This is a genomic window from Actinotalea subterranea (assembly GCF_008364845.1).
Lineage (GTDB): Bacteria > Actinomycetota > Actinomycetes > Actinomycetales > Cellulomonadaceae > Actinotalea > Actinotalea subterranea.
Genome location: NZ_VTTP01000005.1, coordinates 57,672 through 256,481, shown reverse-complemented (window position 1 = coordinate 256,481; position 198,810 = coordinate 57,672). Strand labels below are relative to the sequence as shown.

Below are 198,810 nucleotides of genomic sequence, written 5' to 3'. Positions count from 1 at the left end.
GGCAGCATGGCTCCACGAGTACAACCACCACCGACCCCACACCGCCTGCGAGAACAAGCCACCAGTCACCCGATTGACCAACCTGCCGGGTCAGTACAGCTAGACCCGTGGCCGTGAACCAGCCTGGTGGCGAGTCCGTCCTCGTCGACTTCTTCTACGCCCAGCCCGTCGGTCACGCGATCGAGGCGCTGCACCACGCGCTCGCGGTCAAGGCCGCCGATCCCTCGCGCGAGGTGTCCGTCCTGCTCAACTCGGCCACGCCGACCGAGCTGGCCGGGTGCTGCCCGTTCCTGACGGCCTCCTACGCGATCGACGCGCCCTTCCTGGAGCCCGCGCCCGACGCGGACGCGTCGATCGCGCACGTCCCCGCGGAGTGGGACTGGGTCCTCGACGACCCGCGGCGCCACCAGCCGTTCCAGCTCGAGACGTTCGCCGGGATGCGTGACCACTACGCGGCGTCGGACCGTCGGTTCCGGGCACGGCTCGGTCACCGCCCGCTCGGCTACCCGCCGCCGAGCCGGGCCCGCCACCAGCGGCTGACGCTGGAGCTCCCCGGTGACGCGCACACCGCGGCCGAGCGCCGGCTCACCGGGCACCCCGGCCCGCTGATCGCCCTCATGCCGGCAGGGTCGAGCGCGCCGTCGCACTACCCGTCGGTGACGTCGTGGGAGGCGGTCCTCGGGGCGCTCCAGGAAGCACTGCCGGACGCGCGGGTGGTCCTGGTGGGCAGGTCGGTGCGCGACGCGCGGACGTCCACGGCGATCGACGCCGCGGACCTGAGTCGGCTGCGCGGCCACGCGATGGTCGTCGCGGACGTGTTCGACGCGCCGCTCCTCGAGCAGCTCGCGGTCGTCGAGCGGTGCGGCCTGTTCCTCTCCCCGCACACGGGGTTCGGCATGGCGGCGCTCGCCGTCGGGACGCCCTGGCTGACGCTCTCCGGAGGGCGCTGGTTCGAGTGGTACTTCAACCAGGTGCCGTTCCGCAGCATCATCCCGGACACGTCCGCCTACCCGACCTTCAGCCAGTTCGGCGCGGAGACCGTGGCGCCCGACGGCGACGACGGCGACCGCATCCCGAGCATGACGCGGGCCCGGGTCGCGGCGGACCTGCCGAGGGTCGTCCACGCGGCCCGCGAGCTGCTCGACGGTGCGGTGACGTACGTGCAGTGCCTCTCGGAGTACGTCGCGGACCTCGTCGAGGCGCACGGCGGGGACGCCTCGGGACTGTGGTCCTTCGACAGCGTCCACCTCGACCACCTGGGCTGAGGCGGGCGGCGCCCGTGTGCGCCGTTCAGGGGACAGATCGGGCAAATCCGGGACGGAGCGACGTCCGCTCTGCCACGCTTCCCTGACGCGACGACGCAAGGGGGCAGGGCGATGATTCTGATCTGGGGCTGGCGGGCACTGCGGTACGTGCTCGGCACGGGCGAGTTCTTCTGCCCGCAGTGCGGCACGGACAGTCCGTACCAGCACCTGCGCCAGCGGCGCTGGTTCACTCTGTTCTTCATCCCCGTCATCCCGCTCGAGCACCTCGGCTCGTTCGTGGAGTGCCAGCGCTGCCGGTCGGCGTTCACCGAGGCAGTCCTGGGTGCACCGACCCTCGGGCTGCTCGAGTACCACCAGGGCCTGGCCAACCGGGCGGCCGTCGCGCACCTCGCGTCGCTCGCGCGGCCCATGGGCCCGGCCGTCGAGGACGTCGCGGCGAGCGCGCTCGCGTCCGCGCCGGGCGTGCGGCCCGACTATGACCGCAACGCGCTGCACGCGGACATCCGGGTGTTCACCGGGACCGACGCGTCGGCCGCGTACCTGCGCCCGCTCGCCGGTGCGATGACCGTCGAGGGCCGGGAGGCCTTCCTGCGTCGGGCCGCGCACGTCGCGGCGACGCTGCCGGGCAAGGGCCCGGACATGGACCGCGCGCTCGAGAGCTACGCCCTCGCCCTGGACATCTCCCAGGCGCACCTCCTGGGCATCCGGCAGAGCGTCCTCGAGTCGACGCCCGCGCCCGGGAACGACCTGTGAGCGGGGCACCGGCACCGGCACCGGCCCCGGCGGGCGCGCGGTTCAACCCGCCGCCGTCGTGGCCCGTGCCCACGGGCTTCGACCCGCGCCGGGGCCACCTCGCCGACCCGACGTGGCCCGCGCCCCCGGAGGGCTGGAACTTCTGGGTCGCGGACCCGACCGTCGGCCGCGAGGGGGCGACGCTGCCGTCGACGCGTCTGCCCCGAGGCAAGCTCGAGGCCGGCGAACGCCGCCGGCTCGCCCTCGTCCTCGCGGGCCTCCTCGTCGTCGGCGTACCGCTGGTCTGGTGGGCGGTGACGTCGGAGGAGCCCGTGGCCGAGGGCGTCGGGTCCTGCTGGACGGGTGACGAGTGGGCCGAGCCCGTCTCGTGCGACTCGTCCGAGGCCGTCTACACGGTCGAGGAGGAGGTCACCTCACCCGAGCAGTGCTCGCAGTCCTCGCCCGGATACTTCGAGGAGGGCGGCACGGTCCTGTGCCTGCGGAAGATCGGCTGATCACCCGCGGCTGCCGCGCCCCGGGGCCCGCGGAGGATCGGCTGGGCGCTCAGTCGCCCGTGGTGAGGCGCAGCGTCTCGAGCCGTCGCACCGCGAGGACCACGGAGGCGACGGTCGTCGCGGCGAGCAGCCCGAGGGCGGCCGTGAGGCCGACGGCGGACAGGACGCTCCAGACGTACGCCCGGTCGCCGAGGATCGCCTCGGCGGCGGCGAGCGCCCACTGCCGCACGCTCACGTTGCTGATGCCCGGGACGTACCCGCCGAGCACGGTCTCCCACAGCAGGGCGTACAGGAGGCCGATGATCACCGCGTTGCGTGTCACGACCGACAGGGCCACGAAGATCGACGTGTAGGCGACGGCCGCGAGGGTCGCGGCGACGCCGTACGCGAGGCCGAGCCGGCCGCCGTCGTCCCCGGCGATCTCGATCGCGGCGACGAGGGGCAGCACCGCGAAGACGAACGCGGCACCCCACGCGACGACGAGCTTCGAGAGCAGGATGGTGCGGCGGGGCAGCGGCTTGGCGAGCAGGTAGACGATCGACCCGTCGTCGATCTCGGAGCCGATCACGCCCGTGCCGATGAGCAGGCACATGAGCGGCAGCAGGGTCCCGAGGGCGAAGTCGTCGGTGAGCGCGACGGTCGCGAACACGTCGGCCTCGGACGCCCACCGGATCAGGCCTGCGAGCAGGAGCAGCAGCACGGGCAGCAGGAGCATGAGCAGGGCTCGGCGTCGGCCGAGCAGTCCGCGCAGCGTGAGCTGCATGACGACGGGGTTCATCGGGCCACCAGGTAGGCGAAGACGCTCTCGAGGGACTCGTCGGCCGGGGAGACCTCGAGCAGCCGCACACCGCTGTCCCGGGCGAGGCGGGGCAGGGCGTGGACGAAGCGTCCGACGTCGGGCGCCTGGACGGCGAGCGTCCCGGCGGTCAGGTCCACGGTGTCGGCGGCGCCCTCGGCGATGATCGCGGCAGCCAGGCGCCGGTCGTCGCTCGAGCTGATCGTGTACTGGTGGGGCCGCTCGGTCATGAGCCGGCGGATCCGGCGGAAGTCGCCCGACGCCGCGTGCCGCCCCGCCACGAGCACCTCGATGGTCCCCGCGATCTCCTCGACCTCCTCGAGGATGTGGCTGCTGAACAGGACCGTGCGGCCCTCCTGCCCGAGCCTGCGCAGCAGGTCCATCAGGTGCAGGCGCTGGCGGGGGTCCATGCCGTTGAAGGGCTCGTCGAGGAGCAGGACGGCGGGGTCGTGGACCAGGGCGGTCGCCATCTTGACGCGCTGCTTCATGCCCTTGGAGTAGGTGCCGATGTCGCGGTCCTTGGCGTCCATCATCTCGACGGTCTCGAGCGCGCGGCGGGCCGCTGCGCCGGGGTCGTCCAGCCCGTGCAGGCGCGCGTTGGCGACGACGAACTGCCACCCCGTGACCATGTCGTACATCGCCTCGGCCTCGGGGACCAGGCCGATCGAACGGTAGATGTCCGGGTGGCGCCACACGACCGCGCCGTCGAGGGTGACCGTGCCGGCCGAGGGCGCGAGGAACCCGCCCATCATCGCGATGAGCGTCGACTTCCCGGCGCCGTTGGGGCCGAGGAGCCCGGTGATGCCCGGGCCGACGGTCATGGTCACGTCGTTCGCGGCGACGACGTTGCCGTACCAGCGCGAGACGCCGTCGAGGACGAGGGTGCTCACACCACACCCACCTTCCGGTAGCGACGGATCAGGAGGCCGAGGCACCCGGCGACGACCGCGGCGGTGACGAGCACGAAGGTCAGGCCTCCGAGGATGCCGGGCGGGACGTCGTGGGCACGGGCGGAGTCGGCGCCGAGCAGGCGGACCGCGATCCCGTCGACCAGGTTGAACGGGTCCAGGGCGGGCAGGTACTGCGCGGCCGTGGTGAGCCCCCGGTCGCGGGCGACCGCCGTGAGCATCTCGGCGACGCCGCTGAGGACCACGAGGATCGTGATGATCGCGGCGACGCCGAGCCCGCGCCGGGGCGTGAACGCTGCGACGACGAGCGTGAGTGCGCTGAGCAGCACGGCGAGGACGGCCGAGACGAGCAGCCCACCGAGCCAGCCGACGACCTGCGGGCCGACGGAGAGCTTGGCGAGCAGGGCGCCGACCAGCAGCAGCGTCTGGGCGAGCGCCAGGACGCCGAACACGGACAGCGCCAGGCCGGCGAACTTCGCGAGCACGTAGTCGGTGCGCATCATCGGCCGGGACAGGTACAGCGGCATGACGCCGTGACGCAGGTCCCGGGACACGCAGTACGGCGCGGCCCCGGCGACGAAGAGCGACACCACGATGGACAGGGCGTTGGGGTACTGGGTGTACGAGGTGGGCAGCTCCTCCGCCCCGGTGAGCAGGATCGACAGCGCCATGATCAGCGGCGGGACGAGCAGGATGCCGATGAGCGACCACGGCATGGCCTTCGACCTGGCGGGCCGGCCGAGGCCGAAGATGCCGCGCACCGTCTCGACGAGCAACGACCGCGCAACCCAGCCGCGGCCGAGCCGCTCGCCGTCGTAGTGGCGGAAGCCGATGTCGTGGATGACGTCGTCGCCCGGCGTCGGGCCCGGGGACGGCACCGGGGCGCCGGGTCCGGGTCCCCGGGCGGGGACGGGGTCAGTGGCGGGCACGGTCGCCCTCCGTCCGGTCGCTGAAGATCTCGGTCAGGTGGTGGCGTCGGTGCTGCATGCGCACGAGCCCGACGCCGAGGTCTGCGGCGCCGCCCTGGACCGCGTCGAGCACGCGCTCGTCGGTGAGGTCGACCGTGAAGGAGTCCGCCGAGCCCGCTGTGGCGACCTGCGACCCGGCGGCGCGCAGACGTGCGACGAGCTCGGGCCCGCGGTCGGTGACCTCGACGAGCAGCACCCCGCTGAGGCCTGTCGCCTCGGCCGTGGACGTCGAACGCTGGAGGACGCCGCTCTCGATGACGACGACGTGGTCCGCGATGCGCTCGAGCTCGCCGAGCAGGTGCGAGGTGACGACGACGGCGATGGAGAAGTCGGAGCTGATGCGCTGGATCAGCGCCAGCATCTCGTCGCGGCCCGCGGGGTCGAGGCCGTTGGTCGGCTCGTCGAGGAGCACGAGCTGCGGGTCGTGCACGAGCGCTTGGGCGAGCTTGACCCTCTGCTTCATGCCGGTCGAGTACCCGCCGATGGGTCGGTACCGCTCCTCGTAGAGGCCGACGTGCCGCAGGGTGTCGGCCGTGCGCTCGCGGGCGACGGCGGTGGGCAGACCTGACATGCGGGCCAGGTGCACGACGAGCTCGGTGGCGGACACGTCGGGCGGGAGGCAGTCGCTCTCGGGCATGTAGCCGACGCGGCGGCGGATCGCCAGGCCGTCGGTCGCGCAGTCGAGGCCGAGGACCTGGGCGCGGCCCGACGTGGCGGGCAGCAGGCCCAGGAGGATCTTGATGAGCGTGGACTTCCCGGCGCCGTTGGCCCCGACCAGCCCGACGACGCCCTGGGGCATCGCGACGGTGAGGTCGGAGAGCGCGGTGACGGCGCCGAACGTGCGGGTGAGCCCCTCGACGGCGACGGACGGCACCGCTGCGGGGTCCGGCACTCGGGTCATGTCGTCGATCCTGGTGCGTCGGGCGTGCGGAGCGCCATGGGTTACCACCCTGAGATCACCCTGAGGACGCGGGTGGCCGGGTCCTCCCTTCGGAGGTCGCGGCGTCGGCGCAGCGCGCGTCGGAGCCCTCGGGCGGGGTGGGGGCTCGCCCTACGCTGGCGGTATGAGAGCCGCGGTGCGACACAGGTACGGGGCGCCTGAGGTCGTGGCAGTCGAGGAGGTGCCGGCACCGCGGCCAGGCGAGCACGAGGTGCTGGTGCGTGTCCTCGTGTCGACCGTCAACCGGACGGACTGCGCGTACCTCGCCGGCACGCCGTGGTTCCTCAGGCTCGTCTCCGGCTTCCGGCCGCGCGCCCGTGTGCTGGGGACGGAGCTCGCGGGACTCGTGGAGGCGGTCGGCGCGGACGTGACCGGGTACGCCCCGGGCGACCGCGTGTTCGCGTACGTCGAAGGGACGTTCGGCGCACATGCGGAGCTCGCCGTCGTGCCGACCGGTGGGATGCTCGCGACGGTCCCGGAGGGCATCGACCTCGAGCACGCGGCCGCGGCGACCGAGGGTTCGCACTACGCGCTGTCGATGATCCGGCGGGCCGGGGTCCGCCCAGGCCAGGACGTGCTGGTCCATGGCGCAACCGGCGCGATCGGGTCCGCGGCGGTCCAGCTCCTCGTCGCGATGGGCGTGCGGGTGACCGCGGTGTGCCCGGCGGAGCACGTCGACCTCGTCCGGTCGTTGGGTGCGGCCGAGGTGCTGCCGCTCGGTGACCGGTCGGCGGGGGCGGTTCCCGGGCGCGGCTTCGCCGCGGTGCTCGACGCCGTGGGCAGGAGCACGTTCTGGCACTACCGCCGGTCGATCGCCCCGCGTGGGGTCTACACGTCGAGCGAGCTCGGGCCGCTCGGCCAGAACGTCCTCCTCGCGGCCTTCGGGCCCCTCGCCCGCCGCACCGGCATGCGGCGGGTCGTCTTCCCGTTCCCGATGGAGAGCGCCGAGGTCATGCAGCACCTGCGGGACCAGCTCGCGAGTGGTGCGCTCGTGCCGGTGCTCGACAGGTCCTACCCGCTGGACGAGGTGGTCGACGCCTACCGCTACGCCGGCAGCGGCCGCAAGGTCGGCAGCGTGCTCCTGAAGGTCGCGCAGGGCTGATGGGCGCAACGGGCGTCGTCGACGAGAGGCCTGACCAGGGTCGCGTGCAGACTGCCGTCGTCGTCGGGGGTGGCCCCGCGGGGCTCGTCGCCGCCGAGCGGCTGGCCGGCGCGGGGGTCGCCGTCACGGTGTACGACCGGATGCCGTCGGTCGCCCGCAAACTGCTGCTGGCCGGGCACGGCGGGCTCAACATCACGCACTCGGAGGGGATGGACCGCTTCCTGCCCCGCTACGGCGCCTCGGCCCAGCGGCTCGCGCCGATGCTCGCCGCGTTCGGGCCCGACGACCTGCGGGCGTGGTGCGCGGGCCTCGGGGAGGAGACCTTCGTCGGGTCGAGCGGTCGGGTGTTCCCCCGGTCGTTCCGCGCGACGCCCCTGGTCCGTGCGTGGCTCGCCCGGCTCGGTGACCTCGGGGTGCGGATCGAGAAGCGGCAGCGCTGGACCGGCTGGGCCGACGCAGATGCCGATTCCGACGACGGGGCTGGGGTCGGGGCGCGGGTCGAGGGTCCCAGTCGCGCGTTGCGGTTCGCGGACGCCGACGGTCACGTCCGGGAGGTCTCGGCGGACGTCGTCGTGCTCGCCCTCGGCGGTGCGTCGTGGCCGCGGCTCGGCTCGGACGGCGGGTGGGTCGAGCTGCTCGCCGAGCGGGGCGTGGCGGTCGCGCCGCTGCGGGCCGCGAACGTCGGGGTCTGCGTCGACTGGTCCGCCGCGTTCGCGGACCGGTTCCAGGGGACCCCGCTCAAGCACGTCCAGCTCACGGTCCGCGGACGGGCAGGGGCGGCCGCGAGCGTGCGTGGCGACGCGATGGTGACGCGGAGCGGGCTCGAGGGTGGGCCCGTGTACGCCGTCGGCGCGGCGATCCGCGCGGCGCTCGACGACGGGACCTGCGTGCTCGAGGTCGACCTTCGGCCCGACCAGGACGTCGACCAGCTGGCCGCTCGCCTCGGGCGGCGTCGTCCCAAGGACTCCGCCTCCACCTGGCTGCGCCGCGCGCTCGGCCTCGACCCGGTGGCGACCGCGCTCCTGCGGGAGGCGGGCGGCGGCGCGCTGCCGGGCGAGGCACGCGAGGTCGCCGCCCTGGTCAAGGCCGTACCGGTCACCGTGACGGCGACGATGCCGATCGACCGCGCCATCTCCACGGCGGGCGGCATCGTGTGGTCGGAGGTCGACGAGCGGCTCATGCTGCGCCGGCTGCCCGGCACGTTCGTCGCGGGCGAGATGCTCGACTGGGAGGCGCCGACCGGCGGCTACCTGCTCCAGGCCTCGTTCGCCACGGGCGTGGCCGCCGCGCGCGGTGCGCTGGAGTGGCTCGACCGGGAGGCCATGGGCTGACGGGCGCGCGGACGCTGCCGCTCTGCGCCGCCCTACGCTCCCGTTTTGCGCCGTCAAACGCTACCGTTCTGCGCCGGCTCAGCCGAGGTGCACGAGGAGTTCTGCCTCCTCGTGCGGCGTGAGGCCTGAGCGGCGCGTGCGCCGGACGCCCTGGGCCACCTCGTACGCGAGCACGCGGGCCAGGGTCTCGGGCAGTGGCCGAACGGCGCCGCCCGCTGCGAGGTAGGCGGCGTTGCTGCGCCGGGCGAAGCCCGCGTCGTCGGAAGGCAGCCACAGGGGGAGCGATCGCGGCCCGGCCCAGTACCGGACGCCGTGGTCGAGGAGCCATGCGTCGTCCGCCGTCACGAGCTGCCCGGTGAAACCGATGAGGGCGCTGGTCTGGTCCAGGAAGTCCCCGAGCGCGTGACTCTCGCCGACGGCGTTGACGACCCCGGTCCGCCCGGCCTCGCCGGCGTCCACGACCCACGCGGCGAGGTCGGCGACGTCGATGACCTGCACGTGCCGACCGGCGGTTGTCGGGGTGAGCACGCGCCCGCCTCGGTGCAGGCGGGCCAGCCAGTACCCGAACCGGTCGGTCGGGTCGCCGGGCCCGACGATCAGCCCGGGCCGGACGACGAGGGCCCGCTCGCCGAGGCGTGCAGTCGTCGCGCGCTCCGCGGCCACCTTGGCCTGCGCGTACTCGGTGAGGTCCGTCGGTTCGACGACGTCCGCCGCCTCATCCGCGCCGGGCTCGTCGTTGCGCCGGTACACGGACACCGACGAGATCAGGGTCCAGTGGCGCGCCCGGTCCGCGAGGGCGTCGAGCGCCGACGCGACGAGAACCGGGTCGTAGGAGAGCTCGACGACCTCGTCCCAGTCGCCCTCGAGCGCGTCGTAGGCGCCGGGGTCCGCGCGGTCGGCCTTGACGAGGCGCGCACCAGCCGGAGCGGGTCCGGACTCCCCGCGCGCGAGGCACACGACGTCCGCGCCTCGCGCGACCGCGGTCCTCGCGATCTCCCGGCCGAGCCACGCCGTTCCTCCGAGCACCAGCACACGTCTCATGCCGCACAGTCAACACGTCAGCCGGGGTTCGAGGGCCCGCGCCGCGCGAGCGCGGTGGCTGCCGTGGCTACCGGCCCGCCGTCTCGGGGCCCTCGAGGGTCAGCCACTCCTCGTCGACGACGAACCCCAGTGCGCGGTTCGCGGCGAGGATGGCCGGGTTGTCCGCAGAGCCGCCCGTGCGGACCACGGCCACGCCGTCGTCGACGAGCGCCAGCACGGAGGCCGCCTTGACGGCGGTCGCGAGGCCCAGTCCGCGCCGGTCCTGCGCGACCACGGTGAAGTCCACCTCCGCGCGCGGCGGCTCCACGTCGACGAACGTCATCGCGACGAGCCGGCCGTCGGCCTCGACGACGCCGTGGGCACGCCGCGACGGACCGACCGCTGCCCGGTCGGCTGTGAGCGGTGCGTGCGCCGTCGCCTCCCGCCCCGGGTAGTCCGCCGCTGTGTCGGCATCGAGCGCCAGGACCGCCCCGACGTCGTGCGTGGTCAGGGCCCGGACGGTCCCGGTCGCGTTCGCGCGGCCCGCGAGCGCTTCCAGGTGCTGCCGGTCGCAGGTCGCGGTGTCGCGCCGTGCGCCCCACGAGCGGGCGACGACGACCCAGCCTTCGCGCTCCAGGGCCTGGAGACCAGGGTCGTCGGACCTGAGGACCCGCGTCTGGCTCGTCACGCACGCATGCTCCCACCCGTGCGGTGCGTCTCACGCGGAACCGTGCGTCGGCGAGGATCGTGCGCATGGAGCTCGCAGAGGTCGTCCGGCGGCGACGCATGGTCCGGCGCTACACGCCCGAGCCGATGGACCCCGCAGCCGTCGAGCGACTGCTCGCCGCGGCGCAGCGTGCCCCGAGCGCGGGCTTCAGCCAGGGCTGGGGCTTCCTCGTGCTGGACACGCCCCGCGACGTCGACCGGTTCTGGGAGGTGACGACGCCGCCCGCGCGTGCCGCCTCGCCCGACGCCTGGCTGCGGGGGATGCGGACGGCGCCGGTCGTGATCGTCCCGTTCTCCTCCCAGCAGGCGTACCTCGACAGGTACGCGGAGCCGGACAAGGGCTGGACGGACCGGGACGTCGACCGTTGGCCGGTCCCGTACTGGCACGTCGACGCGGGCATGGCCGCGCTGCTCGTCCTGCTCACGGCCGTCGACGAGGGTCTGGGCGCGTGCTTCTTCGGCGTTCCGGGCCCGTCCGTCGCGGCCCTGCGTCGGGAGTTCGGTGTGCCGGACGCCTTCGCTCCGGTGGGTGCGCTCACGGTCGGTCACCCGGCGCAGGGGGAGCGGGCCGGGGGCTCAGCCGGGCGGCGTCGCCGGCGGCCGCAGGACGAGGTGGTGCACCGGGGTCACTGGTCCGCCTGAGCCGCCTGAGCCGCCTGCGCCCCGGGCGCGATGCGCTCGCGGACCGGTGCGGGCAGCGCCAGCCAGTCGTCGGGGGTGTCGAGGTCCGTCCAGGTCCCGGGCCTGCGGACGACGGCCGCCTCGAGCCCTAGGGCCGCCGCCTGGTCGAGGTGCGCCCGTGCGCTCGCGGTGCCGAACCGGAAGTCGAAGCCGCGGACGGAGGAGTCCAGCACGAGCGCGTTCGTGCCCGTCCCCGCCTCGTCTGGGGCCAGGACGAGCGGAGCGTCGGGCGCGAGGAGGGCCACGACGTCGTCGGGCGTCAGGAGCGGCAGGTCGGCGTGCATGACGAGGACCCGTGCGGCGCCGTCCGCGATCGCGCGTGCCCGGCCGAGGGTGACGGCGGCGTTGAGCCCGTGGTGGTCCGCGGGCTGCGGGACGACGTCGAGCCTCAGGTCCGGCGCCAGGATGCGGTGGGCGAAGGCTGGGTCGCCGGTGACGACGAGCACGCGCGTGACGCCGGGCGCCGCGAGCAGCGTGCCGACGACGTGCCTGGCGAGGGCCCCGACGATGTGCGTCCGCTCGTCGGCGGTGAAGGGGCCGGCGAGCCGCGACTTGCCCGTCTGCCCGTCCCGCAGTGGTACGACGACGGTTGCCGGCCGCCCGGCGTCGGGCCGTGCGGATCCCGCGACGCCCGGGTCCACCGGGCCAGGGCGAGTCGTCACCGGCCGGGCGCAGCGGCGACGGCGATCAGGTCCCGCGCGAACCGCGCACGGTCGGCGACGTCGGCCCCCATCACGGTGCGTACCGCGTGCACGTCCATGCCGAGGTCGCGGATCTCGGGGACCAGGTGCGCGTCCTGCTCGTCGACGACGAACGTGTCCACGAGCCCGGCGTACAGGCGCGCGACGCCGAGGGCCGACACGTCGTGGCCCAGGGACGCGAGCATGTGCGCCGCAGGCCCCTTCAGCACCCGGCCGCCGACGACGGGGCTCACGGCCACCCGGCGCGCGGGGGAGCCTGCGAGCGCCTCGTGAACCCCCGGGACGGCGAGGATGGGACCGATGCTCACGAAGGGGTTCGAGGGCCCGAGCACGACGACGTCCGCCGAGGTCAGGGCCTCGAGGACACCCGGCGCGGGCCGTGCGACGTCGATGCCGTCGAGGTCGATGCCGAGCACCTCGTCGCGGTGCTGCCGCCCGACGAAGTACTCCTGGAACCCGAGCGTCCCCTCGGCCGTGCGGAGCAGGGTGGCGACGCGGTCGTCGGACATCGGCAGCACTCGGGCGCCGACGCCGAGGGCGGCGCAGAGCTGCGCGGTCACCTCGGAGAGCGTGGCGCCGGCCCGCAGGCGCGCGGTCCGCACCACGTGCGTCGCGAGGTCCTTGTCGCCGAGGTGGAACCACGTGTCCTCGCCGAGCTCGCGCATCGCGCCCAGGACGGCCGCGGTGTCGTCCGCGAGACCCCAGCCCTTCGCCGGGTCGATGCGGCCCGCGAGCGTGTACATGACCGTGTCGACGTCGGGGCTGATCGACAGCCCGTGCAGCACGGCGTCGTCGGCGGTGTTCACGACGACCGTGAGGTCGGACGTCACCTGCGCGAACCCGTGGGCGAGCTTGGCGCCGCCCCCGCCGCCGGAGAGCACGGTCACGCGAAGGGGGGCGTCGGGCACGTGCACACGATAGGTGACGGACGGGGTCAGGCCGGCCGGCTGAGGCGGTCCAGGAACGCCAGCAGGAGGGCCTCGCGCACGGCCGGCGGTGCGACGTCGAGCAGGGCGTTGACCGGGGCCATCCGCTCGGGCAGGGCGAGCCGCCCGTCCGCGCCCGCGAGCCCGGCGACCTGGAGCAGGGTGTCGAACGCGGTGTCGTCGAGCGTCGTCGGGTCGAGCGCGGCCGTCATCGCGGCGAGCTCCGGGGCCACAGCCACGGGCCCGGCCTGCTGGGCGGCTGCGACGGCGTCGTGCAGCGCGACCAGGAAGTCCGGGACGCTCGGGGCGGTCGCCGCGCTCAGGGTCACGTGCAGGGTGGGCGGCATCGAGCGGTATGTCATCTGCGGCTGGACGAACCAGCCGCGCGCGAGCATCTCGTCGGCGAGCGTGAACACGTCGCAGGTGCCGTCCGTCGCGACGGTGAGGAGCGTCGTGTCCGGGCGGGCGACGACGGACAGCGCGGGCATCGCGTCGATGGCGTCGGCGAGCGCGAGCGTCGCGTCGCGGGCCTCGCGCACCAGCCGGCGGTAGCCGTCGTCACCGATGTGGTGGACGACGGCCCACGCGGCGGCGAGCGGCCCGCCCGACTTGGTCGACTGCACCGTGGAGTTCAGCATCGTGTAGCCGGGCCAGTCGGCGGAGGCGAAGTACTGCGCGCGCCGCAGGCCGGGCTCGCGGTGCAGCAGGAGCGAGGCGCCCTTGGGGGTGTAGGCGTACTTGTGCAGGTCGACGCTGATGCTCGTCACGCCGTCGACGGCGAAGGACCACGGCGGCGCGTCGTCGAGGAACGGCAGCACCCACCCGCCGATGCAGGCGTCGACGTGGCAACGCACACCGCGGGCCGCGGCCGCCGCGGCGATCTGCGGCACCGGGTCCACGACGCCGTGCGCGTACGACGGCGCCGACGCGACGAGGAGGACAGTGGTCTCGTCGATCGCGTGGGCCATCGCATCGGGGTCGGCGCGGTACGTCACCGGGTCCACGTCCACGAGCACCCGACGCACGCCGAAGTAGTGGGCGGCCTTGTGGAAGGCGGCGTGCGCCGTCGTCGGCAGCACCATGCTGGGCGCGGTCACCTCGGGGCGGGAGCCACGGGCCGCGAGGATGGCGAGGAGCACCGACTCGGTGCCGCCCGAGGTGACGGTGCCGACGAACCCGTCGGGCGCGTCGAGCAGCCGCCCCGCACGCCCCACGAGGTCGTTCTCCATGGTGAGCAGCGACGGGAACGCCGTCGGGTCGAGGCCGTTGGACGCCGCGAACATCGCGAGCGCCTCGAGCCCGACGGCGTCGGCCTCCGCGAGCCCGGAGTCGTAGACGTACGCGAGGGTGCGGCCACCGTGGGCGGGTAGGTCGTGCGCCTGCAGGGCTGCGAGCTGCGCGAGGATGCGCTCCCGCGGCCAGCCCTCACCGGTCGTCGGTTCGTTCACTGCGCCACCTCTCGGGCTCGTCGGACCTCTGCCTCGTCGAGGCCGTACCGCGTGACGAACAGCAGCGACACGGCTACCAGCACCGCGGGGACCACGGTGAAGCCCCAGGCGATCGCGGTGCGCGCCGAGTCGGGCTGCGTGGCCGCGCCCGTCGTCGACGACACGTACCCGCCCAGCGCCAGGACGCCGGCGAACATGAACGGGCCGAGCGCGAGCCCGAGCGTCTCCCCGGCGGTCCAGACCCCGGTGTAGACGCCCACCCGGTTGGTCCCGCTGCGCAGGGCGTCGACGGCTGCGGCGTCGGCCAGCATGGACAGCGGGAACATCTGGCACCCGGCGTAGCCGATCCCGACGACGGCGACCGTCACCGGCACCAGGGCCGTCGCGACGCTGAGGGTCAGCAGCGTGGCCAGTGCACCGCCGCCGAGCAGCAGCGACGCCGCCAGGAAGCCGACGCGCTTGTCACGGGTCTGCGCGTACCGCTGCCACAGCGGCGTCACGAGCAGCGCCGGCCCCACGAAGCACACGAACAGGACGGTCGACATCCCGGAGCTGCCCAGCAGCTCACGCGCGACGTAGTCGACGCCCGCGAGCATCGCGCCCGTCGCGAGCGCCTGAACGACGAACGCGATCAGCAGCGTCCGGAAGTCGCGTGCGCGGGCCACGATGCGGAGCTGCTCACGCAGGCTCGCGCCGGCCGTGCCGTAGGTGCGCATCGGCGTGCTGCGCGTGCCCCACCAGGCACCCACGGTGCCGACGACGATGAGCAGCCCGACGAACAGCCCCACGCCCCGGTACCCCCACTCGGGGCCGAGCTGGTTGCGGATCATCGGGGACAGGCCGCCACTGACCAGGATGGCCAGCGCGAGAATCGTGATGCGCCACGTCATCAGGCGCGTGCGCTCGGCGTAGTCGTCGGTCATCTCCGCGGGCATCGCGACGTACGGCACCTGGAAGAACGCGTACGCCGACGCGCACACCAGGAACAGCACCACGACCCACCCGGCGGCCAGACCCTGCGGCGCCACGGGCCCCGCGAACAGCAGGACGAAGGCCACCGCCAGCGTGAGCCCGGCCCGCAGGAGGAACGGCCGACGCCGGCCCGCAGGGTTCGTGGACCGGTCGCTGATCTGCCCCGCGACCGGGTTGAGCAGCACGTCCCAGGCCTTGGGCAGGAACACGATCAGCCCCGCGACCCCCGCCGCGACCCCGAGCCGGTCCGTCAGGTACGGGAGCAGCAGCAGTCCCGGCACAGTGCCGAACGACCCGGTCGCGACCGACCCGAGCCCGTAACCCCGCCGCGCTGCGGGGGTGAGCGTCACCGCCATGCGGCCTGAGAGTAGCGGGCGCGGCTGCGGGGCTGCTGGGCTAGGGCGTGCTCAGACCTGATGGGCGATTCCCAGGGCCTGCGTGACGGTGTCGATCGTGAACTGCTTGCTCAGCTTGCAGGCGGAGTTCTGGTTCGCGAACAGGCCTCGGCGCCAGATCGCCTGCGCGACCGGGACCGTGGCCTCCCACTCGACGGGCACGATGTACTCGGCGGCCTCGTCGGTGTCGCCGCCCTCGTGGTGCTGGTAGGTGCCAGCCAGCGGAAGGTCGACGAGCCGCGCTGGTTGTCCCTGCACAGGGACGACGGCGTCCGAGAACCGCACCACGGGTCCGGTGACCGTGCCGACGCCTACGTAGCCACGCTTCGGGATGCACGCGAAGATCCGCGCGCCAGGGGGCAGGTTGCGCAATGACTTCGAGTACCACTCGCCGCCACCCGCGGAGACGAATCCGTAGGTCCGGGCGTCCTCCCACTCGCGTCGTCCCGGCTCCGCGCCGAACGAGACGTACCAGTCACGCCCGTTCCAGGGTTCGCGTGTTCGAGACTTCGCCGCGGCTCCGGGTACTGCTTCGGCCTTCTCGCTCACCAGCCAGGTACGTGCGAGGTACGAGGCGCCGTTGTCATGGAAGTGGCGGAAGAACACCACGTTGAGTGGCACGTCGAACGTCTCGTTGAGGAACCGGACAATCCGCTCCGTGGCAGCGTCGACGGATGCTGCGACGATCGTGAAGACCTGGGTCGAGTTCAGTTCCTCGGGTGTCGAGTCCACACCGAAGTACTCGGTGAAGGCCTCATCGAACGCCACTCCGGGGCGGTGCCGCTCGAACACCTCGACGATGTTCGTGCGGTCGAGCCCGGCAACCCAGGACCCGTAGTCGAGCGTCTGCGCCACGACGTCGCGAGGCGTCTTGTCGCGCTTGAGCTCCAGTACGTGGACCACGCCGTCGCTGTCGACGGCCAGGAGGTCGATGAAACCGCCGTGGATCGTCGGAACCTGCCGACCGATGATCAGGAGGCGCTCGCCGAGCAGCAGGGGATCGGCCTCGATGTAGTCCTCGAGCTGCTTCTCCAGCCCGATCGCGGTCGGGGACAACCGGGTCAGCTGCGACCCGTCGGCGCGCCACAAGCCCATTTCCAACGTCATGCCCCAGTGTCGCGCCATCTCGGCCTGTCGGCTCCTGACTGCTCCGTCACTGGCTCTTCGGAGACGACGCCCGGATCGCCGTGCGAAGCTGGCGGACATGGACGAGGCCGTTCCGCAGCGAGCGTGGCTACTCATGGCTGCCGGGGACAACCGCGGACACGGGGGCAACGCCGGCTATGACGACTTGGTCGACGCGTACTACTCGTGGGACAGCAATGTGCCGAACCACAAGAAGCTCGGGGTCGGTGATCCGATCGCCTTGTGGGACAAAGTTCGCCTGCTCGGGGTGTCGGTGATCGAGGAGATCGAGACCTCGGCTGGTCTGAAGGCGCTCAACCGCTGCCCGGAGTGCGGCACGACGCGCATCAGCAACCGTCGAAGGGCGGAACCGCGGTACCGGTGCATGAAGTGCACGTACGAGTTCGCGACTCCACGCGTCGAGGTCGTGGACGTGATCGAGTACAGAGCCAGGTATGACGCAGCCTGGACCTCACTGGACGGAGTCCTCGACGGGGCAGAGGTCCGGAGCCTCGCTGTGAACGTCGGTGACATCAACGCGATGCGCCCACTGGACTGGTCGGCGTTCCGACAAGCGCTGATCACCAAGGATGCCGGCCGGGCCGTCGACCGCGTGACCGCGCGCGTCGACCTCAGCTGGCGGCCTCGGTCCGGCGGGCCCATCGAGGTGCCTCACGGCTTCAGTCACGCACTTGTCCGGGTCCGACGCGGGCAGCAGCAGTTTCGCGAGCAGCTCCTCGCGGCTCAGGGCAGTGTGTGCGCCTTCACCGGGGGCGCTCCTGCGCGCGTGCTCGAGGCCGGGCACCTTTACAGCTATGCCCAGCTGGGCACGCACTTCAAGCACGGCGGCCTCATGCTCCGGCGGGACATTCACCGCCTGTTCGACGACGGCTTGCTGGCGGTGCAGCCGCTGAGGCTTCGGGTCGACGTCGCGCCCGTGCTGGCCGCGTACCCCCAGTACGCACGACTCCACGACGAACCTCTGACGCTGCGGCTCAAGGACGAGCAGGTGGAGTGGTTGGGAAAGCACTGGAACGAGCACCGGGAGCCGTTGAGCGGCGTGTCGTGAGGACACCGGTCGAGCCCCGCCCCGAGCCCGGGACGGGGGCCCGACGGCTCAGACCGGGGTCGGGGTGAGCGGGCGCGGGGCGGGCGAAGCCTGGTCCGCCAGCGCCTCGCCCTCGATGTCGATGCGCGGCAGGATCCGGTCGAGCCACCGCGGCAGCCACCATGCGTGGCGTCCGAGCAGCGCCATCACCGCGGGCACGAGCGTCATCCGCACCACGAACGCGTCGAACACGATGGCCACGGTGAACGCGAACCCCAGCGTCACGAGCAGCAGCTGGTGGGCGAGCATCGACGACGCGAAGACGCTGATCATGATGGTGGCGGCCGCAGTGACGACGCGGGCACCGTGGGTGAATCCCTTCACCACGGCCTCGCGCGGAGCCGCTCCGTGGACGTGCTCCTCGCGCATCCGGGTCACGAGGAACAGCTCGTAGTCCATCGCCAGCCCGAAGATCACGCCGATGACGAGGATCGGGACGAGGCTGAAGATCGGGGCGGTCGAGACCCCGAGCAGGTCGGTCCCCCAGCCCCACTGGAACACCGCGACGACGGCGCCGAACGTCGCCGCGATGGAGAGCAGGAACCCCGCGACCGCCTTGAGGGGGACGAGCACGGACCTGAACACCAGGGTGAGCAGCACGAGGGCGAGGAGTGCGACGACGGCGAGGTAGGGCGCGAGGGCCTGGGTCATGCGTTCCGAGATGTCGAGGTTCATCGCAGTCTCGCCCGTCACCCCGAGCGTCGCGCCGGTGCGCGCGAGCAGACCTTCGGCGCCGTCCCGGATGGCGTCGACGAGCTCCTGCGTCTCCTGCGTGCTCGGCCCGGTCGCGGGGATGACGCTCAGCACGGCCGTGTCGCCCCTCGAGTTGAGGACGGGGGGCGCGACCGCGACAACGCCCTCCAGTCGGGCGATGGCATCCGCTGCCTGCGAGGCTGCGTCGGCCACGTCGTCGGGCGCATCGACGACCACGGTGAGCGGGCCGTTGAAGCCGGGGCCGAACGCGTCGTCGACGAGCTGGTAGGACGCACGCTGCGTGCTGCCCTCGGGGGCCGCCGCGACCTCCGACAGCCCCAGACGCAGATCGAGGGCGGGCAGTGCGGCGGCGAGCAGAACCGCGACGCCGGCCACGAGCACGGGGACCGGCCGCCGGGTCACGAACCGGACCCACCGGGTGCCGATGGTCGTGCGTGGGACACCGTCGGCGTCGGGGCTGCTGCTCGCACGTCCGCGGATGCGCTTGCGGGCCGCCCCCAGCAGGGCCGGCAGCAGGGTGAGTGCGACGAGCACCGCGACGGCCACCGTGCCGGCGGCGGCGACGCCCATCTCGGTGATGACCGGGATGCGGACGACGGCGAGTGCGGCCAGGGCGATCACCACGGTGAGCCCGGCGAAGACGACGGCCGAGCCTGCCGTGCCGACGGCGCGTCCGGCGGCGTCCTCGCCTGAGCGGCCCGCCGCGAGCTCGCCGCGGTAGCGGGAGACGATGAACAACGCGTAGTCGATCCCGACGGCAAGACCGAGCATCAGGGCGAACGACCCCGTGGACGAGCCGCCGCTGAGATCGACGAGGCCGGAGACGATCGTGACGCCCATCAGTCCGAGCAGCACCCCGAGCGCGGCGGTGAGGAGCGGCAGCCCGGCGGCGACGAACGATCCGAAGGTCACGACGAGAACGAGCGCAGCGACAGCGAGCCCGACGACGACGCTCGCGGCTTCCACAGGCTCGGCCTGGACGGCGCTGCCCGCCAACTCGACGACAAGTCCCGCCTGGCGGCCGGCGTCGGCGGCCTCGGTGAGCGCCTCGCGTGCCTCGTCCGTGACACCGGTGGGGCCGACGTCGTAGGTGACCTGGGCCAGCGCGACGGTGCCGTCCTCGCTCACCGGTCCGACGGTGAACGGATCGGTGACGGAGAGCACCTGGGGGCCGGCCGCCATCTCGGCCAGCACCTCCTGCACAGCCGTCGCGGTCGCGGGGTCGTCGAGGCGAGCGCCCTCCCCTGCGGCGAGGACGACACGGGCCTCGGCGCTACCGGCCGCCATCTCGGGGAAGCGCTCCTCGAGCAGGTCGACGGTCTCTTGGGCCTCGGTGCCCGGGATGGAGAACGAGCTGACGGTCGGCTCGGGCGCGCTGGAGGAGGCCCAGCCGACGAGCACCAGGACGCCGAGCCAGAGGGTGATCACCGTGCGCCGCCGTCGGTAGGAGAACCGGCCGAGCCGGTCGAGGGTCGAGGCCATGAAGAGCTCCCAGGGTGGTGCGGACGCCGCGTCGGACGGCGCAGCGAGCTCGACGCTATACGAAACGCACGCGTTCTGGAACTAGATGGTTCCGGAACTAGGAAGTTTCGGAACGACGACGTACCCTGGAGACCTCAGCGGTGCCGACGACGGGATGGCGACATGAACTTCAAGCGGGCGCTCACGGACCTGCAGCGATCGGTCGACGCGCAGGTCGCCGACGCGCTCGCCGACCCGCTGCTCGGGGTGCCGGGGCTCTCCGCCCCGACGCTCGGCCGTCCCCGGGACCGGACCCGGGACCCTGTGATCCTCGAGGCGGCCCTCGACGTGCTCGCCGAGACGGGGTACGAGGCGATGACGATCGAGATGGTGGCGACGCGCGCGAGAGCCGGCAAGGCGACTCTGTACCGGCGGTGGGCGTCCAAGGCGCACCTCGTGGTGGACGCGGTCGCGAGCATCCCGACCTTCGACGCCGCCTCCACGCAGCTGCCCGACACGGGATCGCTGCGCGGCGACCTCCTCGCACTGCTCGAGGGCTCCGGCGTCCAGGGCGAGGGGCGTGACAGCCGGATCGTCGCCGGCCTGTGCGCCGTCTTCCCTCAGGAGCCCGGGCTGGCCGCCGTCGTGCGTGAGCGCCTCCTGGCTCCACGCGTGACGCTCGTGCGGTCCGTGCTCGAGCGTGCCCGGGACAGAGGTGAGGTGCCCGCGGGCCGTGACCTCGACGTCCTGGCCCTCGCGGTCCCGGCGGTGGTGGTCTACCGGATGGTCTTCCTGAACGAGCCCGTCACGCGCGACGACGTGGTCGCCCTCATCGACGGCCTCGTCCTGCCTGCCGCCGGCGTCGAGGGCACCGCCTGAGGCTTGCGCCGCCGGCGCCGCCACGCACGACGAAGGGCGCGCTCCCGCCTGGCACCCAACAAGCCTCCTCAGTGGCCTGGAGGTCGGTCCGGGGAGGCTCGCGGTCTAGGAGATCTTCTCGAAGACCATGGTTGCCTGGATCCGGTCACCGCCGCCGATGCCCTTGCTGCCTGACGACGCCGTCGTGATCGTGTGGAGCCGGTACCCCAGCGCTGCCTGAGCGTTGAGCGCCTTCTCGAGCTCGGTGAGGTTGCCGGAGCCCGTGCCCCAGAGCTTCTCCTTGAGGATGACCTGGAGGACCACGTAGTTGGCGCCGCGGGAAGCGGGTCGCGGCTGAGCACCGGACACCGCGTCGGCCTCGATCCTGGCGATCGCCCCGCTCAGCCCGCTAAGAGCCGCGGTCGGCGGTTGGACGGCGTCAGTCCAGGTCTGACCGTCGAACCACCGCACGGTGCCGGACCCGTCGTCGTACCAACCGGGCTTTGTCTCGGCCATGTGGACCGTCCCTTCATCGCGACCAGGTGTCACGTGGAGCGTGGCACGGAGGCTCCAGGCCGTCGCGAGACCGACCGGGTGAAGATGCCGTAGGAGGCCAGAGCGCAGCGTCCAGCGGCCGAGGAAGTGCTGGCTCTTCTCGCATCTCTGGGACCGTGGACCGGTCCCGGAGGACTTCCGGGCGGGCGGCGCCCGACATTGCCGTGCCGGGGCGCTTCACTGCTACCGCCGCTCGTCGTCGCCAGAAGCGGGAGATTTCGCGCGCCGTGCGTACCGGCCCGCGAGGTACTCGTCGACCCAGGCGCGGCTGCTGCGCCACTGGCCGTCATCGCCTCGCTGGGCGCGTAGGCGGCCGCGCTGTGCGGCGTTTCGCAGGGCGATCCGGCTGGCGTGTGGCGTCTCCAACGCGGCCAGGGGCACGAGGCGCGCGGGGCCGGCCAGCGCGGGGACGACGAAGCGGTAGAGGTTGTCCAGGACGGCGCGCGCGATGAGCTCGGCCAGCGGACCGTCGTTGCCCTCGTCCGCTTTCCGCAGCGCCTGGAGATAGCGCGGCCGTTCGCGCTTCTGGATGATCGCCGGGGCGTACCCGAGCCGGGCAAGGACGAGGTTCAGCAAGAGCCGTCCTGTCCGGCCGTTCCCGTCGAGGAACGGATGTACCTGCTCGAAGCCCACGTGAGCGCGCGCCAGGCTCTCCATCAGGTGCCCTTCGGTCGACGGGATGGCGTTCACCTGGTCGAGCCAGTCGCGGAGCTTGGGCTCCACCAAGGCGAAGGACGGAGGGCGCATTCCTCCGGGGAACGGCTGGATGTCGTGGCGGCGGAAGCTGCCGGGGGACTCCTCCAGCATGGCGTCGGGGTGCGGGCTCACGCTCCAGACCGGCTCCATCGCCATCCGGTGGACGTGACGGATCTCCGTGAGAGTCAGCAGCTCCTCGGGCTGGTACAGCGTCGGCTCGAGCGCCTGGCCGTAGACCCACCGGGCGGCGTCGGCGTAGCCCTTGACCTCCATGTACTCAGCAAGCCGGCGATCGCCGACCGCGCGGCCCTCCATGAGCAGTTGCTCGACCTCGCGTAGGACGAGCGTGTTGCCCTCGATGGCAGTCGAGTTGTGGGCTTCGTGGACCCAGAGCTCGTCCCAGATCGCGCGGGCCTCGACTGGCGAGGGCAGTCCGCCGAGACGGTCGCGGACCTCGACGATGGCGGCGTCCAGTCGCTCATAGATCTCGGAGCGGGAGGGCCTGCCCGGACCGCGTGAGCCGAATTTGCTGCGCTCTGCCACGTCTAATTGAAGCACAGCAACTTGCCAGATGGACGCAGACTGGGCGAGGAGTTGCTGCGCTGGGGCGATCAGAATCGGAGCAAAGCAACTTCGTTGTGTGGCTCCGCGAGGTCCCGCGCCCTCGGCTCTGGTTCAGTCGACTGCTTCCTCGACGTCGGGCTCCGGGGGCCCGGCGTCGGCGTCTACCGGGCGAGACGCTATCGAAACTGCTACCGCTAGTGCGGGGCGCGTCCACGCGCGGCTCGAGTTTGGTCGACGTCGGGCACGACGAAGGGCCCGCCACCCACGTCACCGCAGGTCACGGGCCCTTCGCTGTGCTTCCGAGAGCGGAGGATGGGGGATTCGAACCCCCGAGGGTGTTACCCCAACACGCTTTCCAAGCGTGCGCCATAGGCCACTAGGCGAATCCTCCTCGACGCACGAGGATACCGGACGGTCTCACCGGGACCGAACAGGCCCGGAGGTGGCCGGCGCCCTGCCGCCGGCCCCTGGCGGAGACGCCGCGCGGTGCAACCGGCCGCCGCCGCTGCGCGTCCGTCACTGCCCGTCCGTCACTGCCCGTCCGTCACTCCACGTCCGTGCCCGGCGCGTAACCCTGCCATCGTCACGGACGAGCGCCGGCGGGGGCCACCACGACCAGCCGGCGAGCGGAGCAGGAGGCCCTGGCGCGGTCGGTAGCCTCCCAGGTGTGACGACGATCCTGCCCTTCGAGGGCCGCACGCCCGAGGTCGAACCGACTGCTTGGCTCGCCCCGACGGCCGCGCTCATCGGCAAGGTCCGCGTCGATGCGGGCGCGAGCGTCTGGTTCGGGGCCGTCCTGCGCGGGGACATCGACGAGATCGTGCTCGGTCCGGGGGCGAACCTTCAGGACAACGTCGTGGTTCACACGGAGACCGGTTCACCGGCCGTCGTCGGCGCGGGCGTGAGCGTGGGCCATGGCGCCGTCGTGCACGGCTGCACCATCGAGGATGGCTGCCTCATCGGGATGAACGCGACGGTCCTCACGGGGGCGGTCGTCGGGCGTGACTCGCTCGTCGCGGCCGGAGCGGTCGTGCTCGAGGGCACAGTGATCCCGCCGCGGTCGCTCGTCGCGGGTGTCCCGGGCAAGGTGCGCCGTGAGCTCACCGACGACGAGGTCGCCGCGTTGCACGAGAACGCCGCGCACTACGTGGTGCGCGCCCGGGCCTACGCCGCGCTGGAAGGCGAGACCGCGTGACCGCCGCGTCGGCCACGACCGGGCCCGCTGCTTGATCACCGCGTCACCCGAAAAGTGCCGTGCGGCCGTAGCGCCGGCCCCCGGCCCGCAGATCTCCCGACGCCGCGCCGTGTGCGCTCGCTCACACCCCACACGGCGGCCTCACCCGCTCCGTCTCGCCATCTGAGACGCGCGCTCCCCGTGGTTTGGGTGACCCGTCCCCAGCGGGGACCATGGTTCCCATGACCCGCCACAGCATCGCCATGCACAGCATCGACGCGGCCTCCGCCCGCGCCATGATGTGCTGCCGAATGCTGCAGCGGGACGCCGCGATCGCCTGACCACCTGACGGACGCCCGCCCTGCGGGCCTGCTCCAGTCGATCGGTCCGACCGACGGCCCCCGGCACCTCAGCTGCTGCCGGAAACCCCGCCTCTCCCCGCACGCGTGAAGCCCCGGCTCCCGCGGCCCCCAGCCCTGCGCCTGCCCCACGGCGCGCCCAGGCACGGGAGCCCACCCCCGGCCGGCCAGCGCGAGACCCCGCGCCCCGCTGAGCGCGCCCACCGACCGACACACCCGGCCGCCCGGCCACTGCACCGAAGGAACTGACATGACCCGCACCACGCGCTCCATCCGCACCACGCGCCCCCGCACGGCCGCCGCGTTCATCGCCGCGACAGCCCTCGTCGGCGGCCTCGCCGCATGCTCCTCAGGCGACGACGAGGCCGAGCCCGGCGCGACCGGCGAGGAGAGCGCCGCGTCCGAGACGGTCACGATCGGCGTCGTCGGCTCCTCCGACGAGAACTGGCGGATCTTCGAGGAGAAGGCCGCGCAGGCCGGCCTCGACGTCGAGATCGTCGACTTCACCGAGTACTCGCTGCCCAACCCGGCGCTGAGCCAGGGCGAGCTGGACCTCAACCAGTTCCAGCACATCCTGTACCTGGCCCAGTACAACGTCGAGGCCGGCGACGACCTCGTGCCCGTCGGCGCCACCGCCGTCTACCCGCTGGGTCTGTACTCCAAGCAGTACACGTCGGTCGACGACATCCCCGCGGGCTCCGAGGTCGCCATCCCCAACGACCCGACGAACCTGGCCCGCGCGCTCCTGGTGCTCCAGGACGCCGGGCTCATCGAGCTCAAGGACGGCGGCTCGGCGTTCTCCACCGAGGCCGACGTGATCGCCGAGAGCTCGCGCGTCACCGTGACCCCCGTCGACGCGCAGCAGACGGCCCTCGCGCTCGACTCGGTCGCCGCGTCCATCATCAACAACGACTTCCTCGCGGACGCGGGCATCGACCCGGAGAGCGCGCTCTACCAGGACGACGCCGAGTCCGAGGCCGCCCGCCCCTACATCAACATCTGGGCGGCGCGCGCCGAGGACAAGGACGACCCGACGCTCCTCGAGGTCGTCGAGCTCTACGAGGACCCCGAGGTCCAGGACGCGCTCCTCCAGGCGTCGGGCGGCACGGGCGTGCTCGCGGACTTCTCCGCCGAGCAGCTCCAGGGCTTCCTCGACGAGGTCGTCGCCGACGCCGAGGGCTGAGGCCGCTCACCGGGGGTCGTCACCAGCGGTGACGGCCCCCGGACACGGGTGGCGCGCGACACCGACGTCGCGCGACGCTGGCACCGGGCGACCGACGCCGACCACCCGACCCGGCGGCCGCTGACCCCGGACACCCCGAGGCCCGACGCCGCCACACCGGTACGTCCCACACCGCACCGCCGAGACGAGGACGCCATGACCACGGCCGCACCCCCGATCGTCAGCTTCCGCGACACCGTCAAGACCTTCCCGGCCACCGCCGGCCTCGTGCGCGCCGTCGACGGCGTCACGCTCGACATCCACGCCGGCGAGATCTTCGGCGTCATCGGCTACTCGGGTGCGGGCAAGTCGACCCTCGTGCGGCTCATCAACGCGCTCGAGCCCGTCACGTCGGGTGCGGTGCTCATCGACGGCAAGGACATCACGGGCCTGCCCGAGTCCGAGCTTCGGCGCGTCCGCGCGGGCATCGGCATGATCTTCCAGCAGTTCAACCTGCTGGCCTCGCGCACCGTCGCCGGCAACGTCGCCTACCCGCTCGCCGTCGCCGGGTGGCCGCGCGACCGGCGCAGGGCGCGCGTCGCCGAGCTCCTCGACTTCGTGGGCCTCGCGGACAAGGCACGCCAGTTCCCCTCGCAGCTCTCGGGCGGCCAGAAGCAGCGCGTCGGCATCGCCCGCGCCCTCGCGACCAACCCGCGCATCCTGCTCGCCGACGAGGCGACGTCTGCCCTCGACCCCGAGACCACGCAGGACGTGCTCGACCTGCTGCGCCGCGTCAACGCCGAGCTCGGCATCACCGTCGTCGTCATCACCCACGAGATGGACGTCGTGAAGTACACGTGCGACCGCGTCGCCGTCATGGAGGACGGCAAGGTCGTCGAGCACGGCGACGTGTACTCGGTCTTCGCGCGGCCGCAGCACCCCGCGACGCGACGATTCGTCGGGACCGCCCTGCGCGACCGACCCAGCCCCGCCGCCCTCGAACGCCTGCGCCACCGCCACCCCGGCCGCATCGTGACCGTCGCGATCCGCGAGGACGGCGCCGCGACCGTCGACCTCACGCGCGCCCTGCGGGAGCACCCCATCGACGGGACCGTCGTCTACGGCGGCATCACCGAGATCGCCGAACGCCCCTACGGCTCCCTCACGCTCGAGCTCGCCGGCGACGACGCCGCGATCACCGCGTTCATCGAGGACCTGTCTCGCAGCACCACGGTGCTCGACCTCGGCACGGCCGCGGCGCCGCTCGCCGACCCCGACGCCGTCGGGCCCCGCGCGTCGGCCTTCTCGTCCGGCGACCAGGGTGGGGATGCGCGATGAACCGCGACACGGACTGGGGCTACCTCGCCCCGCTGCTCGGCAAGGCGTTCGGCGAGACGCTGCAGATGGTGTCCGTCGCGCTGCTGTTCGCCGGAGTGTTCGGCCTCGCGCTCGGCATCGCCCTGTACGTGACGCGGCGCGGCAACTTCTTCGCCAACCGGGCCGTGTTCACGGTGCTCAACGTGCTCGTGAACTTCGTGCGGCCCATCCCGTTCGTCATCTTCATCTTCGCGGTGGGCCCGGCGACGATGGCCGTCGTCGGCAAGACGATCGGCACCGAGGCCGCGATCTTCCCGATGGCGATCATGGCGTCGTTCGCGTTCTCGCGCCTCGTCGAGCAGAACCTCGTGGGGCTGGACCCGGGCGTCGTCGAGGCCGCACGCGCGATGGGCGCCTCGCGGTGGCGCATCATCTGGTCCGTGCTCATCCCCGAGGCGCTCGGGCCGCTCATCCTCGCGTTCACGTTCCTCGTGATCGGCGTCATCGACATGTCCGCGATGGCGGGCATCGTCGGCGGCGGCGGGCTCGGCGACTTCGCGATCCGGCACGGCTACCAGCGCTTCAACTGGGAGGTCACCGCGGTCGCCGTCGTCGTCATCGTGATCATGGTCCAGGCCGTGCAGGTCCTCGGGAACGTCCTCTCACGCCGCGTGCTGCGCCGCTGAGCGGGCCGCCGCGCCGCTGAGCGGTCCGCCGCACCTTGAGCGGTCCGGCCCGCCGTACCCCGGGCCCTACGGCTCGTTCGCCCACCGGTGCACGGCGCCGTCGGCGAGCACGAGCAGCCCGCTCGTCCCGGGCAGCGTCTGGACCCACTCGCGGGCCCGGCGACCCTGCGCGACCGCGGCCGTCGCGAACACGTCGGCCCACAGGAGCGAGGGCCCGACGACGGTCGCCGACAGCACCGCGCTCGTGCCGCGGCCGGTCCGCGGGTCGAGGATGTGGGTGCCACGCGCCGCGATGCCCGACGTCGCCACACCGCCGTCGGCCACCGGCACCGAGCCCAGCACGCGGGAGCGGTCCCGGGGGTCCTCGACGCCGATGCGCCACGCCGCCCGGCCCGCACCCGCCCGGACCAGCACGTCGCCGCCCGCACCCACTGCGAAGCCGATCTCGGCCGGCAGCTCGCGCAGGTGCCGGGCGGCGCGCGTGACCGCCCAGGTCTTGACCAGGCCCGTCGGGTCGAAGACCCCTGGCCGCCCGGGCACCGCGTGCCACGCGTCGAACCAGCCGTCGGTGCGGATGCGCGCGATGCCGCACAGCAGGTGCACCTCGCGGACCAGCGGGTCGGCGTCCGCGAGCGTGAGGTCCCCCCGCTGGAGGCGGCTGATCTCCGACTCCGCGCGGTAGGTGCTGAACATCGCGTCAGCCGCGCGCAGGTCCTCCATGAGCGCGCCAACAGCGGCGGCAGCCTCGGGGCCCCGGGCGCCCGCACCGCGCACGTGCACGCTGATCGGCATCCCCATGACCTGCTGGACCCACGCGCGCCGCTCGTCGGTCGGCGGGGCGTCCAGCACCGCCGCCACGGCGTTCACAGCCCCGCCTGGTCGAGCGCGTCCTGCAGGGACTGGACGTACGCGCCGCTCGTGACGGTGGCGCCGCTGACCATGTCGATGTCCGCGCTCTGCGCCTCGACGGCCGCCGCGTTGAGCACAGGGATCGCGTACGCGTTGATCTGCTGGTCGTGCCGGTCGCGGTTCGGGTAGCTGATGGCCTCGGCCGACGTGACCTCGCCGTCGACCACCGTGACCCGCACCTGCACGTCGCCGTACCTGGTCGAGACGGCGGTGCCGTCGTACGTGCCGGAGGCCGACGTCGAGCCCGGGTCCGCGGTCGACGAGTCGGTGGTGCCCGAGTCCGTGGTGCCCGACGCCGAGGCGCCGGAGTCGTCGGTGGTGCCTCCGGCGTCGGACGACGACGTGGAGTCGTCCGTGGTCGTCCCGCCCGACGTCCCGGTCGCGGCGACCGAGCGGTTGAGGCTCGTGGGCCAGGAGAACAGCAGGACGAGGCCCGTCAGGGTCGTCCCGAGGGCGATGAGTATGCGGCGCATGGGTTCCTCCGGATCAGCTGAAGCGTTCGACGTGCAGGGCGTCACGGGGCACGCCCGCGTGGCGGAGGTCGGCGGCGAGAGCGTCCGCCCAGGTGGCCGACCCGCAGACGTAGACGTCGCAGCCCGCGGCGTCGGGGACGAGCAGGCGCGCGGCCTCGGGGCCGGTGACGTGGCCGAGGTGCGCGGGCAGCCACGCGGTCCCGGTCGTGCTCCGGGGGCCCACGAGGTCGACGACCTCGACCAGGCCGGCGCGCGTCAGGGCGTCGAGCTCCGCCGCGAAGGGCTGCGGACCGAGGTCGCGCACCCGCCGGACGAGCGTCGCCGGCCGGCCGCCGCGCCGCGGGTCGAGCACACCGGTGCGGGCGGCGTCGTCGAGCAGCGACATGAGCGGTGCCACACCCAGCCCGTTGCCGAGGAGCACCAGGCCGCGGCGTCGTCGGACCTCGGGCGTCAGACGGCCGTACGGGCCCTCGAGGAGCACGGGGGTCCCGGGCGCGACCCGTCGTAGGCGGTCGCCGTCGTCGCCGCGCGTGCCGAGCGTGATGCGCAGGCCCTCGGTCGTGGGCGCCGCGGACAGCGAGTACGGGTGCCCACGGGTCCACCCCGGCCCCGTGCGGAAGCGCCACACGAAGAACTGCCCCGGGAGCACGGCGAGCTCGTCGAGCCGCCGACCGGTCAGGTGCATGGTCACGATGCCGGGCGCCTCCTCGCGCACGTGGCTGACGGTCAGGCGGTGCCGCAGCGAGAGCCGCAGGGGCGCCGCGACCCGGTGCACCAGCACAGCGCCGAGCGCTGCCGCGTACAGCGACCACCAGTAGACGGTCGCGGCCGTCGAGGCGAGGAAGTCCTCGCCGGTCCACAGCTGGTGGGGGAGCGCGAGGCCCACCCCGAGGTACGCGTACAGGTGCAGCAGGTGCCACGACTCGTACCGGAGCCGACGGCGGGCGAACCGCGCCGAGGTCACCCCGACGAGCACCAGGAGTGCCGTGCCGGCCGCCGCCAGGAGCATCCCGGGCGCCGTCGTGACCAACGACCACAGCTCGGACCAGAGCGCGACGCCGTCGAGCAGCGACCAGCCGAGCGTCGTGAGCACCAGGTGCGCGAGCAGCAGGGTGATCGACGTGAATCCGAGCACGCGGTGCCACCGTGCGAGCCGGTCCTGGCCCAGGCTGCGCTCGACCACGGGGATCCGCGCCATCGCGAGCACCTGGAGCAGCAGCAGGTTCGAGCTGACCAACGCCGTGAGGCGGCCGAGGGAGGTGATCGCCTCGGCCGGGCTCGCGACGAGGTCCTGCACGCCGCCGTGGTGCTCCCACAGGGCGACGACGACGAGCGTGGTGGCCCACACGAACGCGCCGACCGCCTCGGGCCCCCACCGCCGGGGTGCAGGCGTGGGCAGCGGCCGGACGGGTGCCGGGGCAGGTGGGGCGGGCCTGGTCGTCGTGCTCATGACGTGGACGGTCCTCGCCCACCCTGGGAGATCCCTGGACGTGGGCTGTGGTGCCGCTGCGGATCGGTCCGGCACGCCGTCGACGCGAGCGCCCGGGCGCCCTCGCGGGTGGCTCGGGCGTTCCCGGCCGCCCCGGCGGCTGCGTTAGGCTGGCCCCAGACCCCTCGTGCGGCGTCATCTCGCTGAACTCCCCCAGGGCCGGAAGGCAGCAAGGGCAGGTGAGCTCTGACGGGTGTGCGGGGGGTCCTTGCATGCCCGGACTGCAACCCAGGTCGTACCCGCGGCGCGTCCCTGGTCGCACACGGCACCGTGGCGAACCGGCCCAGCGTCCGACGCGGCACCGCGCGTCCCCGGGCCAGCCTGGTGGCATGAGCACACCGTCCGTCAGCCCTGTCCCACCGCCCGCCACGACGCCGCGCCTCTCGGCCCGGGGCCTGGTCAAGACCTTCGGCTCCACGACGGCGCTCGCGGGCGTCGACGTGGACCTCGCCGACGGGGAGTCCCTAGCGATCATGGGGCCGTCCGGCTCCGGCAAGTCCACCCTGCTGCACTGCCTCGCGGGCATCCTGCGCCCCGACAGCGGGACGGTTTCCCTGCGCGGCCGCGACGTGGCGGGCCTCAACGAGCGCGAGCGCTCCCTGCTGCGGCGCCGCCACTACGGCTTCGTGTTCCAGTTCGGCCAGCTGCTCTCCGAGCTCCCCGCGCAGGAGAACGTGGCCCTGCCGCCCATGCTGCTCGGGACCCCGCGCGCCCAGGCGATCGCGCTCGCCCGCCAGTGGCTCACGGCCCTGGGCCTCGCGGGCATGGAGGAGCGGCGCCCCGGTGAGATGTCCGGCGGCCAGGCGCAGCGCGTCGCCGTCGCCCGCGCCCTGATCACCGGCCCGGACATCGTCTTCGCGGACGAGCCGACCGGCGCCCTCGACCAGGCCACCGGGGCCGAGGTCATGCGCATCCTGACCGAGACCACGCGCGCCGCCGGTGCCTCCCTCGTCGTCGTCACGCACGAGGAGTCGGTGGCCGACTGGTGCACGCGGCGCATCGAGATGCGCGACGGCCTCGTGCGCAGCGGCGCCCTCGCCCGGACGTCGGGCACGACGGCGGTCGCCCCGCCGACGACGCTCGCCGAGCCCGGCGCGTACGGCTCGCGGTGGGGCGTGGCCCCCGGTGCCGCGCCCAGCGGCGTCGTGCCCGGTGCCGTCGGTGGCATGGGTGGTCACCGGTGAACGCCGTCCTGACCCTCTCGACGGGACCCATGCGCGCCGGGCAGTCCGCCGGCACGGGTGCCCGACGGTTCATGACGCCGACGGCGCTCGCCGTCCTCGCCTTCGCGGTGATGACGGCGTTCGCGCTCAGCGTCGTCGGCGGCCTGCTCGGCTTCATGGGCCGCGCCGAGAACCCGACCTCGCTCGTCATGAAGTCGCTCGCCCCGAACTACGTGCTCCTCGCCTGGGTCGCCGTGGTGCTGCTCCTCGTGCCCCTGCTCGCGCTCGGCGGGGCCGCCGCCCGGCTCGGTGTGGCACGGCGCGACGCGCGGCTGTCGACGCTGCGCCTGCTCGGCGTCACACCGCGCGAGGTCGTCGGCATCACCGTCATCGAGACGGCCCGTCAGGGGCTCGTCGGTGCGGCGCTCGGCTTCCTCGGCTACCTGCTGCTCCTGCCCGTGTGGACGCGCATCCCGTTCATGGACGAGCCGTTCAGCGCGGGCGAGCTGTGGGTGGGGCCGCTGCCCGTGCTCGTCGCGCTCGTCGCGGTGCCCCTGCTCGCCGCGGTGAGCGGCACCATCTCGCTGCGGCGCGTCGTGATCTCCCCGCTCGGGGTGGCCCGGCGCGAGACCCCGCCCGGGATGAAGTGGGTGCGGGCGCTCGCCGTCGTCGTCGCCCTCGGCGTGTTCCTGGTGTTCACGCAGGTCAACATGGGTCTCGACGGCGCAGTGGTGATCGCGGTGATGCTCGGCATGATCGCCGCGGTGTTCGGCACCATCAACCTGCTGGGTCCGTGGACCATCAGCGTGCTCGCCAGGGTCATGGTGCGGCGCGCCTCGACGCCGGCGAAGCTCCTCGCGGCCCGGCGGCTGCTCGGCGACCCGAAGGGAGCCTGGCGCGTCGTCGGCGGCCTGGGCCTCGCGAGCTTCGTCGCAGGCGTCCTGTCCGTGCTCCCGGCGCTCTCCGCCGCGAGCGGCGACATGAACAGCAACGAGGACAAGCTCCTCATGACCGACCTCGTGACGGGTGGTCTGCTGACCCTGGGCATCGCGTTCACGGTCGCGGCGTGCTCCGCGGGCATCATGCAGGCCGCCAGCGTGCTGGACCGCCGGCGCGAGTACGCGCTCCAGCAGCTCGCGGGCGTGCCGGTCGAGCTGTTCGACCAGGTCCGTCGGCGTGAGGTCGCGGCGCCGCTGGTCTTCGTCGCGGGGACGTCCGCGCTGGTCGCGCTCGTGGTGCTGCTGCCCCTGTTCGGCATGGCGCTCGTCACGGCGCCGCAGGGGCTGATCGCGCTCGCGGTGTGCCTGACGGTCGGGTGCCTGCTCGTCCTGGCGGCGTCGGAGACGAGCCGGCCGCTCCTGCGGTCCGTGCTGGGCGAGACGGTCGTGCGCGCGGACTGAGCTCCCTCGTCCGCCACCGCGGCCCGGCCCTCGGAGGGGAGGGACGGGCCGCGGTGGCGGGGGTGGGCCGCGGGTCGCGGCCAGGGACCGACGGGCGTGCGGGACGTGCACGGCCCGTCGTCGGGGTGTCGGCCACGCCGTCTACCCTCATGTCGTGACCACAGCCCTGTACCGCCGCTACCGGCCCGAGTCGTTCGCCGAGGTCATCGGCCAGGAGCACGTCACCGAGCCGCTCATGCAGGCGCTGCGGGCGGACCGCGTCACCCACGCGTACCTCTTCTCGGGCCCGCGCGGCTGCGGCAAGACGACGTCGGCCCGCATCCTCGCCCGGTGCCTCAACTGCGCGCAGGGGCCGACGCCGGAGCCCTGCGGCACGTGCGAGTCGTGCGTGGAGCTGGGCCGCGGCGGGCCGGGGAGCCTCGACGTCGTCGAGATCGACGCCGCGAGCCACGGCGGCGTCGACGACGCGCGTGACCTGCGCGAGCGCGCGACGTTCGCCCCGGCGCGTGACCGGTACAAGATCTTCATCCTCGACGAGGCCCACATGGTCACGTCGCAGGGCTTCAACGCGCTGCTCAAGATCGTCGAGGAGCCGCCGCCCCACATCAAGTTCATCTTCGCGACGACGGAGCCGGACAAGGTCATCGGGACCATCCGCTCCCGCACCCACCACTACCCGTTCCGCCTCGTGGGCCCGGCGACGCTGCAGCCCTACCTCGAGCAGCTCTGCACGGCCGAGGGCGTCGCGGTCGGCGCGGGGGTGCTGCCTCTGGTCGTGCGTGCCGGGGGCGGCTCGGTGCGTGACTCGCTCTCCGTGCTCGACCAGCTCGTGGCCGGCGCCGACGCGTCGGGCATCGACTACGAGCGCGCCGTCGCCCTCCTCGGCTACACGCACGCCACGCTTCTCGACGACGTCGTGGACGCCATCGCCGCGCGCGACGGCGCGAGCGCGTTCCGCGTGGTCGACCGGGTCGTGTCCTCCGGTCACGAGCCCCGCAGGTTCGTCGAGGACGTCCTCGAGCGGCTGCGGGACCTCATCGTCATCGCGGCGTCGGGCGACGCCGCCCAGGCCGTGCTGCGCGACCTGCCCGCGGACCAGCTCGAGCGCATGCGCGGCCAGGCGGCCGTCCTCGGCGCCTCGGAGCTGTCGCGCTCCGCGGACCTCGTCAACGCCGCGCTCAGCGAGATGACCGGCGCGACGTCGCCCCGCCTGCACCTCGAGCTCCTCGTCGCGCGCCTGCTGCTGCCCGCGGCGGACGACACCGTCAACGGCCTCGGCGCACGCCTGGACCGCGTCGAGCGTGAGCTGGGCGGGAGCGGAGTCGCACGCGTCGCCGCGGCGCCCGCGCTCGCCGCGGCGGCCCCGGCCGTGGCGCCCGCTGTCGAGGTGACGCCCGCCACGGCCCGCGCAGCGGTGGAGGCGCCGGCACGGGCCGCGACACCCGCCCCGGCCCGTGCCGCGGCGGATGCCTCCGAGCCGGTCCGCGCGTCAGCACAGACCGCGCCCGTGCCGGACCTGCCCGAGCCGGCCCTGCCCGAACCGGCTCTGGCCGAGGCGACCGCGCCCTCAGCGACCGAACCCTCCGACGTCGAGGCGGCCGTCGAGCCCGCCGAGGCCGCACCTGCCGTGCACGCACCCGCGGCGGTCGAGCCCAGCACGCAGGCCCAGGCGGGTGGGCCCGACGCCGAGACCGTCCGCAGGCGCTGGCCCGAGGTGCTCCAGACGCTGCGCGGCCTGCGCATGGCCACGTGGGTGCTCGTCAGCCAGAACGCCCAGGTCGCCCAGGTCGCCGCGGGCAAGGTCACGCTCGCGTTCACGACCCCCCAGCTCGCGACGACGTTCCGCACCGGCCCGCACCCGGAGAACGTCCAGCGCGCGCTCCACGAGACCCTCGGCCTCGACGTGCGCATCGAGACGGCGCTCGCGGAGTCCGCGAGCCAGGCTCGCCCCACGGGCATGCCGGAGCCCGAGGTCGGGTCCGGTGCGCAGGACCGGCCCACCCCGCTGGGCGGCATCTCGACGTCCCAGGCCGAGGCGTCGTGGGGCGCGCCGGCCGCCGCTCCCCGCACCACGCAGGCCGGAGGATCACCAGCCGCCGGTCAGAACGGACCGGGCTCAGGCCCGGGCGCCGCACCCGCAGGGGGCGCCGCCGCCGGCGGGCAGGGCCCGTCTGCGGCCGCGCTGTCGAGCCCCCCGAGGGCCGACGCCGCACGGGACCCCAGCGCCTCGCGCACCGCAGGCGGTCGCGACGCGTCGAGCGCGGCGTCCGACGGCGTCCCCGACGGACCCGAGCCGGAGCCGGAGCCGGACGCCCACGAAGCGCCGACGGCAGGCTCCCGCCCGGGCGGCGCGCCCCGCGGTGCACGACCGTGGGAGACCGCCAGACCGGTCGCAGCGCCCTCGCCGCAGGACAGGCGAGCCGTCGAGGAGGGCGAGGACGCGAGCCCCGACGACCCCGACCTCGCCGGCTCGGGCCTCGTCGGGGCCCCGCTCGTGGCCCAGATGCTCGGCGGCACCGTCATCGACGAGATCCCCGACGAGATCGGCTGAGCCGCGCGCACCCGGCGTCGGGCTCACCGTGGCCACCTCGCCGGTCCGGCCACGGCCGGGCCCGGTGCTCACGTCACGGGTCCGCCCGCCGCCCGCCTGGCCCGGCCTGGCCCGGCGCCCACGGGTCGGTGGTACGCCGTAGGCTGGCCGGGTGTACGAAGGTGTGGTCCAGGACCTGATCGACGAGCTCGGGCGGTTGCCCGGCGTCGGTCCCAAGAGCGCGCAGCGGATCGCCTTCCACCTGCTCGCCGCGGACCCGACGGACGTGCGTCGCCTCGTCGACGCGCTGACCGAGGTCAAGGCGCGGGTCCAGTTCTGCACGGTCTGCGGCAACGTCTCCCAGGAGGAGCTGTGCCGCGTGTGCCGGGACCCCCGCCGGTCGCTCGCCGTCATCTGCGTCGTCGAGGAGCCCAAGGACGTCGTCGCGATCGAACGCACGCGGGAGTTCCGTGGGCGGTACCACGTGCTCGGCGGGGCCATCAACCCGATCGACAACGTGGGGCCCGACGACCTGCGGATCAAGGAGCTCATGACCCGGCTCGCCGACGGCACCGTGACCGAGGTCATCCTCGCGACCGACCCCAACGTCGAGGGCGAGGCGACGTCCACGTACCTCGCCCGCCTGCTCATCCCGATGGGTCTTAAGGTGACGCGCCTCGCGTCCGGCCTTCCCGTCGGCGGGGACCTGGAGTACGCCGATGAGGTCACGCTCGGGCGGGCCTTCGAGGGAAGGAGGCAGATCAGTGCCTGACACACCCAAGGTCCCGACGCCGGCCACGGGGGAGCCCGCGGTCCTGGTGGACACGCCCGCCGACCTGCGCGACGTCGCCGACTCCGTCGCCGACGAGGCCCGCGCGTTCCTGACCACCGTGACGGAGGTCGCCGCCGGCTCGAACCCGGAGGTCGCGATCCCGCTGCTCCTCCTCGCCATCTCGGACGTCGTGGGCGTCGGCGCACGCCTCGGTGCGATCGTCGACGTCGTCCCCGTCGAGCGCTTCGAGCCCGACGTCGGCCCCGACGTCGACCTCGACCCGCTGCGCGCGGCCCTCGAGAACGTCCTCGACGGCATCGACGACTACGCCGAGGTCGACGACCCGGTGCTCGGCCAGGACGTCGTCACGTCGTCGCTCTCGGGCGACATCGTCCTCGTCGCGGGCGCGCTGACCCAGGGGTTGCGCCACTACGAGACGGGCCGCGTCATCGAGGCCCTGTGGTGGTGGCAGTACTCGTACCTGTCCAACTGGGGCGAGCGCGCGGCCGCCGTGCTGCGTGTGCTGCACGCGATCCTCGCGCACCTGCGCCTCGACGTGGACGACGAGGTCGCGGCCGAGGCGGAGTTCCAGGCGCTGCACCCCTGACCCGGCCGCTCCCGGAGCGCCACCCTGGGAGCCCGGAGCGTGCCGGCCGTGCCGGCCCTGGCAGCCCGGACCGTGCCGGCCGTGAGGCGTCGGCAGACCGCGCCGGGACCCCGCGGCGGCGCCCCGGAGGTCTCAGAGGCCGCCGCCCGGAGAGCCCAGCAGGGGGGCGAGCGCGTCCCATCGGGAGATCTCGCAGCCGTTGGTGCGGCTGAAGCGCGCGGTCACCCGCTCGCCTGCCACGGTGCCCTCGACCGTCGCGACCTGCGGACCGCCGTACTGCTCGGTGCACATGTCGTCCTGCGGGGGCGCGAACGCGGCCACCCCGCCGGCGGCGGCCAGCGCGTCGCACGCGGCCTCGGGGTCCGCGTGGTCGCCACCCGGCGGGTCGCAGGTGAGGGTCGAGGTGGTGGGCGCGCCGTCGCCCTGCTCGTCGAGGGCGATCGTCAGCGACGTGCCGGTCAGGTCGGCGCCCGCGGAGGGCGCGGACGAGGTGGTGGTGGGCGACGGCGTGCCGGTGGGTTCCGCGCCGGGCTCGGTCGTGACGGTGCCGTCCGAGGTGGGTGCCTCGTCGCCCGCGCCCGTCGCGCACGCCCCGGCGGACGCCAGGACCAGGAGGAGGAGTCCCGCCAGACGTGCGGTCCCCGCCCGCCCCCGTGCTGCTCGCGCCCTCATCGCGTCCCCCGGTGCGTCGTGTGGTGCTGCCATCGTCGCACCATGACCTGGTGGCCTCACGCGGCCGGGCCCGAGCTCGTCTCGCGCGCGCGGCGCACGCATGAGGCGAGCGGCGCTTCCGGATCCCGGACACCCCGGTGTCCGAGGGGTGGGCGGGATTATGCTCGGCCATCAGCACCGGGACCCGGAATGCTGGCTCCGACACCCGCCCGACCCACCCCGACACCCGGAGAGCTCGCCGTGGCCCTGATCGTGCAGAAGTACGGGGGGTCGTCCGTCTCGGACGCCACTGCCATCAAGCGCGTCGCGAAGCGGATCGCCGAGGCGAAGCGCGCGGGGGACGACGTCGTCGTGGTCGTGTCCGCGATGGGTGACACGACCGACGAGCTCATCGACCTCGCCAACCAGGTCTCGCCGCTGCCGCCGTCGCGCGAGATGGACATCCTGCTCACCGCGGGCGAGCGCATCTCGATGTCCCTCCTCGCGATGGCCATCGCGAACCTGGGCGTCGAGGCGCAGTCCTTCACGGGGCAGCAGGCCGGCGTGATCACGGACGAGGTGCACGGCCGCGCGCGGATCATCGACGTCAAGGCGAGCCGCATCGACCAGGCGCTCGCGCAGGGTGCGGTCGCGATCGTCGCGGGCTTCCAGGGCGTCACGGAGCACACCAACGACGTGACGACGCTCGGCCGGGGCGGCTCCGACACGACGGCTGTCGCGATCGCCGCCGCCGTCGGCGCCGACGTCTGCGAGATCTACACGGACGTCGACGGCGTGTTCACGGCCGACCCGCGCATCGTCCCGTCGGCCCGCAAGATCGACCGCATCACGTACGAGGAGATGCTCGACATGGCGGCGAGCGGCGCCAAGGTGCTCATGCTGCGCTGCGTCGAGTACGCCCGCCGGAACAACGTGCCGATCCACGTGCGTTCCTCCTTCTCCGGCAGGGAGGGCACGCTGGTGACCGACCAGCCCGACGACGAGGGAGCAGGACCGATGGAGCAGCCGATCATCTCGGGCGTCGCGCACGACCGCAGCGAGGCCAAGGTCACCGTCGTGGGGGTGCCGGACGTGCCGGGTACCGCGGCCCAGATCTTCGAGGTCGTCGCGGGGGCGGACGTCAACATCGACATGATCGTCCAGAACGTCTCGGCCGCGCAGACGGGCCTGACGGACATCTCCTTCACGCTGCCGGCGGCCGACGGCCAGAAGGCGATCACGGCGCTCAAGGCGGTGCAGGGTGCCATCGGCTTCGCGTCGCTCCAGTACGACGACGCGATCGGCAAGCTCTCGCTGATCGGCGCGGGCATGAAGTCGCACCCCGGCGTCTCCGCGCGGCTCTTCGGCGCCCTGCGCGACGCCGGCATCAACATCGAGATGATCTCGACCTCGGAGATCCGGGTGTCGGTCGTGACCCGTGCGGACCAGCTCGACGACGCGGTCCGCGCGGTGCACACGGCCTTCGGCCTGGACTCGGCCGAGGGTGAGGCCGTGGTCTACGGCGGGACGGGGCGTTAGTCATGGGTGTCCAGGACGCACAGCAGGGTCTGCGGGTCGCGATCGTCGGTGCGACGGGCCAGGTCGGCGCCGTGATGCGCCGCCTCCTCGAGGAGCGGGACTTCCCGGTGGCCTCGATCCGCTTCTTCGCCTCGGCGCGCTCGGCGGGCTCGACGCTGCCGTGGCGCGGTACGGAGGTCGTGGTCGAGGACACGGCGACGGCCGACCTGAGCGGGATCGACGTCGCGCTCTTCTCGGCCGGTGGCGCGACGTCGCGCGAGCACGCTCCCCGGTTCGCCGCTGCGGGCGCGCTCGTCATCGACAACTCGTCGGCGTGGCGGCGTGACCCGGAGGTCCCGCTCGTCGTGAGCGAGGTCAACCCGCAGGCCGTGGACCAGGCCGTCAAGGGCATCATCGCGAACCCGAACTGCACGACGATGGCCGCGATGCCGGTCCTCAAGCCGCTGCACGACGAGGCTGGCCTGGTCCGTCTCGTCGTCTCGACCTACCAGGCCGTCTCGGGCGGTGGCCTCAAGGGCGTCGCCGAGCTCGAGACCCAGGTCCGGGCCCTGGAGGGTGCGGACGTCGCCGCGCTCACGCACGACGGCGCGGCCGTCGAGCTGCCGGAGCCCGTGATCTACCGCCGACCCATCGCGTTCAACGTGCTGCCGATGGCGGGGTCGATCGTCGACGACGGCTCGTTCGAGACGGACGAGGAGCAGAAGCTGCGGCACGAGAGCCGCAAGATCCTCGACATCCCGGAGCTGCTCGTCTCGGGCACGTGCGTGCGCGTCCCCGTGTTCACGGGCCACTCGCTCTCGATCAACGCCGAGTTCGAGCGGCCGCTGTCCGTCGAGCGCGCGACCGAGCTCCTCGCGGCCGCGCCCGGCGTCGAGCTGACGGACATCCCGACACCGCTCCAGGCCGCGGGTGCGGACCCGAGCTTCGTCGGTCGCCTCCGGCTCGACCCCGGTGCCCCCGGCGGGCGCGGCCTCGCGCTCTTCGTCAGCAGCGACAACCTGCGCAAGGGCGCGGCGCTCAACGCCGTGCAGATCGCCGAGCTCGTCGCAGCGAAGAGGCTCGCGAGCGCCTGACCGCACGACCGCACCTCCGCACGACCACGCGAGGGCCCCGACCGCAGCAGCGGCCGGGGCCTTCGTGCCCCCCTTGCGTCCTGCCCGTGTTCTGTGGTTCATTAGTCGAGTAATGAACCAACGGACCAGCGTGGGCGGGAGGATGAGGACCATGTTCGACGGACGTGACCCCATCTACCTGCAGATCGCCGACCAGATCCGTGACGAGATCCTCAACGGCAGCCTCCGGGAGGAGGAGCAGATCATGTCCACCACCCAGTACGCGACGACGTACCGGATCAACCCGGCGACGGCCGCCAAGGCCTTCGCGGAGCTCGTCGACGAGGGCGTGGTCTACAAGCGGCGCGGCGTCGGCATGTTCGTCGCCGACGGCGCGCGCGACCGCCTCGTCGCCGGCCGCAGGGACCGCTTCCTCACCGACTCGGTCAAGCCGCTCGCAGACGAGGCGCGCCTCCTCGGCATCCCGATCGAGGACGTCGTGCGCCGGCTCCGCGAGATCGACGCCGCGGGGCGCACCGGCACCACCTCGGCACAGGACCGCGCCCGGGACGCCGGACCCACCGACCAGGCCGGCCCGACCGGCGACACCGCGGGCGCCACCCGCACCGAGCGGGGCTCCGCGGCGTCGCCGGCGCGCCCCACGGACACCGGGGAGCAGTCATGAGCTTCGCAGTGCAGGTCCGCGACGTGACCGTCCGCTACGGCAGGACCGTCGCGCTCGACCACGCGACCGTCGACCTCGCGGCAGGGGCGATCCACGGCCTCCTCGGCCGCAACGGCTCCGGCAAGACGACCCTCCTGTCGGTCCTCGCGTCGTTTCGTCGCCCGACGTCGGGCAGCGTGCTCGTCGACGGCGAGGACCCGTGGGAGAACGACCGCGTCATGGCCGGCGTGTGCCTGGTCCGCGAGAGCGGCGACGTCTACGTGGACGTGTCGATGAAGGACAACCTGCGGTTCGTCGCCGACGCGCGCCCGAACTTCGACCCTGAGCTCGCCGGGCGCCTCATGGACACGTTCGAGCTCGAGGCGCGCCGCACGCCGAGCTCGCTCTCCCGGGGCAAGAAGTCGGCGTTCGGGGCGATCGTCGGCCTCGCGTCGCGTGCCGAGCTGACGATCTTCGACGAGGTGTACCTCGGCATGGACGCCCCGTCCCGCTACGCGTTCTACGACGCCCTCATGGCCGACTACGTGGAGCACCCGCGCACCATCGTGCTGTCGAGCCACCTGATCGACGAGATCCAGCGGCTGCTCGAGGGCGTCGTGATCCTCGACCACGGCCGCGTGCTGCTCGCCGAGGAGGCGGACGAGCTCCGCGCCCGCGGCGTCAGCGTCACGGGCCCCGCGGACGTCGTCGAGCAGTTCACCGCCGGTCGCGTCGTCCTCGGCCGTCAGCAGCTGGGCCGGACCGTCGAGATCACCATCGACGGCCGCCTCACGGCCGCGGACCGGTCGGCGGCCGGCGACCTCGGGCTCGAGCTGGGACCCGTGGACCTGCAGAGCCTCTTCGTCCACCTCACCGAGAAGGGGGCCGTGCGATGACCACCCCGACCCTGGCCGCCGCAGGCCGCGTCCGCCGTCGCTCCTCGACGCGCGTCGCCACCCGGTGGCTGCTCTCGCGCAACTTCGTCATGGCGGCCTGGGCGGCCGGCATCCTCGTGCTCGCGGTCGTCGTCGGACCCGTCCTCGTGGACCGGTTCACGACCGTCGAGATCTCGGTCGCGCAGTTCGGTCGCCAGGGGTTCACGTGGTTCCCGTTCTCGATCGCGATCATCACCTCGTCCGTCTACATCAACGTCCACGTCGCCGCCGGGATGACCCGGAGGTCGCTCGGCCGGGCGTCCCTGGTGCAGGCCGTCACGATGGCCGCCACCTACACGGTGATCATGACCGTCGTCCTCCAGCTCGAGGCGCTGGCCTTCGACGCCGTGGGCTGGGGGCACAAGATCGTCGACGAGAACGCGCTCTTCCAGGACTCGAGCCAGGTCGGCTGGATCCTGGCCGACCTCGGCCTCGTCTTCCTCACGGCCCAGGTCTCGGGCCTGCTCGTCGGGATCGTCTACTACCGCCTCGGCGGCTGGTGGGGCACCCTCGCGCTCCCGTTCACCGTCGGCCCGCTCATCCTCGTGAGCCCGCTGCTCACCTCCACGCTGCTCGACCCGATCGCCCCGCTGGCCCGCGTCCCGCTCGTGGGCCTCGTCCCGGTCGTGCTCGCCGCGCTGTACCTCGCCGTGCTGCGCAACGCGCCGCTCCGCAAGGTCGCTACCTGATCCCTCACCGGGACCGGTCGACCACCGCACCACGTCAGGGAGGCGCTCAGGCGCCGTCCCGTACCGCACCACCACCTCAGGGAGGCGCCCGAGCGCCGTCCCGTACCGCACCACCACCTCAGGGAGGCGCTCAGGCGCCGTCCCGCACCCGACCACACCCTCAGGAGGTCCGCCATGCCCGAGACCCGCCGACCCGAGCCGACCCGTCCCCACTTACCCTCCTCGCGCCCGACGCCCGAGGCGCCCGACGCCCCCGTCATCTCCGTCCGCCACGTCGCCAAGGCGTACGGCGCCAAGCAGGCCGTCCGGGACGTCAGCTTCGAGGTCCGCCGCGGCGAGATCTTCGGGGTCCTCGGCCCCAACGGAGCCGGGAAGACCACGACCGTCGAGATGATCAGCGGCCTGCGCACCCCGGACACGGGGACCGTCCAGGTCCTCGGCCTCGACCCGCAGCGCGACGCCGTCGAGCTGCACCGGCGCGTCGGGAGCCAGCTCCAGGAGAGCGAGCTGCCGCCGCGCATCAAGGTCGGCGAGGCGCTCGCGCTCTACGCGTCCTTCTACGACCGGCCCGCCGACGGCCGGGCCCTCGCGGAGCAGCTCGGCCTGACCGCGTCCTGGGACACCCAGTTCCGTGCCCTGTCCGGTGGCCAGAAGCAGCGGCTGTCGATCGCGCTCGCCCTCGTCGGCAACCCCGAGATCGCGGTCCTCGACGAGCTGACCACGGGCCTCGACCCCCAGGCGCGCCGCGACACGTGGCAGCTCATCGAGGCGGTGCGCGACTCCGGCGTGACGATCGTGCTCGTCACGCACTTCATGGACGAGGCCGAGCGGCTGTGCGACCGCATCGCCCTGATCGACGACGGCGTGGTGGTCGCCACCGACACACCCGCCGGGCTCGCCGAGCGCGTCGCGGGCGGGCCGGCGCTGCGCTTGCGGACGTCGGACGACGTCGACGACGCCCAGGTCGCTCGCCTGCTGCGCGCCCTCGACACGGTGCGCTCGGTGGCGATCGAGAACGGGGAGCTCGTCATCGACGGCAGGCGCGACGTGGTCGTCGAGGTCGTCCTCGCCCTCGCCGCACAGGGCATCACGCCGTACGACGTGGAGGTCGGACGGCCGAGCCTCGAGGACGCCTTCGTGGCCCTCACCCGTACTCCCACCGGCGCCCAGACCCCGGCCGCCGGTGCCCTCTTCGCAGACGTGGAGGCCTGACCATGCGTGCTCTGACGACCCTGACCGTGACCGAGGCCCGGATGTACCTGCGGGACCCGAGCAACGTGTTCTTCGCGCTCGCGTTCCCCACGGTCCTCCTGCTCCTGCTGGGCCGCGTGATCCCGGGCATGCTCGAGCCGATCACCGACCAGGGGCCCGCGTTCGCGGGCCTGAGGGCGATCGACCTCTTCGCCCCCATCGTGCTGGCCCTCGCCATGGGCACCGTCTCCCTGACGACGTTCCCGGCCGTGTTCGGCAGCTACCGCGAGAAGGGGGTGCTGCGGCGGCTGTCGACCACACCGGTGCCCGCGTCGCGGGTGCTCGTCGCGCAGGTCGCGATCAACGTCGCGGCGCTCGTCGTCGCGGTCGTGCTGGCGCTCGTCGCCGGGGGCCTGATGCTGAGCCTCGCCGCACCCGAGCAGCCGCTGGTCGTCGCAGGCTCGTTCCTGCTCGGCGCCGTCCAGATGATCGCATTGGGCTGCCTGATCGCCGCGCTCGTGCCGAACACGGCCGTCGCGAACGGCGTCGGGATGCTCCTGTACTTCCCGATGCTGTTCTTCGCGGGTGTCTGGATGCCGGGCCCGATGATGCCCGAGACGCTCGCGCGGATCAGCGGGTTCACGCCGCTGGGCGCTGCCTCCCAGGCGATGACCGAGGGCTGGTTCGGTACCGGGCTGCCGGCGCAGCAGCTCCTCGTCATGGGGGCCTGGACCGTGCTGCTCATCCCGCTCGCCGCCAAGCTGTTCCGCTGGCGCTGAGCGCTGAGCGCGAGGCCGTCAGGGCCGGACCGGGATCGAGCGCAGGCCGCTCAGGGCCGGACGAACCAGGGCTGGACGCCGCGGTGGGACGTGGCGTCCAGCCCGCGCGCGCCGTCGCCGGACACCTCGCGGATGTAGCGCATGGTGCGCTCGATGCGGCCGATCGAACTCGACGTGAGGTCCGCCGGCAGCGCGTCCGGTGCGAACCAGCCCACCTCGAGGGACTCGTCGTCGGCCACGTACGCCTGCGCGGAGCCCGCGGCGGGACGAGCCCAGAAGCACACGTCGAGGTACTGGGCGAGGTCCCCGTTCGGGTAGCGCACCAGGTCACCGCTCTCGACGGCGGTCAGCGCGACGACCTCGACGCTCACGCCCGTCTCCTCGAGCACCTCCCGCGCGGCCGCGACGGCGGGCTGCTCACCCGGATCCAGGATCCCGCTGACGACGGCCCAGCGGCCCGTGTCGGAGCGGCGGCCGAGGAGCAGGCGGCCGTCGTCAGCCACCACCACGGCGGACACGCCCGCCAGCCAGAGGAGCTCGTGCCCGACGCCGGCGCGCAGGCGGGTGACGAAGTCAGGGAGGGGCACCCGGCGACTCTAGCGATCGGCCCCCTTGCGTCTCACACGGTGTCAGAGTGTGCAGTGTGGACATGCCTTCCTCTGGCGTACGACTGCTGACGATCGGCGAGTTCTCGCGGCTCTCCCGGATCTCCGTCCGGATGCTGCGGCACTACGACGAGCACGGGGTCCTGCACCCGACCCGGACGGACCCGTTCTCCGGGTACAGGTACTACTCCGCGGAGCTCCTGCGGACCGCCTCGCGCGTGTGCGAGCTGCGGGACGTCGGGCTCCGGGTCGCGGAGATCGCGGCCTGCACGGCCTTGCTCGACGACCCTGCCGGCCTCCGGGCCGTGCTCGCCGAGCAGCGTGACCGCCTGAACGTCGATGCAGACGCCGTCGCCGCCCGGCTCCGGAAGGTCGACCACCTCATCACCCGACTGGAGGCACCCACCGTGTCCATCGCCATCACCCAGCGCCACGTCCCCGAGCACCTCGTCGCCTCGGTGCGCGGCACCATCCCCACCTACGCCGACGAGGGCCGCCTGTGGGAGCGCCTCATGGGCGGCCTGCCCGCATCGGGCGCCGCCGTCGCCGCGGACGCCAAGGCAGTCGCCGTGTTCCACGACGACGACGCCGTCGAGGCCGACGCCGACGTGGAGGTGCAGCTCGACGTGGCCGCGCCCTTCACCGACGCGGGCGACGTCCGCTGCGTGCGCGTCCCCGAGCAGGAGGTCGTGCTCGGCGTCCTGCGCGGCTCCTACGAGGGCATCACCGACGTGACCGAGGCGCTCGGCGCCTGGATCGCCGAGCACGGCTACCGGTTCGCGGGGCCGATGTTCAACGTCTACCTCGTCAGCCCGAGCGAGAACCCGGACCCGAGCCAGTGGGTCACCGAGGTCTGCATCCCGGTCGAGGCCGCCTGACCCGACCGACGGTGCGCCCCGGACGTGCTCCTCGCACGCCTCCGGGGTGCACCGCCGTCGTCCGGCGCGGGCCCGTGGCTCCGGGGCGCGGCCGTGCCTCCGTGGCGCACAGGGACCTCCGTGGCGCACCGGCACCTCCGGGCGCACAGTCGTCGTCGGTGCGCGACGATCGTGACGACGCACTGACGGCACCATCGACGCACTGACGGCACCACCGGCGCCCACCCGTCGGCGCGCGCGGGACGATGTCGGGCACGGAACCGGACGGACCACGGGAGGCGTGATGACGGGCCTGCTCGGGATCGCGCTCGACCTCTACGGCCTGACGCCCGACCAGTTCACGAGTGCCCGGAAGGACCAGGCCAAGGCGGCCCGAGAGGGCGGGGACCGCGTGCTCGCGACGGCCGTCGGCGCGCTCCGCCGACCGTCGACCGCGGCGTGGGTCGTGAACACCCTCCTGCGTGAGCGGCCCGGCGACGTGGGCCGGCTCCTCGAGCTGGGCAGCCACCTCCTCGCCGCCCAGGCGAGCGTCTCGCGCGACGAGCTCCGCAGCCTGAACCGCCGGCAGCACGAGGAGATGCGCCAGGTTGTGGGCGCGGCTGGCGCGCTCGCGGCTGAGCGGGGCGTGCGGTTCACCCGGCGGGTCGCGGAGCAGGTCGAGGGGACGCTGCGTGCCGCGATGAGCGACCCCGACGCCGCCGCGGCCGTCCTCACGGGTCTGCTCGTGCGCGACCTGCGCAGCACCGGCCTCGAGCCGGTCGACGTGGCGGGCGCGTGCGCTCTCGACGACGCGCCCCCGCTGCCCGGGGCGCCCGCGAGGCCGACCCCGATGCGGGTCGTCCCCGACCCACCCGAGGAGTCCGCGCCGGCGACTGCGCCGGGACCGGCTGCGCGGGGCCGTGGACGCACGGGGCGAGAGCCGAGCAGCCGCAACCGTGTCGTCGTGACGCCCGGGCCCGCCCGGGCGAAGGCGGCGGCTCGACGGGACGAGGACGCGGCGCGGACGGCGGGGGCCCAGCAGGGGCACGCGGCGCGGACGCCGGGGCCCCGGCAGGAGGTCGCCGCGAAGGAGGCGGCGGCGCGGCGGCACGCGACTGCGGCGCAGGAGGCGACGGCACGGCGTGCGGCCGACGAGCGGGAGGAGGCGGCGCGGCGTCGGTCGGCCGCCGCTCGCGAGGACCTCGAGGTCGCCCAGGAGCAGGAGGCACGGGCCGTCGCCGGGGAGGCCGACGCCGACGGGCGTCTGGCGGAGGCGGCCGCGCGCGCCGACTCGCTCGCGTCGCGCGTGGACGAGACGACGGCGGAGGTCGAGCGCCTGACGGAGCTGCTCCGCACGCTCAAGCAGGAGGCCCGGACGGCCGCCGTCGAGCTGCGTCACGCGCGGGCGGCCCAGGCGCGTGCTGCGGATGTCGCAGCCGGCGCCCGTCGGCGAACCCGGGCGGCCCGCACCGCTGCGGAGCGTCTCGACACCTGACGCGTGCCCTCCGGGCGGCGCCCACGGCCTGCCGAGGGCGTCGGGGGCCGGCACGACAAAGGCCCCCGACCTGCGTCTCCGCTGGTCAGGGGCCCTTCTCTACCGGTCGGGGTGACAGGATTTGAACCTGCGCCCTCTTCGTCCCGAACGAAGCGCGCTACCAAGCTGCGCCACACCCCGGTGGAGCCTGACAAGGATAGCCCAGCCGCAGGGCCCCGGAGAAACTCAGCGACCCACGAGGGTCAGCAGCGTCGCCTCGGGCCGGCACGCGAAGCGCACCGGCGTGTAGGGGGAGGTGCCCAGCCCGGCGGACACGTGGAGCCAGGTCGAGTCCTCGCCACCCTCGGCGTCGGGACGTGGGCCGGGCCAGCCGTGCAGGCCCTTCGCCCGCCGGGTGTCCAGGTCGCAGTTGGTGACGAGCGCCCCCCAGCCGGGCACGCAGAGCTGACCACCGTGGGTGTGGCCGGCGAGCACCAGGCCCGCGCCATCGGCGTGCATCGCGTCGAGCACTCGCCGGTAGGGGGCGTGCGCGACCCCCAGGTGCAGGTCAGCGGGCGACCGGTGGCCGCGGGTCACGGGGAACCGGTCGAGGTCGAGGTGCGGGTCGTCGACGCCCACGAGGGACACGCGGCGGCCGTCGACCTCGACGGCGTCACGGCGGTTCGTCAGGTCCTTCCACCCGGCGCCGCGCAGGGCGTCCGCGAGCTCGTCGGCGGGCAGGCGCGGGTGGTCCTGGATGCCGTGGTGGCGCGCGTCGGGGGTGAGGTAGCGCGCGGGGTTCTTCGCGATGGGCGCGTAGTAGTCGTTGGAGCCCATGACGAAGGCACCGGGCCGGCTCAGGAGCGGCTCGAGCGCGTGCAGCAGCGAGGGCAGGGCGGCCAGGTGCGCCATGTTGTCCCCGGTGTCGACCACGAGGTGCGGCTCGAGGGCGGCGAGGGACCGCACCCAGGCGATCTTTCGGTGCTGGTACGGCGTGAGGTGCAGATCGGACAGGTGCAGCACCCGCAGCTCCGGTGCGCCGGGCTCGAGGACGGGCACGGTGTGCCGACGCAGCGTGTACCACTGGGCCTCGACCACGGCCCAGGCCAGGCCGGCGGCCGCCGTCGCGGCGAGGCCCCCGACCACGCGGCCCGTCGTCAGAGCGCTGCCCATCCGGTCAGTCGTCCCGTCCTCGGCCGTCGCCGTTGCCGGGGTTGCCGTCGTTGCCGCCCCCGGTCGGTGGCGCGGCGGGGTCGCGACCCTGGGACATCCGGATGGTGATGAGCGTGCCGCGCGTGACGCTGCTGCCGCTGCCGGGGTCGGTGCCCGCGACGGTCCCGGCCGGAGCGTCCGAGTACACGGCCGTGGGGTCGGTCCGCACGTTGAAGCCGGCGTTGCGCAGCGTCGTGCGCGCGGCGTCCTCGGACTTGCCGGCGACGTTGGGGACCGAGACGCGGACGCCCTCGATCTGCGTGGAGGCGGCCGCGGCGAAGTCGACAGACGGCATCCCCGCGCTCGCCTGGTTCATGAACCGGGACCAGGTGGGGGCCGCGAACGTCGCGCCGTAGGTGTAGCGGACCCTCTGGCCGTTGATCGTCATGTTCTGGACGGGGCGCATCCCGTCGGGGAAGCCGACCCACACGGCCGCGGCCATCTGCGCGGTGTAGCCGACGAACCAGGTGTGCTCGTTGCGGGACGTGGTGCCCGTCTTGCCGGCCGACGGGTGGTTGGCGACGTCCGGGACACCCTTGGCGGTACCGCTCCACACCCGGCTGAGCGCGTGGTTCATGGCTGCGGCGATCTCGGGCGTGATGGCCTGGCGGCAGTTGGCCGCGGGGACGGGCAGGGGGTTGCCGTCGCGGTCGAGGATGCTCGTGATCGCGATCGGCTCGCAGAAGGTGCCGCCCGACGCGAACGCGGCGAACGCGGCGGCCATGGTGAGCGGGGCCACCGAGTTGGAGCCGATGACGTTGGCCGGGATGGCGTCGAAGTTGCCCTCGCCGGCGAGACCGCCTGCCTTGTGGATGCCGAGCTCCGCGGCCCCGTTCATGATGTTGCACAGGTCGAGCTGCGTCGCCATGGACAGGTAGCCGTGGTTGACGGAGTTGCGGGTCGCGTCCTGCACCGTCATGTAGCCGGCGCCGCCCTCGGCGTTCCCGGGCTCCCAGGGCCGGCTGGGGAACTTGCTGCCGCAGGCCGTGAACATGTTCTCGTTGAGCTTGCGCTCGCTGCCGTTGACCGTCTCCGAGAGGCTGTGCCCCTGCTTGAACCACTCGAGGAGCGTGAACGGCTTGAAGGTCGAGCCGGGCGGGAACCCGGAGGCGCTGCCGTACTTGTTGTCGGTGTTGTAGTTGACGGCGGTCTCGCCGGGGGCGAGCCCGTCCTGGTTGGTGTTGTAGACCCGGTTCTGCGCCATCGCGAGCACCTTGCCGGTGCCGGGCTCGACCACGGACATCGCGGTCGCGACGCCCGACGGGTCCAGCACCGGGATGCTGTTCTTGACCTCGGTGTCGGCGATCTGCTGCTTCGCGACGTCCAGCGTCGTGGTCACGGTCAGGCCGCCGCGGTACAGCAGGCTGCCGCCGAGCTCCGGGTCCTGGGCGATGATCTTGGTGACGTAGTCGCAGAAGTACCCGGCGTTCGCGACGGCGTTGGCCTCCATGCAGCCGAGGCGGACCTGGCCGATCGCGAGGGTCGACTCGATCGGGGCTGCGATCCCGGCGTCGTACTCCTCCTGGGTGATGTACTTCTCGCGCAGCATGTCGGAGAGCACCTCGTTGCGGCGCGTCTGGGACGCCGCGGGGTCACGCTCGGGGTCCCACTTCGACGGGGCCTGGGTCACGCCCGCGATCGTCGCCGCCTGCAGGTAGTTGAGCTCCGACGCCGGGATGGAGAAGAAGTACTGCGAGGCGGCCTCGACGCCGTAGACCGACAGGCCGAACTGCGCGATGTTGAGGTAGGCGACGAGGATCTCGTCCTTGGTCATCCGCTCCTCGAGCGTGATGGCCGTCTTGGCCTCGCGCAGCTTGCGCGCGATGCCCTCGATGCCGTCGGCCTCCCGGGCCGCCTCGATCGCCGCGGCGCGCTCCTCCTCGGTCTCCGCCGTGAGCGCGGCCTGGATGAGCGCGTTCTTGACGTACTGCTGCGTGAGCGTGGACGCACCCTCGGTCTGGCCCTGCGTCAGGTTGCGCATGAGAGCGCGGCCCATGCCGGGCAGGTCGACGCCGCTGTGCTCGTAGAACCGGCGGTCCTCGGTCGCGATGACCGCGTTCTTCATGTTCTGGGAGATCTGGTCGGATCCCACGACGATGCGGTTCTGCTGGAAGAAGGTGGCGAGCAGCGTGCCGTCCGCGGCGAGGATCTGGGACTTCTCCGGCAGCACGACCTCCTCGAGCTCGGACGGGAGCTCGTCGAAGAGGCGGACCGACGTGTCCGTCACCGTGCCGGTGGCCGCCACGACCGGCATCACGAGGCCGGCGGAGAGGACTCCGCCCAGACCTGCGACGAGCAGGAAGGCGACCAGCAGGGACAGGGCCTGGATCGCATTGACCTGGCGGCCTTGACGGGAGCGTGCGGGCACGGACGACACCATGCTCCTCAGAGTACGGGAGGGTTCCCACGCGACAGGGCGAACGCTGTGGAGCGCTTGTGCAGACCTGCCGGGCTCGCCATACCCGAACGGCCTATCTGAGAGGTGGTCGTGGGGTCCTACGGTGGTGGGAGGCAGACGAGGGAGGGCCGGTGAAGGACGACCAGCACTGGACCGCGCACGGGGCCTGCACGAACGCCTCGCCCGACGACCTCTTCGTGGAGGGCGCAGCCCAGCGCGTGGCCCGTGGCGTGTGCAGCCGCTGCACGGTCCGGATGGAGTGCCTCATCGATGCGCTCGACAACCACGTCGGCTTCGGCGTGTGGGGCGGGATGACGGAGCGCGAGCGTCGTGCGCTGCTGCGCCGCTTCCCGGACGTCGTGTCGTGGCGCGAGGTCCTCGAGGCGCAGCCCGAGCTGGTGCCCTGGGCCGGCACCTACGGTCCCTACGCGCCGGCCCGCGGGGCGGTCGCCGCGGACGAGGCCGCCGCGGGTGAGCGGGAGCACGCGCACGGCCGGTAGCGTTCGGCCATGGCCACCACGTGGGAGTACGCAACCATTCCGCTCATCGTCCATGCCACCAAGGCGATCCTCGACCAGTGGGGCGCCGACGGCTGGGAGCTCGTGCAGGTCGTCCCCGGTCCGGACGGCACGGGCCTCGTGGCGTACCTGAAGCGTCCTCGCGAGGGGGCCGGCGCATGAGCGAGCCCGGGACCGTCGCGCACCGCCTCGCCGAGCTCGGCATCACGCTGCCGAGGGTCGCCGCACCCGTCGCGGCCTACGTGCCTGCGGTGCGCAGTGGAAACCACGTGTGGACCGCGGGCCAGCTCCCGTTCGTCGACGGCGTGCTGCCGGTCACGGGCAAGGTCGGCACGGCCGACGGGCTCGTGACGCCCGAGCAGGCGCGCGAGATGGCCCGCATCGCCGCGCTCAACGCCCTGGCGGCAGTGGGCGAGCTCGCCGGGAGCCTCGACCGCATCCGTCGGGTGGTCAAGGTCGTGGGCTTCGTCGCGAGCGACCCGTCCTTCACGGGCCAGCCGCAGGTCGTCAACGGTGCCAGCGAGCTGCTCGGCCAGGTGTTCGGCGAGGCCGGGGTCCACGCGCGCAGCGCCGTCGGGGTCACGGTCCTGCCGCTCGACGCACCGGTCGAGGTCGAGCTCGTCGTCGAGCTCCGCTGACGCCGTCGCAACGCTGACGCCGGTCGGCGCGTCGCGTTCCCGCGGCGCGCCGGCCTGAGCAGGGCGGCCTGAGCGCGCCGGTGTCAGCAGGCGGCTGTCAGCGGGCCCGGCGCTCCAGCCGGTCCATGTCGAGCAGCACGATCGCGCGCCCCTCGCGCCGCACCCAGCCGCGCGCCGCGAAGTCGGCGAGCGCCTTGTTGACCGTCTCGCGCGACGCGCCGACAAGCTGCGCGAGCTCCTCCTGCGTCAGGTCGTGCGCGACGCGCAGGCCGTCCTCGACGGGCTCGCCGAACCGGGTCGACAGGTCGAGCAGCGCCTTGGCGACACGGCCCGGGACGTCGGAGAACACGAGGTCGGCGAGCGCCTCGTTGGTGCGGCGCAGGCGGCGAGCGAGCGCCTCGAGGAGGTGCTTCGCTACCGCGGGGTACTCCTCGAGCCACTGGATCAGCTCGGCGTGGCTGAGCTCGTAGAGGGTCGCGTCGGCGACGGCCGTGGCGGTCGCGGTGCGGGGGCCCGGGTCGAAGAGCGAGAGCTCCCCGAACATCTCGGCCGGGCCGAGGATCGACAGCAGGTTCTCGCGCCCGTCGTTCGAGCGGCGGCCGAGCTTCACCTTGCCGGAGCCGATGACGTAGAGCCGGTCGCCCGGCTCGCCCTCGTGGAACACCGCGTGGCCGCGGGGGAGGGTGACCGGCTTCATCGAGGCGTAGAGGGCGCGTGCGGCCTCCGCGTCGATCGCCGCGAAGAGGGGCGCCGAGAGCACCACGTCGTCGTCCACGCCGTCCGTCCTCCGTGTGTCAGGTACCGCCGTGCCTCAGGTACCGCCGTGTGTCAGGCACCGTGCGTGCCCTGGGGGTGGGCGCACCCCATCATCCTGCCGCATGCAGGGTCGGTCAGCGACCGTCCGCGCGGTCGTCGCGCGGCGCGCGACCGGCGCCCGCGAGGTCGTCGACGAGGTCGTGGGTCGAGGCCTCGATCGCGGCGTCGAGCTCGGCGCCGTACGCGGCGAGCCGGCGGTCGAGCGCGCGCAGCCGCTCCATGAGCTCGACCTCGCCGGCCGTCGGTGGCAGGCACACGGCCTCGTTGAGCTCCTGGGGCGTCGGCAGGGCGAGCTGCGCCTCGGGGAGGAGCTCCCAGTGCATGGCGCCGAGGTCCTCCGGGGGCGCGAAGCCCGCGACCGCGAGGTCCAGGCGGGCCCGCAGCAGACGGCGCCAGTGCTGGAGCTGCGCGCGCTCGGCACGCAGCATGCGGTGCTCGCTGTGGCGGCGGCCCTCCGAGCCGCCCCAGAGGTCGGTCCCGTGCAGCACAGCCATGGCACCCACCTCTCAGTCCTCCACGTGTCCGGCGCTCCCTGGTACTTCCCGAAGATCGTCCCCGGCGGGACGGAACTTGAGCCTGGAACTGGCAGTTCACCCCATTGGGTGCCAGGCGTGGGACCGCTCCCGCGGCCGCGTGCGGCGACCCGCCGTCGTGTCAGGGCCCGTGCGTAGGCTGGGACCATGCCAGCGGAGACGCCCCTCGGTCGGACCCGCCGCGCGCGGCGCATCGACCGCCTGCTGGCCCAGCGGTACCCGGACGCGCGGTGCGAGCTCGACTTCCGCGCACCGCTCGAGCTGCTCGTCGCGACCATCCTGTCCGCGCAGACCACCGACGTGCGGGTCAACCTCGTCACGCCCGTGCTGTTCGCGCGCTACCCCGACGCGGAGGCGTACGCCGCGGCGGACAGGGCCGAGCTCGAGGAGCTCATCCGCTCGACGGGCTTCTTCCGGGCCAAGGCGACCTCGCTCATCGGGTTGGGCCGCGCGCTCGTCGAGCGGTTCGACGGCCAGGTGCCCCCGCGCCTGAGCGACCTGGTGACGCTGCCCGGCGTCGGGCGCAAGACGGCCAACGTGGTGCTGGGCAACGCGTTCGGGGTCCCCGGCCTGCCGGTCGACACCCACGTGGGCCGCGTCGCGCGGCGCCTGGGCCTCACCGAGCTCGAGGACCCCGTCAAGGTCGAGGCCGAGCTGTGCCTGCTGATCGAGAAGCGCGAGTGGACCATGTTCTCGCACCGCCTGATCTTCCACGGGCGGCGCACGTGCCACGCCAGGCGCCCGGCGTGCGGGGCGTGCCCCGTCGCGCGACTGTGCCCGTCGTACGGCATCGGGGAGACGGAGCCGACGGCAGCGGCCGCCCTGGTCAAGGCAGGGCCGGCCACCTCAGCGGACTGAGTCGAGCCACTCCAGCAGCAGCGCCGTCGTGCGCTCGGGCGCCTCCTCGGGAAGGAAGTGCCCGGCCCCCGGCACGAGCTCGAACCGGTAGGGCGCGCCCGTGCCGCCCCGCGCCACCGAAGCGGGGACGCACCTGTCGGCCGTGCCGTGCAGCTGGAGCACGGGGACCGTGATCGGCTCGCGCACCGCGGCGAGGTAGCGCTGGCCGTCGATGCGCGGGGTCGAGCGGACCATCCACCGCAGCGTCTCCATCGCGCTGTGCGCCGCGAAGGGGATGCGCGCGGCCATGCGGTACGTGGCGGCGACGTCGGCGGGCAACCACCCGGGCGCACCCCAGTCGTGCAGGACGCGCGTGGCCAGGTCGCCCCGGGTCATGCGGTGCTCGGGGAAGAACGGGAGCTGGAAGAAGGCGAGCCGGCGCGTCGCGCTGCGGCCGAGGACCCTGCTGAGCACGGCGCCGTTGCGCATCCGCACCGGGTGGGGCGCGGACAGCGCGGCGACGCCGCGGGCGACGCCCGGCTGGAGGCCGGGCATGGACCACGCGACCGCACCCCCGGTCCCGTGACCGACGACGAAGGCCTCCTGGGCGCCGAGCGACCGGATGACCCCGGCGACGTCGCGGGCGAGCGTCGGCACGTCGTACCCGTGCGGCGGCTTGTCTGAGGCGCCCGTCCCGCGCAGGTCCATGGCCGCGACCCGGTAGCCGGCCGCCGCGAGCGCGGGGATCTGGTGGCGCCAGGCCCACCACATCTCGGGGAAGCCGTGCAGGAGGACGACGAGCGGCGCGGTGCCACCGTCGTCACCGTCCGGGCCGGCCTCGGCGACGTGGAAACGGGCGGCGTTCGCCGCGACGAACAGATGACGCCACGGCCCGTCGAGCAGCACGGCGGACGAGTCGGTCACCGGTCGAACCTACCGTCCGTCAGCCGGCGAGTGAACGTCCCGGCGCCTCCGTGGTGGGCGGTGCCTCCTCGGCTGCGCCGACCTCGGCGTCGTCGGCGGCCGGCCGGCCGCGGTCCCCGCTCGCCTCGGCGACCTCGGCGGCACGGCGGTCGCGCGGCGGGTCGAACCGGTAGCCGACGTTGCGGACGGTCCCGATGAGCTGCTCGTGCTCGGGCCCGAGCTTCGCGCGCAGGCGCCGGACGTGCACGTCGACGGTGCGGGTGCCACCGAAGTAGTCGTAGCCCCACACCTCCTGGAGGAGCTGGGCACGGGTGAACACCCGGCCCGGGTGCTGCGCGAGGTACTTGAGGAGCTCGAACTCCTTGTAGGTCAGGTCGAGCGGACGGCCCCGCACGCGTGCCGTGTAGCCGCCCGCGTCGATGGTCAGGTCCCCAGAGGAGATCTCCTCGAGGTCGTCGTCCGGGTTGTCCGCGGCGAAGCGTTCGATGACGAGCCGCAGCCGGGCCTCGACCTCGGCGGGCGAGGCGTCCTCGAGCAGGATGTCGGACGCGCCCCACTCGCCGGTGACGACCGTGAGGCCGCCCTCGGTGAGGATGAGCACGAGCGGCACGGTGAGCCCCGTGGCGCGCAGGAGCCGGCACGTCGAACGGGCCGTCGCGAGGTCCCGACGCGCGTCGAGCAGGAGGACGTCCGAGTCGGGCGCGTCCAGCAGCGCCGAGGGCTCGACGGGCAGGACCCGGACCCGGTGCGCGAGCAGACCGAGTGCCGGCAGCACCTGGGCCGAACCGCCGGCCGAGGGTGTCAGCAGCAAGAGGTCTGCCATCGGTCGTGCCTCCTGGGTGACGAGGTGGCATCACCGTACCGCCGGGCCCGTGGGCACGGTGCCACGCATCGATCTGCGAGACTCTGGGGCGTGCTCGCCCACCTCCATGTCCTGGCCGCCGTCGTCGGCACCCGGGTGCGCTGATGGACGTCTCGACCCGCGCGGTGCTCACCGCGGTGCTCGCCGCGCTCGTCGCGGGCGCCGGCGTCATGGGCGAGGTCCCGCTCGTGATCGTGGCCGGGCTCCTCGCGGTGCTGCTGGCCGCAGGCTGGCCGGGCCTCCTCGACCTGCCCGCGCGCCTCGGCACGAGCGTCGTCGTCGCGCTGGGCGGCGCCGGCGCCGTGATCGCGGTGACCGCGACCCGGGGGACGCCGTTCCTGCGGGAGCTGCCCGTCGTCGTCGCCCTCGCGATCCTGCTGGCGTTCGTCAACGAGCTCGCGCGGCAGGACGGCCGGTTGCGCCTCGTGGAGTCGGTGACGGGCACGGTCACCGGTGTCCTCGTCGCGACCGCTGCGGCGGGCTGGGTCGCGGCCGTGCGCGCCCCGGGCGGCACCTCGCTCGTGGTCAGCGGCGCATTCGCGCTCGCCGTCGCGGCGGCGGTCTCGGCCGTGCCCCTCGGCGGCTGGACGGGCGCGACGGTCACGACTGTCGCCGCGGTCATCGCGGGAGGCGGTGCCAGTGCCGTCATGCCGCAGACGGAGGCGATCGCGGGCGCGTTCCTGGGGCTCGCGACGGGCATCCTCATCGCCGCGCTGCACGTGCTCTTCGACCGGCTGCCGACCCTGCGTCGCCGGTGGGCCGCGGGTGCGGCCATCGTGCTGCCCGTGTCCGTGAGCGGCATCCTCGTCTACGTCGTGGGCCGCGTCCTCATCGGCTGATCGGCTGGTCGGCTGGTCGGCTGGGCACGGCGGGGTCGGCGCCGCGCCGGTGCCGGTGGGCGGGATCAGTACACGAGGGCCTGCGCGCCGGGCGCCAGGACCTCCTCGGTGAACGCGGCGGCGCCCGCGACCCGGACCCCGTCGAGCAGGTCGTCCTGGGTGAGCCCCCGCCGCACCGCGCACTGCGTGCACAGCGTCACGCTGCCTTCGGCGAGGACGACGTCGAGCAGGTCCGCGAGCGGTGCGCCGTGCTCGACGAGCACCTCGGCGGCCCGGCCGGGCACGGCGAGCCAGGAGCCCTCACCGGCGAGCCACAGGGAGACGTGGGCACCGGCGGCGACAGCCGACGCCGCGACGTTGAGGGCCTGGTGGCAGGCCTCGGGCCGGTCGGCGCCCCACGTGCACTTGACGACGAGGGAGCGGGTGGGCGGCGGGGTCGTGGCCATGACGGGAGCCTAGGCGGGCCGCGCCGTAGGATCGCCTCATGGTCGCCCTGGAGATGTTCTTCATCGGACTGCTGGTAGCAGCGTCGCTCAGCATCGGCTGGTTCGCCTTCTACGTGGTCTACAAGCTCTACAAGGGTCAGCGCTGACCGTGGCGTTCACGCTGCCCGAGGGCCTGGCCCCGGAGGTCTACCCGCTCGCCTGGCTCGTGGGCCGCTGGCGCGGCGAGGGAGTCGTCGTCTACCCGAACGTGCCCGAGACGGCAGTGGTCCAGGAGGTCGTCGTCGACCACGACGGCGGCCCCTACCTCACGTGGACGAGCACGATGTGGCTCGCCCCGTCCGCCGGCACGCACGAGGAGGAGCCGCGCGTCTGGGCGCGGGAGTCCGGCTACTGGCGTGTCCCGGCCGACCGCCCCGAGGGGCTCCCGGCGGACCGGCACCCGGTCGACCTGCTCCTCGTGGACCCGGCCGGCCACCTGTCGCTGTACGCGGGCGCCGTGGGCAACGGCCGGATCGACCTCGTGAGCGACCTCGTCGCACGCACGCCCGACGCCGCCGAGGTGACGGCGGGCAAGCGCCTGTACGGCCTCGTGCAGGGTGAGCTGATGTGGACCTGGGACCTCGCGGCGTTCGGTGAGCCGCTGCAGTCCTACGCGTCGGCGCGCCTGAGCCGGGTCGACGCGTGAGGAGCCCGCTGCTGGGGCGTCACGGCGCCGTCGAGGGCACGGGGCCCGACGCCGGTGTCGCGTGGCACTACGGGGACCCGACGGCCGAGCAGCGCGCGCTCGCGGCGGGCGGCGCCGTCGTGGACCTGTCGGCCACGGGCGTCGTGACGGTCACGGGCCCGGACCGGCTCACCTGGCTGCACTCGATCACCTCGCAGGAGCTGTCCACGCTGGCCCCCCGCACGTCCACGGAGACGCTCGTGCTGAGCCCGCACGGGCACGTCGAGCACGCCGCGGGTGTGGTCGACGACGGCACGACGACGTGGCTGCTCACCGAGACGGCTCCGGCACTCGCGGCGTGGCTCGACTCGATGCGCTTCATGCTCCGGGTCGAGGTCGCCGACGTCACCGCCGACTGGGCGGTGATCGGCGAGCCCGTCGACGCCGAGGGCCGCGAGGGCGAGCCCGTGACGTGGCGGGACCCGTGGCCCCGCACGCTCGAGGGCGGCACGCGCTACGGGCCGGCCGACGAGGAGCACCCAGGGCTCGAGCGCCCGTGGCGCCTGGTGGTCGTGCCCCGCGCGGGCCTGGCCGACGCCGTCGCCGAACGTGAGCAGGCGGGCTGGCGGCTCGCTGGGACGTGGGCGAGCGAGGCGGCCCGCGTCGCGGCGTGGCGGCCGAGGGCGGCGAGGGACGTCGACCACCGCACCATCCCGCACGAGCTCGACTGGCTGCGCACCGCCGTGCACCTGAACAAGGGCTGCTACCGCGGCCAGGAGACGATCGCCCGGGTGCACAACCTCGGCCGTCCGCCGCGCCGGGTCGTCATGCTCCACCTGGACGGCTCGGGCCACCTCCTGCCCGAGCCGGGCGCCGAGGTGAGCCTCGCCGGGCGCGCCGTCGGGGCCGTGACGAGCGTCGCGCGGCACCACGAGCTCGGCCCCGTCGCGCTCGCGCTCGTCAAGCGCAACCTGGACACGTCCGCGGAGCTGCTCGTGGCCTGCGACGGGGGTGACGTGGCGGCGTCGCAGGAGGTCGTCGTCCCGGGCGAAGGCGTCTCGGTCGACCGCCCGGCACCGCGCCCGCCCGTCGCCCGAGGCCTGGGGCCGCGGATCGTGCCGTGAGGTCGGCCCGCGTCGTCGCGCGCTCCCGCCTGCGTCAGGGCTGGGCGCGCGTGCGTCGCGCACTGGTGCCGGTGCTCCTCGCGAGCCTCGCCGCCGGGATCGCCTGGGCGATCGCGCACAACGGCCTCGGCCACGCGAACCCGTTCTTCGCCCCCGTCTCCGCGTGGGTCGCGCTCGGCTTCAGCGCGGACCGGCAGCCGCGGCGCGTCGCCGAGCTCGCGATCGGGGTCGCGCTGGGCGTGCTCCTGGGGGACCTCCTGGTCCACGTGATCGGCACGGGTGCGCTCCAGATCGCCGTGGTGCTGGTCGTGGCCGCGCTCGTCGCGCGCTTCCTCGACCGGGGGACGCTGCTGACGACGCAGGCGGGCGTGCAGGCGATCGTCATCGTCGCGCTGCCCGCGGCCCAGGCGGGATCGCCGCTCGGGCGCTGGACGGACGCCGCCGTCGGCGGTGGCGTGGCGCTGCTCGTCGCGGCGCTCTCGCCGCAGGACCCGCGGCGTCGGATCCGGTCGCTCGCCGAGGAGGGGCTCACGGAGGTCGCCGACGTGCTGCGGTTCCTCTCCCGGGGCCTCGTGGGCTCGTCGGAGGAGGACGTCGACGAGGCGCTCGTGCGGGGCCGTGCCTCGCAGCCCGTGCTCGACCAGTGGCGCTCGACCGCGGCGAGCGCCCGCGAGGCCGCGCGGGTGTCCCCGCAGTTCAGGCGTCACCGGGGCGAGCTCCAGGGGCTCGAGTCGGCCGCGGTGCACGTGGACCGCGCGATGCGCAACGCGCGCGTCCTCGTGCGACGCTCCCGGGTCGTCGTGCGCGAGGGGCACGACGTCGAGGCGCTCGCGGGCCTGCTCGACGAGCTCGTCGTGGCCGCCGAGGAGCTCGGCGTGGCGTTCGCCGCGGGTACTGAGCCGGTGCGTGCGCGCGAGCGGCTCATGGCGGCCGCCGCGGGCGCGGACCCGTGGCGCGTCGCACCGTCGGACTGGCACGTCCAGGGTCTCGTGCTCATGCTGCGGTCGCTCGTCGTGGACCTCCTCGAGGCCTCGGGCGTGGACCCGGCGCAGGCGCGGTCGGGGCTCCCCGAGATGTGACGTGGCGGGCCCGCACCGGGCCTGCGCGCGCGGCACGCTCTAGGCTCGCTCCGTGTTCCTCATGACCGCCCAGGCCCTCGTGTTCTTCGCGCTGTACCTCCTCGTGCTGGTGTTCTCCGTCGTCGCGCTCGTGGACGCGGCCCGGCGGCCCGCGCAGGCCTTCCCGGCCGCGGGCAAGCGGACCAAGAACTTCTGGCTCGCGGTGCTCGGGGTCGCGACGGCCGTCGCGTTCGTCGCGGTGCCGTGGCCGGTGGGCATCGGCGAGCTGCAGTTCCTCGCGCTGGGCAGCGCGGTCGCCGCGATCGTGTACCTCGTCGACGTGAAGCCTGCCGTGACCCCCTACTCCGGCGGGCGTGGCGGGCGTCCGGGCAGGGGCGGTCCGCCGCGGGGCGGCTGGTGACCGCCGGGGCCGGCGTCGTGAGCCTCCCGAGCCCTGCGGCCCTGCTCGCCCAGGTGGTGCGCGGGGACCTCGTCGAGTCCGAGCACCTGGGGCACCTCGTGGTGCTCGGTCCGGACGGTGAGCTGCGCCTCGCCGTGGGTGACCCGGACGCGACGATCTGGCCACGGTCCTCGCTCAAGCCCGTGCAGGCGGTCGCGATGCTCCGCGCCGGTCTGTCGCTGGACGACGCCGGTCTGTCGCTCGCGTGCGCGAGCCACTCCGGGACACCGGCGCACCTCGACGTCGTACGCCGCGTCCTGGCGGCGGCGGGGCTGACGGAGCGGGACCTGCAGAACACGCCGGACCTGCCGCTCGACGCCGGTGCGGCCCACGCGTGGCGCGTCGCGGGCCGCGGCCCCGAGCCCGTCACGCAGAACTGCTCGGGCAAGCACGCGGCGATGCTCGCCACCTGCGTGGCGGCCGGGTGGGACCCGACGACGTACCGCGACCCGGACCACCCCCTCCAGCGGCTCGTCCGGCAGACCGTCGCCGACCTCACGGGTGAGCCCGTCCACCACGTGACCGTCGACGGCTGCGGCGCGCCGCTCCTGTCGACCACGGTGCGCGGCCTCGCCCGCGCCTTCGGCCGCGTCGCCCGGACCGACGGTGCCGCAGCGGGCCCGGACGCCGGGCACCTGCGTGCCGTCGCCCGAGCCATGAGCGCGCACCCGGAGCTCGTCGGCGGGCCGGAGCGGGACGTCACACGCTTCATGCAGGCCGCGCCCGGCCTGGTCGCGAAGGACGGGGCCGAGGGCGTGTACGCGGCGGGCCTGCCCGACGGGACGGCTCTCGCGTTCAAGGTGGCCGACGGCGGCGCGCGTCCCCGCCCGGCCGTCATGGCGGCGGCCCTCGGGGTCGCCCTCGACGTCAGCGCCCGTGCGTCGGGCCGCGTCGCCGACCGCGACGTGCTCGCGGCGGTGCGCGAGGTCGGCCGCACGCCCGTGCTCGGCCACGGCGAGCCCGTCGGCGAGGTCCGCGCGGTGCTCGCGACGGCGGAGCCGTGAGGGCCGTCGTCCAGCGCGTGACGCGCGCGTCGGTCACCGTCGCCGGCGAGGTCATCGGCCGCATCGACGAGCCGGGGCTGGTGGCTCTCGTGGGCGTCACGCACGACGACGGGCCCGCGCAGGCGGAGCTGATCGCACGCAAGATCTCGGAGCTGCGCATCCTGCGCGACGAGCAGTCGGCGCTCGACGCCGGGGCCCCGGTCCTCGTCGTCAGCCAGTTCACGCTCTACGCCGACACCCGCAAGGGCCGGCGGCCCACGTGGAACGCCGCAGCTCCGCGCCCGGTCGCCGAGCCCCGGGTCGAGGCCGTCGTCGCGGCGCTGCGCGAGCGGGGCCACCGGGTCGAGACGGGGGTGTTCGGCGCGGACATGGCGGTCGAGCTCGTCAACGACGGCCCGGTGACGATCCTGCTCGAGGCCTGACCGCGCGTCGCCGGCCGTGCCCGTGCGGGGCCGACGTGCGGACGCTGCGGCGGGTCGACGCCGGTAGGACGCCTGAGGCGCGCGGCCGCCCGGACCCCGAGCGCGCGCCGCCCGCGAGGCGCGTCGCCCTACGATCCTCGGCGTCTCCCGCGCCATGGTCTTGACACTATGAGATGTAGTAGATGTACTACATCTTGTCGACGCGGCCAACGGGAGGACCCATGGGCGACGCAGTCATCACGGTGCGCGACCTGCGCATGCGGTACGGCACGAACGACGTCCTCGACGGCGTGGACTTCGAGGTGCTGCGCGGCGAGGTCGTCACGCTCCTCGGGCCCAACGGCGCGGGCAAGACGACCACGATCGAGATCCTCGAGGGGTTCCGCGACCGGTCCGGCGGCGAGGTGCAGGTGCTCGGCGTGGACCCGGTCAGCGCGCCCGAGCAGTGGCGGGCCGGCGTCGGCATCGTCCTGCAGAGCTGGCGCGACCACGGCAAGTGGCGGGTGCGGGACCTGCTCGCGCACCTCGGCGCCTACTACGAGCCCTACGGCACCCCGAGCCGCCCGCGCCCACGCCAGGTCGACGAGCTGCTCGCGACCGTCGGGCTCGCCGAGGCGGCCGACCAGCGCGTCTCCCGGCTCTCCGGCGGCCAGCGGCGCAGGCTCGACGTCGCCATCGGCATCGTCGGGCGGCCCGAGGTCCTGTTCCTCGACGAGCCGACCGCGGGCTTCGACCCCGAGGCGCGCCGCGAGTTCCACGACATCGTCCACGCGCTCGTCGACCTCGAGGACACGACGATCGTGCTCACCACGCACGACCTGGACGAGGCCGAGAAGCTCGCCGACCGCATCCTGATCCTGGCGGACGGGCGCATCGTGGCCGACGGCAGCGCGGCAGCCCTCGCCCGTGCGGCGTCGGGCAAGGCGCAGGTCACGTGGAGCGTCGGCGGCCAGCAGTACGTGCACGCGGCCGACGACGCCACCGCGTACGTCCGCAGCCTGTTCGCCCAGTACGGCGACGAGCTCACCGACCTCGAGGTCCGCCGCACCACGCTCGAGGACACCTACATGGCGCTGGTCCACCGCACCGAGCACGGTGCCGCGCGGACCCGCAGCGCGGCCGAGACGGAGGGAGTGCGATGAACGCGCGCAGCCACGCGATCCGGGTGGGCCTGCGCCGGGGCTGGACGGAGTTCCTGATCAGCCTGCGCAACCCCGAGGACCTCGCCTTCTACCTGATGTGGGGCGGCGGCACCGTGGCCTACCTGCTCCTGAACCGCAACGTCGTCGTCGAGGGCACCGGGCTGGCCTTCCCGACCGTGGCGCTCCCCGGGCTCATCGCCGCGATGACGGTGTTCGGGGCCACCGTGGGCCCGGCCTTCTCCCTCGTCATCGAGCGTGAGGACGGGACGCTCCTGCGCGCCAAGGCCGCACCCCACGGGATGAGCGGCTACGTCGCCGGTCAGGTGGTGCTCCAGGTCCTCGGCGTGGTGCCCATGCTCGCGGTGCTCCTGCTGCCGTGCGCGCTCGTGCTCGACGGCGTCATGTACCAGGGCGCCTTCGGGTGGTTCATGCTCGTCGTCCTCATCCTGCTGGGCTTCACCGCGAGCATGCCGATCGGCCTGATCATCGGGTCGCTCGCCCGCAAGCCCTCGCACGTCTCGACGTGGGGCATGTTCCCCGTCATCGGGCTGACGCTCTTCTCCGGGATCTTCGGACCCGTGACGAACCACCCCGGCTGGGTCCAGGGCGTCGTGCAGGTGTTCCCGACGTACTGGCTCGGCACGGCCATGCGGTGGGCGTTCCTGCCCGACGGCGCCAAGGCGATCGAGCTCGGCGGGACGTGGCACACGCCCATGGCCGTCGTGGTGCTCCTCGCGTGGAGCGTGGTCGGCCTGCTCCTCGCGCCCCGCGTGCTCCGTAGGATGGCCCGCCGGGAGTCGGGCTCGGCGGTCGAGGCCCGCCGGCAGGAACGGATGCAGCGGCTTGGCTGAGCGGAGCGGGACCCCGGCGGAGCCGGTCCACAACAGGATCGCCGTGCTGCGCACCGAGCGGGGCATCTCCCGCCGGCAGCTCGCGGACGCACTCGAGGTGCACTACCAGACCATCGGGTACCTCGAACGGGGCGAGTACAGCCCGAGCCTCTACCTCGCGCTGCGGATCGCCGAGTACTTCGAGGTGCCGCTCGAGGTCGTGTTCTCGCTGCGGCCCTTCCCCCGCATCGGGAGCTGACGCCCGCGCGGCACGGTGTACCGAGCGGGTGACGTGCCGAGCGGGGAGGAGGCGCCGAGCGGGGCCCGGCGCCTCCTCGCGCCCTCACGCCTCGAGGCGGGCGATCTCCTCGGGGGTCAGGTCGAGCTCGGCGGCGAGCGCGGAGTCGCGGATGCTCTCGGGCCGGCTCGAGCCCGGGATCGGGACGACGACGGGCGCCTTGGCGAGCTCCCAGGCGAGGCACACCTGCTGCGGGCTCACGCCGCGCTCCCGCGCGATCTCGGCGAACGCCGTGTGGCTCGAGCCCAGGTCGCCGGCCCTGCTGATGCCGCCGAGCGGGCTCCACGGCAGGAACGCGATGCCGAGCTCCGCGCACACCTCGAGCTCGGGCTCGCTGCTGCGGAACGACGGCGAGAACTGGTTCTGCACCGACACGAGGCGGCCGCCGAGGATCTCCTGGGCGAGGCGGATCTGCTCGGGGTCGGCGTTCGAGATTCCGGCCATGAGGATCTTGCCCTCGTCGAGGAGGTCCCGGACGGCGCCCAAGGACTCCTCGTACGGGATCGCCGGGTCGGGCCGGTGGAACTGGTAGAGCCCGATGGCCTCGACGTCGAGCCGCTGGAGCGACGCCTCGCACGCCTTCTTCAGGTAGGCGGCGTCACCCTGCACGTACCAGCTGCCGTCGCCGGGCCTGCGGTGCCCGCCCTTGGTCGCCACGAGGACGTCGTCCGGCCCGGCGCCGGCGAGGCGCAGCGCCTTGGCGATGAGCAGCTCGTTGTGCCCGACGTCGGTCGGGTCCAGGTGGTAGGAGTCGGCGGTGTCGATGAGGGTCACACCCGCGTCGAGCGCGGCGTGGATGGTCGCGATCGACCGTGCCTGGTCGGGACGGCCCTCGATGGACATCGGCATGCCGCCGAGCCCGATCGCGCTGACGGTGCGGTCGCCGATCTGACGTTGACGCATGGTGAACTCCTTCGGTCGGAACGTTCCGATCCCAGCCTAGGACCGCACGCCTCGCGGCGCTGGCCGACCCCGGGGCAGGATGGCGAGGCGGCCCGCCGTGCGGCGTGCGCGGGCGCGCAGCGGACCGGGCGCAGGGCGGGTCGGACGGGAGCGGACGGATGCGGGAGGGCGGGGCGATGAGGCTCGAGGCGGTTCCGGGTGACCTCACGCAGCAGCGCGTGGACGCGATCGTCAACGCGGCGAACTCGTCGCTGCTCGGCGGCGGTGGGGTGGACGGCGCGATCCACGCGGCCGCGGGCCCCGAGCTGCTGCGCGAGTGCAGCGAGCTGCGGCGCACCCGGCTGCCCGACGGCCTGCCGGTGGGCCAGGCCGTCGCGACGTCGGCCGGGCGTCTGCCCTGCCGGTGGGTGGTCCACACGGTGGGTCCCAACCGGCACGCGGGCGAGACGGACCCCGCGCTCCTGGCGTCATGCTTCACCCGCTCGCTGGACGTCGCGCAGGAGCTCGGAGCCGGCAGCGTCGCGTTCCCCGCCGTGAGCGCGGGCGTCTACGGGTGGGACGTGGACGTCGTCGCGCAGGTCGCGGTCGACGCCGTGCGGCGATGGGCGGCCGACCACCCGGACGCGGGCGTCGGCGTCGTGCGCTTGGTGCTCTTCGGCGACACGGCGCTGCGCGCTTTCCAGGCGGCGCTCGACGCGAGAGGCTCGGCCCATGGACGAGCCGACGATGCGTGACCTGCCCGACGTCGCCGCGATGGTCGCGGTGCAGGAGGAGTCGACCGTGTCACGCACGGTCCTCAAGGCGGAGGGCGTGCGCGTGGTCGTCTTCGCCTTCGACCAGGGGCAGGTGCTGACGGAGCACACGGCGGCGATGCCGGTGCTGCTCCAGGTCCTGGCCGGTCACCTGCGGATCACGGCCGACGGCCGGACCGTCGACCTGGTGCCCGGCGGCCTCGTGCACCTGCCCACGCGCATGGCGCACGCCGTGGACGCGGTCGAGGCGTCGACCCTCATGCTGACGATGCTCGACAACCGCTGACCGGCAGGCTCAGGGGAGCAGGTCGAGGAGCGCAGCGAGCGTGCGGGTAACGCCGCGCTCGCGGTTCGAGGGCGCGAGGTAGCGGGCCCTCGCGCGGACGTCGGGGTGGGCGTTGGCCATCGCGAACGAGAGGCCGGCGGCGTCGAGCATCTCGAGGTCGTTGAGGTGGTCGCCGAACGCGGCGGTGCGCTCGCGCGTGATGCCGAGCGCCTCCTGCACGCGGGTCAGCGCGACGCCCTTGTCCGTGCCGCTCGCCATGACGTCGACCCAGTGCTCGCCCGAGAGCACGACGGTGTGCGTCGCGGACAGCGGCGCCAGCTCCGGGTAGACGCTCTCGGCGACGGGCCCGACGTCGTGCACCGCGACCTTGAGCACGTCGTCGTCGACGGCGAGCAGGTCCGCGACCCGCTCGAGCCGGGCGTAGTAGCGCGCGACGCCGGTGAGGAACGCGTCGTCCTCCCGCTCGACGTAGGCGGAGCGTGTTCCTGACACGACGGCTCCGACGCGCTCGCCACCTGCGGCGAGCCGACGCACGGTCCGGACCGCGGCGTCGACCGCGGCGGGGGCGACGACGCTCGTGCTGACCGGCCGGCCGTGGTGCACCACGTGCGCGCCGTTCTCCGCGATGAGGACCATGCGCTGCGCGCGGTCGCCGAACATCGACTCGAGCGTGGCGAGCTGGCGGCCGCTCGCCGCGCAGAGGACCACGCCGCGGGCCTCGAGGGCGTCGGCGACGGCCCAGAAGCCCGGGTCCATGCGGTGGTCCTGGTCCAGGAGCGTGCCGTCCATGTCGAGCGCGACGAGCTGGAGCCCGGCGGCGAGGTCCTCAGCGCGCAGGTCGGCGACGGGGGCGTCCGGCCCGGCGGCATCCGGCCCGGCGGCATCCGGTCCGGCGGGCGGGTCCGCAGGTGCGGGCAGACCTGCGGCGGGGAGCGGGCCGGGCGCGGGCGTGGTGGGGCGGTCGGTTCTGCTCTGGGGCACGTGCCCAGTCTCCCGTGCCCGACGGTGCGCTCGGGCACGGGAGACCGTGCCCGTCCCCGGCGCCGCGCACGGTTCGGCGCGGCGCTGGGGACGCCGGTCAGCCGTCCATCGAGGCGATCTGGATGAGGTTGCCGCACGTGTCGTCGAGCACGGCCGTGGTGACAGGGCCCATCGTGGCGGGCTCCTGGGTGAAGCGGACCCCTGCGGCGGACAGGCGCTCGTACTCGGCGCGCGCGTCGTCCACCGCGAAGGATGTGAAGGGGATGCCGTCCTCCACGAGAGCCGCCTTGTAGGTGGTCGCGGCGGGGTGCCCCTCGGGCTCGAGCAGGAGCTGGATGCCGTCGGGGTCGGCGGCGGAGACCACCGTCAGCCAGCGGTGCTCGCCCATGGGGACGTCCTCCTTGGGGAGGAAGCCCAGGACCCCGGTGTAGAAGTCGAATGCCCTCTGCTGGTCGTCGACGACGACGCTGGTCAGGTTGATGCGCAGCACGGGTGCTCCTCGGGTTCGCGGTTCGTGGGTCGTTCTTCGTGGGTCGTGCAGGCGGTCGGGAGGTTCGGCCGGCCGGCGGACGGTCCGTCAGGGGCGTCCGGGGCCGGGCGGTGGCCACCGCTCGGCGATGGCGCCGAGCGGTGCGGTGTCGACGTGGTGGAGCTTGTAGCGCCCCTCGCGGCGCACGGTCACGAGGCCCGCGGCCTCGAGCACGTCGAGGTGCTGGGACACGGCCTGCCGCGACGAGCTCAGGCCGTGCTTCATGGCGAGGCGGGTGCAGATCTCGAAGAGGGACTGCCCGTCGCGGTCGACGAGCTCGTCGAGGATCGCCCTCCGGGTCGGGTCGGCGATCGCCTTGAACACGTCGTCCGCCACGTCGCGAGCATAGGCAAGTACGCGCTTGCCTATCAAGCCCTGGACGGGAACCCGCAGAACAGAACGATCGTGCTATTTTTCGTCGGTGACGGCCGAGACCCTGGAGACCAAGGGGCGCCGCACGCGGGAGGCGATCCTGGCGCGCGGCGTCGACCTCGCCTGCCGGGTCGGGCTCGGCGGGCTCACCATCGGGACGCTCGCGGCCGACGTCGGGATGTCGAAGAGCGGCATGTACGCGCACTTCGGGTCCAAGGAGGCGCTCCAGCTCGCCGTCCTCGACGCGGCCGCCCAGGACTTCACGGCCGCCGTCGTCGCCCCCGCGCTCGCCCAGCCGCGCGGCGAGGCCCGCATCCGTGCGCTCGTCGACCGGTGGCTCGCGTGCGGCATCGCCCGGCAGCCCGGCGGCTGCCTCTTCGTCAAGGCCAGCACCGAGGTCGACGAGCAGGAGGGGCCCGTGCGCGACGCCCTCCGCGCGCACCACGCCGGGCTGTACCGCACGCTCGCGCGCATCGTCACGGACGGCGTCGCCGAGGGCCGGCTGCGGTCGGACGCGGACCCCGACCAGTTCGCCTCCGACGTCTACGGCGTGATGCTCGCCTTCTACCACGCGCACCGCCTGCTCGGTGATCCCGCCGCCGAGGCGCGCGCCCGCGCCGCCGTCGAGGCGCTCATCGACGCGGCGCGCGTCCCGGTCGCCCCGCCTGCGACGGCCCCGCCTGCCACCACCGCGCCTGCCGCCACCCCGGCTGCCGCCATCCTGACCGGCCGCTCGGACCGGCCCACGCACGAGCACCCCGCCCCGCGCAGCGTCGCGCGACCCACCGCACCGACGCACGAGACGCAGGAGACGCCATGACCACCACCCACCCCGCCGGACGCCGCTGGTCCGCCGGCCACCTCGTCGGGGCGACGCGCCTCGGCGCCCTGCGCACGACCTTCCGGGTGCTCGACGCCGTCGCACCCCGGGCCGCCGCCGCACGCGCGATGGACCTGTGGTGCACGCTCCCGGGCAACCCCGGTCGCCGCAAGGACTTCCGGCCCGGGCCCGGCGAGATCCGACGCCTGGCCGTCCCGCGGGGCGGCGAGATCGTCGCCGAGTCCTGGGGTGAGGGGCCCGTCGTGTACCTCGTGCACGGGTGGGGCGGCTGGCGCGGGCAGCTCGGCGCGTTCGTCGCGCCGCTCGTCGAGGCCGGTCACCGCGTGGTCGCCTTCGACGTCGCGGGCCACGGCGACTCCGACCCGGCCGTGATGGGGCCCGGCAAGGGCACGCTGCCCGAGTTCATGGAGGCGTTCGAGGTGGTGCTCGGCGCCTACGGCGAGGCGTCCGGTGTCGTCGCGCACTCGATGGGCTGCACCTCCGCGGCCCTCGTCGTGCGCGAGAGCGTCCCCACCGAGCGCCTCGTCCTCATCGCGCCCAACCACGAGTTCGCGACGATGACGCACGACTTCGCGCGGCTCCTCGGCTTCACCGAGCGCACCCGCACGCGCATGGTCGACGGGATCGAGGCCTTCACCGGGCGCCCGACGTCGGACTTCGACCTCGTGCCGCTCGGCGCCTCCGGCGGGATGCCGCCGACCCTGGTGGTGCACGACCGGCTCGACAAGGAGACGCCCTACGCCGTCGGCGAGGCCGTCGCCCGCGAGTGGCCCGACGCCGTCCTGCTGACCACCGAGGGCCTCGGGCACCAGCGGATCCTGGCCGACCAGGCGACCATCGCGGCCGTCGTCGAGCACATCAGCGACCGGGTGCCCGCGCGGGGCTGAGCGCCCGCCGAGCACGGGCTGAGCACGGCTTGAGCACGGGCCGGGCACGGGCGTCACGCCTGCGGCGAACACGGGCAGCCTGGGCGGGGGCCCGCGGTTAGCCTTGCAGGACGACGTCCAGACCCTGTGGAAGTTCCGCAGGGAGCACGCCGCCCGCAAGGAGCGCAGATGTTCGAGAGATTCACCGACCGAGCCCGTCGCGTGGTCGTCCTCGCCCAGGAAGAGGCGCGGATGCTCAACCACAACTACATCGGGACCGAGCACATCCTGCTCGGCCTCATCCACGAGGGCGAGGGCGTCGCCGCCAAGGCGCTGGAGTCGCTCGGGATCTCCCTGGACGCCGTGCGTCAGCAGGTCCAGGAGATCATCGGCGAGGGTCAGCAGGCGCCGTCCGGCCACATCCCGTTCACGCCCCGTGCGAAGAAGGTCCTCGAGCTGTCGCTCCGCGAGGCGCTCCAGCTCGGCCACAACTACATCGGGACCGAGCACATCCTGCTCGGTCTCATCCGTGAGGGCGAGGGCGTCGCCGCCCAGGTCCTGAACAAGCTGGGCGCGGACCTCAACCGGGTCCGTCAGCAGGTCATCCAGCTGCTGTCCGGCTACCAGGGCAAGGAGCCCGTCGCCGCCGGCGGCCCCGCCGAGGGTCAGCCCTCCGGCTCGGCCGTGCTCGACCAGTTCGGCCGCAACCTCACGCAGGCCGCCCGCGAGGGCAAGCTCGACCCGGTCATCGGTCGCCTCAAGGAGATCGAGCGGGTCATGCAGGTGCTGTCCCGCCGCACCAAGAACAACCCGGTGCTGATCGGGGAGCCCGGCGTCGGCAAGACCGCCGTCGTCGAGGGCCTCGCGCAGGACATCGTGCGCGGCGACGTCCCCGAGACGCTCAAGGACAAGCAGCTGTACACGCTCGACCTCGGGTCGCTCGTGGCCGGCTCGCGGTACCGCGGCGACTTCGAGGAGCGCCTGAAGAAGGTCCTCAAGGAGATCCGCACGCGCGGCGACATCATCCTGTTCATCGACGAGATCCACACGCTCGTCGGGGCGGGCGCCGCCGAGGGCGCGATCGACGCGGCGAGCATCCTCAAGCCGATGCTCGCGCGCGGCGAGCTCCAGACGATCGGCGCGACGACGCTCGAGGAGTACCGCAAGTACGTCGAGAAGGACGCGGCCCTCGAGCGCCGGTTCCAGCCGATCCAGGTCGCGGAGCCCAACCTCACGCACGCCATCGAGATCCTCAAGGGCCTGCGGGACCGCTACGAGGCGCACCACCGCGTGTCGATCACGGACGGCGCGCTCGTGGCCGCCGCGACGCTCGCGGACCGGTACGTCAACGACCGGTTCCTCCCGGACAAGGCGATCGACCTGATCGATGAGGCCGGCGCGCGCCTGCGGATCCGTCGCATGACGGCCCCGCCGGAGCTGCGTGACCTCGACGAGAAGATCGCCGAGGCACGTCGCGACAAGGAGTCGGCGATCGACGAGCAGGACTTCGAGAAGGCCGCGCGGCTGCGCGACGTCGAGAAGCAGCTCGGCCTCCAGCGCGCGGAGAAGGAGAAGGCCTGGAAGTCGGGCGACCTGGACACGGTCGCCGAGGTCGACGAGGAGCTCATCGCCGAGGTGCTGGCCATGTCCACCGGCATCCCGGTGTTCAAGCTCACCGAGGAGGAGTCCAGCCGCCTGCTGCACATGGAGGGCGAGCTGCACAAGCGCGTCGTCGGGCAGGAAGCGGCGATCAAGGCCCTCTCGCAGGCGATCCGCCGCACGCGTGCCGGGCTCAAGGACCCGAAGCGCCCCGGTGGCTCGTTCATCTTCGCCGGCCCCACGGGCGTCGGGAAGACCGAGCTCGCCAAGGCGCTCGCGGAGTTCCTGTTCGGTGACGAGGACGCGCTCATCCAGCTCGACATGAGCGAGTTCTCCGAGAAGCACACGGTCTCGCGGCTGTTCGGCTCGCCTCCCGGCTACGTCGGGTACGACGAGGGTGGCCAGCTCACCGAGAAGGTGCGGCGCCGGCCGTTCTCCGTGGTCCTCTTCGACGAGGTCGAGAAGGCGCACGCGGACATCTTCAACTCGCTGCTGCAGATCCTCGAGGACGGTCGTCTGACCGACTCGCAGGGCCGGGTGGTCGACTTCAAGAACACCGTGATCATCATGACCACGAACCTCGGCACGCGGGACATCGCCAAGGGCCTGCAGACCGGCTTCCAGGCCGGCGGCGACCTGTCGACGTCCTACGAGCGGATGAAGGCGAAGGTCGGGGACGAGCTCAAGCAGCACTTCCGGCCCGAGTTCCTCAACCGCGTCGACGACGTGGTCGTGTTCCCGCAGCTGTCGCAGGACGAGATCATCAAGATCGTCGACCTGATGATCGCCAAGCTCGCGGCACGCCTCAAGGACAAGGACATGGGGATCGACCTCACGCCCGCGGCCAAGGCGCTGCTCGCCGAGAAGGGCTACGACCCCGTCCTCGGGGCCCGGCCGCTGCGCCGTGCGATCCAGCGCGAGATCGAGGACCAGCTCTCGGAGAAGATCCTCTTCGGCGAGCTGCGGCCCGGTCAGACGGTGGTCGTCGACGCCGAGGGCGAGGGCCTCCTCGGGGAGTTCGTCTTCAGCGGGATCGGCAAGGACGCGCCGGCCGACGGCGAGCCCGAGCCGGTCGGGGTCGCGGTCTCCGCGATGCCGCCGCTCACCACGACGGACGAGGGCCACTCGGAGGGCTGACCTCCCGCTCGTCAGGTTCCACCGCCCGGGGCGGGGACGGAGAGATCCGTCCCCGCCCCGGGCGTCTGTGCGCCCGGAGCCGTGAGGCCCGGTCTGCCTGCCAGGTCCGCGTGCCGGGTGTCGGTGCGGGGTGCCAGAGTGGGTGCATGCCAGGTCGCCGACGACTTCCCCGCGCCCTCCCGCACGAGCGCGACGTGCCCGCCCCCGCGCTGCAGGGCCTCCTCGACGGGCTCGACGCGTCAGGCCTCGAGGTGCACAGCCTCATGGTCGTGGTGCGAGGTGCCGTGGTCGCCGAGGGGTGGTGGGCGCCCTACGCGCCGCAGATCCCGCACGCGCTGTTCTCCCTGAGCAAGAGCTTCACGTCCGCGGCCGTCGGGTTCGCCGAGGCGGCGGGGCTCCTCTCGGTGGACGACCTCGTGCTGACGCACCTGCCTGACGACGCCCCGCCCGGCGCGTCCGCGGCGGACGGGCCCCTGTCCCACCTGCGGCTGCGACACCTCCTGACGATGACCACGGGTCATCACGACGACCCGTCCGACGCCGTGTTCGCGACCGACCACTGGGCGCGCGCCTTCCTCGCGACGCCCGTCGAACACGAGCCCGGGACGCACTTCGTCTACAACACGGCCGCGACCTACCTGCTCTCCGTGATCGTGCAGAAGGTCACCGGCCAGCGCGTCCTGGACTACCTGACGCCGCGGCTGCTCGAGCCTCTTGGCATCGAGGGCGCGACGTGGGAGCAGTCGCCCCAGGGCGTCGACACGGGAGGGTTCGGGATGTCGCTGACGACCGAGGACATCGCCTGCTTCGGTGCGCTCCTGCTCGCCGACGGCGTGTGGGACGGCCGGCAGGTGCTGCCCGTCGGCTGGGTCGCGGAGGCGACGCGGGCGCACGGTCCCTCGGTGAACGACAACCCCGACTGGCAGCAGGGGTACGGCTACCAGTTCTGGCGCGGACGCCACGGCAGCTTCCGCGGCGACGGGGCCTTCGGGCAGTTCTGCGTCGTGCTGCCCGAGGAGGAGACGGTCGTCGCGATCACCGCGGGGACCATGGACATGCAGGGCGTGCTCGACCAGGTGTGGGAGCACCTGCTGCCTGCGGTGCGGGGCGGCGTGCCGGCGGCCGGTGGCGAGGAGGCCGAGGCTGCGCTTCGGCTGCGGCTCGACGCGCTGGCGATCGCGCCGCCCGCAGGGGAGGCCGATGGAGCGGTCGGCGAAGCGTGGGCCGGGCGCCAGATCGCGCTCGAGCCCAACCGGCACGGCATCGAGTGGGTCAGGTTCATGCCGGCGGAGGGTCGGACACTCGTCGAGGTGCACGGGCCCGACGGCACGACGACCGTCGAGGCCGGTCGTGGCGCCTGGCTCGAGGGGCACGTGCCGCTCCCCGCCGGCCGTGCCCACGCCGGTGAGCCCGGGCGGGTGGAGCCCGTCGTCGCGGCGCTCGCATGGCCCGAGCCGACGACGGCGGTCCTCACCGTGCGGCTCGTGCAGACGCCCTTCGCGCTCACCGCCCGCGCCGCCTTCGGTGAGGCGGGCGTCACGGTCGAGGTCGACGTCAACGCGGCGTTCGGCCCGACGCACGTGGACACGCTCCGGGGTCGCGCGACCGACTGACAGGGCGCGAGTCCGCTCGGAGCGCGGGCGCGAGCACGAGGACGAGCACGAGCACCGGCGCGGGCGAGGTCAGCCCGTCGGCTCCGCGTCGGCCCGGTCCGCGGGGTGCTGCAGCGCGTGCGCGAGGCGCTGGAGGGGTCCGCCGGCGGCGAGCAGCACCGCCTGGTCCGCCGGCGGCAGACGATCGAGGGCGGCGACGAGGTCGTCGGCCCACGCGGCCTCGATCTGGCCCCGGTGCGTGATCGCGAGCGACGTGGCGTGCAGGCGCACGACCCGTCCGTCCGTGGCGTCCGGCCTTCGGGCGATCAGGCCCCGCGCCACGAGGGATCGCACCGCGGCGCTCGCGTTGTTGGTGCGCAGGCCCAGGGCGTCGGCCACCTCGCCGACGCTGAGACCCGGCCGGGCGGCGACCACACGGACGACGTCGAGCTCGGTCGGGGGCAGCGGTTCGAGGCCCGCGGCGGTGTGCGAGCTTCGGATGGCGCGTCCGACGGCCCGCAGGGCGAGCGCGAGGCGTTCCGGTGCGACGTCGTCGGGCATGTCGCCAGTCTACAGATAGATATGAGAGCATATATAAATCCCGACGACGACCTGGAGCCCTGCCATGCCTGCGCCCGCCACCACCCACGCCCCGCCACGCACGACCGGTCAGCCGGCCGCGGCTGGGCTCGACGCGCAGGCCGCACCCGGTCCGACGGGGCACCGTTCCGCGGCGACGCTCGCGGGCGGGTCGCTGCCCGCGCTCACGGTCGGCGTGCTCGCGCTCCTCACCGCGGTGGCGCCGCTCGCCATGGACATCTACCTGCCGGTGCTTCCGGCGCTCGCGAGCGAGCTCGGGGCCAGTGCGTCCCAGGCTCAGCTCACGCTCACCACGTTCCTCGCGGGGCTCGCGGTCGGCCAGCTCGTCATCGGCCCGCTCTCGGACCGGTGGGGGCGGCGCGGGCTGCTCGTCGCGGGCACGGTGCTCTGCCTCGTCGCGAGCGTGGTGTGCGCGACGGCGCCGACGATCGGCGTGCTGCTCGCGGGCCGACTCCTCCAGGGCTTCGGTGGTGCCGCCGGCGTGGTGCTGAGCCGCGCCGTCGTCGTCGACCGTGTGGGTGGGGTGGCCGCCGCCCGACTGTTCGCCACGATGATGGCGATCCAGGGCGTCGCGCCCGTGGTGGCACCCCTGCTCGGTGGTGCGCTCGGCGGACCGTTCGGGTGGCGCGGGCTGTTCGTGGTCCTCGCCGGGCTCGCGGCGCTCATGCTCGTGGGTGCGCTGGTGGCCGTCCCGGAGAGCCTGCCCGTCGAGCGCCGTGGCAGCGGCGGCTCGGCGGCGTTCTGGCGCGACGCCCGGCACGTCGTCGGGGGCGTGCCGTACCTGGGCTACACCGTGACCTTCGCGGCCGCGTTCGCCGCGATGATGGCGTACGTCGCGGCCTCGCCGTTCGTGCTCCAGACGGTGCTCGGCCTGTCGGTCGGCCAGTACTCGATCGCCTTCGCGGTGAACGCCGCGGGCATCGCCGCGGTCAGCGTCGTGAGCGGGCGGCTCGTCGGGCGGGTGCCTGCGGTGCGGCTCCTGGGCGTGGGCGTCGGGATCCTGGTCGTGGCGTCCGCGCTGCTCGTGGCCGTCGTCGTGCTGCTGGACGCGCCCCGCTGGCCCACGCTGGCGCTGCTGCTGTGCGCGGTGTCGAGCCTCGGCCTCGTGATGAGCAACGGCGCAGCGCTCGCCACGGGTGAGGCCGCCCACCGCGCCGGCACGGGCTCGGCGGTCATGGGCGCACTCCAGTTCGCGCTCGCCGCCGCGGTGTCGCCGCTCGTGGGCCTGCGCGGTGACGACGACGCGCTCCTCATGACGGTCGTCATGCTCGGGTGCGGGCTCGTCGGGCTCGGTGCGCTGCGCGTCGCGCGCGGAGCGGTCGCGCGGCGGGAGACCGCGGGCGCCTAGGGCTCGACGGCCTGCGACGTCACGGGTGAATGGGCTCCGGCCGCGCCTACAGCTCGAACAGGCAGAAGATGTGGCCGACGGGGTCGACCATCACGCGCACGTCGTCCTGCGGCTGGTGCTCGGCCTGCCGCGCCCCGAGCTCCTCGGCCCGGCGCACGGCGGGTCCCAGCTCGGGTACCTGGAGGTCGAGGTGCAGCTGCATCTGCTGGACGCCGCGGGCCGAGGGCCACGCCGGGGCCTCGTGGAGCGGCTCCTCCTGGAACGCGAGGCCCGTGCCGCCCCCGGGCGGCCGGACGACGACCCATGTCGTGTCGTCCGGGTCGCTCGTGATCTGCCACCCGAGCAGGTCGCGGTAGAAGGCCGCGAGCGCATGCGGGTCGGGGGCGTCCAGGACGGTCGACGACAGGCGCGGGACTGTGGTGCGCCCGTCAGGCTTGAGCGGGTCCGACGTCATCGCCCCAGCATGCGCCGGGAGGGCGAAGCGTGCACGCCCCGCCCTCCCGGCGACTGTGAGTCACAGGGCGCGGGCGCCCCGGGACGGATCAGGTGGCTCGTCGTGCACCTCGACGGTTCGGCTCCTCCACCGGCGCCGCGTCGACGAACGTGCGCGCCCGCACGTGCTCGTCGTCGTCCACGAGCCACACGTGCAGGCGGGCAGCCGAGACCGCGCCGGGCGACGGGATCGTCAGTCTCGCGGCCTCGCTCAGCGTGAAGGGCTCCGCCTTGACGGGCTCGGACTCGGCGTCGGGGACCGGGGGCGCCTCGTGGAGCGGCGTCCCGTCGGCGACCCAGGCGGCGCGGACCCTGCCCAGCACCGGTGCGGTGCCGTGGTGCGACACGTGCACGTCGAGCGAGAACGGCCCGTCGGGCACCGTGATGTCGGCCCCGGCGTGGCGGGGCACGAGGTCGAGCACGAGCGTCGTCGGCGCGTTGACGTCGCGCGGGTCCAGTCCGCCGAGGTCCTTCGGGCGCCGGTCGGCGTCGAGCAGCCCGGCCATCTCGTGCTCGACGTCGGTGAGCTCGGTGTACACGTAGCCGGCGAACCGGTCGTGCCGGCGCAGCTCCTGGGTCTGCCAGCGCAGGTGCCACGCGCGCTCCAGACTCGTGAACCCGGCGCCGTACTCGCTGTTCAGGATGGGCACGCCCGTGCGGGGGTGCTCGGCGGAGCCGTAGAACGACTTGTCGACGACGAAGTCCGGGCCGAGCCGCACCGGGAACTCCTCGAGGGTCCCGGCCGCGAGCGCGGCGAGGTTGCTCGCCCAGGCCGCGGGGTCCTCGTCGTAGTAGTGCCAGTCCACGAGGTCCGTCCGCACGTGGGACCAGCCCGAGTTGTCCACGACGGGGCGGGTGGTGTCGAGCGTGCGCAGCAGGTCGTACGCGCGCGCGGCCGCTGCGGCCCGCTCGGGGCTGCCGGGGATGTCCCAGTCGAGGCCCCACTCCTCGTTGTAGAGGCCCCAGATCACGATGGACGGGTGGTTGCCGTCCCGGCGGACCATCGGCTCGAGCTGGGCCTCGAACGCTGCTGCCGCCGCCTCGCTGAACCGGCTCGGCGCCGGGGGCTCGGCCCAGACGAGCATGCCCATGCGGTCGGCGTGGTGGAGCCACCGGGGGTCCTCGAGCTTGATGTGCTTGCGGACGAGCGTGTACCCGAGGTCCCGGGCGAGCTCGAGGTCCGCGACCAGCGCGGCGTCGTCGGGCGCGGTCAGTCCGGACGCGGGCCAGTAGCCCTGGTCGAGGACCCCCGTGACGTAGAGCCGCTCGTCGTTGAGGAACAGCGCCTCACCGCGGGTCTCGATGCGGCGCAGCCCACCGGTCACGCGCACGACGTCGCTCGTGGCGTCCTCGGCCGGGACGCCCGGGCCGGGCGCCGTCCGCACGGCGACGGTGTACAGGTGCGGGTCCTGCGGGCTCCACCTCTGGGGGGTGACGAGCTCGACCCGGCCTCGGGCCACGCCGTCGTCGTCGGTCGTGAGGTCCAGGTGCTCGTGGGCGTCCGAGCCGTCGGCGACGTCCAGCGCGACGGCCGTCCCGCGGGGCGCGTCGCCGGTGACCCTGACGGTCACGTCGAAGCCCACGAGCGAGTCGCCGCGCAGCTCCACGGCTGCCGCGTACGTGCGGCCGCGTGGCTCCATCCACACGCTCTGCCAGATGCCCGACGTCGGCGTGAACGACACCCCGTCGTAGTCGTCCCGGGGGATCGAGCGCTGCTTGCCGTGGGGGATCGACCGCTTGTCGGCGGGGGCGTCGACCTCGACCTCGAGCACGCCCGAACGGCCGGGCGGCAGGACCTCGGTGACGTCGACCTCGAACGGTGTGGAGCCGCCGACGTGCTCCGCGAGCACGGCACCGTCGAGGCGCACGACCGCGCGGTGGTGCACGGCCCCGAAGCACAGCAGCACGCGCGAGCCGGACCACTCGGCGGGCACGGTGACGGACCGGCGGTACGTCGCGTGCTCGAGCCACGTCCGGGCGACGCCCGAGGCCGCGGTCTCCCACGCGAACGGGACGACGACGGGCACGGTCGCGTCGGGCAGGTCGAGCTCCCACGTGCCGTTGAGCGGAGCCCATCGGTCGGAGCGGTCATGGTCGGGGCGCGGGTACTCGGGGCGCGGGTACTCGGGGCGCGGCAGGGCGACGGTCATCGGTTCGGGCCTTTCGTGGGGGAGGGCTCAGCCCTTGACGCTTCCGGCGAGGATGCCGTTGATGAAGTGCTTCTGGAGGGCGATGAAGATGATCAGGAGCGGGACGAGGGCCAGGGACGCGGCGGCGAGCAGCTCGCCGGTCACGGTCGCGTAGTCGGCCCCGATGCGGTTGCCGGTGATGTTCTGCGCGAGCGTCGAGAGCACCACCTGGAGCGTCGCCATCCGCGAGGACGAGGCGGCGACGACCGGCCAGACGAAGTCGTTGTAGATGTTCATCACGGTCAGGACGGCCAGCCCGGCGAGGGCCGGCCGGATCACGGGCAGCAGCACCCGCCAGAAGATGCCGAACTCCGTGCACCCGTCGACGCGCGCAGCGTCGAGCAGCTCGTCGGGGACGGCCGCGATCACCTGGCGCATCCAGAAGATCGCGAAGGCGTCCACAGCTCCGGGCAGGATGAGCGCCTGGTACGTGTTGACCCAGCCCAGCTCCTTCATCTCGAGGAGCAGCGGGATGATCAGCACGACCGTGGGCAGCATGAGCGTGATGAGCACCGTGCCGAAGAGCAGCTCGCGACCCCGGAACCGGTACTTGGCGAACGCGTACGCGGCGAGCGGTGCGCAGAACAGCGTGAGCGAACCCTTCGCCAGGAGCACCACGGCCGTGTTGAGGAACCCCCGGCCGATGGGCACGTCGCTGAACATCCGGCGGAAGTTCTCCGTGGTCAGCGCGGTCACGTCGAGCCCCAACGGGTCGCTGATGATCTGCGTGGCGGGCTTGAACGCGGACACCAGGGCCCATGCGACCGGCGCGAGGAACGCGAGAGCGAGCACGACGAGGAAGGCCTGCGTCCCGAGCGTCCCGGCGCTCCAGCGCCGGCCGGTGGACCGGGGTGCGGAGGCGGGCAGGTGAGGAGCCCGGCCCGCCTCCGCGCCCGTCGGCTGCCGGTGGGTGGTTGAGGTCACCATGTCAGTCCTCCGACCGGAGCAGGCGCACGAACACGAGCGACAGCGCCATGACGACGATCACGAGCAGGAACGAGTTGGCGGCGCCGGTGCCGAGGTCGGCGCGCGTGATGTGGTCGTACAGGTGCAGGCCCGCTGTCGTCGTCGAGCCGTACGGGCCGCCGTCGGTGACGACGAACGGCTCGGCGAACATCTGGAACACCGCGAGCGTCTGCAGCACCACCGAGAACATGAGGGTGCGGCGCACGAGCGGCACCGTGATGCTCCACAGCCGCCTGCTGCGCGAGGCCCCGTCGATCGCGGCGGCCTCGTAGACGCTCGGCTCGATGGACTGGAGCCCGGACAGCAGGATGATCACGATGAAGCCCGTGGTCTTCCACAGGAAGAGCAGCGCGAGGGTCGGCTTGGCCCACTGCGTCGTGGTGAGCCACCCGACGTCGGGCAGCCCCACGAGGTTGAGCACGCCGTTCACGGCGCCGTAGTCCTGGTCGAAGACGACCACCCAGATCTGCGCGACCGCGACCAGCGGCGTCACGAACGGCACGAGGAACGCGATCCGGTAGAAGCCCCGCATGCGCGTGCGTGCGTTGTCGAGGAGCACGGCGACGAGGAGTGCCAGGACCATCTGCACCGGCACGATGAGGAGCCAGAGCACCGCGGAGTTGCCGAGAGAGGACCAGAACGCCTCGTTGCCCAGGAGGTAGGTGTAGTTGCCGAGGCCCACCCACTGCGCGCCGCCGGAGCCGTGCCAGTCCGTGAAGGAGAGCCGCAGCGTGAACAGCATCGGGTAGACGCTGAACGCGACGAAGATCGCCACGAACGGCAGGACGAACGCGTAGGGGGCCACGGCCCGCGGCAGGTGCGGTCGGCGCCTGCCGCGGGTCGAGGTGGTCAGGAGTGCGGTCACTACCGGTCCACGAGGTTCGTCTGGATGTCCGTCGTCGCCTGCTCGAGGACCTGGTCCGGGGTGAGCTCGCCGTCCAGCATCCTCTGGAGGTCCGTCCCGAGGTAGTCGACGGCACCGGCCCACCAGTCGGGCGTCGGTGCCCCGCCGGGGATCTCGGCGCCGGCGGTGACGGCCGTGGTCCACAGGTCCTGCCCGCCGAGCCCGGCGACGGGACCGAACAGGGGCTTCGAGGGATCGGCGGCGGGCGTGTACGCGGGGATCGACGTCGCCAGGCCGTTGGGGTACGTGTCGTTCTGTCCCCAGACGGCGGAGTAGCCGGCCTCGTCGTACATGAGGAACTCGTAGAACAGCCAGGCGAGGTCGGCGTTCTCACCGGCCTTCGGCAGCACGAACGAGGACCCGCCCATCGCGCCTGAGCGGGCGCCGCCCTCCTCCCAGGCGGGCAGCGGCATGGCCCGCCAGTCGCCAGACGTCTGCGTGAGCTGCTGCTCGGGTGCGAACGAGAACCAGATCGCCCACGGGTAGAAGACCTGCTGTCCGTTCTCCAGGGGGCCGACGTCGCTGGGCGACAGGTACTCCGCCCGGGTGCCGAGGCCCTCGCGCTGCACGGTGTCGAGCCACGTGAGGATCTGCCGGTACTCGTCGGACTCGAGCCGGAGCTCGCCGTTCTCGTCCGCGAGGCTCGTGCCGAGCTGGCTCGCGTACATCTCGAGCTGGAGCTGTCCCAGGAACGCGCTCTGCTCGAGGTGGATCGGCTTCGCGTCGGGCACCGCCGCCTGGTACTGGCGTGCGGCCTCGAGCAGGTCGTCGTACGTGGCGATCTGCGTGACGTCGACGCCCGCGGCCTCGAGGGCGGTCGCGTTGTAGAACAGGAGGCCCGGGTCGAGGTCGAAGGGCACGCCGTAGATGCCGCCGTCGAGCGAGCTGACGTCGACCTTCTGCTGGGCGATGTCCGCGACGTAGGGCTCGAGGACGTCGGTGACGTCCCACAGGTACGGGGCGAACCCGGCGACCTTGGCGTCGTCGAGGAAGACGCCGTCGGGCACGTCCGTCTCGGTGATGAGGGTGTTCTGGAGCTTGGCGTCGATGTCGACGGCCTCGTGGTGCACGACGATGTCCGGGTAGACCTCGTTGAAGTCGTCGATCACGGCGTCGAACACCGCGTACAGGTCTCCCGAGCGGTCCCAGATCGTGATCTCGCCGCTGGGGCTGTCCTGCGTGGGGGCCTGGAGGCGTCCGTCCGTGGCGGAGGTCTCCTCGTCGGTGCCGCCGTCGGCCCCGCCGATGGAGGGCCCGCAGGCGGCCAGCGCGGTGGCCGTGACCAGCAGGCCGGCGGCGAGCGCGACGGGGTGGCGCCGTGGCGCCCGGCTGGTCCGGTGGTGGTTCGGGTGCATCGGCACTCCCTTGTCCGAGCGATCGGTCCGGCGCGGGGGGTCGCACCGGCTTTGCCAACGTGTGCAAACTAGCGCGGCTTTGCAGACGTTGCAAGCCCTATGCTGGAGCCCGGAGCCGACGAGGGGGTTTGCCATGGTCGCCACTCTGCGCGATGTCGCCGAGCATGCACAGGTCTCTGTGCGCACGGTGTCGAACGTCGTCAGCGGCTACACGCACGTGAGCGACAAGATGCGTCGCCGGGTGCTCGACGCGATCGAGGAGCTCGACTACCGCCCCAACCCGGTCGCGCGCACCCTGCGCACGGGCCGCACGGGTGTCCTCGCCCTCGTGGTCCCCGAGATCGACCTGCCGTACTTCGCGGAGCTCGCGCGCGAGGTCATCAACGCGGCTGCCGAGCTGGGCTACCGCGTGATGATCGACCAGACCGGCCACGACCACGAGCGGGAGCGGGAGCTGCTCACGGGCGCCGATCGCACGATGCTCTTCGACGGCGTCCTCTTCAGCCCGCTCGTCACCCGCGCCGAGCTCCTCGAGATGCAGGCGAGCCGGACCATGCCGCTCGTCCTCCTCGGTGAGCACGACTTCGACGGCAGGTACGACCACGTCGCGATCGACAACGTCCAGGCCGCGCAGGACGCCGTCGCGCACCTGATCGCCGGGGGGAGGCGCCGCATCGCGGCGATCGGCGCGCAGCCCGACGAGGACTATGCGACACCCCAGCAGCGCACCACCGGGTACGAGCGCGCCCTGCGGGCCGCCGGCATCGAGCCGGAGCCGGACCTCCTGCGGGCCGCCGCGCACTACCGCCGGGCCGACGGCTACCGCGCCACCCGGGAGCTCCTGGACGCACCCGACCGGCCGGACGCGATCTTCTGCTACTCCGACCTGCTGGCGATGGGCGCGATGCGAGCGGTGTTCGACGCCGGGCTGCGAGTTCCCGAGGACGTCGCCGTGATCGGGATCGACGACGTGGAGGAGGGGCGGTACGCGCGCCCCAGCCTCAGCACCGTGTCCCTCGACACCCCGTTCATCGCACGCGAGGCGGTCGCGCGGATCTCCGCGCGGATCGGCGAGCCCGACGCGCCCGCCGTCGAGGTGCGGGCGCCGCACGCCCTGCGCGTGCGCGAGAGCACCGCACCGCGCGACGCCTGACAGTGTCGCGTCCGCCTGAGCGACGCGTCACGGCCCGACGGCCTGACGTGCCGGGCGGGTAGGCGTGCGCCAGCCCGCCCGGCACGTCAGCGTGCTCAGCCGCGCGTCGCGACCCCGCGCAGCGCCGTCCAGGACTCGGGCGCGAGCGTCACCGTGGTGCGGCCCGTCGCCTCGCCGAGGGCCGGGAGCTCGCTCCAGCACTGCTCGATCACGGAGGCCGCGTGCGCGGGGCCCTCGACGGCCGGGCGGCTGTCGGCGACCATCTGGGCCCCGCCGTCGATGCGCACCGTGAGGCCGTCGTGCTCGATCGTGACCTCGGCGGGCTCCGCGCCGCGGTTCGTGAGGAACAGCGCGAGGGCACCCGCGCCGTCGGGCGCCTCGTCCCACGTGGCCGCGGCCGTGACGACGGGCGTCTCGCCGTGCCGTGCGCTGGTCGTCGTCGGGACCTGGACGCGGAGGTCGAGCGCGACGCCGCGGGCGAGCTGCGCCGTCGTCGCGAACGGGTGGAAGGTCGGCTGGCGCCAGGCCTCGCCGCCCGGCTCCGTCATGATCGGGGCGATCACGTTGACGAGCTGCGCGAGGCACGCCACGGGCACCCGGTCCGCGTGGTTGAGCAGCGTGACCAGCAGGTCGCCGACGACCACGGCGTCGAGGCCGGAGTAGACGTCCTCGATGATGCGCGGGGCGTCACGCTGGAGCGGGAGGTTCTGCTCGCCCGGGAAGCGGGACTCGAGGTACCAGACGTTCCACTCGTCGAAGGAGATGGTGATCTCCTTGTCGGAGCGGCGCTGGGCGCCGACGGCGTCGGCCGATGCGACGACCCGGCGGATGAACCGGTCCATCGCGGTGCCCGACGCGAGGAAGCTCGCGCGGTCCCCCTCGAGCTCCTCGTAGTAGGCGTGCATCGAGATGTGGTCGACGAGGTCGTACGTGTAGCTCAGGACGGTGCGCTCCCACTCGCCGAACGTGGGCATCTGCATCGAGGACGACCCGCACGCGACGAGCTCGATGCTCGGGTCGACGAGCTTCATGGCCTTGCCCGCCTCGGCCGCGAGCTTGCCGTACTCGTGCGCGTCCTTGTGGCCGATCTGCCAGGGCCCGTCCATCTCGTTGCCCAGGCACCACAGGCGCACGCCGTAGGGCTTCGCCCGGCCGTTCGCGATGCGCAGGTCGGCCCAGCGCGAGCCGGCCTCGCCGTTGCAGTACTCGACGAGCGCGGCGGCTGCGTCCACGCCGCGTGTGCCCAGGTTGACGGCCATCATCGGCTCGATGCCCATGCGCTCGGCCCACTGCAGGAACTCGTCGGTGCCGACCTCGTTGGGCTCGATGGTGCGCCACGCGAGGTCGATGAACGGCTTGCGCTCCTCGCGGGGCCCGACGCCGTCCTCCCACACGTAGTTCGACACGAAGTTGCCGCCCGGGTACCTGACCATGCTGACGCCGAGCTCGCGCGTCAGGTCGGCGACGTCCTCGCGGAACCCGTCCCCGTCGGCGGTCGGGTGACCCGGCTCGTAGATGCCGGTGTACACGGCGCGGCCCAGGTGCTCGACGAACGAGCCGAACAGGCGGCGGTCGACGGTGCCGACCGTGAAGTCGGGGTGCAGCGTGATGCGGGCGTTGGTCATCGGAAGCCTCGTCCTCGAAGTTCTACAACGTTGCAATGGTAGGGCCACGGACCGCCGTGGCGGGCGCATTCGGCGCGTCGGGCATGTCACGCACGGAGTGCAGCCCGGGACGCCCGCGGGTCCCCGGGCCACGCGGCGCCCGGTCGACCCGGCTCGCGGCCTCAGCCGGCCGGGCGTCGGTCCGTGCGTGACGGCCGGGCCCGGACGTGCAGGCGCTCACCCTGCGGACCGAAGAGGTTGAGCACCTCGGCAGGGCCCGTCCCGGGGTTGCTGACCCGGTGGGGCATCCGCGTGTCGAACTCCGCGACCTCGCCCGCGGAGAGCACGAGGTCGTGCTCGGCGAGCTGGAGCCGGATGCGACCCGAGAGCACGTAGAGCCACTCGTACCCCTCGTGCGTCTGCATCTGCGGCTCGGCGCCCGCGGGGAGGGCGGGCGTGGGCGGGATGACCTGCTTGTACGCGCGCAGGCCGCCGGGGCGCCTGGTGAGCGGGAGGTACGTCGAGCCGCCTCGGCGGATGGGGCGCTCGTGCACGCGCGGGTCGCCGGTCGGTGGTGCGCCGACCAGCTCGTCGAGCGGCACCTGGTGCACGCGCGCGAGCGGCAGCAGGAGCTCCAACGTGGGCCGGCGCCCGCCCGACTCGAGGCGGGACAGGGTGCTCACCGATATCCCTGTCGCGGCGGACAGCTGCGCGAGCGTCGTCTCGCGCCGGAGCCGCAGGGCCCGCAGGCGGGGCCCGACGCCCTCGAGCACGACGTCGAGGTCCCGCGGATCCGCCTCTGCCATGACCGCAGTGTGCTGTCGCGGCAACACCGTTTGTCAACGCGGGGCGGTCGATGCCCCTGCTGGCAGCGTGCGGCACGGCCCGCGCCCGAACCATGGGCCCAGCGGTGACGGCGCCGCCCGCCCCGCCTAGGATGACCCGGTCGGTCGAGGGTCGATCACGCTGAGGGGGGCAATGTCCGGGACCGAGCTCCAGATCGGTGCGCAGGCGCGGGCCGCCGCGCTCGTGACCGGCGCGCTGCCTGACGTCGAGTCCACCCTCCGCGACCTCGGGACGGCGGTCGCCGACGCGTCCGAGGGGTTCCGCGGGGGAGCGGCCGGCGCGCTCGCCGAGGCGCTGAGCGCCTGGTACGACGCCGCGGGCGACCTCATCCCGACGCTCTCCGCGTACGCGGCCAAGCTCACGGCCGTCGACGAGACGGCCGCCGAGACCGAGCAGCGCCAGCACGCCGCCTACTCCCGCATCGCGGGCCGTCTGGGAGGCCCCTCATGAGCGAGCAGCGCACCCTCGTCGTCCGGCAGGACTCCCTCTCTACGATGGAGACGGCGATGACGACGGCGCACGACGCGCTCGTCAGCCAGCTCGCCGACCTGCTCGCGGCGGTCGACGCCGAGATCGTGGGCTGGGACCCGACGACGCCGTCACGCATCGCCGAGCTCGACTACCGGCGACGCCTCAACGCGGGCATCGAGCGGCTCACCGCCGCCCTCGAGGCGATCCGGGTCGCGCTCGCGGACCACCGCGAGAAGGCCCGCGACATCGAGGTCGAGAACGTCGCGATCCTGAACTGACCGGCCGGCACCGGCCGGGACCGTCCACGCTCCGACGGGATCGTCTGCGCGTCGACCGGGACGGTCCGGACCGGCGCCCGGTCCCGGGGGATCCGCCTCAGCTCGCGCCGGGGAAGCCGAGCTGTCGCCACGCCTCGTAGCAGGCGATGGCCGCGCAGTTGGAGAGGTTGAGCGAGCGTCGGCCCGCGAGCATCGGGATGCGCAGCTGCGCGGTCACCCGGGGGTGCGCGAGGACGTCGGCCGGCAGGCCGGTCGGCTCCGGCCCGAAGAGCAGCACGTCGCCGTCGGCGTAGGAGACGTCCGTGTACGACGTCGTCGCCTGCGTCGTGAAGGCGAGCACCCGCGCGTCGGGCATCGCGTCGAGAGCGGTTGGGAGGTCCGGGTGCACGACGACGTGGGCGAGGTCGTGGTAGTCGAGCCCGGCCCTGCGCAGCTTGGGCTCCGACAGGTCGAAGCCCAGGGGCTCGACGAGGTGGAGCTCGGCGCCCGTCGCGGCCGACGTGCGGATCGTCGCACCGGTGTTCCCGGCGATCCTGGGCTCGAAGAACATCACGCGCAGCACGGCGCGAGTCTGCCACCCGCACCGCGCCCCGCCGGCACCGGGCTTCGTCGGCACCGCCTGTCGGCGGCGCGCGTTAGCGTGGGGTCCATGACGCCGTTCAGGGCCGCCGACGACCGCTACGACACCATGACCTACCGCCGGACGGGTCGTTCAGGGCTCGACCTGCCCGCCCTGTCGCTCGGGCTGTGGCACAACTTCGGTCACACCCACGCGTTCGCGAACCAGCGCGCGATCCTGCGCCGCGCGTTCGACCTGGGCGTCACGCACATCGACCTCGCCAACAACTACGGCCCGCCCCCCGGTGCGGCCGAGGAGGCGTTCGGTCAGGTGCTCGCCAAGGACCTGCGCCCGTACCGCGACGAGCTCGTGATCTCGACCAAGGCGGGTTACGACATGTGGCCGGGTCCGTACGGCGACGGCGGGTCGCGCAAGTACCTGCTGTCCTCGCTCGACCAGTCGCTGCGCCGCATGGGCCTCGACAACGTCGACATCTTCTACTCCCACCGCCCTGACCCGACGGTGCCGATCGAGGAGACGATGGGTGCGCTGCACACGGCCGTGACGAGCGGCCGCGCACTGTATGCAGGCATCTCCAACTACTCGCCGTCGCAGACCCGTGAGGCGGCCCGCGTGCTCGCTGACCTGGGCACGCCCCTGCTCATCCACCAGCCGAGCTACTCGATGTTCAACCGCCACGTCGAGCTCGTCCGTGACGGCGAGGAGGAGACGCTGCTCGACGCGGTGGCGGACCTCGGCGTGGGCGTGATCGTGTTCTCGCCGCTCGCGCAGGGCCTCCTCACGGATCGCTACCTCAGCGGGCAGGTGCCCGCGGGTTCGCGGGCCGCCGTCGGGCACTTCCTGCGACCCGAGCGCATCTCGGACACCTACCTGAACCGGGCGCGGGCGCTCAACGAGATCGCCGCCGGCCGTGGTCAGAGCCTCGCGCAGCTCGCCCTGAGCTGGGTGCTGCGCGACCAGCGGGTCACCTCCGCGCTCATCGGTGCGAGCAGCGTCGACCAGCTCGAGGCGAACGTCCGCGCCCTCGAGGCCGGCCCCCTGACGCCCGACGAGCTCGCCGCGATCGAGGAGCACGCCGTCGACGGCACGGCCCACTGACCCACGCACGACGCCCCGCCCGGCCAGCCGGCCTCGCCCGGTCGGCGCATCCCCGCCCGTCGCCCCGCGGCCGCTCGCGCCGCGCCCGGCCGCTCTCGCCGAGGTCGGACGATCGCGCCGAGGTCGGGCGTTCGGAGGGCCGACCTCGGCAGGAGGGGCCGACCTCGGCGTTGGGGGCCTGGCGGCAGGCGGGTGGGGGATGGCGGGTGTGGTCAGGGTTCCTCGACGACCGCGACGCCGTGGGCCGGGACCGTCAGCTCGCCGGTGATCGGCGCTCCCGTGAGCAGGTCGACGCCGCGGGCCGGGACCGTCGCGTCCCGCGACCCGTGGTTGATCACGAACAGGTAGGACGTGCCCGCGCCGACGCCGGAGCTCGTGCCGGCGTCCGAGCCCGACGCCGTGCCCGACGCCGTGCCCGACGCCGTGCCCGACGCCGAGCCCGCCCCCGCGCCCGCGCCCGGGCTCACGCCAGGTCCGGGCTCCGCCCAGCGGCGGACCACCTCGACGCCGTCGGGAACCACCGGCAGGACGGGTGTGACCCCGGACTCCGCGAGGAGCTCGTCGACGACGCGTGACGCGCCGGCGTCGTCGAGCCGCGTCGCCACGTACCAGGCAGCCCCGGCGCCGGCGGCGTTGCGGGTGACGGCCGGGCCGCCCGCGCGGGGGCCGTCCGTGAAGGTGCGCACCGCCGCCGCTCCCGCGAGGTGCAGGTGCTCGCTCCACAGGTCCGCCGTCGAGCCGTCGTCGAGGGTGAGGCGCTCGTCCGCCAGGAGCGGGTGGAGCTCCTCGCTGCGGATCCCGAGCAGCTCCCGGAACGCGCCGGGGTAGCCCCCGAGGCGCACGTGGTCGTGCTCGTCGACGATGCCGCTGAAGTACGTGACGAGCACGGTCGCCCCGGCCTGTGCGGCGCGCGCGATGCCCGCTGCGGCGTCGTCCGTCACGGAGTAGAGCGTCGGCACGACGACGAGGCGGTAGCCGTCGAGGTCCGCGCCCGGGGCGACGACGTCGACAGTCACGCCCCGGCGCCAGAGCTGGCGGTACCACGCCATGACCTGGTCGGTGTAGTGCACGGCGTCGCTCGGGTGCGAGTCGAGCTCGGTCGCCCACCAGGCCGGGTAGTCGACGACGAGCGCGGCGTCGGCGCGGACGCGGCTCCCACGCACCGGTGCGAGACGGCGCAGCACCTCACCCAGGTGCACGGTCCCGCGCCACACGTCGGAGTCGGTGCCCGCGTGCGGCAGCATCGCCGAGTGGAACTTCTCGGCACCGGCCGCGGACTGCCGCCACTGGAAGAACATGACGGAGTCGGCGCCGCGCGCCACGTGGCTGAGCGAGTTGCGCAGCATCTCGCCGGGACCCTTGGGCCGGTTGCGCGGCTGCCAGCTCACCGCGGACGTCGAGTGCTCCATGAGGATCCACGGGTCGCCGCCCGCGATGCCGCGCGTGAGGTCGGCCGAGAACGCGAGCTCGACGTGCGCCTCCGGGTCGGCCGCGTCCAGGTAGTGGTCGTTCGCGACGACGTCGAGGTCGGGCGCCCACGAGAAGTAGTCCATCCACTTGTTGCGCGTGGACACCATGAGGTTCGTCGTCGTGGGGATGTGCGGCGTCACCTCGCGCAGCACGTCCCGCAGCTCGCGGTAGTGGGCCAGCAGCTCGTCGGAGGAGAACCGGGCGAAGTCCAGGTGCTGCGTCGGGTTCGGGTAGGTCGGCGCGGTCCTCGGCGGCAGCACCTCGGCGAACGAGTCGTACCGCTGCGACCAGAACGTGGTGCCCCAGGCCGCGTTGAGCGCGGCGACCGTCCCGTACCGGGCCTCGAGCCAGTCACGGAACGCGGCGGCTGAGTCGTCCGAGTACTCGTGCGGCACGTGGCAGCCGAGCTCGTTGTCCACGTGCCACAGGGCGAGGGCCGGGTGGTTGCCGTAGTGGTCGGCCATGAGGCGCGTCATCCGCAGCGCGTACCGGCGGTACACGGGGGAGGAGACCCGGTAGGCCTGGCGCCCGCCCTGGTGCAGCACGGTCCCGTCGGCGAGCTGCGGCAGGATCTCGGGGTGGCGGCGCGTGAGCCACGGTGGCGGCGAGGCGGTCGCGGTGGCCAGTGCGACGCGGATCCCGGCCGCGTGCAGGCGGTCGAGCACGGCGTCGAGCCAGCCGAGCTCGTACTGGCCCTCGCGCGGCTCGAGCGTGGCCCACGAGAAGATGCCGACGCTCAGCAGGTTCACGCCGGCCTCGCGCATCAGGGCGAGGTCCTCGAGCTGGGTCTCGAGCGGCCACTGCTCAGGGTTGTAGTCGCCGCCGTACCCGAGGCCCTCCAGGCCGACGGGCCACCGGCGGGCGTCGTCCCGGTGCCTTGTCGCGCGTGATGCGTCTGAGCTCATCGGGCAGCCTCTCTGGTTCGCCTCGATCGATCATGCTTCACCCTCGGGCTCCGTGTGTGAGGCTGCGCGGCGTGCCGCGTGGCCGGGTGCGATCCGGGCGCCCGGCACCTCCCGACGTGCGCGACCCCGGGTGCGGCGCCATGATCGCGGTGAAGGCCCCTTCGACCAGGAGGTCACCATGACCCTCGCCGACCTCGACAAGCCCGCGGCCCCCCGCGGCGGGCGGACCGGGAGCACCCGCAGCACCTCGACGAGCGCGTCGCCGATCTACGACGAGCTGGTCGCCGAGCAGGGAGACCCCACGCAGCGCTGAGCCCCCGCCGCGCTGACGCCGCCCAGCGATCCACGCCGCGCTGAGCCCCCAGCGCCGGCCCGACGTCGCCTCGGCTCCCGACGCCACCCGATGAGGTCCGGCCCCGCGGGTGGTCCATCCCTGCGTGCGCGACGACGCGCGGACGGGAGGACCCGATGGACCTGACCTTCACCACGACCCTGCGGCGCAGCCCTGCGACGGGCGGCTGGACCTACGTGGTCCTCGACGGCTCGGCGGAGCTCTTCGGCACCCGCGGCCTCGTCAAGGTCCGCGGGGAGATCGACGGGACGCCGTTCGTCACGTCCTTCATGGCGATCGGCGACCGCACCCACAAGCTGCCCGTGAAGGCGGCGCTGCGCCGCGCGATCGGCAAGGAGGCCGGTGACACGGTGACGGTGCGGCTCCTCGAGCGGCTCGACGGCGGGCCGTCACCCGCCTGAGCCCTACTCAGACGGGCGTGTGCCCGGCGTGCGCCCGGTACCGCGCGCCGGCGCACCGGTACTCACGCGCGTCCGCCCCCATACCTAGGCCGTCCGCTTCGGGACAAGGGTCCCCCGGCCCATGAGCGCCCCCCGCCGACCCTTGGGGTGTGGCTCCACCGGCGGAGCCCGTCCCAAGGAGGGCACATGGCACGCGTCGTGACCCAGGAGAAGAAGCCCGCGGACCTGACGAAGGTCCGCCGCTGGTTCCTCCTGATCCTGGTCAGCATCGGCAGCTCGATCATCTATACGCCTGCGTACCTGAAGAGCGTCTTCTACGACCCCCTGATGGAGTCGCTCGACCTCACCAACGCGCAGCTCGGCGCGCTCCTGTCGGCGTACGCCATCACGGCCACCGTCTGCTACCTGCCGTCCGGCGTCGTCGCGGACAAGGTCCGGGTGCGCACGCTCGCGGCGGTCGGCTTCATCAGCACCGCCGCGCTCGTGTTCGTGTACGCGATGCTCCCCTCCTACACGATGCTCCTCGTCGTCTTCGTGGGCATGGGCATCACGACGATCCTCATCTGGTGGGGCATCCGCTACAAGCTCGTGCGTCTCATCTCCGAGGAGGACGAGTACGCGAAGAACATCGGCATCAGCTACGGGTTCTACGGTGCGGCCGGCCTCGTCGTCGGGTTCGTCAACCTCGCGATCATCAACGCGTTCGGCGACAACATCAACGCGGGTGTGACGACGCTCCTCGTGTTCCTCGGTGCCCTGATCCTCGTGCTCGGCATCCTGTCGCTGCTGTTCATCCCGCGGTTCGAGGGTGAGCTCGCCGGTGGCGGTGCGTTCAAGATCGCGGACTCGCTCGCGGCGCTCAAGAGCCCGGTCGTGTGGATCAGCGCGCTGACGATGTTCTTCGTCTACTTCTTCTACACGGGCGTCACGTACACGACGCCGTACCTGACCGACGTGTTCTCGGCGTCGCTCGTGGTCGTGTCGGTGGTCGGCATCGTGCGGACGTACGGCGTGACGCTGCTCGCCGGGCCGGCCTTCGGCGCCCTGGCGCACAGGGCGCACTCGCCGGCACGCGTCATCTGGATCGGGTGCGCGGCGACTGCTGTCGCGCTCGTCGTCCTGGCCGTGCTGCCCGTGACGTCGGCGATGATCGTCATCGCGGCGGGTATCGCGGTGCTCCTCGGCTTCATCGCGAACGGCGTGTTCGGCATCGTGTCCTCGCAGCTCACGGAGGGCAAGGTCCCGCTGAGCATGTTCGGCGCGGCCACCGGCATCCTGTCCGTCGTCGGGTTCCTGCCTGACACGTTCTCGAGCGCCTGGTTCGGCGGGATGATCGACAGCGCCGGCAACGACGCCTACCCGCAGATCTTCGCGATCCTCGCGGGCAGCGCCGTCCTCGCCGGTGCGACCTCGGTCCTCCTGCGCTGGTACGTCAAGCGGAACCTCTCGGGCGAGCCCGAGGCTGTCCCGGCCACGGCGAGCGCCGCGGCATGAACCCCCCCGAGGTCCTGGCACGCGTCACCACCCAGATGGCGGCCGTGCTCGACAAGCAGGCCGAGCTGGCGGACGGCGCATTCGCGACCGACGTGGGCTTCGAGGAGATGCGGCGGCGCTACGCGCTCGAGCGCAGCTTCTGGAACGACGGTGGCCCCACCATGGCCGAGACCGTCGACGGCGTCGTGCCAGGGCCGTACGGGGACATCCGGATCCGCTACCACCGCCCCGGCGAGGGCGGCGTGCGGCCCTGCATCGTGTACGTGCACGGCGGCGGCTTCGTCGTCGGCGACCTGGACACCCACTCCCGGATCATGCGGACCCTCGCGGCCCGCACGGGGGCCGTCGTCGTCGGCGTGGACTACGCCCTGTCGCCGGAGGCCCGGTTCCCCCGCGCCGTGCACGAGTGCGCCGCGGTCGCGCGCCACCTCGCGGCGCACGCCGACGCCCTCGGGATCGACGCCGCGAACCTCTCGTTCGCGGGTGACTCGGGCGGGGCGAACCTGAGCCTCGCCGCCACGCTCTACCTGCGCGACGAGGTCTCGGACGCGCCGACGATCCGGTGCCTGCTCCTCTACTACGGCATGTACGGGCTCGCGGACTCCGCCTCCCGCCGGCTCTTCGGCGGGGAGTGGGACGGCCTGACCAAGGCCGACCTCGACTACTACATGGACTGCTACACGAACGACGCGCGGGACCTGGCGAGCCCGTACCTCGACTGCCTCGCTGCGGACCTGTCCCACGGCGTGCCGCCCTGCTACGTCGCGGCGTCGGCCCTCGACCCGTTGCGCGACGACAGCCTCGCGCTCGCCGAGGTGCTCGCCGGTGCCGGCGTGCCGCACCGGGTGCGCGTGTTCGACGGCGTGCTCCACGGGTTCCTGCACCACTCGCGGATGCTCCCGGAGGCCAGCGAGGCGCTCGAGGAGGGCGCCGAGTTCCACCGCCACGCGATCGCCCTGACCACCCGCTAGCGCCGCCCGCACCCTGCGGGCCCACCGGCCCGCACCGGACGCACGGACGCACGTCACCACCACAGAAAGGCCGCACCGATGGACTTCAGCCTCGACGAGGACCAGCAGCTCATGGTCCAGACCGTCCGTGAGCTCATGGCGAGCGAGAGCTGGGAGGCGTACTTCGCGGAGTGCGACGAGAAGCACGAGTACCCCGAGCGGTTCGTCGCCGAGCTCGCCGCCCTGGGCGTGGACTCGATCCTGCTGCCCGAGGACCGGGGCGGCATGGACGCCGGGTGGGTGACGCTCACGGCGGTGTGGGAGGAGCTCGGCCGGCTCGGTGCCCCGACGTACGTGCTGTACCAGCTGCCCGCGTGGGACACGATCCTGCGGGAGGGCACCCCGGAGCAGATCGAGAAGATCATGGCGTACCAGGGCACCGGCAAGCAGGTGTGGAACTCCGCGATGACGGAGCCCGGCGCCGGCTCGGGTCTCGGTGCGCTGCAGACGACGTACACGCGGCGTGACGGCAAGGTCTACCTCAACGGCCACAAGACGTTCATCACGTCGAGCGCGCACGTGCCCTACCTCGTGGTGATGTCGCGTGACTCCGCGAACCCCGACGTGTTCACCGAGTGGCTCGTCGACATGACGCTCCCGGGCATCACCAAGGAGCCCCTCGACAAGCTCGGGCTGCGCATGGACAGCTGCTGCGAGATCTACTTCGACGACGTCGAGCTCGCCGAGAGCGACCTGTTCGGGACCGAGGGGCGTGGGTTCGCCCGCGGCGTCGACGACTTCGACTTCGAGCGGTTCCTCGTCGCGTGCTCCGACTACGGCATGGCGTACTGCGCGTACGAGGACGCGGCGCGGTACGCGAACCAGCGTGAGCAGGGCGGGCAGGCGATCGGCCGCTACCAGCTCATCCAGGAGAAGTTCGCGAACATGGCGATCCGCATCACGAACATGCGGAACATGCTCTTCGAGATCGCGTGGAAGTACGACAACGGCCTGATGGGCAAGGGTGACTGCTCGATGGCGAAGTTCTACTGCGCCAACGCGTCCTTCGAGGTCGTCGACGACGCGCTCCAGGTGCTCGGCGGCATCGGCGTGACGGGCCACCACCGCGTCGCACGGTTCTGGCGTGACCTGAGGGTCGACCGGGTCTCGGGCGGCACCGACGAAATGATGATCTTGACGGCGGGTCGCGCCGTGCTCAAGCAGTACCGCTGACCGACCCGCCCAGCCACACCCCACGGCACCACCACGAAGGAAGGCAAGGCCCATGACCACGTCACCGGTACCCGCGTTCGGAGTGCTCGAGGGCACCAAGGTCGTCTACTCCGCGGTCGAGATCGCGGCGCCGTCGGCGGCCGCCCTCATGGCCGAGTGGGGTGCGGACGTGGTGTGGATCGAGAACATGCGCACCGGCGACTCGATGCGTGACACCACGTACGTCAAGGAGATGGAGCGCCGCAACCAGCGCAGCATCGCCCTGAACCCGTTCAGCGAGGACGGGCGTGAGGTGCTGCTGCGGCTGATCGCGGACGCGGACATCTTCATCGAGTCGAGCAAGGGCCCCACGTACGCGCGGCGCGGCATCACGGACGAGCTCCTGTGGGAGCACAACCCGAAGCTCGTCATCGTGCACGTGTCCGGGTTCGGCCAGGACGGCGACGAGGAGCGCATCCAGCGGGCCGCCTACGACCTGACGGTCCAGGCGTACAGCGGCTACCTGCACCAGAACGGGACGCCCGAGCAGCCCATGGCGGCCTCGCCGTACGTCGGCGACTACTTCACGTCGCTCATGGTCGTCAGCTCCGCGCTGGCCGCGCTGCGCAAGGCCGAGCGGACGGGGGTCGGGGAGAGCATCGACGTCGCGATGTACGAGGTCCTGCTGCGGGTGGGCGCCTACTACATGATGGACTACCTCAACGCGGGCACCACGTACCCGCGGGCAGGTGCCCGGCACCAGAACCTGTGCGCGATCGGGCAGTACCGCTGCCGCGACGGGTTCCTCGCCCTGTGCTGCTACGGCGTCAAGCAGAACAAGTACCTGCTCGAGCGCATCGGCCTCGGCGAGCTGTGGGGCACGCCGGAGTATCCGCAGGACACGAGCGCGCTGTGGCTCGACGGCCCTGCGGCGCAGCGGATCGAGGCCGCGCTCGACGCGTTCCTCCTCGAGCAGTCCGCGGCGGACATGGAACGTGAGTTCTCCGCCGTCGGCATCGCCGCCAACAAGATCCTCGACTTCGACGCCCTGACGCACGAGGAGCACGTCCAGCGCCGCGAGGCCTTCGTCGAGTGGCAGAACCAGGCCGGCGAGACCGTCAAGGGCGTCGGCATCTTCCCGAAGTTCCAGCAGACCCCGGGTCGCATCTGGCGCCCGATGCCCGACCTCGGCATGGACACCGACGCGGTCCTCGCGGAGGCCGGCTACACGCCCGAGCAGATCGCCGAGCTCGCCGACCGCGGAACCGTGAGGAGGGCCTGACGGAGCCGGGGCACGACCCACGGACGTCGGTGACGTGATGGACATCGTTGGCAGCAGGACGCTGAGGGACCTCTGGGACGACCTCGCCCGGGACGCGGGCGAGCGCACGTTCCTGGTGTTCGAGGACGCCTCGGGCGCCGTGGTCGAGCACACGTACGCGCAGTTCGAGGTGCTCGTCGCGCGCACCGCGAACCTCTTCACGTCCCTCGGTGTGGGGCGCGGCGACGCCGTCGCGGTCCACCTGCGCAACTGCCCCGAGCTCCTCATGTGCATGTTCGGCCTCGCGGAGATCGGCGCGGTCCTCGTGCCGCTGCACCCCCGCAGCACGCGCGAGGAGTGCGCCGACATCGCCGCCCGCGTCGAGGCGCGCGTGGTCGTGTGCGAGCCGGACGGCCTCGCGGTCTGGGGCGTTCCCGCCGCCCCGGTTGTGCCAGCGGCAGTGCCAGGCGCCGTGCCCGACGGCGCACCCTCCGGCGCCGTGGCGGACGGCCCGCGCGTCGTCGTGCAGCACGTGCTCGTCGCGCGCAGCGCGACTCCCCACGGGCCGGTCCACGGCGTCACGCGGTTCGAGGAGGCGCGCGACGCGCAGCCCGACCGCCTCGCCGTCGACGCGGCGCTGAGCAGCGACGACCCGGCGGGCATCGTGTTCACGTCAGGCACGACGGCGCGGCCCAAGGGCGTGGTGCTCACGCACGCGAACCTGATCTTCTCGGGGCACTTCGTGGACTGGCAGGCGAGCCTGACGTCCGCGGACCGGCTCCTGACGACCATGCCCGCGTGCCACGTGAACTTCCAGCTCAACGCCCTCATGCCCGTGCTGACGGCGGGCGCGACCCTCGTGATGGTCGAGCGCTACAGCGCGAGCCAGTTCTGGCGGCAGGTGTGCCGGCACGACGCGACCGTCGTCCAGAGCATCGCGATGATGGTCCGGACGATGCTGCTCCAGCCCGCGGCACCCTGGGAGCGCGAGAACCGGGTCCGCGAGGTGCTCTACTACCTGCCCATCACGGACGAGGAGAAGGCCCGTTTCGAGGAGCGGTTCGCGACGCGGATCCTCAACTCGTACGGCACGAGCGAGACCCTCGTCGGCGTCCTGACGGACCCGCCGCACGGCGAGCGCCGCTGGCCGTCGATCGGGCGCGTCGGGCTCGGGTACGAGGCGCGCGTGGCGGACGAGCAGGGCCGCGAGGTGGGCCCCGGCGTCGTCGGTGAGATCCAGGTGCGCGGGGTCCTCGGGCGCACGCTCATGCAGGGCTACCACAAGGACCCCGCGGCGACGGCGGCGGCCGTGGACGCCGACGGCTGGCTGCACACGGGCGACCTCGGCTGGGTCGACGACGACGGCTGGTTCTACTTCGTCGAGCGCCGCACCCTGCTGATCAAGCGCTCGGGGGAGAGCGTGTCGCCGGCCGAGGTCGAGGCGGCGCTCAGCCGCCACCCCGGGGTCTGCGAGTGCGCCGTCATCGGGGTGCCCGACCCGATCCACGACGAGGCCGTCAAGGCGTTCGTGGTGCCCGCCCCCGGCGTCGTGCTCACGGAGCGCGACGTGCAGGAGCACTGCCGAGCGCTGCTCGCCGAGTTCAAGGTGCCGACCGTCGTCGAGATCGTCCCGTCGCTGCCGCACACGCGCAGCTTCAAGGTCGCGAAGGCGAGCCTCGGATGACGACGACGCGCACGACCAGGACCGCCCGCACGGCCGGCACGGCCAGTGCGGCCCACCAGACCAGCACGACCCGCACGTCAGCACACGAGGGAGAGGCAGACCGATGACGATCAAGACCGAGATGGTGGGGCAGACGTTCGGCCCGTTCGAGCGCACGTACGACTTCAAGGACCTCATCCTCTTCGCCCTCGGGTGCGGCTGCGGCGTCGACGGCAAGACCGACCTGGAGTACGTGTACGAGAAGGACCTGAAGGTGCTGCCGATGTTCGGCGCGATGCCGATCGTCGACAGCGAGGTCACCCGCACCATCGACTACGGCTACAACTACGCAGGCTCCCTGCACTGGGGCTTCGACCTGCGGTTCCACCAGCCGATCACCAAGCTCTCGGGGACGCTGAGCACCAAGGTGCTGCTCAAGGGCCTGTTCGACCGCGGCGAGGGCCGCGGCCTGCTCGCGCAGCACGTGGGCGACACGTACGACGACGAGGGCAACCTGCTCTTCACCAACGAGAGCTGGGACTGCCTCATCTACGACGGCGGCTGGGGCGGCCCGGCCGCACCCAAGGACGTCGTCGAGATCCCCGACCGGGAGCCGGACGTCGAGGTGATCGAGCGCATCCCCGACAACCAGGCGCTCATCTACCGCCTGTCGGGCGACTTCCACCCCCAGCACGTCGACTGGGACTACGCGCACGAGAACGGCCAGATGAAGCCGATCCTGCACGCCGTGAGCTTCGCGGGCGTCGCGAGCCGGCACTTCATCCGCAGCTTCATCCCGGGCGAGCCCGAGCGGCTGACGCGCTTCAAGACGCGCATCACCGCGTCGCTGCTGCCCGGCGCGACCATGAAGACCCAGATGTGGGTCATGGGCGACGGCGTCGTGCACTTCCGCGTGATCGACGCGTACGCGCAGGCCAAGCCGTACCTCAACTTCGGCATCATCGAGTGGAAGTGACGCCCCGGTGCACAGCGGGCGGTGACGTGCGATGACCAGCGAGCGGGTTCTCCTCGACGACGTCGCGATGACGCCGTTCCTCAAGAAGGTCACGCTGTTCTCGAGCGGCGGCCCGTTCCTCGACGGGTACGTCCTGGCGATCATCGGCGTCGCGATCGACCAGATGACGCGGCGCGGCGACCTCGCGCTGACCGGCGGGTGGACCTCGGCGATCAGCGCGGCCGCGCTCGTCGGCCTGTTCCTCGGCACGTCGGTCGGTGGGTACGTCACGGACCGCATCGGTCGCAAGCGCATGTTCCTCATCGACATCGTCTCGATCGCCGTGATCTCGCTCGCGACGGCGTTCGTCTCGACGCCCCTGATGCTCGTCGTGATGCGCTTCATGATCGGCATCGTGATCGGCGCGGACTACCCGATCGCGACGTCGATGGTCGCGGAGTTCACGCCACGGCGGTACCGGGCGATCTCGATGGGGTTCATCGCGGCGATCTGGTACGTGGGCGCCAACGCCGCCTACCTCGTCGGGTACTTCCTCACGGACGTCGACGGCGGCTGGCGGTGGATGCTCGGCAGCGCCGTCGTGCCCTGCCTGGTGATCCTCATCGGCCGGTGGGGCATCCCCGAGTCGCCGCGCTGGCTCGCCAGCAAGGGGCGCGGCGCGGAGGCCGAGGCGATCCTGCTGCAGATGTTCGGCACGCGCGTCGAGCTCGAGCCGTCCCTGCCCAAGGCCACGCGCTACCGCGACCTCTTCCAGCGTGACCACCTGTCCAAGGTCGTGTTCATCGGCACCATCTGGCTCTGCCAGGCCGTGCCCATGTTCGCCATCTACACGTTCGGCCCGCGCATCATGGCCGCGTTCGGCCTCGCCGAGGGACGCCTGAGCGTGCTCGGCGAGGTGCTCATCGGCACGTTCTTCATGATCGGCTGCATCCCCGCGATGTGGTGGGCCAACTCGATGGGCCGGCGGCGCCTGCTCATCGGCAGCTTCGCGATGATGACGCTCGCGCTCGCGGTCCTCGGCGTCCTGCCGACCGCGGGGACCTGGGTCGTCATCGTCTGCTTCGCCGTGTACGCCTTCTTCTCCGGCGGCCCCGGCAACCTGCAGTGGCTCTACCCGAACGAGCTGTTCCCCACCGACATCCGCGCGTCCGCCGTGGGTGCCGCGATGGCCTTCAGCCGCATCGGCACGGTCATCGCGATCTACGTGCTGCCCGGCTTCCTCGCCGACCACGGCACGCGAGCCACGATGGTCGCCGGCGCCGTGATCTCGGCCGTCGGCCTGGCCGTCTCCATCCCCATGGCCCCGGAGACCCGCGGCCTGACCCTCGGCGAGTCCAGCCGGCTCCGCCTCGGGCACCGCGAGGGCGCCGCGCAGGCGACCCCCGCGGGCGCCGACCACGCACAGCAAGGAGAGACCCGATGAAGATCGCCGTGGCCTACAAGTGGGCCCCCAACCCGCAGGACGCCGCCGTCGGCGCCGACGGCTCCGTGGACTGGTCCCGCGCCAAGCCCGCCGTCTCCGAGTACGACCCCGTGGCCGTCGAGGTCGGCCGCAGGCTCGCCGACGCGACGGGCGCCGAGCTCGTCGGACTCAGCGTCGGCGGCCCGGACGTCGCGAGCCCCATGGCCAAGAAGGCCGCGCTCTCGCGTGGCCTGGACAGCGCGGTCGTCGTGGCCGACGACGCGCTCGCCGGCGCGGGCACGACGCCGACGGGCCGTGCGCTCGCGGCCCTCGTGCAGCGCCTCGGCGACGTGGACCTCGTCCTGACGGGCGACTCGTCCGTCGACGCGGGCGCCCAGATGGTTCCCGCGGTGCTCGCCGGGGCCCTCGGCTGGCCGGCCCTGACCGACGTCGTCGCCGTCAGCGGCACGGCCGGTGACCTCACCGTCGAGCGCGCCCACGCGGGCGGCTCGCAGGTGCTGCACGTGACCGGCCCGGTCGTCCTCGCGGTCGCGGCGGACGCCGTCGTGCCCCGCGTGCCGGGCATGAAGGACATCCTCTCGGCCGGCAAGAAGCCCACCGAGGAGGTGCCCCTCGCCGACCTCGCGGGCTGGCAGACGGCACCCGTCGAGGTGGTCGCGACCGCCGGCCCCGAGCTCAAGGTCCGCAAGGGCCAGGTCATCGACGGCGCCGACCCGGCCGCGGCCGTGACCGCGCTCGTCGCCGCGCTCCGCGCCGACGGCGTCCTCTGACCACCCAGGACCGGAAGGAACGATCATGAGCAGCACGTACATCCTGGTGGCGGGCGACGCGCGGATCAGCGCCCTCGTCGCGGCCGCCCCCGGTGCCACGACGGCGGTTGTCGTCGGCACCCGTGCGGTCGCCGACGCGGTCGCGACCAGCGGCGTCGGCTCCGTCGTGTGGCTCGGTGAGCCCGGCGACGCACCCCTCGAGGCGTTCGCCGGCCCCGTGGCCGACCTCGTCGCCGCCGCGGCGCCCGACGTCGTCCTCGCCTCGACCCGCCCCGCCGACCGGGTGCTCGCGGGCGCCGTCGCGGCCCGTCTCGGCGCACCCGTGCACACCATGGCCTCGAAGGTCGAGGTGCACGACGGCGCCGCCGAGGTCACGCGCGCGGTCTTCGGCGGCATCGCGCGCCAGACCCTGCGCACCGCGGGCCCCGTGGTGGTCGTCGTCGACGGCGGCACGCTCGGTGAGGGCGGCTCGGCACCCGTCGAGGAGGTCGCCGCGGCGCCCGCGCCGACCGTCCGCGTGGTCGAGACCCGCGCGGCCGAGCGCACGCAGGTCGACCTCGGTCGCGCGCAGCGCATCGTCGCCGTGGGCCGCGGGCTCAAGGCGCAGGAGGACGTCGCCGTCGTCGAGGGCCTCGCCGCCGTGCTCGGGGCGGAGACCGCGTGCTCGCGCCCGCTCGCCGAGGGCGTCGGCTGGTTCACCAAGGACCGGTACGTGGGCGTCACGGGGCAGCATGTTCAGCCCGACCTCTACGTCGCGCTCGGCATCTCCGGTCAGCTCCAGCACACCGTGGGCGCACGCGCCGCGGGCACCGTCGTCGCGGTCAACACGGACGCGTCCTGCCCGTACTTCGCGGAGGCCGACTACTGCGTGGTCGGGGACCTCTACGCGATCGCCGGGGCCCTGACGGACGCACTGCGATGAGCGAGCCCACGGCTGCGACCGGGCCCGACGTCGAGCCCGACTTCGACGTCATCGTCGTCGGCGGCGGCATCGCCGGGTGCGTCACCGCCTACCGCCTCGCGCAGGCCGGGCGCTCCGTCGTGCTCATCGAGCGCGGCGAGGCGCCCGGGTCCAAGAACCTCTCGGGCGGCGTGCTGTACTCGCGCGTCCTCGAGCAGGTGTTCCCCGACCTGCTGACGTCCGCGCCGATCGAGCGCCGCATCACGCGCAACTACGTCCAGTTCCTCAACGCGACGTCGTCCGTCGGCATCGACTACCAGGACGCGCGCCTCGCCGAGCCGGTCAACGCGGTCACGGTGCTGCGTGCGCGCCTCGACGCGTGGCTCGCGGAGCGCTGCGAGGAGGCGGGCGTGTTCCTCATGCCCGGCGTGCGCGTGGACCGGGTCATCCGCGAGGGCGGCCGGGTCGTGGGCGTGCGCGCGGGCGACGACGAGCTGCGGGCCCACGTGGTCGTCGCGGCCGACGGCGTCAACTCGTTCGTGGCGCAGGAGGCCGGGCTGCGTGAGAAGCCCCCGACCCACCATCTCGCGGTGGGCGTCAAGGCGGTCGTGCGGCTCGACGAGCGCACCGTCGCCGAGCGCTTCCACCTCGTGGGCGACGAGGGGGCCGCGTACGCGATCGTCGGCGACTGCACGCTCGGCGTCGGCGGCGGCGGGTTCCTCTACACGAACCGCGACTCCCTGTCGGTGGGCGTCGTGCTGCGGCTCGACGACCTCGTCAAGCGCGGCCTGCGGTCCACCGACGTGTTCGACCACTTCCTGGGGCACCGCTTCATCGCACCGTTCCTGGAGGGCGGGGAGATCGCCGAGTACGGCAGCCACCTGGTCGCCGAGGGCGGGCTCGAGATGGTGGGGCACATCCACACCGACGGCATGGTCGTCGTCGGTGACGCGGCCGGGCTGACCCTCAACACCGGCCTGACCGTGCGTGGCATGGACCTCGCGGCGGCGTCGGGCATCGCGGCCGCCAAGGGGATCGACGAGGCGCTGACCAGCGGCGACACGTCCGAGGCCGGGCTCGCCGGCTACCGGCGCGAGCTCTTCGCCGGGTTCGCGGGCAAGGACATGGAGACCTACGCCAAGGCGCCCGCGTTCCTCGAGCGGACGCGCATGTACGAGGAGTACGGGCTGCTCCTCGGCGACGTGCTCCACAGCGTGTTCGACCACGACCTGACGCCGCGGCGCCACCTGTCCCAGGTGGTCCGCAGCGAGCTCAAGAGGTCACCCGTGCGCCTGCGGGACCTCCTCTCCGACGGCCTCGCGGGGGTGCGTGCACTGTGAAGCGGACATCGATCCCGGAGCGGCTGGCCGGCAACCGGTACGTCACGGACGAGGACGAGAGCCACATCCACGTCGACCAGGACCTCGCGCGCAGCACGGGGACGGGCAAGCGGATCGTCGCCGTGTGCCCTGCGCACGTCTACACCGAGGAGCCCGACGGGACCATCTCCGTCGAGTACGCCGCGTGCTTCGAGTGCGGTGCGTGCCTCGCGGTCGCGGCGCCCGGTGCGCTCACGTGGCACTACCCGCGCGGCGGGACGGGCGTGCAGTTCCGGGAGGGCTGAGCGCGCGCGACGGTCCGGCTACGCCGGAGTGTGGTCGCGCATCGTCCGCCGCGGCGCCGCGTCCGGCCGGCCCGCCGCGCGCCGGCTGACCGCCGTCTGGACGACGCCTCTGAGGGTGTACGCGGTCACCATGGCGACGAGGAGCACCCAGAAGCGGTGCCAGCCGGTCGACTGGACCACGAGCTCCGCGGTCAGCACCACGACGAGGCTGAAGGCGAGCTCGACCGCGAGCATGCGTACGTGGTTCCGCTTCATCGCGTTCTCCCTGGCCGGTCAGTCGATCGCGCAGGACAGCCAGGTCTGGGCCGCGTGGGCGAGGCCCTCGCGGCTGTTGACGCCGACCTTGCGGCACGCGCTGAAGATGTGGTTCTCGACGGTGCGCACGCTCAGCACCTTGAGCGCCGCGATCTCGGGGGCGCTCATGCCGCGGGCCACGAGGATCGCGATCTCCCGCTCGCGCGCCGTGAGGCTCACGGCGCGGTCGAACGGGCGGAAGAGCCCGCACAGGTCGCGGCCGCGCAGACCGGCCTGGTGCCACGCGGCGTCGGCGTGCGCCGCCGCCTGCACCACGTCGCCCGCGGTGAGCATGCGCACGGACCGGGCGACGGCCGTCCGCACGGCGTAGAGCCGCAGGCCGGCGGCGAGGAGCTGGGGCTCGAGCAGGGACAGGCGCTCGGGGTCGGTCGACGCGATCGCGACCGCGTAGGCGCCCAGGTGCTTGAGCAGCGGGGCGTCGCAGGAGGCTGCGGCGTCCGCGAGGCGAGCGGCGCGCACCGGGTCGGGGTGCCGCTCGATCGCTGTGACGCCCGCGACGATCCCGGCGGGCACGAACCCGCGGTCCAGGCGCTCCTCGGCGAGCGCCCACAGGGCGTCCGCGGTGTCGCTGTCGCGGTCCTGCAGTTCGGCCGAGATGCCGTCGGGCGCCATACCCGGGTGGGGACCGCGGCCGAGGCCGTAGGAGCCGGACTGGAGCGCGAGCGAGCGCGCGTACGCCGTGCGGCCCTGCCACGTCGCCGCGTCCGCCGCGAGCCACAGGAGGCCGGTCTGGACGTGCGACTGGTGCGCCGGCATGGGCGCCAGCGCGAGGACGGAGGACATGAGCGCGTCGAGCTCGAGCAGGCGTCCCTGGAGCGCGAGGCCCAGGCCCGCGACGTACGCGTGCGCCTGCACACCGCTGGGCTCGAGCCGCTCCGTGCTGACCTCGACCTGCGCGAGCGCGGCGGTGACCGCACCCTCCAGGTCGCACGTGTACAGCAGCGCGAGCTCGCGGGACACGTCGGCCGACTGCTGCAGCACGGTGACCGGGCTCTGGAAGCCGTCGAGCAGGTCGAGCGCGGCCTGCGCCTGACCGCCGGCGACGAGCACCTCGGCACGGGCGACGCGCAGGGCGTCGGCGGCGAGCGGGGCCTGGTCGGCCGGGCCGTCCGCGAGGGCGTCGGCGGACGGCAGCGCGCCCGTGAGCACCCGCAGGTGGGCCTCGGTCGCCCTGAGCAGGCCCGCGTGCTCGGGCGCGCGGCGCTGCTCCTCGACGAGCCGGTCGCACGCCTCGTCGACCCGGCCCCGCACCAGGCCCTCGTAGAGGGCGCGGGTCGCCGCGAACAGGGCCATCGCCTGCGGGTCGTCCCCGGGGGTGCGCGTCGCGGCCAGCACCGCGTCGATCTCGTGGGGGCGCGAGCGTGCCGTGAGGAGTGCCTCGACGAGCGGCGCGGCCAGGGCGGGGGTGGGGTCCGCGTCCCAGGCCGCACGACGGGCCGCGATCTCGTCGCGCCAGTACCTGGTCAGCCGGCCGCTGAGGATCGGCTCGCTGCCGCGCGTGCGCGCCGACGCCCGCTCGGTGGCCGGTACCCGCGGTGCGCGGCCCGGCTGGTGGCCCGCGGCCTCGAGCCGGTCGCGGACGAGGAGGCGGCGGGTCGGCGACGACTCCCGCACGAGGTGCTCGGCGAGCAGCGGAGGGAACACGCCGACGACGTCACGGTCGCCCTCGGGCACGACCCGCAGCAGGCCCGCGTCGCCGAGGGCCGCGAGCGTCTCCCCGGCGATGCAGCGTTGCGCGACGTCGACGCCGAGCGTCCCCGCCGCGGCCACGAGCGTCAGGGCCTCGACCTCGGCGTCGTCCAGGCCCGAGAGGAACGCCTCGGCGGCCGGGCCGAGCGCCGCGGTCCACAGGTCTCCGCGCGTGACCCAGATGCCGCCGCGCGGTGCGAGGTGCGACGCGCGTCGGGCCGTCTGGACGGTTGCCGACACGAGCCCGGGCAGGCCGCCCGTCTCGGCCGCGATCCGGGCGACGGCGGTCGGGTCCACGGGCCCGCCGAGCAGGGTGTGGACGAGGCGGTGGACCTCGTCGAACCGCAGCGGGGGCAGGACCACGCGGACGGTGGATCGCAGCGCGCCCGCGAGGTCCGGGACGGCGGGCGTCGCGCTGCGGGCTCGTGCGGCTCGCCGTCGGGCCACGAGGACGGGCGTGCCCAGGCGCGCGTGCACGGCCGTGACGGCTCCGACGGTCGACGCGTCGAGGTCGTCGGCGTCGTCGACCAGCAGGACGGCCGGGGCGGGGGAGAGCAGGTCCTCGAGCTCGGTGACGGCCGAGAGCAGCGTGGTCAGCGCGTTGGGTGACGGCACGACGTCGACGCCCGTCATGGCGAGGCTGCTCAACGCGCGCTCACGCAGCGCACGGATGCCCCCGACACGACGGACCGTGACCCCGTCCGCGGCGAGCCGGTCGGCCACCCGGCCGAGGACGGCGGAGCGTCCGGACGAGCGCATGCCGACGAGGTCCACGGACGTCCCCGCGAGGAGGTAACCGGTGATCTCGTCGGTGATGTCCGTCCGGCGCGGACCTTCGTCGACCACGTCCTCACGCTAGGGGTGCGCCGACCCGCGGATGCGGGACGATCGGCCGGGGAACCGCTCATCCGCCCGACGGGTCCTGCGAGGGCTCGGGGCACGACGTCGCGCCGTCAGGCAGCTTCTCGAAGTGCCAGATCTCGTTCGCGTACGTCTGGCACAGACCGAAGTCCAACGAGTGCTCGGCGAGCCAGTACGCACCCTCGGTGTCGCCGACGTCGATCGCGAGGCCCTGGACGTGCGCCGACTCCTCGGGCGGCAGGACCCAGCGCAGCGCCTCCTCGAGCGACCCGTACCGCTCGACCGCGTCGTCGAGCAGTGCCTGCTGGTCCGCGGCCGACCGCCAGCCGGAGGTCAGGGTCAGGGAGACGTCGTCGGCCGCGGCGGCCGCCTGGGCGGCCTCGAACCTGCGTTGCAGCTCGGCGTCCAGGCCCGTCGCCGGCGTCGGTGCGTCGGCTCCGGGGACCCCACCTCCGTCCGGCCCGCCGTCCTGCGTGGGCGCCGGACCGCCGACGGCGCGCAGGTCGAGCCCGACGGCCCCGAGCAGGGGCCCGGACGCCTGCCAGGCGACCACGACCCCGATGCCCAGCAGGGCGGTCACGACGACCGCAGAGGTGCGGCGTCGACGGGCGGGTCGGCGGGAGGGACGGGCGCTTCTGGTCATGCATCGAGCCTCCCGAGCAGGGGCCCTGCCCCGCGTCGCCCGCCGGTCCGATCACCTCCGCGGCGCCCCTGACCGGGCGATCAGGGCGCGGGCGTCGTCGGGCGCGACCTGGGGTGGACGAGGGGACCCCCGCCGGTCGCCCGCAGGTGGAGCGGGGCACCGCGAGGATGCGCCCGCAGGGGGTCGGGCGGCGGCAGCTGCCGCACTAGCGTCGAACCGTGACCGATCCCCGCGCCCCCCGCCGCGAGCGGGTGCACCACGCGCCGCCGTCGCGCGCGGAGGTCCTGCTCGCGCTCGCGGCGGCCGGCTCGTGGTTCGTCGCGGTCGCCTTCGCCACCGGGTGGGACTACTGGCAGCCGCGGTGGATCGAGTCGTACTGGTGGGCCGGGCTGTGGCTCGCGGTGACGCTGCTGATGCGTCGCAGCCTGCCCGGTCTCGCGTTCTGGGCGACCGTCCTCGTGTACCCCGCGACGTACGGGCTCGTCGCGCACGGCTCCGCGCTCCAGTCCGACTTCCACGTGCTGCCCATCATGATCGCTGCGTTCGCGGCGACCCGTGCCGGTGCGGTGCCGCGGCTGGTCGCGGCGGCCGCGGCAGGCGCGTCGACCATCGCGCTGGCGTTCGGGTCGTTCGCCGGCGTGCGCCTCTTCGTCGAGGGCCGTGGGCTGCCCGTCGGCGGCGGCGTGACCCACCTCCTCCTGCTCCTGTCGCTCGTGCTCGCCGCGACGGTGCTGGGCTCCGTGTTCTGCCGGCTCGAGCAGACGACGGCCTCGCTCGCCGAGCGCAACGCCGAGCTCCAGGCCCTCCAGGAGATGCGCACCCGCGAGGCCGTGCACCACGAGCGGACCCGGATCGCCCGTGAGCTGCACGACGTCGTGGCCCACCACGTGACAGCGATCGTCGTGCGGGCGCAAGCCGCCGACCGGGTGGGCGAGGCGCAGCCCGAGGCCTACCGGGACGCCGTCCGGTGGATCGGACCCGCGGGACGCGAGGCCCTCGACTCCATGCGTTCCCTGGTCCGGGTGCTCCGCGACGACGAGGCCGACGGTCCGTCGTCGTCCCGTCCGGCGCGCCCACCTGCCGCGACGCCGGGCGAGGCCCTGCGTGGCTGGGCGGGTGCGGACGGCTTCACCCGGTGGCCGGGAGCACCGGCCGCCCGGTCGGGTGCTGCTGCTGGTGCGGGTGCTGGTGCCGGTGCTGGTGCTGGTGCTGGTGCCCTGCCGGGTCCGGGTCCGGGGCCGGGGCCGGCGTCGGGGGAGCGGGGTCGAGGGCTCGCCGACGCCGGGCACGACGGCCGCGCGCCGCTCGCGCCGATGCCCACGCTCGCGGACCTGCCGGCGGTGCTCGAGCGGGTGCGCGGTGCGGGCCTCGACGTCACAGCCTCCCTGCCCGCCGTGCTGCCGGCATGCACGCCCGCGCTCGGCCTCGCGGTGGTCAGGGTCGCCCAGGAGTCGCTGACCAACGTGCTCGTGCACTCCTCGGCCGAGCGTGTGCGCGTGGGCCTGGACGTGACGCCCCGATCGGTCGTCCTGACCGTGGACGACCCGGGCCCCGCTGCCGCGTCCGCGCACGGACCGGGACGGCGCGGCCACGGCCTCGTGCACATGAGGGAGCGTGCGTCGACGTGCGGAGGGACGCTCGTCGCCGGCCCGACCGAGGCCGGCGGCTGGAGCGTGCGGATGGAGGTGCCGAGGCGTGGATGACGAGCGGCCGGACATCCGCGTGGTCATCGTCGACGACCAGTCGATGATCCGGCTCGGGCTGCGGATGATCCTCGACCACGAGCCCGGCATCGTCACGGTCGGGGAGGCGCGCGACGGCGCGGAGGCGGTCGAGGTCGCCAGGGCCGTCCGCCCCGACGTCGTGCTCATGGACATCCGGATGCCGGTGCTCGACGGCGTCGAGGCGACCCGGCGCATCCGCAGCGACCCCGATCTGGACGACGTGCGCGTCGCGGTGCTGACCACGTTCGATGACGAGGAGTACGTGACGGGCGCGCTGCACGCGGGCGCGGACGGGTTCCTGCTCAAGGACACCGACCCCGGGACGCTGGTCGCCTGCGTCCAGCGCGTGAGCGCGGGGGGCAGCATGCTCGACCCCGCCGTCACGGCGCTCGTGCTGGGTCAGTGGCGCGCCTCCGTCCCGGCGCGCCCGGGCGGCGGGCAGCCTGCGTGGGCGGTCGGGTCGTTGACGCCGCGCGAGCTCGAGGTCCTGCGCGCCGTCGCCCGCGGCTCGGCGAACGCGGACATCGCGACCGAGCTCGACCTGTCGCTCGCGACCGTCAAGGCCCACGTCCACACGCTGCTCGGCAAGCTCGGCTGCACCGCGAGGACCCAGCTCGTCGTCGCGGCGTACGAGTCAGGCCTCGTCGTCCCCGGAACCTGACCCCGCGCCCCGTCCACCCGCCCGTCCCCCACCCCCCACACCCACCCGGGGGCCCGAGATCGCACTCCGGCAGCCAGACCGCACCTGTGCACGTGCGACTTCGGTGCGGGAGTGCGACCTCGCCCCCGATCTGCCCCCACCCCCTCCGGCCTGGGGCAGGAGGGGGTGGGGGAGGACGGGGTCGGGGAGGACAGGGTGGGGCAGGGGGTGGTGGGAGGAGGAGGCAGGCAGGCAGGTGGGGGTGGTGGGCTAAGGGACGGCGGGCGGCCGGGCGTCCACGACGTCTGCGCGCAGGGAGTGCTGGAACCGGTCGTCGTCGCGCAGGGTCGCGGGCGTGACGGGCCTGCCGTGGGTCGCGGAGGCGTAGACGGCCGTCGCCAGCTCCAGGGGTCGGCGCGCGTGGGTCGCCACGGCGGGCAGGGGTGAGCCGGTGGTCAGGGCATCGACGACTCCGCGGACGAGGGCCGCGTGGCCGCTGGGCTCGTCGTCGAGCGGGAACGTCCACCGCGCGGCGCGGTCCGGGTCGACGCCGCGCGCGGGTGTGATGCGCCAGTCGGTGCCGCGGTGCCCGTGGAGGTGCTCGAGCTCGATCGTCGCGAGCTCCGTGTCGATGCGCAGCGCGCTCGTCTCGCGGGGGGACAGGACGCTCGAGACCAGGACCGCGAGCGCGCCGCTGGTGAAGCGCACGGTCGCGGTCGAGACGTCCTCCGTCTCGATGTCGCGGTCGACCCGCCACAGGCGCGCGTCGACCTCGGCCCAGTCGCCGAGGAGGTCGGCGAGCAGGTCCATCTGGTGGATCCCGTGGCTGAACGTCGTGCCGCCGCCCTCGGCGTCCCAGGTGCCCCGGTGCTCGCCGGCGAAGTGGTCGGCGTCGCGCAGCCACAGGGTCTGGCACTGCGCGAGCAGGGGACGCCCGAGGTCGCCCGACTCCAGCAGCTGCCGCACGTGCGCCGCGGCCGTGCCCGTGCGCTGCTGGAAGGCGAACGCGAGGGCCAGCCCGGCGGCGTCGGCCCCGGCCTGCATCGCGTCGAGCTCGGCGAGCGACAGGGCGGGCGGCTTCTCGCACAGCACGTGCGCGCCGGCGGCGAACGCGTCGAGCGCCTGCTCGCGGTGCAGGTGGGGCGGGGTGCACAGGACGACGAGGTCCAGGTCTTCCTGCGCGAGCAGGTCCGTGTGCGCCGTGTAGCGGCCGCGCACGCCGTACCTGTCGGCGAACACCTCACGTCGCTCGCCGCTGCGGTTGCTCACCGCGACGAGGTCGACGCGCGGGTCCGCGGTCAGCGCCTGGGCGTGGAGGTGGGCGACGGCGCCGGTGCCGACGATGGCTGCCTTGAGGGTCACATGGCCACGGTAGACCGGGGCCTTGCGACGCCGGAGGGGGCCATCCGGACGCCTGCGCCATTCACGCCCTGGTCGTTCACGATTCACCCACGCGTCACCCGTGACGTAGGGCCCGGGACGTGACATCCTTGAGGCGAGGACCCGTTGCCTGCCCCCTGCGCAGCGGGTCCTCCTTAACGCCCTGAACCGGGTCTGCTCCCTGAGCGGGTCGACGCCCTGACCCGGGTCCCCGCATCGCCGCGTGCCCTCCGAGGGGGTGGGGCGGCCCGCCGCCGGGACGGGAATCCGCGGGCCCGCGGGTGATCGCGCCGGGTAGCGTGGCGGCCTCATGGACCTGGCCCCAGCCTTGCTCGCGGACGTCGTCGCACGCCTTCGCGCGGCCGGCTGCGTGTTCGCCGAGGACGAGGCGGCGCTGATCGCCGAGGCCGCCGACACCCCGGACGGGCTCGACACGATGGTCCACCGCCGCGTCGCCGGCGACCCGCTCGAGCACATCCTCGGCTGGGCGGAGTTCTGCGGCCTGCGGATCCCGGTGGAGCCGGGCGTCTTCGTCCCCCGACGTCGGACCGAGCTGCTCGTCCAGGAGGCCGCCGCGATCCTCGGCCGCCGCAGGCTCGCTGGTGCTGGTGCTGGTGCTGGTGCTGGAGCCCCGGACCCTGCCGGCCCCGGTGCGGCGTCGACCGTGCCTGTCGTGGTCGAGATGTGCTGCGGTGCGGCGGGGGTCGCTGCCGCGCTCGCGCATCACGCGGGGCCGCTCGAGCTCTATGCGTCAGACGTCGACGCGGCGTCCGTGCGATGCGCCGCCCGGACCCTCGCACCGTTCGGCGGGACGGTCGTCGAGGGCGACCTCTACGACGCGCTCCCCACGTCCCTGCGGGGCCGGGTCACCGTGCTCGCCGCGAACGCCCCCTACGTCCCGACGGACGCGATCGCGCTCATGCCGCCCGAGGCGCGCCTGCACGAGCCTCTCGTCGCGCTCGATGGTGGTCCGGACGGGCTCGACGTCCAGCGCCGCGTCATCGCGGGCGCCGCGTCGTGGCTCGAGCCCGGCGGCCACCTGCTCGTCGAGACGAGCGTGGGGCAGGCGCCGGCGACGGTCGCAGCGATGTCGGCCGCCGGCCTCAGGACCAGGACCGTCCGGTCGGAGGAGCTCGACGGCACGGTCGTCGTCGGGCGCAGACCCTGACCGCTTGCCCGATCGCCCACCTGCCCGCCTGCCTGCTGGCACTCCCGCCCGCAGGCAGGGAGGCCCGCTGACCCGCCCGCCCGCTGGCCCACCTGCCCGCCCGCTGACCCGCCCGCCCGCTGGCCCACCTGCCCACCGTCCCGGCTGTGAGGCCTACGTGTGCTGCGGCCCAGGTGCGACGGTGTCGGTGATCCCGGTGCCTGTGACGAGGTGCAGGCGCTGCACCTCGACGCGAGAGACGTGCTCGCCGACGCTGTCGAGGAACCTCCGGGTCGTCGGCTGGGACTCGTGCTCGGCGAGCGCCGCCTCGCTCGTGTAGAGCTCGTAGAAGATCCGGACGTCGGGCTCCCCCTCGAGCGCGTGCACGGCATAGACCAAGGTGCGCGGCTCGTGCTCAGCGATGCCCGCGACCGTCTCACGCATCAGCGCGTCGAAGGCCTCGGCCTGCCCCTCCCTGAGCGTGAACCTGACCACCAGACCGAACCGGGACACCTGGACCTCCTCGTTGGGCACCGACCTCACGGCTGATCCTCCTCCGCGTCGCTGAGCCGCGTCCCCGCGTCGGAGCGGCAGCCGAGCACCGGCTCGACGAGCCCGAGCACCAGCCGAACCGCGCACGCGCGTCGTGAGGTCGGGCCTTCGGGCCGAGGTCGGGCCGTGGAACTCACGACCTCGGCACAAACGTCCGACCTCGGCGCACGGCGACGGGGGATCACGGCGCGACGGGACGACCTGGGCACCCGGCTCGTCGGCCGTCCGGCTCGTCGGCCGTCCGGCTCAGCGGCCGAACGGCTCGGCGGCCCGGGTCCGGCCAGCCAGGTCAGGTCGCCCGGGCCGGGCCACCTGGTCCGGCCACTCCGGTCCGGGCCATCCCGGCCGGGGCACCCAGGTCAGGCGTGGAGGGCCTCGAGGAGCTGGGGTCCGTAGCGTTCGCGCTTGCTGACGCCGACGCCCGTCACGGTGCCGAGCTCCTCGAGCGTGGTGGGGAGGCGGGTCGCGATCTCGCGGAGCGTGGCGTCGTGGAACACGACGTAGGCGGGGACGCCCTGCTCCTTGGCGGTGCCGGCGCGCCAGGCGCGGAGCCGCTCGAACACGGCGGTGGCGTCCGTGCCGAGGTCGGCGACGGCCGCGGCAGCCCCGGCCTTGCGCGTGCTGCGGGGGGCGCGCGCGGGCTTGGGTGCCTCACGACGGAGCGCGACGGTGCGGTCGCCGGTGAGCACGGCCGCGCTCTGCTCGGTCAGCCGGAGGGTTCCGTACCCGTCGCCGTCGACCCCGAGCAGGCCCTGGGCGAGCACCTGCCGGACGACTCCGCGCCACTCGGTGTCGGTGAGGTCGGAGCCGACGCCGAACACGCTCAGGTCGGTGTGGCCGAGCTGGGTGACGCGGGCCGTCGCGTTGCCGCGCAGGATGTCGACGAGGTGCCCCGCGCCGTACCGCTGACCGCGCTGCTCGAGGCGCACGACGGTCGAGAGGAGCTTCTGGGCGGCGACGGTCCCGTCCCAGGTCTCGGGTGCCGTGAGGCACGTGTCGCAGTTGCCGCAGCGCTCGGCCTCGCCGGTCTGGCCGAAGTAGGCGAGGAGCTGACGCCGGCGGCACTCGACGGTCTCGCAGAGCGCGAGCATCGCGTCGAGGTGCGCGGAGAGGCGCCGGCGGTGCGCGGCGTCGCCGTCCGAGGTGTCGATCATGCGGCGCTGCTGGACGACGTCCTGGAGCCCGTAGGCGAGCCAGGCGGTGCTCGGCAGCCCGTCGCGCCCGGCCCGGCCCGTCTCCTGGTAGTAGCCCTCGACGGACTTGGGCAGGTCGAGGTGGGCGACGAACCGCACGTCGGGCTTGTCGATGCCCATGCCGAACGCGATGGTCGCGACCATGACAAGGCCGTCCTCGCGCAGGAATCGCGCCTGGTTGGCGGCGCGCACGCGGCGGTCGAGGCCTGCGTGGTACGGCAGCGCGGGGATGCCCTGCTCGCTGAGGAACGTGGCCGTCTGCTCGACGGACGCGCGCGAGAGGCAGTAGACGATGCCTGCGTCGCCGGCGTGCTCGGTGCGCAGCAGCTCGAGGAGCTGGGTGCGCGGGCTGGCCTTGGGGACGATGCGGTACTGGATGTTGGGCCGGTCGAAGCTTGCGACGAAGTGGCGGGCCCCGGTCGCCTCGGTGAGCTCGAGCCGCTCGGCGATCTCACGGTGCGTCGTCGCGGTCGCGGTGGCCGTCAGCGCGATGCGCGGGACGTCGGGCCAGCGTTCGTGGAGCAGCGAGAGCTGGAGGTAGTCGGGCCGGAAGTCGTGGCCCCACTGGGACACGCAGTGGGCCTCGTCGATCGCGAACAGCGCGACGTGGCCCTGCTCGAGGAGCTCGAGCGTGGCCGGGACGCGCAGCCGCTCGGGCGCGAGGTACAGGAGGTCGAGCTCGCCCGCGAGGAACGCCTCCTCGACGGCCCGCCGCTGCGCCCACTCCTGCGTCGAGTTGAGGAACCCGGCGCGAACGCCGAGCACGGACAGCGCGTCGACCTGGTCCTGCATGAGCGCGATGAGGGGTGAGACGACGACGCCGGTGCCCGCTCGCACGAGCGCCGGGACCTGGTAGCAGAGCGACTTGCCCGCACCCGTCGGCATGAGCACGAGCGCGTCGCCACCGGCGACGACGGTGTCGATGATCTCGGCCTGGTCGCCGCGGAACGACTCGTACCCGAAGACGGTCCGCAGCACCTCGAGCGGGGTGGTCGCGGGCGTGGGCGGCGCCGGCCGCCGGGCGGGGCGTGCGGGCCGCACGGCAGCGGTCGTGGTGCTCCGTGCCGTGGGCTGCGTGGCCGCCGTGCCGGCCGTCGTGCCGGCTGACGCGGGGGCCCACGCGGGCTCGGCCGGCGGCGCGGCGTCGTACTCCGGGTCGTACGGAGGCTCGTCGCCGAAGCCGCCGTACGAGTCGTCGTAGGAGATGTCGTACGGCAGGTCGGGGACCGGCGCCGGCTGCTCCGGTCGCGACGTCGAAGGCACGGCACCACCCTACGTTCCGCCACCGACGTCCCTGCGCGGCCCTGTGGATCCCCCACGTGGGGGCGCATGCACCTGTCAGGCGGCGGCCCGGTGCGCGGCCTTCTGCGCGTACATGGCGGTGTCCGCCCGGACGAGCAGGGCGTCGGCCGCGCCGACGGTGTCGAGCAGCGCGGGCGGCACCTCGCTCAGCCGACCCGTGCCGACGCTGACGCCGACCCCGGGCGGACCGAACCGTGCGACGCACTGGGCCGACGCGGCCTCGACGGCCTCGACGACCCGCGCGGTCACGTCGGTCAGGCCGCTGCCCCGCGCGAGGTCGTGGACCACGACCACGAACTCGTCGCCGCCGACCCGCGCGGCGTAGTCCTGGCGTCGCACCCGGGCGGCGAGGTGCTGGGCGACGGCGGCGAGGTACTGGTCGCCGACGGAGTGCCCGTGGGTGTCGTTGACCTCCTTGAACCCGTCGAGGTCGAGGAACACCACGCCGACGTCGTCGGCCTGGGCGTCGCGTTCGAGGAGGGACTCGAGGTGCGCGGTCAGGGCCCGGCGGTTCGCGAGCCCGGTGAGCGGGTCCTCGAGCGAGAGGCGCTGCACCTCGGCGAGGAGCGTCTCGCGCTGGCGGGTCCACGTCGTCCGCTGGCGCAGCACGACGGCGAGCACCGCGAGGCTCACGACGACGAGCGACGCGGTGGTCAGGGCTGCCGTCGTGTTCTGCCGCAGGTCCTCGCTGGCCTCCTCGACGGCCCGCTCGGCGCCGCGCGCGCTGCCGTTCGTGAGGTGCGTCACCGCTGCCCGCAGGTCGGCCGTGAGCACCCGGGACGTGCCGAGCTCGAGGCGTTCGCGGGCTGCGTCGAACCCGACGAGCCGCACCACGTCGAGCGTCGCGTGGAACTCGTCGACGGTTGCGGCGGCGGTGGCCTGGACGGTGGCGCCGTCGTCGGCGCCGTGGGGGTCCGCGGCGAGTGCGTCCTCCAGCGCCGCGGAGCGCACACCGATGTCCTTGATGCCCACGCGGTACTGGTGGAGGAACCCGACGTCCTCGGTCGCGAGGTAGCCGCGCAAGCCGGCCTGCGCGGCGAGCGTCGCGGTCAGCAGGCCGGTCGCGTCGTCGGTCACGGCGCGTGCGAGGGAGGCCTGGTCGAAGGCCTGCTGGGCGTTCGCGTTGGAGCGGGCCATGGTCGTGACGCCCCACACGATCGACACGACGGTCGCGACGAGCAGGGCGGTCGTGGCGAGGCGGGAGAGGTCCCGACCCCTGCGTGCGGGTGGTCGGGCCTCGGGGGTGCCGACGGCTGCGGTGCGCGCCATGGTTGTCCTCGGGGGCTAGGGCAGGCAGGGACGTGCCCTTCCCCTTCGGCCGGACGTGCCCCGTTCTGAGTGGTGACGGCCACGGGGCGACGCGGCGCACGGGTCGAGGTGACGCGTCGCACGGCGTCGTGCGCGCATCGTCGCCCAGCGGACCACGGTCCGCGCGCCGGGTACCAGCGGGGCCGGCCCGGCCCAGGCGTCGCCCGGCCCAGGCGTCGCCCGGCTCAGGCGTCGCCCGGCTCAGGCGTCGGCGGCGAGCGGCTCCACCCGGAGCACGGGGTACCGGTCGGCGACCGCCGCGAACTCCTCGACGGGTGCGCCCACGCGGACGGGGATGTGGGGACGCCCGCCGGGTGCGAGCTCGACGTAGCGGCGCAGGACGGGTGCGCGCTGGGCGACGGGGACGTCGACGAGCCGCACGGGCTCGGCGTGCGGGGCGTGCAGGACGGCGCGGCCGGCATCGGCGCGCACGTTGCGCAGCCACTGGACGTCCTCGCCGAGCATCGAGACGAGGTACCGCTCGCCGCCGTGCCGGACGAGCACCAGGGGCAGCGAGATGGTCCGGCCCGAGGTGCGGCCGCGGACGTCGGCCGTCACGCCCCGGCCGCCGAGCGTGAGGATGCCGCGGCGGAACTGCCACCCCGCGAGGGCGTTCATGGGCCTGGCGAGCCAGTTGGGTCCGCCGCTGCGGTACATCCATCGGGACAGCCGCTGGGGCAGGATGCCGCGCATCAGGCAGCCAAGTGCCCGTGCGGTGCGGGGATTCTCATGCTCCCAAGGTAGGCGCTGGGCTGCGCCGTCCCCGGGCGTTCGCGCGGGTTCGCGCAGGGTCGCGGGCCACCCGGCAGCAGCGGGCGCCGTCGGACGCCTCGTCTAGCCTGGCTCGCATGGCACTCATCGGAGCCCACGTGCGGGACGGCGACCCGGTCGCGGCGGCCGCCGAGGTCGGCGCGGCGGCCGTCCAGATCTTCCTCGCGGACCCCCAGGGGTGGAAGAAGCCCCGCCCGAGGGACGACGCCGAGGCGCTCGTCGCCTCCGGGCTCGGCGTGTACGCGCACGCCCCGTACCTGGTCAACGTCGCGTCGACCAACAACAAGATCCGCATCCCGAGCCGGAAGATGATCGCCGAGCACGCCGCGGCGGCCGCCGCCCTCGGCGGCAAGGGCCTGGTCGTCCACGGCGGCCACGTGGGGGACGGGGACGACATCGCCCTCGGCATGGACAGCTGGCGCAAGACCTTCGAGCGCGCGACGTTCCCGGTGCCCGTCCTCGTCGAGAACACGGCGGGCGGCGAGAACGCGTGCGCGCGCACGCTCGACCGGATCGCGATGCTGTGGGACGTCATCGGCGGGTACGACGTGGGCTTCTGCCTGGACACGTGCCACGCGTGGGCAGCGGGCGAGGACCTCGAGAGCATCGTCGACCGCGTCCGCGCGATCACGGGCCGCATCGACCTCGTGCACGCCAACAGCTCGCGCGACGAGCGGGGGTCGAGCCGGGACCGGCACGCGGGCTTCGCGACGGGCACCATCCCGGCCGAGCTCATCGCCCACGTGGTCCGCGAGGCCGGGTGCGACGCGGTGGTGGAGACCCCGGCCGAGGGGCAGGCGCAGGACATCGCGTTCCTCCGGGAGGCGCTCGCGGTCTGAGGCGCCCGGTGACAGGGCTCACACCCGCGGCCACGCCGCCGATAGGAGAGATGACGTCCCGCGCCCACCCCCAGGGCGCGTGCTCCCACCGGAGGTGCCCATGTCCTCGTCGGCCACCGCAGCCACACGGTCCCGCAGCCTGCGCACGAAGCTCCTCGCCCTCGGCGGCATCGGCGTGCTCGCCGCCGCCCTCGTGGCGGCCGTCGCGTTGAGCGCGCTCGCGAGCATGCAGACCGCGACCCGCAGCCTGATCGAGCTCGGCGAGCTGCGCTCCTGGGTGCAGGAGATGAAGTTCTACAACGCCGACGTGAGCGGTTGGCAGACCGCCTACGCGTGGGAGGCCCGTAAGGCGGGCCCGCGTGAGGCGGTCGACCCCGAGAACGCGAACCGTGCGGGCTACCTCGCGTCCGCCGCCGGGCTCGAGGAGGAGCTCGCCGCGGCACCGGTCGACGCCATGACGGCGCAGGAGCGGGAGGCCTACGACCGGGTCGTCGCGAACTGGGCGGAGTTCTTCGCGGGCGACGACCGCGTCGTCGAGCTCTACGAGCAGGCCACACCTGAGACGACGGCCGAGGCGGACGACTACATCGTCGGCGACGTCTACGCGATCTACTTCACGATCCTCGAGGACACGACCGTGCTCGTCGACTCGATCGACACCCGCGTCGGCGAGGCGGCTGCGGACGCCGACGCCGCGGCCGCCCGTGCCCGCGTGCTGCTCGGTGCGACGGCGGCGGTCGCGACGATCGTCGTCGTCCTGGCCGCGCTCGCCACGGCCCGGAGCGTCCTGCGCGGCGTCGGTGCCGTCGACCGCTCGCTGCGTGCTCTCGCCGAGGGCGACCTGACCGTGCGGGCGGACGTGCGCTCGCACGACGAGATCGGTGCGATGGCCGTCTCGCTCGCCACCGCCCAGGACAACCTGCGGGCGCTGGTCGCCGACGTGAGCCAGACCGCGTCGACCGTCGCCTCGGCGGCCGTCGAGCTGTCCGCGTCCTCGACGCAGGTTGCCGCCGCCTCGGAGGAGACGTCGGCTCAGGCGGGCGTGGTCGCCACGGCCTCCGAGGAGGTCTCCCGCAACGTGGCGACGGTCGCCGCGGGCGCGGAGCAGATGGGCAGCGCCATCCGTGAGATCGCGGAGAACGCGAACGATGCCGCACGAGTCGCGGGCGAGGCGCGCGCCGCCGCCGCCGCGACGAACACCACGGTCGGCAAGCTGGGCGTCTCCTCGCAGGAGATCGGCAACGTCGTCAAGGTCATCAACGCGATCGCCGAGCAGACGAACCTCCTCGCGCTCAACGCGACCATCGAGGCCGCGCGGGCGGGCGAGGCAGGCAAGGGCTTCGCGGTGGTCGCCGGCGAGGTCAAGGACCTCGCGCAGGAGACCGCACGGGCCACCGGTGACATCGCGCGACGTGTCGAGGCGATCCAGGCGGACTCGGCGGAGGCCGCGACGGAGATCGCGGAGATCGCCGTCATCATCAGCTCGATCAGCGACTACCAGGCGACGATCGCCGCCGCGGTCGAGGAGCAGACGGCCACGACCGCGGAGATGTCGCGGGGTGTCGGGGAGGCGGCGGCCGGCTCGGGTGAGATCGCCGCCAACGTGACGGGTGTCGCGAGCGCGGCGGCGACGTCGGCCGGCGTGCTCACGCAGATGCAGGACGCCGTGGCGGAGCTCGCCGGTCTCGCGACCGGGCTCCAGACGACCGTGGGCCGCTTCACCTACTGAGCAGGGCGTCGGCGAGCCGGTCCGCGAGCCGGGGCGTCGGCACCCCGAGGCGCTGCGGGTCGGCGTGCGCGAGGAGCCGGCGCCACGACTCGCAGCGGTGGATGCTCGCGAGCCGGTCCGCCGCTCGAGCGACGGTAGGCCGGTCGCCCGGGGCGACCTGCGGCCACCGGCTGAGGTAGGCGTCCCGGAGGCGCGCGGCCACGGCGTCGTCGCGTGGCGGCGGCTCGGGCCAGGTGCCGCACGCCATCCGGGTCGGCACCTGAAGGACCGCGAACGGGTGGGACCAGAACGCGTCGCCCACGTCGATCAGCCGGGGCGGTCCGGGCCGGTCCCGCGGGGCGAAGGCGTTCTGCAGGCTGAGGTCGTTCGGCTGGAGCGACGCGGGGACGCCCAGGTCGACGAGCGCCGCCAGGTCGGTGTCGAGCTCGCCCAGGCCACGCGTCAGGGCCGCCGCCTCCTCGGTGTCGACGTGCTGGGGGTCGTCGGCGGACAGCCGGGCGAGGTCGTCGACGAGCGCGGCGGCGTACGCGGGTGCGTCCTGCGGGAGCAGCGTCGGCAGTCCCGTCGCGAGGAGCTCGGGCCGGTGGACGGCGAGTGCGGCCTGCAGGTCGGCCGCGTGCTCGAGGAGCGCCGCCCAGTCCTCGGTCGTGACGCAGCCGTGTGCCCGGAGCGTGGGGCCGGCGTCGGGAAGGAGCAGCCAGCCCTGCGCCGCGTCGACGGCGAGCGGCCGCACCACGTGCTCCGGGGCGAGGTCACCCAGGCGGTCGAGGAGCGGGGCCTCGAACGCCTGGCCGGGGTTGGTCGCCTTGAACCACCGCGTCCCGTGGTCCGTCGGGACGGTGAGCACGGCGGACCAGAACCGGACCCGGTGCGCCACGAGGTCCCCGCGGACCGCCTCGCCGCGCGCGGCCAGCACCGACCGCACCCAGGCGGTCGCGCGCGCGAGGAAGGCCGCCGACGACCAGTGGGCGACGAGGTCGCGGCCGGCCGGCGCGTGGACGGGTCCGCTCGGGCGGGGCACACCGTGATCGTGCGCGAACGGGACGCGACCGTCCAGCGGTCGCGTCCCGTTCGGCAGCGGCTCAGTAGGTGAACGCCTCGACGCGGGTGCGCAGGTCGGACGCCATCCGGGCGAGCTCGTCCGTCGAGGTGCTCATCTGCGTGAGGACCGTGGTGGACGTGTCGGCGGCCTCCGCGACCGACGTGATGTTCGACGCGATGTCGCCGGAGCCCATGGCGGCCTCGCCGATGCCGCGGGTCATCTCGACCGTCGTGGCCGTCTGCTCCTCGACCGCGGAGGCGATGGTCATCTGGTAGTCGTTGATCGCCGCGATGACCTGGCGGATCTCCCCGATCGCCGTGATGGCCGACTCGACCTGGTCCTGGTTGCCCGCGACGTGCGTGGCGATCTCCTCCGCGGCGCGCGCGGACTCCTGGGCGAGCTCCTTGACCTCCCCGGCGACGACGGCGAAGCCCTTGCCCGCCTCGCCGGCGCGCGCGGCCTCGATGGTCGCGTTGAGCGCGAGCAGGTTGGTCTGCTCCGCGATGCTGGTGATGATCTTGACGACGTTGCCGATCTGCTGGGCCGACTCCCCGAGCGCGGCGACGGTGGCGACCGTCGAGTGCGAGGACTCGACCGCCTGCGCGGCGACGCGCGAGACCTCGTTCGCGTTCTGCGCGATCTCCCGGATCGCGGCACCCATCTGCTCGGCGCCGGACGCCACGGACTGGATGTTGCGGTTGACCTGCTCGGCGGCGGCGGCCACGACCCCCGCCTGGGCGCTCGTCTCCTCGGAGCTGGCGGCGACCTGCGTGTTGGCGGCCGAGAGCTCCTCGGACGCGGCCGCGACGAGCGTCGCCGAGTCGACGGTGCCCGCGACGAGCTCGCGGAGGGCGGCGAGCGCGGTGCGCAGGCTCGCGGCCGTCTGACCGACCTCGTCGGACGAGCTCACGTGCGGCTCGACGGTCAGGTCGCCGTTGGCCAGCGCGTCAGCTGCGCGCTTGACCTCGAGCACGTTCCGGCGGATCTTGCGGGCCAGGACGACACCGAGGGTCGCGCCCACGACGACGCTCGTGATGAGCACGGCGACCGTGATGAGGAGGGACCGGTGGGCCTCCTGCTCGGAGCGCACGTTCGCCTCCGCGGCGGCCGCGGTGACCTCGTCGCCGACGGCGGTCAGGGCCGCCACGAGCTCGGCGCCCGTCTCCGCGAGGCCGCTGGTCTTGCGGGCCTGCGCCCACGCGACGCCGTCGTCGGCGAGCGCGGCGTCCATGAACTCGCCGTCGACGAGCGGGCGGTACGCGGCGTACGTCGTCGTGAACTCGTCCCAGTTGGTCGGGACGTCGCCGTACGCCTGCGTGTAAGTCGCGGCGAACGACTCGGCGGCTGCGTCGAACCCGTCGTAGGACGCCTGGAGCTTCTCGAGCTGCGGGGCGTTGTCCGCCCCGACATATGCCGCCATGAGGTTCGCGTCGCTGCGCACGCCCCACAGGGCGTCCTTGAGCGCGGCGAGGGACTGCGTGACCTCGGCCTGGCTCGTCGCGAGCCCGGCCGACTCGTTCTTGAGCCGGTCGATCTGGAGCGAGGCGAACACGCCGAGCCCCACGGTGAACAGGGACAGGACCGACACGAGGCCGACGAGCTTGGCCATCAGTGAGGCCCTGCCCAGAAGGGCGGGACGGGCGGTGCGCGGGGTCTCTCCGGCGTGCAGGGGTGATGCACTGGACATGCTTGCCTCCTCGGTGCGGCCCCTGTGCCTGACCATCGGCGTGGGTCGCGCAGCGGAGAGGCGCGCCGGGTGTGGTGTGGATCACACGAGGAGCGGGTCCGACGGCGCCCCACAGGTGCCGACCCAGCCGGTGCCGTCCTGTGCTCAGCCCTCGCCCACCCGCGCTCCCGGGCCGTCCGCCGCCCCGGCTCCTTGCCCGTCCGCCGCCCCGGTTCCCTGCCCGTCCACCGCCCCGGCTCCCTGCCCCGGGGCGATCGGCGGGGTCTCGCCGTCGAGGAGCATCTGGCCCGCCCTCGTCTTGGTCTCGTCGGTGTCGGTGCTCCACAGCGCGGCGAGGGCCTCGGCGTCCTCGTAGTCGTACCCGGCGGCGAAGTACGCGTCGTACTGCGCCCTCGTGCTCGTCGAGGGAACGGTCGGCGCCGTGGCGCCGGTCGAGCCGTCGCTGTGGGCCCCGGCGGGGACGGGCACGGGCTCCCCGTCGAGGAGCATCTGGCCGGCCCTCGCCTTGGTCTCGATCGCGTCCGCGTCCCACAGGTCGACGAGGGCGTCGAGGTCACCCACCGTGTAGCCCGCGTCCCAGAACGCGTCGTGCTGCTCGCGCGTGTACCCGGCGGGCATCGGTGACCAGTCGATCCCCACGGCCTGCACCGCGGTCTCGACGGTCCGCGCGACGTCCGAGTACGGGTCTGCGGCCGCGGCGGCGCCCGTGCCGACCACGGCGAGCGTCGAGCTGACGACACCTGCCACCACGATCCGGCGGGTGAACGTCCCGGGGGAGGGCTGGTCCGCGAGGTCGGCCAGCCGGGCCTCGATCCGCGCCGTCACCGCGGCGGCGTCGGGCCACACGTCGCCCCGGGACCGCAGCGCGCGCGTGATCCGCTCGGCGAGGTCGTCCTCGTCGCCGTTCGTCGTCAGGTGAGGGTGCACGTCGTCGTCGTGCCGGTGCCTCGGGGGGTGCGGGAAGGTGCTCATCGTCTCTCCGGTGAGGTGGCGGGCTGTGAGTGACGCAGGGTGGCGAGGGCGCGTGACGCGTGCGACCGGACGGTCGCGGCCGACGTCCCCAGCACCGCCGCGATCTCCGGGTCGCCGAGTCCCTCGTAGAAGCGCAGGACCAGGACGGCGCGCTGCCGGTCGGGCAGCGCGGCGAGGCGGCTCCACATCTCGTCGTCCTCGACGACGTGCTGCGCGTGATCGCTCTGCACGTCGGCGTGCGCGGCGAGGACGTCGTCGCCGGCGGGCGCGATGGTGCGCACGTGCCACCTGCGCCGCCACGACAGGTGCTCGTTGGTGACCATGCGCCGCAGGTACAGGTCGGGCCGCGCCATGAGTGCGATGCGGTTCCAGCGCAGGTGCGCGCGCAGCAGCACCTCCTGGACGAGGTCCGCGGCCGTGTGCCCGTCCCCGGTGAGGAACGTCGCGTAGCGCAGGAGGCCGGGCAGGTGCACGCGGACGACGTCGTCGAGCCGGCGCGCCGTGGCAGGGCCGGGCTCACGCCGGCCGTCGGCGTGCGGGACCTCGTCGGCGTCGGGCGCGTGTGCCGGGTCGACGGCGCGCAGCCGCACCGGTGGCGCCGGCAGCACCGTCGGGATCTCGGCGCTGTCGGGGCTGCGATCCCGCACCCGGGTGCTCATCGGCGCCCCGCGAGGTCGTCGAGCGCGGTCAGCGGGTCGCTCGCTGCGCGGGCACCGGGTCGCGGGAGCGGCTCGGGGTCGAGGCAGCGGGCCAGGAGCGCCTCGACGACGGCGGCCCGCGACACGATGGCGTGGCCGTGCGTGGCGCCGGGCAGGATCCGCACCTCCACGGTGTCGCGTACGGGACGGTCGGTCAGCAGCTGCGTGACGTTGACGTCGGCGTACTTGGTCACGCCGGTCGACTGCGCCGCCTGCCTCAGACGCTCCCAACCCGTGCGCCCGCCGTCGTCCTCCCACGGGTGGTCGATCAGGTCGACGAGGTCCTCCGGGAGGGGGGCGAGCCGGCGGCACGCGGGGTTGGTCCCGAGCGCCTCCCACAGCACGTCCCGCCAGTGCCCGAACAGCCGGACGACGTTCGCGAAGGCGGCCGGGCTGCGGAACGGCGTGCCGTCGACGTGGAGGTGGACGGCGGCCTCGTGGGGGACCGTGAAGCCCAGGTCCCGCGCCGGGCCGAGCAGGCGCTCGAGCTGCTCGACGTGCCCGGACGTGAGCGGCGGCGTGACGATCTCGCACGGTCGCTCGCGCCCGGCCGGCAGCGGCAGGGCGAGGGCGACCGTCGCGCCCTGCGCGTCGTTGACCCGCGCGGCGGACCGGAACACCTGGGCGCGGACCCCGAACAGCGCGGCGACGGGCTCCAGCACGCTCGACAGGGGCGCCGCCGGGTCCGCGTGGAGCTCGACGAGGCGGAGCAGGCGGGCGTCGTCGCTCAGGAGCCGGTACCAGCCGCGGTGGCCCGGGCGCGCGCCCGCCCCACGGTCACGCCCGAGGTCCGCCTCGAGCGTGATGTCGTCCACGAGGCGGGCGACCGGCCTCCCGCCGGCGTCGACGACGTCGAACGCCGGCGAGAGATGGCGGAAGACGCCGACGCCGGGCACGGCCGACGGCTCGCTGTCGGTGTGGAACGACCTGTCGACGCGCCCGCCCCGGCGGGCGGCCAGCTCGTCGGCGAGCACCTGCCGGTCGGACCCGGCGGGCGCGAGCAGCTCGATCTCGAAGCCGGTGCGCAGCGACAGGGCGGGCGCGTCGATCATGGATCTCCCTCACCAGGTGGGTGGTCGGTGGTGCCCGGCCGTCGGCGCCGGGTGCGGGCCGACGGCCGGGTGCCCGGGCGGGCCGTCAGGACGCGGTGTCGGCGGTCCCGCTCGGCGGGACGGGGAGCGTCTCGCCGTCGAGGAGCATCTGGCCGGCCGTGGCCTTGGTCTCGATCGGGTCGGCGTCCCACAGCTCGGCGAGCGCGACGGCGTCGTCGTACGTGTAGCCGGCACCGAAGAACGCGTCGGACTGGGCCTGGTCGGGCCCGACGACGGGCGCCGGGTCCGGGTGCGAGCCGGGGAGCACCGGCACGGTCTCGCCGCCGAGGATCATCCGGCCGGCCGTCGCCTTGGCCTCGACGGCGTCGACGTCCCACAGGTCGACGAGGGCCTCGAGGTCGCCGCCCGTGTACCCGGCGGCCCAGAACGCGTCCAGCTCCTCGGGGGTGAAGGTGGTCTCGCCGCCCGGTGACCACTGGACGCCGAACGCCCCGAGGGCTCCCGTCACGGCGTCGGCCACGGAGGTGTGCGGGGCGACGGCCGCGGCGGCGCCCGCGCCGGCGACGGACAGGCCGGCGGCGACGACGCCCACGGCGACGAGCCGGCGTCGGGGACGGTCGGTGGGCTTCGTGGGCTTCGTGGTCCTGGACATGGGGTTCTCCTCAGGTGCTCGGGACGTGCTGACCCCCTTGAGACGCGGCTCGGCCCCGGGTTGTGGAGCCGGGTGCGGGATCAGATGTCGCGGGCACGCCAAGGACCGGCCGGGTGGCGACGCGCGCGTGGCGCGGAGGGGACCGTCGGCGCTGTCACACGCCCCGGGCGGGGCTCACCGGGTCAGGCTGCCGGCACGTCCTCGAGGTCCGCTTCCTGGAGGCGCACGTGGACCCGGGTGCGCCACGTCAGCAGCGCGGCGCCGAGCGCCGCTGCGGCGAGCGAGGCGATGAGGATCGCCGCCTTGACGTGCTCGCCGTGCGGCGACGTCTCGGCGAACGAGAGCTCGCCGATGAGGAGCGAGACCGTGAAGCCGACGCCCGCGACGACGGCGACGGCCGCGAGGTCGGGCCACCGCACGGCGTGGTCGAGCGACGCCTTCGTGAACGTGACCAGCAGGAACGTCGCGGCGAGGATGCCGATGGGCTTGCCGAGGACGAGGCCGAGGGCGACCCCCTGGGCGGCCGGGTCGCCCACCGTGCCGGCGAGCGCCTCCGGGCTCAGGCTCACGCCCGCGGCGAAGAGCGCGAACACGGGGACGGCGAGCCCCGCGGACACGGGCCGCCACAGGTGCTCGAACCGCTCTGCGAGGCTCTGCGTCTCACCGGCCCGGGCGAGCGCCGGGACGGTGAAGCCGAGGACGACGCCGGCGATCGTCGCGTGGATGCCGGACATGTGCATGAAGCCCCACGCGACGACGGCGAGCGGGACGAGCACCCACGCGGTGGTCCGCCGCCGCACGAGGACCGCGAAGACGGCGATGACGCCGAGCGACGCGCCGAGCCACGCGAGCTCGAGGCCCTCCGCGTAGAAGACCGCGATGACCACGATGCCGAGGAGGTCGTCGACGACGGCGAGCGTCAGGAGGAACGCGCGCAGCGCCGTCGGGAGCCGCTTGCCGAAGACGGTCAGGACGGCCACGGCGAAGGCGATGTCCGTCGCGACCGGGATCGCCCAGCCGTGCATCGAGCCGCCGTCGCTCACGGCGTTGACCAGCGCGTAGAGACCCGCCGGCGCCGCCATCCCGCCGACCGCGGCGAGGATCGGCACGATCGCGGTGGACGGCCGCCGGAGCTGCCCGTCGACCATCTCGCGCTTGAGCTCGAGCCCGACGACGAAGAAGAAGATCGCGAGCAGCCCGTCGGTCGCCCACTGCGCGACGGTCAGGTCGAGGTGCAGTGCCGCGGGCCCGACGACGGTCTCGCCCAGCGCCGCGTAGCCGGCCTTCCACGGCGAGTTCGCCCACGCCAGGGCGATGACGGTGCCGACGAGGAGCAGGATCGCGCCGGCGTTCTCGGCACGCAGGTCGTCGGCGAAGTTGCGCTGGCCGCCGGGAGTCAGGCGGCTGAAGAGAGCCGTGCGCGGGCCGGTCAAGGTGTGCCCCGTGTGCACGTCGGGAACGGGGCGTCATGTCTGCGGGGGACCATCGCGGACGACGGTAGTCCACGACGGAGCGTGAGACCTCGCCCGTCAGGTGCGCGCCAGGCGCCCGGCAGGCGCCGAGCGCGAGCGGTGCGGGCCCTCCTCGCCGGGTGAGGCCTGACCCGTCACCGCCGCCGGTGGTCCTCGATCGGCAGCCGCGGCCCGCGCCCTGGCGCGCGCGCGAGGCCGGCGAGGAGCAGGTGCCGGATGACGCGGTAGCGGTGGGGCCGGTACGGCTCGAGGAGGGCGAGCATCTCCTCGTCGTCCACGCGGCGCCGCGCGAGTGCCCAGCCGATCTGCGCGGGCAGGTGGAAGTCGCCGACGGGCACGGCGTCGGTGTCGCCGATCGCCCGCTGGAGGGTCTCCGCCGCGGTCCACTGGCCGACTCCGGGCACGTGACGCAGCCGGGCGTGGGCGGCGTCGGGCGTCATGTCGACGGCCTCCTCGAGCCGGTCGGCGAGGTGGGCGGCCGCGACGACGGTGCGCGCCCGCCTGGGGTCCACGCCGGCGCGGTGGAAGTCCCAGGACGGCACGCTGGCCCAGGTCCGCGGGTCGGGCGGCACGCGCAGCCCCTCGGGCGCGGGGCCGGGCGCGGGCTCGCCGTGCGCGAGGAGCAGCCACCGCCACGCCGCGTGCGCCGTGCGGCTGGTCACGCGCTGCTCGAGGATCGCGGGGACCAGCGACTCCATGACGCGGCCGCTGCGCGGGATGCGCACGTGCGCGCACGCCCGGTAGGCGTCACGTGCGGGCCCGGGCGGCGGGTCGTAGGACTCGGCCCCGTCGTCGTCCCCGAGCAGCGCGGTCAGGGTGGCGAGCGCCTCCGGGGCGCCGGGCCCCCAGGCGCTCGCCGCGAACGTCGCGGGCGCGTGCTGCCGCAGCCGCAGGGTCGCGACGCCGGAGCGCAGCCGGGTGGCCCGCCACAGCGTCCCGTCGGGCTCGGCGCGGTACGTCGGGTCGAACGGGCCGTGCCGCAGCGCCGAGAGCGTGCGGTGCAGCTCGACGGGCGCGCGGGTCGTGACGATCCGCTCGTCGGGCGCGGGTTCCCCGCTCACGATGGCGTAGCGCACGCCGCCATCGTCACACGTGCCTGCGACGCGCGGCGGGTTGCGCCGAGGTCGGGCGCTCCTGCCGAGGTCGGGCCTCCCAGGGTCCGACCTCGGCGCGGCGGACCGACCTCAGCAGCAGCGGACGACCGGCCTCGGCGCGGCGGACCGACCTCAGCAGCAGCGGACGACCGGCCTCGGCGCGGCGGGCCGACCTCAGCAGCGGGGGACGGCCGACCTCGGCGCGGCGGACCGACCTCGGCGGCAGCGGACGACCGACCTCAGCAGCAGCGGCGGGCGACCTCGGCGTGGACGGTCGCGCTCGTCAGCCCACGTGGTCGCGCCACGAGTGCGCGGGCTCGTAGCCCAGCAGCTCGTGCGCGGCGTCGATCGCCAGGAGCGTCTCGAACTCGCCGAGCTCGCGCGTCAGGGGCACGTCCGGGAAGACCTCCGCCATGAGGTCCACCGACGGCCGGTTCATGATCGTGTCGGCGGCGGCGACGATGACGTTCTGCGAGCCCGTGGTCGTGGCCTCGACGCCGAGCCGGCACGCGGCGGCGACGTCGCGCACGTCCACGTAGCCCCACAGGTTCCACCGGCGCAGCTGCGCGTCCGCCCAGTAGCCGGGGACGGCGGCGTAGTCCTCGGGCCGGTGGATGTTCGAGATGCGCAGCCCGACGAACGGGATGCCCGACCACTGCGCGACGTGCCGCGCGGTCTCCTCGCCGAGGACCTTGGACAGCGCGTACGTGCTGGTCGGCACGGGGAAGTGCGCCTCGTCGACGGGTGCGTACCGGGGCGGGACGTCGAACGGGAGGCCCAGCGTGGTCTCGCTCGACGCCCACACGACCTTGCTCAGGCCCAGGCGGTGGGCGGCGAGGAACACGTTGGTGTTCGCGGCCGTGTTGCGGTTGATCGTGTCGGGCGGCGTCGCGCGCCCGGGCGCGGGGATGTTCCCGAGGTGCACGACGGCGTCGGCCCCCGCGAGCACCTCGACGGCCTGCCCGTAGTCGGTGAGGTCCGCGAGGACGAGGTCGGTGCCGAGCCCCGCGTCGCCGCCCGCGGGCCCGGCGAGGTCGGTGGCCGTCACCTCGTAGCCGTGCTCGAGCAGGTCGCGCACGACGACGCGCCCCGCCTTCCCCCAGGCACCCGTCACCGCGATGGTCGTCATGCCAGCAGTCTGGCACCCGGTGCTGCGCGCACGTACGACGGCGGCCGCCCCACCTGCGTGGGACGGCCGCCGTCGTGCGTCGTGCGTCGTGCGTCGAACGTCGGATCAGTCGACGTCGGCGTCCACCCAGTCGAAGGACTTCGTGACGGCCTTCTTCCAGTTGCGGTACGTCTTCTCGCGCGCGGCGTCGTCCATCGACGGCTCCCAGCGCTTGTCCTCGGCCCAGTTGTCGATGACGTCCTGCTCGCCCTGCCAGAAGCCCACGGCGATGCCCGCGGCGTACGCGGCCCCGAGCGCCGTCGTCTCCGCGACCTTGGGCCGCACGACGGGGACGCCGAGGATGTCGGCCTGGAACTGCATGAGCGTCTCGTTGGCGATCATGCCGCCGTCGACCTTGAGCTCGGTGAGGTCGACCCCGGAGTCGGCGTTCATGGCGTCGAGCACCTCGCGGGTCTGGAAGGCCGTGGCCTCCAGGGCGGCCCGCGCGATGTGACCCTTGTTGACGTAGCGCGTCAGCCCGACGAGCACGCCGCGGGCGTCGCCGCGCCAGTACGGCGCGAAAAGGCCCGAGAACGCGGGCACGAAGTACGCCCCGCCGTTGTCCTCGACGGTCTTGGCGAGCGTCTCGACCTCGGGCGCGTCCTTGATCAGGCCGAGGTTGTCGCGCAGCCACTGCACGAGCGAGCCCGTGACGGCGATCGACCCCTCGAGCGCGTAGATCTGCGGCTGGTCGCCGATCTTGTAGCAGACCGTCGTGAGCAGGCCGTTCTTGGAGTGGATCGGCTCCGTGCCGGTGTTGAGCAGCATGAAGTTGCCCGTGCCGTACGTGTTCTTCGCGGTCCCGACCTCGAAGCACGCCTGGCCGAACGTCGCCGCCTGCTGGTCGCCGAGGATCCCGGCGATCGGCACGCCGGGCACCATGCCGCCCTGACGGCCCTCGCCGTACACCTCGGACGACGAGCGGATCTCGGGGAGCATCGACAGCGGGATGCCCATCTCGCCGGCGATCTCCTCGTTCCAGGTGAGCGAGTCGATGTTCATGAGCATCGTGCGGGACGCGTTCGTCACGTCGGTCACGTGCACGCCGCCCTCGACGCCGCCCGTCATGTTCCACAGGACCCACGCGTCCGTGTTGCCGAACGCGAGGTCGCCGCGCTCGGCCTTCTCGCGGGCGCCCTCGACGTTGTCGAGGACCCACCTGATCTTGGGACCCGAGAAGTAGGTCGCGAGCGGGAGGCCCACGCGGTCCTTGTAGCGCTCGGCGCCCCCGCCCAGGGCCGCGAGGTCGTCGCAGATCTTCTGGGTGCGGGTGTCCTGCCACACGATCGCGTTGTAGACGGGCTCGCCCGTGGTGCGGTCCCACACGACGGCGGTCTCGCGCTGGTTGGTGATGCCGACGGCCGCGATGTCACGGTGCGTCAGGTTCGCGCGGGTCAGGGCGAGGCCGACGACCTCGCGGACGTTGACCCAGATCTCCTTCGGGTCGTGCTCGACCCAGCCCGGCTTCGGGAAGATCTGCTCGTGCTCCTTCTGGCCCGTGGCCACGATGGTCCCTGCGTGGTCGAAGACGATCGCCCGGGAGCTCGTGGTCCCCTGGTCGATGGCGAGGATGTAGTCAGCCATGTCGTGGTTCCTTCACGTCGTGTCGTGCACGGATGGTGCGGCGCGGGAGCGGCGGTGCTCCACGGCCCGTGGTCGGGGGACGGGTGCGGGTCAGCCGATCGCCGCGGCGAGCAGGCCGGCGAGGACACCGCCGGCGATGGGGCCGAGGACCGGGACCCAGGAGTAGCCCCAGTCGCTCGAGCCCTTGCCCTTGATGGGCAGGAGGGCGTGCGCGATGCGGGGGCCGAGGTCACGCGCGGGGTTGATCGCGTAGCCGGTGGGGCCGCCGAGGCTCAGGCCGATGCCGACGACGAGCATCGCGACCGCGAGGGGCCCGAGCTCGCTCGGGGTGTTGCCGAACTGGATGATGACGTAGACCAGGACGAACGTGCCGAGGAGCTCGGTCATGAAGTTCCAGCCGTACGAGCGGATCGCGGGGCCGGTGGCGAAGACGCCCAGCTTGGTCGCGGCGTCGGCGTCCTCGTCGAAGTGCTTCTTGTAGGCGAGGTACGCGAGCACCGCGCCGAGGAAGGCGCCGACGAGCTCACCGGCGAGGTAGACCATCGTCGAGGACAGGTTCACGGCCACGCCTGGTGCGTACTCCTCAGCGCCGTTGGCCAGGAGGCCGAAGGTCACGGCCGGGTTGAGGTGGGCACCGGACTGCCACGCGGCGTACACACCGGCGAACACGCCGAGGCCCCACCCGAAGGTGATGACGATCCAGCCGCCGTTGAAGCCCTTGGTCCCCGGCAGGATGACGTTGGCGACGACGCCTGCACCCAGGAGGAGCAGGATGCCTGTCCCGATCACCTCCGAGATGAACACCTCGGTGAGGGTGACGTCCATTGTGTTTCCTCGTTTCTCGCGGGACTCCGTTGTCACGTGCTCTCCGGGCGGGGGTCGCCCGGAGCGTCGAGGGGGCGCGGGTGAGCGCCGGTGCCTGCCGGGCGCACGCGTCGCGCACGCCCGGCGGGCGGGTCAGGTGCCGGCGGGGCCGGCAGCGGCGGGGGAGTCGGTCGGGGAGCCGGGCTTGGTGCCGCCCGTGCCGGTGCCCTTGCCGAGCGGCACGAGCGGTGTGATGTCCGGCACGGCCAGCCGGGCGGCCTCCGCGGCGGCGTCGTCGGGCTCGTGGGAGGCGGCCTCCTCGGCCTCGCAGCGCGCGGTGTAGGACGCGATCTCGGCGGCGCGCTGGTCGGCCGACCAGCCGAGCCGCTCGCCGACGAGGTCCGCGATCTCCTCGACGGCGCCGAGGCCGCGGTCGCGCTGCTCGTAGACGAGGCGGGTGCGGTGGATCATCACGTCCTCGAGGTGCAGGACGCCCTCGTGGCTCGCGGCGTAGGCGACCTCGGCCCGCAGGTACGCCGGGGCGTGCTCGAGCGGGCGTCCCAGGCTCGGGTCGGCGTCGACGAGCTCGATGATCTCGGTCAGCAGCGAGCCGTACCGGTGCAGCAGGTGGTCGATCATGGCGCGCGACCAGCCGTAGGTCGAGGAGAGGCGGCGCGCCTGGCGCTGGAGCACCGCGTGCCCCTCGGCGCCGGCCAGCGGGATGCGGTCCGTGATGGACGGCAGGGCCCGGGCGCGCTCGCCGAGCGCGAAGTCCACGGCGTCGACCGCCATGACGCGGTACGTCGTGAGCTTGCCGCCCGCGATGACGGTCAGGCCGGGGACGGGGGACGCGACCGTGTGCTCGCGGGACACCTTGGCCGACGACGTGCCCGCCTTGGTGCCGGGCTGGAGCAGCGGGCGCAGGCCGGCCCAGGTGCCGATGATGTCGTCGCGCGTCAGGGGCTGCGCGAGCACCGCGTTGGCGTGCTCGAGGACGTAGTCGATGTCCGCGGCCGTCGCGATGGGGTGCGTGAGCTCCTGCTCCCACGGGGTGTCGGTGGTGCCGATCACCCAGTAGCGGGACCAGGGGATGACGAAGAGGACGCTCTTCTCGGTCTGCAGGATCAGCCCGACGTCGCCGCGGATGCGCTCGCGCGGCACCACGATGTGGATGCCCTTGGACGCGAGCACGCGCAGGCCGCCCTCGTCGCCGGCGAGCGCCTCGGTCTCCTCGGTCCACACGCCTGTCGCGTTGATGACCTGGTCGGCGCGGACGGTGATCCGGCGGCCGGTCTCGAGGTCCTCGACGACGGCCCCGTTGACGACGCCTGTGCCGCGCCGGGTCAGCTCGACCACCTGGGTGCGGCTCGCGGCGTGGGTGCCGTAGCTCACGGCGGTGCGGACGAGGGTCGCGACGAGCCGGGCGTCGTCCACGCTCGCGTCCCAGTAGCGCACCGCGCCGACGGCGGCGTCGTGCCGCAGGTCGGGGAAGAGGCGGTCCATGCCCGCGCGGGTGACGTGGCGGTGCCACGGCATGGCGCGGTTGCCGGGGACGACGGATGCGAGCACGTCGTAGAGCGCGACGCCGGCGCCGACGTACGCGCGCTCCCACACGTGGTGCTCGAGGGGGTAGAGGAAGGACACGGGCCGGACGAGGTGCGGCGCGATGCGCTTGAGCAGCAGGTCGCGCTCGGTGAGCGCCTCGTGGACGAGGTGGAAGTCGAGCATCTGGAGGTAGCGCAGCCCGCCGTGCACGAGCTTGCTCGACCGGCTCGACGTGCCGCTGCCCCAGTCCTGGGCCTCGACGATGCCCACGCGCAGGCCGCGGGTCACGGCGTCGAGCGCGATCCCCGCCCCGGTGACGCCGCCGCCGACGACGAGCACGTCGAGCTCGTTGCCCTCGCCGGACTGCTCGAGCGCGTCGAGCGCCTTCTGACGTGCCTCGGGTGTCAGTGCCGCTGTCCTCACGCCTGCCTCCTCGCATCGGCGGTACGCCGTGTCGCGGGAGCACGGGCGCCCCGAGGGGACGGGGCGTCCCGGGAGAGCAGGGTGTCGGTCGCGCGACAGCCCTATGCTGACCAGGCGCGAACGAACGCGCAACCTCAGTGCACGAACGTGCACGCACGGGTTCGGCGGCCCGGCCCCGCGTGAGACGCGGGCGTGGCGGCTGCACGCAGGAAGGGGACGCCGCGATGGCGGACACCGAGCGCGAGGACGTGCTGCGCGCGGCCTCCATGTACTACCTGCAGGACCTCAAGATGGAAGTCATCGCGCGGCACCTGGGTACGTCCCGGTCCACCGTGTCACGGCTCATCAAGCGGGCTCGCGAGACGGGCATCGTCGAGATCACGCTCCGCCCCGCGCGCACGCGCGCACCCGGCCTGCGGCACACGATCGCCCGACGGTACGGCGTCGAGGCGTACGTGGCGCCCGTCGCCGACTCGGCGACCGAGGTCGACCGGCTCGAGCAGGTCGCGCTCACCACTGCGAAGCTCGTGGGCACGTGGTTCGACTCCGACATGGTCCTCGGCATCGCGTGGGGGACGACGCTCGCGGCCGTCGGTCGGCACCTCAGCCCCAAGACGACGCGGGGGAGCGCCGTCGTGCAGCTCAACGGCGCCGCGAACACGCGCACGAGCGGCATCGAGTACGCGAGCGACCTCATCTCCGGCTTCGGCGCGGCGTTCGACGCGACCGTGCACCACTTCCCCGTCCCGGCGTTCTTCGACTACCCCGAGACCAAGGCCGCGATGTGGCGCGAACGGTCGGTCCGCCGGGTGCTCGACGTGCAAGGACGTGCAGACATCGCGCTCTTCGGGGTGGGCGCCGTGGGCGGCGGGCTGCCGAGCCACGTGTACGCCGCCGGCTACCTCGACGCCGAGGACATCACCCTCCTGCACGACGAGGGGGTCGTCGGCGACGTGTGCACCGTGTTCCTGCGCGCCGACGGGAGCTACCGCGACGTGGCGCTCAACGCGCGCGCGACCGGGCCCACACCCGCCGAGCTCCAACGCATCCCGCGGCGCGTCTGCGCAGTCGCCGGGGACAACAAGGTCGCCCCCCTGCGCGCCGCGCTCGCGGCTGGCGTCGTCACCGACCTCGTGATCGACGAGCTCACGGCCGAGGCCCTCGTCGCGCCGCGCGCCTGACACCCGGCGTACTGACGTCCGACGACGCCCTGGCGCCCGACCCGCGCCGCGGTGCCCCCCGCCCGGACGCCCTGACACCTGGCGGCGCCGTGCCCGTCGGAACGTGGGCGGGCGGGCGCGGACGTCGGCGCGTGTTCTAGCGTGAGCGACTGTGAGCCCAGCGAGCGGCCTGAGCGGCCGGACGAACCCGGCGGGCGCGCCTGCGCCTGCGTCCGCGACTGCGTCCGCACCTGTGCAGCCGTTCTCGGTGCGCGCCGCCCTCCCGCGCGACGTCCGCGAGATCCGGGACCTCGTCACGCCCTACGCGGACGAGCGGATCCTGCTGCCCAAGGAGCTCGTCGGGTACTACGAGGCCGTCCAGGAGTTCGTGGTCGCGCAGGACGAGACGACGGCCGTCATCGGCTGCGGTGCGCTGCACGTCCTGTGGTCCGACCTGGCCGAGGTCCGCACGCTCGCCGTGCATCCCGCGTGGCGCGGCCGCGGCGTCGGGCACGCGCTGCTCGACGTGCTGGTCGAGCGTGCCCGCGCCCTCGGGCTGGGCCGCCTGTTCTGCCTGACGTTCGAGGTCGCGTTCTTCGAGGCGCACGGCTTCCACCCGATCGCCGGGACCCCCGTCGACGCCGACGTCTACGCGGAGATGCTCCGTTCGCACGACGACGGGGTCGCGGAGTTCCTCGACCTCGCGCGGGTCAAGCCGAACACCCTCGGCAACACGCGCATGCTCCTCGAGCTGTAGCCGGCTCGCGTCGCGGGGGGCCGTCCGTCAGTCCTGCACGGCCTTGACGACGGCGACCGCGACGGTCAGGGCGCGGCGGTCGTCCGAGGTGAGCCCGCCGGGCCTGTGCTCGGCGTCGGCGAGCGTCCACAGCGCGAAGCACATGCAGCGCACGACGACCCAGTCCCGGGCCCGGTCGGCGTCGAGGCCAGCCGTCCCCACGACCGTGTCGAGCCGTGCGCGGACAGCCCAGCGCGGGTCGCCCGACGCGGCGGCGTCGTCCCACCGGTTCCACAGGAGTGGTGCGACCTCGTAGTGCGGGTCGCCGGACAACGGCTTGGGGTCGATCGCGAGCCAGGGTTCGCGGTCCGCCGCCAGGACGTTCGTGTAGTGCAGGTCGGTGTGGACCAGGGTGCCGTCGGTGGCGGGGTCGGCGGCGAGCGCACGGCCGAGGCTGACGGCCTGCTCGACGTAGCGTCTCGGTACGGGTGCGCTGCGGGGCAGGGCGGCGAGCTCGTCGGTCCACCGTGCCACGCACGACGAGAGGGTCGTCAGCTGGGGCGGTGCGGGGACGTGGAGCCGCGGGTACAGGCCGGCGACGACCGCGCACGCCTCGACGTCGTCGAGCGCCGTGAGGTCGGTCGGGTGGGCGCGCTCGAGGAGCAGCGCGAGGTGGTGGGGGTCGGCGCGCAGCAGCTCGACGGCGCCGTCGCCGTGCCACCGTTGCAGCGCGACGTGCTCCGTGCGCGCCTCCCAGTGCGGCCAGGTGAGCTTGAGCACCGCGGGCCGGTCCTCAGGTGTGCGCACCGGGACGGCGATCGCGCACTCGCCGTGGCGGGCCTGCCCGTCCGGGGTGAGCTCCCACCCGGTCAGGACGTCGCGGAGCAGGCGGGGGAGGGCGTCCAGCCACTCCTGCCACGCGGCCCCGCGGGCGGCGTGCGCGAGGAATGTCGGCGGGATCTCGACGGTCATCGGGCCGGGCCTGAGTCGGGTGGCGTCATCGGGGCAGCCGCGGGTCGGTCGGTGTCATCGGGCCAGCCGCGGGTCGGTCGGTGTCATCGGGGCAGCCGGTAGGTGCGGGGCCCGCCGGGGACGGGCTCGTGGGCCTCGGCGAGCCCGTCGGCGACGAGCGAGGCGAGCGCCCGGGCGCGTTGCGCGTCGTCGGGCCAGTGCTGGGCGAGGTCCGTCTCGGTGGTCGGTGCGTCGGTGGCGCGCAGCACGGCCATGACTCGTCCGCGCGCCTGCCGGTCGGTCCCGGCCCACGCCTGGCGTCGGCGTCGGTCGGCATGCGCGTCGGCGGGGTGGCCCGCGGCGCGCCAGCCGCAGAGCCCGGCGACGGGACAGTCCGTGCATCGTGGGGCGCGCGCGGTGCAGACGAGTGCGCCGAGCTCCATGACCGCAGCGTTCCACCGCGTCGCGGTGGCGTCGTCGGGCGGCACGACGTCGTCGGCGCGGCGGAGCTCGGCGGCGCCCAGGTGAGGTGGCGGGAGGGCCTGGCCGTCGAGGGTGCGGGCCAGCACGCGGCGCACGTTCGTGTCGAGCACGACGGCGCGGCGGCCGTGCGCGAAGGCCGTCACGGCGGCGGCGGTGTACGTGCCCACACCGGGGAGGGCGAGGAGCTGCACGGTGTCGGTGGGCAGGTCGCCGTCGTGCAGCGCGACGACGGCCCGTGCGCACTCCTGGAGGCGCAGCGCCCGGCGGGGGTAGCCGAGGCGGTCCCACGCTCGGAGCACGTCGGCGGGCGTCGCGGCCGCGAGGTCGGCGGGCGTGGGCCAGCGCTCCATCCAGGCGCGCCACGCGGGCTCGACCCGCTGCACGGGCGTCTGCTGGAGCATGACCTCGCTCACGAGGACACCCCAGGGCGTCCGGTCGGGGGCACGCCACGGGAGGTCGCGGGCGTGCGCGTCGAACCACGTGACGACCGGTGCGACGAGCGGATGCTGCACCCGCAGATCATGCCTGATCGAGGTGCCTCGCGACGCACGGCGCGGCTCCGCCCGGAATGTGCCGTCAGGACCTACCTTGACCTCGAGGAGGGCAGCTGATGAGCACGGTCCTGCGTCCCGTCGGTCCCCAGCCGGACCGCGTCTACTGGGTGCGTCGCGCGGTCGTCCTGGCGGCGCTCGTCGTCGTGCTCCTCGTGGCCTGGTTCGCGTTCTCCGCGCTGCGGGGCGGTGGTGACGCCGACGCCGGGCAGGACGGGCCGGGCGAGGGAACCGTCGAGGAGGGCGCGACCGTGCCCGACGACGATGCCGCCGCGGCGCCCGAGGAGGGCGCCACCGGGCCCACGGTCTGCGCCGGCACGGACCTGACGCTCACGCTCACCGCCGACGCGCGGAGCTACGCAGCCGGCGTGCAGCCGGTGTTCGCGTTCGCCGTGACGAACACGGGCGCCGCGAGTTGCACCGTCGACATGGGCGAGGCGCAGCGTGAGGTCCTCATCACGTCGGGCACCGACCGGATCTGGAGCTCGCGCGACTGCCTGGCCGAGGCGCCCGAGCAGCTGCTCCTGCTCGAGCCGGGTGCGCGCAGCGACGCGTTCGTCCCCTGGGGGCGGGGCCGTTCCGCCGAGGGTTGCACGCAGGGCCTGCCCGAGCCGCGGCCCGGCACGTACAGCGCGGTCGTCACGATGCTCGGCGCGACCAGCGAGCCCGTGGTGTTCGACCTGGGTGAGTGATCGCTCGGCCGCGGGTGCCTGGGCGGCCGGGGCTGGGTGGCGGGTGTTGGGCGGCCGGGGCTGGGCGGTTGCTGGGCGGCGGTTGCTGAGCGGGGAACGGCGGGTGGTGGCGCTCTCAGGGGCCGTGCGTCAGCTCTTCGCGGTGAGCTCTGACGGTGTGCTGCGCAGGAGGCAGAACTCGTTGCCCTCAGGGTCGGCGAGGACGCGCCACGGGACGTCGCCCTGGCCGATGTCGACGGGTGTGGCACCGAGCCCGAGGAGGCGCGCGAGCTCGGTCGCCTGGGACGACCCGTCGGTGGGCCGGACGTCGAGGTGCAGCCGGTTCTTGATCGTCTTGGTCTCGGGCACGGCGACGAAGAGGATGCCGTGGAGGTCGTCCGTGCCGGCGTCGCCGGAGGCTCCGGAAGGGGGGCCGATCCAGGCCTCGTCGTCGTCGGCCTCGGGGTCGAGGCGCCAGCCGAGGACGTCGGCCCACCACGCGGCGAGGCGGCGCGGCTCTGCGGCGTCGACGGACAGCTGGCTGATGAGGATGCCCATCGCTGCACGGTAGCCATCGATCGCCCCGTCCACATCTGGATATCGCGGGGTCAGGTGGTGGGTTCTGCGACGAGGTGGGTGGTCGCTTCTTCGGCGGTGGTGGTGAGGGCGGGTGAGGTTGTGGTTGCGGTGCCTGGGATGGGCAGCCAGGGGCCGGTGCCTGCGATCTGGTACTCGCCGCTCCAGGCGGTGGTGAGCGTGAGGGTGTAGGTGCCGGCGCTGGTGTAGGGGTGGGTGACGCTCTGGTGGGGCCAGGGTCGGCCGGGGTCGGTGGTGGTCAGCGGTGGTGTGCCGTCGCCGAAGTCCCAGGTGTAGGTGCTGGGGGTGGCGCGCACGGTGACGGGGGTCCCGAGGACCTCGGTGGTCAGGGTCTGCGGGGTGGGGTCGGTGTGGGCGATGAGGTCGACGTTGACGAGGTTGCGGCCGTCGGCGGGCTGCACCGCGGGCTGCGAGGGTGTCAGCGGGAGCCGGCGGAAGTCTTCGACCGTGAAGACGACGGTGGTGTCGGGGTCTTCGGGGCAGCCGCCGTTGTCGACCTGCTCCCACGGGCTCAGGCCCATGCCTGTGGCGGGGTCGACCTCGCGGCGGAACAGGGGGTCGAGCGCCGTCGTGCCGTCCGCGCACGTGCGCACCACGGGGATCGAGTCGATCCCGTCGATGCAGGACGTGAAGCGCGGCATCGAGTCGAGGGAGCCGCAGCGGACGTGGGGTAGTCGGGCGTGCTGATACTGGACACCACCTTGCCCGGCCGGTGCGGCCCCAATCTCCGAGCCCTCTTGGTGCGCTGAGATCGTGATGCTGGCGTCGTCGACCCGGGGTCGGATCCACCCGTCTCGATCGGTCGCAGCCGTGGAGCTCCACGCCGAAACGCTCAGAACTGCGCCCGTCATCACCGCGACTGCTATCACGGGACATACACCGCGGCACCTCGTTCGAGGCTGACCTCGACGAGCGTCCAGCCGTTTGAGGAGTAGACGGTGTCGACGTAGACGGTCGCCTTCTCCTCAGGAAGAGCGTCGATCACTGTGCCTGCCGCGTCGAGCTCTGTCCCCTCCTCGACCGTGTACGAGATCTCCACGGTGTAGCCACCGAGCATGTCGTTTCGGCCCAGGACATTTCCCGGCTCGTGAGTGAGCGCACCACCCGTGAACCTGCCGCCGCTCGCGAAGACGGCTTGGACATCGTCACGGACACTCGAGCAGAACCCGCAGTCCTGAGCACTGATCTCGTCCCAGCGTGCGGTGTCCCCGGTACCCATGACGTAGGGAAAGAGGTCAAGGAAGTAGCCAGCGGCGGCCGCTGCGCCGATGTCGTCATCCCGCTGCATCTCGACGGGAGTCTCGGGCAGAGCGGCCGGCTCTTCAGCGGTCGTTTCGATCGGCGTCGGTTGGGTAGGTGTTGGGCTGGTCGCCGGGGGCGTCGGCTCAGGAGGTAGCTGTCGCGAGGTGCAGGCAGTCGCCGTTAGGACTGTCGCCATGATCAGGGTGACGACCAGCCTCGCGCCGGATTCGGGTTGGCGTCTTGCGCACCACGGACGTAGCCCCATCGCGCCAGTCCTCGCGCGGAGGTCGCCGACCATGACAGGGCGAGACCGCCCAGAGCCACGCGCCCTGGAGGATCCGTCCGGACTCACCGAACGTGACAGAACCTGCCAAATCGCCCCCTGCTTCATGCTGTGGACCCTAGCAACGACTTGGTCGTCGTCGGGGCGAGGCGTGTTCTTTCCTGTGGACAAGGGGCCCTGGCTCGCTCTCCCGGACAGGTCGGGTTGGCTGATCGTGGCGCCGCGGTGGCGATGCTGAGTGAGGCAGTGGCTGGCGGGCTGACGCGAGGCCAGTGCCCCCGCCGTCGCGCTCGGTCCCGTACGTCAGACGTAGCGCTCGAGGATGCTCGACTCGGCGAGACGTGAGAGGCCCTCGCGCACGGCGCGGGCGCGCTGCTCGCCGACGCCGTCGACGGCCATGAGCTCGTCGATGCCTGCGGCGAGCAGCTTCTGGAGGCCGCCGAAGTGGCCGACGAGGCGGTCGACGATCGTGCCGGGCAGCCGGGGGACCTTGGACAGGAGCCGGTAGCCGCGGGGGCCGACGGCGCCGTCGAGGGAGTCGTCGGCCGATGCGAGGCCGAGGATCCGCGCGATGTGCGCGAGGTCGAGCAGCTCGTTCGCGTCGAGGTTGGCGAGGGAGGTCTGCACCTCAGCGAGGTGCTTCGCGGACCGGCTGGCCTCGATGTAGTCGCGGATCACGAGCTGGCGGTCGGAGCCGATGCCGCCGACGAGCTCGTCGAGCTGCAGGGCCATGAGCCGACCGTCGGTGCCGAGCTCCACGACGTAGCCCGCGATCTCCTCGGAGATGCGCCGGACCATCTCGAGGCGTTGCACGACGGCGGCGACGTCCCGCACGGTGACCAGGTCCTCGATCTCGAGCGCCGAGAGCGTGCCGCTCACCTCGTCGAGACGCGACTTGTAGCGCTCGAGGGTGGCGAGCGCCTGGTTGGCCCGCGACTGGATCACGTCGGAGCCTTCGAGCACGTACCGCGAACCGCCCACGTACAGCGCGATGATCCGCATCGACTGGCTCACCGACACGACCGGGAAGCCGGACTGCTTCGCGACCCGCTCCGCCGTTCGGTGCCGGGTGCCCGACTCGGTCGTCTCGATGGTCGAGTCCGGCAACAGCTGGACGGCGGCGCGCAGGATGCGAGCCGAGTCGCGGTCGACGACGATCGCGCCATCCATCTTCGCGAGCTCGCGCAGGCGGGTGGCGGAGAACTCGACGTCGAGGGCGAAGCCGCCCGAGCACATCGACTCGACGACCTTGTCGTGCCCCAGCACGATGAGCGCGCCGGTGCGCCCCCGGAGGATGCGTTCGAGGCCGTCGCGCAGCTCGGTGCCAGGGGCGACGGCAGCGAGGGTGGAGCGCAGCATGTCCTCGGCGGAGCGCTCGGTGGTGACCACGTGCGAATCGTACGCGAGCGGCGGCTACGCCGACCGGAGGCGCGAGCCGCGGGAGAGCTCGAGTGCATGGCCGAGATGGCTCGCCTCGAGGAGCTCCAGTCCGTCGAGGGCTTGACCGGGCTCGACGCCTCCCACCGGGACCACGGCGCGCCGGAACCCGAGCCGTCGTGCTTCCGCGAGGCGTCGGGTGAGACCCACGACGGGCCGGATCTCCCCGGCGAGGCCGACCTCACCGACCGCCACGAGTCCGTCCGCGAGCGCGACGTTCTCCATGCCGCTCGCCGTGGCGAGCGCAACGGCGAGGTCGGATGCAGGCTCCGCCACACGGGCGCCCCCGATGGTCGACACGTAGACGTCCTTGTCGGCGAGCGGCACACCGGCTCGCCGCTGGAGCACGGCGAGGATCATCGCGAGCCGGCTCGAGTCGACGCCGCTCGTGGTGCGCCGGGGGTTGCTCAGCATCGATGGCACGACGAGCGCCTGGACCTCGGTGGCGAGCGGGCGTCGGCCCTCGAGCGTGACCGTGACGCACGTCCCGGCGACGTGGTGCACGGCATGTGAGAGGAAGAGCCCGCTCGGGTCCGCGAGCCCGACGATGCCGTGCTCCGAGAGGTCGAAGCACCCGACCTCGTCCGTCGGGCCGTACCGGTTCTTCGTCGCCCGGACCATCCGCAGCCGCGAGTGCCGGTCTCCCTCGAACTGGCACACCACGTCGACGAGGTGCTCGAGAGTGCGCGGTCCCGCGACGCTGCCGTCCTTGGTGACGTGGCCGACGAGGACCGCTGGGATGTCACGTTCCTTGGCGACCGCGATGAGCGCCGCGGCGACCTCACGAACCTGGCTGACGCCGCCCGGGGCCCCGTCGACCTGGGCGGAGCCGATGGTCTGGACGGAGTCGACGACGATCATCGTGGGTCTGCTCGCCTCGATGTGCCCGAGCACGGTCCCCAGGTCCGTCTCGGCGGCGAGGAGCAGGTCGGGCGCGAGCGCGTGGATCCGCTCGGCGCGCAGCCTCACCTGTCCCGCGGACTCCTCTCCCGTGATGTAGAGGACTCTCTGCCCGTCGGCCCTGGCGACCCGCGCGGCGACGTCGAGCAGGAGGGTCGACTTGCCCACGCCCGGCTCGCCGGCCATGAGGACCACCGCGCCCGGCACGAGCCCGCCGCCGAGCACGCGATCCAGCTCTCCGACGCCGGTCGGCCGTGCTCGCGCAGCCTCGACGTCGATCTCGCCGATGGGGCGGGCGGGCGCACGCGCCGCCGTCGTCGCGACCGTGCGGGGCCCCGAGGACGTGGGTGCGTCCTCGACGACTGTTCCCCACGCCTGGCACTCGCCGCAGCGACCGGCCCACTTGGCGGCGGTCCAGCCGCACTCGGTGCACGCGTAGCCGGGGCGTTGGGTCTTCGCGGTGCGCGCTGAGGTGGATGCCACGCCGGGAAACGTAGCTGGTGGGTCTGACACGCGAGGCCTCGCGCGCGGAGACGCGTGGGGCCATCAGGGGTCGCCACCGGCCGACGGGCGTGAGGCCTCGCGCGCGCGGACATGCTCGCCGGCTCGGGGGAGTCGGTGAACGCCTCGATCGCGAGGCCTCGCGCGCGCGGATGTTCTTGGGGAGTCCCGCTGGGAGTCGAAGCGAGAGGCAGGCGCCAAGCTGCCTCTCGCGGGAGCCGAAGGGCGGTCGGTTGGCGGTCGGCGCCGAGCGAGCGGACGGTCCTCGCGGATGGACTCACCGTCGAGCGGGGATGTCAGTGGCCGCCCGTAATGTGCCGGTATGTCCTCCTCGACGCCTGCCGAACCGGCCTTCGCCGGTCGGTCGTCGGCCGCGCACCACGCCGCCGACGCGGTGCCCACGGGCACGCTCGCGCGGGTCCAGGGCTGGGTCGAGCGTCACCCGCTGGCGGCTTCCCTCGAGGCGGCGGTGCCGAGCGGCGCGCTCGCTGCGGGTCTGAGCTCGCTCGACCTGGCTGCGATCGACGACGTGGCTCTCGTGGAGGTCGTCGCGGCGTGGGAGCGGATCGCGTCGTGGGTCGCGGCCGCACAGGCGACAGGCGTGGCGGAGCTCGTGCGGCGCGCTGCGGGGGGCGCCGGAGACGAGTTCGTGGCCGACGAGCTCGCCGCTCGCCTCGCCACGAGCCGGCGGTCCGCGGCGAACACGGTAGCCCTGGCGGTCGCCCTGGATGAGGCCCCGGAGGTCCACGACGCTCTCGCCGCGGGCCGCGTGGACGTCCGGAAGGCGCGCGTGCTCACGGAGGACCTGTCACACCTGCCACGCACTCAGCAGGTCGCGATCCGAGCGGCCCTGCTGCCCGACGCCGCGGCGCGGACGGCCCCGCAGCTGCGGCTGGCGGCGCGGCGGGCCGAGCTCGTCCTCGATCCCGACGCGGCGGCGCGGCGCTCCGAGCGTGCCGCGGCGCGCAGATGCGTCAGCCTGACGCCTGCGCCCGACTCGATGGCCTGGCTCACCGCGTACCTCCCCGCCGTGGATGCGACGACGGTGCTCACTGCCGTCGACGCGATCGCCGCGACCTCAGCCCCGGACGATGCGAGACCCATGGACGCGAGGCGGGCGGACGCGCTGGTGGATGTCATGCGCAGCGTGCTCGACTCGGGCGTCGCACCGCACGGCGAACCCCTGCCGGAGCAGCAGCGACGACGGCCGCACGTGCGGATCACGATGAGTGCCGAGACGCTCCTCGGTCTGAGCGCGCGTCCCGCCGAGCTCGCCGGCTATGGGCCCATCCCGCCCGACGTCGCACGCCTCGTCGCGACCGACGCGACGTGGCAGGGCGTCCTCACCGACCTTGCTCAGGGCGGGCGTCCGGTGGCTGCATCGGCGGGCTACCGCCCCAGCGCGGCTCTCGTCGAGGCGATCCTCGACCGCGACCCGACGTGCACGTTCCCCGGCTGCCGGGTGCCTGCCCCCCTGTGCGACGTCGACCACATCGACCCGTACCGGGCGCCACCCGGTCACCCCGCTGAACCGGGGCGGGGCGGACGCGCGCAGGCCGGTGTCGCTGCTGGGGTCGGGAGGCGTGACGCTCCCCGCCCGGCCGCAGCGCGCCGTCAGACGCGGGCCGACAACCTCCAGCCGCTGTGCCGACACCACCACCGGCTCAAGACGTTCTCGCGGTGGGGCTCGAACCTCGATCCGGCGACAGGCGTGCTCACCTGGACCGCTCCCAACGGAACGCAGTACACGAGGGAGCCGATCACCACGCTCGAGGTAGACCCCCCGTACCGGCGCACTCGTCTTCGGGCCCGCCCGGCTGACGCCCCGCTCGGCGCTCGACCATCTCAGGCGGGGCGGGAGCGCGGGGGAGAGGCGGGGCCGCGCAGAAGGGACGGGAGGAGGCCGCGCGATGACCGGCCACCCTTCTAGCGCTCGTGACCGCACGACGCCTCGGTCGCGCCCGCAGCGCGTCGCCGTGCGGCGCGAAGACGTATCCGCATCGCGTCACCGCGCGGCCCGGAGCCCCCGCAGCGCCGAGCCCCGGCAGAGCGTCACCGTGCGGCGCGGAGCCCCCGCAGCGCGTCGCCGTGCGGTGGGAGCCCCCGCGGCGCGGAGCCCCCGCAGCGCCGAGTGCGGGCCTGCGCCTCGCGCCCGCGCCGCAGTGCCGCACAGCCGCTGGCCCGTGCGGCAGGCGACCCCACCTACGCTTGCGGGCATGGCGGACCAGCAGCGCCGCGGGCGACGAGCGGGGGGCGAAGGTGCTCGGGGCGAGATCCTCGGCGCGGCGCGAGCCGAGTTCGGCGAGCGTGGCTACGACGCTGCGAGCATCCGGGCGGTCGCCCGACGGGCGGCCGTCGACCCGGCTCTCGTCCGCTACTACTTCCCGGACGGCAAGGCTCAGCTGTTCTCGGCGACGATCGCCGACCTCGGCCTCAACCCTGCGGACATCGCGGCCCGCATCGTCACCGGCGGGGTCGAGGGGCTGGGAGCTCGGCTCGTCGCTGCCGTCCTCGAGATCTGGGACGCCCCCGGCGGACGAGAGCGATTCCGCATGATCTTCGCCGCAGCGGCCTCGACCAACCAGGGGCAGACGATCCGCGAGTTCCTCAGCCGAGAGGTCCTGTCCCACGTCGCCCACATCATGACGGGCCCAGACGTCCCGTTGCGCGTCAACCTCGCGGCGTCTCAGGTTGCCGGTCTCCTCGTCGCGCGGCACGTGCTGCAGTTCGAACCACTCGCATCGGCCCCCGCCTCCCAGGTCATCGAGACGGTCGGGCGCGCCGTACAGACCTACTTCGACGACCCGTCGACCCCGACGAACTGAGCACTGGCACCGAGGGCGTCGCACGGCGTCGCCGAGCTGCTGAGCTGCCGGTCCGAATTGCGCCCAGCGGCTGAGCTGCCACGCTGCTGGCTCGCTGCGACGTCGGGGCTCCTGGGTACCCCAGCCGCTGGGTGCCGACTCACGCGGGCTGCGGATCGACCGGGCCGCCGAGTTGCCGGGCCGCGATCGACCGGACCGGACCGCGCCGGCCCGCGGATCGGCTGGACCGCCGGGTTGCGGATCGACCGGACCGCCGGACCTTCGACTCTCCGGGCCCTTCGTCCTTGTGCCCCGCGTTCGCCAGGTGCAGTATTCCTCACATGAGGAAAACCAGCGGCACCGCGGTGCGGATCTCGGGCCTCGGCGTCGTGCGCGGGTCCGGCAGGCGACGCGTCGAGGTGATCCGTGGCCTCGACGTCGTCGTCCCCTCCGGTGAGGTCGTCGGGCTCCTGGGGCCGAGCGGCAGCGGCAAGACGACGCTCATGCGCGCCGTCGTCGGGGTCCAGGACAACGTGACCGGCCTCGTCGAGGTCCTCGGGCGACCGGCCGGCCACCCGAGCCTTCGTCGTCGCGTCGGGTACGTCACCCAGGCGCCGAGCGTGTACGCCGACATCTCCGTCGTCGAGAACCTCCGCTACTTCGCCCGCCTCCTCGGCGCGAGCGAGGACGACGTCGTGCGCAGCCTCGCCGACGTCGACCTGACCCCGCTCGCGGACCGACGCGTGGGCGTCCTGTCCGGCGGCGAACGGTCACGCGTCTCGCTCGCCCTCGCGCTGCTCGCATCCCCGGAGCTGCTCGTCCTCGACGAACCGACGGTCGGGCTCGACCCCGTGCTCCGCCGCGACCTGTGGGCGCTCTTCCGCCGGCTCGCCGACCGCGGCACCTCTCTCCTGGTCAGCAGCCACGTCATGGACGAGGCCCTGCGGTGCGACCGCCTGCTCCTGATGCGCGACGGGCACCTCCTCGCCGACGGCACGCTGGCCGAGCTGCTCGCCCGCACCGGCACCGCCGACATCGAGGCCGCATTCCTCGCCCTCGTCGAGGACGAGCACCCCCCGGTGGGCGACGACCCCCACGACGAGGAGACCGGACGATGAACCCCACCTCGACCCTCGCCACCGCAGGTCGCGTCCTGCGGCAGATCCGCAACGACCCGCGGACGATCGGCATCCTCATCGCCCTCCCGTGCGTGCTCGTGGGGCTCGTCGCGTGGATGTTCGACGGGACGCCGGTGCTCGACCAGTTCGGCCCGCTCCTCGTCGGCCTGTTCCCGCTCATCGTGATGTTCCTGGTGACGAGCGTCGCCACGTTGCGCGAGCGCCAGTCAGGCACGCTCGAGCGGCTCATGACCACACCGGTCGGCAAGGCCGACGTCGTCGTGGGCTACGCCCTCGCCTTCGGGGCCATCGCCGTGCTCCAGGCGTGCGTGCTCGCGGCCTTCACCGTGTGGGTGTGCGGCATGGACGTCGCCGGCGAGCTGTGGGTGGTCCTGCTCGTCGCGGTGCTGGACGCCGTGCTGGGCACGGCCCTGGGGCTCGCCGCGTCCGCCGTCGCACGCACCGAGTTCCAGGCGGTCCAGCTGATGCCCGTCATCATCTTCCCCCAGCTGATCACGTGCGGGCTGCTCATGCCCCGCGACGCCATGCCGGCCGCCCTCGAGGCCGTCTCGCGCGTCCTCCCGCTGACGTACGGGATGGAGGCGCTGCAGGACCTGGCCGCCGGCGCCGGGTTCGCGGAGGTCCGCGGTGCGATCGGCGTCGTCGTCCTCTTCATCGTCGGCGCGCTCGTCCTCGGCGCCACGACCCTGCGCCGCCGCACACCCTGACGGCGCCCGGCGCGGCGGGAGGGGGTCCGGCGCGGATCCTGGGACCCGGCGGACGGGACGCGGTCCCTGACGGCGGCGCGCGGTGCGGCAAGGAGCGGCAAGCAGATGACGCGGTCCCTGACAGCGGCGCGCGGTGCGGCAAGGAGATGACGCGGCCCCCGGCCACGGCGCCCGGTGCGGTGGGGAGAGGACGCGGCCGCTGGCGACGGCGCCCGGCACCGCGGGAGGCGCCTCGCAGTCGGCGGATCCCGGGACCGGCCGGCGACGACCCGGCCCGGGCGACGACGCTCGACAGGCGAGCGGGGCCGGGTGCGGGGCGCCCGCGGGTGCAGGCCATAGGCTGGCCGCGCAGAGCACCGGCAGGGAGAGGCGAATGAGCGACAGCACCGGCAGGATCGGCGGCACCCTCGGGAACGGCTCCGGGGACGACGGTCGGGGCTCGTGGCCCTTCGACCAGATGGGCGGTACCGGCGCAGGCGCCCACGCCCAGTCCTCGGCGACGCCCCCGGGCACGCCCGTCTCGCGCAGCGACGCCCGGCGCGGCGCCATGCCCGCCTCGGTCCCGCCCGAGCGCGCGGGTCACGCCGGAGCGGTCGGACCGGACGACGACGGCCCCACCGGTCGTCGCCGGCCCCCCGTCTGGCTGCTCGCCGGGGCCGGTGTGCTCGTGGTCGGTGCCGTCGTCGCCGGCGTCCTGCTCATGAACAACCGTGGTGGCGGCGAGACGCCGGAGGCCGAGACGGTCACGCTCCCGGCCCCCACCCCGACGATCGCGCCCGTCGAACGTGCCGCCGGCACGGCGTTCTTCGACGCGCTCCCGTCCACCGTGCTCTCGTACGCGCTCACCGAGGCCGCGGCGTCCCCCGACCTGCTCGCCGCCGGCGCGCTCGAGAGCTACCGCCTCGTGTACTCCGACGGCGGCACGACGACCCTCACGACCCTCGCGGGTCAGTGGGCCACCGCAGAGGCCGCGACCGGCGCCTACCAGCGCGCCGTGACGCAGCTCACCGCCGCCGCGGGAGCCCCCGCCGACGACGCAGCCGCAGGTGACGACGCAGCCACCGACGACGCAGCCACCGACGACGCGGCGGCCGACGACGCAGCGGCCGACGACGCGGCAGCCGACGACGCGCTCACCCTCGAGGAGGGCGCCGTCACGGTCGACGGGACCGAGGTCGGGCGCTACACGTTCGTGCCGCGCGCCGACGGGACCGGCACCGTCGTGTGGACCAACGGGTCGGTCCTCGTGCAGGTCGACGGACCCGCCGAGGCCCTGCGCGACGTGCACGCGGGCTACACCCTCTGACGTGCCGGCACACCCGGCCGGGACGCCCGGCCCCTGACGGGGGCAGGCCGGCCGGGACACCTGGCCCCTGACGGGGGGCAGGCCGGCCGGGACGCCTGGCCCCTGACGGGGGCAGGTCAGCCGGCCCACCCCAGCACCACCAGCGAGGAGCACAGCGATGGACCAGGCAGCCCGTCCGCTCGGCCGTGTCGCCCTGCTGGGCGGCGGTGTCATGGGCGAGGCGATCCTCGCGGCGGCCCTGCGTGCAGGCGTCGACGTCGAGGACCTCGCGGTGAGCGAGCCGTCGGCCAGGCGTGCCACCGAGCTCGCCGAGCGCTACGGCGTGCGCGCCGCCGACGGCAACGCCAAGGTCGCGTCCCGGGCCGACCTCGTGGTCGTGGCCCTCAAGCCCAAGGACGTCGCGGGCGTGCTCGAGGAGGTCGGACCCGCGCTGCGGCCCGGCACGGTCGTCGTGAGCGTCGCCGCCGGTCTTCCGATCGCCTTCTACGAGAAGCGCCTGCCCGCGGGCACGCCCGTGGTGCGCGTCATGCCCAACACGCCGGCCGTCGTCGGGCAGGGTGCCGGTGCCATGAGCGCGGGGACCTCCGCGACCCCGGCCCACATGGAGGCCGTCGGCAGGCTCCTGGCCGGGACGGGCCTCGTGCTCGAGGTCGCCGAGAAGGACCTGGACGCCGTCACGGCGATCTCGGGCTCCGGCCCCGCCTACGTGTTCTACCTCGTCGACGCCCTCGCGGAGGCGGGCGTGCTGCTCGGCCTGACGCGCGAGCAGGCCTCCCGGCTCGCGCTCGCGACGTTCCGGGGCTCGGCCGCGTTGCTCGAGGAGACCGGCGAGCACCCGGTGATCCTGCGCGAGCGCGTCTCCTCGCCCGGCGGCACCACGGTCGCCGGCCTGCGCGAGCTCGACGCGCACGGCGTCCGTGCCGCGGTCCTCGCCGCCGCGGAGGCCGCACGCGACAGGGCGCGTGCGCTCGCCGCGGAGCTGGACGGGTGAACACGCCGCGCCCGCCGGCGATGAGCGACGTGGCCGCCGTCGCCGGGGTCTCGCACCAGACCGTCTCGCGGGTGCTCAACGGCCACCCGAGCGTGCGCCCCGAGACGCGGCAGCGTGTCCTCGACGCGATCACCCAGCTCGGGTACCGGCGCAACACCGCGGCGCGGGCGCTCGTCACGCGACGGACCGCGACCATCGGCGTGGTCACCTCCGGCTCCGCCCTCTTCGGGCCCACCAGCACGCTCATCGCTGTCGAGGTCGCCGCACGTGACGCCGGGCTCTTCGTGAGCGTCGCGACCGTGCCCCGCTGGGAGGCGGCGGGCATGCACGAGGTGCTCGAGCACTTCATGTCCCAGGGCGTCGAGGGCGTCGTCGTCATCGCTGCGCACGACGAGGCGATCGAGGCGGTGCAGGTCTTCGCGGCGCCCGTGCCCGTGGTCATGGTCGGCCCGAAGGAGCTGCCCGGGGGCCGCCTGCACACCGTCGCCGTCGACCAGTACGAGGGCGCGCGGCTCGCGACCCGGCACCTGCTCGACCTGGGGCACCGCGACGTCGTGCACCTCGCGGGGCCCGTCGACTGGCTCGACGCCCGCGCGCGCGTGCGCGGCTGGCGTGACGCCCTGGAGGAGGCCGGGCTGACCGCACCCGAGCCCATCGAGGGTGACTGGAGCGCGGGGCGCGGGTACGAGGTCGGCCTCGACCTGGTGCGCGACGGGCTCCCGTCCGCGGTGTTCGCCGCCAACGACCAGCTCGCGCTCGGCCTCCTGCGGGCGTTCGCGGAGCACGGCGTGCGGGTGCCCGACGACGTGTCCGTGGTGGGGTTCGACGACGTCGACGGCTCCGCCCACTTCTACCCGCCGCTGACGACCGTGCGGCAAGACTTCACCGCGCTGGGCCGGCGCTGCATGGACATCCTGCTCGCGGCGATCGAGGGCGAGCACCCGGCGCCCGAGCTCATCGAGCCGCGGCTCGTCGTCCGCGCGAGCAGCGGACCGCCGGGACGCTGACCAGACTCCGCCCGGACGCTGCCGACGCGCCCGCCCGACGGTGCCGACGAGCCCGCCGGACGCTGACCACGCGCCGACCCGGACGCTGCTGACCAGCCCGCTCGACGCCGCCCGCCGGCCCTGCGGCGAGTTCGCGCGTCACGCGCCGATCGCGAGGTCCCGGTGCCTGAACGCGGCGAAGCCCACCGCGGCGAGAGCGATCGCGACCGCCGAGAGCCACAGCACGGGCGTCGCGTCGAACGGCTCCGCGGGGACCAGTGGCACGTGCGTGAAGGGCGAGACGTCGAGCAGCCACTGCGGCAGCTCGAACAGCTTGCCCAGCTGGCCCATGACGAGCGCCGCGGCGAGGGCGAACCACGTGATCGGGCCCGCCCACCTGGGGAGCACCCCGAACACCGCGACCACGAACCCGCCGAGCGCGAGCGCGGCCGGGACCTGCACCGCCGCGGCGGCGAGAAGGTCCCCGACCCCCTCGGCCCACCGGCCGCTCGCGGCACCGTAGGAGAGCCCTGCGGCCAGACCGGCCGTGAGCAGCACCAGCGCGGTGCCGCCCGCGACGATCGCCACGTGGCTCGCGAGCCACCGACGACGGTCGACCGCGGCCGCCAGCACCGGCTCGACCCGGCCGGCCACCTCCTCGGCGCGCATCCGCAGGAGCCCCTGGACGACGTACCCGCCCGCTGCGACGCCGATGATCGCCATCGTGAGCACGTAGTACACGTCGACGGGGTCACCGCCGGGCGCGAGCGACTGGAGCATCGCGCGCATCGGCTCGTTGTCGGCGAGGTACGTCTCGACGCTGTCCCCGAGCGAGCCGAAGACCGCGCCGAACACGGCGAGCCCGGCGAGCCACACGAGCAGCACCCCGCGCTGGAGCCGCCAGGCGAGCCCGAACGGTGAGCCCAGCGACGCGGCGGCGCGCGCCGGCCCCGCGGGCGCGGGGACCATCCCGGGCCCGATGTCGCGGCGGTCGGCGAGCACGAACGCGATGACCACCAGGGCCACGGTCAGGGCGACGAACAGCCACGCGATCCACCAGTTGTCCTCGGCGTACGGCCGCACCTGCTGCCCCCAGCCGTAGGGCGAGAGCCAGGAGGGCCAGGCGCTCCGCACGACGACGCCCCCGTCGGTCACCTCGCCCGTGACGTCACCGATCGCACGCAGCAGGAACGCGCCGCCCAGGCACGCGGCGGCGGCGGCGTTCGCGGCGCGCGCGGTGCTGAACACCTGTGCGGCGACGGCGGCGGCCGCCGCGAACACCCCGCCCATGCCTGCGGCGGCCATGCCGACGGCCCACGCGCCCGCCCACCCGAGGCCGCTCGGTGCCGCGATCGCCACGGCGCTGACGGCCCCGACCGCCAGGCTCGCGCCGAGCGCCACGACGAGTGCGGCGACGAGCCGGGCGTGCCGGCCGACGGCGGCGGACCCGAGCAGCTCGGCGCGGCCGGTCTCCTCGTCCTGCCGGGTGTGCCGGACGACGGTCTGCGCGGCCATGAGCGCGGTGAGGATCGCGAGGATCTTCCAGCCCTCGACGAGGGCCATCGCCCCCAGCGACGTCCCCGACGCGGGCCCGTCGAAGACCCGGGCCAGGGGGCTGCCCGCGCTGAACGTCGCGGTCGCGACACGGTCGGCCTCGGTCAGGAGCGTCCCCTGGTAGCTGGCGACGACGCCCCAGGCGAGCCCGGCGACGGCCGCGACCCACACCGGCAGCACGACCCGGTCCCGGCGCAGCGCGAGCCGGACGAGGTGCCAGGTCCCCGTGAGCGTGCTCATCGGGAGCTCCCGTTCCCCGACGCGGCGACGGCGAGCGTGCCGAGCTCCTCGCCGTAGTGGCGCAGGAACAGCTCCTCGAGGGACGGCGGCGTGCTCGTGAGACTGATCACGTCCCGCGTCCCGAGGAGGTGCACGACGGCGCCGAGGCCCTCGGCCTCGACCTCGATGCGCGCGGTCCGGCCGCCGTCGGAGATCTTGAGCCCGTGGATCCCGGCGACGGAGCCGAGGTCGTCGAGGGGCTCCCGGGTGGTGACCTCGAGCCTGGTCCGTGTGAGGTGGCGGAGCTGGGCGAGCGTGCCGGTCTCGACGACGCGACCGTCGCGGATGATTGACACGGCGTCGCAGAGCGCCTCCGCCTCGGCCAGGATGTGGCTCGACAGGAGCACGGTGCCGCCCGCGGCGCGCAGCTCGCGCACGACCTCCTGGAACACCGTCTCCATGAGGGGGTCGAGCCCGCTGGTCGGCTCGTCCAGGAGGTAGAGCTCGACGTCGGCGGCCAGCCCCGCGACGAGGGCCACCTTCTGCCGGTTCCCCTTCGAGTACGCCGAGCACCGCTTGGTCGGGTCGAGCTGGAAGCGCTCGACGAGCTCGTCGCGGCGCGCGGTGTCGAGGCCGCCACGGAGGCGGCCCAGGACGTCGATCGCCTCACCACCCGAGAGGTTCGGCCACAGGTGGACGTCGCCCGGGACGTACGCCAGGCGGCGGTGCAGGGCGACGGCGTCGCGCCACGGGTGGCCGCCGAGCACGTCGACCCGGCCGCCGTCCTTGCGCAGGAGGCCGAGCAGCACGCGGATGGTCGTGGACTTGCCGGCGCCGTTCGGACCGAGGAAGCCGTGCACCTGGCCGGGCTCGACGGTGAGGTCGAGGCCGTCCAGGGCGCGGGTGCTCCCGAACGACTTGGTGAGCCCCTCGGCGTGGATGACGTGAGCCATGGCGATCTCCTCGATCGATCTGACAGCGGCTGTCAGTTGACGGTAGGCCGCGTGAAAGTCACTGTCAACAGACAGTCGATGTCAATCGAGAGTCTCCGTCACCGCGCCGCTAGCATGGCCGGATGGCGGATGACGAGAGCGGTGGTGGCGGCAGCCTCCGGGTGCGCAAGCGGCTCGCCGCGATGCTGCGGATCCAGGCGGTCGCGCTGGACATGTTCGAGGAGCGCGGCTTCGACGCCGTGACCGTCGAGGAGGTCGCCGACGCGTCGGACGTGTCGCCGAGCAGCGTCTACCGCTACTTCGGGACCAAGGAGGAGATCGTCCTCTGGGACGAGTACGACCACGACCTCGACCGCGTGCTCCTGCCGGCGCTGGCCGAGCGCGTGCCGCTCGACGGCGTGCGTCGCGTGGTCGTCGGGACGCTCGGGGCGCTCTCCGCCGACGGCGAGCGGCAGGTCCGGCGCCGCGTGGCCCTGATGATGAGCACGCCCGAGCTCGAGCAGGCGGCCTCGGCGCGCACGTACGCGTTCGCCGAGGTGGTCGGGTCCGCGCTCGCGGCGCGCCTCGGCCGGCCGGCCGTCGACCTCGAGGTCCAGGTGTTCGCGCACGCCCTCACCGGTGGCCTCCTGGGGATGTTCCACCACTGGCACGGCACGGGGTACGCCGAGCCGCTCCAGGACGTCGCCGAGCGGCTCTTCGCGATCTTCGAGGAGGGCCTCGACATCGTGACCGCGCCCGAGGCGCAGGCTTGACAGTCCCGGCATTGTGAGCGCTAACATCTTCACGCGGCAGACCGCTGCGAGGCAACGGGAGCAACGATGACCAACGACGACGGCGCCGCGCGCGCACGCACGCAGATCACCGCGGGGCGCACCTCCCTCGGCATCGAGCTGGGATCGACCCGGATCAAGGCCTGCCTCGTCGACTCGGACGGCACGCCCCTCGCGGACGGCAGCCACGAGTGGGAGAACCAGTTCGTCGACCGCGTGTGGACCTACTCGCTCGACGCCGTCTGGTCCGGCCTGCAGGCCTGCGTCGCCGCGCTGCACGCGGACGTCGAGCGCCGCTACGGCGTCCGCCTGACCGAGGTCGGCGCGCTCGGGGTCTCCGCGATGATGCACGGCTACCTCGCGTTCGACGCCCGCGACGAGCTCCTCGTGCCGTTCCGCACGTGGCGCAACACGAGCACGGGCCCCGCGGCGGCCGAGCTGAGCGCGCTCCTCGGCCACAACATCCCCCTGCGCTGGTCCGTCGCGCACCTGTACCAGGCCGTCCTCGACGACGAGCCGCACGTCCCCGAGGTCGCCACGATCACGACCCTCGCGGGCTACGTGCACTGGCGCCTGACCGGGCGCCGGGTGCTCGGCGTCGGCGACGCCTCCGGCGTCTTCCCGGTCGACACCGTGACCAAGGACTACGACGCCCGGATGCTCGCGCAGCTCGACGAGCTGGTCGCGGCGCGCCGCCCGGGCCTGCGCGTGGCGGACCTGCTGCCCCGGGTCCTCGTCGCGGGCCAGGAGGCCGGCCGGCTCACCGCCGAGGGCGCCGCGCTGCTTGACCCCACCGGGACGCTGCGCCCGGGTGCGCCCATGTGCCCGCCCGAGGGCGACGCCGGGACGGGCATGGTCGCGACGAACGCGGTCGCGCCCCGCACCGGGAACGTGAGCGTCGGCACGTCGATCTTCGCGATGGTCGTCCTGGAGCGGCCGCTCGAGGGCGTCCACGAGGAGCTCGACCTCGTGACCACACCCGCCGGCGACCTCGTCGCGATGGTGCACTGCAACAACGGTGCGAGCGAGCTGGGCGCGTGGGCCGAGGTCTTCGGCCGGTTCGCGACGGCGCTGGGCCACCCGGAAGCGCCCGACGCCGTCTTCGGCGCGCTGCTGCGCGAGGCCCTCGAGGGCGACGCCGACGGCGGCGGCCTGATCGCCTACAACTACCTCTCGGGCGAGCCGATCACGGGCCTCGCCGAGGGCCGACCGCTCTTCGTCCGCACGCCGGACAGCCGGCTCACGCTCGCGAACTTCATGCGCACGCAGGTCTACGGCGCGTTCGCGACGCTGAGCCTCGGCATGCGCGTGCTGGCGGCCGAGGGCGTGGAGCTCGACGTCCTGGCCGCGCACGGCGGCATGTTCCGGACGGCCGGCGTGGCCCAGCGGCTGCTCGCCGCGGCCGTCGACGCACCGGTCGCCGTCGCCCGCACCGCGAGCGAGGGCGGCCCGTGGGGCATCGCGGTGCTCGCCGCCTACCTGCACGCGGCGTCCGAGCAGAGCCTCGGCGACTTCCTCAGCACCCGGGTCTTCGCAGGCTCGGAGGTCGACGTCGTGCGACCGCTCGCCGACGACGTCGCGGGGTACGCGGCCTTCCTCGAGCGGTACAGCGCAGGGCTTGCGGTCGAGCGGGCCGCCACGGAAGCGATCTAGGGAGCGACATGACTGCCCACGGCCTTGAGGCCTACTCGAGCGAGGTGCGCGAGGAGGTCGAGCACGTCCGCGCGCTCGTCTCCGACCTGCACGCCGAGCTGCCCCGCTGGGGCCTGGTCGTGTGGACCGCCGGCAACGTCTCGCAGCGCCTGCGCTCCGCGGACCTGCTCGTCATCAAGCCGAGCGGCGTCACGTACGACCAGCTCAGCCCGGAGGCGATGGTCGTCTGCGACCTCGACGGGAACCTCGTCGACGGCGACCGCTCGCCGTCGTCGGACACGGCCGCGCACGCCTACGTGTACCGCCACATGCCCGAGGTCTACGGCGTCGTGCACACGCACTCGACCTACGCGACCGCGTGGGCCGCGCGCGCCGAGCCCGTCCCGTGCGTCCTGACGATGATGGCCGACGAGTTCGGCGGGCCCGTCCCGATCGGTCCGTTCGCGCTCATCGGCGACGACTCCATCGGCCGGGGGATCGTCGAGACGCTCCGCGACTCGCGGTCGCCCGCGGTGCTCATGCGCAACCACGGCCCGTTCACCATCGGCAAGGACGCGAAGTCCGCCGTCAAGGCCGCCGTCATGGTCGAGGAGGTCGCCCGCACGGTGCACATCTCGCGCCAGCTCGGCGAGCCGCTGCCGATCGCGCAGTCCGACGTCGACCGCCTGTACGACCGCTACCAGAACGTCTACGGCCGGTGACCCCCGACGGCCGTAGGACCAGCTACGCAACCCCGCACGTGACGAAGGAGTCCTCATGACCAAGCCCTACGCCGACCGCGAGGTCTGGTTCCTCACCGGGAGCCAGGACCTCTACGGCGAGGAGACCCTGCGCCAGGTCGCCGAGCAGTCCCAGGCCATCGCCCGGGAGCTCGAGGCAGCCGAGGCAGTGCCCGTCCGCATCGTGTGGAAGCCGGTGCTCAAGGACTCCGACGCGATCCGCCGCATGGCGCTCGAGGCGAACGCCGCCGACCGGTGCATCGGTGTCATCGCGTGGATGCACACGTTCTCCCCGGCGAAGATGTGGATCGCGGGCCTCGACGCCCTGCGCACGCCGCTGCTGCACCTGCACACGCAGGCGAACGTCGAGCTGCCGTGGTCGACGATCGACTTCGACTTCATGAACCTCAACCAGGCCGCGCACGGCGACCGCGAGTTCGGCTACATCCAGTCGCGGCTCGGCGTCGCGCGCAAGACGGTCGTCGGCCACGTGTCGAACCCGACCGTGCAGGCGCGCGTCGGCACGTGGGCGCGCGCGGCGGCCGGCTGGGCCGCGACGCACGAGCTCAAGCTCGCGCGCTTCGGCGACAACATGCGCAACGTGGCCGTGACCGAGGGCGACAAGACCGAGGCCGAGCTGCGCTTCGGCGTCTCGGTCAACACGTGGGGCGTCAACGACCTCGTCGCCGCCGTCGCGGCCGTGGACGAGTCCGCCGTCGACGCCGTCGTGGCGGAGTACGAGGACCTCTACGACGTGGCCCCCGAGCTGCGGGCGGGTGGCGAGCGCCACGACTCCCTGCGCTACGGCGCACGCCAGGAGGTCGCGCTCCTCTCGCTCCTCGGCGAGATCGGTGCGACCGCGTTCACGACGACGTTCGAGGACCTCGGCGACCTTCGCCAGCTCCCGGGGCTCGCCGTCCAGCGCCTCATGGCGAAGGGCTTCGGGTTCGGTGCCGAGGGCGACTGGAAGACCGCCCTGCTCGTCCGCGCCGCGAAGGTCATGGGTGAGGGGCTGCCCGGTGGCGCCTCGCTCATGGAGGACTACACCTACAACCTGGTGCCGGGCGACGAGAAGATCCTCGGCGCCCACATGCTCGAGATCTGCCCGTCGCTCACGACGTCGAAGCCCTCGCTCGAGATCCACCCCCTCGGCATCGGCGGCAAGGAGGACCCGGTCCGCCTGGTCTTCGACACCGACCCGGGCCCGGGCGTCGTCGTCGCGCTGTCGGACATGCGCGACCGCTTCCGCCTCACCGCCAACGCCGTCGACATCGTGGCGCCCGACGCCGCGCTGCCCAACCTGCCCGTGGCGCGCGCCGTGTGGAAGCCGAAGCCGGACTTCGCGACCTCCGCGGAGGCGTGGCTCATGGCCGGCGCGGCGCACCACACGGTCCTGACGACCCAGGTCGGCATGGAGGCGTTCGAGGACTTCTCCGACATCGCCCGGACCGAGCTCCTGTCGATCGACGACGGCACGACGGCCCGCGGGTTCGCGCAGGAGATCCGCTGGAACCACGCGTACTACCGCCTCGCGCAAGGCTTCTGAAGCCTCGGCGTGGCCCTGCCGGCCTGGCCCCCCGGGTCGGCAGGGCCAACGCCCGCCCCGCCCGGCTGAGCCGAGTGCACCTTTCGCGCGCTTTCGATATCCCCCATCTGGCCTAACCAAAGACCTCCGCATCCGGAGGTCTTTGGCGTGCCCGGACGGTAGAGGCGCAGGTCAGCGGCTCGAAGCCGGGACCAAGGGCCCACTCGCGCGGCCCGTGACGCGTCGTTACTGTTTCGCAATCAAAAGTTGGCTTCAAGAAGTTGACTCAACCCTGGCTCGCCCCGGACAGTAGGTGCGTGCTCAAGGAAGAGGTCGAGCAGCTGCCCGTGACGCTCCGTCGCGAACGCATGCTCCAGCTGATCGCCGAACGACAGTTCGTGCGCGTCGCCGACCTTGCCGACGCCTTCAGCATCTCCGACGTCACGGTCCGCACGGACCTCGCGGCCCTCGAGCTCTCGCACGCGGTCCGTCGCGTCCGCGGCGGCGTCATCGCCCCCGTCGGCGGCAACCGGACGGAGCCCACGTTCGAGCAGGCCGCCGTCGAGTTCGCCCGCGAGAAGCAGCGCATCGGCGAGCACGCCGCGGCGATGGTCTCGTCCGGGATGAGCGTGATCATCGACGTCGGCACGACGACGACGGCGATCGCCCGTGCGCTCGCCGCGCGCACCGACCTCGAGCAGGTCGTCGTCATCACCAACGGCCTCAACATCGCGCTCGACCTCGAGCGGGCCATCGGCCGGCTCTCCGTCGTCGTGACCGGCGGGACGCTGCGCCCGCTCCAGCACTCGCTCGTGAACCCGATGGCCACGCTCCTGCTGGAGCGGGTCCACGCGGACCTCGCGTTCATCGGCTGCAACGGCATCGACGTCGAGCACGGGGTGACGAACGTCAACCTGCCCGAGGCCGAGGTCAAGCAGCGGATCCTCACCGCCGCGGAGCACTCCGTGGTCGTCGCCGACGGCTCGAAGATCGGCCAGGTCCACCTCGGCCGCATCGCGCGCCTCGACCAGGTCCACCGCATCGTCACGGGGCCCAGCGCCCCGGCGGACGAGCTGCGGCACCTGCGGGCCGCGGGGGCCGAGGTCGTGCAGGTGGAGTAGCGCACAGACTTCCTGACCGGTCCGAGCAATCACGGTCAGGTCGCCCGGGCCGGCCCTGGAAGTCCCAGGTCGCCCAACATCAGGAAGATGCAAGTTCTCGAGGAGGAGAAATGAGCACCAGGAAGTTCGCCGCAGTCGCGGTGGGCATGACCCTCGCTCTGTCGCTCGCTGCGTGCAGCGGTGGCGGCGCGGGCGAGACCGAGGACGACGGCGCGGCAGGCGGCGGCACCGAGGAGACCGAAGGCGGTCTCATCGGTGTGGCGATGCCCACGCAGACCTCCGAGCGCTGGATCGCGGACGGCGAGGCCGTCAAGTCCGGTCTCGAGGAGGCCGGGTACGAGGTCGACCTGCAGTTCGCGGGCGACGACATCCCGACCCAGTCGCAGCAGATCGACCAGATGATCACCAAGGGCGCCGAGCTCCTGATCATCGCCGCCATCGACGGCACCGCGCTCTCCGGCCAGCTCCAGGCTGCCGCCGACGCGGGCATCCCGGTCATCTCCTACGACCGCCTGATCCGTGACAGCGACAACGTCGACTTCTACGTGACGTTCGACAACTACGAGGTCGGCGTCCAGCAGGCCACCTCGCTGCTCGTGGGCCTCGGCCTGCTCAACGCTGACGGCTCCGAGGGCACCGCCACCGGTCCGTTCAACGTCGAGCTCTTCGCCGGCTCGCTCGACGACAACAACGCCCACTTCTTCTGGCAGGGCGCGATCGACACGCTCCAGCCGTTCATGGACGAGGGCACGATCGTCGTCAAGTCCGGTCAGACGGACATCGAGCAGGCAGCCATCCTGCGCTGGCAGCAGGAGACCGCGCAGAAGCGCATGGAAGACCTCCTGACGTCCGCGTACAACGACGGCAGCGTGGTCCAGGGTGTCCTCGCCCCGTACGACGGCATCTCCCGCGGCATCATCACCGCGCTGCAGAACGCCGGCTACGGCTCGGGCGACAAGGCCATGCCGATCATCACCGGCCAGGACGCCGAGATCGCGTCGGTCAAGCTCATCGCCGACGGCGTGCAGTACTCGACGATCTTCAAGGACACCCGCAAGCTCGCCGAGCAGTCCGTCGTGGCCGCCAAGGCGTACCTCGCGGGCGACGAGCCGGAGGCCAACGACACCGAGACGTACGACAACGGTGTCAAGGTCGTCCCGTCCTACCTGCTGGAGTCGGACATCGTCTACGCCGACAACATCAACTCCCTCCTGGTCGACTCGGGCTACTGGACGGCCGAAGAGGTCGCCAGCGGCGTCTCCGAGTGATCTGACCTGACGCAGGAGCCGGTCCGGCGGGGCGACCCGCCGGGCCGGCACCGGCACGACCATCCGTGGCCACGACAAGAGTGAGGTAGAGGCCGCATGAGCAACAACATCTTGGAGATGCGCTCCATCACCAAGACTTTCCCCGGCGTGAAGGCGCTGCAGGACGTGACGCTGGAGGTCGCCCGTGGGGAGATCCACGCGATCTGCGGTGAGAACGGCGCGGGCAAGTCGACGCTGATGAAGGTGCTGTCCGGTGTCTACCCGCATGGCACGTACGAGGGCGACATCGTCTACGAGGGCAAGCACGCGCAGTTCGGGTCGATCAACGACTCCGAGCACGTGGGCGTCGTGATCATCCACCAGGAGCTCGCGCTGGTGCCCTACCTGTCGGTGGCCGAGAACATCTTCTTGGGCAACGAGCAGCGTGGCCGCGGTGGCCTGATCGACTGGAACGCGACCAACGCGGAGGCCGCCAAGCTGCTGGCCCGCGTCGGTCTGAACGAGAACCCGACGACCCCGGTCGGGACGCTCGGCGTCGGCAAGCAGCAGCTGATCGAGATCGCGAAGGCACTGTCCAAGCAGGTCAAGCTGCTGATCCTGGACGAGCCGACCGCGGCGCTCAACGACTCGGACTCCGAGCACCTGCTGGACCTGCTGCGCCACCTCAAGGGCCAGGGCATCACCTCGATCATGATCTCGCACAAGCTCAACGAGATCGCTGAGATCGCCGACCGCACCACGATCATCCGTGACGGGCGCACGATCGAGACCATCGACATGTCGCTGCCCACCTCGACGCAGGACCGGATCATCAAGGGCATGGTCGGGCGCGACCTCGAGCACCGCTACCCCGAGCGGACCCCCCAGGTCGGCACCGAGGTGCTGCGCGTGGAGGACTGGACGGTCCACCACCCGACCCAGATGGACCGCACCGTGGTCGACCGCGCGAGCTTCAACGTGCGGCGCGGCGAGGTCGTGGGGATCGCGGGCCTGATGGGCGCCGGGCGCACCGAGCTCGCGATGAGCCTGTTCGGCCACTCCTACGGGCGCAACATCACCGGCCGGGTCTTCAAGGACGGCAAGGAGATCAAGACCCGCACGGTCTCCGAGGCCATCGCCCACGGCCTGGCGTACGCGACCGAGGACCGCAAGAAGTACGGCCTGAACCTCATCGAGGACATCCGCCGCAACATCTCCGCGGCCAACCTCGACGCTCTGTCTTCGCGCGGCTGGGTCAACCAGAACGAGGAGCTCAAGGTCGCCGAGGAGTACCGGGCCTCGCTGAACATCAAGGCCCCGACGGTCATGGCCCTGACCGGCAAGCTCTCGGGCGGGAACCAGCAGAAGGTCGTGCTGGCGAAGTGGATCTACACCGACGCCGACGTCCTCATCCTGGACGAGCCCACCCGCGGCATCGACGTCGGCGCGAAGTACGAGATCTACACGATCATCAACCGGCTGGTCGCCGCGGGGAAGGCCGTCGTGGTCATCTCCTCCGAGCTGCCCGAGCTCCTCGGCATCTGCGACCGCATCTACACACTCGCCTTCGGCCGGATCACCGGCGAGGTCCCCGTGGCCCAGGCCAGCCAGGAACGGCTCATGGAGCTCATGACCCAGGAAAAGGAACAGGTGCAATGACTGGCATCGCAAACATCCGGGAGCTGCTGACCCGGAACATGCGGCAGAGCGGTATCTACATCGCGTTCGTGCTGATCGTGGGGCTGTTCGCCATCCTCACCGACGGTCTGAGCCTCAGCCCGAACAACATCTCGAACCTCGTGCTGCAGTACTCGTACATCCTGATCCTGGCCATCGGCATGGTGATCGTCATCATCGCCGGGCACATCGACCTCTCGGTCGGCTCGATCGTGGCGTTCACGGGTGCCATCTCGGCGACCCTCGTCATCAAGGGCGGCCTGCCGTGGTGGATGGGTGTGCTCGTCGCGCTCGTCGTCGGCTTCCTCGCCGGGGCGTGGCAGGGCTTCTGGGTCGCGTACGTCGGCATCCCGGCGTTCATCGTGACGCTGGCCGGCATGCTCCTCTTCCGCGGTGGCACGTACCTCGTGCTCGGCAACATCTCGCTGTCCCCGTTCGGTGCGCCGTACTCGGACATCGCGGCCGGCTTCCAGAACGGGCTCCTCGGCGGGCCCGGGTACGACGTGTTCACCCTGCTCATCTTCGCCCTGGCCGTGGTCGGCTTCGCGGTCAGCCAGTGGCGCAGCCGCTCGGCCCGCGTCGCGTACCAGCAGGCCGTCGAGGCGCTGCCGCTCTTCGCGCTGAAGATCGTCGCGGTCGCTGCGGTCGTGATGTGGTTCGCCTGGCAGCTCGCCAACAGCCGCGGCCTGCCGAACGTGCTCATCATCCTCGCGTTCCTGATCATGGCCTACAGCCTCATCACGAGCCGCACGGTGTTCGGCCGCCACGTGTACGCGATCGGTGGCAACCTGTCCGCCGCGCAGCTCTCGGGTGTGAAGGTCCGGCGCGTGAACTTCTGGGTCATGACCAACATGGGAATCCTCGCGGGCGTCGCCGGCGTGGTCTTCTCCTCGCGGTCCAACGGCGCCCAGCCGAGCGCGGGCAACATGTTCGAGCTCGACGCGATCGCCGCGTGCTTCATCGGTGGCGCGTCGACCACCGGTGGCGTCGGCAAGGTCACCGGCGCCATGGTCGGTGGTCTGATCATGGCCGTCATGAGCAACGGCATGCAGATCCTCGGCCTGGACCAGTCGATCCAGCAGGTCGTCAAGGGCCTCGTGCTCCTGCTCGCCGTCGCGTTCGACATCTACAACAAGCGTCGCGCGGTCACCGCCGGCTGATCCACGCGGTCCGGACCCCGGACCGACGACGTACCGACTGGGCCCGGTCTGCCTCGGCAGGCCGGGCCCAGTCGCGTGCCGTGACCAGAGCGTTACCAAGATGTGATGGTTTGCTCTTGATGCCCGGCTTGTGAGCGCTAACACTTGCCTCAGCGGATCGATGGCGATCTGCCCCCGCAATGCTGCGGGACTGCGACGGCAGGGGAGCGACGATGCGCTGACGGCCCCCACACCCGCGTCGGTCGCCCACCCGGACGGCGTGACGCGTCAGGCCCCGTCGTGCTGCGACGAGCCGGTCGTGCGGAGCACCCCGTCGGACGTCGTCGACCCCGGTCGCCCGGTCCTTCCCGCCGTGGGGACGTGCGAGGAAGAGGACGAACACATGAGACGCAAGCTTGCGGTTGCGGCCGCGGCCATGGCAGTGCTCACCCTGGCCGCGTGCGGTGGGACCACCGAGCCCGAGGAGCCCGCCACCGAGGACGTCGCCGAGGGTGGCGACGCCATGGAGGGCGACCTCGTCGTCGTCGGGTTCTCCCAGGTCGGCGCCGAGAGCGGCTGGCGCGCCGCCAACACCAAGTCCATCCAGGACAACCTGACCAAGGAGAACGGGTTCGACCTCAAGTTCTCCGACGCGCAGCAGAAGCAGGAGAACCAGATCCAGGCGATCCGCTCCTACATCGCGCAGGGCGTCGACGTCATCGCGTTCTCACCCGTCGTCGAGTCCGGCTGGGACGCCGTCCTCGAGGAGGCCAAGGCCGCGGGTATCCCCGTCGTCCTGACGGACCGTGCCGTCGACTCGCAGGACGACACGCTCTACGAGACCTTCATCGGCTCCGACTTCGTCCTCGAGGGCGAGATGGCCGGCGAGTGGGTCTCGGAGAACCTCGCGACCGAGCCCATCAAGGTCGTCGAGCTCCAGGGCACCACGGGCTCGGCCCCCGCGATCGACCGCAAAGAGGGCTTCGAGTCCGCCACGGCCGACAACCCGAACGTCGAGATCATCGCGTCCCAGACGGGCAACTTCACGCGCTCCGAGGGCAAGACCGTCATGGAGGGCTTCCTCCAGGCCCACGACGACATCGACCTCGTCTTCGCCCACAACGACGACATGGGGCTCGGCGCCATCGAGGCCATCGAGGCCGCCGGTCTCGTGCCCGGCGAGGACATCAAGATCGTGACGATCGACGCGGTCAAGGACGGCATGCAGGCGCTCGCCGACGGCAAGATCAACTACATCGTCGAGTGCAACCCCCTGCTCGGCCCGGACCTCGTCGACATCATCAACAAGGTCATGGCGGGCGACGAGGTCGAGAAGCGCATCGTCGTCAAGGACCTGGCGTTCGACCAGGAGGCCGCGATCGAGGCCCTGCCGGACCGGCAGTACTGACCCCACGTCCCACCGGTAGAGCCCGAGGGCTCCGGCCCCGGGAGCGCGCCTGCCACCACCAGGTCGCCCCCGGGGCCGTGCCCGCGTCGTACGGAGGTCCCGATGACAAGCCCGCAGCCCGTCGTGCAGATGACAGGCATCTCGATCGAGTTCCCCGGCGTCAAGGCGCTCCAAGGCGTCGACTTCCGGCTCCTGCCCGGCGAGGTGCACGCCCTGATCGGCGAGAACGGCGCCGGCAAGTCCACCCTCATCAAGGCGCTCACAGGCGTCTACGGCATCGACTCGGGGACCATCCTCGTGGGTGGGGAGGAACGCGTGTTCGCTGGGCCCGCACGGGCCCAGCAGGCGGGCATCAGCACCGTCTACCAGGAGGTCAACCTCTGCGAGAACCTCTCGGTCGGCGAGAACATCATGCTGGGTCACGAGCCCCGCAGGTTCGGCGGCATCGACTGGCGCACGCTGCGCCACCGGGCCGCGACCTACCTCGACCGCCTCGGGCTCGACATCGACCCCGCGTCGTCGCTGTCCGCGCACTCGCTCGCCGTCCAGCAGCTCGTCGCGATCTGCCGAGCCATGGTCGTCGACGCGCGCGTCCTCATCCTCGACGAGCCCACCTCGAGCCTCGACGCCGACGAGGTCGCACGGCTCTTCAGGGTCATCCGCGGCCTGCGTGACGACGGCGTCGCGATCCTCTTCGTGTCCCACTTCATCGACCAGATCTACGAGATCTCCGACCGCATGACGATCCTGCGCAACGGCGTCCTCGTGGGCGAGTACCTGACCCGGGACCTCCCGCGGCTCGAGCTCGTCTCGAAGATGATCGGCAAGTCCCTGGCCGTCCTCGAGCAGCTCGAGGAGGCGCCCAAACGCTCCGCGGTGCACGACGAGGGAGCCACACCCGCGCTCCAGGCCGTCGGTCTCGGGCGACGCGGGTCCGTCCAGCCGATCGACCTGGACCTGTACGCGGGCGAGGTCGTCGGCCTCGCCGGGCTGCTCGGGTCGGGGCGCACCGAGATCGCGCGCCTGCTCTACGGGGCCGACCGGCCCGACGCCGGCCAGACGGTCGTGGCCGGCACGCCGACACGGCTGCGCAACCCGCGGACCGCGATGGACCACGGCATCGCGTTCTCCTCCGAGCACCGCAAGGCCGAGGGCCTGGTCGGGGACCTCACGGTGCGCGAGAACATCATGCTCGGCCTCCAGGCGGAGCGCGGCTGGGCCAGGCGCATCCCGCGCAGGCGCGCCGACGAGGTCGTCGAGCGGTACATCGAGCTCCTGGGCATCCGCCCCGCCGACCCCGAGGCCCTCGTGCGGAACCTCTCGGGCGGCAACCAGCAGAAGGTGCTCCTCGCGCGCTGGCTCGCCACAGCACCCAAGGTGCTCATCCTCGACGAGCCGACGCGCGGCATCGACGTCGGCGCCAAGGCCGAGATCCAGCGGCTCATCGCCGAGCTCGCGAAGGACGGCATGGCGGTCGTGTTCATCTCCGCCGAGCTCGAGGAGGTCCTCCGGCTGAGCCACCGCATCGCCGTCATGCGCGACCGCGCCAAGGTCGCGGACCTCGTCAACGGCGACGACGTGGGGCTCGACGACGTCGTCGGGCTCATCGCGAGCGGGAGGGCGTCGTGATGGGCATCGTCCGGCACCGGCTCTTCTGGCCCGTCGCGGCGCTCGCGCTGCTCATCGTCGTCAACACGATCAACACGCCCACGTTCCTGCGGATCCGCGTCCGCGACGGGCACCTCTACGGCGCGCTCATCGACATCCTGCGCAACAGCTCGCCGCTGCTGCTCGTCGCCGTCGGCATGACGCTCGTCATCGCGACGCGCGGCATCGACCTGTCGGTGGGCGCCGTCGTCGCGATCGCGGGGGCCGTCGCGCTCACCTACATCGGCTCCGCGCCCGACCCCTCGTCGGTCGGCACCGTGATCACCGGCATCGGCATCGCGCTCGTCCTGTCCCTGGTGCTCGGCACCTGGAACGGGTTCCTGGTCTCCGTCATCGGCATCCAACCCATCATCGCGACCCTCGTGCTCATGACCGCCGGGCGCGGCATCGCGATGCTCATCACGGGCGGCATGATCACGACGATCACGAGCCCCCCGTACAAGGTCATCGGCTCGGGCTACTGGGCGGCCCTGCCCGTCTCGGTCATCGTCGCCGGGACGATCTTCCTCGTCGTCGCGCTCCTGACGCGCCGCACCGCGCTCGGGATGCTCATCGAGTCCGTCGGCATCAACCCCGAGGCGAGCCGCCTCGCGGGCGTGCGCTCGCGCAGCATCATCTGGACGGTCTACGCGATGTCGGCCCTGTTCGCGGGCATCGCCGGGCTCATGATCAGCTCGGGTGTGATGGCCGCCGACGCGAACAACGCGGGCATGCTCATCGAGCTCGACGCGATCCTCGCCGTCGTCATCGGCGGGACCTCCCTCGCGGGCGGGAAGTTCTCCCTCGCGGGCACGATGGTCGGCGCGATCGTGCTCGAGACGCTCGACCTGACCGTGACGATCCTCGGCATCCCACCCGCCGTGACCCCGCTGTTCAAGGCGATCGTCGTCATCGCCGTCGTCGTCATGCAGTCCCCGATCGTGCGCAACCGTCTCGCCGCCCGGCGGCGCGGGGAACCGGGCGACCCGCGCGGGGTGCACGGCGTCCAACCGGCCGAGCCGAGCAGTGCGGAGGTGACCGTCTGATGTCGACCGACCAGATCAGCAGCCGGACGGCCGGGGGTACGCCGGGCGTCGTCGCCCGCCTGGGCCGCGGCCTGCGGCTCGACCGGCGCTACCTGCCCGTCCTGGGCGCGCTCGCGGTGCTCGTGCTCATGCTCGCCGTCGGCCAGGCGCGCTACGGCAACTTCCTCTCGGGCCGCGTCCTGTCGAACCTCTTCATCAACAACTCGTTCCTCATCGTGCTCGCCGTCGGCCTCACGTTCGTCATCATCACGGGCGGCATCGACCTGTCCGTCGGGGCCGTCGTCGCGCTGTCCGGCATCCTCGCCGCGTCGCTCTTCCAGTCCGGCTGGCCCGCCGCCGTCGTCATCCCCGCGATGGTCCTCGTCGGCTCGCTCATCGGGCTCGTCGTCGGCGTCATGGTGCACGTGTTCGAGATCCAACCGTTCATCGCGACCCTCGCCGCGATGTTCCTCGCGCGCGGGCTCTCCTACGTCATCAGCCTGTCCTCGATCCCGATCACGGACCCGACGATCGTCTGGCTGTCCGCGTACCGGATCCCCGTCGGCGAGACCTGGACCATCACGCCCAGCGGCATCATCGCGCTGAGCGTCGTCGCGATCGCCTTCTACCTGCTGCACCACACGCAGTTCGGCCGCACGGTCTACGCGATCGGCGGGGGCGACCAGTCGGCGACGCTCATGGGGCTCCCGGTCGCCCGGACCAAGGTGCTCGTCTACGTGATCAGCGGCACGTGCGCGGGCATCGGCGGGTTCCTGTTCTCGGTGTTCTCCCGGTCCGGGTACTCGCTGACCGGCGTCGGCATGGAGCTCGACGCGATCGCCGCCGTCGTCATCGGCGGCACGCTCCTCACGGGCGGCAGCGGGTTCGTGCTCGGCTCGCTGCTCGGCGTGCTCGTGCTCGGCCTCATCCAGACGATCATCACGTTCGAGGGCACGCTGAGCTCGTGGTGGACCAAGATCGTGATCGGGGTCCTGCTGCTCGTGTTCGTCGTGCTCCAGCGGGTCATCGCCGTCCGCCGACGATGACCCGCGCGCGAGCGGCCTACGGGCGCGCCGCGAAGCGCTCGAGCAGGTCCGCGTGGCCCGAGACGATGAGCAGGTCGTTGGCCGAGATGCGCGTGTCCTCGGTCGCGTACACGAACTCCTCGCCGGGCGGCTTCACGCCGATGACCGTGACGCCGTAGCGCTTGCGGATCTGCGACTGGCCGACCGTGAACCCCTGGGTCTCGCGCGGCGGCCGCATCTTGACGATCGTGAACCCGTCCTCGACCTCGATGTAGTCGAGGAGCTTGCCCGAGACGAGGTGCGCGACCCGGTTGCCGGCGTCGGCCTCGGGGAGCACCACGTGGTGCGCGCCGATGCGCTGCAGGATGCGCGCGTGCTCGGCGGAGATGGCCTTGGCCCAGATCTGCGGCGTGCCGATGTCCACGAGGTTGCCCGTGATCAGGACGCTCGCCTCGAGCGAGGTCCCCACGCCGACGACCGCGACCGAGAAGTCCTTGGCGCCGACCTGCACGAGGGCCTCGGGGTTGGTCGCGTCCGCCTCGACGAGGGGGAACCGGCCCGTGTAGTGCTGGATGAGCGCGGGCGACCGCTCGACGGCGAGGACGTCGTGCCCCAGCCGGTCGAGGGTCAGGGCGATCGAGGACCCGAAGCGGCCCAGGCCGACGACGAGGACGCCCGCGTCGCGCACCTCCCGCTCCGCGTCCTTGCGGCTGCGCGTGGGGATGCGGGGCGGGTGCGCGTCGCCGGGGCGGCCCTCGAGGCCCGTCGACGTCACGTCCCCACCGAGGGGGCGGTGCGTCGCGGGCGGGGACGACGGCGGGTGGTGCTCGTAGCCGTCCTGGGTGGGTGTGTCAGCCAATGATCGGCCTCTCCTCGGGGTACCGGATGACCCGGCGCCGGTCACGCAGCGCCAAGGCGGCTGCGACGGTCATCGTGCCGGTCCGTCCGACGAACATCAGGACGGTCAGCACGTACTTCGCCTCGTCGGGCAGCCTCGGCGTGATGCCGGTGCTCAGGCCTACGGTCGCGAACGCGGACAACGTCTCGAACAGGACGACGTCCAGGCTCTCGCCGGTGATCTCGAGGAGCAAGAGGGTCGAGACGAGCACCGCGGTCGCGCCGATGAACACGACGGCGACGGCCAGGCGCAGGCTCTCGCGGGGGATGCGCCGGCCGAACGCCTCGACATCCCGGTCGCCGCGCGCCTCCGAGAGGATCGCGAGCAGCATGACCGCGAGCGTCGTGACCTTGATGCCGCCAGCGGTCGAGGCGCTGCCGCCGCCGACGAACATGAGCGCGTCCGTGAGCAGCCACGTCGCCTCGTGCATCTGCGAGATGTCCACGGTCGAGAACCCGCCCGACCGCGGCATGACGCCCGCGAAGAGGGACGCGAGGATCTTGGTCGGCACGTCGAGCGGGCCCATGGTCGCCGGGTTGCGTGCCTCGAACAGGCCGATGAGGAGGGAGCCGACGAGCACGAGCCCCACCGACGTCGTGAGCGTCAGCTTGGTGTGCAGGCTCCACCGCCGGGCGTTGGTGCGGCGCTGCGCGATGTTGAGGATGACGGGGAAGCCGAGGGAGCCGATGAACACGCCGATGAGGATCGGCATGCTGATCCACCAGTCGCCCGTGTAGGGCGCGAGACCCTCCGCGGTCGGCACGAACCCCGCGTTGTTGAACGCCGATACCGCGTAGAAGACGCCGTGCCACACCGCCTCGCCGAAGTCCTCGCCGACCATGGCGAAACGGGGGATGAGCGCGAGCGCGATGACCACCTCGAGGCTCGTCGCCGTGATGATGACCACGCGGAGCAGCGAGCCGACCTCGCCCAGCCCGGCCGAGCGCGTCTCGCTGGCCGTCAGCATCTTCTGCGTGAGCCCGATGCGTCGCGACACGGCGATGCCCAGCAGCGAGGCGAGCGTCATCACGCCGAGCCCGCCGACCTTGATCGCGACGAGGATGACGACCTGGCCGAACGTGGACCAGTAGGTCCCGGTGTCGACGGTGGTCAGGCCAGTGACGCACACCGCGGAGGCGGCCGTGAACAGCGCGTCGACGAACGGGGCCTGTCCCTCGCCCGCGCGCGCCTGGGGCGTGCTCAGGAGCGCCGTGAAGACGGCGATGACGCTCGCGAAGACCCCGAGCGCGAGCCGGGCGGGCGACTGACGGGCGACCTGGTCGACCAGCTCGCGCGCGCGCAGCATGGGGCTGGGGAGGGCCATGTGCACCGCGCTCCTGTCACCCCGGCCGGCGAGAACCCTGCTCGCCGGACCTGCCCGAACTTCCTGACCTGCCGCTCCGCGCGACCCGCTGCTGCCCGCCGACCGACCGCACAACTCTGGCACGCCGTCGGGCACCGTACTGCGTGGCACGCCACGGGAGGCGGGCGGGCCGCGTGCGGACGCCGGTGCGTGGACGGCACCTGCCTGCCGCCGGGGGGTTGCGGTTACGGTGAGGCATGGCCCAGACCCGAGTCGTGTGGTCCACCGCGATGCTCGGCTACGACTTCGGGCCCACGCACCCGATGGCGCCGCTGCGGCTCGAGCTCACGTTCCGGCTCGCCGGGGAGCTCGGCCTCCTCGACGCGGACGGGGTCGAGGTCGTCGGTGCGGAGGTCCCCCCCGACGCCCTGCTCGAGACGGCCCACACGCCCGAGTACGTCGCCGCCGTGCGCCGCGCGTCGACCCTCGGCGAGCCGGACCTCGACCACGGCCTGGGCACCGACGACGACCCGGTGTTCCCCGGCATGCACGACGCCGCGGCACGCATCGTCGCCGGGACCGTCGACTCGGTGCGGGCCGTCTGGCGCGGCGACGCGCAGCACGCCGTCAACCTCGCGGGCGGGATGCACCACGCGATGCCCGACCACGCGTCCGGCTTCTGCGTGTACAACGACGTGGTCGCCGGCATCCGGGCGGCGCTCGCGGAGGGTGCCGAGCGCGTCGCGTACGTCGACGTCGATGCGCACCACGGCGACGGGGTCGAGCGGGCCTTCTGGGACGACCCGCGGGTGCTGACGATCTCGATCCACGAGAGCGGTCGCACGCTCTTCCCCGGGACGGGGCACACGACCGACGTCGGTGGTCCGCACGCACGCGGCCGCACGGTCAACGTGGCGCTGCCCGCGGGCACGCGTGACACGGCCTGGTTGCGGGCGCTCGGTGCGATCGCGGTGCCCATGGTGCGGGCCTTCCGGCCCCAGCTCGTGGTGAGCCAGCACGGCTGCGACGCGCACGGCCTGGACCCGCTGACGAACCTGTCCGTCTCGGTCGACGCGCAGCGCGAGGCCATGGACCTCGTGCACGACCTGGCTCACGAGGTGGCCGACGGCCGGTGGGTCGCCGTCGGGGGAGGGGGCTACGCGGTCGCGCAGGTCGTCCCGCGCGTCTGGGCGCACCTGCTCGGCGTGGCGATCCACGCCCCGGTCCCGGTCGACGCGGAGGTGCCCCAGGCGTGGCGCGAGCACGCGGCCGAGGTGTTCGGGTTCCCCCTGCCGGTCCTCATGGGCGACGGCGGGGACGCCGCTCCGCCGCGTCCGTGGAGCGCGGGCTACGACCCCGCGGACGACGTGGACCGGGTGATCCTTGCGACCCGCCAGGCGGTCTTCCACTGGTACGACCTGGACCCCCTGTACGACTGACGGATTTCACTCTGATCACCCCTTTCACTCCAGCCCCAGCAGGCCCTAGGGTTTGGCGTGCTGCGGCGTCGTGCCGCGGCTGGTGGCAGCGTGCGGCGAGAGCTCGTCGCGACGCGGTGAGGAACGAGGAAGCATGACCGGTGGTCCTGAGCGGCCGCGACTGCGTTACCTCACCGTCGCCGAGGTGGCCGAGACGATGCGCGTCTCGAAGATGACCGTGTACCGGCTCGTGCACAACGGCGAGCTCCCGGCGGTCCGCGTCGGCCGGTCCTTCCGGGTGCCGCAGGACGCGCTGGACGCCTACCTCGCGGCGTCGTCCGTCGACCGTGACCGCATGACGTCCTGACCCCTCGCGCCTGCCCGCAGGCGGCGGCGACGCAGCCGGGCGCCGGAGCGGGTAGAGTGAGGGCCGGACTTTCCCGAGCGCGGGGCTGTGCCGAGCCAGTCGGCTCGCAGACCACGTGCAGAACCCGATTCGCATTGTGAGGACACACGTGGGCTCCGTCATCAAGAAGCGCCGCAAGCGTATGGCCAAGAAGAAGCACCGCAAGCTGCTTCGCAAGACGCGCCACCAGCGCCGCAACAAGAAGTGAGCCCCGCGCACCTCGTGCGCTGACGTCGTACCCGCAGGCCCGGCCATGTGCCGGGCCTGCGGTGCGTCCGGGCCCGGAGGGCCGTCGCGGTGGTGGTCGGCCCGGCCGGACCGTTCTGGCACAGTGGTGCCGACGCCGGGCCGCGTGCCGGCGACCGGGGGTCCGCCCCGGGGGCAGGACGAGAGCCGAGGAGGTCCGGTCGATGGCCGCGACCATGCACGACGTGGCGAAGCTGGCCGGCGTGTCGATCAAGACCGTGTCGAACGTCGTCAACGGCTACCCGTACATCCGAGAGTCGACGCGCGCGCGGGTGCTCGCCGCGATCGAGGAGCTCGACTACCAGGTCAACGTCGCGGCCCGGAACCTGCGGACCGGCCGAACAGGGATCATCGCGCTCGCGGTGCCGGAGCTGAGCCTGCCGTACTTCGCCGAGCTCGCGGACTCCGTGATCCAGGCGGCCGACGCCCAGGGCCTGACGGTGCTCATCGAGCAGACCGGGGGCCAGCGCGAGCGCGAGCTCGAGGTCCTCTCGGGCGCCCGACGCCACCTCACCGACGGCCTCATCTTCAGCCCGCTCGCCCTGGGGCCCGGCGACGAGGACCTGCTCGAGGTCGACTTCCCCATGGTCATCCTCGGCGAGCGGATCTTCCACAGCTCGGTCGACCACGTGACGATGCACAACGTCGAGGCGGCGCGCGCCGCGACGCGGTACCTGCTCGAGCTCGGCCGTCGGCGCATCGCCGTCGTGGGCGTGCACCCCGGTGAGGTCGTCGGCTCGGCGGGGCTCCGGCTCAAGGGGTACCGGCAGGCGATGGCGGACGCCGGCCTCGAGGTCGACGAGTCGCTCCTCGGCGAGGCGGGCCTGTGGCACCGGGCGACCGGCGCGCAGTCGATGGCCCGGCTCCTGGACGCTGGTGTGCGGCCCGACGCCGTGTTCGCGCTCAACGACGCGATGGCGCTCGGCGTGCTGCACGAGCTCCAGGTGCGCGGCGTGCGCATCCCCGAGGAGGTCGCGGTCATCGGGTTCGACGCCGTGGACGAGGGCAGCTACTCCAACCCGTCCCTGACGACGGTCGACCCCGGCCGGGAGCAGATCGCGCGCACGGCGGTCGAGATGCTCGCGGAGCGTGTCGCCGGGAAGGGGGCGCCGCACGAGGCGCGCCGGGTGTACGCCGACTTCTCGATCGTCGTCCGCGGATCGACCCAGGCCGACGCGGCGGCGCACGGTCGGCCGGGCCTGGCGGAGGGCGTGCGGACCGCCTGACGGGATACTGCTCCCGCGCTCTGGACGTCGCGCGGGCGTCGTGGCGGTGGCGCACGCGACCACTGCGAGGACGTCGGAACGATCCACGATGTGATCGCTCACATCGTGACCATTCCGTGATGCGACGCTGCTTGACCGGCCGTGCGGGACGGGTGGAAGGTGTGTTCTACAACGATGTAGAGTTGCCGATGCGGCAGCCACCGCATCGAAGCGGGAGGACCCCAGGGGGCCTCCGGGCGGCCCGCCGCACAGGCGGGCCGGCCGGTCGGCAACCGCGCAGTCGTAGGGACCCCGGGCGCGTCGTGCGCCCGGGACCGGATCAAGGAGGATTCGCATGCGAGGCATTCGTAGGTCGGGACGCGGCCGTTGGCTCGCCCTCGGCATCGGCGCAACGGTCGCCGTCGCGGGCCTGACGGCCTGCTCGGGCGGCGACACCGGCGACGGTGAGGGCGGCGGCGAGGCGGCCGAGGGCGCATCGGGCGGCGACGCCACGTGCACCAACGAGATCAAGAACCCCGACGCCGAGCAGGTCAGCGTCTGGGCCTGGTACCCCGCGTTCGAGCAGGTCGTCGACCTGTTCAACGACACCCACGAGGACGTCCAGATCTGCTGGACGAACGCCGGGCAGGGCAACGACGAGTACACCAAGTTCTCGACCGCCATCGAGGCGGGCAGCGGCGCACCCGACGTGATCATGCTCGAGGCCGAGGTCATCTCGAGCTTCAGCATCCGCGAGGCGCTCGTCGACCTCGCCCCCTACGGCGCGGCCGACGTGCAGGGCGACTACACCGAGGGCGCCTGGAAGGACGTGACGAGCGGCGACGCCGTCTACGCCATCCCGGTCGACGGCGGCCCCATGGGCATGCTCTACCGCCAGGACATCTTCGACCAGTACGGCGTCGCGGTGCCGACCACGTGGGAGGAGTTCGCCACGGCGGCGCAGCAGCTCAAGGACGGCGGCTACGAGGGCGTCATCACCGACTTCCCGACCAACGGCCGCGCGCTCAACACCGCGCTGTTCGCCCAGGCCGGCTGGGAGCCGTTCACGTACGACAACGCCGCCCCGACCGAGGTCGGCATCACCGTCGACGACGACAGTGCCAAGGACGTCCTGGCCTACTGGCAGGACCTCGTCGAGCGCGGCCTGGTCGCGACCGACGACGCGTTCACCACGGACTACAACACCAAGCTCGTCGACGGCAGCTACGCCGTCTACATCGCCGCCGCGTGGGGACCCGGCTACCTCGGCGGCCTCGCCGACGCGGACGCCGACGCCGTGTGGCGTGCCGCGCCGATCCCGCAGTGGGACGCGGCCGACCCGACGCAGATCAACTGGGGCGGCTCGGCGTTCTCCGTGACGTCGCAGGCGAAGAACCCCGAGGCCGCGGCTCTCGTGGCCAAGGAGATCTTCGGCACCGAGGAGGCCTGGAAGATCGGCATCGAGGAGGGCGCGCTCTTCCCGCTGTGGAAGCCGATCCTCGAGTCGGACTACTTCGCCGACCTCGAGTACCCGTTCTTCGGCGGGCAGCAGATCAACAAGGACGTCTTCCTGGGGGCCGCGGCGGGCTACGCGGGCTTCACGTTCAGCCCGTTCCAGAACTACGCGTACGACCAGCAGACCGAGCTGATCTACTCGATGGTCCAGGGTGAGCGTGACGCCGCCACGACGATCGAGGACCTGCACACCTCCCTCGTCCAGTACGCCCAGGAGCAGGGCTTCACCGTCACCGAGTAGGTGGTCGTGAGCTGAGCTCCCCGTCGAGACCTGGAGGGCCTGCCATGGTCACCACCACATCCCCGGTCACCGTCGTCGCGCGTCCGGGGCGCGCCGCTCGCCAGAAGGTGAGCGCGATGGACACGCACCGGCAGCGCTGGGGCTGGCTGTACGTCGCACCGTTCGCGGTCGTGTTCCTGACCTTCCTCGTCGCACCGCTCGGGTACGCGTTCTGGATGAGCCTGCACACCAAGACGCTCGCCCAGGGCGAGGCGTTCAGCGGGCTCGCGAACTACGAGAAGGCGTTCACCGACCCGATCTTCCTCGAGGGCCTGGTCCGCGTGCTCGTGTACGTCGCGGTCATGGTGCCGATCCAGATCGCCGTCGCGCTCGTCGCGGCGCTCGTGCTCGACACGCTCGCGACCCGGCTGTCCAAGGGGTCGCGGCTCGCGATCTTCGTGCCGTACGCGATCCCCGGGGTCATCGGGGCGCTCATGTGGGGCTTCCTCTACAGCCCCCGGTTCGGCCCCGCGACCGACTTGTTCTCGATGTTCGGGGCCACGGCACCGAGCTTCCTCGGCGAGGACATGATCTTCGCGAGCCTCGTCAACATCGTGACGTGGCAGTGGTCGGGCTACTACATGATCATCATCTACGCGGCCCTGCGCGGCGTGGACCCGTCCGTGTACGAGGCGGCGCGCATCGACGGCGCCTCGGGCCTCCAGATCGCCACGCGCATCAAGGTCCCGATGATCTCCTCGTCGATGGTCATGGTCGTGATCTTCTCGCTCATCGGCACGCTGCAGTTCTTCACGGAGCCGCAGGTGCTGCGCAGCGTCGCCCAGGGCGCGATCCCGACGTCGTACACGCCCAACATGTACGCGTACTCGCTCGCGTTCTCCTACAGCCAGTTCAACTACGCGTCCACGATCTCGTTCGCGCTCGGGATCGTCGTGTTCCTCGGCTCGTACGTGTTCCTGTTCCTGACGCGCAAGCAGAGCGGACTCAAGTGATGGTTGCCACGCTCACGACCGACCAGCCCACCCGGACACGCCGCCGCCACGAGAACGCGAGCGCCGGGCGCGGACCGCGCAGGCCACGCGTCTGGTCCCACGTCTTCCTCGTGATCCTCGCGATCTACTTCCTGGTGCCGCTGTGGTGGCTCCTCGTCGCGAGCACCAAGAGCAACTCCGGGCTCTTCACCGGCTCCGGCGGCCCCCTGTGGTTCGACGACGAGCTGAGCCTCCTCGACAACCTCGCGGGCCTCGGCACCCACCAGGGCGGCATCTACTGGGACTGGTTCGCCAACTCGTTCATCTACGCGCTCAGCGGCGGCGTCGGGGCCACGGTCCTCGCCGTCCTGGCGGGGTACGGGTTCGCCAAGTACCGGTTCCGGGGACGGGGCTTCGCGTTCTCGCTCCTGCTCGGCTCCGTCATGGTGCCGCTCACCGCGCTCGTCATCCCCACGTTCGTGCTCCTGAGCCAGCTCGGCCTCGTGAACACGCGCTGGGGTGTGATCCTGCCCTCGCTGCTCAGCCCGATCGGCGTCTACCTCATCCGCGTCTACACGCAGGACGTGGTGCCGGACGAGCTGCTCGACGCGGGCCGCGTGGACGGAGCCGGCGAGCTGCGCCTGTTCTTCCAGATCGCGCTCCCGCTCCTGCGGCCCGCGGTCGTGACCGTCCTGCTGCTCTCCGTCGTCGCGACCTGGAACAACTTCTTCCTGCCGCTCGCGATGCTCCAGAGCCCCGAGCTGCTGCCGGTCACCGTCGGGATCAACAACTGGCAGGCGCTGTCGAATGCCGGTGCCGGCGGCGAGCAGGTGTGGAACCTCATCGTCACGGGCGCGGCCGTCTCGATCCTCCCGCTGATCCTCTCCTTCCTGACCCTGCAGCGTTACTGGCAGGGCGGCCTGTCGCTCGGAAGCATCAAGTGACGCGCTGACCGTCCGCGCGGACCGCGCCCCGCACAGGCACCGCGGCCCGTACCCGCACCCGCACCCGCACCCCGCACCCCGCACAAGACCAGGCCGCGTCCGGCCCTGCCCGTCCACGGGCTCGTCGGCGCCTGCGCGCGGCCACCCGCCGGCGCGCCCCACGCCGTCCGTCCCGCCCGACGGGCCGGCGTGGGGCACGGCACCCACCCCACAGGAGCTCGCATGAACACCGCCACCATCGTCATCGACCCGGCCTTTTCGGTCTCGCCCGTCCGCCGACGCACGTTCGGCTCGTTCGTCGAGCACCTCGGCCGCTGCGTGTACACGGGGATCCACGACCCGGGTCACCCGACCGCCGACGCGGACGGCTTCCGCGGCGACGTCGTCGAGCTGACCCGGGAGCTGGGCATCAGCACCGTGCGCTACCCGGGCGGCAACTTCGTCTCCGGGTACCGGTGGGAGGACGCGATCGGGCCCGTCGACCAGCGGCCCGCGCGCCTCGACCTCGCGTGGCACAGCACCGAGCCGAACACCGTGGGCGTCGACGAGTTCATGCGCTGGGCCGCGAAGGCGGGCGTCGAGCCGATGATGGCCGTCAACCTCGGCACGCGCGGCGTCCAGGAGGCGCTCGACCTGCTCGAGTACTGCAACGTCGAGAGCGGGACGTACTGGTCCGACCTGCGTCGTGCCCACGGCACCGAGAAGCCGCACGCCGTGCGCATGTGGTGCCTCGGCAACGAGATGGACGGCCCCTGGCAGATCGGCCACAAGACGGCACAGGAGTACGGGCGCCTGGCGGCCGAGACGGCGCGCGCGATGCGCATGATCGACCCTGGCCTCGAGCTCGTCGCGTGCGGCAGCTCGAGCTCGGCGATGCCCACGTTCGGCTCGTGGGAGGCGACGGTGCTCGCCGAGACGTACGAGCACGTCGACCTCATCTCCGCGCACGCCTACTACTACGAGACCGACGGCGACCTCGCGAGCTTCCTGGCCTCGGCCGTCAACATGGACCGGTTCATCGAGGACGTCGTCGCCACCGCGGACGCCGTGCGCGCCGCGCAGGGGCACACCAAGCGGATCAACATCTCGTTCGACGAGTGGAACGTCTGGTACCAGGAGGCGACGCCGTCCGTCCCGCCCAAGGACACCTGGCCCGTCGCCCCCGTGCTGCTCGAGGACCACTACAACGTGGCCGACGCCGTCGTCGTCGGGAACCTGCTCATCTCGCTCCTGCGGCACAGCGACCGCGTGCAGGCCGCGAGCCTCGCGCAGCTCGTCAACGTGATCGCGCCGATCATGACCGAGCCCGGTGGCCGGATCTGGCGGCAGACGACGTTCCACCCGTTCGCCCTGACGTCGCGGTACGCGGTCGGCGAGGTGCTCCGGGTCGAGCTGGCCACGCCCACGTACGAGACGACCAGGTACGGGCAGACGCCCGTCGTCGACGCCGTCGCGACGCACGACGCCGCCACGGGCGCCGTCGCCGTGTTCGCCGTCAACCGCTCCCTGGCGGAGCCGACCGTCGTGGAGCTCGACGTGCGGGCCTTCGGCGCCCAGGGCGAGGGCGTCGAGGTCGTCGAGGTGCTCACGCTCGCCAACCCCGACCCGTACGCCCGGGCGACGGTCGACGACGACACCTCGCTCGTCCCGGTGCCGAACGCGTCGGTCGAGCACGCCGCCGGCGGGCACACGGTGCGCGTCGAGCTGCCGCCCGTCTCCTGGACCATGGTTCGGCTCGCCGTCCCGCCGACCGCGGGCTGAACCGTGCGCCGTCGGGCACAGGTGGTGCTCGCGGCGGGCCTCGTGCTCGCCGCGGGCGCGGGGGTGGCGTGGGCGACCGTCGGCCGCGCGGACGGGACGCCCGACGAGCCGGTCGCGCTCGAGCTCTCGGGCGACCTCGCGGCGCACGACCCGGCCCTCGCCGTCGGGCACGACGGCGCACCGTGGACGGTCTTCGCCACGGGCATCGAGGGCGACCCGGCGGGACCGATCCAGGTCCGCACGTCCCAGGACGGGCGCGAGTGGGCCTACGCGGGCCTCGTGTGGAAGCCACGCGACGAGCCCGCGTGGGTCGCGGACGTGGTGCCGGGGGTGCGCAGCTACTGGGCCCCCGAGGTCTACGAGCACGACGGCACGTACTACCTCTACTGGTCGGCCTCGACGTTCGGCAGCAACCGGTCGGTGATCGGCCTGCACACGAGCCCGACGCTCGACCCGGGGGACCCCGACTACGGCTGGACCGACCGGGGTGAGGTCATCCGCTCGGTGCCCGGCCACACGGACTGGAACGCGATCGACGCGGGCATCGTCGAGGACGCGGACGGGACGCCCTGGATGGCGTTCGGCTCGTTCTGGGGCGGCATCCAGCTGGTCGAGCTCGAGTGGCCCAGCGGCAAGCCGGCCGACCCCTCGGCCGACCCGGTGACCATCGCGTCCAGGGGTGCGCCGCCGAACGCGATCGAGGCGCCCTACGTCGTCGAGCGCGACGGCTGGTACTACCTGTTCGTGTCCAAGGACAGCTGCTGCCAGGGTGTCCGCAGCACCTACAACGTCGTCGTGGGCCGCTCGCGTGAGGTCACGGGCCCCTACGTCGACGCCCAGGGCGTGCCGATGCTCGAGGACGGCGGGACCCCGGTGCTCGCGACCGACGGGTCGATGATCGGGCCCGGCGGCCAGTCGGTGTCGGACGGCCACCTGGCGTTCCACTACTACGACGAGGACCTGGGCGGTGCGTTCCAGCTCGCGATCCGCGAGCTCGCGTGGGACGACGAGGGCTGGCCGGTCGCGACCGTCGACAGACTGACGGACTGACAGACTGACGGACTGACGGACTGGCTGGCTGACGAGGCGTCAGCCGCGCAGGGCCCGACGCGCAGCGCGCAGGGCGAGGCTCACGGCCCAGGCCAGGCCGGCCCAGCTCGCGGTGTACATGCTCCGGCGGGCGGCGGTGCGGCGTCGGCCACGGAACTCCCGGACCGGCCAGCCGACCGCGCGCGCGTGCCGCCGCAGCCGCGCGTCCGGGTTGATCGCGACGGGGTGGCCGACCGAGGACAGGATCGGCACGTCGTTGGTCGAGTCGCCGTAGGCGTAGCACCGCGACAGGTCCAGGCCCTGCGTCCGCGCGAGCTCGGCCACCGCCGTCTCCTTCGCGCGGCCGTGCAGGAGGTCGCCGACGAGCCGGCCCGTGTAGAAGCCGTCGACGTGCTCGGCGACCGTGCCGAGCGCGCCGGTGACGCCGAGGCGCCGGCCGATGAGCTCGCCGATCTCGACCGGGCTCGCGGTGATGATCCACACCTCGTGGCCCGCCTCGAGGTGCTGGGTCAGGAGGGCCTGCGTGCCGGGGAAGATGCGCAGGGACAGCACCTCGTCCCAGATCTCCTCGCCGATCGCCGCGATCTCGGCGACGGAGCGCCCCGCGACGATCGACAGCGCGCGCGAGCGGACCTGGTCGATCTGCTGCACGTCTTCGCCGAACGCGAGGTAGCGGGCCTGGTGGAACGCGAACCGGACGAGGTCGCGGGTGCCGAAGAAGCCCCGCCGTCGCAGGCCGACGGCGAGGTGGAACGCGCTCGCACCACGGATGATCGTGTTGTCGAGGTCGAAGAAGGCGGCCGTCCGCGAGGCGACATGCGTTCCGCCGACGGCGGCAGGGGTCGTCGGGGCCACCCGGCCACTGTATCGACTCCCCTAGGGTTGGACTCATGAGCGCACAGGGGACCGAGCGCGTGGTCCTGTACGTCCGCTCCGGCTGCCACCTCTGCGAGGAGGCCCGCGGGCTCGTGGACGAGGTCGCCGCCGAGGCCGGCGCGGGGGTCGCGGAGGTCGACATCGACACGTCGCCGGAGCTCGTCGCGAAGTACGGCGAGCTCGTGCCCGTCGTCACCGTCGACGGCGTCCAGCAGGGCTTCTGGCGGTTCGACGCCGCGCGTCTGCGCCGGGCGCTCGCCGGCGGGCGGGCATGAGCCCACGCCCCGTCCCGGCCTCGACCGTCGCGAGGCTCCCCATCTACCTGCGCGTCCTCGAGGAGCTCGCTGACGCCGGTGTCGCGACGACCGACTCGGGCCGGCTCGCCGAGCTCTCCGGCGTGGGGCCCGCCCAGCTGCGGCGCGACCTGTCCTTCCTGGGGTCGCACGGCGTGCGCGGCGTCGGCTACGACGTGGAGCACCTGCACGCGCACGTCGCCTCGGCGCTCGGCGTGACGGGGGACCTCGCGGTCGTCATCGTCGGCATCGGCAACCTGGGCCACGCGCTCGCGAACTACGTCGCGGGGGCCGGCACCGGGTTCCGGGTCGCGGCGCTCGTCGACGCGCTGCCCGACGTCGTGGGCACGCGGGTCGCGGGCCTGACGGTCGAGCACGTCGACGGGCTCGAGGACGTGGTGCGTCGGGAGGGGGCGACCGTCGCGGTCCTCGCGACGCCCGCGGGGGTGTCCCAGGAGCTGTGCGACAGGCTCGTCGCGGCGGGCGTCACCGGGATCCTCACGTTCGTGCCGCGCGTGCTCCAGGTGCCCGACGGCGTCGACCTGCGCTCGGTCGACCTCGCCACGGAGCTGCAGATCCTCGCGTTCCACGAGCGTCGCAAGGCTGCGTCCCGCGGCTGAGCGGGCGCTGCCGGGGCTCGCGCCCGCCTGGGTACGGCGACGCCGCCGGCACACGAGGTACCGGCGGCGTCGCGTCCGCGCCCCGCGCAGGGGGAGGTGCAGGGCGCTGGATCAGGGCCCCGTCGGGACGGGGCGGGTGGGGAGCCGGTGCTGCCCCGCGGGGGACGCGGGGCACCGCCGGGGCGCGGCCGTCAGGCCTGGGCGACGGCCTCGATCTCGAGGTCGATCGTGACCTTGTCGCCGACGAGCACGCCGCCGGTCTCGAGGGCCGCGTTCCACGTGAGGCCGAAGTCCTTGCGCGAGATCTGCGTGTGCGCGGAGAAGCCGATGCGCGAGGCGCCGAACGGGTCGGTGGCGGCACCGTTGAACTCGGTCGTGAGCGCGACCTCGCGCGTGACGCCGTGGATGGTCAGGTCGCCCGTGATGACGTACTCGTCGCCGGCGGCCGTGATGGACGTCGAGGCGAAGGTCCAGGTGGGGTGCGTCTCCGTGTCGAAGAAGTCGGCGCTGCGCAGGTGGCCGTCGCGGTTGGCGTCGCGCGTGTCGATCGTGGCCGGGTCGAGCGTCGCGGTGACGCTGGAGGAGGCGAGGTCCTCGCCGATCGTGATGACGCCCTCGGTGATCGCGACCGAGCCGCGGACCTTGGAGATGCCGGCGTGGCGGACGGTGAAGGTCGCGGCGCTGTGCGACGTCTCGACGGTCCAGGTGCCGGTGGTGAGCCCGGCGGGGAGGGTGGTGACGGACATGGTGTCTCCTCGTGGTTGTGGTGCTGCGGTGCTGCGGTCTGGCAGCGGTCCCCTGCTGACGATGTCGAAGGTTGAAGCATCAACCAACTGATTGACATTTCTACTACGGTTCACGAGGAAGCGCAACCCCTGTGCCGCGGGGCGCCGCGCCTCACCCGCCCGGACCCGGCTCCGGGCGCCGCCGACGTGGGAACCTTGGTCCCGACGAGGGGAGAGCGCATGCCGAGCAGCAAGGCCGCGGGGCCGACGACGCACGCGGACGAGGACGTCCGCTGGCTCACGGAGAGCCAGCAGAGGTCCTGGCGCGCCTACCTCAACGGCAGCGCCCGCCTGACGGAGGCGCTGACCCGGCAGCTCGACCAGGAGGCCCAGCTCTCGCTCAGCGAGTACGAGATCCTCGTCCGCCTCTCCGAGACGCCCGGCCGGATCCTGCGGATGTCCGAGCTCGCGTCGTCGCTCGTCCACTCACGCAGCCGCCTCACGCACACCATCAACCGCCTCCAGGCGCGGGGGCTCGTGAGCCGCCAGGCCAACCCCGAGGACGGCCGCGGCGTCGACTGCGTCATGACCGACGAGGGCTTCGCGCTCCTGCGCGACGCCGCCCCCGGCCACGTGCGCGCCGTACGCGCGAACCTCGTCGACGTCCTCACGGACACCGAGCTCGAGGTGCTGGGCCGCGCGATGGACCGCATCGCCCTGCCGCCCTCGGGCTCGGGCTCCGCCTGAGACGACGGCGGTCGGCCTGACCGCAGCACACGGCGGCGTAGGCGAGACTGGTGCCATGGTGTCCACGACCGTCCACCTCATGCGACACGGCGAGGTCCACAACCCCGACGGCGTCCTGTACGGCCGCCTCACCGGGTTCCGGCTGTCCGAGCGCGGGCAGGCCATGGCCGACCGCGTCGCCGCGCACCTCGCGGGCGAAGGCCCCCTCGGGCCCCGGCGTGACGTCGTGCACGTCGTGGCCTCCCCCCTGCAGCGCGCGCAGGAGACCGCCGCGCCCATCGCCGCCGCGTTCGGCCTCGAGGTCGCCGCGGATCCCCGTCTCATCGAGGCCGAGAACCACTTCGAGGGCATGACCTTCGGCGTCGGCGACGGCTCGCTGCGCCGGCCCGCGCACTGGCGGCACCTGTGGAACCCCTTCCGGCCGTCCTGGGGCGAGCCCTACCGCGTCCAGGTCGCCCGCATGCTCGCCGGTGTCGCCGCCGCACGCGACGCGGCCGCCGGGCACGAGGCCGTCGTCGTCAGCCACCAGCTGCCCATCTGGGTCACCCGCCAGGCCCTCGAGGGCAAGCGGCTGTGGCACGACCCGCGCCGCCGCGAGTGCTCGGTCGCCTCGCTGACGTCCCTGCACTGGGAGGACGACCGGCTCACGGGCATCACGTACCTCGAGCCCGCGGCCGACCTCCTGCCCGACGCCCCGATCGTCCCCGGGGCGTGACGCGCGTGGACGGACGCGGCCGAGCCGCTGGCCGCCGACGCGCGGCGCGCAGCACCTGGGGCGCGGTCGTCGTCGCCGCGCTCGCGGCCACGGCGGCGTGCGCGCCCGGCGTCGACGACGGGCGCACCGAGGACGGCGGCGAGGCCGGCTACATCTCGGGCGACCAGTCGGTGACGCTCTGGGAGGCGGGCGACCGCAGCGGCCCCGTCGAGATCACCGGCACCGACTTCGCGGGCTCAGCCGTCGACGTCACCGCGTGGCAGGGCGACGTCGTCGTGCTCAACACCTGGTACGCCGCGTGCCCGCCCTGCCGAGCCGAGGCCCCCGACCTGGTCGCCGCGGCCGATGAGTACGCCGACGACGGCGTGCACGTCCTCGGCATCAACTCGACCGACGAGCCCGAGGCCGCGCAGGCGTTCGAGCGCACCTTCGAGGTGCCCTACCCCTCGCTGCACGACACCGACAAGACGGCGATCGCGGCGCTGTCCGGGATCGTGCCCGTCCAGGCCGTGCCCACCACGGTGCTGCTCGACCGCGAGGGCGGTGTCGCCGCACGCATCCTGGGACGCGTCGACCCGTCGACCCTGCGCACGCTCCTCGACGACCTCCTGGCGGAGGACGCGTGATCGCAGCGGGCCTGGGCGACACCTTCAGCACCACCGTCCTGAGCGGGTCGATGCTGCTCGCCGTGCCCGTCGCGGTCCTCGCGGGCCTCGTCTCCTTCGCGTCGCCCTGCGTCCTGCCGCTCGTGCCCGGGTACCTGGGCTACGTGACGGGCATGGCGGGCGGCGGGGCGTCGGGCGGCTCGGCGGCGTCGGGCGGCACGCGGGCCCGCACGCTCGGCGAGGTCGGGCGTGGTCGCATGCTCGCGGGCGTCGGCCTGTTCGTCGCCGGGTTCACGCTCGTCTTCGTGCTCTTCGGCGTCGCCGCGGGCTCGCTCGGCGTCGCCCTCGCGCAGTGGAGCGACGTGCTCACGCGGCTGCTCGGCGTCGTCGTGGTGCTCATGGGCCTCGTCTTCACGGGCTGGGTCCCGTTCGCCCAGCGCGAGCGCAGGCTGCACCTCGCGCCGTCCGCCGGCCTGTGGGGGGCGCCGCTGCTCGGCGTCGTCTTCGGCCTCGGCTGGGCCCCGTGCATCGGGCCGACCCTCGTGGCCGTCTACACGCTCGCGCTCGACGAGGCGTCCGCCGGGCGCGGGGCGCTCCTGTCCGTCGCCTACTGCGTGGGCCTGGGCCTGCCCTTCCTGCTCATCGCGCTCGGCTTCGAACGGTCCACGCGCGCGCTGCGCGTCCTGCGCGACCACCGGGTGCTGATCATGCGCACGGGCGGTGTCGTCCTCGTCCTCGTCGGGCTCGCGCTCGTCACGGGGCTGTGGGGCGCGTGGACGGCCTCGCTCCAGGGCCTCATCGGCGGCTTCGAGACGGTCGTGTGATGGCGGGCCGCGAGGCAGGGCCGGCGTCGTCGGCCACGTACCGGCCCGAGGGGCTCGTCGACGACCCCTACGGCGGGCCCACCACGGCCGAGCAGCCGACGCTGCCGCGGCTCGGCGCCCGGGGCACCCTGCGCTGGGTGTGGCGACAGCTCACGAGCATGCGCGTCGCGCTCATGCTCCTCATGCTCCTCGCCGTCGTCGCCGTGCCCGGCTCCGTGCTCCCGCAGCGCCCGCAGGACCCGGCAGGCGTCGCGCGGTACATCGCCGAGAGCCCCACGCTCGGCACGTGGCTCGACCGCCTCGGCTTCTTCGACGTGTACGCGTCGGCCTGGTTCTCCGCCGTGTACCTGCTGCTGTTCGTGTCCCTCGTCGGCTGCATCCTGCCCCGCCTGCGCGTCCACGTCCGTGCGCTGCGCGCCCGGCCCCCGCGCACACCGCGACGGCTCGACCGGTTCCCGGTGCACGACGAGCTCGTGACGACCGCGACGCCCGCCGAGGTCGCCGCCGCCGTCCGGCGGACGCTCGTCGGGCCGGTCCGGGCGCTGCCCCGGTTCCGCACCCACGCCGGGACCGAGCCCAGCGGGGCGCTCACCGTCGCCGCGGAGCGGGGCTACCTGCGCGAGAGCGGGAACATCCTCTTCCACCTCGCGCTCGTCGGGATCCTCGTCTCGGTCGCGACCGGACAGCTGCTGCACCACCGCGGCCAGGTGATCCTCGTCGAGGGCCGCACGTTCGCGAACACCGTCACCGACTACGACACGTTCGAGGCCGGCACGGCGTTCGACGCGTCCTCGCTGACGCCGTTCACGCTCACCCTCGACGAGTTCACGGCCGAGTTCACGGCCGACGCCGACGCCAAGCCGCGCGACTTCGCGGCCGACGTGACAGTGGCCGAGCCGGGTCGCGAGCCGCGCGACGCCACGATCAAGGTCAACCACCCGCTGTCCGTCGACGGGTCCAAGATCTATCTCCAGGGCAACGGCTACGCGCCCGACGTCGTGGTCCGCGACGCGGCCGGCGAGATCGCGTTCGCGGGCGCCGTGCCGTTCCTGCCCGAGGACCCGCAGTACCGCTCCCGCGGCGTCATCAAGGTCCCCGACGTCTCCACGGGCGAGCAGATCGGCATCGTCGGCTACCTGCTCCCGACGGCGCTCGTGACCGCCGACGGCGCGCGGTCCGTGTACCCGCAGCCGGACAACCCGCTCCTCGTGCTCACCGTCTGGTCCGGCGACCTGGGCCTCGACGAAGGCGTGCCGCAGAACGTGTACGAGCTCGACACGGCGCGCATGACGCAGGCCGTCGAGGACGACGGGACGGCCACGACGTTCTTCGTCGAGGCCGGCCAGACGGTCGAGCTGCCCGACGGGCTCGGGTCCCTCACGTGGGACGGCCTGCCGCGGTTCGTCGCGCTCGACCTGCGCCACGACCCGGCACTGACGTGGATCCTCGTGTTCGCCGTCGCCGCGCTCGTCGGCCTCGCGATCTCCCTGTTCACCCCCCGCCGCCGCCTGTGGGTCAGGGTGGGCGTCGCACCGGCCGGTGCGCACGGGGCCCCGGGCGACGACGCCCCGGGGGACGGGGACACGGCGCGCGCACGTACAGTGGTCGCCGGCGCGGCACTCGCGCGCGGCGACGACATGGGGCTCGACGGGGAGCTCGCGCGTGTCATGGACGCCATCAGGGCCCTGGACGGAAGGCGGGACGATGAGCCTGGGTGAGCTCAGCACGATCCTGGTGTGGGGAGCGACGACCGCGTACGCCGTCGCGCTCGTCGCGTTCGCGACCGACCTCGCACGGCTCGCGGACCATGCCGCCGCGTCCGCGCGGCAGCGGGGCGCGGAGCTCGCGAGCACGGCCGGCGGCTCGACCGCCGTGCTCGAGCGCACCGACGCGGCCGTCGCCCCCGAGCGCCGCCGTGCGGTGGGCATCGCGATGTCGACGGCGACCCTCGGACTGCTGCTGCACGTGGTCGGCACCGTGCTGCGGGGCCTCGCCGCGGGCCGGGTCCCGTGGGCCAACATGTACGAGTTCACGCTCGTCGGGACGCTCGTCGCCGTCGCGACCTTCCTCGCGCTGTGCCGGTGGCGCGACCTGCGCTTCCTCGGGACCATCGTGCTCGGCCTGAGCGTCCTGGCCCTCGGGCTCGCGCTCGCCGCGTTCTACGTGCCGGCCGACGCCGTCGAGCCCGCGCTGCAGAGCTACTGGCTCGTCATCCACGTGTCGATCGCGACCATCGCGACCGGTCTGTTCACCGTCTCGTTCGCGCTGAGCTCGCTCCAGCTGCTCAAGGACTCGTGGGAGCAGGCCTCGCCGCGGCTGCACCACCCGCGCTGGCAGGTCCTCGGGTCGCTGCCGAGCACACGCGACCTCGAGGCGATCTCGTTCCGGATCAACGCCGTGGGCTTCGTCCTGTGGACGTTCACCGTCATGGCGGGGGCGATCTGGGCGGAGCACGCCTGGGGCCGGTACTGGGGCTGGGACCCCAAGGAGGTCTGGAGCTTCGTCGTGTGGGTCGTCTACGCGGCCTACCTGCACGCCCGCACGACGCGCGGCTGGTCCGGGCGCCGCGCCGCGTGGTTCGTGCTCGTGGGCTACGCCACGGTGCTCTTCAACTTCACGGGCGTGAACCTGCTGCTGAACGGCAAGCACTCGTACGACGGCATCCCCGAGGGCTGAGCGGGCGGAGCCGTCCCCGCGTCGGTGGTGACGTGCGCCTCCTCGGTTGTGCGACCACACCGGCGCTCCTAGCGTTCTCCGCATGACAGACGCCGCCGCCACCGACGCCCCCCTCGTCGCGACGGGGGAGCAGCCGACGCCTCCTGGCGTCGTGCTCACGCACTTCGCGGGCCGCGCCGGCGACCACAACGACCGGGCGATGGTCGCCTCCGGACACCTGGCGTCGGCGCTCGCGCAGCGCTACGGGACGACGCCGACGGTGGTGGGCGCGCCGGAGCCGGCGCTCTCGACCGGATGGGCCGAGGAGCTGTCCGCGGCCATGCCGACGCTGAGGGCGATGGCGCAGCACCTCGAGGTCGTCCTCGGTGCCGGCCGGGTGCCCGTCACCGCGTCGAGCCGGTGCGCGGTCGCGCTCGCGACCCTGCCCGTCGTCGCAGCCGCCCGGCCGGACGCGGTGGTCGTCTGGTTCGACGCGCACGCCGACCTGAACACGCCCGACAGCACGACGACCGACTTCCTCGGCGGACTCGCGTACAGCGGGCCCCTGGGCATGTGGGACTCCGGGCTCGGCGGCGGGCTCGCGCCCGGCAACGCGGTGCTGGTCGGCGCCCGCGACATCGACCCCGCCGAGGCGGACGTCCTCGACCAGGGCCTCATCACGCTCGTCCGGACCGGCCCCGGCATGGACGCCGAGCTGCGGACGGTGGTCGCGGGCCGCCCCGTCTACCTGCACCTCGACTGCGACGTCCTCGAGCCGGGAACCGTCGCGACCGACTACGAGGTCCCCGGCGGCATGACGCTCGACGACCTGCGCGCCTGCGCGGCCGTGCTCGCCGAGTCCGAGGTCGTGGGCGTGGAGGTCGCCGAGCTCGAGGCCGACGCGGACCGGGCGACCGTCGGCCTCCACGTGCAGGCCCTGCTGCGAGCCCTGGCGCCCGTGCTGGACGCGGCTGCCGCACCACGCAGTCAGGCGCGCCCGTCGCCGGGACGGCCCGGCTCGGCGTCCTAGTCGTCGGTGGGCGCGTCCCCCGACGGTCCGGTGGCTCCGGGCTCCTGCGTGCGGGGCGTCTCCGTGCCGGGTGCCTGCGTGCCGGGCTCCTGCGTGCCGGGCTTCGGAGTGCCGGGCTTCTGAGTGCCCGGTGCCTGCGTACCGGTGCTCGGGGTCCCCGCGCCGTCCGGACCGGCCTTCCGGCTCCGGCGTGCCTGTTGGTCGAGGCGCCACAGGAAGTCCGGGTCGTCGTCGGGTGCGACGGGTCCGGGCCTGCGTGACGGCGCGCCGGGCCGAGCGGGCCGACCGGGGCGCGAGGGCCCGGTGGCGCCGCCCGGTCGTCCGGGGCGCGTCCCGCCGGGGCCGGCCGCGGGCCGCGGGCCGGTCGACGAGCGCCGGCTGCGGCTGATGACGATCCACACGATCGGACCGACGACGGGCAGCAGCACGATGATCGCGACCCACGCGAGCCCGGGGAGGTCCGCGCGCTCGGCCGGCGTGCTGCGGGAGAAGTCGATCAGCGCGAACAGGGCCAGGGCGATCGGGACGATGTACGGCAGGGCGCGGACCATCCCCCCACCCTAGGTCGGCGGGCCTAGGCTGGCCCGATGCCGTTGGTCGTCTACTCAGCGCTCCGTCTCGGGCTCTTCGCCGCGGCGCTCGGGGCGCTCTGGTGGGTCGGCCTCGGCGGGTGGCTGCTCGTCGTCGTCGCAGCCGTCGTGGCCTGGGCCCTCTCCTACGTGCTCCTCGCCGGCCCGCGTGACGCGGCCGCGCTCTGGCTCGCCGGGCGGGCGGAGCGGCGTGCGGCCGGGCGGCGGTTCAGCGCGCAGGTCGAGTCCGACGCCGCGGCGGAGGACGCCGAGGCGAGCGTCGTGGAGGCGCGGGTCGTGCAGGCGCGGGTCGTCGAGGGCCCTGACCCGCAGGTCAGTGGTGCAGGAGGCGACCGTGTCGACGGCGGTGACGTTGCCGACGGCGGTGACGGTCGTACCGGAGCCGATGGTCCCGCCGACGGCGAGAGCCCCGCCGACGCGGACGGCGACGGCGCGGGTCCTCAGAGCGCGAGCCCGAGGCCCAGCAGCACCCCGTAGCCGAGCTCGAGCGCACCAGTGCCCGCGAGGACGGGGCGCAGCAGGATGCCACGCGCGCCGAGGCGGACGGTCGTCGCGAGGATGCCCGCGGGCAGGACCAGGAGCAGCACGAGGGCGGACCACGGCGCCGCGAGGGCGCACGCGAGGCCCAGGAGCAGCGCGAGCCCGAGGAACACGACGTACAGGCGGCGTGCGCGGTGCTCCCCGATGCGCACGGCGAGCGTCCGCTTGCCCGCGAGGGCGTCCGTGGGCACGTCACGCACGTTGTTGACCATGAGCAGCGCGCATGCGAGCGACCCGACGCCGACGGCCCCGGCGACGGCGGGCCACGAGACCCGGTCCGCCTGCGTGTAGGTGGTGCCGAGCACGGCGACGAGGCCGAAGAAGACGAACACGCCCACCTCGCCGAGGCCGCGGTAGCCGTAGGGCCGCGAGCCGCCGGTGTAGTACCAGGCCGCGCCGATCGCCGCGGCACCCACGGCGACGAGCCACCAGTGGCCGCTCAGGGCGACGAGCCAGAGGCCGAGCAGGGCACCGACGCCGAGCGCGGCGAAGGCCGCGAGGCGCACCTGGCTCGGCCGCGCCGCACCGGAGCCGGTGAGGCGCAGGGGCCCGACGCGGTCGAGGTCGGTACCGCGCACGCCGTCCGAGTAGTCGTTGGCGTAGTTGACCCCGACCTGCAGCGCGAGCGCCACGCCCGCGGCGAGGAGCGCGCGCGGCACGGACGCCGAGCCGAGCTGCGCGGCCGCTCCGGTCCCGACGAGCACGGGGGCGACGGCGGCGGGCAGGGTGCGCGGCCGCGCGCCCTCGAGCCATTCAGCGGGTGTTGCCATCGTGCTCCGTCCGGACGGGGGCCGTGGGGGCCAGGGTCGCGGCTGCCCGCCGCGTGACCTCGGCGCGGTCGATCTTGCCCGGTCCGCGCTCGGGGAGCGCGTCCACGAGCAGCAGGTGCCGGGGGGCGGCAGCGTTCCCCAGCGTACGGCTCACGTCGGCGCGCAGGCGCTCGAGCGACGGAGGCGCGGCGGGGTGCGCCGCGGCGACCACGACCGCGGTGACAGCCTGCCCCCAGGCCTCGTCGGGCACGCCGACGACGCACACCTGCCCGACGCCGGGCGCCGCGGCCAGGACCTGCTCGACGGCCGCGGGCGCGACCTTGACCCCGCCGGTCACGAGGACGTCGTCGGCCCGGCCCCGCACGTGCAGGACCCCGTCCACGAGCTCGCCGACGTCGCTCGTGCGGAACCAGCGCACGCCGTCGCGGGTCGTGAACGCGCCGCTTTGGGCCGCGGGATCGCCCAGGTAGCCCAGGTACCCGTGCGCGAGTACCGGGCCCGCGACGCTGATCACCCCGGCGTCGTCCAGGTGCAGCTCCACGCCGTCGAGCGGCACGCCGTCGTACACGCAGCCGCCGCTGGTCTCCGTCATCCCGTACGTCGTCACGACCCTCAGCCCGAGGTCCCGCGCGCGCTCGAGGAGCGGCCCGGACGCCGCCGCGCCGCCGACGAGGATCGCGTCGAGCCGCGTGAGGGGGTCGAGCGCGCGGGGCAGCCGACCGGGGCCGGCCGCCTCGACCACGCGGTGCAGCTGGGTGGGGACGAGTGACGTGTAGAGCGGGAGGTCGTCAGGGGCGGTGCGCACCGCGTCGGCGAGGCCGTGCGGGTCGAACGGGCCGCCCGCGTCGAGGACCAGGGGCGCGGTGCCCGCCACGATGCCGCGGACCAGCACCTGGAGGCCCGCGACGTGCGCGAGCGGGAGGGCGACGAGCCAGCGACCGGGCCCGCGCAGACGCGCGTGGGTGGCCTGAGCCGAGGCCATGAGCGCGGACCGCTCCAGCAGCACGCCCCGGGGCCGGCCGGTCGAGCCGGACGTGCGCACGACGAGCGCGACCCCGGCCGGCACGGTCGTGCCCTCCGCGGGCCCGACGGCCTCGACCCGGCCCGCGGGTCCGGTGCGCGTGGTCTGCGTGGTGGCCGACGGGCCCTGCGCCGCGACCGGCGCGACCGCCGGGCCGGAGCCGTCGAGGGCCGCCCGCAGGTGCCCGACGAGCATCGCGACCTCGTCGGCCGACGTCAGGCCGACGGGCACATACGTCAGCGCGCGGTCCACCATCCCAGCCTAGGTGCGCCGTACAGTGAGGGCCGTGCCCGGAAGAGCCGGGTCGTAGGACACCGCTCAGCAAACAGTCGTGCGCCGCACCCGGCGGCGCGATGAGGAGTCGCCCCGTGGGCCGTTCGACCACGCCCGTTGTGACCAGCGCCCGCGCAGCCGGCGCACCGACCCCGGGCAGCCGGTCCCGACGGCGCGGCGTCCGTGCGGCCCTCGTGGCCTCCGTCGCGCTCGCCCTCGCCGGCGTCGCCGGCTGCTCCGCCGAGGCGCCGCAGACCCCTGACCCGTCGACGGTGACGCCCACGATCGAGCCCTCGCGCGGCACGCCGCCCGAGCCGGTCGTCCCGATCGTCTGGCCGCTCACCGGCGTCGAGACCGCCGAGGTCGCCGCGCGTCCCGCCGTCGCGGTCAAGATCGAGAACACGTCCAGCGCGCGCCCGCAGTCCGGGCTCGAGCAGGCGGACGTCGTGTGGGAGACCATCGTCGAGTTCGAGGTGTCGCGGTTCGTCGCGGTGTTCCACTCGCAGGTGCCCGCCGAGATCGGCCCCGTGCGCTCGGTCCGGCCGATGGACCCGGCGATCGTCGCCCCGCTGCGTGGCCTCCTCGTGTACTCGGGTGGTCAGCCGGGCATCCTCGCCATGGTCAAGGGCAGCACCGTGCAGTCGATCAGCCACGACGCCGGCGCGGCGGGCCTGTACCGCGTCAAGCACCGCTCGGCCCCGCACAACGTCTACGGGTCGATCGAGACGTTCCTCACCGCGGCCGACGCCGAGCACAGCGCCGCACCCGGCCAGCAGTTCGCCTTCGCGCTCCGGGCGGAGCAGGCGACCCCGACGCTCTCGGGCACGCCCGCCGGCACGCTCGCCTTCACGCTCTCGGGTGCCGCGCACCCGACGTGGACGTGGGACGCGGCGAGCGGCACGTGGCTGCGGGCGGAGGGCAGCACGCCCGCGACCGTCGCGAGCGGCGCCCAGATCTCGGCCGTCAACGTCGTCTCGATCACGGCCGAGCACCCCAACAGCGGCTTCGGGGCGCAGAACGGGGCAGCGGTCCCGACGTACAACCTCGTCGGTGAGGGCGACGCGGTCGTCGCGACCGGCGGCAAGACCATCGCGGGCCGCTGGTCCAAGACGGCGGACGACGCCCCGATGCAGCTCTTCACCACGGACGGGCAGCCCCTGCTGCTCGCGCCCGGCAACACCTGGGTGGAGATGATCCCGGCCGGCTCGGGGTCGCTCGCCGTCAGCTGAGCCCGTCCTCGCACCGGTCGGCACGGGGAGCGCGCCGAGCACGGCGCCGCCCCTGGACCCGCCCTCCGCGCGTCGCCCTCATCCCCGGGGATGAGGGCGACGCCGCGTGGACCCACCTGCGGTGGACCCCGGCGTCGCGACGTCCATCCGCTGGGCCGATCCGCCGCCGAGGCGCAACGAGCAGGCTTGAGCCATGGCCCAGCTCACCATCCACCACGACCACCTCGAGAACGACGTCGTCCACCACCGGGCGCACACCGACCTGCGCACCCCGCAGGAGAAGGACGAGTCCCGCCGCGAGCGGCTGCGCTCCGTCCTGCCGGCCCTCGTGGCCGTCGGCCTCCTCGCCGCCGTTGCCCTCGGCGGCGTCCTCATGCTCCGTGACCTGATCGACTTCGGCGTCTGGTTCCTCAGCGCGCCGTGACCGGCGGGTCGCCCGACCGCCCGGCCGACCCCAGCCACCCGACCGTGGGTGGCCGGTCAGAAGTGGTACGGGAACGGCGACCAGTCCGGCTCGCGACGCTGCAGGAACGCGTCGCGGCCCTCGACGGCCTCGTCCGTCATGTATGCTAGCCGGGTCGCCTCGCCCGCGAACACCTGCTGCCCCATGAGCCCGTCGTCGGCCAGGTTGAACGCGAACTTCAGCATCCGGATCGCCTGCGGTGACTTCGACGCGACGGTCCGGGCGTAGTCCAGGGCGAGCCGCTCGACGTCGTCGTGCTCCGCGACCTCGTTGACCGCGCCCCAGCGCTCCGCGTCGTCGGCCGAGTACTCGCGCGCCAGGAAGAAGATCTCCCGCGCACGCTTCTGGCCCACCTGGCGGGCCAGGTACGCCGAGCCGTAGCCGCCGTCGAACGAGCCCACGTCAGCGTCGGTCTGCTTGAACCGACCGTGCTCGCGGCACGCGATCGACAGGTCCGCGACGACGTGCAGGGAGTGCCCGCCGCCGGCCGCCCACCCGTCGACGACGGCGACGACGACCTTGGGCATCGTCCGGATGAGCCGCTGGACCTCGAGGATGTGCAGGCGGCCCGCGCGCGCCGGATCGATCGCGTCGGCCGTCTGGTCGTCCGTCGAGCCCGTGTACCGGTAGCCGTCGCGGCCACGCACCCGCTGGTCGCCGCCCGAGCAGAACGCCCAGCCGCCGTCCTTGGGGCTCGGCCCGTTCCCCGCCAGGAGCACCGCGCCGACGTCGGGCGTCATGCGCGCGTGGTCGAGCGTGCGGTAGAGCTCGTCGACCGTGTGCGGTCGGAACGCGTTGCGCACCTCGGGCCTGTCGAACGCGATGCGGACCACGGGCAGGTCGCGCTCGGTGCCGGCCGCCTCGTCGCCACCCGCAGGCCCGGCGGTGCGCACGACCCCGCGGTGGTAGGTGAGGTCGGTGAGGTCGCCGAACCCCTCGACCTCGCGCCACACGGTCGGGTCGAACGTCTGGGACACCCGGGGGGGCAGTGCGCTCATGGCGTCACAGTAGCCAGCCCCGCGCGGGTTACCGTCGAGGTCCTGGTCCTGCGTGGAGGTGGCGTCGTGGCGTGGTTCGTGCTCATCGTGTCCGGCATGCTCGAGGCCGGCTGGGCCCTCAGCCTCAAGGCGTCCGACGGCTTCAGCCGGCTGTGGCCGAGCGTCGCCTTCGGCATCCTGCTCGTGCTGAGCATGCTGGGGCTGGGCTGGTCCCTGCGGACCCTGCCCGTCGGCGTGGCCTACGCGGTGTGGACCGGCATCGGGGCCGTCGTGACCGCGAGCCTCGGCATGGCCGTACTGGGCGAGGCGGTGTCCGTCGGCAAGATCGTCTCGATCGTCCTCATCGTCGCCGGCATCGTCGGCCTCCACCTCTTCGGCGGCGAGCCCAGCACTACGGTGGCGCAGTGAGCGAGCCCCTCCTGCAGCACGCCCCCCGCGGGCTGCACGTCTACCGGCTCGGCCTGCGCACCCGGTTCCGGGGCCTGACCGAGCGTGACGGCGTGCTGCTGCACGGCGACGCCGGCTGGGGCGAGTTCTCGCCCTTCTGGGACTACGACGACGACGAGGCGCTCGCCTGGTGGCGGGCCGCACGGGAGGCCGCCGACGAGGGCTGGCCGGCCGCGGTCCGCACCTCGATCCCCGTCAACGTGACCGTGCCCGCGGTCGACGGTGCGGCCGCACGGGCGATCGTCACGGCGTCCGCGGGGTGCCGGACGGCCAAGGTCAAGGTCGCCGAGCCCGGCCAGGGCGTCGACGAGGAGGTCGAGCGGCTCGAGGCCGTGCGGGACGCGCTGGGCAGCGCGGGCCGCATCCGCGTCGACGCGAACGGCGCGTGGGACGTCCAGACGGCGATCGCCCGGCTGAGGGTGCTCGACCGCGCGGCAGGTGGGCTCGAGTACGTCGAGCAGCCGTGCGCGACCGTCGCGGAGCTCGCCGCGGTCCGGCGCGCGCTCGACATCCCCGTCGCGGCCGACGAGTCGATCCGTCGGGCCGAGGACCCGCTCGCGGTCGTGCGGGCCGAGGCGGCCGACGTCGTCGTGCTCAAGGTCCAGCCCCTCGGCGGGGTGCGGGCGTGCCTCGAGCTCGCGGAGCGCGTCGGGCTGCCCGTCGTCGTCTCCTCCGCGCTCGAGACGTCGGTGGGGCTCGCCGCCGGCCTCGCGCTCGCGGCGGCGCTCCCCGAGCTCCCGTACGCGTGCGGCCTCGCCACGGCCCAGCTCCTGGCCGGCGACGTGGTGACCGACCCGCTCCTGCCCGTCGCCGGTGAGATCGCCGTGCGCCGCCCCGAGCCCGACGCGTCACGGTGCCGGGAGCACGTGGCGGGCCCGGACCTCACGGACCGGTGGCTGGCACGCGTCGCGTCGGCCACCGCGCTCGAGACGCTCGCCCGCGGGGACGACGCGTGAGCGCGGGCGGGTCGCCCTCGACCGTCGCGGCGCGGGTGCTCCTCCAGGCCCTCGCCCGCCTGGGCGTGGCGGAGGTGGTGATCGCGCCCGGCTCCCGGAGCGCACCCCTCGCGCACGCGCTCGCGGAGGCCGCACGGGACGACGCCGGGCGGGACGCCGCAGCCCCGCGGCTCACGCTCCACGTGCGCGTCGACGAGCGTGATGCCGGCTTCCTGGCGCTCGGGCTCGCGGCGGGCGCCCGGGCCGCGGGGCAGGGCCGGCCGGTCGCCGTCGTCACCACCTCGGGCACCGCCGTCGCGAACCTGCACCCCGCCGTGCTCGAGGCCTCCCACGCGGGCCTGCCGCTGCTTGTCCTGACCGCCGACCGCCCGCACGAGCTTCGCGGCACGGGCGCCAACCAGACGACCGACCAGGTCGGGCTGCTGGCACCCGCCGTGCGCGCGACGCTCGACGTGCCCGCGCCGACCGGACGCGCGGGCGAGGAGCGGGACCTGCGCGCGCTCGTCTCGCGCGCCGTCGCGACGGCCACGGGGGCGCGCACGCGTGACCCCGGACCCGTGCACGTCAACCTCGCGTTCCGGGACCCGCTCGTGCCCGACGGGAGCCCGTGGCCGGCGTGGACGCCCGAGGGCCTCACCGAGGTGGTGCCGCGGACGCCGGCCGCCGCGGTCGCGCACGGCGCACGCCTCGCGGCGGACCTGCCGACGGTCGTCGTCGCGGGGGACGGGGCAGGGCCGGACGCGCGCAGGGTCGCGGAGGTCAACGGCTGGCCGCTCCTGGCCGAGCCGTCCTCGGGCGCGCGCGGCGGGCCCGCCGCTGTCCCCGCCTACCGGCTGCTCCTCGGCGAGCCCGGGCTCGGCGCTGCGGTGCGTCGCGTCGTCGTGCTCGGCCGCCCCACGCTGTCCCGGCCCGTCCAGGGCCTGCTCGCCCGGCCCGACGTCGAGTCGCTCGTCGTCGCACCCGAGGGGTCCGCGTGGCCGGACGCCGCGCGCAACGCGTCGACCGTCGTCGCCGACCTCCCGCCGGAGCTCCTCACGGGGGAGCTCGCCGCCCCGACGGCGTGGCTCGACGTGTGGCGGCGCGCGGGGTCGGCCGCTGCCGCCGCGGTCCGGGACGTGCTGCGCGACGCCGAGGCCCTCACCGGTCCCGCGGTCGCCGCGGAGGTCGCGGGCCACGCGTCCGCCGGCGACGTGCTCGTCGTCGGGTCGAGCAACCCGGTGCGCGACCTCGACCTCGTCGCCGACTGGCAGGAGCCGCCCCTCATCCTGGCGAACCGTGGGCTCGCCGGCATCGACGGCACCGTCTCGACCGCCGCGGGCGTCGCCCTCGCGCTCGGACGTCCCGTGCGCGCGTACGTGGGCGACCTGACGTTCCTGCACGACGTCGGCGGCCTGCTCGTCCCCTCGCTCGAGCGTCGGCCCGACCTCCAGGTCGTCGTCGCCAACGACGACGGCGGGTCGATCTTCGCGACGCTCGAGCACGGGGACGACGCCCACGCGCACGCCTTCGAGCGGGTCTTCGGGACGCCGCACGGCGCCGACCTGGGCCCCCTGTGCGCCGGGTACGGGGTCCCGCACACGCGAGCGGCGACCCTCGACGAGCTGCGCGCCGCGCTCGCGGACCCCGTCGGCGGCACGAGCGTCGTCGAGGTCGTCGTGGACCGGGCCGGACGACGCGCGCTGGCCGCGCGGGTCGGTGACGCCGTACGCGTCGCCGTCCGGGACACGCTCGGGCGCTGAGGTCCGCCCTGGTCCGCGTTCTCAGGGAACTCCCAGGGAGGACCCAGGAGGGGGTCAGGCCCGCGGGGTCTGATGGGTGACGTCGAAGGAGGACGCCACCATGACCAGCACACCCGAGCAGCAGCCCACCCCCGGGGCGACCGAGGGCTACGCGCCCCCGCCGCCGCCCT

Annotated in this window: 193 protein-coding genes, 2 tRNA genes, 1 other RNA gene and 1 pseudogene (1 of these 197 cut by a window edge); 118 read left to right on the top strand and 79 right to left on the bottom strand. The window is 73.5% G+C overall.

All coding sequences use genetic code 11. The features are described from left to right. The 4 genes and pseudogenes from FZ988_RS11435 to FZ988_RS11420 form a co-directional block, all read left to right on the top strand. Positions 1-103: pseudogene (locus FZ988_RS11435) on the top strand (integrase core domain-containing protein); the annotation flags it as partial. A 10-nt stretch (positions 104-113) separates the two neighbouring features. Then, complete coding sequence (locus FZ988_RS11430) at positions 114-1,265, top strand: glycosyltransferase family 9 protein (RefSeq protein WP_149204140.1); 1,152 nt, start codon at positions 114-116, stop codon at positions 1,263-1,265. Positions 1,266-1,376: 111 nt separating this feature from the next. Next, a complete protein-coding gene (locus tag FZ988_RS11425; RefSeq protein ID WP_149204139.1) occupies positions 1,377-2,018 on the top strand; it encodes a zinc ribbon domain-containing protein in 642 nt (213 codons plus the stop codon). Beyond that, complete coding sequence (locus FZ988_RS11420) at positions 2,015-2,512, top strand: LppU/SCO3897 family protein (RefSeq protein ID WP_149204138.1); 498 nt, start codon at positions 2,015-2,017, stop codon at positions 2,510-2,512. Before FZ988_RS11425 ends, FZ988_RS11420 begins: the two co-directional genes overlap by 4 nt. A gap of 49 nt (positions 2,513-2,561) precedes the next feature. On the opposite strand, the gene FZ988_RS11415 is transcribed toward FZ988_RS11420, so the two are convergent. The 4 genes from FZ988_RS11415 to FZ988_RS11400 are packed head-to-tail and all read right to left on the bottom strand — an operon-like array spanning position 2,562 to position 6,085. Further along, a complete protein-coding gene (locus FZ988_RS11415) occupies positions 2,562-3,290 on the bottom strand; it encodes an ABC transporter permease subunit (protein WP_149204137.1) in 729 nt (242 codons plus the stop codon). Continuing rightward, entirely contained in the window at positions 3,287-4,198 is a 912-nt protein-coding gene (locus FZ988_RS11410; RefSeq protein WP_149204136.1) for an ABC transporter ATP-binding protein, read from the bottom strand. The genes FZ988_RS11415 and FZ988_RS11410 overlap by 4 nt, the downstream gene beginning before the upstream one ends. After that, entirely contained in the window at positions 4,195-5,145 is a 951-nt protein-coding gene (locus tag FZ988_RS11405; RefSeq protein WP_149204135.1) for an ABC transporter permease, read from the bottom strand. Before FZ988_RS11405 ends, FZ988_RS11410 begins: the two co-directional genes overlap by 4 nt. Continuing rightward, positions 5,132-6,085: an ABC transporter ATP-binding protein gene (locus FZ988_RS11400; protein ID WP_149204134.1), complete on the bottom strand. Its 954-nt coding sequence runs from the start codon at positions 6,083-6,085 to the stop codon at positions 5,132-5,134. Before FZ988_RS11400 ends, FZ988_RS11405 begins: the two co-directional genes overlap by 14 nt. A gap of 163 nt (positions 6,086-6,248) precedes the next feature. On the opposite strand from FZ988_RS11400, the gene FZ988_RS11395 reads away from it, so the two are divergent. Both FZ988_RS11395 and FZ988_RS11390 read left to right on the top strand, forming a co-directional pair. After that, complete coding sequence (locus FZ988_RS11395) at positions 6,249-7,226, top strand: NAD(P)-dependent alcohol dehydrogenase (RefSeq protein ID WP_149204133.1); 978 nt, start codon at positions 6,249-6,251, stop codon at positions 7,224-7,226. After that, positions 7,226-8,557 (top strand): BaiN/RdsA family NAD(P)/FAD-dependent oxidoreductase, encoded by a 1,332-nt coding sequence (locus FZ988_RS11390; RefSeq protein ID WP_149204132.1) that lies wholly within the window; start codon positions 7,226-7,228, stop codon positions 8,555-8,557. The genes FZ988_RS11395 and FZ988_RS11390 overlap by 1 nt, the downstream gene beginning before the upstream one ends. 78 nt (positions 8,558-8,635) lie before the next feature. Here the strand turns inward: FZ988_RS11390 and FZ988_RS11385 are convergent, their stop codons facing one another. Together FZ988_RS11385 and FZ988_RS11380 are read right to left on the bottom strand one after the other, a co-directional pair. Next, positions 8,636-9,598, bottom strand: coding sequence for an NAD-dependent epimerase/dehydratase family protein (locus tag FZ988_RS11385; protein ID WP_149204131.1), 963 nt, complete (start codon positions 9,596-9,598; stop codon positions 8,636-8,638). Between the two features lie 67 nt (positions 9,599-9,665). Next, positions 9,666-10,265, bottom strand: a complete 600-nt coding sequence (locus tag FZ988_RS11380; RefSeq protein WP_149204130.1) for a GNAT family N-acetyltransferase — start codon at positions 10,263-10,265, stop codon at positions 9,666-9,668. 65 nt (positions 10,266-10,330) lie between these two features. On the opposite strand from FZ988_RS11380, the gene FZ988_RS11375 reads away from it, so the two are divergent. After that, positions 10,331-10,945, top strand: coding sequence for a nitroreductase family protein (locus FZ988_RS11375; protein WP_149204129.1), 615 nt, complete (start codon positions 10,331-10,333; stop codon positions 10,943-10,945). Here the strand turns inward: FZ988_RS11375 and cofC are convergent. From cofC to FZ988_RS11350, 5 genes are read right to left on the bottom strand one after another with little or no spacing between them, the layout of a single operon-like run. Next, on the bottom strand, positions 10,930-11,646 hold the full coding sequence (gene cofC, locus FZ988_RS11370) for a 2-phospho-L-lactate guanylyltransferase (protein WP_246169446.1): 717 nt from the start codon (positions 11,644-11,646) through the stop codon (positions 10,930-10,932). The genes FZ988_RS11375 and cofC overlap by 16 nt on opposite strands. Then, positions 11,643-12,593 carry a 2-phospho-L-lactate transferase gene (gene cofD / locus FZ988_RS11365; protein ID WP_149204128.1) on the bottom strand — a complete coding sequence of 317 codons (951 nt, stop codon included), beginning with the start codon at positions 12,591-12,593 and terminating at the stop codon, positions 11,643-11,645. The genes cofC and cofD overlap by 4 nt, the downstream gene beginning before the upstream one ends. Positions 12,594-12,619: 26 nt before the next feature. Further along, positions 12,620-14,059, bottom strand: coding sequence for a pyridoxal phosphate-dependent decarboxylase family protein (locus tag FZ988_RS11360; protein ID WP_149204127.1), 1,440 nt, complete (start codon positions 14,057-14,059; stop codon positions 12,620-12,622). Continuing rightward, the gene (locus FZ988_RS11355; RefSeq protein WP_149204126.1) at positions 14,056-15,387 is read right to left on the bottom strand and encodes an MFS transporter; all 1,332 of its coding nucleotides are present in this window, start codon (positions 15,385-15,387) and stop codon (positions 14,056-14,058) included. Before FZ988_RS11355 ends, FZ988_RS11360 begins: the two co-directional genes overlap by 4 nt. Positions 15,388-15,438: 51 nt before the next feature. Next, on the bottom strand, positions 15,439-16,533 hold the full coding sequence (locus FZ988_RS11350) for an endonuclease NucS domain-containing protein (RefSeq protein ID WP_149204125.1): 1,095 nt from the start codon (positions 16,531-16,533) through the stop codon (positions 15,439-15,441). Between the two features lie 97 nt (positions 16,534-16,630). Between FZ988_RS11350 and FZ988_RS11345 the strand changes: the two genes are divergently transcribed. Beyond that, positions 16,631-17,620: an HNH endonuclease signature motif containing protein gene (locus FZ988_RS11345; protein WP_188079076.1), complete on the top strand. Its 990-nt coding sequence runs from the start codon at positions 16,631-16,633 to the stop codon at positions 17,618-17,620. Positions 17,621-17,668: 48 nt separating this feature from the next. Here the strand turns inward: FZ988_RS11345 and FZ988_RS11340 are convergent, their stop codons facing one another. Then, positions 17,669-19,855 carry an MMPL family transporter gene (locus tag FZ988_RS11340; protein WP_149204123.1) on the bottom strand — a complete coding sequence of 729 codons (2,187 nt, stop codon included), beginning with the start codon at positions 19,853-19,855 and terminating at the stop codon, positions 17,669-17,671. Positions 19,856-20,017: 162 nt separating this feature from the next. Between FZ988_RS11340 and FZ988_RS11335 the strand changes: the two genes are divergently transcribed. After that, positions 20,018-20,713: a TetR/AcrR family transcriptional regulator gene (locus FZ988_RS11335; protein WP_149204122.1), complete on the top strand. Its 696-nt coding sequence runs from the start codon at positions 20,018-20,020 to the stop codon at positions 20,711-20,713. Positions 20,714-20,818: 105 nt separating this feature from the next. Here the strand turns inward: FZ988_RS11335 and FZ988_RS11330 are convergent, their stop codons facing one another. From FZ988_RS11330 to FZ988_RS11320, 3 genes are all read right to left on the bottom strand, one after another. Next, on the bottom strand, positions 20,819-21,208 hold the full coding sequence (locus FZ988_RS11330) for a DUF2510 domain-containing protein (RefSeq protein ID WP_149204121.1): 390 nt from the start codon (positions 21,206-21,208) through the stop codon (positions 20,819-20,821). A 222-nt stretch (positions 21,209-21,430) separates the two neighbouring features. Beyond that, positions 21,431-22,486 (bottom strand): Fic family protein, encoded by a 1,056-nt coding sequence (locus FZ988_RS11325; RefSeq protein WP_223145113.1) that lies wholly within the window; start codon positions 22,484-22,486, stop codon positions 21,431-21,433. 327 nt (positions 22,487-22,813) lie between these two features. Then, positions 22,814-22,898 (bottom strand) — tRNA-Ser (locus tag FZ988_RS11320). 276 nt (positions 22,899-23,174) lie between these two features. On the opposite strand from FZ988_RS11320, the gene FZ988_RS11315 reads away from it, so the two are divergent. The 4 genes from FZ988_RS11315 (at position 23,175) to FZ988_RS11300 (ending at position 27,205) form a co-directional block, all read left to right on the top strand. After that, on the top strand, positions 23,175-23,702 hold the full coding sequence (locus FZ988_RS11315) for a gamma carbonic anhydrase family protein (protein WP_149204120.1): 528 nt from the start codon (positions 23,175-23,177) through the stop codon (positions 23,700-23,702). Positions 23,703-24,290: 588 nt separating this feature from the next. Beyond that, positions 24,291-25,223 carry a MetQ/NlpA family ABC transporter substrate-binding protein gene (locus tag FZ988_RS11310; protein WP_149204119.1) on the top strand — a complete coding sequence of 311 codons (933 nt, stop codon included), beginning with the start codon at positions 24,291-24,293 and terminating at the stop codon, positions 25,221-25,223. Between the two features lie 195 nt (positions 25,224-25,418). Continuing rightward, complete coding sequence (locus FZ988_RS11305; protein ID WP_149204118.1) at positions 25,419-26,540, top strand: methionine ABC transporter ATP-binding protein; 1,122 nt, start codon at positions 25,419-25,421, stop codon at positions 26,538-26,540. Then, positions 26,537-27,205 (top strand): methionine ABC transporter permease, encoded by a 669-nt coding sequence (locus FZ988_RS11300; RefSeq protein WP_149204117.1) that lies wholly within the window; start codon positions 26,537-26,539, stop codon positions 27,203-27,205. Before FZ988_RS11305 ends, FZ988_RS11300 begins: the two co-directional genes overlap by 4 nt. Positions 27,206-27,271: 66 nt before the next feature. Here FZ988_RS11300 and FZ988_RS11295 read toward each other — a convergent pair whose 3' ends face one another. From FZ988_RS11295 to FZ988_RS11285, 3 genes are read right to left on the bottom strand one after another with little or no spacing between them, the layout of a single operon-like run. Then, positions 27,272-28,072, bottom strand: coding sequence for an FAD:protein FMN transferase (locus tag FZ988_RS11295; RefSeq protein WP_246169445.1), 801 nt, complete (start codon positions 28,070-28,072; stop codon positions 27,272-27,274). Continuing rightward, positions 28,069-28,587, bottom strand: coding sequence for an FMN-binding protein (locus FZ988_RS11290; RefSeq protein WP_149204116.1), 519 nt, complete (start codon positions 28,585-28,587; stop codon positions 28,069-28,071). The genes FZ988_RS11295 and FZ988_RS11290 overlap by 4 nt, the downstream gene beginning before the upstream one ends. A 13-nt stretch (positions 28,588-28,600) precedes the next feature. Continuing rightward, positions 28,601-30,037: a ferredoxin reductase family protein gene (locus FZ988_RS11285; protein WP_149204115.1), complete on the bottom strand. Its 1,437-nt coding sequence runs from the start codon at positions 30,035-30,037 to the stop codon at positions 28,601-28,603. A 155-nt stretch (positions 30,038-30,192) separates the two neighbouring features. Between FZ988_RS11285 and ffs the strand changes: the two genes are divergently transcribed. The 6 genes from ffs to FZ988_RS11255 all read left to right on the top strand — a co-directional run bounded on the left by ffs (position 30,193) and on the right by FZ988_RS11255 (position 36,548). Continuing rightward, positions 30,193-30,289, top strand: an RNA gene (ffs, locus tag FZ988_RS11280) — signal recognition particle sRNA small type. Between the two features lie 116 nt (positions 30,290-30,405). Then, on the top strand, positions 30,406-31,260 hold the full coding sequence (locus FZ988_RS11275) for an ABC transporter ATP-binding protein (protein WP_149204114.1): 855 nt from the start codon (positions 30,406-30,408) through the stop codon (positions 31,258-31,260). Continuing rightward, positions 31,257-32,639, top strand: coding sequence for an FtsX-like permease family protein (locus FZ988_RS11270; RefSeq protein WP_246169444.1), 1,383 nt, complete (start codon positions 31,257-31,259; stop codon positions 32,637-32,639). The genes FZ988_RS11275 and FZ988_RS11270 overlap by 4 nt, the downstream gene beginning before the upstream one ends. A gap of 154 nt (positions 32,640-32,793) precedes the next feature. Next, positions 32,794-35,190: a DNA polymerase III subunit gamma and tau gene (locus FZ988_RS11265; RefSeq protein ID WP_149204113.1), complete on the top strand. Its 2,397-nt coding sequence runs from the start codon at positions 32,794-32,796 to the stop codon at positions 35,188-35,190. A 151-nt stretch (positions 35,191-35,341) separates the two neighbouring features. After that, positions 35,342-35,941 carry a recombination mediator RecR gene (gene recR / locus FZ988_RS11260; protein WP_149204112.1) on the top strand — a complete coding sequence of 200 codons (600 nt, stop codon included), beginning with the start codon at positions 35,342-35,344 and terminating at the stop codon, positions 35,939-35,941. Beyond that, positions 35,934-36,548: a DUF5063 domain-containing protein gene (locus tag FZ988_RS11255; protein WP_425457974.1), complete on the top strand. Its 615-nt coding sequence runs from the start codon at positions 35,934-35,936 to the stop codon at positions 36,546-36,548. The genes recR and FZ988_RS11255 overlap by 8 nt, the downstream gene beginning before the upstream one ends. A 132-nt stretch (positions 36,549-36,680) precedes the next feature. Here the strand turns inward: FZ988_RS11255 and FZ988_RS11250 are convergent, their stop codons facing one another. Next, entirely contained in the window at positions 36,681-37,253 is a 573-nt protein-coding gene (locus FZ988_RS11250) for an SSI family serine proteinase inhibitor (RefSeq protein WP_223145112.1), read from the bottom strand. Positions 37,254-37,460: 207 nt separating this feature from the next. Between FZ988_RS11250 and FZ988_RS11245 the strand changes: the two genes are divergently transcribed. The 7 genes from FZ988_RS11245 to FZ988_RS11215 all read left to right on the top strand — a co-directional run bounded on the left by FZ988_RS11245 (position 37,461) and on the right by FZ988_RS11215 (position 44,048). Then, positions 37,461-38,738, top strand: a complete 1,278-nt coding sequence (locus FZ988_RS11245) for an aspartate kinase (RefSeq protein WP_149204109.1) — start codon at positions 37,461-37,463, stop codon at positions 38,736-38,738. A gap of 2 nt (positions 38,739-38,740) precedes the next feature. Continuing rightward, positions 38,741-39,811: an aspartate-semialdehyde dehydrogenase gene (locus FZ988_RS11240; RefSeq protein ID WP_149204108.1), complete on the top strand. Its 1,071-nt coding sequence runs from the start codon at positions 38,741-38,743 to the stop codon at positions 39,809-39,811. Positions 39,812-39,962: 151 nt separating this feature from the next. Beyond that, complete coding sequence (locus FZ988_RS11235; RefSeq protein ID WP_149204107.1) at positions 39,963-40,475, top strand: GntR family transcriptional regulator; 513 nt, start codon at positions 39,963-39,965, stop codon at positions 40,473-40,475. Next, entirely contained in the window at positions 40,472-41,350 is an 879-nt protein-coding gene (locus tag FZ988_RS11230) for an ATP-binding cassette domain-containing protein (RefSeq protein ID WP_149204106.1), read from the top strand. The genes FZ988_RS11235 and FZ988_RS11230 overlap by 4 nt, the downstream gene beginning before the upstream one ends. Then, positions 41,347-42,078, top strand: coding sequence for a hypothetical protein (locus FZ988_RS11225; protein WP_149204105.1), 732 nt, complete (start codon positions 41,347-41,349; stop codon positions 42,076-42,078). The genes FZ988_RS11230 and FZ988_RS11225 overlap by 4 nt, the downstream gene beginning before the upstream one ends. A gap of 174 nt (positions 42,079-42,252) precedes the next feature. Beyond that, a complete protein-coding gene (locus FZ988_RS11220; RefSeq protein WP_149204104.1) occupies positions 42,253-43,290 on the top strand; it encodes an ABC transporter ATP-binding protein in 1,038 nt (345 codons plus the stop codon). A gap of 2 nt (positions 43,291-43,292) precedes the next feature. Then, the gene (locus tag FZ988_RS11215) at positions 43,293-44,048 is read left to right on the top strand and encodes an ABC transporter permease (RefSeq protein ID WP_149204103.1); all 756 of its coding nucleotides are present in this window, start codon (positions 43,293-43,295) and stop codon (positions 44,046-44,048) included. 50 nt (positions 44,049-44,098) lie between these two features. On the opposite strand, the gene FZ988_RS11210 is transcribed toward FZ988_RS11215, so the two are convergent. After that, on the bottom strand, positions 44,099-44,635 hold the full coding sequence (locus tag FZ988_RS11210) for an NUDIX hydrolase (protein ID WP_149204102.1): 537 nt from the start codon (positions 44,633-44,635) through the stop codon (positions 44,099-44,101). A gap of 62 nt (positions 44,636-44,697) precedes the next feature. Between FZ988_RS11210 and FZ988_RS11205 the strand changes: the two genes are divergently transcribed. After that, positions 44,698-45,531 carry a MerR family transcriptional regulator gene (locus FZ988_RS11205; protein ID WP_149204101.1) on the top strand — a complete coding sequence of 278 codons (834 nt, stop codon included), beginning with the start codon at positions 44,698-44,700 and terminating at the stop codon, positions 45,529-45,531. Between the two features lie 283 nt (positions 45,532-45,814). Beyond that, positions 45,815-47,005, top strand: coding sequence for a hypothetical protein (locus tag FZ988_RS11200; RefSeq protein ID WP_149204100.1), 1,191 nt, complete (start codon positions 45,815-45,817; stop codon positions 47,003-47,005). Positions 47,006-47,111: 106 nt separating this feature from the next. On the opposite strand, the gene FZ988_RS11195 is transcribed toward FZ988_RS11200, so the two are convergent. The 3 genes from FZ988_RS11195 to FZ988_RS11185 form a co-directional block, all read right to left on the bottom strand. Beyond that, positions 47,112-47,185 (bottom strand) — tRNA-Pro (locus tag FZ988_RS11195). Between the two features lie 45 nt (positions 47,186-47,230). Then, positions 47,231-48,157 carry a metallophosphoesterase gene (locus tag FZ988_RS11190; RefSeq protein WP_246169443.1) on the bottom strand — a complete coding sequence of 309 codons (927 nt, stop codon included), beginning with the start codon at positions 48,155-48,157 and terminating at the stop codon, positions 47,231-47,233. A gap of 4 nt (positions 48,158-48,161) precedes the next feature. Further along, positions 48,162-50,564 (bottom strand): penicillin-binding protein, encoded by a 2,403-nt coding sequence (locus tag FZ988_RS11185; RefSeq protein ID WP_246169442.1) that lies wholly within the window; start codon positions 50,562-50,564, stop codon positions 48,162-48,164. A 161-nt stretch (positions 50,565-50,725) separates the two neighbouring features. Between FZ988_RS11185 and FZ988_RS19210 the strand changes: the two genes are divergently transcribed. Genes FZ988_RS19210 through FZ988_RS11170 form a run of 3 tightly spaced genes read left to right on the top strand, consistent with a single transcriptional unit; the run spans position 50,726 to position 51,750 of the window. Further along, positions 50,726-51,094, top strand: coding sequence for a WhiB family transcriptional regulator (locus FZ988_RS19210; protein ID WP_149204098.1), 369 nt, complete (start codon positions 50,726-50,728; stop codon positions 51,092-51,094). A gap of 9 nt (positions 51,095-51,103) precedes the next feature. After that, positions 51,104-51,274, top strand: a complete 171-nt coding sequence (gene sp36 / locus FZ988_RS11175) for a Sp36 family protein (RefSeq protein ID WP_149204097.1) — start codon at positions 51,104-51,106, stop codon at positions 51,272-51,274. Further along, positions 51,271-51,750: a RidA family protein gene (locus FZ988_RS11170; protein WP_149204096.1), complete on the top strand. Its 480-nt coding sequence runs from the start codon at positions 51,271-51,273 to the stop codon at positions 51,748-51,750. The genes sp36 and FZ988_RS11170 overlap by 4 nt, the downstream gene beginning before the upstream one ends. A gap of 97 nt (positions 51,751-51,847) precedes the next feature. Here the strand turns inward: FZ988_RS11170 and FZ988_RS11165 are convergent, their stop codons facing one another. Together FZ988_RS11165 and FZ988_RS18550 are read right to left on the bottom strand one after the other, a co-directional pair. Beyond that, the gene (locus FZ988_RS11165; RefSeq protein ID WP_149204095.1) at positions 51,848-52,525 is read right to left on the bottom strand and encodes a Crp/Fnr family transcriptional regulator; all 678 of its coding nucleotides are present in this window, start codon (positions 52,523-52,525) and stop codon (positions 51,848-51,850) included. Between the two features lie 115 nt (positions 52,526-52,640). Continuing rightward, a complete protein-coding gene (locus FZ988_RS18550) occupies positions 52,641-53,060 on the bottom strand; it encodes a hypothetical protein (RefSeq protein WP_188079075.1) in 420 nt (139 codons plus the stop codon). 186 nt (positions 53,061-53,246) lie between these two features. Between FZ988_RS18550 and nth the strand changes: the two genes are divergently transcribed. Further along, entirely contained in the window at positions 53,247-53,957 is a 711-nt protein-coding gene (gene nth / locus FZ988_RS11155; RefSeq protein WP_149204094.1) for an endonuclease III, read from the top strand. Here the strand turns inward: nth and FZ988_RS11150 are convergent. Both FZ988_RS11150 and FZ988_RS11145 read right to left on the bottom strand, forming a co-directional pair. Continuing rightward, positions 53,946-54,860, bottom strand: a complete 915-nt coding sequence (locus tag FZ988_RS11150; RefSeq protein ID WP_149204093.1) for an alpha/beta fold hydrolase — start codon at positions 54,858-54,860, stop codon at positions 53,946-53,948. The genes nth and FZ988_RS11150 overlap by 12 nt on opposite strands. A 19-nt stretch (positions 54,861-54,879) precedes the next feature. After that, positions 54,880-55,683 (bottom strand): response regulator transcription factor, encoded by an 804-nt coding sequence (locus FZ988_RS11145; RefSeq protein WP_149204092.1) that lies wholly within the window; start codon positions 55,681-55,683, stop codon positions 54,880-54,882. A 143-nt stretch (positions 55,684-55,826) separates the two neighbouring features. Here FZ988_RS11145 and FZ988_RS11140 point away from each other — a divergent pair, with 143 nt between their 5' ends. Next, positions 55,827-56,561, top strand: coding sequence for a hypothetical protein (locus FZ988_RS11140; protein ID WP_149204091.1), 735 nt, complete (start codon positions 55,827-55,829; stop codon positions 56,559-56,561). A 65-nt stretch (positions 56,562-56,626) separates the two neighbouring features. Here FZ988_RS11140 and FZ988_RS11135 read toward each other — a convergent pair whose 3' ends face one another. Next, on the bottom strand, positions 56,627-57,007 hold the full coding sequence (locus tag FZ988_RS11135; protein ID WP_149204090.1) for a DsrE family protein: 381 nt from the start codon (positions 57,005-57,007) through the stop codon (positions 56,627-56,629). A gap of 148 nt (positions 57,008-57,155) precedes the next feature. Here FZ988_RS11135 and FZ988_RS11130 point away from each other — a divergent pair, with 148 nt between their 5' ends. The 9 genes from FZ988_RS11130 to FZ988_RS11090 all read left to right on the top strand — a co-directional run bounded on the left by FZ988_RS11130 (position 57,156) and on the right by FZ988_RS11090 (position 63,970). Further along, positions 57,156-57,692: a heme-binding beta-barrel domain-containing protein gene (locus FZ988_RS11130; protein ID WP_149204089.1), complete on the top strand. Its 537-nt coding sequence runs from the start codon at positions 57,156-57,158 to the stop codon at positions 57,690-57,692. Further along, positions 57,689-58,795: a CAF17-like 4Fe-4S cluster assembly/insertion protein YgfZ gene (gene ygfZ / locus FZ988_RS11125; protein ID WP_149204088.1), complete on the top strand. Its 1,107-nt coding sequence runs from the start codon at positions 57,689-57,691 to the stop codon at positions 58,793-58,795. The genes FZ988_RS11130 and ygfZ overlap by 4 nt, the downstream gene beginning before the upstream one ends. Continuing rightward, on the top strand, positions 58,792-59,874 hold the full coding sequence (locus FZ988_RS11120) for an FUSC family protein (protein WP_149204087.1): 1,083 nt from the start codon (positions 58,792-58,794) through the stop codon (positions 59,872-59,874). Before ygfZ ends, FZ988_RS11120 begins: the two co-directional genes overlap by 4 nt. A gap of 61 nt (positions 59,875-59,935) precedes the next feature. Further along, positions 59,936-60,274 (top strand): DUF2516 family protein, encoded by a 339-nt coding sequence (locus tag FZ988_RS11115; RefSeq protein WP_149204167.1) that lies wholly within the window; start codon positions 59,936-59,938, stop codon positions 60,272-60,274. Beyond that, a complete protein-coding gene (locus FZ988_RS11110; RefSeq protein WP_246169441.1) occupies positions 60,271-61,317 on the top strand; it encodes an asparaginase in 1,047 nt (348 codons plus the stop codon). The genes FZ988_RS11115 and FZ988_RS11110 overlap by 4 nt, the downstream gene beginning before the upstream one ends. After that, the gene (gene dtd / locus FZ988_RS11105) at positions 61,314-61,739 is read left to right on the top strand and encodes a D-aminoacyl-tRNA deacylase (RefSeq protein ID WP_149204086.1); all 426 of its coding nucleotides are present in this window, start codon (positions 61,314-61,316) and stop codon (positions 61,737-61,739) included. The genes FZ988_RS11110 and dtd overlap by 4 nt, the downstream gene beginning before the upstream one ends. Positions 61,740-61,960: 221 nt before the next feature. Then, the gene (locus tag FZ988_RS11100) at positions 61,961-62,881 is read left to right on the top strand and encodes an ABC transporter ATP-binding protein (RefSeq protein ID WP_223145111.1); all 921 of its coding nucleotides are present in this window, start codon (positions 61,961-61,963) and stop codon (positions 62,879-62,881) included. Then, positions 62,878-63,732, top strand: coding sequence for an ABC transporter permease (locus FZ988_RS11095; RefSeq protein ID WP_149204085.1), 855 nt, complete (start codon positions 62,878-62,880; stop codon positions 63,730-63,732). The genes FZ988_RS11100 and FZ988_RS11095 overlap by 4 nt, the downstream gene beginning before the upstream one ends. After that, positions 63,725-63,970: a helix-turn-helix transcriptional regulator gene (locus FZ988_RS11090; protein WP_149204084.1), complete on the top strand. Its 246-nt coding sequence runs from the start codon at positions 63,725-63,727 to the stop codon at positions 63,968-63,970. Before FZ988_RS11095 ends, FZ988_RS11090 begins: the two co-directional genes overlap by 8 nt. Before the next feature lie 84 nt (positions 63,971-64,054). Here the strand turns inward: FZ988_RS11090 and FZ988_RS11085 are convergent, their stop codons facing one another. Next, the gene (locus FZ988_RS11085; protein ID WP_149204083.1) at positions 64,055-64,912 is read right to left on the bottom strand and encodes an aldo/keto reductase; all 858 of its coding nucleotides are present in this window, start codon (positions 64,910-64,912) and stop codon (positions 64,055-64,057) included. A 176-nt stretch (positions 64,913-65,088) separates the two neighbouring features. Here FZ988_RS11085 and FZ988_RS11080 point away from each other — a divergent pair, with 176 nt between their 5' ends. Further along, on the top strand, positions 65,089-65,646 hold the full coding sequence (locus FZ988_RS11080) for an O-acetyl-ADP-ribose deacetylase (protein WP_149204082.1): 558 nt from the start codon (positions 65,089-65,091) through the stop codon (positions 65,644-65,646). Beyond that, on the top strand, positions 65,624-65,950 hold the full coding sequence (locus FZ988_RS11075; protein WP_149204081.1) for a cupin domain-containing protein: 327 nt from the start codon (positions 65,624-65,626) through the stop codon (positions 65,948-65,950). Before FZ988_RS11080 ends, FZ988_RS11075 begins: the two co-directional genes overlap by 23 nt. Before the next feature lie 9 nt (positions 65,951-65,959). On the opposite strand, the gene FZ988_RS11070 is transcribed toward FZ988_RS11075, so the two are convergent. The 3 genes from FZ988_RS11070 to FZ988_RS11060 all read right to left on the bottom strand — a co-directional run bounded on the left by FZ988_RS11070 (position 65,960) and on the right by FZ988_RS11060 (position 67,796). Beyond that, positions 65,960-66,931 carry a Cof-type HAD-IIB family hydrolase gene (locus tag FZ988_RS11070; protein ID WP_246169440.1) on the bottom strand — a complete coding sequence of 324 codons (972 nt, stop codon included), beginning with the start codon at positions 66,929-66,931 and terminating at the stop codon, positions 65,960-65,962. Positions 66,932-67,028: 97 nt separating this feature from the next. After that, positions 67,029-67,418 (bottom strand): VOC family protein, encoded by a 390-nt coding sequence (locus tag FZ988_RS11065; protein ID WP_149204163.1) that lies wholly within the window; start codon positions 67,416-67,418, stop codon positions 67,029-67,031. A gap of 90 nt (positions 67,419-67,508) precedes the next feature. After that, positions 67,509-67,796 (bottom strand): ArsR/SmtB family transcription factor, encoded by a 288-nt coding sequence (locus tag FZ988_RS11060; protein ID WP_149204080.1) that lies wholly within the window; start codon positions 67,794-67,796, stop codon positions 67,509-67,511. An 85-nt stretch (positions 67,797-67,881) separates the two neighbouring features. Between FZ988_RS11060 and FZ988_RS11055 the strand changes: the two genes are divergently transcribed. The 4 genes from FZ988_RS11055 (at position 67,882) to FZ988_RS11040 (ending at position 73,888) form a co-directional block, all read left to right on the top strand. After that, a complete protein-coding gene (locus FZ988_RS11055) occupies positions 67,882-68,652 on the top strand; it encodes a TetR/AcrR family transcriptional regulator (RefSeq protein ID WP_246169439.1) in 771 nt (256 codons plus the stop codon). After that, on the top strand, positions 68,649-69,560 hold the full coding sequence (locus tag FZ988_RS11050; RefSeq protein WP_149204079.1) for an alpha/beta fold hydrolase: 912 nt from the start codon (positions 68,649-68,651) through the stop codon (positions 69,558-69,560). The genes FZ988_RS11055 and FZ988_RS11050 overlap by 4 nt, the downstream gene beginning before the upstream one ends. A 168-nt stretch (positions 69,561-69,728) precedes the next feature. Then, on the top strand, positions 69,729-72,275 hold the full coding sequence (locus FZ988_RS11045; RefSeq protein ID WP_149204078.1) for an ATP-dependent Clp protease ATP-binding subunit: 2,547 nt from the start codon (positions 69,729-69,731) through the stop codon (positions 72,273-72,275). A gap of 146 nt (positions 72,276-72,421) precedes the next feature. Then, entirely contained in the window at positions 72,422-73,888 is a 1,467-nt protein-coding gene (locus FZ988_RS11040; protein ID WP_149204077.1) for a serine hydrolase domain-containing protein, read from the top strand. Positions 73,889-73,957: 69 nt separating this feature from the next. Here FZ988_RS11040 and FZ988_RS11035 read toward each other — a convergent pair whose 3' ends face one another. After that, positions 73,958-74,428: a MarR family winged helix-turn-helix transcriptional regulator gene (locus FZ988_RS11035; RefSeq protein ID WP_149204076.1), complete on the bottom strand. Its 471-nt coding sequence runs from the start codon at positions 74,426-74,428 to the stop codon at positions 73,958-73,960. 64 nt (positions 74,429-74,492) lie between these two features. Here FZ988_RS11035 and FZ988_RS11030 point away from each other — a divergent pair, with 64 nt between their 5' ends. Beyond that, positions 74,493-75,815, top strand: a complete 1,323-nt coding sequence (locus tag FZ988_RS11030; protein WP_149204075.1) for a multidrug effflux MFS transporter — start codon at positions 74,493-74,495, stop codon at positions 75,813-75,815. A 46-nt stretch (positions 75,816-75,861) separates the two neighbouring features. Here the strand turns inward: FZ988_RS11030 and FZ988_RS11025 are convergent, their stop codons facing one another. The 5 genes from FZ988_RS11025 to FZ988_RS11005 form a co-directional block, all read right to left on the bottom strand. Next, on the bottom strand, positions 75,862-76,269 hold the full coding sequence (locus tag FZ988_RS11025) for a VOC family protein (RefSeq protein WP_149204074.1): 408 nt from the start codon (positions 76,267-76,269) through the stop codon (positions 75,862-75,864). A gap of 88 nt (positions 76,270-76,357) precedes the next feature. Next, positions 76,358-78,457, bottom strand: coding sequence for a glycoside hydrolase family 2 protein (locus tag FZ988_RS11020; RefSeq protein ID WP_149204073.1), 2,100 nt, complete (start codon positions 78,455-78,457; stop codon positions 76,358-76,360). Positions 78,458-78,484: 27 nt separating this feature from the next. Next, positions 78,485-79,423, bottom strand: coding sequence for a carbohydrate ABC transporter permease (locus FZ988_RS11015; RefSeq protein WP_149204072.1), 939 nt, complete (start codon positions 79,421-79,423; stop codon positions 78,485-78,487). 1 nt (position 79,424) lies between these two features. Continuing rightward, a complete protein-coding gene (locus FZ988_RS11010) occupies positions 79,425-80,327 on the bottom strand; it encodes a carbohydrate ABC transporter permease (RefSeq protein ID WP_223145110.1) in 903 nt (300 codons plus the stop codon). Then, a complete protein-coding gene (locus FZ988_RS11005) occupies positions 80,327-81,721 on the bottom strand; it encodes an ABC transporter substrate-binding protein (RefSeq protein WP_149204071.1) in 1,395 nt (464 codons plus the stop codon). Before FZ988_RS11005 ends, FZ988_RS11010 begins: the two co-directional genes overlap by 1 nt. 133 nt (positions 81,722-81,854) lie before the next feature. Between FZ988_RS11005 and FZ988_RS11000 the strand changes: the two genes are divergently transcribed. Beyond that, positions 81,855-82,874: a LacI family DNA-binding transcriptional regulator gene (locus tag FZ988_RS11000; RefSeq protein WP_149204070.1), complete on the top strand. Its 1,020-nt coding sequence runs from the start codon at positions 81,855-81,857 to the stop codon at positions 82,872-82,874. Between the two features lie 95 nt (positions 82,875-82,969). Here FZ988_RS11000 and arfA (FZ988_RS10995) read toward each other — a convergent pair whose 3' ends face one another. Together arfA (FZ988_RS10995) and FZ988_RS10990 are read right to left on the bottom strand one after the other, a co-directional pair. After that, positions 82,970-84,499: an arabinosylfuranosidase ArfA gene (gene arfA / locus FZ988_RS10995; protein ID WP_149204069.1), complete on the bottom strand. Its 1,530-nt coding sequence runs from the start codon at positions 84,497-84,499 to the stop codon at positions 82,970-82,972. 161 nt (positions 84,500-84,660) lie between these two features. Continuing rightward, positions 84,661-85,284 carry a helix-turn-helix domain-containing protein gene (locus FZ988_RS10990; RefSeq protein WP_149204068.1) on the bottom strand — a complete coding sequence of 208 codons (624 nt, stop codon included), beginning with the start codon at positions 85,282-85,284 and terminating at the stop codon, positions 84,661-84,663. A 172-nt stretch (positions 85,285-85,456) separates the two neighbouring features. Between FZ988_RS10990 and FZ988_RS10985 the strand changes: the two genes are divergently transcribed. Further along, a complete protein-coding gene (locus FZ988_RS10985; RefSeq protein ID WP_149204067.1) occupies positions 85,457-85,774 on the top strand; it encodes a hypothetical protein in 318 nt (105 codons plus the stop codon). Next, positions 85,771-86,073, top strand: coding sequence for a hypothetical protein (locus FZ988_RS10980; RefSeq protein WP_149204066.1), 303 nt, complete (start codon positions 85,771-85,773; stop codon positions 86,071-86,073). The genes FZ988_RS10985 and FZ988_RS10980 overlap by 4 nt, the downstream gene beginning before the upstream one ends. Positions 86,074-86,170: 97 nt before the next feature. On the opposite strand, the gene FZ988_RS10975 is transcribed toward FZ988_RS10980, so the two are convergent. Beyond that, positions 86,171-86,635, bottom strand: a complete 465-nt coding sequence (locus FZ988_RS10975; RefSeq protein WP_149204065.1) for a tRNA (cytidine(34)-2'-O)-methyltransferase — start codon at positions 86,633-86,635, stop codon at positions 86,171-86,173. 87 nt (positions 86,636-86,722) lie between these two features. On the opposite strand from FZ988_RS10975, the gene mgrA reads away from it, so the two are divergent. Then, entirely contained in the window at positions 86,723-87,751 is a 1,029-nt protein-coding gene (mgrA, locus tag FZ988_RS10970) for an L-glyceraldehyde 3-phosphate reductase (protein ID WP_149204064.1), read from the top strand. 212 nt (positions 87,752-87,963) lie between these two features. Here mgrA and FZ988_RS10965 read toward each other — a convergent pair whose 3' ends face one another. Then, positions 87,964-90,126 (bottom strand): beta-galactosidase, encoded by a 2,163-nt coding sequence (locus FZ988_RS10965; RefSeq protein ID WP_149204063.1) that lies wholly within the window; start codon positions 90,124-90,126, stop codon positions 87,964-87,966. Positions 90,127-90,304: 178 nt separating this feature from the next. Here FZ988_RS10965 and FZ988_RS19155 point away from each other — a divergent pair, with 178 nt between their 5' ends. From FZ988_RS19155 to FZ988_RS10905, 13 genes are all read left to right on the top strand, one after another. Beyond that, positions 90,305-90,439 (top strand): hypothetical protein, encoded by a 135-nt coding sequence (locus FZ988_RS19155; protein WP_281287179.1) that lies wholly within the window; start codon positions 90,305-90,307, stop codon positions 90,437-90,439. A gap of 155 nt (positions 90,440-90,594) precedes the next feature. Then, positions 90,595-90,879 carry a DUF1905 domain-containing protein gene (locus FZ988_RS10960; protein ID WP_149204062.1) on the top strand — a complete coding sequence of 95 codons (285 nt, stop codon included), beginning with the start codon at positions 90,595-90,597 and terminating at the stop codon, positions 90,877-90,879. 186 nt (positions 90,880-91,065) lie between these two features. Next, complete coding sequence (locus tag FZ988_RS10955; RefSeq protein ID WP_149204061.1) at positions 91,066-92,373, top strand: MFS transporter; 1,308 nt, start codon at positions 91,066-91,068, stop codon at positions 92,371-92,373. Then, positions 92,370-93,344: an acetyl esterase gene (gene aes, locus FZ988_RS10950; protein WP_149204060.1), complete on the top strand. Its 975-nt coding sequence runs from the start codon at positions 92,370-92,372 to the stop codon at positions 93,342-93,344. Before FZ988_RS10955 ends, aes begins: the two co-directional genes overlap by 4 nt. A 78-nt stretch (positions 93,345-93,422) precedes the next feature. Next, positions 93,423-94,556, top strand: a complete 1,134-nt coding sequence (gene caiA, locus FZ988_RS10945; protein WP_149204059.1) for a crotonobetainyl-CoA dehydrogenase — start codon at positions 93,423-93,425, stop codon at positions 94,554-94,556. 52 nt (positions 94,557-94,608) lie between these two features. Continuing rightward, complete coding sequence (gene caiB / locus FZ988_RS10940) at positions 94,609-95,817, top strand: L-carnitine CoA-transferase (RefSeq protein WP_149204058.1); 1,209 nt, start codon at positions 94,609-94,611, stop codon at positions 95,815-95,817. Positions 95,818-95,854: 37 nt separating this feature from the next. Then, positions 95,855-97,480 (top strand): AMP-binding protein, encoded by a 1,626-nt coding sequence (locus FZ988_RS10935; RefSeq protein ID WP_223145109.1) that lies wholly within the window; start codon positions 95,855-95,857, stop codon positions 97,478-97,480. A 103-nt stretch (positions 97,481-97,583) separates the two neighbouring features. After that, a complete protein-coding gene (locus FZ988_RS10930) occupies positions 97,584-98,435 on the top strand; it encodes a MaoC/PaaZ C-terminal domain-containing protein (RefSeq protein WP_149204056.1) in 852 nt (283 codons plus the stop codon). Between the two features lie 31 nt (positions 98,436-98,466). Next, positions 98,467-99,858, top strand: a complete 1,392-nt coding sequence (locus FZ988_RS10925; protein WP_149204055.1) for an MFS transporter — start codon at positions 98,467-98,469, stop codon at positions 99,856-99,858. Then, the gene (locus tag FZ988_RS10920) at positions 99,855-100,628 is read left to right on the top strand and encodes an electron transfer flavoprotein subunit beta/FixA family protein (protein WP_149204054.1); all 774 of its coding nucleotides are present in this window, start codon (positions 99,855-99,857) and stop codon (positions 100,626-100,628) included. The genes FZ988_RS10925 and FZ988_RS10920 overlap by 4 nt, the downstream gene beginning before the upstream one ends. A gap of 25 nt (positions 100,629-100,653) precedes the next feature. Then, the gene (locus FZ988_RS10915) at positions 100,654-101,550 is read left to right on the top strand and encodes an electron transfer flavoprotein subunit alpha/FixB family protein (RefSeq protein WP_149204053.1); all 897 of its coding nucleotides are present in this window, start codon (positions 100,654-100,656) and stop codon (positions 101,548-101,550) included. Further along, a complete protein-coding gene (locus tag FZ988_RS10910; RefSeq protein WP_149204052.1) occupies positions 101,547-102,869 on the top strand; it encodes an FAD-dependent oxidoreductase in 1,323 nt (440 codons plus the stop codon). Before FZ988_RS10915 ends, FZ988_RS10910 begins: the two co-directional genes overlap by 4 nt. Further along, the gene (locus FZ988_RS10905; RefSeq protein WP_149204051.1) at positions 102,866-103,153 is read left to right on the top strand and encodes a ferredoxin family protein; all 288 of its coding nucleotides are present in this window, start codon (positions 102,866-102,868) and stop codon (positions 103,151-103,153) included. The genes FZ988_RS10910 and FZ988_RS10905 overlap by 4 nt, the downstream gene beginning before the upstream one ends. Before the next feature lie 18 nt (positions 103,154-103,171). On the opposite strand, the gene FZ988_RS10900 is transcribed toward FZ988_RS10905, so the two are convergent. The 3 genes from FZ988_RS10900 to FZ988_RS10890 are packed head-to-tail and all read right to left on the bottom strand — an operon-like array spanning position 103,172 to position 106,661. Beyond that, positions 103,172-103,408 (bottom strand): hypothetical protein, encoded by a 237-nt coding sequence (locus tag FZ988_RS10900; RefSeq protein ID WP_149204050.1) that lies wholly within the window; start codon positions 103,406-103,408, stop codon positions 103,172-103,174. An 18-nt stretch (positions 103,409-103,426) separates the two neighbouring features. Continuing rightward, entirely contained in the window at positions 103,427-106,003 is a 2,577-nt protein-coding gene (locus tag FZ988_RS10895; protein WP_149204049.1) for a helix-turn-helix domain-containing protein, read from the bottom strand. 58 nt (positions 106,004-106,061) lie between these two features. Continuing rightward, on the bottom strand, positions 106,062-106,661 hold the full coding sequence (locus FZ988_RS10890; protein WP_149204048.1) for a M15 family metallopeptidase: 600 nt from the start codon (positions 106,659-106,661) through the stop codon (positions 106,062-106,064). 218 nt (positions 106,662-106,879) lie between these two features. Here FZ988_RS10890 and FZ988_RS10885 point away from each other — a divergent pair, with 218 nt between their 5' ends. After that, the gene (locus tag FZ988_RS10885) at positions 106,880-108,364 is read left to right on the top strand and encodes a sensor histidine kinase (protein ID WP_149204047.1); all 1,485 of its coding nucleotides are present in this window, start codon (positions 106,880-106,882) and stop codon (positions 108,362-108,364) included. Continuing rightward, the gene (locus FZ988_RS10880) at positions 108,357-109,046 is read left to right on the top strand and encodes a response regulator (RefSeq protein WP_149204046.1); all 690 of its coding nucleotides are present in this window, start codon (positions 108,357-108,359) and stop codon (positions 109,044-109,046) included. The genes FZ988_RS10885 and FZ988_RS10880 overlap by 8 nt, the downstream gene beginning before the upstream one ends. A gap of 249 nt (positions 109,047-109,295) precedes the next feature. On the opposite strand, the gene FZ988_RS10875 is transcribed toward FZ988_RS10880, so the two are convergent. Beyond that, entirely contained in the window at positions 109,296-110,387 is a 1,092-nt protein-coding gene (locus FZ988_RS10875) for a Gfo/Idh/MocA family protein (protein WP_246169437.1), read from the bottom strand. A 328-nt stretch (positions 110,388-110,715) separates the two neighbouring features. Between FZ988_RS10875 and FZ988_RS10870 the strand changes: the two genes are divergently transcribed. Beyond that, positions 110,716-111,573: a putative protein N(5)-glutamine methyltransferase gene (locus FZ988_RS10870; protein ID WP_149204044.1), complete on the top strand. Its 858-nt coding sequence runs from the start codon at positions 110,716-110,718 to the stop codon at positions 111,571-111,573. A 153-nt stretch (positions 111,574-111,726) separates the two neighbouring features. On the opposite strand, the gene FZ988_RS10865 is transcribed toward FZ988_RS10870, so the two are convergent. The 4 genes from FZ988_RS10865 to FZ988_RS10850 form a co-directional block, all read right to left on the bottom strand. Continuing rightward, positions 111,727-112,095 carry a putative quinol monooxygenase gene (locus tag FZ988_RS10865; RefSeq protein WP_223145108.1) on the bottom strand — a complete coding sequence of 123 codons (369 nt, stop codon included), beginning with the start codon at positions 112,093-112,095 and terminating at the stop codon, positions 111,727-111,729. A 368-nt stretch (positions 112,096-112,463) separates the two neighbouring features. Beyond that, complete coding sequence (recQ, locus tag FZ988_RS10860; RefSeq protein ID WP_246169451.1) at positions 112,464-114,338, bottom strand: DNA helicase RecQ; 1,875 nt, start codon at positions 114,336-114,338, stop codon at positions 112,464-112,466. 297 nt (positions 114,339-114,635) lie between these two features. Beyond that, positions 114,636-115,868 carry a diguanylate cyclase domain-containing protein gene (locus FZ988_RS10855; protein ID WP_149204043.1) on the bottom strand — a complete coding sequence of 411 codons (1,233 nt, stop codon included), beginning with the start codon at positions 115,866-115,868 and terminating at the stop codon, positions 114,636-114,638. Between the two features lie 240 nt (positions 115,869-116,108). Next, positions 116,109-116,600 carry a nitroreductase/quinone reductase family protein gene (locus FZ988_RS10850; protein WP_223145107.1) on the bottom strand — a complete coding sequence of 164 codons (492 nt, stop codon included), beginning with the start codon at positions 116,598-116,600 and terminating at the stop codon, positions 116,109-116,111. A gap of 155 nt (positions 116,601-116,755) precedes the next feature. Here FZ988_RS10850 and FZ988_RS10845 point away from each other — a divergent pair, with 155 nt between their 5' ends. Then, entirely contained in the window at positions 116,756-117,517 is a 762-nt protein-coding gene (locus FZ988_RS10845; protein WP_149204042.1) for a deoxyribonuclease IV, read from the top strand. A 100-nt stretch (positions 117,518-117,617) separates the two neighbouring features. Continuing rightward, positions 117,618-119,246, top strand: coding sequence for a methyl-accepting chemotaxis protein (locus FZ988_RS10840; RefSeq protein ID WP_149204041.1), 1,629 nt, complete (start codon positions 117,618-117,620; stop codon positions 119,244-119,246). Here the strand turns inward: FZ988_RS10840 and FZ988_RS18545 are convergent. The 12 genes from FZ988_RS18545 to FZ988_RS10775 all read right to left on the bottom strand — a co-directional run bounded on the left by FZ988_RS18545 (position 119,236) and on the right by FZ988_RS10775 (position 133,439). Next, positions 119,236-120,267, bottom strand: coding sequence for an aminoglycoside phosphotransferase family protein (locus tag FZ988_RS18545; RefSeq protein ID WP_188079074.1), 1,032 nt, complete (start codon positions 120,265-120,267; stop codon positions 119,236-119,238). The genes FZ988_RS10840 and FZ988_RS18545 overlap by 11 nt on opposite strands. 61 nt (positions 120,268-120,328) lie before the next feature. Continuing rightward, positions 120,329-121,975 carry a methyl-accepting chemotaxis protein gene (locus FZ988_RS10830; RefSeq protein WP_223145106.1) on the bottom strand — a complete coding sequence of 549 codons (1,647 nt, stop codon included), beginning with the start codon at positions 121,973-121,975 and terminating at the stop codon, positions 120,329-120,331. A 144-nt stretch (positions 121,976-122,119) separates the two neighbouring features. After that, positions 122,120-122,947, bottom strand: coding sequence for a hypothetical protein (locus tag FZ988_RS10825; RefSeq protein ID WP_149204040.1), 828 nt, complete (start codon positions 122,945-122,947; stop codon positions 122,120-122,122). Further along, positions 122,944-123,606: an RNA polymerase sigma factor gene (locus tag FZ988_RS10820; protein ID WP_149204039.1), complete on the bottom strand. Its 663-nt coding sequence runs from the start codon at positions 123,604-123,606 to the stop codon at positions 122,944-122,946. Before FZ988_RS10820 ends, FZ988_RS10825 begins: the two co-directional genes overlap by 4 nt. Next, complete coding sequence (locus FZ988_RS10815) at positions 123,603-124,697, bottom strand: amidoligase family protein (RefSeq protein ID WP_149204038.1); 1,095 nt, start codon at positions 124,695-124,697, stop codon at positions 123,603-123,605. Before FZ988_RS10815 ends, FZ988_RS10820 begins: the two co-directional genes overlap by 4 nt. Positions 124,698-124,782: 85 nt before the next feature. After that, positions 124,783-125,349 (bottom strand): hypothetical protein, encoded by a 567-nt coding sequence (locus FZ988_RS10810; RefSeq protein ID WP_188079073.1) that lies wholly within the window; start codon positions 125,347-125,349, stop codon positions 124,783-124,785. Positions 125,350-125,531: 182 nt separating this feature from the next. Further along, complete coding sequence (gene nhaA / locus FZ988_RS10800; protein WP_223145105.1) at positions 125,532-126,782, bottom strand: Na+/H+ antiporter NhaA; 1,251 nt, start codon at positions 126,780-126,782, stop codon at positions 125,532-125,534. A gap of 173 nt (positions 126,783-126,955) precedes the next feature. Next, positions 126,956-127,897: a DNA-3-methyladenine glycosylase family protein gene (locus FZ988_RS10795; protein WP_246169435.1), complete on the bottom strand. Its 942-nt coding sequence runs from the start codon at positions 127,895-127,897 to the stop codon at positions 126,956-126,958. Between the two features lie 301 nt (positions 127,898-128,198). Then, a complete protein-coding gene (locus FZ988_RS10790; protein WP_149204034.1) occupies positions 128,199-129,044 on the bottom strand; it encodes an NAD-dependent epimerase/dehydratase family protein in 846 nt (281 codons plus the stop codon). A 105-nt stretch (positions 129,045-129,149) separates the two neighbouring features. Next, positions 129,150-130,667: a glycerol kinase GlpK gene (glpK, locus tag FZ988_RS10785; protein WP_149204033.1), complete on the bottom strand. Its 1,518-nt coding sequence runs from the start codon at positions 130,665-130,667 to the stop codon at positions 129,150-129,152. Positions 130,668-130,757: 90 nt separating this feature from the next. Then, positions 130,758-131,492, bottom strand: a complete 735-nt coding sequence (locus FZ988_RS10780) for an MIP/aquaporin family protein (protein WP_149204032.1) — start codon at positions 131,490-131,492, stop codon at positions 130,758-130,760. Between the two features lie 132 nt (positions 131,493-131,624). Continuing rightward, the gene (locus tag FZ988_RS10775) at positions 131,625-133,439 is read right to left on the bottom strand and encodes a glycerol-3-phosphate dehydrogenase/oxidase (protein ID WP_149204031.1); all 1,815 of its coding nucleotides are present in this window, start codon (positions 133,437-133,439) and stop codon (positions 131,625-131,627) included. 224 nt (positions 133,440-133,663) lie between these two features. Between FZ988_RS10775 and FZ988_RS10770 the strand changes: the two genes are divergently transcribed. Beyond that, on the top strand, positions 133,664-134,620 hold the full coding sequence (locus FZ988_RS10770) for a sugar-binding transcriptional regulator (RefSeq protein WP_149204030.1): 957 nt from the start codon (positions 133,664-133,666) through the stop codon (positions 134,618-134,620). A gap of 232 nt (positions 134,621-134,852) precedes the next feature. After that, positions 134,853-135,356 (top strand): amino-acid N-acetyltransferase, encoded by a 504-nt coding sequence (locus FZ988_RS10765; RefSeq protein ID WP_188079078.1) that lies wholly within the window; start codon positions 134,853-134,855, stop codon positions 135,354-135,356. 27 nt (positions 135,357-135,383) lie between these two features. On the opposite strand, the gene FZ988_RS10760 is transcribed toward FZ988_RS10765, so the two are convergent. Continuing rightward, positions 135,384-136,307 (bottom strand): aminoglycoside phosphotransferase family protein, encoded by a 924-nt coding sequence (locus tag FZ988_RS10760; protein ID WP_149204028.1) that lies wholly within the window; start codon positions 136,305-136,307, stop codon positions 135,384-135,386. Positions 136,308-136,390: 83 nt separating this feature from the next. Next, positions 136,391-137,287 (bottom strand): HhH-GPD family protein, encoded by an 897-nt coding sequence (locus FZ988_RS10755; protein WP_425457975.1) that lies wholly within the window; start codon positions 137,285-137,287, stop codon positions 136,391-136,393. A 92-nt stretch (positions 137,288-137,379) separates the two neighbouring features. Between FZ988_RS10755 and FZ988_RS10750 the strand changes: the two genes are divergently transcribed. Continuing rightward, positions 137,380-138,012, top strand: a complete 633-nt coding sequence (locus FZ988_RS10750) for a hypothetical protein (RefSeq protein ID WP_149204027.1) — start codon at positions 137,380-137,382, stop codon at positions 138,010-138,012. A 129-nt stretch (positions 138,013-138,141) separates the two neighbouring features. Here the strand turns inward: FZ988_RS10750 and FZ988_RS10745 are convergent, their stop codons facing one another. The 5 genes from FZ988_RS10745 to radA form a co-directional block, all read right to left on the bottom strand. Next, a complete protein-coding gene (locus FZ988_RS10745; RefSeq protein WP_149204026.1) occupies positions 138,142-138,549 on the bottom strand; it encodes a VOC family protein in 408 nt (135 codons plus the stop codon). Positions 138,550-138,599: 50 nt separating this feature from the next. Then, on the bottom strand, positions 138,600-139,229 hold the full coding sequence (locus FZ988_RS10740; RefSeq protein WP_188079071.1) for a PKD domain-containing protein: 630 nt from the start codon (positions 139,227-139,229) through the stop codon (positions 138,600-138,602). Positions 139,230-139,453: 224 nt separating this feature from the next. Further along, positions 139,454-140,128, bottom strand: coding sequence for a DUF6318 family protein (locus tag FZ988_RS10735; protein WP_149204024.1), 675 nt, complete (start codon positions 140,126-140,128; stop codon positions 139,454-139,456). Between the two features lie 288 nt (positions 140,129-140,416). Then, positions 140,417-141,472 carry a DNA integrity scanning diadenylate cyclase DisA gene (gene disA / locus FZ988_RS10730; protein WP_149204154.1) on the bottom strand — a complete coding sequence of 352 codons (1,056 nt, stop codon included), beginning with the start codon at positions 141,470-141,472 and terminating at the stop codon, positions 140,417-140,419. A 54-nt stretch (positions 141,473-141,526) separates the two neighbouring features. Continuing rightward, positions 141,527-142,933: a DNA repair protein RadA gene (gene radA / locus FZ988_RS10725; RefSeq protein WP_149204023.1), complete on the bottom strand. Its 1,407-nt coding sequence runs from the start codon at positions 142,931-142,933 to the stop codon at positions 141,527-141,529. Positions 142,934-143,273: 340 nt separating this feature from the next. Here radA and FZ988_RS10720 point away from each other — a divergent pair, with 340 nt between their 5' ends. From FZ988_RS10720 to FZ988_RS10690, 7 genes are all read left to right on the top strand, one after another. Further along, positions 143,274-144,881: an HNH endonuclease signature motif containing protein gene (locus FZ988_RS10720; RefSeq protein WP_149204022.1), complete on the top strand. Its 1,608-nt coding sequence runs from the start codon at positions 143,274-143,276 to the stop codon at positions 144,879-144,881. 286 nt (positions 144,882-145,167) lie between these two features. Then, entirely contained in the window at positions 145,168-145,776 is a 609-nt protein-coding gene (locus FZ988_RS10715) for a TetR/AcrR family transcriptional regulator (protein ID WP_188079070.1), read from the top strand. A 320-nt stretch (positions 145,777-146,096) separates the two neighbouring features. After that, positions 146,097-146,873 (top strand): ABC transporter ATP-binding protein, encoded by a 777-nt coding sequence (locus tag FZ988_RS10710; protein WP_149204020.1) that lies wholly within the window; start codon positions 146,097-146,099, stop codon positions 146,871-146,873. Next, on the top strand, positions 146,870-147,601 hold the full coding sequence (locus tag FZ988_RS10705; RefSeq protein ID WP_149204019.1) for an ABC transporter permease: 732 nt from the start codon (positions 146,870-146,872) through the stop codon (positions 147,599-147,601). The genes FZ988_RS10710 and FZ988_RS10705 overlap by 4 nt, the downstream gene beginning before the upstream one ends. A gap of 373 nt (positions 147,602-147,974) precedes the next feature. Continuing rightward, on the top strand, positions 147,975-148,907 hold the full coding sequence (locus FZ988_RS18540; protein WP_188079069.1) for a hypothetical protein: 933 nt from the start codon (positions 147,975-147,977) through the stop codon (positions 148,905-148,907). A gap of 157 nt (positions 148,908-149,064) precedes the next feature. After that, on the top strand, positions 149,065-149,898 hold the full coding sequence (gene proC, locus FZ988_RS10695) for a pyrroline-5-carboxylate reductase (RefSeq protein WP_149204018.1): 834 nt from the start codon (positions 149,065-149,067) through the stop codon (positions 149,896-149,898). Then, positions 149,895-150,905: a LacI family DNA-binding transcriptional regulator gene (locus FZ988_RS10690; protein ID WP_342781224.1), complete on the top strand. Its 1,011-nt coding sequence runs from the start codon at positions 149,895-149,897 to the stop codon at positions 150,903-150,905. The genes proC and FZ988_RS10690 overlap by 4 nt, the downstream gene beginning before the upstream one ends. 138 nt (positions 150,906-151,043) lie before the next feature. On the opposite strand, the gene FZ988_RS10685 is transcribed toward FZ988_RS10690, so the two are convergent. Next, entirely contained in the window at positions 151,044-152,678 is a 1,635-nt protein-coding gene (locus FZ988_RS10685; protein ID WP_149204017.1) for an ABC transporter permease, read from the bottom strand. Next, positions 152,675-153,610, bottom strand: coding sequence for an ABC transporter ATP-binding protein (locus FZ988_RS10680; protein WP_149204016.1), 936 nt, complete (start codon positions 153,608-153,610; stop codon positions 152,675-152,677). Before FZ988_RS10680 ends, FZ988_RS10685 begins: the two co-directional genes overlap by 4 nt. A 122-nt stretch (positions 153,611-153,732) precedes the next feature. Between FZ988_RS10680 and FZ988_RS10675 the strand changes: the two genes are divergently transcribed. From FZ988_RS10675 to yjfF, 12 genes are all read left to right on the top strand, one after another. Then, positions 153,733-154,362 carry an acyl-CoA-like ligand-binding transcription factor gene (locus tag FZ988_RS10675; RefSeq protein ID WP_149204015.1) on the top strand — a complete coding sequence of 210 codons (630 nt, stop codon included), beginning with the start codon at positions 153,733-153,735 and terminating at the stop codon, positions 154,360-154,362. 66 nt (positions 154,363-154,428) lie between these two features. Further along, a complete protein-coding gene (locus tag FZ988_RS10670) occupies positions 154,429-156,033 on the top strand; it encodes a xylulokinase (RefSeq protein WP_149204014.1) in 1,605 nt (534 codons plus the stop codon). 8 nt (positions 156,034-156,041) lie between these two features. Then, positions 156,042-156,734 (top strand): L-ribulose-5-phosphate 4-epimerase, encoded by a 693-nt coding sequence (locus tag FZ988_RS10665; protein ID WP_149204013.1) that lies wholly within the window; start codon positions 156,042-156,044, stop codon positions 156,732-156,734. Positions 156,735-156,789: 55 nt separating this feature from the next. Next, positions 156,790-158,298, top strand: coding sequence for an L-arabinose isomerase (araA, locus tag FZ988_RS10660; RefSeq protein WP_149204012.1), 1,509 nt, complete (start codon positions 156,790-156,792; stop codon positions 158,296-158,298). A 296-nt stretch (positions 158,299-158,594) separates the two neighbouring features. After that, positions 158,595-159,398: a DeoR/GlpR family DNA-binding transcription regulator gene (locus FZ988_RS10655; protein ID WP_246169434.1), complete on the top strand. Its 804-nt coding sequence runs from the start codon at positions 158,595-158,597 to the stop codon at positions 159,396-159,398. Positions 159,399-159,508: 110 nt separating this feature from the next. Further along, positions 159,509-160,666, top strand: a complete 1,158-nt coding sequence (chvE, locus tag FZ988_RS10650; RefSeq protein ID WP_149204011.1) for a multiple monosaccharide ABC transporter substrate-binding protein — start codon at positions 159,509-159,511, stop codon at positions 160,664-160,666. 96 nt (positions 160,667-160,762) lie between these two features. Further along, complete coding sequence (mmsA, locus tag FZ988_RS10645; protein ID WP_149204010.1) at positions 160,763-162,304, top strand: multiple monosaccharide ABC transporter ATP-binding protein; 1,542 nt, start codon at positions 160,763-160,765, stop codon at positions 162,302-162,304. Then, the gene (mmsB, locus tag FZ988_RS10640; protein ID WP_149204009.1) at positions 162,301-163,482 is read left to right on the top strand and encodes a multiple monosaccharide ABC transporter permease; all 1,182 of its coding nucleotides are present in this window, start codon (positions 162,301-162,303) and stop codon (positions 163,480-163,482) included. The genes mmsA and mmsB overlap by 4 nt, the downstream gene beginning before the upstream one ends. Before the next feature lie 382 nt (positions 163,483-163,864). Further along, on the top strand, positions 163,865-164,869 hold the full coding sequence (locus FZ988_RS10635) for an ABC transporter substrate-binding protein (RefSeq protein ID WP_149204008.1): 1,005 nt from the start codon (positions 163,865-163,867) through the stop codon (positions 164,867-164,869). A 102-nt stretch (positions 164,870-164,971) separates the two neighbouring features. Further along, on the top strand, positions 164,972-166,498 hold the full coding sequence (locus tag FZ988_RS10630) for a sugar ABC transporter ATP-binding protein (protein WP_149204007.1): 1,527 nt from the start codon (positions 164,972-164,974) through the stop codon (positions 166,496-166,498). Then, positions 166,498-167,562 carry an ABC transporter permease gene (locus tag FZ988_RS10625; RefSeq protein ID WP_149204151.1) on the top strand — a complete coding sequence of 355 codons (1,065 nt, stop codon included), beginning with the start codon at positions 166,498-166,500 and terminating at the stop codon, positions 167,560-167,562. The genes FZ988_RS10630 and FZ988_RS10625 overlap by 1 nt, the downstream gene beginning before the upstream one ends. Continuing rightward, the gene (gene yjfF / locus FZ988_RS10620) at positions 167,562-168,587 is read left to right on the top strand and encodes a galactofuranose ABC transporter, permease protein YjfF (protein ID WP_149204006.1); all 1,026 of its coding nucleotides are present in this window, start codon (positions 167,562-167,564) and stop codon (positions 168,585-168,587) included. Before FZ988_RS10625 ends, yjfF begins: the two co-directional genes overlap by 1 nt. 16 nt (positions 168,588-168,603) lie before the next feature. Here the strand turns inward: yjfF and FZ988_RS10615 are convergent, their stop codons facing one another. Continuing rightward, positions 168,604-169,290, bottom strand: a complete 687-nt coding sequence (locus FZ988_RS10615; protein WP_149204150.1) for a potassium channel family protein — start codon at positions 169,288-169,290, stop codon at positions 168,604-168,606. 127 nt (positions 169,291-169,417) lie between these two features. After that, entirely contained in the window at positions 169,418-170,788 is a 1,371-nt protein-coding gene (locus FZ988_RS10610) for a TrkH family potassium uptake protein (RefSeq protein ID WP_149204005.1), read from the bottom strand. A 236-nt stretch (positions 170,789-171,024) separates the two neighbouring features. On the opposite strand from FZ988_RS10610, the gene FZ988_RS10605 reads away from it, so the two are divergent. The 9 genes from FZ988_RS10605 (at position 171,025) to FZ988_RS10565 (ending at position 180,524) form a co-directional block, all read left to right on the top strand. After that, positions 171,025-172,206, top strand: coding sequence for an acetoin utilization protein AcuC (locus tag FZ988_RS10605; protein ID WP_149204004.1), 1,182 nt, complete (start codon positions 171,025-171,027; stop codon positions 172,204-172,206). Between the two features lie 133 nt (positions 172,207-172,339). Continuing rightward, positions 172,340-172,552 (top strand): helix-turn-helix domain-containing protein, encoded by a 213-nt coding sequence (locus FZ988_RS10600; RefSeq protein WP_149204003.1) that lies wholly within the window; start codon positions 172,340-172,342, stop codon positions 172,550-172,552. A 148-nt stretch (positions 172,553-172,700) separates the two neighbouring features. Continuing rightward, entirely contained in the window at positions 172,701-172,799 is a 99-nt protein-coding gene (locus tag FZ988_RS10595) for a 30S ribosomal protein bS22 (protein ID WP_003792170.1), read from the top strand. Positions 172,800-173,001: 202 nt separating this feature from the next. Next, positions 173,002-174,063, top strand: a complete 1,062-nt coding sequence (locus tag FZ988_RS10590; RefSeq protein ID WP_149204002.1) for a LacI family DNA-binding transcriptional regulator — start codon at positions 173,002-173,004, stop codon at positions 174,061-174,063. Positions 174,064-174,397: 334 nt separating this feature from the next. Further along, positions 174,398-175,798 (top strand): ABC transporter substrate-binding protein, encoded by a 1,401-nt coding sequence (locus FZ988_RS10585; protein ID WP_149204001.1) that lies wholly within the window; start codon positions 174,398-174,400, stop codon positions 175,796-175,798. Between the two features lie 116 nt (positions 175,799-175,914). Then, complete coding sequence (locus tag FZ988_RS10580; protein ID WP_246169432.1) at positions 175,915-176,790, top strand: carbohydrate ABC transporter permease; 876 nt, start codon at positions 175,915-175,917, stop codon at positions 176,788-176,790. Beyond that, the gene (locus FZ988_RS10575) at positions 176,790-177,713 is read left to right on the top strand and encodes a carbohydrate ABC transporter permease (protein ID WP_149203999.1); all 924 of its coding nucleotides are present in this window, start codon (positions 176,790-176,792) and stop codon (positions 177,711-177,713) included. Before FZ988_RS10580 ends, FZ988_RS10575 begins: the two co-directional genes overlap by 1 nt. Before the next feature lie 222 nt (positions 177,714-177,935). Beyond that, a complete protein-coding gene (gene arfA / locus FZ988_RS10570) occupies positions 177,936-179,474 on the top strand; it encodes an arabinosylfuranosidase ArfA (protein ID WP_149203998.1) in 1,539 nt (512 codons plus the stop codon). Positions 179,475-179,477: 3 nt separating this feature from the next. Next, positions 179,478-180,524, top strand: a complete 1,047-nt coding sequence (locus FZ988_RS10565; RefSeq protein WP_223145104.1) for an arabinan endo-1,5-alpha-L-arabinosidase — start codon at positions 179,478-179,480, stop codon at positions 180,522-180,524. A 39-nt stretch (positions 180,525-180,563) separates the two neighbouring features. On the opposite strand, the gene FZ988_RS10560 is transcribed toward FZ988_RS10565, so the two are convergent. Next, positions 180,564-181,379, bottom strand: a complete 816-nt coding sequence (locus tag FZ988_RS10560) for an HAD family hydrolase (protein WP_149203997.1) — start codon at positions 181,377-181,379, stop codon at positions 180,564-180,566. 35 nt (positions 181,380-181,414) lie between these two features. On the opposite strand from FZ988_RS10560, the gene FZ988_RS10555 reads away from it, so the two are divergent. Both FZ988_RS10555 and FZ988_RS10550 read left to right on the top strand, forming a co-directional pair. After that, complete coding sequence (locus FZ988_RS10555; RefSeq protein WP_149203996.1) at positions 181,415-181,675, top strand: glutaredoxin family protein; 261 nt, start codon at positions 181,415-181,417, stop codon at positions 181,673-181,675. Further along, positions 181,672-182,313, top strand: a complete 642-nt coding sequence (locus FZ988_RS10550) for a redox-sensing transcriptional repressor Rex (protein WP_149203995.1) — start codon at positions 181,672-181,674, stop codon at positions 182,311-182,313. Before FZ988_RS10555 ends, FZ988_RS10550 begins: the two co-directional genes overlap by 4 nt. 191 nt (positions 182,314-182,504) lie before the next feature. On the opposite strand, the gene FZ988_RS10545 is transcribed toward FZ988_RS10550, so the two are convergent. Next, positions 182,505-183,059, bottom strand: coding sequence for a YceI family protein (locus FZ988_RS10545; RefSeq protein ID WP_149203994.1), 555 nt, complete (start codon positions 183,057-183,059; stop codon positions 182,505-182,507). A gap of 219 nt (positions 183,060-183,278) precedes the next feature. Between FZ988_RS10545 and FZ988_RS10540 the strand changes: the two genes are divergently transcribed. The 7 genes from FZ988_RS10540 (at position 183,279) to FZ988_RS10510 (ending at position 189,614) form a co-directional block, all read left to right on the top strand. Next, the gene (locus FZ988_RS10540) at positions 183,279-183,785 is read left to right on the top strand and encodes a MarR family winged helix-turn-helix transcriptional regulator (RefSeq protein ID WP_149203993.1); all 507 of its coding nucleotides are present in this window, start codon (positions 183,279-183,281) and stop codon (positions 183,783-183,785) included. A 55-nt stretch (positions 183,786-183,840) separates the two neighbouring features. After that, on the top strand, positions 183,841-184,500 hold the full coding sequence (locus tag FZ988_RS10535) for a histidine phosphatase family protein (protein WP_149203992.1): 660 nt from the start codon (positions 183,841-183,843) through the stop codon (positions 184,498-184,500). Between the two features lie 5 nt (positions 184,501-184,505). After that, complete coding sequence (locus FZ988_RS10530; RefSeq protein WP_149203991.1) at positions 184,506-185,126, top strand: TlpA family protein disulfide reductase; 621 nt, start codon at positions 184,506-184,508, stop codon at positions 185,124-185,126. 50 nt (positions 185,127-185,176) lie between these two features. Next, a complete protein-coding gene (locus FZ988_RS10525) occupies positions 185,177-185,929 on the top strand; it encodes a cytochrome c biogenesis CcdA family protein (protein ID WP_149204148.1) in 753 nt (250 codons plus the stop codon). Next, the gene (resB, locus tag FZ988_RS10520; RefSeq protein ID WP_149203990.1) at positions 185,929-187,647 is read left to right on the top strand and encodes a cytochrome c biogenesis protein ResB; all 1,719 of its coding nucleotides are present in this window, start codon (positions 185,929-185,931) and stop codon (positions 187,645-187,647) included. The genes FZ988_RS10525 and resB overlap by 1 nt, the downstream gene beginning before the upstream one ends. After that, positions 187,634-188,605 carry a c-type cytochrome biogenesis protein CcsB gene (ccsB, locus tag FZ988_RS10515; protein WP_149203989.1) on the top strand — a complete coding sequence of 324 codons (972 nt, stop codon included), beginning with the start codon at positions 187,634-187,636 and terminating at the stop codon, positions 188,603-188,605. Before resB ends, ccsB begins: the two co-directional genes overlap by 14 nt. A gap of 82 nt (positions 188,606-188,687) precedes the next feature. Continuing rightward, a complete protein-coding gene (locus FZ988_RS10510; protein ID WP_149203988.1) occupies positions 188,688-189,614 on the top strand; it encodes an arginase family protein in 927 nt (308 codons plus the stop codon). Here the strand turns inward: FZ988_RS10510 and FZ988_RS10505 are convergent. Continuing rightward, positions 189,611-190,165, bottom strand: coding sequence for a PLD nuclease N-terminal domain-containing protein (locus FZ988_RS10505; protein WP_223145103.1), 555 nt, complete (start codon positions 190,163-190,165; stop codon positions 189,611-189,613). The genes FZ988_RS10510 and FZ988_RS10505 overlap by 4 nt on opposite strands. Before the next feature lie 36 nt (positions 190,166-190,201). On the opposite strand from FZ988_RS10505, the gene FZ988_RS18750 reads away from it, so the two are divergent. After that, a complete protein-coding gene (locus FZ988_RS18750) occupies positions 190,202-190,681 on the top strand; it encodes a DUF4229 domain-containing protein (protein ID WP_223145102.1) in 480 nt (159 codons plus the stop codon). Here FZ988_RS18750 and FZ988_RS10495 read toward each other — a convergent pair. Both FZ988_RS10495 and menE read right to left on the bottom strand, forming a co-directional pair. Further along, positions 190,645-191,514, bottom strand: a complete 870-nt coding sequence (locus FZ988_RS10495; RefSeq protein WP_149203987.1) for a 1,4-dihydroxy-2-naphthoate polyprenyltransferase — start codon at positions 191,512-191,514, stop codon at positions 190,645-190,647. The two genes, FZ988_RS18750 and FZ988_RS10495, sit on opposite strands and share 37 nt — an antisense overlap. After that, complete coding sequence (menE, locus tag FZ988_RS10490; protein WP_246169431.1) at positions 191,498-192,787, bottom strand: o-succinylbenzoate--CoA ligase; 1,290 nt, start codon at positions 192,785-192,787, stop codon at positions 191,498-191,500. The genes FZ988_RS10495 and menE overlap by 17 nt, the downstream gene beginning before the upstream one ends. Before the next feature lie 116 nt (positions 192,788-192,903). On the opposite strand from menE, the gene FZ988_RS10485 reads away from it, so the two are divergent. Both FZ988_RS10485 and FZ988_RS10480 read left to right on the top strand, forming a co-directional pair. After that, positions 192,904-194,037 (top strand): DUF3048 domain-containing protein, encoded by a 1,134-nt coding sequence (locus FZ988_RS10485; protein ID WP_246169429.1) that lies wholly within the window; start codon positions 192,904-192,906, stop codon positions 194,035-194,037. Between the two features lie 193 nt (positions 194,038-194,230). Next, a complete protein-coding gene (locus FZ988_RS10480; RefSeq protein WP_149203985.1) occupies positions 194,231-194,461 on the top strand; it encodes a hypothetical protein in 231 nt (76 codons plus the stop codon). Positions 194,462-194,517: 56 nt separating this feature from the next. Here the strand turns inward: FZ988_RS10480 and FZ988_RS10475 are convergent, their stop codons facing one another. Further along, a complete protein-coding gene (locus FZ988_RS10475; protein WP_149203984.1) occupies positions 194,518-195,498 on the bottom strand; it encodes a 1,4-dihydroxy-2-naphthoyl-CoA synthase in 981 nt (326 codons plus the stop codon). Between the two features lie 66 nt (positions 195,499-195,564). Here FZ988_RS10475 and FZ988_RS10470 point away from each other — a divergent pair, with 66 nt between their 5' ends. From FZ988_RS10470 to FZ988_RS10455, 4 genes are all read left to right on the top strand, one after another. Then, a complete protein-coding gene (locus FZ988_RS10470; protein ID WP_149203983.1) occupies positions 195,565-195,906 on the top strand; it encodes a DMT family transporter in 342 nt (113 codons plus the stop codon). Further along, entirely contained in the window at positions 195,903-196,901 is a 999-nt protein-coding gene (locus FZ988_RS10465) for an o-succinylbenzoate synthase (RefSeq protein ID WP_246169427.1), read from the top strand. The genes FZ988_RS10470 and FZ988_RS10465 overlap by 4 nt, the downstream gene beginning before the upstream one ends. Next, entirely contained in the window at positions 196,898-198,640 is a 1,743-nt protein-coding gene (gene menD / locus FZ988_RS10460; RefSeq protein WP_149203982.1) for a 2-succinyl-5-enolpyruvyl-6-hydroxy-3-cyclohexene-1-carboxylic-acid synthase, read from the top strand. The genes FZ988_RS10465 and menD overlap by 4 nt, the downstream gene beginning before the upstream one ends. 100 nt (positions 198,641-198,740) lie before the next feature. Next, positions 198,741-198,810: the start of a S1C family serine protease gene (locus FZ988_RS10455; RefSeq protein ID WP_223145101.1), read on the top strand. The gene runs 1,472 nt beyond the window's last position; the window shows 70 of its 1,542 coding nt (coding positions 1-70); the start codon lies at positions 198,741-198,743; its stop codon lies beyond the right edge, outside the window.

Excerpts from the sequence above, each read along its gene's own strand:
- FZ988_RS11275 (WP_149204114.1), top strand. The coding sequence starts at position 30,406 with ATGAGCACACCGTCCGTCAGCCCTGTCCCACCGCCCGCCACGACGCCG.
- FZ988_RS10475 (WP_149203984.1), bottom strand. The coding sequence starts at position 195,498 with ATGAGCGCACTGCCCCCCCGGGTGTCCCAGACGTTCGACCCGACCGTG.
- FZ988_RS11240 (WP_149204108.1), top strand. The coding sequence starts at position 38,741 with ATGGGTGTCCAGGACGCACAGCAGGGTCTGCGGGTCGCGATCGTCGGT.
- FZ988_RS11385 (WP_149204131.1), bottom strand. The coding sequence starts at position 9,598 with ATGAGACGTGTGCTGGTGCTCGGAGGAACGGCGTGGCTCGGCCGGGAG.
- FZ988_RS11350 (WP_149204125.1), bottom strand. The coding sequence starts at position 16,533 with ATGACGTTGGAAATGGGCTTGTGGCGCGCCGACGGGTCGCAGCTGACC.
- FZ988_RS11170 (WP_149204096.1), top strand. The coding sequence starts at position 51,271 with ATGAGCGAGCCCGGGACCGTCGCGCACCGCCTCGCCGAGCTCGGCATC.
- FZ988_RS10720 (WP_149204022.1), top strand. The coding sequence starts at position 143,274 with ATGTCCTCCTCGACGCCTGCCGAACCGGCCTTCGCCGGTCGGTCGTCG.
- FZ988_RS10665 (WP_149204013.1), top strand. The coding sequence starts at position 156,042 with ATGACTGCCCACGGCCTTGAGGCCTACTCGAGCGAGGTGCGCGAGGAG.
- resB (WP_149203990.1), top strand. The coding sequence starts at position 185,929 with ATGGCGGGCCGCGAGGCAGGGCCGGCGTCGTCGGCCACGTACCGGCCC.
- FZ988_RS10680 (WP_149204016.1), bottom strand. The coding sequence starts at position 153,610 with ATGGCTCACGTCATCCACGCCGAGGGGCTCACCAAGTCGTTCGGGAGC.
- FZ988_RS10840 (WP_149204041.1), top strand. The coding sequence starts at position 117,618 with ATGTCCTCGTCGGCCACCGCAGCCACACGGTCCCGCAGCCTGCGCACG.
- FZ988_RS10600 (WP_149204003.1), top strand. The coding sequence starts at position 172,340 with ATGACCGGTGGTCCTGAGCGGCCGCGACTGCGTTACCTCACCGTCGCC.
- FZ988_RS10830 (WP_223145106.1), bottom strand. The coding sequence starts at position 121,975 with ATGTCCAGTGCATCACCCCTGCACGCCGGAGAGACCCCGCGCACCGCC.
- FZ988_RS11345 (WP_188079076.1), top strand. The coding sequence starts at position 16,631 with ATGGACGAGGCCGTTCCGCAGCGAGCGTGGCTACTCATGGCTGCCGGG.
- FZ988_RS10760 (WP_149204028.1), bottom strand. The coding sequence starts at position 136,307 with ATGACCGTCGAGATCCCGCCGACATTCCTCGCGCACGCCGCCCGCGGG.
- FZ988_RS11115 (WP_149204167.1), top strand. The coding sequence starts at position 59,936 with ATGACCGCCCAGGCCCTCGTGTTCTTCGCGCTGTACCTCCTCGTGCTG.
- FZ988_RS10535 (WP_149203992.1), top strand. The coding sequence starts at position 183,841 with ATGGTGTCCACGACCGTCCACCTCATGCGACACGGCGAGGTCCACAAC.
- FZ988_RS10740 (WP_188079071.1), bottom strand. The coding sequence starts at position 139,229 with ATGCCGCGCTTCACGTCCTGCATCGACGGGATCGACTCGATCCCCGTG.
- araA (WP_149204012.1), top strand. The coding sequence starts at position 156,790 with ATGACCAAGCCCTACGCCGACCGCGAGGTCTGGTTCCTCACCGGGAGC.
- FZ988_RS11015 (WP_149204072.1), bottom strand. The coding sequence starts at position 79,423 with ATGGTGACCTCAACCACCCACCGGCAGCCGACGGGCGCGGAGGCGGGC.
- mmsA (WP_149204010.1), top strand. The coding sequence starts at position 160,763 with ATGAGCAACAACATCTTGGAGATGCGCTCCATCACCAAGACTTTCCCC.
- FZ988_RS10855 (WP_149204043.1), bottom strand. The coding sequence starts at position 115,868 with ATGGCGCGCACCGCAGCCGTCGGCACCCCCGAGGCCCGACCACCCGCA.
- FZ988_RS10990 (WP_149204068.1), bottom strand. The coding sequence starts at position 85,284 with ATGGCAGAGGCGGATCCGCGGGACCTCGACGTCGTGCTCGAGGGCGTC.
- FZ988_RS10820 (WP_149204039.1), bottom strand. The coding sequence starts at position 123,606 with ATGAGCACCCGGGTGCGGGATCGCAGCCCCGACAGCGCCGAGATCCCG.
- FZ988_RS11305 (WP_149204118.1), top strand. The coding sequence starts at position 25,419 with ATGACCACGGCCGCACCCCCGATCGTCAGCTTCCGCGACACCGTCAAG.
- FZ988_RS10770 (WP_149204030.1), top strand. The coding sequence starts at position 133,664 with ATGGCGGACACCGAGCGCGAGGACGTGCTGCGCGCGGCCTCCATGTAC.
- FZ988_RS10925 (WP_149204055.1), top strand. The coding sequence starts at position 98,467 with ATGACCAGCGAGCGGGTTCTCCTCGACGACGTCGCGATGACGCCGTTC.
- yjfF (WP_149204006.1), top strand. The coding sequence starts at position 167,562 with ATGTCGACCGACCAGATCAGCAGCCGGACGGCCGGGGGTACGCCGGGC.
- FZ988_RS11425 (WP_149204139.1), top strand. The coding sequence starts at position 1,377 with ATGATTCTGATCTGGGGCTGGCGGGCACTGCGGTACGTGCTCGGCACG.
- FZ988_RS11190 (WP_246169443.1), bottom strand. The coding sequence starts at position 48,157 with ATGGGCAGCGCTCTGACGACGGGCCGCGTGGTCGGGGGCCTCGCCGCG.
- FZ988_RS11400 (WP_149204134.1), bottom strand. The coding sequence starts at position 6,085 with ATGACCCGAGTGCCGGACCCCGCAGCGGTGCCGTCCGTCGCCGTCGAG.
- FZ988_RS10685 (WP_149204017.1), bottom strand. The coding sequence starts at position 152,678 with ATGAGCACGCTCACGGGGACCTGGCACCTCGTCCGGCTCGCGCTGCGC.
- chvE (WP_149204011.1), top strand. The coding sequence starts at position 159,509 with ATGAGCACCAGGAAGTTCGCCGCAGTCGCGGTGGGCATGACCCTCGCT.
- proC (WP_149204018.1), top strand. The coding sequence starts at position 149,065 with ATGGACCAGGCAGCCCGTCCGCTCGGCCGTGTCGCCCTGCTGGGCGGC.
- FZ988_RS10590 (WP_149204002.1), top strand. The coding sequence starts at position 173,002 with ATGGCCGCGACCATGCACGACGTGGCGAAGCTGGCCGGCGTGTCGATC.
- FZ988_RS10965 (WP_149204063.1), bottom strand. The coding sequence starts at position 90,126 with ATGAGCTCAGACGCATCACGCGCGACAAGGCACCGGGACGACGCCCGC.
- disA (WP_149204154.1), bottom strand. The coding sequence starts at position 141,472 with ATGCTGCGCTCCACCCTCGCTGCCGTCGCCCCTGGCACCGAGCTGCGC.
- FZ988_RS11035 (WP_149204076.1), bottom strand. The coding sequence starts at position 74,428 with ATGCCCGACGACGTCGCACCGGAACGCCTCGCGCTCGCCCTGCGGGCC.
- FZ988_RS10575 (WP_149203999.1), top strand. The coding sequence starts at position 176,790 with ATGGTTGCCACGCTCACGACCGACCAGCCCACCCGGACACGCCGCCGC.
- FZ988_RS11200 (WP_149204100.1), top strand. The coding sequence starts at position 45,815 with ATGACGGGCCTGCTCGGGATCGCGCTCGACCTCTACGGCCTGACGCCC.
- FZ988_RS11225 (WP_149204105.1), top strand. The coding sequence starts at position 41,347 with ATGACCACCCCGACCCTGGCCGCCGCAGGCCGCGTCCGCCGTCGCTCC.
- FZ988_RS10750 (WP_149204027.1), top strand. The coding sequence starts at position 137,380 with ATGAGCACGGTCCTGCGTCCCGTCGGTCCCCAGCCGGACCGCGTCTAC.
- caiB (WP_149204058.1), top strand. The coding sequence starts at position 94,609 with ATGACCACGTCACCGGTACCCGCGTTCGGAGTGCTCGAGGGCACCAAG.
- FZ988_RS11285 (WP_149204115.1), bottom strand. The coding sequence starts at position 30,037 with ATGAGCACGACGACCAGGCCCGCCCCACCTGCCCCGGCACCCGTCCGG.
- FZ988_RS10670 (WP_149204014.1), top strand. The coding sequence starts at position 154,429 with ATGACCAACGACGACGGCGCCGCGCGCGCACGCACGCAGATCACCGCG.
- FZ988_RS10550 (WP_149203995.1), top strand. The coding sequence starts at position 181,672 with ATGAGCCCACGCCCCGTCCCGGCCTCGACCGTCGCGAGGCTCCCCATC.
- FZ988_RS11300 (WP_149204117.1), top strand. The coding sequence starts at position 26,537 with ATGAACCGCGACACGGACTGGGGCTACCTCGCCCCGCTGCTCGGCAAG.
- FZ988_RS11215 (WP_149204103.1), top strand. The coding sequence starts at position 43,293 with ATGCGTGCTCTGACGACCCTGACCGTGACCGAGGCCCGGATGTACCTG.
- FZ988_RS11390 (WP_149204132.1), top strand. The coding sequence starts at position 7,226 with ATGGGCGCAACGGGCGTCGTCGACGAGAGGCCTGACCAGGGTCGCGTG.
- FZ988_RS11030 (WP_149204075.1), top strand. The coding sequence starts at position 74,493 with ATGCCTGCGCCCGCCACCACCCACGCCCCGCCACGCACGACCGGTCAG.
- FZ988_RS10480 (WP_149203985.1), top strand. The coding sequence starts at position 194,231 with ATGGCCCAGCTCACCATCCACCACGACCACCTCGAGAACGACGTCGTC.
- arfA (WP_149203998.1), top strand. The coding sequence starts at position 177,936 with ATGAACACCGCCACCATCGTCATCGACCCGGCCTTTTCGGTCTCGCCC.
- FZ988_RS10780 (WP_149204032.1), bottom strand. The coding sequence starts at position 131,492 with ATGGACGTCACCCTCACCGAGGTGTTCATCTCGGAGGTGATCGGGACA.
- FZ988_RS10790 (WP_149204034.1), bottom strand. The coding sequence starts at position 129,044 with ATGACGACCATCGCGGTGACGGGTGCCTGGGGGAAGGCGGGGCGCGTC.
- ccsB (WP_149203989.1), top strand. The coding sequence starts at position 187,634 with ATGAGCCTGGGTGAGCTCAGCACGATCCTGGTGTGGGGAGCGACGACC.
- FZ988_RS11020 (WP_149204073.1), bottom strand. The coding sequence starts at position 78,457 with ATGACCGTCGCCCTGCCGCGCCCCGAGTACCCGCGCCCCGAGTACCCG.
- caiA (WP_149204059.1), top strand. The coding sequence starts at position 93,423 with ATGGACTTCAGCCTCGACGAGGACCAGCAGCTCATGGTCCAGACCGTC.
- FZ988_RS10810 (WP_188079073.1), bottom strand. The coding sequence starts at position 125,349 with ATGTCCAGGACCACGAAGCCCACGAAGCCCACCGACCGTCCCCGACGC.
- FZ988_RS11135 (WP_149204090.1), bottom strand. The coding sequence starts at position 57,007 with ATGGCCACGACCCCGCCGCCCACCCGCTCCCTCGTCGTCAAGTGCACG.
- FZ988_RS11075 (WP_149204081.1), top strand. The coding sequence starts at position 65,624 with ATGGACGAGCCGACGATGCGTGACCTGCCCGACGTCGCCGCGATGGTC.
- nth (WP_149204094.1), top strand. The coding sequence starts at position 53,247 with ATGCCAGCGGAGACGCCCCTCGGTCGGACCCGCCGCGCGCGGCGCATC.
- FZ988_RS10870 (WP_149204044.1), top strand. The coding sequence starts at position 110,716 with ATGGACCTGGCCCCAGCCTTGCTCGCGGACGTCGTCGCACGCCTTCGC.
- FZ988_RS11415 (WP_149204137.1), bottom strand. The coding sequence starts at position 3,290 with ATGAACCCCGTCGTCATGCAGCTCACGCTGCGCGGACTGCTCGGCCGA.
- FZ988_RS11330 (WP_149204121.1), bottom strand. The coding sequence starts at position 21,208 with ATGGCCGAGACAAAGCCCGGTTGGTACGACGACGGGTCCGGCACCGTG.
- FZ988_RS11025 (WP_149204074.1), bottom strand. The coding sequence starts at position 76,269 with ATGACGTCGGACCCGCTCAAGCCTGACGGGCGCACCACAGTCCCGCGC.
- FZ988_RS11045 (WP_149204078.1), top strand. The coding sequence starts at position 69,729 with ATGTTCGAGAGATTCACCGACCGAGCCCGTCGCGTGGTCGTCCTCGCC.
- FZ988_RS10605 (WP_149204004.1), top strand. The coding sequence starts at position 171,025 with ATGGCCCAGACCCGAGTCGTGTGGTCCACCGCGATGCTCGGCTACGAC.
- FZ988_RS11395 (WP_149204133.1), top strand. The coding sequence starts at position 6,249 with ATGAGAGCCGCGGTGCGACACAGGTACGGGGCGCCTGAGGTCGTGGCA.
- FZ988_RS10745 (WP_149204026.1), bottom strand. The coding sequence starts at position 138,549 with ATGGGCATCCTCATCAGCCAGCTGTCCGTCGACGCCGCAGAGCCGCGC.
- FZ988_RS10910 (WP_149204052.1), top strand. The coding sequence starts at position 101,547 with ATGAGCGAGCCCACGGCTGCGACCGGGCCCGACGTCGAGCCCGACTTC.
- FZ988_RS10625 (WP_149204151.1), top strand. The coding sequence starts at position 166,498 with ATGGGCATCGTCCGGCACCGGCTCTTCTGGCCCGTCGCGGCGCTCGCG.
- FZ988_RS11340 (WP_149204123.1), bottom strand. The coding sequence starts at position 19,855 with ATGGCCTCGACCCTCGACCGGCTCGGCCGGTTCTCCTACCGACGGCGG.
- FZ988_RS10525 (WP_149204148.1), top strand. The coding sequence starts at position 185,177 with ATGCTGCTCGCCGTGCCCGTCGCGGTCCTCGCGGGCCTCGTCTCCTTC.
- FZ988_RS11355 (WP_149204126.1), bottom strand. The coding sequence starts at position 15,387 with ATGGCGGTGACGCTCACCCCCGCAGCGCGGCGGGGTTACGGGCTCGGG.
- FZ988_RS11000 (WP_149204070.1), top strand. The coding sequence starts at position 81,855 with ATGGTCGCCACTCTGCGCGATGTCGCCGAGCATGCACAGGTCTCTGTG.
- FZ988_RS10630 (WP_149204007.1), top strand. The coding sequence starts at position 164,972 with ATGACAAGCCCGCAGCCCGTCGTGCAGATGACAGGCATCTCGATCGAG.
- FZ988_RS11005 (WP_149204071.1), bottom strand. The coding sequence starts at position 81,721 with ATGCACCCGAACCACCACCGGACCAGCCGGGCGCCACGGCGCCACCCC.
- glpK (WP_149204033.1), bottom strand. The coding sequence starts at position 130,667 with ATGGCTGACTACATCCTCGCCATCGACCAGGGGACCACGAGCTCCCGG.
- FZ988_RS10935 (WP_223145109.1), top strand. The coding sequence starts at position 95,855 with ATGGACATCGTTGGCAGCAGGACGCTGAGGGACCTCTGGGACGACCTC.
- sp36 (WP_149204097.1), top strand. The coding sequence starts at position 51,104 with ATGGCCACCACGTGGGAGTACGCAACCATTCCGCTCATCGTCCATGCC.
- FZ988_RS11310 (WP_149204119.1), top strand. The coding sequence starts at position 24,291 with ATGACCCGCACCACGCGCTCCATCCGCACCACGCGCCCCCGCACGGCC.
- mmsB (WP_149204009.1), top strand. The coding sequence starts at position 162,301 with ATGACTGGCATCGCAAACATCCGGGAGCTGCTGACCCGGAACATGCGG.
- FZ988_RS11205 (WP_149204101.1), top strand. The coding sequence starts at position 44,698 with ATGCCTTCCTCTGGCGTACGACTGCTGACGATCGGCGAGTTCTCGCGG.
- FZ988_RS18550 (WP_188079075.1), bottom strand. The coding sequence starts at position 53,060 with ATGGCTGTGCTGCACGGGACCGACCTCTGGGGCGGCTCGGAGGGCCGC.
- FZ988_RS10985 (WP_149204067.1), top strand. The coding sequence starts at position 85,457 with ATGTCCGGGACCGAGCTCCAGATCGGTGCGCAGGCGCGGGCCGCCGCG.
- aes (WP_149204060.1), top strand. The coding sequence starts at position 92,370 with ATGAACCCCCCCGAGGTCCTGGCACGCGTCACCACCCAGATGGCGGCC.
- FZ988_RS10900 (WP_149204050.1), bottom strand. The coding sequence starts at position 103,408 with ATGAAGCGGAACCACGTACGCATGCTCGCGGTCGAGCTCGCCTTCAGC.
- FZ988_RS10580 (WP_246169432.1), top strand. The coding sequence starts at position 175,915 with ATGGACACGCACCGGCAGCGCTGGGGCTGGCTGTACGTCGCACCGTTC.
- FZ988_RS10715 (WP_188079070.1), top strand. The coding sequence starts at position 145,168 with ATGGCGGACCAGCAGCGCCGCGGGCGACGAGCGGGGGGCGAAGGTGCT.
- FZ988_RS11375 (WP_149204129.1), top strand. The coding sequence starts at position 10,331 with ATGGAGCTCGCAGAGGTCGTCCGGCGGCGACGCATGGTCCGGCGCTAC.
- mgrA (WP_149204064.1), top strand. The coding sequence starts at position 86,723 with ATGACGCCGTTCAGGGCCGCCGACGACCGCTACGACACCATGACCTAC.
- FZ988_RS10610 (WP_149204005.1), bottom strand. The coding sequence starts at position 170,788 with ATGGCCCTCCCCAGCCCCATGCTGCGCGCGCGCGAGCTGGTCGACCAG.
- FZ988_RS10540 (WP_149203993.1), top strand. The coding sequence starts at position 183,279 with ATGCCGAGCAGCAAGGCCGCGGGGCCGACGACGCACGCGGACGAGGAC.
- FZ988_RS11080 (WP_149204082.1), top strand. The coding sequence starts at position 65,089 with ATGAGGCTCGAGGCGGTTCCGGGTGACCTCACGCAGCAGCGCGTGGAC.
- FZ988_RS19155 (WP_281287179.1), top strand. The coding sequence starts at position 90,305 with ATGACCCTCGCCGACCTCGACAAGCCCGCGGCCCCCCGCGGCGGGCGG.
- FZ988_RS10845 (WP_149204042.1), top strand. The coding sequence starts at position 116,756 with ATGGCACTCATCGGAGCCCACGTGCGGGACGGCGACCCGGTCGCGGCG.
- FZ988_RS11095 (WP_149204085.1), top strand. The coding sequence starts at position 62,878 with ATGAACGCGCGCAGCCACGCGATCCGGGTGGGCCTGCGCCGGGGCTGG.
- FZ988_RS10505 (WP_223145103.1), bottom strand. The coding sequence starts at position 190,165 with ATGGTCCGCGCCCTGCCGTACATCGTCCCGATCGCCCTGGCCCTGTTC.
- FZ988_RS11145 (WP_149204092.1), bottom strand. The coding sequence starts at position 55,683 with ATGGCAGACCTCTTGCTGCTGACACCCTCGGCCGGCGGTTCGGCCCAG.
- FZ988_RS11235 (WP_149204107.1), top strand. The coding sequence starts at position 39,963 with ATGTTCGACGGACGTGACCCCATCTACCTGCAGATCGCCGACCAGATC.
- FZ988_RS18540 (WP_188079069.1), top strand. The coding sequence starts at position 147,975 with ATGAGCGACAGCACCGGCAGGATCGGCGGCACCCTCGGGAACGGCTCC.
- FZ988_RS11230 (WP_149204106.1), top strand. The coding sequence starts at position 40,472 with ATGAGCTTCGCAGTGCAGGTCCGCGACGTGACCGTCCGCTACGGCAGG.
- FZ988_RS10510 (WP_149203988.1), top strand. The coding sequence starts at position 188,688 with ATGACAGACGCCGCCGCCACCGACGCCCCCCTCGTCGCGACGGGGGAG.
- FZ988_RS11100 (WP_223145111.1), top strand. The coding sequence starts at position 61,961 with ATGGGCGACGCAGTCATCACGGTGCGCGACCTGCGCATGCGGTACGGC.
- FZ988_RS11220 (WP_149204104.1), top strand. The coding sequence starts at position 42,253 with ATGCCCGAGACCCGCCGACCCGAGCCGACCCGTCCCCACTTACCCTCC.
- FZ988_RS11250 (WP_223145112.1), bottom strand. The coding sequence starts at position 37,253 with ATGGCAGCACCACACGACGCACCGGGGGACGCGATGAGGGCGCGAGCA.
- FZ988_RS10635 (WP_149204008.1), top strand. The coding sequence starts at position 163,865 with ATGAGACGCAAGCTTGCGGTTGCGGCCGCGGCCATGGCAGTGCTCACC.
- FZ988_RS11140 (WP_149204091.1), top strand. The coding sequence starts at position 55,827 with ATGGACGTCTCGACCCGCGCGGTGCTCACCGCGGTGCTCGCCGCGCTC.
- FZ988_RS10915 (WP_149204053.1), top strand. The coding sequence starts at position 100,654 with ATGAGCAGCACGTACATCCTGGTGGCGGGCGACGCGCGGATCAGCGCC.
- FZ988_RS10890 (WP_149204048.1), bottom strand. The coding sequence starts at position 106,661 with ATGACCAGAAGCGCCCGTCCCTCCCGCCGACCCGCCCGTCGACGCCGC.
- FZ988_RS10815 (WP_149204038.1), bottom strand. The coding sequence starts at position 124,697 with ATGATCGACGCGCCCGCCCTGTCGCTGCGCACCGGCTTCGAGATCGAG.
- FZ988_RS10955 (WP_149204061.1), top strand. The coding sequence starts at position 91,066 with ATGGCACGCGTCGTGACCCAGGAGAAGAAGCCCGCGGACCTGACGAAG.
- FZ988_RS10710 (WP_149204020.1), top strand. The coding sequence starts at position 146,097 with ATGAGGAAAACCAGCGGCACCGCGGTGCGGATCTCGGGCCTCGGCGTC.
- FZ988_RS11335 (WP_149204122.1), top strand. The coding sequence starts at position 20,018 with ATGAACTTCAAGCGGGCGCTCACGGACCTGCAGCGATCGGTCGACGCG.
- FZ988_RS10585 (WP_149204001.1), top strand. The coding sequence starts at position 174,398 with ATGCGAGGCATTCGTAGGTCGGGACGCGGCCGTTGGCTCGCCCTCGGC.
- FZ988_RS10825 (WP_149204040.1), bottom strand. The coding sequence starts at position 122,947 with ATGAGCACCTTCCCGCACCCCCCGAGGCACCGGCACGACGACGACGTG.
- FZ988_RS10920 (WP_149204054.1), top strand. The coding sequence starts at position 99,855 with ATGAAGATCGCCGTGGCCTACAAGTGGGCCCCCAACCCGCAGGACGCC.
- FZ988_RS10675 (WP_149204015.1), top strand. The coding sequence starts at position 153,733 with ATGGCGGATGACGAGAGCGGTGGTGGCGGCAGCCTCCGGGTGCGCAAG.
- FZ988_RS11040 (WP_149204077.1), top strand. The coding sequence starts at position 72,422 with ATGCCAGGTCGCCGACGACTTCCCCGCGCCCTCCCGCACGAGCGCGAC.
- FZ988_RS11290 (WP_149204116.1), bottom strand. The coding sequence starts at position 28,587 with ATGCGCCGCATACTCATCGCCCTCGGGACGACCCTGACGGGCCTCGTC.
- FZ988_RS10980 (WP_149204066.1), top strand. The coding sequence starts at position 85,771 with ATGAGCGAGCAGCGCACCCTCGTCGTCCGGCAGGACTCCCTCTCTACG.
- FZ988_RS11085 (WP_149204083.1), bottom strand. The coding sequence starts at position 64,912 with ATGCGTCAACGTCAGATCGGCGACCGCACCGTCAGCGCGATCGGGCTC.
- FZ988_RS10850 (WP_223145107.1), bottom strand. The coding sequence starts at position 116,600 with ATGCGCGGCATCCTGCCCCAGCGGCTGTCCCGATGGATGTACCGCAGC.
- FZ988_RS10545 (WP_149203994.1), bottom strand. The coding sequence starts at position 183,059 with ATGTCCGTCACCACCCTCCCCGCCGGGCTCACCACCGGCACCTGGACC.
- FZ988_RS11050 (WP_149204079.1), top strand. The coding sequence starts at position 68,649 with ATGACCACCACCCACCCCGCCGGACGCCGCTGGTCCGCCGGCCACCTC.
- FZ988_RS10960 (WP_149204062.1), top strand. The coding sequence starts at position 90,595 with ATGGACCTGACCTTCACCACGACCCTGCGGCGCAGCCCTGCGACGGGC.
- FZ988_RS10930 (WP_149204056.1), top strand. The coding sequence starts at position 97,584 with ATGACGATCAAGACCGAGATGGTGGGGCAGACGTTCGGCCCGTTCGAG.
- arfA (WP_149204069.1), bottom strand. The coding sequence starts at position 84,499 with ATGACCAACGCCCGCATCACGCTGCACCCCGACTTCACGGTCGGCACC.
- FZ988_RS18750 (WP_223145102.1), top strand. The coding sequence starts at position 190,202 with ATGCCGTTGGTCGTCTACTCAGCGCTCCGTCTCGGGCTCTTCGCCGCG.
- FZ988_RS10705 (WP_149204019.1), top strand. The coding sequence starts at position 146,870 with ATGAACCCCACCTCGACCCTCGCCACCGCAGGTCGCGTCCTGCGGCAG.
- FZ988_RS10495 (WP_149203987.1), bottom strand. The coding sequence starts at position 191,514 with ATGGCAACACCCGCTGAATGGCTCGAGGGCGCGCGGCCGCGCACCCTG.
- FZ988_RS10555 (WP_149203996.1), top strand. The coding sequence starts at position 181,415 with ATGAGCGCACAGGGGACCGAGCGCGTGGTCCTGTACGTCCGCTCCGGC.
- FZ988_RS10735 (WP_149204024.1), bottom strand. The coding sequence starts at position 140,128 with ATGGTCGGCGACCTCCGCGCGAGGACTGGCGCGATGGGGCTACGTCCG.